Here is a 209,523-nt window from a genome sequence, read left to right on the forward strand (position 1 = left end):
TTAAACTACAAAATATTATTCCGTTCTAGTTTCTGAATCCAAACATAGGATGACGCTCCGATTGAATGTTTGCAGTATATAAGTGGGATTCGGAGCTAGCTTGATTAAAAAAAACCAGTCAGGTTTTAAAACCTGACTGGTTTGGAATGTGCTTTTACTTCTTCTTGGCCTTCGCCTTGGTCGGTTTTTTCTTTGGGGCTACCTTTTCTATTTCGGCTTTGGCTTGTTCTAGCGTCATGTCGGTAACATCAACGTTTTTAGCAAGCTCAACCTTGGTTTTTCCTTTGATGATATTGTGTCGTCCCCAACGGGCTTTTTCTATTCTTATACCCGCATCTTCCCAGTTGTGAACCACCTTGTCGATTTCCTTCTGGATTTTATCTTCAATCAACTCTACAATGTCATTATCAGATAAATTATCCCAGTCGTATTTCTTATTGACATTGATAAACATATCGTTCCATTTGATAAATGGGCCAAACCGTCCTTTTCCTTTCTGAACAGGCAATCCTTTGTAAGTATAAATTGGGGCATCCGCATCCAGTTTCTCCTTAATGTATGAGATGGCTTCTTCCAACTCAACATCCAAAGGATCAACACCTTTTGGCAGTGAAACGAAACTATCTTCATACTTTACATAAGGCCCAAAACGCCCAATGGCGGCAATAATTTCTTTGTCTTTGTACATGCCTACCGTACGTGGTAGTTTAAACAAGTCGAGTGCTTCTTCTAAAGTAATGCTTTCGATAAACTGGCCTTTTCTAAGGCTGGCATATTTTGGCTTTTCTGCTTCTTCATCGTCAGGGTCGGCCTCGCCAATTTGCGCCATTGGCCCAAATTTACCCATCCGAACGATTAATGGCTTTCCGCTTTCAGGGTCTGTACCCAATTCGCGAGAAGAGCTAATGTCTGATCTATTTAGTTGTTCTGTGTTTTCTACTTTCTGATGGAAATCTCCGTAAAAGGCAGCAATCATTTTTGGCCATTCCTGCTTGCCACTGGCAATTTCGTCAAATTGCTCTTCTACTCTTGCCGTAAAAGAAAAGTCGATCACATTCGGGAAATGTTCTACCAAAAAGTCATTCACAATCATGGCCATATTGGTAGGGAAGAGTTTCATTTTCTCAGCTCCCGTATTTTCCGTTTTGGTTTTAACTTTGATACTATCATTTGCTAAAACAAGCTCCTGATAATTTCTTTCTACTCCCTCACGGTTTTCTTTTACCACATATTCTCTTTTTTGAATCGTGGAAATGGTTGGTGCATAGGTAGACGGTCTTCCAATGCCCATTTCTTCTAATTGCTTTACCAAGCTGGCTTCAGTAAACCTTGCAGCATGACGTGAAAAGCCTTCCTTTGCCATCATATGATTGAGCTCCAAGTTTTGCCCAATGGTCAATGGAGGTAACATGCCTTTGGCTTCATTTCCTCCATCTTCATCGTCTGTAGACTCTATATATACTTTCAAGAAACCTTCAAACTTAATTACTTCACCGTATGCGGAAAGAGTTTCATTTCGGGTTGAAATAGAGATTGAAGCCGTAGTTTTTTCCAGTTGAGCATCGGCCATTTGTGAGGCAATTGCTCTTTTCCAAATCAGATCGTAAAGCCTTTGCTCGTCATAATTTGCACCTGCAGTGTGGGTAGCAAAGTTTGTAGGCCTAATGGCTTCGTGAGCTTCTTGCGCTGATTCTGACTTGGTTTTGAACTTTCTGGTCTGCACAAATTCTTTTCCATAAGCAGATGAGATTTCACCCACAGCACTTTTTACCGCATCATCAGAAAGATTCAAAGAGTCTGTTCTCATATAGGAGATCTTACCAGCCTCATATAGCTTCTGGGCTAATGACATGGTGCGTGATACGGAATACCCCAATTTTCTACTGGCCTCTTGCTGAAGCGTAGATGTAGTAAATGGAGGGGCAGGGGTACGCTTGGCTGGTTTTTTCTGTAAATCTATAATGGAATAAGCTGCACCAACACATCCTTTTAAAAATTCGTGTGCTTCGTTTTCCGTCTTAAATTTTGAAGGAAGCTCAGCTTTTAGTTCAACACCATCACCAAGGTTGAAAATAGCTGTAATCTTAAAAGAAGAAACAGGAGTGAATTGCTCAATTTCGCGCTCTCTTTCTACCACCATACGTACAGCCACCGATTGTACTCGACCAGCAGAAAGGCCACGTTTAATTTTTTTCCAAAGTACTGGCGACAGCTCAAAACCCACGAGTCGATCAAGGATTCTACGGGCTTGCTGCGCATCTACCAAATCAATATCAATTGTGCGCGGATTGTCAATTGCCCTTTGAATAGCCGTTTTGGTAATTTCACGGAAAACAATGCGCTTAGTATTGTCTTCACTAAGTTTCAGAGCTTCTTTTAAATGCCAGCTAATAGCTTCTCCTTCGCGGTCATCATCACTCGCTAGGTAAATCATTTGCGATTCTTTGACCAATTTTTTCAAGGTTCTTATCACCTCTTTTTTGTCGGCAGTAACCTCGTAAGTTGGCTTAAAACCATTGGCTATGTCTATGGCCTTGTTACCTTTAGGTAAGTCACGTATATGTCCATAACTCGATACAACTTTGTAATCCTTTCCCAGAAAACCTTCGATGGTTTTGGCCTTGGCTGGGGACTCTACAATGACTAGGTTTTTAGACATAAATAAGTGATTTTTTAATTTTGACCGCGCCAAAGATGGGCATAAAAGTTTCAAAAAAACAAATGAAACAGTTTTTACCCTCCATCTATTTATATGAAGAAGGGAAAAAATGCGTTGTAGCAACCGTAACTAAGGAGGAGGAAGAATGGTTAGAAATCTTTTATTAATTAGACATGCAGATGCCATCTCGGCAGGAAGCAATCAGCGAGATTTTGAAAGAAAATTGAGTGAAAAAGGAAAAAGTGAATCGGCTTTGCTGGGAGAGTACATAAAGAACCTTCCTTTTGAAGTTGATACTATATATACAAGTCCATCTGTTCGCACTTTACAAACCTGTGCCGAAATAACACAGCAGCTAGAAAGAGCCCCACGCATTATCTCATCAGAAGAATACTACGAGGCTACAGGAAATGTAATGTTTGCAGCAGTAAATAGAATTGATGATATTTTTAAAAATGTGGCCATTATAGCCCATAATCCATCAATTAGCTATTTGTATGAATATCTATCTGGTGATTCTCAAGGTGGGTTTTTAACAGCTTCATGTGCTTGGCTTCAGATCTCGGCCAAACACTGGAATGAGGTAAGCGGAGGCATGGCTCAAACCAAAGATTACTATTACCCAGGTATGAGTTAGGAGGAAGTTTTTTTATTTTGTTTTAGTGCGTTTAAAATGAAGACCTCATATTTGTGCAAAAATTATATTAAATGGCTTCATTGGGTAGACACATCATTGTCGAGTATTACAACTGCTCATCAGAAATTTTAAACGATGTAGTACACATCGAAAAAAGTATGGAAGGCGCTGCGGAAGATGCAGGTGCAACCATTATTAATTCTACGTTCCATCATTTTTCGCCTTATGGCGTATCGGGTGTTGTGGTAATTCAAGAAAGCCATTTGGCTATTCATACTTGGCCAGAATACGGTTATGCATCAGTAGATATTTTTACTTGTGGCGATACTGTAAACCCTTGGGTGGCTTATCAAATTCTTAAAGAAAAATTTGAAGCTGGTCATGGTTCGGCAGTAGAGCTATTAAGAGGAGAGAAGGCGCTTTTGAAAGAAAGAGATTTCGATATCAAAGCCATACGCGATGAAAAAAGCAGCGAAGAAGGCAGTCCAATCCGCACCAGAGATGTATGGTTTACCGAGCGTGACGATAAAATAGCGCTTTCTTTAAAGCATGATGGTAAGCTTTACGATGTACAGTCTGATTTTCAGAAAGTAGAAGTATATAAAACACAGGCTTACGGTAACCTACTTACTTTGGATGGCATGGTAATGACCAGCGAAAAGGATGAGTATGTGTACCACGAAATGATTACACACATTCCTACTTTAACACACCCTAAGCCAAAAAGAGCTTTGGTGATTGGTGGTGGAGATGGCGGTACTGCCCGCGAATTATTGCGCCACGATGGCTACGATGAAGTAGTGATGGTTGAAATTGACGATAAAGTAATAGAGGCTTGTAAAGAACATTTACCAGGTATTGCGGCAGCTTTCGATAATCCAAAACTGAACCTGATTGTAGATGACGGAATCAAATATGTAAAAGATGCAGCAGATGGCTCTTTCGATATCGTAATCGTAGATTCTACCGACCCAGTTGGCCCAGCAGAAGGTTTGTTTACGGTTGAATTCTACAAAGAAGTGTACCGTATTTTGAGCGATGACGGAATTATGGTTACCCAAAGTGAATCACCTCGGTTCAACAGCAAAGTATTCAGAGAAATTTACCAAGTATACCGTTCTATTTTCGGACAAGATCAAGTGCATTGCTACTTGGCTTACATCCCAACTTACCCAACAGGTATGTGGTCATTCTCTTATTCTTCTAAAGGAAAAGCACATCCGTTAAAGGATTTTAATGCAGAGGAGAGCAAGGCTTTTGCTAAAAAGCATGGTTTGAAATATTATAACGAAGGCATTCACCAAGCTGCCTTTGCTTTGCCTAGTTTTGTTGCTGAAATGATCAGTTAATATATGGCCGATATAGACAATTTTAATCCTAATGATGTAGGTGTAAAGGGCACTCTTTTCGGATTGCCTTTTGATACCGATTCTGCCAAAGTAGTGGCAATTCCAGTACCTTGGGATGTTACCGTATCGTACGGTGCGGGTACAGCTGAAGGCCCAGAAGCCATTTTAGAAGCCTCATCTCAAATCGACTTTAGTCAGTTAGACATTGCGGAACCTTGGAAATTGGGTGTGGCCATGGCCGATATTCCAGAGGTTTGGTATTCATTGGGAAGAGAATTGCGTGAAAAATCGGAAGATTATATTGCTTGGTTGGAAGAGGGCAGCAATGAAGAAGAGCGTGAAGAGATGGAGGCTATTTTGGCCGAAGTAAATGAACAGACGCATCAGCTAATGAAGTATGTGAAGCAACAATCGGAATACTGGTTGAAGCAGGGGAAAACCACCATTTTAGTTGGTGGAGACCACAGCACTCCATTGGGTCATTTCCAAGCTTGCGCAAAACATTATGGCGACTTCGGTTTACTGCAAATAGATGCCCATGCCGATTTACGTGAGGCCTATGAAGGTTTTGAGTTTTCGCATGCCAGTATCATGACGAATGCCCTTAAAATTAAGGAGTTAACCAAATTGGTGCAGGTGGGTATTCGCGATTTCTGTGATGAAGAACAACAGCTTATCGCCAATTCCAATGGGCGAGTGGTTACCTTTTTCGATCAGCAGTTAAAGCACGACCAATATGCAGGAAAAACCTGGGCTAAGCAGTGCGAAGAGATCATCAAAGAACTTCCGCAGCAAGTTTATATTTCATTCGATATCGATGGCCTTGATCCAAAACTTTGTCCGAATACGGGTACACCAGTACCAGGAGGTTTTGATTTGGAGCAGGTGATGTATTTAATCAAGCAAGTGGTGAAATCAGGGCGCACAATCATTGGTTGCGACCTGAATGAGGTTTCGCCTAGCGAAGACGAATGGGACGCTAACGTGGGCGCTAGGGCGCTTTATCGAATGATCAACCTGATGGCTGCCAGTAAAGGAATGCTACAGTTGAATTGAAAACTCTGATTCTGCAACTTGAATGACAGCTCAACAAATAGGTAGTCGAATAGCAGTTAAATCAACTCTAATGGGAATTGGAGCTGCGTATTTGATTATGGCAACACTCGTTGGGCTGGACAGCGGAATCAAAGGTGTGATTTGGATACTGGAAGTTGATTATTGGGAGAACCTTCTTCTAGGGGGCTTTGGACTAACTCTCATGGGGTATTTATTCGGCCGAATAGCAGGAGTAGAGATAATTCAACGGAAAAAGAATCATAAGTGGGTAGGAATAAAGTATGGGTATTTAACCTTATTAACAGGAACAATTATAGGGAGTACATTAGGCTTCATTCAAGAGGGGCTTGATAATATCGGAACACAAGCCAGTCCTTTCGAAGATTACTATTTCAAACCTTTATTTTTGGTAACCATATTTGGGTCAATACCAGTGGTTCTTATAGGTGTTTGGTTTGGACGAACAATCAAGAAAGTAGGCAAGGAGGAACAGGGCATATCCAACGGATTTTAATTTATTCCATTCTTTTAACGAAAATTCTACAATTGAATTAATTATACCAAATACAGTTCTGGGTTTAAGAATTTAGAATCCCTTACTTCAATAAGTTTGGGATTTTTTTATGTCTTGAAATGAAAAGCAAACATTCAATATATGACCCAGAGTTTTTGTTAAGAAACTAAAGATCAATTACCTTATCCGATATTCCCCTGATCACCGATTTACTGATTCCTCATAACTAATACCCAATAACCAACTCCCCATGACCGAATTATTCGCTACCGATAAACTAAAAGCCCTTTACCCTAAAGTAAAGCAGTTTATACAGGAAGAGTTGTACCCTTCGGAACTCTATTTTTTGAAAGACCCTTGGGACGAAGTGAACCATATTTTGAAAGCCAAGCGCGAGAAGGCCAAGAAACTGGGGCTTTGGGCACCTTATCTTTCTGAAGAAGAAGGCGGAGCAGGTTTAACTCTCACAGAATTTGGACAGCTATCAGAGTTATTGGGAAGAACGCCATTAGGTCATTATGTGCTCAACTGCCAAGCACCCGATATAGGCAATATTGAACTGATGCATCAATTTGCTTCGGCCGAATTGAAAGAGAAATACTTAGCACCTTTAATGAAAGGCGAAATAAGAAGCTGCTTTTCCATGACCGAGCCTGATTTTGCGGGTTCAAACCCCGTGAATATGGGCACCACGGCCGTTCTGGATGGAGATGAATTCGTCATCAACGGACATAAATGGTTTACCACAGCGGCTGATGGGGCTACTTTTGCCATCGTTATGGCAGTGACCAATCCCGATGCAGAACCGCACAAAAGGGCCAGTATGATTGTAGTGCCTACCGATACCGCAGGATTTGAGCTCACCCGAAATATCCCCATTATGGGCGATGTGGGAGAAGGCTATTTGAGTCATGCCGAAATCCACTATGTGGATTGTCGTGTACCGAAAAGTAACTTGATTAGCGAAATGGGCAGTGGCTTTATGTTGGCGCAGCAGCGTTTAGGTCCAGGCCGAATTCATCATTGTATGCGCTGGATTGGCATTTGCGAACGTGCCTTCGATATGATGTGCAGTAGGGCGGCTTCAAGAGAATTAAGAGACGGCAAAATGTTAGGCCATCAGCAGACCATTCAGAACTGGATTGCTGAAAGCAGGGCAGAGATTAATGCCTCAAGGTATATGGTACTTCATGCTGCACAAAAGATTGATAATGAAGGAGCTAAAGCAGCACGTTTGGAGATTTCTACCATCAAGTTTTATGTGGCCGATGTGCTGATGAAAGTGCTCGATCGTGCCATTCAGGTACATGGCGCACTGGGCATTACCGATGATACTTTGCTTTCGTTTTGGTACCGCCATGAACGTGGTGCAAGAATTTACGATGGCCCAGACGAGGTGCACAAAGCCAGCTTAGCCAAGGCTATTTTGAAGGAATACGGGTTGTGAGAAAGTTAGAGGTCAGTGTAAGGCGACTAAAAACAAAAAGGAGATAGCTTGTTCAATTAGGCTAATAGAAATCTCCAATCAGATTAATTTCTTCAAAGGTTTTTCAATACGCTTTCAATGTTGGAAATCCCTTACTTCAAACAAGAAAATAAGTATATATTGTAATCTTATAAAACCGCCAGTTACAGGCCAACTAGTGCCTTTTCAAGGTGTGAGATTTCAAACTATATAGAAGACTATGTCAACCTTAGACTATGCTGTTTTTATTGCCTATTGCCTTATTATTATAGGTGTAGGGCTATACTTATCGTTTCGGAACAAGAAAAAAGAAAAGACCTCTGAAGATTATTTTTTAGCTGGCAAATCATTGACATGGTGGGCGATTGGAGCTTCTCTAATTGCTTCCAATATTTCTGCGGAGCAGTTTATTGGCATGTCAGGCTCTGGTTTTGCCTTGGGTATTGCTATTTCATCCTACGAATGGATGGCAGCCATCACGCTTATTCTCGTGGGTAAGTTCTTGCTTCCCATCTTTATTAAAAAGCAGATTTATACCATGCCCCAGTTTTTGGAACAACGGTATAACAGCAATGTGAAAACTACTATGGCCATTTTTTGGATTGGAGTTTACATTTTCGTGAACCTAACCTCAGTGCTTTATTTAGGCTCTTTGGCAATAGAAACCGTGATGGGCGTTGAACGCATCTATGCCATTATTGGCCTAGCGCTTTTTGCCATGATCTATTCGATATACGGAGGGCTAACCGCTGTAGCTTGGACGGATGTAATTCAGGTAATTTTCCTTATTGCAGGTGGTTTGGCTACTACCTATTTGGCCTTAGATGCTGTAAGTGAGGGGAGTGGGCCAATTGCTGGTTTCCAAACATTAATGGATGCCGTTCCCGATCGTTTTGATTCCATTTTAAGTAAAGATCACCCGTTTTATGGAGACTTACCCGGCTGGGGTGTCATCATTGGTGGAATGTGGATTGCAAATATTAGCTATTGGGGTTTGAACCAATACATTACACAAAGGGCTTTGGCTGCAAAATCGCTTAAAGAGGCTCAAAAGGGGGTGATGTTTGCTGGTTATTTGAAACTACTAATGCCGCTTATTGTGGTGCTTCCGGGTATTGCTGCGTATTATTTGCTTATGAAAGAAGGGGCTGCAGATTTGGCTTCAATGAGTGTAACCAACGATGTGCTTTCAGGCTTACCCGATAGTAGTGTTACGAAATCGATGACCGATGTAGCAACCATGACCATAAAGAGCGATAAAGCATATCCCGTGCTCTTACAGTTTTTACCTACAGGCTTTAAAGGAATTGCTTTTGCTGCCTTGGCTGCGGCAATTGTATCTTCATTGGCCTCTATGGCCAATAGTACCGCCACTATCTTCACCATGGATATTTACAAACCTTTGATTAATTCAGGTGCTTCTGAAACCAAACTAGTTACTGTAGGTAGACTTACTGCTTTGGTGGCATTTGGGTTGGCCATACTGGTAGCGCCAATGCTTGGAAAATTAGATCAGGCCTTTCAGTATATACAGGAATACACAGGCTTTGTAACCCCAGGTATAGTAGCGATTTTCCTTTTGGGTATTTTCTGGAAGAAAACTACGCCTAAAGCTGCTTTAGTTGGTGGGGTGAGTACATTCTTGTTCTCTATTTTATTTAAGCAGTTTTTGGAGGAAGTGCCTTTTATGGATAGAATGGGGTATGTTTTTCTGATCTGTACGGCCTTAATGATTGCCGTTTCATTGTTCGATGGTAAGGGCGCTGATTCTAAAAAGGCAATTATAATGAAGGATTTCGACTTTAAAACCTCACGTAGTTTTAATGCTGGAGCCATCGCTTTATGTATTATTCTTACTGTGCTTTATATTCTGTTCCAATGAGCTTGAATGTCTTAAAGAAAGAGTTTGATAGCCGATTTGAAGGGCAGCCAAGGTTTTTCAAGTCACCCGGAAGAATCAATCTGATTGGTGATCATACCGATTATAATGATGGTTTTGTAATGCCTGCAGCCATTAATCGCTATGCACAATTGGCTGTTTCTTTCAACACAGTGAAAAGACTAAATGTAAGATCAATTGATTTAAACGAAATTCTTGAAATTGATTTAAACCAGCTACAAGCCAAGGCCAAGTCAAGTTGGGAAAATTACTTTATTGGGGTGTTGTCCATCTTTGGTGAAAGAGGGATTAAATTAAAAGGCGTTGACTGTGTTTTCACCAGCGATATTCCAGTTGGAGCTGGGCTTTCTTCTTCTGCAGCTATTACTTGTTGCTTTGCTTTTGCTTTGAATGAAATGTTTGAAGCTGGTTTTACGAAAAATGAATTGGTGGACATAGCCCAACAAACGGAACATCGTTTTGCACAAGTAATGTGTGGTAATATGGATCAGACAGCCAGTGTTTTTGGTAAAGTAGGACAAGTATTCAAGTTTGACTGTAGGAGTAGGGAGACTTCTTTCCATTCCTTAAACCTGAATGATTCTTCACTATTGCTTGTGGACACTAAAGTGAAACACGCCTTAGCAGAAACGGCCTACAATACACGTAGAGAAGAATGTGAAGCAGCAGTAAAATTAATTCAGCAGAGTTACCCTGAGGTAAGCAGTCTAAGAGATGCCGAGTATCATATGATCAATGAAGTAGGGCTTAAGGATAATTTAAAACTACGGGCCGAATTTGTTATTGAAGAAAATGATAGAGTAACCAAAGCGGAGTTATGCCTAGATCAAAATGATTTGGATGGCTTGGGCGAACTGATGTGGGAGTCGCATAAAGGCTTAAGTCAGAAGTATAAAGTGAGTTGTCCTGAGCTCGATTTTATTGTTCAGCATACCAAGAACTTGAGCTATATTAAAGGAGCAAGAATGATGGGAGGAGGCTTTGGTGGATGTTGTATACTACTTATTCAATCTAGCGCCATAATGGGTTTTAAAGAACTGATTACAACTCCTTTTACAAAAGCATTTGACGCACAGCCCGAATTCTACCAGTTTGAATTAGTAGATGGAACACAAGAATACAGTTGATTGAAAGTAATAGTGGAAACCTACCAAGCTACAGAACCATAGTTGTCATTCTTATCAACTTGAGAAGGCATACTTTTAGACTTTTCGCTAGAGCGAGAAGGAGATGAGGTATTCAGTTCTGGAATTTCTATTTCCTTGCCTACATTCACTTTACCGTTGAGTTCAGCTCCTTTTTCTATGGAAACCTCTAGTGCGTAGATTTTACCATATATTTTTGCCCCTTTGGTAATGTGAAGCAAACCTTTGCACATTACATCACCATTAACATAGCCTTCAATGGTAATGTCGGTGCCTCTTAAATTTCCTCCAATCTCACCATTAACTCCTATAATGATTTTTTCATTTGAGAGTAAATCTCCGGTGATATTTCCATCTACACGTATGCTCTGTTCAGATTTTAAATTACCCGTAATAATCGAGCCTTGCCTAATTTGAGTAATATGTGTAGATGGAGTAATAGCAGCCATTAAAATTAGATATTAATATTCAGAAGGAATTGAAGTTTCAGATACAGTATTGTTGTCGTCAAAAATTGAAACGACTGTTGTGGCATTTCCGATATCTAAACCTACAGCAGTGCTTTTTACACCACCATTAAGTTGTGCAGAGTTAATGCAATAACCACGACTCGCCAATGATTGTGGCTCATGAGCGATTTCGAGATCTAAAACATCACGGAACTCTTCCTTAAAGCAATCTACAAGAGCGGTGTAAATAGCACCACCCCCTGCTAAATACATAATCTGACTTGCTGTAAAGTCATTATCATTGAAAGCCTTACGCATTGCTGGAGATATTACGTCTTCATAATATTGCTTCAGCACTCTATCGCGCATGCTTCTGATGTCAATTCTTTTTCTGTTCAAGAAAATCACACCTTTTTGGAAAGCAGCATCAATCTGATGTTCTGTTTTCAATTCAAGGTAGTGCTCTTTGGCCAACTCTTTTTCTAGCAAGTTTACTGCGTAACGAAGACCATATGTTGAAAGTGAAGTTCTTTGAACAATACCACCTTCAGTACTCAAAAGTCCTTCAAGAGTTCCGTAACCCAAACTCATTACAAAGAAATTACCCTGCGCTTTTGTAATACCTTTTCTCAAAGCAATGGTACAACCAATTACCTCTGGAATTACCTGCGCACCAGCTACTTCTACTTGAACATTCTTTTTAACTCCACCACCATAAGTTGCCGCATCATATTCAACGGTATGTTGCCCGTCAATTAGCTGTGTAGCTTTTTCTTTGTTCAATTGAAAAGTTGAAAAAGGAAATCCAGTAGTGACTGTGATTGGGTTACCTAGTTTTTGGTTAGCAATAAGTAATGCAGCCTTTAAAAGAAGTTGGTAATCCAACTCATCTGGAGCACTATTTATGTTTTTATGTGGAGAAACTCCCTCGGTTAGAGCAAGATTTCCTATGACATAACCTTCACCATTATGAAAAATTTTTAATCCATTGATCAGGTCAGGGGACACGTTTTTAAGGTCGGTATTATTCCCTTCAAAGACACTAGGGAAAGTATAGGTTTTGAACATAGTTAATGATTTGGTATGCAAATATTTTAGAGCACTTTGAACGAAAGACAATAATACGATTTAATCGCTTTTTTTTGGATGTATATGTTAAAAATCGCTGGAATTTCTGAAAAAGATTTTGATTTCAAAACTGATAATCCGCTATCGGTTAATTACGATGGCAATTTTTGTGTTGTTTTCATTTACGGCCATCCGAGTGATTCCAGAAAGCCCCATAGCGCTTAAATCTGTAATCTCATTCCATTCTTTATGGTATTTAGGATTGAATGTGAGGATTTTAGAGCCTACACTGGTTACATATGTTCCCTCATTTGTAATTGTCCAATCGCTAGAATTTTCAGGCTTTTTTACTGTTAGCTCAAATCTAGCTGTAGCTGAATTGAGCCTGTAAATATTTTTGTCACCGTTCTCTTCAGTTCTTTCAAAGGCAAAATCTGTAGTTTCAGGAATCAATTTCAGTGTTCTACCAATATTGTCGGTAATCTTTTTTTCACCAGGTTCTCTGGCATTAGCCATTAATAAAGTAACGGGAGTGCCCAAAACAAACATGGCCACATTAGAACCGCTCCATGCATGATAGCCCACGGGAGCAATGTCTTCAAAAACAAGTTGAGGAGACTTTTTTGTGTTTAAATGAAACAACCAAAGCCTTTGCGTACCATCTTCTTCAACCCGTACTGCCGCAAATGACTCGAAACCAGGAACCATGGCTGCTGAATACTCACTTTCTTTTGAATTGGTTAAGTTGGTTTTTTTATTCTCCAACAAGTCCAGCATCATAATGTCTGTTTGTCCATTGTCATATGCGGTATAGAGCATATAATCTTCTCCATAAAAATAAGGTTGGTTGTCGTAGCCTTTCCGTTCGGTTACATTTTTGCCTTTTTCTATAGTTACGTTTCCCTTCTTTTCTTTAAGGTTGAAAACAAATATATCGGTATCAGGAGGGGGAGCTTGGGCATTGCCAATAAGGGTACAAAGCCCAAAAGCAAGGCACATGATGAGTCGTTTATTCATAAAAGGAATACAAAATGTTTATCGAAAATATTAAAGTTTACCGACAACGAAAAATTTAATTTAAAGCTCTGAAATTGGTTTGCTGTGAATCAAGTATAAAGTTTAGCGATAAGTTTATCTGTTTGAACATACAATTTTGATAAAGACAATCTTTTCATACCTAATTTAGAATGAATATGCTTTTGCCAAAGCAATTGAAAGTCAGTGGATTGTTGACTTAATAATATACCTTTTATAAAAACTTCTTTGGCGAAAGGCGCTCATTCCAGTTGAATTCCTTAAATTTTAAGCTGAAATCAACCGTACCTTATGCAAGTTATAGAATCCTCAAAAGTTTATGATGTTGTCATTGTCGGCTCAGGAGCCGGTGGGGGAATGGCTACAAAAATATTATCAGAGGCAGGTTTTGATGTAGCAGTACTCGAAGCAGGTCCATTTTTTGACCCCGCAAAAGATGAATATAGAACCCAATTGCGCTGGCCGTGGGAATCTCCAAGGCGTGGCGCTAGCTCAGACCGAAGGTCTTTTGGTGATTACGATGCTGCATATGGCGGCTGGAATTTAGAAGGTGAGCCTTATACTGAAGCTCCAGGAACCCGCTTTGCTTGGTTTCGCTCTAGAATGCTAGGGGGGAGAACCAACCACTGGGGAAGAATTTCATTGCGTTTTGGGCCTTTAGACTTTAAGCGTAAAAGCGTTGACGGCTTGGGCGACAACTGGCCGATTGGCTATGATGATGTAAAGCCTTACTACGATAAGGTGGATAAGCTTATTGGTGTTTTCGGTAGTAAAGAAAATATTCAAAACGAACCCGATGGTTTCTTTTTACCTCCGCCAAAGCCAAGGCTTCACGAACTATACTATATTAATGGAGCCAGAAAAGCAGGAATTCCAGTAATTCCTTCAAGACTTTCCATTTTAACAAAACGAATTAACAACCAACGAGGAAGCTGCTTCTATTGCGGTCAATGTAACCGTGCATGCTCTGCATATGCCGATTTCTCGTCTGGAACCTGTCTGATTTTCCCAGCCCAGAAGAATGGAGGTAAAATCGAGCTGTTTACCAATTCAATGGTACGCGAGGTAACTACCAATAAAGAAGGAAAAGCAACGGGCGTAAACTATGTCAATAAACTCGATAGAAAGGAGTATCACTTAAAGGCCAAGGTGGTGGTTATGGCCGCATCTGCTTGTTCTTCAGCCCGAATCCTTTTGAATTCCAAGAGCAGTGTTCACCAAGACGGTTTAGGAAATAGCAGTGGTTTAGTAGGTAAATACCTGCATGATTCTACAGGAGCAAGCCGTTCGGTATTCATTCCAAAACTGATGGATCGTAAGATTTATAATGAAGATGGAGTAGGAGGAATGCACGTTTATACACCTTGGTGGCTTAACGATAAGAAACTGAAATTCCCAAGAGGTTACCATATTGAAGTTTGGGGCGGAATGGGCATGCCTAGTTATGGCTTCGGCTTCAACCCAAATAATTTGAATAAGATTATGGGTGGCGAAGTTGGCGGTTATGGCGAATCACTCAGAGAAGATGTGAAGAAATACTATGGAGCTGTACTTGGTGTATCGGGTAGAGGTGAGAGTATTCCGCAACGTGGTAATTATTGCGAAATTGATAATAACGTGGTGGATGAATGGGGAATTCCTGTACTTAAGTTCAATTACCAGTGGACGGAGCACGAGATAAACCAAGCCGAGCACATGCAAGATACCTTTGAGCAAATTTTAGAAGCTACTGGAGGTATTTTATTAGGTGACAAGCCTGGTAAGGACAGAAATTATGGACTCACTGCACCAGGAGAGATTATTCACGAAGTGGGAACCACCAGAATGGGTAATGATAAGAAGGAATCGGTAACCAATAAGTATAATCAGCTTCACGATTGTGACAACGTGTTTATTATGGACGCTGGCCCATTTGTGTCGCAAGCAGATAAGAACCCAACTTGGACCATTTTGGCCTTGGCTTGGAGAGCCTCAGATTATTTAATTGAACAAGTAAAACAAAGAAATATTTAAGTCATGGATAGACGCGAATCATTAAAATCTTTATTGGTCGGTTCTGTAGCAGGTGGACTACTCGTGACTGGTTGTGCGCCAGAAACCACAGTTGAAACACCAGAAAAGCCGCAACTTCCTGGCTATGGTAGAAACGAAAGAGAAAAAGAACATGATGAAAAAGTACTTTCCGAGACCTTTTTCAACGAACACGAATTGGAAACCATTGCTGTTTTATGTGATATCATTCTTCCTGCCAACGCAGAGTTCGGATCGGCAAGCGATGCTGGCGTACCTGAGTTTATAGAATTTATAGCCAAGGATATGCCCAATAACCAATTGCCAATCCGTGGTGGTTTAGCTTGGTTAGATTCCCATTCCAATAAGTTATATGGAATGGAATTTAAGAAACTGAACGATGAACAACACAAGACTATTTGTGATAGCATTGCTTACCCCGGTAAAACTGCTCCTGAGCTAAAACATGGAGAAAGGTTCTTCGCTAACATGAGAAACTTGACCATGACTGGTTATTTTACCTCCGAAATGGGAGTGAAAGACTTGGGTTATAAAGGTAACATGCCGGGAGTTTGGGATGGTATTCCTGAAGATGTTTTGAAGCAACAAGGAATGGCATATGAAGAAGAGTGGCTAGCCAAATGTGTGGATCAAACCAAACGAATGGACATTGCTACTTGGGACGATGACGGAAATTTATTGACATGATGAAGCCAATGTTATTCCTGATTTTTGGAATGGCCTTCCTAACATTAGGTTGTACCGAAAATATAGCCAAACAAGTTGATGTTAATGAATTTGAGACATTAATGGCTGATGAGGCTTCGGTACAGATTATTGATGTAAGAACCCCAGATGAATATGCGCAAGGTGCAATTAAGAATTCTACCTTAATGAACTTTAATGCACCAGATTTTAAAAATAAGCTAGAAGGGTTAGATAAAAACAAACCAGTAGCGGTGTATTGCCATTCAGGCGGACGAAGTAATCAAGCCTTTGAAATGATGAAGGAGATGGGTTTCAAGCAAATCTATGAACTTCAAGGAGGTATAGCCGCTTGGCAAGCTGGAGGTAAAGAAATCCAAAGGTAATTGAAGTAGAAAAGCCCGAAAGGGCTTTTTTCTTTTACAGCCCATCCTAATTTTCTATCAGTCATTTAAACTTTCAATACTTTTCCTGAACAACTCAGGGCATCAAATGGTATGTTTGTGGAAAGCTTATTCAAAAATATGTTATTTGTACTTTCTCCCGCCAAAACCCTCGATTTCGAAACCCCTTGTAATGCCGAAAAGTCTTATCCTCGTTTTCAGAAAGAAACGCTAGAGTTGATTGGTATACTCAAAAAAAAGACCCCTGAGGAAATTCAAGAGTTAATGGATATAAGTGAGGGTTTGGCGGAACTGAATGTGGATCGTTACAACAAGTTTAGAAAATCAAAAGACTCTAAAGCTGCAAAACAAGCGGTTTATGCCTTTAAAGGCGATGTATATATTGGTCTTGAAGCAGAAGAATTATCTAATGAAGACATCCTTTACGCACAAGAACATTTGCGCATTCTTTCAGGTCTTTATGGCTTGCTCAGGCCTTTGGATTTGATTCAACCTTACCGATTAGAAATGGGCACCCGTTTGGCCTTTGACGATTATACCACATTGTATAACTATTGGGCCGACACCATCGCCAATCAGGTGAATCGCGATTTAAAGAAACAAGGCGATAAAGTGTTAATCAATTTGGCTTCGCAAGAATATTTCAAAGCCATCGACAGACCAGCACTTAAAGCTAAAGTGATTAATGTAGAGTTTAAGGATTTCAAAAATGGGCAGTACAAAATCATATCCTTCTTTGCCAAAAAGGCGAGGGGTTTAATGGCACAGTACATTATTAAAAATAGAATCAATGAAGTAGAGCTATTAAAAGGCTTTGATTACGAAGGTTACTATTTTGATGAAGCTGGTTCTGACGAAAGTAACTTACTGTTTAAAAGGGATTAGTTTTAAGGAATTGTGAAAGACCCAAAAACCATAGCCTCAAGAGATTTTTTGCCTGAACTTCAGTTTCAGACTTCGCGCAGCTCTGGGCCAGGTGGTCAAAACGTAAATAAGCTTGAAACGCGGGTAACGCTCAGGTTTAATCTTCAAAGTTCAAACGTATTGAATGAAGAGGAAAAAGAGCACCTAGCGAAAAAATGGGAAAAGCAATTGACCAATGAAGGGGAGTTGCTGATCAGTTCGGAAGCTCATAGAACCCAGCTACGGAACAAAGATGAAGTGATTACCAAGTTTAGGAAAGCGATAGAACAGGCCTTTACCAAACCTAAGCCACGTAAGAAAACCAAACCCTCAAAAGGAGCAATTGAAAAGCGCCTTACCAGTAAAAAGAATCATTCCGAAAAAAAGGATTTGCGTAAGCCGCCCAAGTACTAAAAAAGGCCTCGAATTATCGAGGCCTTTCAATTTTTATAGGTTCAGAAGGTTAATTATTCACCTCCTTTTCTATTTGGATTTCTTGGGCTTGGCCACTCCATTGGCTGACCGTTTCTTGGGTTTACAGGCAAAACACTTTTGTCTCTTGGGAAGAACTGATCATCCTCAGAAGCCATGTAAGTCATTATTGCAGTAAGAATTGCGTTGTTTCTTACATCTTCGAATACAATTTTATCATAAGTATCCTTGTTTGTATGCCAAGTGTAAGCGCCATAATCCCAGCTAGTTGAGCTTAAGCTAAAACCAGGAGCACCAGCAGCTACAAAAGAAGCGTAGTCAGAACCACCTCCTCCAGGAGAACCAGGGAAGTTAGTGTCAATTTCTCTTCTGATAGCACTTGGTACAGGAGCCAACCATCTGTTGATAAACTCATAAGCGTGAAGGAAACCTTGTCCGCTAATGTTTACTACTCTACCAGTACCATTATCTTGGTTGAAAAGAGCCTGTAAACCTTTAATCACTTCTGGGTGATCTTGAACGAAAGCAGAAGAACCGTTTAAGCCTTGCTCTTCGCTACCCCAATGTCCTACAAGGATTGTTCTCTTTGGGTTAGGATAAATCTTTTTTAAGATTCTCATAGCTTCCATCATTACCAAAGTTCCAGTTCCGTTATCTGTAGCTCCAGTTCCACCATCCCAAGAATCGAAGTGAGCAGAAAGCATAACATATTCGTTTGGCTTTTCAGAACCTTTGATTTCAGCAATAGTGTTGAAAGTTGGCATCATGCCTAGGTCTTTTGCAGTAGTTTTTACAGTGATTTTTGGAGTATCACCATGTTCAGCCATTCTGAATAGTGTTCCATAATCCTCTAATCCTATATCAATCGTTGGAACTTTTGTAGTTCTAGCACCAAAAATTTTGTTAGCACCAAAACCTCTTGACCAGTTAGAAATCAAAATACCAGCAGCACCAGCTTCTTCTAAAACAGTAGGCATGTCGCGTGAGCTTGTACCTGTGTTTCTAAGTCTTTCTTGCCAAGCTCTAGATAATTCAGCTCTGTCTTTTCTCATGTTTTCCACAGAAAGTTCAGTTCCGTTTTTCTCCCAGTTATAATCCGGACGACCAGTTGGCTGTGCCATATCGATCATTACGAACTTACCTTTAATGCCTTTCAACCAAGTTTTAAACTCAGCTTCGCTAGCCACATTAGGGATTACTACTACATCACCAGTTACATCTTTACCGTTTGTAGAAGGGCTCCATGCCAATTGCATAGCCTCTAAAGTTTTTACACGAGGAGAAATCATGTCTACGTGAGTAATTCCACGTTCCCAACCTTTCCATTCACCCCATTTCTCGTTGCGGGCATCTATACCCCAGCCTTTATATTTAGCCACAGCCCAATCGTTGGCTGAATTCATTTGTGGAGTACCCACTAAACGAGGTCCATTTTTATCCAATAGCTCATAAGCTAAATTCTCTAGTTGAGAGTTGTCATTAGCTTCTGCTACGATTCTGTCTACAATGGCTTTAGTGTCCTGAGCATAAGTATTGATACTCAAGCAGAACGCCAAAATCATAAATAATTTGAGTGATCTTTTCATTTTGATTGATTTGAATTTTCGTCCAAGATATTAATCTAAGTTAAACACAGGCTTACCGATGGTGTAAAGATTGTAACATGAACTATACTAAAATAGCCTTGCTCTAGAGCGGAGTAAAGCTAAAATAAGGGTTTTTTCAGCAGCCCTAAAGTGCATAGCAGAAACGAGCAAAACCGTTTAAAACGAAACTTGTATTCTACTAATTGTGCTTTTGAAACTATATTTTCAGGCTTAAAAATATTTAGTCAATTCTTGATTTTTCGTTCCAACGTAAGTTGAAATATGTGCGTCAAAGGAGCATAAACAACATGTTTCACATATTATTTAACTCAAATGAAAATGATCGACAAAAAAAGTAGTGCATTGAAAATGATTTCATTCGCCTTCTTACTTACCGTTTTGTTCAGTGTTAGTTCTTGCAAAGATGATGACGATCCTGCTCCAGCAGTAGCAGCGCCAACAGTAAATGCAGCTACGGAAATTGCGGCCACCACTTTTAAAGTAAGCTGGACAGCCGTAACAGGAGCCGACAAGTACTTACTGGATGTTTCTAAAGAAGCTCACTTTGGTACTAAAGTTACAGGCTTTGATAAAAAGGAACTGACCACAACAAATGCGACAATAACTGGCTTGACTGCTAAAACGAAGTACTACTACAGAGTCTATGCTAAAAAAGGAACAGCAACTTCTGCAGCATCATCTGTAAAAAGTGCTACTACAATTGAGTAAACCTTAATAGTTAGATTCAATTTTCGAACACAAAAAGAGACTGCTTTTTACAGGCAGTCTCTTTTCATTTATACTTATACACAATTTTGAAACAGAGCTATTTTAGAGTTTTAAACTTCTCTTGTACAACTTCCTGTACAGGTCGGTTTTCGATCTTACTCTTTAGCCATGAAAGAATATCTAAATAGAGGAAAGGCCTACGCTCATAAAGATTCTCGTTCAATACTGCCAAGCGGTCATAAAGAATTTGGAACTCCTGTTTCAATTCATCAGGTTTAATTTTACCTGTTTTTCTTAAAAAGTTGAAAATCTCTTTTTGCACCGCCTGCTGATCGTTCATTTTTCCTATAAAATGGAAAGTAGACTTGATTTGGTACTCCAAATGAAAATCCTGACCATCCTCAAAGTGTGCAATCAGATTAAGAATTCTAGCAAAACAATGAATATCTTCCCTTAGGCTTACATCTTTAAAATAGACGATTTTGTTGAGGTAGAAAATGGCCTTTCGGTTGTTTCCGCACCCAAAATAGAGGGTTGCAATTTTGTAGTAGAAGAGCAATACTCGTTCAGGGTCAATTTTTCCTTCATATTCGCTCAGCTTTTTCAATAGCTTAGGCACCATCTGAGTACCTTCTTCAAAATTGCCCTCCATAAAAGCTTTGTTGATTTTAGAAACCCACAAAAACTTAAAAATTAGCACCTCGGTATTTAAATCTTTAACAATGCTTTTGTCTTTAGAAAGGTCTTCAACCTCTGAAAGTACCTCGCAAAAAGCTGAATAGTATTGAAGTTGAAACAAGGCAGTAAGCAAATTGCTATAGCTTTTGATGAACAAAGCAGTTTGCTTATTTATCATGTCTTCGTTCTGTTTAAACAGATCAACCAAGGCCCTAGAATGCTTATAGGAGTTGGGGAAATTCTGAACAATGTTATTGTACCAAACATGACTTTGATGGTAGTACATCTGCTCATAAAAACTTAAGCTGGAAAGTTCAACCGAAGGGAAATTGGCTTTAAAATAGGCTGAAACCTCGTTGAAATCGGTTTCATTTTTAGCATATCCCTTTTGAAGAAATAGGCTGTAAAGGTTAAGCGTGAGGTTCGATAGCTGATGTGTAGATAAAAGAATTTGCGAAGTCTGGTTTACTTCATTGGTCAATTCTCCCGCACGGCTTTCAATACTTCGCGTAATGTGCTGAGACTCAATCATTTTTTCAAACTCCATTATCAATAAAGCCAGCGCATGGTGCTTGGTATCCTTGGCCTGCGTTTTTGCCCTATCTAAAATCTTTAATGCCTGTCTGTAAAAGCCCTTATTGTATAGAAGTTTGGCGTGGTCTAGGCTTTCTCTCAACTGCATATCAGTATTATGACTAATATGAAAATGCCTTAAACTGGCCAAAATCTGTTTGAAAAGATTTGCCTTTTGATTAGAGAATTGTTCCTTCTTAATACTCTTAACTTTTCCTAAAATCACCTTGTCGTCATAGCTCTTCAGACAGTCCATGGCATCGAAGAGCTTGACAAACTTTACATCCTCAGAATTACCGCTACGATTAACGAACATTCTAAAATGTCGCTTCTCAGATTTTGTCAGCGATTTTATCAGCTCAAATAATGAATCCTGCTTTGGGTTAGCCATTGTAATTTATTCTTCTTAATGAATTGATATACAGTGATATAAAAATATAGAGTTCGCTATAAAAATAGTAGAAGCTCTAGCATCAGTTTTGGCCTCGCAGTAGGCGCCCACTAATTTTAATTAAGAATAAAGATGTATTAAAAGAATAAAGTACAGAGCCCAAATAAACAATGGATAGACAGAAAATACAAATCTTTGATACTACATTACGAGATGGCGAGCAGGTGCCGGGCTGTAAATTAAATACCAAAGAGAAACTGGAAGTAGCAGAAAGGTTAGAAGCCCTTGGCGTAGATGTAATCGAGGCAGGGTTTCCAATTTCTAGCCCAGGTGATTTTGAGTCGGTTGATGCAATTTCGAGACTGGTGAAAAACGCAACAGTTTGTGCTTTGAGCCGTGCGGTTGAAAAAGACATAGTTACTGCCGCAGAAGCCGTAAAACATGCCAAAAGGCCAAGAATCCATACAGGAATTGGTACTTCTGAATCGCATATTAAATACAAACTCAATACTACTCCTGAAAAGATTGTTGAACGCGCAGTAGCAGCAGTTTCTTTAGCGAAAAAGTATGTTGAAGATGTAGAGTTTTATGCGGAAGACGCAGGAAGAACCGATAACGAGTTTCTGGCACACGTATGTGAGCAAGCGATAAAAGCTGGGGCTACCGTTCTGAATATTCCAGATACTACAGGCTATTGCTTGCCGAGCGAGTATGGAGAGAAGATTGCCTATCTCAAGTTCAATGTAAGAGGTATAGAGAATGTAACCATTTCTACCCATTGTCATAATGACTTGGGCATGGCCACGGCCAATTCAATTGCGGGCGTAATTAATGGCGCTACGCAGATTGAATGTACCATTAACGGCATTGGCGAAAGAGCAGGAAATACTGCTTTAGAGGAAGTGGTGATGGTTTTACAACAACACCCTTACCTTAGAAAAACCACAGGAATTGACACTAAACAACTGACAGCCTTGTCGAAGTATGTGTCAGAAACTATGCGGGTTCCAGTGCAGCCTAATAAGGCCATTGTAGGCGCAAATGCTTTTGCCCATTCTTCGGGAATTCACCAAGATGGCGTGATTAAACGAAGAGACACCTATGAAATTATCGACCCAAAAGATGTTGGGGTAGATCACTCTTCCATCATTCTTACTGCTCGTAGCGGCAGGGCTGCCTTGGCTTACCGAATGAAAAATATTGGTTATGAACTCACCCGCGATGAGCTGGATGTGGTTTACGCCAACTTCCTTCAAGTGGCAGATAGTAAAAAGGAAGTTTTTGACGAAGACTTACACCAATTGTCGGATTTGAAATATCAAATGGCAGTTTAATATGGGAAAGACACTTTTTGACAAAGTTTGGGACGCCCACGTGGTGAAACAAATCGATGGCGGAACGGATGTTTTGTACATCGATCGCCATTTGATCCATGAGGTCACCAGTCCGCAAGCATTTTCGGAACTGGAAACAAGGAATTTGCCGCTTTTCCGTAAGGAGAAAATGGTGGCCACACCAGACCACAACATTCCTACAAAAGATCAGCATTTACCAATTAAAGATGCGTTGTCTAAACATCAGGTAGACCGCTTGTTAGAAAACTGCGCCAAGTTTGATGTAGAACTGTATGGTTTAGGGCATCCTTTTCAAGGTATTGTACATGTAATCGGACCAGAGTTAGGGATTACCCTACCGGGAAGAACCATGGTTTGTGGCGATTCTCACACTTCGACCCACGGAGCATTTGGCGCAATTGCTTTTGGTATTGGCACCAGCCAAGTAGCCCAAGTAATGGCCAGTCAGTGCCTTTTGCAATCAAAGCCTAAAACCATGCGCATTACTGTAGATGGTGAGTTGAATAAAGGTGTTTTGGCTAAGGATATCATTCTGCACATTATTGCTGAATTGACAGCAGCTGGTGGTACAGGTTACTTTATTGAATACGCAGGCTCTGCCATTCGTTCGCTTTCTATGGAAGCCCGAATGACGGTTTGCAATATGAGCATTGAAATGGGAGCGAGGGGCGGAATGATTGCACCTGACCAAACCACTTTCGATTACATTGAAGGAAGAGAGTTTGCACCAAAAGGCGAAGCATTCGAACAAGCCGTTGCCTATTGGAAAACCCTTCATTCGGATGATGATGCCATTTTTGATCAAGAGTATCATTTTGATGCAGCCGACATTGAGCCGATGATTACCTACGGTACCAATCCGGGTATGGGCATTAAAATCAAAGGCAATATTCCGGAGAAACTAGCAGCTTCTAACCAAGATAGCTACCGTAAGTCTCTTGATTACATGGGCTTTCTTCCGGGCGAATCACTACTGGGTAAAGAGATTAACCATGTATTTATAGGCAGCTGCACCAATTCTAGAATCGAAGATTTGAGGATTGTGGCTGACTATGTAAAAGGCAAGAAAAAAGCAGCACACGTTCAGGCCATGATTGTTCCGGGCTCTAAGCAAGTAGAAAAACAAGCCATTGCCGAAGGATTGGATATCGTATTGAAAGAAGCGGGTTTTGAGCTTCGCGAACCGGGCTGTTCAGCCTGTTTGGGTATGAACGATGACAAAGTGCCTGCGGGCGCTTACTGTGTTTCTACTTCCAACCGAAACTTTGAAGGACGACAAGGCCCTGGTTCTAGAACCTTATTGGCAAGTCCGTTGGTAGCTGCAGTTACGGCAGTCCAAGGTAAAATTGTTGACATCACTGAATTCTTGAATTGAGATGGAGAAAGTTGTAAAAGTACTTAGCAGGGCAGTTCCATTGCCTCATGAAGATATTGACACGGATCAAATTATACCAGCCCGTTTTCTAAAAGCCACATCCCGAGAAGGTTTTGGAGAAAACCTTTTCAGGGATTGGCGATATAACTCAGAAAATAGCCCCAAAGAAAGCTTTGTGTTAAATGATGCTACCTATGAGGGGAGCATTCTTGTGGCGGGCAAAAATTTTGGTTGCGGTTCTTCCAGAGAACATGCCGCTTGGGCGCTTTATGATTATGGTTTTAGGGTAGTCGTGTCTAGCTTCTTTGCCGATATTTTTAAAGGCAATGCCTTGAATAATGGCTTACTGCCTGTTCAAGTTTCTGAAGGTTTTCTTGAGGAACTTATGGAAACAATAAGCTTGATTCCAGATACTAAGGTAGAGGTAGACTTGGTAAATCAGTCCATTTCGTTCAATGGATTTGAAGAATCGTTTGAAGTGAATTCTTACAAAAAAGAATGCCTGATTAACGGCTATGACGACATTGATTATTTAGTAAGTATTAAAAATGAAATAGAAGCCTTTGAAAAACAGGCGGTAACAATATAATGGGAGTGAAGAAGAAAATAGGAGTGTTGCCAGGAGATGGCATAGGCCCAGAAGTGGTAGCAGAAGGAATCAAAGTGCTCGATGCAATTGCTTCCCGATTCAACCACCAATTTGATTATGAATACGCCTTGGTAGGCGCAGCAGCGATTGACGAAACGGGCAATCCATTGCCCGATGAAACATTGGCGATTTGTAAGCGATCAGATGCCTTTTTGTTTGGTGCCATTGGTCATCCTAAATATGACAATGACCCTTCGGCCAAAGTAAGACCAGAACAAGGTTTGCTTAAACTTAGGAAAGAGCTAGGGCTTTTTGCGAATATCCGACCAGTAACGGCTTATGACAGCCTTTTGCATATGTCGCCACTGAAGGTAGACCGTATTATGGGGGTTGACTTTGTGGTGTATAGAGAATTAACAGGCGGTATCTATTTTGGTGAAAAAGGCAGAACGGAAGATACCGCTTACGATCATTGTACTTATTCCTATGCCGAAGTTGAACGTATCGCACACTTGGCATTTAAGGCCGCCCAAAACAGAAAGAAAAAACTGACTTTGATTGATAAGGCCAATGTGTTGGAAACTTCTCGCTTATGGAGGGAGAAAGTAACCGCTATGGCCAAGGAATATCCTGATGTAACGCTCGATTGCATGTTTGTAGATAATGCCGCCATGCAAATGATTCAGAACCCAAAGCAGTTTGATGTGGTGCTCACCGAAAACATGTTTGGCGACATTATTTCCGATGAAGCCTCCGTTATTGGTGGCTCAATGGGGCTATTGCCTTCTGCTTCGGTAGGAAATAAAACTGCGATGTTCGAGCCTATTCATGGTTCATACCCACAGGCCACAGGCCAAAATATAGCCAACCCAATCGCCACAATTTTATCTGTAGCCATGCTTTTAGATCATCTTAATCTGATAGATGAAGCAATAGAAGTAAGGCAAGCGGTAAAAGCAGCACTAAGAAACGGGATGGTAACAGAAGATTTAGCAAAAGACCAAGGCTTTGGTACCGATCGTGTAGGCGATTTTATTGCCAATCACATTTTAGATGGTGAAGCCTCTGGCTCTCAAAACAACATTCAGGTCGGTCTCAGCACCATCATCTGAAACTGTTAGAAGTGGTTTGTTTAATTGTTAAGCCCCAATGCGAAAGCGTTGGGGCTTTAGTTTTATGAGCCTTTTTCTTTCCTTTAAAAAAAGCACCCTTGTGTAAAGCCTAATTCCCAAGTCTTCTTATTTTTGCTCTCGTTAAAACCCAAAGCTACTTTTGATATTAATTTTTAAGCTTTGGCAATTAAGAATCTGAAATTATGGGAAGAGCATTTGAATTTCGTAAGGGTAGAAAAATGAAAAGATGGGGCATGATGTCCCGAGTGTTTCCAAAACTAGCCAAAGCCATTACCATGGCCGCTAAAGAGGGCGGTGGCGATCCCCATATGAACTCTGCTTTGCGTACGGCCATCCAAAATGCCAAGGCACAAAATATGCCTAAAGACAACATCGACTCGGCCATTAAAAGGGCAACAAGCAAAGATGTTGAGGCTTATATCGAAATGAACTACGAAGGCAAAGGCCCTCATGGAGTATTGGTTTTTGTAGAATGCGCTACCGACAACCAAAACCGTACGGTCGCCAATGTGAAGTCATATTTTAATAAAGCAGGAGGCTCAATAGTGCCAAATGGTTCTTTGGAATTTATGTTCAGCAGAAAGTCGGTTTTTGAATTTTTGAAAACGGACGATATGGATTTAGAAGAATTGGAATTCGAATTTATTGATGCGGGGCTTGAAGAAATAGAAGAGTACCCAACGGAAGAAGACGAAGATCAAATGATGGTGGCCATTTATGGCGATTACACCAACTTCGGTCAGTTGCAAAAGGCTTTGGAAGAAAAAGGAATCGATATTAAAAGCGCCAGCTTAAAACGTTTCCCAACCACTCCGGTAGAGTTTACCGAAGAGCAAATGGAAGAAATTGACAAGCTGATTGACAAGATTGATGAAGACGATGATGTACAAGCGGTATACACTAATATCGCTGAATAAAAACATCGCTCATATTAAACCAAAAACTCCAACTACTGAAAAGTGGTTGGAGTTTTTGATTCAGGGTTCACCTTGCGGAATAATGATAGCTGCGGCAAATCACATGCGATAATTCACATTTAAATTATGGAATAAATTACTAATGCTATTGGACAGCATATTAAAAGAGTTCATGAATTAATACATGGTATTCGCATCATAGTTTAATTAATGATATTAAATTAATTTATATATCTTTATTACTTATGATTTTCAGAAAAGAATTAATCTGATTGCTTATGAGTGATAAAGCTAAAATATTAAAAGGCTATTATGACCTTTTTCCCTTTCATAGGCATCCGCTTTGGATGGCTATCAAGAATAAGGAATTATCAAAGGAGCAAGTGGTTAAAGCCGAAAGTCAACACTATCTTAGAACAAAAGCTGGCAAAACGCTTAGAGAAAGTGCTATGTCCCAATGTGCAAGTCTTAGTGCGGCTTTATGGGAATCAATTATTGATACATATTATGAAGAGTGTACAGAGGAGGATGGGACACCTACTCACTTAGATTTAGTCATTAGAATTTTAAGAGAAGGGGGGATTGAAGATGATAAATTGTCTTACATTCAGAATACTCCAGGAAATATTGCAGCAATATCTTTGTATGAAAATATTGCTAGCAGAGGTGCAGGATGTCATATTATTGGCGCTGGTATGGTAGAAGGGTTTTATGCTGATCTTTGTCCAACGATATTCAAAGCATACACCTCTTCATTTTATGGCTTCACTGAGTTTGCGGCAGAAACTTATTCAATACATGGAACTATGGACTTGGAACATGCAGAAAGGGCTTATGCGGTAATTGATGAAGCTGTTGATATCCATGGTTGGGATAAAGTAGAATCAAGTGTAAGAGATGCTTTTGTTGCAACAAGCCTTCATTATGATGGAATGTTGCAAGAAGCAACAGGAGAAAATAATTATTGGGATGGTAAAAGTTAATTTATGAAAGGATACATATATACTATGTTTCAAGGCGCAGACCCTGGAAATGGTTGGAAACTGAATGATCCAATATTTGGTAAGGTACCTACCTTAGGCGCCTGTATGCCAAACGTAAGAAGAGCTGTAGCTATTGGAGACCACATATTCTCTATTAGTGGTCGTGTTAAAAATGTCCAACAGTATATAGTTGGAGGGTTTAGTGTTAGAGAAAAAATCAATGCACTTGCAGCTTACGAAAGGTTGCCCGAAAACCGTATGAAAAAAGATGAAGATGGAAATCTTTTAGGTAACATCATTGCCGATTCAGAAGGAAATCATCTTGAGATAGACTACCATGATAATTTTGAACAGAGAATCAAGAATTACATAATTGGTGAAAAACCTATTTACTTTGATACAGAAAAAGAAATCATTCAGGCAAGAAATCAAACTTTGGAGGTCTTAAGAGATGTGTTCGACAAAAAAGGAGAAACAGTTTATGAGATTTTAGGTAGATGGAGAAAATTGAATGAAAAACAGATTGTTAAAATCGTTGATTGGATGGATCAAATTAAACAAAATTGAGTATGCTAAACTTGATTTTTGAGATTAGAAACTTTGGGAGTCTCAACATTCTTTCGGATAAGACAGGTATAACTTTGGATCGTTTAAAATCTCTTTCTGATGAGCTTTCTGAAGCTACTATGCTTGAAGTTCAAAAACTATCAAGTGTTTTAAAAATGTCCGTTGAGTTTCTAACCTCTGAAAATGAGAAGTACGAAAATCTAAATTTTTTATTTAGAAAGTCATTTCATGATAAAAGAGGGGATGCCTTGGCAAATAGATTCTCTCATCTTGTTGGGAATTCCTTTGAAATTATGGAAGAACAACATATAGACTATTCTTTACTTAGATCAATGATGGGTGCCCGTGAAAATTCTTATGAAAATGCTTTCCGATTAGCTAATCAGTTTAGATACATAATGGGTGATGAAAAGGGACTCTCACCACTTGTAAATCTTCCACAGATTGTGACTGAAAAGCTCAACTGTATTCTTTATGTAACGGATCTTGGAAAAGACATTGATGGAGCTTCAGCAGTTGTTGAAGGTATTCCTTTTATTTTCTTATCTCCGAGATTTAAACCAAGAATGTTGTTTACTCTAGCCCACGAATTAGGGCATATTCTAAATCACCACAGTTTAGAAAGTGATTTTGCATTGTATGATTCGAATTTGAACGCCATGTCCAGAACTACAAATTTAGACGAATCATTCGCTAATGCATTTGCTTCAAACCTACTTTTACCTGAAACAGGAGTGGGGGTAGCATTAAAAAAGATTGGTGATATATTTAAAATAAAGAACGAGCATCTAGGTGATATTGAAATTCTATATCTAAGTAGAATATATGGAGTCAGTTTTGAAGTTGCAGCTATGCGATGCGAAGATTTAACATTATTACCCCAAGGAGGGGCTAAATCTTTATATAATCACATAAAAGTTAACCATCATAATCCAGAACAAAGAGCGAAGCAGTTGAATTTGCCAGAAAGACCACAAATTAATTTCCCGCAAGTTTCTCCAAACTTGACCAAACTGGCGATTGAGAAAATAAGAAAAGGTACGATTTCTTTAGGAAAAGCCTCAGAAATACTTTCAATACCGATTTCTCACATCATGAATCAAAACTTATAATTTGAATTATGCCAGCTGTTATACTTGATGCATGCTCAGTTATAAATATGATTAATGCAGAAGTAATCCAAAAGTTAGAGGTAATAGACGGCTACACTTTTCATATTGGAAATTTGGTGTTAGAAGAGTGCCTTGATGAAGCTCAAAAAATCGTAGTCAGACAGTGTATATTAGATGGTGTGATTGAGCCAGTGACCAATGATTTAACAGTCCGAGAGTTTAATTCTATTTCCAATAAGTATGGTTTAGGAAAAGGGGAATCGGAGTGTATTGCTTATATGAAAAAAATTGGTGCAATAGTATGTACAGACGATAATAAGGCCCGTAGGTCAATTGAGAGAGACTTTGGCAAACCTTTCTATTTTGGGTCTTTATTTATTCTGAGAGAAATGGTTAGGCAGAACTTAATTAGTTGTGATGAGAGTATCAGAAGCTATGCAATTATGGTGATAAGTGGTGCTTTTCTTCCCCAAACAGATGAATCATATTTGTGCCAGTGAGCTTTTTATTGTCATTTTTGTGTGATTGCTTTCTCGGATTAACGAAGTCTGTACATACCATCGGCAATGAAGCCCTAACCATTACGCTAATGTTAAAATGATCGAATTACTTAATAGTTGGATAGGCCTTTTTGTAGCAATACTTTCCGGTATTGCATTGCTATATGGATTTTTTAAGTGGCTTAATTTGAATATACATTTAGCTCCTAAACAGGTGATAGTAAAAGATGGTAATCTCTATGGAGTACTTAAAGATGGAGCTCAAAGACAATTGACATTTTCAGATCTTGATTCTAATCCAATACTAATCAAGAAGAAACTAAAAGTTGTTTTCTTGAGGGGCCAAGAAATAAAGTCTCGTCAAAATTATATTCGTTATAAACTCATGGTTTTGGATTTAAAAAAGCTCGAAGAAAACGTGCTTGCTGATCAAAAACCATTCTTAGATGGTTTAGATAGGTCGTCTGAAATTTTATCCCCAATAGGGATGAAGCTTTCGCCCGATCAGTCTAAAGTTTTATTTGTTGTTGAAAAATACGTCACTTCAGGCCAGCTTGTTCAAGTTGATATTAAAACCCATGAATTCATTGAACTCTTTCCCGCTGAATTCTTTGAATTTATTTTGTCCGGAGAATACTCAGGAAACTTACTTGTTGGGGTCAGTGAGATTAGAGATAGAGGACGTGATATACATTATCATGTTTATGACTGGCAAGGAAAATCTCTACATCTATTTGAAAGTGAAGAGGAGTATAGGGTTTTTAGAGGTAAGGCTTTAATCAAAAAATAAACCTCTCTTTTAGGTTTTTGATATGTTATAGTTGTCTGTTGATCCTCACTTCTCCACAATCGGTTTACCATTTTCATAAATAGGTTGTAGATTCATGCATTCAACAAAACTCAAAAGCATGCATCAATTTTTTCAAGCCCCATGGCCTAAATCACTCAAGTCTTTTTTTGTACTTTTCGCCTTTGTTTTTGCCAATACTGGCATGGCGCAAAAACCACTTACCGTTGCCGATTATGGCCAATGGGAAAGCCTTGGTTTCAGCAGTACCTTTTCAAATGATGGCAATTGGTTCCTTTACGACATCAGAAGAAACAATGACAAGAATGAAATCAGGCTTCATCATTTAACCGATAACACATTAAAAGTACTTCCCGAAGGAAGTAGAGCGCAATTTTCGGCCAATAGCCAGTGGTTGGGCTATTTTATTAACCCCACAGCCGAAGCCCGAAAGAAAAGTAAGAAACCGCTCCGCAGTCAGTTCAGGTTACTGAATTTAAATAGCACAGATAGTCTTACAATAGAAGATGTGAACGCCTTTTCATTTAGTGATGACAGCCAGTTTTTGGCCATGAAACATTATACCGCTTCGGGCAAGAAAAGCGATGGTGCAGACTTGATTGTTAAAAACCTTCAAACGGGCAAAGTATTCAATTTCGGTAATGTGTCGGACTTTGCTTGGCAAGAAAAAGGAAGCCTTTTGGCCATGATCATCGATGCCGATGGCAAAGCCGGAAATGGCGTTCAGTTGTTCGATGCCAAATCCAGCGTTTTGCAGATATTAGATAGCAAAGAGGCCGTTTATTCTGGCTTGAGTTGGAGAGAAGAAAGTGACGATTTGGCGGTTTTCCGTTCCTTCAAAAACGAAGACTATGAAGACAGTACGCAACATATTTTAGCTTGGCAAAAACTAACTACAAAAGCACCAGTGGCTTCTGTCTTCGATCAAAAAAGCATAAGCGACTTTCCTGCGGACAATCGTGTAGTGAATAACCGTTCGATCACTTGGTCGAAAAATGGGCAGTCTATTTTCTTCGAAATTAAAGCATGGGAAAAGAAACCTGCGAAGGTTGAGGCCAAAGAAGAAGAAAAGAAGGATAGTCAAGATTTAACAGATGAGGCGCCCGCCTTACAGATTTGGCACAGCTCAGATGTTCAGGTAATTCCAGAACAAGAGCAATTGGCCAGAAGAAGGAGAGAAGACCAATACCTCTCGGTTTGGCATTTGTCCAACAACAAGTTCGTGCAATTGGCCAATGAACTGACCGAGTCGGTACGTTTACAAACCGATGCTACAATTCTGATTGGTTCCGATGCCACACCTTATGAGCGAGAAGCCATGTTTGGTCGTGGAAATATAGATGCCTACACCATAAACATCATGACTGGAGCGCGCGAGAAAATCCTGACCAAGGTCAATTATATTTTTGCTGTAAGCCCCGATGCGCAGTTTGTACCTTATGTAGAAGGAAAGGATGTGTTTGTTTACAATATCAAAACCAAATCGAAGAAAGTCCTTTCTGAAGGCTTAGATGCTTCATTTGTGAATGAAGACGATGATCACCCAACACCAGATAGAAGGCCTTATGGTTTTGTGGCTTGGGAAAAGAAAGGCACTTCATTTTTTGTGCATTCTAAATTCGATTTGTGGCAGTTCTATACCAATGGTTCAAAACCAAGAAAAATAACAGACGGGAAGTCAGAGCAAGTGCGCTCAAGATATGCCTATATCGACTTTGAAGACTATGTAGATGAAAAAGAAGACATGTATTTGAGTCTGTTTGGTACAAAGAGTAAAAAGTCGGGGTATAGTATGGTTACTCCGGGTAAATCGGCCAAACGTTTGATTTTTGATGATGCACGTGTAGGGCGATTGAATAAAGCCGAAAACGCAGAACGTTATGCCTATTCCATTGAAAGCTTTAGCGATTCTCCAGATTACTTTGTGGGTTCAGGTGCATTGACGGATGCGAAGCAAATTTCAAACACCAATCCATTCCAAAGCGAATATCAGTGGGGTAAATCTGAACTGGTGGAATACACCAATGCAAATGGACAGAAATTGCAAGGTTCACTCTTTTACCCTGCCAATTACGAGCCGGGCAAGAAATATCCGATGATTACTTACATCTATGAATTGCTTTCAGATGGCATCCATTCTTATGTAGTGCCTTCGCAACGCAGTTATTATAATAATAGCGTATTTACTCAGGAAGGCTATTTTGTGTTGATGCCCGATATCCTCTTCGATGCAGGTGACCCAGGAATTTCTTCGGTAAGAACAATGGAAGCTGCGGTAAAAACTGTAGTAAATATGGGTTTGGTAGATGAAAAGAGAGTAGGCCTAATTGGTCATTCATGGGGCGGTTATCAAGCGGGATATGCCGTTACTCAAACCGATATTTTTGCAGCCAGCATAGCAGGAGCCGGGCTCACTAACCTGACCAGTATGTATGGTATGATTGCTTGGGCCTTTGGCGGAGCACCAGAAAATGAGCACTTCGAAGTAAGTCAAGAGCGAATGGAAGTGCCTCCTTATGTGGATGTGGATCGCTATATCCGAAACTCTTCTGTTTTCAATGTTGAGAAGTTGAACACGCCATTACTCTTTGAAGTAGGAGATAACGATCAGAATGTAGATTGGAGACAAGGTATAGAGTATTATAATGCTGCGCGAAGGGCTGGAAAACAGTTTGTTTTGCTGGTGTACGCCAATGAAGGGCACGGATTGAGCCAAGATAAGAACCGATCGGATTATCAGATGAGAATTCTGAAATGGTTTGGCCATTATCTCAAAGGCGACCCGATTGAACCTTGGATTCAGCAGGGAATCCCCTACGAAACCCAGATGAAAAACCTAAAAAACTGGAAGAAGTAAACCGTTCAAAACCCTCCAAAGGAGGGTTTTGAATTGTAGACTTGAAAAGATGCTTACAGCATGACGAAGTGTTGAATATTGTGCAATTGATGTTTTTTGACCAGATAAACTTGCTGCCCAGTCATCCCTGTAGGCCCCGAAACTTCGTGGGTTTTTCAGTAGTACAGAACAGACCATTACCGCAGGTTCTTCAATTTATCTGTCCTTTGCGCTTCTTCGCGTCCTCTGTGGTTAAACCCCATTTTTCATTTTGGCACGTTTTTGGGAAAGTACCCTTGTACAACCAAATGAACTCAAAATGAAAAAAGCATTACTCGGTCTAAGCCTACTCTTTCTAATATCCAGTTGCGATGTTGTTTATGTAGAAGAAGCTCCAATTGATTCAAGAGACCTCTTTACTGGTCGGTTTGAGGTAGAAGAATACAGCGAGACTTATGATGAATTAACACTATACGATATGCGTATAGTAAAAAGTGGCGATCCGTACAGTAACGTGATCTACTTAAGAAATTTCTATGGTGCAGATATTGAAATATATGCAAACGTTTATGGTGACGAATTAAGAATCCCTCGTCAAACGGTAAACGGTTACCTCATTAAGGGTGTTGGACATGTAGAGTATAGTGACATCGTGCTCACTTACTCTGTAGAAGATCTTAGGAGTAACAGCTATATTGATTTTTGCAATACAGTAGCCTACCGAAGATAATTGTTGTTTTGAGATTGACCGGGGCCGGCTTTCCGTTTGGAAGTCGGCTCTTTTTTTGTCTTTTTCACGAAGGTGCAGTCAATTTATCAATTGCTAGTTGTTTGTAATTCAAGGCTTTCAGAAAAATTAGTTGCATTAAACTCTAAAAAAGGCGCTTTGTCAGATTCTCAGTGGCCAACTACCAAATAACCCGTCAATTACACCGCTAATCCAAAATGATCTAGCTACCTTTGCGGCTCATTTAACAAAGAATTATTGAATAATTTTAGCAAACTAGGACTTTCTCAATCCATTATTGAAGTCCTTGATCAACTGGGGTTTGATACTCCAACCCCTGTACAAGAAAAGGCCATTCCAATGTTGTTGCAAAATAACCCAACAGATTTTATTGGATTAGCTCAGACGGGTACAGGTAAGACAGCTGCATTCGGACTCCCATTGATTGACTTAATCGATTTGGATGATCCTACAACTCAAGCCATTGTAATGGCTCCAACACGTGAACTAGGGCAACAAACAGCGCAACAACTGGTAAGTTTTGCGAAAAATAATAGAGCCCTTAATATTGAAGTGGTTTATGGTGGTGCGGCCATCATGGGCCAAATTAAGGCGCTAAAGAGACCAACGCAGATTATTGTAGCAACACCGGGTCGTTTGATCGATTTGATCAAAAGAAGAGCGGTGAATTTAGAGAATGTAAAATATGTCGTGCTCGATGAAGCAGATGAAATGCTCAATATGGGCTTTAAAGAAGACATAGACGAAATTCTTTCTTATACGCTAGAAAATAGAGTGACATGGCTTTTCTCGGCTACTATGCCGAAAGAGATCAGAAGAATTGTTAGCAAGTACATGGACAACCCATTGGAGGTTGCCGTAAACACTGAGCAGAAGAGTAATGTAGACATTACGCACAAGTATGTAATCACTAAAGCTTCTAACAAAATACCTTCGCTTAAGCGTTTCTTAGACATTCAGCCAGACATGCGAGGTATTATGTTTTGTCGTACCAAACGCGAAACACAAGAGATTGCTGATGAATTAGGCCAAATGGGCTACGGAGTTGAGGCACTTCACGGTGACCTTTCTCAAGCACAAAGAGATGCCGTAATGAAACGTTTCAAAACGCGTTCAATGCAATTGCTTATTGCTACTGATGTAGCGGCAAGAGGTATTGACGTAAACGATTTGACACACGTGCTTCACCATTCTATTCCAGATCAATTGGAAAGCTACACGCACCGAAGCGGTAGAACAGGTAGGGCAGGTAACAAGGGAACTTCATTGGTTTTTATTAATCCTAGAGAAACTCGAAAGATTACTGAGCTTGAAAGACGAATCAAAGTAAAATTTGAACGTATTGAAGTGCCAACTTTAGAAGAGATGAAGTCGAGCAGAATTAATAGCTGGGCGAATTTAATCATCAATACTAAAGTAGACGACCAAGCAGATAGTATTTTGAAGACAGTGAGTGAGCGTTTTAGCGATTTAAGTAAAGAAGATTTACTTAAGCGTTTGATTACCACTCAGCTGGATCATATCATGACCCCAGATGAAGATGCCAACTTGAATGAAACCCATGGTGGCTCACCTGGAAACCGTGATAAGAGCGGGTTTAATCGTTACTTTATCAATGTAGGAGAGATTGATGGCATGACCAATGCCGACATCATTCACTTCCTGTCAGACGTATCAGGTGTAGATAGAAAATTCTTTGGCGATCTTTCATTACAGAAGAACTGTTCTTACTTCGATGTAGACAACACCAAGGATAAAGGTTTTGGCGAAAGCTTTGAAGGAACCGAAATCCAAGGCAGAAGTATTCGTGTGAACCGCGATGAAGATGGAAGACCAAGACAAAGAAGAAGTGACTCCTTCAACAAAGGAGGCGGTTACGGTGGTGGTAGCAGTTATGGTGGCGGAGGCCGCGGCAAACGCCCAGATCGTGACAAGCGCCCTGACAGAGATAAAGGAAGACCAAAAAGAAGAAGAAGATTATAGAATTCTTAAAACCGACATTGAAAACCTGCCATTTTTATGGTGGGTTTTTTTATGTTTTGCGGTTGTTAAACCACGAGCTTAGAACTTAAATGGCTTGAAAATCAGTGAATTCAATAATTTATTTTGCCGTTTACAACTCTCTGAGCGAATTAATGGGCTATTTCTTTGCCGATTAATTAAAAAGACATAAAAGATCAACTAATTCAGTATCTTTGCCACTGTAAAAATTTAATGACCCTTCTCAATTATCTCTTTGTTCTCATCTAGATTAATTTAATTCGGTTTTTTTACGACATAGTTAAGACCTTCTCGGCTTACGGCCGTTATAAGATAAAAAATAAGATTTGGCCTTATAAAAATATGGATTTGAGTGCCACTTTAGTTTACGCTAACTCAGAACCGCTTTAATAACAATGATTAATTAATAATGCAAGGAACAGTAAAATTTTTCAATGAAACCAAAGGTTTTGGATTCATTACTCCATCAGACTCAAGCAGCGATATTTTCGTACACGTTTCAGGTCTAGTTGACGAAATTCGTGAAAACGATAAAGTTGAATATGAAGTAGAAAGAGGCAAAAAAGGATTGAACGCAGTTAACGTAACTGTAATCGACTAATCCCTTTTAATACCTAATTAAGAAAGACAAATTATATACTTAGAATGGTTTTGGTGTTGAGCCAAGCCACTGAAAAACCTCAGGGTAATTCAATCTCTAGTATGTGATTTGTTTTTTTATGCCCTTTTGTGTAGCCTCTACCTATCAAGGCTTAACCTTGTGATAGCTGTTAAATAGCATTATAATCACAAGAAACCCTATCCCTGTCAAAGCAGGAGGCAGCATCGAATTCATTACACCTAAGTAAATCATTATCAAAGCGATTACTGCCAGTACAATTTGGAGTGCTCTTTTCATTTTTCTCTATTTTTGATTAATGTATTCTCGATATAGTTCCGAGCTTTCTTCTCACTTAACCTCTGAGCATATTTAAAGTTCGGATTCCTCTTGTCCACTTCATCTAATCTCAATTAATCTTCTGCTTAAGTTGGGGGATATTTTGCGTAAATTGCCGATTAAGTCAAAAGTCTTTCTTTAAAAGCTTTTTGTCACAAAACGAGGGGTTGCAACCCTTTGAGCAACAATAATTATATGAAATTCGAAGAATACCGCATTGCCGAAGGCATTAAAACCAGTATTGAAAAACTGGGTTATAAAAAACCAACCGATATTCAGTACAAATCTATTCCCCCAATTTTAAAGGGAGAAGATGTATTGGCCATTGCCCAAACGGGTACAGGTAAAACTGCGGCTTTTGCCATTCCAATTCTTCATATTCTTCAGGAAAGAAAACTGGGCAGTCGCCCCGATGGCGTAAAATGCTTGGTAATGGCACCTACTCATGAGTTGGCCTTACAGATTGATATGGCTTTTAAAACCTTGGGCAAGCATACCCGAGTGGTGAGTTTCTGTATTCATGGTGGGGTAGACCAAGAGCCTCAGATTAAGCAATTAGAAAAAGGAGTAGATGTGTTGATTGCCACGCCAGGTCGTATGTTCGATTTGGTGAGTCAAGGTGCGCTGAGTTTAAAACGAGTAGAAATTTTGGTATTGGATGAAGCCGACCATATGCTCGACTTAGGCTTTATTAAAGACATTCGTGATTTGATGAAGCACTTGCCGAAGAAGCGTCAAACACTCTTTTTCTCAGCCACTATTAATGAAGAAATTAAAGACTTGGCCTATTCATTAGTGACCCGAGCAATTCGTATTCAAATTTCCCCCAAAGACCCCGTTGCCAAAAACATTGAGCACTCCGTTGCTTATATAGAAATGGACGATAAGCGTTTCTTTTTAGAGCATTTTATTAAGCAGCATGAAGATCAAAAAATCCTCGTATTTGTACGCACCAAAGTAAGAGCAGAAAGAGTAAAGAAAGCCATGGAGCGTGTGCAGCTAGAGTCCGATACCATTCATAGCGACAGAGAACAAAAGGAAAGAAAATCAGTAATGCAACGCTTTAGATCTGGAGACTTAAAAGTACTGATTGCCACTGATGTAAGTGCAAGAGGAATTGATATTCCTAATGTGGAATATGTAATCAATTACGACATGCCAGAGACGGCTGAGAATTATGTTCACCGTGTGGGAAGAACCGGTAGAGGAACCCAGAAAGGGCAAGCGCTTTCGTTTTGTGCCGAAGAAGAAAAACCAGTTTTGGCCGAAATTGAAGAGAATTTAGGTAAGCCCATTCAGCGCATGGAAGTGTCGAATGCAGACTACCAATACACTTTAGATATATCGGATGCCAAAGCGAATAATTGGCAGCAGTTAATTAAAGATGCTGACAAGGAAAAAGCTGAATTTGACGCCAAGAGATCGAAGCGTAGAAAAAAGAAGCGCTAAAGGCTATTAAACGAATTAGTACAACGAATTGAAGAACGCAAACGCTCATGCAAAACAATAACCAGATCAAATGCCCTAATTGTGGAACGAGTATCGATGTGCAAGATATTCTCTCTCATCAGTTAGAAGATGAGATCAAGCAGAAATACCAAGCGCAACTGGCCCAAGAAAAACAGCGGTATCAATCTGAAGTTGAGACTTTGAATAAAGCAAAAGAGGAGTTTGAGCTAAAAAAGAAGGAGGCTAATGAACTTTTCAAAGAGCGACTTGATAAGCAATTGCGCGAAGAGCGCAAGGCCATGGAGGAGAAGTTGAAGCACCAGCTTAAAGCTGAGCAATTGGATCAATTTGAAACACTTCAAAAAGAACTTAACGAGAAATCAGAGCAAATAAAAGAGCTTAATCGCACAAAAGCCGAAATTGAGAAGCTGAAACGTGAAAAATCTGAACTCAAAGAAATAGCCGAAGCAGAGGCTCAGAAGAGCCTAAATGAAACACTGTTAACCGAACGTGAGAAGATCAAGAGGGCAGAGGAAGAAAGAAACGAACTTCGCTTTAAGGAATTACAGAAGCAATTAGAAGACCAAAAGCGCTTAACAGAAGAAATGAAGCGTAAGCAGGAGCAGGGCTCTATGCAGCTTCAAGGTGAAGTGCAAGAACTGGCCATTGAAGAATGGTTGATGGGGCAATTTCCTTTAGACAGTATTGAAGAAATTAAGAAAGGAGCCAGAGGTGGCGATTGTATTCAAGTAGTAAACACCCGTGCCCGCCAGAATTGCGGAACCATTTATTACGAAAGTAAACGCACCAAAGATTTTCAGCCCAGCTGGATCGAAAAATTCAAAGCTGATATCCGTGAAAGAGGAGCCAATGTAGGCGTTTTGGTGACAGAAGTAATGCCTGCGGGAATGGACCGTATGGGCTTAAGAGACGGCATCTGGATTTGTAACTATGACGAATTCAAAGGCCTTTGTGCAGTACTGCGTGAATCCATTGTGCAATTGAGCATGGCGGTAAGCTCTCAAGAGAACAAAGGCGATAAAATGCACATGCTCTATGATTTCCTTACCAGCAATACCTTCCGTATGCAGGTTGAAGCCATTGTTGAAGGCTTCACTTCTATGAAAAATGGTTTGGACAGCGAGAAAAGGGCCATGCAACGCATCTGGAAAGAACGCGAAAAGCAGATCGACAAAGTGGTAACCAATACCATCGACATGTACGGCTCAATCAAAGGCATAGCTGGCAATGCCATTCAATCGGTAAAGGCTTTAGAGTTACCGGGAGAGGGAGAAGACCAAGAACAACTGGAGCTATAAAGGTCCAGTCTGTCTTAACCAATGAGGGCAGGAGACAGTTTTATACACAATGCCCAGAATAGTCATCCTGTAAGGATCTTTTTCAGCAACATAGAAGTGGGATTTGACTTATGTAACGTGAAAGGATTCTTGCAGAATGACTTACTAAACATGCTTTTTTACTCCAAGGAATGTAGGGTGGTGAATCATCTCAGGCTTGTTGGTGAAGAACACCAACAAGGGCCGGAGAGAGTTTATAATAATTACGTTTCAACAGCAAATGCAGAAGAGTTAAAAAAGAAAAGCCAGTTTAGACATCGTCTAAACTGGCTTTTTAAACTCTACTCTAACCTTAGTTACCCTTTGGTTAACTGCACGTTGAGCAACAGTTTGACATTGTCGCCAACCACAACACCGCCAGCTTCAGTGACCATGCTCCAGGTTAAGCCAAAATCTTTACGGTTAATGTTTCCTGTGATTTCAAAACCAGCTTTGGTTTGTCCGTAACCATCTACCATTATTCCACCGTGCTCTACAGTCAATTCAATTTGTTTAGTGGTGTCTTTAATCGTCAAGTCACCTACTAACTTATAATCATCACCTGAAGTATGTTTTAATACTCCTTTAAAAGTCATGTTAGGGTGGTTCTCTGAATCGAAGAATTCAGCGCTTTTAAGGTGTGCATCACGATCGGTTACATTGGTGTCTATACTGGCAGTAGCAATACTGAATGAGGCATTGGCGCCATCAAAATTGTCTTCTGTTGTTTCTAAACCACCTTCAAAGCTTTTAAAGGCTCCTGTTACAGTGGAGATCACTAAGTGTTTAACTTTAAATTGAACCTCACTGTGCATAGGGTCAATATTCCATGTGGTTTTTGCTGATGTTGTCATATTCTTAATTGTTTTAATTTCTAGTTCAATGGGTAAACTGTATGTATGTACATATAGTTTCAAATGAGCAGATATTTTTTCAGAATGCTCCAACGTTCTATTACATAAGTAAATGAATCGATCAGGCTTCATTGAGAATTACGGAACCCTACTTTGAGACGTAAATTTCAGAACCGTAGAAGGTTCTAAATAAGAAGCTCATGAATGAACACACATAAGTGATGTTAACCACTCATCAATTAGGAGTTCAATACCCTAAAAACTAAAACCCATTCCTTCAAAAAAAGCACTAACTTATTCTGAATAATCAAGCCTTAATCTTTACTGCCATGCGTACACTTTTTGCATTTTTCCTTCTCTTTCTAAGTCAGTACGGTTTTTCACAATCTGTTCCGAAGTCCGCTTATCAGGACATGGAGTACAGAATGATCGGTCCTTTTAGGGCGGGTCGAACGGTGGGTGCTGTGGGTATTCCTACACAGCCCAATGTGTTTTTTATGGGAGTAAACAATGGTGGCGTTTGGAAGACCGATGATTACGGACGAACTTGGAACCCTATTTTCGATGAAGCGCCTACAGGTTCTGTTGGGGATATCGCGGTTTCTCCTTCTAACCCAAATGTGATTTATGTGGGTACAGGCGAAGGCCTTCACCGTCCAGATTTGTCGGTAGGTGATGGCATGTTCAAATCTACAGATGGAGGAAAAAAATGGCAGTTTATAGGCTTAGGTGACATTCAGCAGATCGCAAGGGTCATTGTGCATCCTACCAATCCAGATATCGTTTTTGTGGCGGGTCTGGGGCATCCCTATGGCGCCAATGAAATGCGTGGTGTTTTCCGTTCGAAAGATGGAGGAAAGAACTGGGAGAAGGTATTGTACATCAACCATAACACGGGATCGGTACAAGTAGAATTTGATCCGAGTAACCCGAATGTGCTGTTTGCTGACATGTGGGAGCATCAAGAAGGACCATGGGAGAATGCTTCTTTTTCAGGTCCAAATAGTGGTTTGTACAAGTCTACGGACGGAGGTACAAGCTGGAAGAAAATAGAAAAGGGTTTACCAACAGTTGAACAGGGTTTAGGCCGTATCGGAATTGGTATTTCACCAAGCAATTCAAAACGTATTTATGCTACGGTAGATGCCCGCCAAAATGGGGGCGTGTATCGCAGTGATGATGGTGGAGAAAGCTGGTCGCTAATCGCTGAAGACCGAAGACTTTGGGGCAGGGGAAGTGATTTCGCTGAAATTCGCGTGCATCCAAAAAACCCTGACTTGCTCTATGTGGCCAATGTAGCGGCTTATCGTTCAGAAGATGGCGGCAAAACCTGGATGTCCTTTAAAGGCGCTCCGGGCGGTGACGATTACCACAGAATTTGGATCAACCCGCTTCAACCTGATATTATGCTGTTTGCTGCCGATCAAGGCGCTGTAGTGACGGTGAATGCAGGCAAAACCTGGAGTTCATGGTACAATCAACCCACTTCGCAGCTGTATCATATCATTACAGACAATAACTTCCCTTACTGGGTCTATGGTGGTCAGCAGGAGAGCGGAGCCATTGGTGTGGCCAGCAGAGGCAATGGAGGCCAAATTTCCTTCCGAGAGTTTATGGGCGTGGGAGCCGATGAATATGCTTATGTAGCACCCGACCCGAAAGATCCCAATATCATTTATGGAGGAAGAGTGACTCGCTTCAATAAAAAAACGGGTCAGAACCAGAATGTAGCGCCCGAAGCTTTGCGTTCTGGTGATTTCCGTGGCGTGCGTACCATGCCCTTAATTTTCCATCCTGCCGATGATCATATGCTTTTGTTCGGCACCAACGTATTGTGGAAAACCATGAATGGAGGTCAGGATTGGGAAGTGATTAGCCCTGATTTGACGCGCAAGCAACCAGAAGTACCGGCCAGTGTGGGCGATTTCAAGACTGAAAGTATGAATACCATGCCGCAGCGTGCCATTATTTATGCCATTGGCCCTTCTCCTTTAGATAGAAATATAATTTGGGCTGGAACGGACGATGGATTGGTACAACTGACCAGAGATGGAGGCAAAACATGGAAAAACGTTACACCGCCACAACTCAAGTCATGGGATAAAATTTCTCAATTAGATGCAGGCCATTTCGATAAAGGCACCGTGTATGTAGCCGTTAATTCGATCCGTAAGGACGATATGAGGCCACATATTTACAAAACGCATGACTTTGGCGCCACATGGCAAGAGGTAGTGAAGGGCATGGAAATCAATGGGCCTGTGAATGTGGTGCGTGAAGATTCCAAACAGAAGGGATTGCTTTATGCCGGAACGGAACGTGAAGTCTACTTCTCGATCAATGATGGTGCTGATTGGCAATCTTTAAGACTGAATATGCCGGCCTCTTCCATTCGTGATTTAGTAGTGCACGAAAGTGATTTGGTGATTGGAACCCACGGTCGTTCCATTTGGATTTTGGATGATGTGAGTCCGCTCAGAGGTTTGGCTGCTGGTTTAAAAAGCAGCGATCCAGTGCTTTTTGAGCCTTCTTTGGCCACAAGAGTACGTTTCAATATGTTCAGTGATACGCCAGTGCCACCAGAAGAACCGAATGGTCAAAATCCTTATGATGGAGTAGCTATTGATTATTTATTGCCAAAACAATATGGCACAGTCAAACTAGAGATTCTGAATGGAAAAGGAGTGGCCGTACGCACTTATTCTAGTAAGGATTTACCTGAGAAGATCGATTCTACGGATTTGAGACATCCTACTTATTGGCTTCGACCTCAACAAAGTTTGGGTACTTCTGCTGGACATCACCGCTTTATATGGGATTTGAAATACGATCCACCAAGAGGAGCCAACCGTAGTTTCTCTATCGCGGCAGTATATAAAAACACCCCAAGCGACCCTTCTGGGCCTTATGTGCATCCGGGGAAATATACGGTTCGATTGACGGTGGATGGCAAAACTTCGGAACAAAGTATTCATGTGAGGATTGATCCGCGCACTGAAATCAGCGCTTCGGCACTACAGCAACAAACGGATCTCTCATTACAAGTCTATAACAATTACCACCAAGCGCAATCGATTATCGAGGCGATTGATCAGCAACTCAATGACCCAAAAAGGAAATGGAAAACGGGAGAGAAGGATAAATTGCAAAGCTTTAGGGGGAATGGAGCCGCCAATGCTGGCGATTTCATCTATGGTAGCATTAGTGCAAGTCCCTTAGAGCGCGAAAGTTTAGTAGGGCTTCAAAGCAAATTCCTTTATATGCTTTCGGTTTTACAAAGTGTAGAGGCCCAACCGACCAATGCGGTAGTTTCTGGAATTGAACAATTGGAGTTGAGATTGAAAGAGATGTTGACCAAGTGGGATACCTTGAAGTAACTTATCAATCAAATAAATTACTGCCTACATATTAATCATTTTTATAAGTCAGTAGAATCTATAACTTGTAGATGTAGAATCATTTAACTGCCTTATGACGATTGGTCTTTTAAAGGAGCCCGAAGGTGAAAACCGTGTAGCGCTGCTTCCAGAAAGTGTAAAAGCACTTATAGCACTCAAAGCAAATATTACAGTAGAATTAGGAGCGGGTGATCTCGCTTTTGCGACTGATACCGACTATGAAACCATAGGAGCTAAAACAGCCGATCGATCTGCTGTTTTAGCCTGTGATGTTATTGTTGGTATCAATCCACCTAATGATCATGAAATCAGTCAATTAAAGACTGAGCAGGTATTGCTCTGTGTTTTTCAGCCTATGACCAACCGCGCTTTGGTAGAAAAGCTAATGGATGGAGGAATTACTTCCTTTAGCATGGACAATATTCCCCGTACCACTAGAGCGCAAGCAATGGATGTTCTGTCTTCCATGGCGACCGTAGCAGGCTATAAAGCCGTGCTCATGGCAGCATCACACTCCCCTCGATTCTTCCCCATGTTTATGACAGCCGCAGGAAGCATTATTCCTTCCAAGGTGTTGGTGTTAGGCGCAGGCGTTGCTGGTTTGCAAGCCATTGCCACCGCCCGTAGATTGGGCGCTGTAGTAGAAGCTTTTGATGTAAGGGCCGCTGCTGAAGAAGAAGTGAAGAGCTTGGGGGCCAAATTTGTAAAGGTAGAAGGCGCCAAAGATGAATCTACTGCTGGCGGTTATGCCGTGGAGCAATCCGAAGAATATAAAGCCAAACAAAGGGCTTTGGTGCAAGAACACGCGGCCAAGGCGAATATCATTATTACCACCGCCCAAATTCCGGGCAGAAAAGCACCGATTCTCATTACAGACGAAACCATTCAAAGAATGCCTAAAGGGTCTGTTATTGTTGATTTGGCTGCCTCAACGGGCGGTAATTGCGAAGGCACTGAAGACAATAAAATCATCCATAAACATGGAGTATGCATTATCGGTGATTCCAATTTAGCATCTACTTTACCCATGGACGCCAGTAAAATGTTTGGCAAGAACATGCTCAATTTCTTGAAACTGATTATCGATGGGGAGGGCAACCTGAACCTTAATTTCGAAGACGATATTGTAGTCAATACCTGCGTTACACATGCCAAAGAAGTCATGAGCGAACGCATTAAAAACATCCTTTTCCAACCTGAAAACGCATAAACTATGGAGAGTCTATTGACACTTTTTTACGAAAACAAGGAGTTCATCTTCCTTATTTTGGTTTCTATTTTTCTAGGAATTGAAGTCATCTCCAATGTGCCAGCCGTGCTGCACACTCCACTGATGTCGGGTGCGAATGCCATCCATGGTGTGGTGGTGATTGGCTCCATTATCATAATGTTGGAAGCTTCTCCAGACAATTACTTCGCCTTGATCTTAGGTTTCATCGCGGTGGTATTGGGTACGCTCAATGTGGTCGGGGGCTTTGTGGTGACCAATAGGATGCTAGAGATGTTTAAAAAGAAGGAAAAGAAATAATTGGGCGCTATGACGGAATTACTTGGAAACAGCATTCTTGAGATTTGCTATATTATTGCTTCGGTTACTTTTATTATGGGCCTTAAAATGCTCAGCAGCCCCGATAAGGCCAGAAAAGGAAACCTATATGCCGCTTATGGGATGGGCTTGGCCATTGTGGCCACCATTCTTTTTAAGGAAGAACTCAACAGCGACAAAACCCTGAACTATGTATTGATTTTGGCAGGTCTCTTGGTCGGAACTTTGATTGGTAAACGAATGGCCATGAAAGTCAAAATGACGGCCATGCCGCAAATGGTGTCCTTTTTCAATGGAATGGGGGGCGCTTGTGCTGCCGTAATTTCCATTGTTGAATTTGATCACGTGATGCACGCTGGAACGGTGGATAGGGGAATGATGATTGTCATTTTACTCGGCCTCATCATTGGTAGTGTTTCCTTTGCGGGAAGTATTATCGCCTATGGCAAATTGGAAGGCAAGATCAACGATAAAGCATTACCGGGTGGGCAGGTGATCAACATCCTATTGTTGCTTGGTATTTTAGGCTTGGCTGTGTTTATGGCCACTGCCGATGTTTCAAACCCTATGCATTTGTATCTCTTGCTAGCGCTATCTCTTGTTTACGGTGTTTTATTCGTGATGCCTATCGGTGGGGCAGATATGCCTGTGGTGATTTCTCTTCTGAACAGTTTTACGGGAATGGCCGCTGCTTTTGGAGGTTTCCTTTATGGCAACCAAGCCATGCTCACAGGCGGGATCTTAGTAGGTTCCGCAGGCACTATTCTTACCGTACTGATGTGCAAGGCCATGAACCGTTCGCTGACCAATGTAATTATTGGCTCCTTTGGTGGAAGTTCTGCTGCGTCTGGTGCAGTAGGCGAACATGGAGGTTCTATTAAAGAGATTTCAGCTTCTGATGCTGCTATTCTATTGGCCTATGCCACTCGGGTTTCGGTGGTGCCGGGCTATGGTTTGGCGGTGGCGCAAGCCCAACATACGGTGCATAACCTCGAAAAAATATTAGAAGGAAAAGGAGTGGAGTTCAGTTATGCGGTGCATCCTGTGGCGGGTAGAATGCCGGGCCACATGAATGTGTTGTTGGCAGAAGCCGATGTGCCATATCCTAAATTGCTAGAAATGGAAGAGGCCAATGAGCAAATGGCCAGTACCGATGTGGTATTGGTGATTGGTGCCAACGATGTAGTGAATCCTGCCGCTGAAAGTGACCCTTCCAGTCCAATTTATGGAATGCCGATTATCAAGGTGTTGGATGCCAAAAACGTGATTGTAATGAAGCGAAGCATGGGCACAGGCTATGCAGGCATAGAAAACGAGCTTTTCTTTCACGATAAAACCAGAATGCTTTTCGGTGACGCAAAAGATTCATTGGAGAAACTGATTGCTGAGGTAAAGGATTTGTAATACTTTGCGCTCCTATGGTATTCAGTATTATCCTTGGTCTGATTGTGATTTTGATTTTCGCATTCAAGAAGTCCAACAAGAGTGAAAAGGAGGTAACTCAGCTTATGGCTACTCCTCCAAAATGGAAAGCCATTCTCACCGAGCATGTTCATTTTTACCGCAATCTAAATGACCATCAGCAGCGTCAATTCGAATCGGATGTGCAGCGCTTTTTGGCCGATACACGGGTTACAGGAGTGCAAACCCAAGTGGATTTGGTGGACAGACTTTTAGTGGCCAGTAGTGCCGTTATTCCCTTGTTTGGCTTTCCGGCTTGGAATTACAAATACTTAGATGAAGTGCTGCTGTATCCGAGTTCCTTCGATCGAGATTATAATATTGGCAGCAAAAAAGAAATCATTACTGGCATGGTGGGCACGGGTGCTATGGAAGGTAAAATGATTCTCTCCAAACCTGCTTTACATGTTGGGTTTGATATTACCAATGACAAGAAAAATGTGGGCATTCATGAGTTTGCGCACTTATTCGATAAGGAAAATGGGGAAGTAGATGGTATTCCTCCCGGCTTTGAAGACAAAGCCTACGCATTACCTTGGTTGGACTTTGTGAAGAAGAAAACAGACGAAATACTGGCCAGCCACTCCGATATTGACGGTTACGGCAGCACCAATCGACAAGAGTTTTTTGCAGTGGCCAGTGAATATTTTTTTGAAAGACCTCATTTGCTCAAAGAGAAGCATCCTCAATTGTATGAAACCCTCAGCAAAGTGTTTCATCAAGATTTAACCGCTGTGATTGACAAGGATTCTTACTCCAAACCCAAAACCATTGGCCGCAACTCACTTTGTCCCTGCGGTAGCGGAAAGAAGTACAAGCATTGCTGTGGAAAGGAGTGAGGAGTAACGATCTCTGAGAACTTTACTGTTAGAAATCATAATATTTTTTTTAATTCATCAGTTTGAAATAGTAAGTACATTTCACAAATGGCTTTAGTTTGTTCGTCCATATCAAACTGTCCTAAACTCTCTGAATTACTGATAGCAGTTTTTAAAAGTGGTTTCAATTTTAAATAAATGTCATTGTCTTGTTTGGTGAAGTGTTTTTGAGTCTTCTCATAGTCCTTGAGATGCTTTTTAAGTTCGCTTTCTGCTTTTGCACAAGTGTCAAATAGTTTGGAGGTTTTTTCAAAGTGAAGTAAAAACCAAAACTCTAAACAAGGATTATTAATGACAATAATAACGTTTTTGTAATCTCTTTTAATGACTTTTCTTATTTCTAGAAAAGCCCGTAATGGCGTTTTTTTTCCTTTGGGCGTTTCTCTAGACTCCTTGATAATTGTATCTAAATCAACAAGCCAAAATACTTTTGGATATTCACTTTCGGATAAATCTTCAACTAATTTGAATTGCTCTTCAATACTTTTTTTGTTAGGGATTTCTGGCTTGATATTTAATCTTAATTGCCGTTCATTACGTTTTAGCATCTGCAAATACCAAATTTCAGTTTCTCCATCTACAACAAAAGCAAATGTGGGAGTAACATTACTTCTTATCTTCCTTGATTGTCTCATATTTTCAAATCAATGAAGTTATCGCCTAAATTCGGTGTAGCCTTTAGCTTTCCGCTTTTATAAGCGTTTAAAATGTTTGTTGTATTCCTCACTATTGAACTATCGAAATCGTCCAACGAATACAATTCAGTTGAACAGTTTTCATTTTTGTCTGTAAACCAAATTGCATCGTTTCTAAAAACATCTTTATTGTCAAGAATCTCTCGGTTGTGAGTAGTTGCAATGAGTTGAGACTTGTTGGTATTCAATAAGAAAGAAAGTATAAAATGTATATAAAGGTCAGGATGTAGTGATGATTCTAATTCGTCAATAGGAAAGGCGGTAGAATTCTTAATCAACAAAGCAAGTAATCCTGCAAAACCATAAAATCTTCTAGTTCCTTGAGATTCCATTTCGATTGGTAAAGTATATTTAGCTTCATTAACAGTATGCTCAAACTCGATATTTACAGATGTTACCTTACCTTTTTCTTCTATTCTTTTTATTTGATCAGGAGAGTCTTTAAGCTGTTTTTTTAAGAAATCAATAAATCCATTAGGCATTTCTTTTTCTTCTTCCTGAATTACTATGTCTGAAATGTGGAAGTCAGCTTTTTTCAATATATTTATTACATCATGTTTTGATAACTCACTTTTGTCAATCTTTGAAGTAACAAACCCTTCTAATTGCGTTTTTGTATAAATTAAAGGTCGTAGATAATTTTTAAACCATTCAACTGCTTCTTTAAGTTCTTTGATGTCAACATTGGTTTTTAGAAACCCACCCAACACAGTATTATTCCAAAGTGTATTAGCTTCCAAGTTTTTTTCAATGGTCTTATCTAATTTAATCTTACTGCCAAATTTAATCTCAGTGTACTGATGATTTAGATCTGTACTGCGCTTAAATACATTTGCTTTGTTCGGATTGTAGAAATTTAGAACTTCATTAACTATTGCTTTTTTAAAGAACTCAACTTCGTAATAATATCTGGTGTCGTTTGCTAAGAACTCAATACTAAGTATAGAATTTTGTTTAGGTGTTTCAGAATCAAATAAAAATGGCTGAAAGTCTAACTCATCAGTTTTTTTTGTTTCAGGCTCAAGCACAATATCCCTTAGAAATTCAAGCGCTTTGAGAATTGTTGTTTTCCCTGACGCGTTGGCTCCATAGATTAGAGCCATCTTTAATAGTCTTAATCCATTTGTATTTATGATATAGCTACTTTCTAGATGTTCAGATTTGTCAGCTTCAAAGGTCAATGTTTGTTTGTCCTTAACCGATCCAAAGTTTTGTATGCTGAAATTGATTATCATTTTTTATTCTGTTAATGTAAGCTTGCTACAAATATAGGTAATAAATTATGGTGAATTAATTGTATTTGCTTTAATAATGTAAATGAATTTCGGTGTGTGGGTAAAAAAGATGTCTTTGATGTTGGTTTTTAGATAGTCGCTAATCGTTGACGGACGCTACGACCAGAGTGAGCCTATCATTCAACAGGAGTGAATTGTGGATGCACGGAAATTGTTGTTTCTTCAGTATAGACTATGAAAATCACTCCCAGCTAGTTTCAGCGAGACACTAAGACTAGGATAAGAATGTCCTTATAAAAGAAATGGTTTTCTAATATTCATCTTGTTTGTTTACTCTATCATAATTTGGATTGTCAATTCCACATCTTTATCTACAAGGGTTTTGTCTGCCCAACTTCCCTCATAGGCGATATTCCAATCAAGTCGATTAAAGGTAAAGATGGTTTTAAAATAGCCATCTTTCTGATGTGCAAAAAAATCGATACTCTTTGTTACTTCACGTATTGTTAGGTTTCCTGAAATTTTAAGACTGTCATTTTTAGTTTTTTGGACTTTGGTTAACTCCAATATTGATTCAGGGTAGTTGGTAACGTTAAAAAAGTCATCACTTTTCAAATGGTCTATCAAATTTCTTCGCGATTTTTTTTCATGTAATGGAACATCCGTTACGTCCATTGTTTCCATGTCAACAGTAAATTTTCCGCCAACTATTTCGCCATTTTGGCCAAGGAACAAGCCATCTTTAAATGATATGATGCCTGTCCGTCTTTTAGTCCCTCTCATTTCCGTAGCTATCCAATCGATTTTTGATTTTTCAAGGCTCATTCTTAGGGTATCGGCTTCTATTTCAGAGCGATGTTCAATGGCTGGATTTACCGTTACTTTTGGGGCGTCCGATTTATGTTTACCAACACAAGAGAATAGCAATAGAGGTACAAGGAAATAATATAGCTTATTCATAATTTGGAATGTTCAAGCCTAAAATGATGTTTCGTTCAATAATGAGGATTCCGTTTTTTTCAACGGGTTTCATAATTCCAGAACCGCCCCCACTAGTCTTAGCGTCTCGCTAAGACTAAAAGGTAAGATAAGGCGGTAAGGTCGCAGCGAGACGCTACTACCGGAGTGAGAGAAGCATGCGCAATTGTATAAAACCCTCAGCAAAGTGTTTCATCAAGATTTGACCGCGGTTATTGATAAGGGTTCTTACTCCAAACCCAAAGCCATTGGCCGCAACTCATCTTGTCCCTGCGGCAGCGGAAAGAAGTCCAAGCATTGTTGTGGAAAGGAGTGAGGGCCGGATAATGGTGGCTTTGCACTAGTTGTACAATATTCATAGCGTCTCGCTAAGGCTAAAAGAGATAAGGTGATTTGGTTGCAGCAGACGTTACGACCAGAGGGTTGCTCATGTTCAGATTTATGATATTCTCTATCACTCAATCAATTGCCCTACTTTATTCACGACTTTGTACTCTAATGTTTCAAACTCGTTGAAATGAGCTTTTCCGCATTTTATTTTCATTTGTTCGTCTCCTGTTAATTTCGATAAATCAACTTGTGGTGTACCTGTGTCTTTGGTTTCAGCTACAAAGTAGATTTTCTTGTCGTCTTCAAATACCAAAACCCAATCAGGGTTGTAATTGCCGATTGGAGTAGGGATTTTAAACCAATTAGGTAGTTTGAAATAGAATTTTATTTGGTCGCTAGATTCGCAGTCTTGAGCAAATTTGCTTTCAACACCAGAATCTAAAGGAACATACTCTGCATAAATAGTTTTAGACGCATCTGCCACCTTAAAGGAAAAATCGTTGAGATATACTTCCAATTCCTGGGCTTCAAACAAAGCCATTTCATATTCAGAACCACCAATTTTTTGATACTTGATTCCATCAATCATCAAATCGTAAAGCGTTCGCTTAATTGCTTGGGTAGATAAGTCCAGGAACAACTGAGGATTGGTTAAAATATCTCCAATTCTGTCCGACATACTTAAAATCTCTTGAATGGTGGAGCGGGTCAGTTCTGTTTTGCCTTGTATGTAACCCAATACATCAGGTATTTTCCAAGAATAGCCTCCATATGATTCCACTTTATCACCAGCATACATGGTGTCTACACCTTCATCAGTCATGCTGATTTGTACTTTGGTAGAACGGATAGAAGGAGCCTTGATTTCGGGTAAATCTTTAATGGCTTTTGCTGCCAGAACAATTAATTCGTCCGTTTTATAGTCAACCCGATAGGTGGTTTTCTTTTTGAGGTTCTCCCAAATCTCCAAGAATTTTGGATCGGCTTCAAATCCCTTGCGGTATTTAATTGCCGTGCGTTCTCTTTTATTTTTTATTCTGCCTTTGAATTCCACACCACAATCCTCTTCAATTTCTTTTTGTAGTGCCTTTGCAAAATCATCATACGATTCATTGGCAATGACTGTCAATCGGTTTATGTTTTGATCGTAGGTTCGAGTTCCTGTTTGGTCTACAGCTAATCGCAAACCTCTACCAATTTCTTGACGTTTTTTAATGTCTGATTTTGTTTCATTTAAGGTGCAAATCTGAAATACATTCGGATTGTCCCAGCCTTCACGCAAAGCCGAATGTGAAAAAATGAATCGAAGGGAATTATCCAAATTCAATAACTTCTCCTTGTCTTTCATGATCAGGCTATAGGTGTCGTCATCAGCTTTCGTTTCACCAGAAGTGTCTTTGAATGCTCCTTTTTTATCTTGTGAAAAATAACCGTTGTGGGTTTCTTCAATGGAGAATTTATCTAATTCTTTGAAAGCAGGTTTTAAAATGTATTCTTGATATATTTCTTCAAACCATTCTGCGAATTTTCCTTTGATTGGGTTTCCTGTGGCATCATACGAACGGTAATTAGCTACTTTATCAATAAAGAACAGTGACAAGACTTTAATGCCTAATTTGTTCAGTCGTTTTTCCTTTTTTAAATGTTCTTCAACCGTTTTACGGATTTGAAATTTCATTACTTCATCAGTCAGTCCACCTTGGCTGTCGCCTTTGTAAAGAAGATTTCCATTTGAAATAGAAATGCATTGGTTTGCAGCATCAATTTCCTCAATGATATAGCCATCTGCATAGATTTCCCTTTCATTGGATAGTTTGTATAAATCGTCACCTACTTTAACTCTGAGTGTTTTCTTTTTTACTCCACCATTTTCATTACTATTGATAGAAACTTTGGCGGTTACTTTGGTTTTGGTAGCGGTGATAGATTCCACCGAAACAAACGCATCGTTATATGCATTTTCTTCAATGATAGAATCAACCTCAATTTGTTTTACCAAGCCCAAATCATAAGCCTTTACAGGATTTAAACTGTAAGTTAAGTTGTACTGATTTCTATGAGTTGCTGAATACCGGAGTGTACAAAGGGATTTTAAATTCTCTATAGCTGCAATACGCTTTTCAGTTTCCATATTTTGCGGCTCGTCCACTATAACAATCGGGTTGGTGGCCTGAATAAATTCCACTGGCTTTTGTCCATTCAGTCTGTCATTCGCTTTATTAATAATGTTTTCGTCTTTGGCGAAGGAATCAATGTTAATCACCAGCACTTCAATATTGTTAGTGGTTGCAAAACCTCTCAAAGTAGAAACTTTGGTACTGTCGTACACTTGAAAATTGACTGGTACGTTGTCATACAGGGTTTGGAAATGCTCATGCGTGATTTCTAGGTTTTTCAAGACACCTTCTCGAATGGCTACTGAAGGCACTACAATCACAAACTTCTTGAAGCCATACAATGTATTCAGTTCGTAGATGCTTCTGAGATAGACGTATGTTTTTCCTGTTCCTGTTTCCATTTCCACAGAAAAGTGCATACCATCAAGCTCACTAGAAATCGTGATATCGTTATCTTCCTGAATGGATTGAAGATTGGAAAGGATTTGTTCTTCCGATAGTACAAGGTTGTTGCTCACGCCTTGTATTAAAGAGGCTTGCTTTTCTTTTAGGTTAAATTCCACGATGGAATCTTCTAAAGGCTGCCCTTCAAACAAATCGGTAATGGATTTGATGGCATCTTGCTGGTATTGCAGATTGGATTCAAAGGTTAACTTCATTATTCGGGCAGTTCGTTTGAGTTAGCTGAATCTAAATAGATATCATCGGATGTTTTTTTGAGTGATTTCAAAAAATCTTGTTTGTCTAAAATCTCCTTTTGGTATCGGGCAATTTTATAGAGTTTTTCGAAGCGTTCTTTTTTACTCATTCCTTCACGAATCATATCTGCATTTGCTGATTCTAAATTAGATAAGATCGCTAATTCATTGATACTCGCTATATCTCGAAGATTTTTCCCCTCCAATGTCAATTGGGCATTTACTTCCCTCCATTGTTTGGCTGTGCAACCAAATAGGGCGACATTTAAAATATCAGCTTCCTCAGCATAAGCCAACCATTCGGTTTCTTTAGTGAAATTTGATTGGGGTAAAATGTAATCCTTAACAGCATCGGTCTGAATGGTGTAATTGACCTTGCTCAATACTCGTTTTACATTCCACTCTAAGTTGTATTGATTGGTTTCAACCTCTTTTAGGCGTTGATATTCCTTAACAATGTAAAGTTGGAATACTGGACTAATCCACATCCCGAAATTGAAGGCAATGTCTTTGTGTGCGTAAGTGCCACCATAGCGTCCGGCTTTAGCGATCACACACGTGGCATTGGTTTTTTCTATCAGCTCTTTTACACTTACTTTAAAAGCATTTGAACCTGCCGATTGTCTAATTGTGGCGAATTCGCCATAATTAAAATTGGGGTTGTGCATAGACTCCCAAGCCGAGATATAATCGAGGGTATTGGCGTTTCTTAGCCAATCGCTGATGTAGAAAGAGCCATCTTTGGCCTTTATCATATCAGTCAGGCTGATGAAATCATCCGAGTTGTGGTCAACGATGGTAATGACCTTACCCTCAACTTCTATTTTTTTGATTTTTCCTGCCATGCTTATATCGTTTTAAATTCAATACCCGCATCTTTCATTTGCAATACCGTATTCGTTTTGAGCTGGTCATTGCCTTTGAATAACTTATCTAAGGCAATTACTTTTTTGGGATATTCGCTCATCACTTCTGTAACGATGGATTGATCGACTTTTTCTAAAACCAATGCCAGCTCATTGCTGTTGATTAAATAGTATCCGTCATTGAGTTCAATCTTGCTGTTCAAGTCTTTACCACTTTTTAGCAATAGTTCATACACCATATTTTCAGTAGTGGCTGATGCCGAAACAGGATCAATAAACAACTTCATTTGCTCTTCCAATGCTTTCGCATCTTTGCCTTCTATTTGTTGCCATTGTTTGAAGTTGCTGTCATCCAATTTTAAAACTTTGAAACCTAAATCCTGTGATTGCAGCTTTTCGATTTTGGTTTTCAGATTTTCTATTTCTGCTTTAGTGTCATCTGTTGGCAGTTCACCTTCAAGCTTCTTGATGACACTTTTTGTTTTTTTGATTTCTTCCTTGATTTCTTCTTGTATTTTTTTCCCTGCCCTGCGGATACGCTCTTTGGAGATGTCTGCTATGGTTTTGTAGCCAGCTTTGAAGGCCTCATTTTTTTCTTCAGTTAGTTCTGGGAGTTGGACACAGATGTATTTTCGTTTACCTCCGTCTTCTTTGTTTAAATCTAATACTGCATGCCCAAAAGAACCTGAGCCTGAGAAGAAATCTAAACAGAGGTCATTTTCTTTTGTGCTTATTCTCAGAATTTTGGAAAGTAATCGAATTGGCTTTGGAGTACTGAATATCTTTTTCCCAATTAGTTCGGCAGTTTCCTTTTGCCCTTCATCATTGTGCCCAACATCTTTGAAATCCCACCAGGTACTGGGAACCAATCCATCCTGTATTTCCAATAAAAACCGCTTTAACCTTGGTTTCTTATAAGAAAAATCTGGCCCCCAATACAGCCTATTTTCTTTTACCATTTGTTGATGCTTTTCTTTGGAATACCGCCAAACTGCGCTTTCATCAGGCCAAACCTCTTCATTCGTTTTAGGATGAACTATTGCATACCAAAGTGTCGGTCTTTCATCCTTAGTTTTACTGCTAACATATTCAGCCGAACTCCATGCCCCACGTTTATCATTATCAGGATTTTTATACCTCGAGATTTGCTTTTCAGTTCTTGGCAACAAGACTCTTCTAAACAATTCTGTTTTCTGAAAGCAAATTATGTAATCGTGCATTGCAGCAATTCCTGGATCGTCATTTGAAACTGCATATTTCTTCTGCCATATCACACTCGCAACGAAATTCTCCTCCCCAAAAACCTCATTCATCAACAAGCGAAGGTTATGAACTTCGTTATCGTCAATGGAAACGAAAATCACCCCGTCCTGTCGCAGTAGATTTTTAGCCAAATACAATCTCGGCATCATCATATTAAGCCAGTTGCTGTGGTATTGGCCATTTTCCTTGCTGTTCTTTTTGAACATACCATCTTTGGTCATGTAACCTTCTTCGTCTTTGTCGCCTACACGTTTTTCATAGTCAGCTTTGCTTTCAGAGAATTTATCTGGGTATATAAAAGAGTCGTTACCTGTGTTGTAAGGCGGGTCTATGTATATCATTTTCACCTTCCCGAAGTAGCTTTTTTGCAGCACTTTTAGTACTTCCAGGTTTTCACCCTCGATGAAAATGTTCTCCGTTTCATCAAAGTTGATGCTTTCGTCTTTGGCTGGAGTTAAGGTTTTGGTAGTAGGAGTTTGCAGTACCTTAAAAGCCTCACTCTTTCCAGCCCAGTTGAGCACATAGCGTTCATTGGCAAAATTGATGTTCTCACCAAGCGTAGCTTTTAGTTTTTCCCAATCAATTTTTCCTTCGCTAAATGCTTCTGGTAAAATTTGCTTTAACGCATTTAGTTTTTCTTGTTCAGGTGTTAGACTTGCTCCGTCCATATTTTATAATGCTTTTCTTTCTATAGTAATGCTGCGACTTCTATATTTAAGATTTCTGCAATCTTGTATAAGTCTTCTAAGCTTGGTTGCCGTCTGTTTTGAGCATAAGAGTTTACTATATTGTAACTCTTTCCGAGCATTTTAGTCAATCTATACACGTCATTTGTCAATCACAAAAGTGACGTATAGCCGTGAATATATTCATTTTTATGATGGATATGCATGATATGTTACATAGAAAGAACTCTATTAGTCTTGGCGTCTCACTAAGCCTAAAAGAATGAGTAGATTAGATTTTATTGGTAGAAGGACTTACAAAGATTGGAGAAGGAGAATTAGATATCTTTTTATGTTTGAGTGGGGTCGCAGCGAGACGCTACGACCAGTGCCAGATTTTTACTTGGTTTCTCTCTTTTGCAAATTAAATACGGTTCCTGCCGGATCTTGAATCCAATGCATGTTTTCTGGAAGTTCTTCAAGTTCATCACAAGTTTCCACACCGTTTAACTGCAGGTAGTTTGTAGCTTCTTCTACATCAGGAACAGTCAGCTGTAACCAAGTTTCAGAATGCGTATAGTTGTCCACGCAGTCCAGCCATATGATATTGTTTCCGAACTTTACTTCATGCGTTTTAGAAACGGTCGGATTGTCAATGGGCTTTTCTTCAACTTTCAACTTGAGAATATCTCGGTAAAAGGCTACCGTTTGCTCATACTTACTTTTAGGAATTTTTATTGCAATGTTAATTCCTGCTTCAAATTTTGGATTCATATTTATTTAGTTTGCTCTTATATTATGCTGAGTTATATTGACTGCCAGCAGTTTTGTATCTGAAATTAACTGTGCAAAAAAGGTGCTCTGGTTTCGGGTTAACAGAGTTTTAATTTTCAGCTATTATTTTATTCTTATCATAAATCAAATTTTAATCCTTAGTTTCTTTCTAAAACTTGAAAGGATGATTCTAGGTGTTTGACAATACTCATAAATGTTTCTTCTGATGGGTTGACAACACAGACCCAGTTCATGGAGCCATAGGTTGGATGAGGTAACAGTGTATCCTCTTTTGTGAAGTCGATTCCTACATTTATAAATGCTTCAAGTCCTTTTTTCTCCGTTAGATACCCAAAATTTGATTTAAAGGTTTCCTTATCCATACAGAAGTTTAGACGAAAAAAACCATTACGATCAAGGTTCGAAAAGGAATCATATTCATTATCCTTGGTGAGTATGGTTACAAAAGGAAGCTTGTCATTATTCGGATGCATAAAAAACATATCTTCTTCAGCCTTCACGATGTTTAAGCTCTTGAAATTTTCGAGGAGATATGATTTCACTTCTTCGGTTGTCATGATGTGTTTTTTTATCAAATTTCAGATGTGAAGTTTACTTTTACAAGAGGTTACCAATATGTCTAATAGTAACCCAAAGTAAAGAAATGGGAGTATATGGGCTCTAAACGAGAAAATAATAAAATAAAATTTGAAGAATGTCCTTTTCAAGAAGCAATGGATTTGGTTTCGGGTAAATGGACAATGACCATCATTAATACCCTTATGTCTGGTAAATTGAGATTCAAGGAACTGGAAAGGGCAGTTGAAGGGATTAATACCAGAATGTTGGTAAAAACTCTTAAAGAACTTGAATCGAAGAAAATTGTGAAAAGAAAGGCATATGCGACTGTTCCCCCAACGGTGGAATATTCACTAGAAGAAAAAGGCATTGCATTACAGCCTGTTATCAAAGAAATTCAGAATTGGGCAATCAACAATATGTGAGTTCTTTGAAATATTCCCTAGAGAATGATCTCGTGTTTTGCTACAATTAAATTCACTTCCATTTACTGAAACAGCGATTTCCACAAATCAACAATAGCGGCATTTGGTAACCAAGAAGTAATGTCTGTAAATGAGTTGTTAAAGCCAGTAGCGGCTACTTTTCCAGTGCCTACTTCGCCAAGAAAAGCCTTTTCACTTAAGGCTTTTAAGTTGCCGTTTTCATCAAGTCGAATAGGAATGATTTCGTCAAAATACTTTAAGGTAAATGCTTCTGATTTAGCAAACTCATGTCCTTGGCCGGGTTCTTCGGCAAAAATCCATTTGGCGCCAAACCTTCGGTTGACAGAGTAAATGCCCTTTACAATATTGTTCCGATATGGGTTATCAATTTCTCCCGTAAGGAAAACCCCAGGCACTGCCCGTGTAGCCTCAGAAGCTAAGGCCGTATAGTAAACACCTCCTTTGTTCACGATAAACGTAATCACCCTTTCTGGTTTCCAGCAAGCAAATTCATAGTTAAATTCGCCACCAGCAGACATGCCCCACAATGCAAATGGAACAGTATTCAGTTCAGGGTGACCACTTTTTGTCGCCAAGCGGCTCAGTACATCTAGCATGGCCTGACCTGTTCCATTTTTCACATCGGCATATTGCTCAATGGCCATATTCGGGCTGCGCTTGTCTTTAATGTCAGCCGCTAAAATTGCCATGCTGTGTTTATTGGCCAAGGCTTGCCATTCTGGTTGGTTTACCATATCACGGCCATTGCCATTCGAGCCAGGAACCATCACAATTATACCTTTCACTTTTTGAATGTCCTTTCCAATCCATAAGCGAAAAGCCGCTTTTTGGAAGTTGTTTCCATTCATTACACTGTCTTCAAGAATGGTTTGAGCGGAAGCTAACACTGGAAGAAATAGGAGCATTAAAACGATGAGGGCACTTGTCTTTTTCATATCTAAGTTAAGTAGTGGGTCAAACTGAAACAGCTTTTTCGAAATTATAGGTCACTTTAAAGTCTGGTTTTTCTGTTTCTTGATACTCAAACTCAATTGACTGAGGAAGTTTGCCTACAAATTTATTGAGAATTAAAGGAACGGTTAAACTAGAGTCATGGGCAGAAAGTCTGTGATTTTTATATACCTGTATTTCGGTGAACATTTCAAGATACTTAAACTCAGAGTCTGGAACGGTTAGTTTGGCCTTACTATATGGTTTGGGAATGTTCCTAAAATCTAAATTGTAAACACTGCCTAAGTATAGAAGTTCTGATTCTTTTAGTTTGTATTTATTCTCTTTACCTGCCAAGTAAATATCAATAAGTACCTGCTCTGGTATAAATACGCCATTTGGCTTTAAGAATCTGATAACATTCCTAGTTAATGGTACCTGACATTCATTTTTCAATCCCATTTGCATGGTTTCTGATATTATGATGTCGAATTTTTGCGGCATTTCAAGGGAGGGGTCTGTGGCATCAGCTTCAATATATTGATCAACAAATTGACTTATTCCCCATTCTTCATAAATTTTTTGAACAGCCAACAACGAACTCTTATTGATATCTAAAAAAGTAAAGGAGACCTCGTTTTCGTTGAAAACTTGAGTTAATGGTGTGGCCAAAGTTGCGTAAGGGCCACACCCAGCATATAGTATTTTTACATTTTTGTTTTCTTTCAATTTGTCTTTAATGGCGCCATAAATTCCTCTCAAGAACTGCGTAGTTCGTGCTATATCTTTGAGGCAATGGGCAGCTACTTCTTGGCTCGCAGCAATTCCATAAGGTGTTTGTATTGCCTTATTGTTGGTTAAATCTTCAGCAACAATGTTGGTGATTTTGGAGTATTCTCGGTACATGTAATATATTCCGTTTCTGATTTTTTTAAAGTCGTTCTCAGAAAAAAGAATGTCGTTTACGGCATTTTTATAGCTCATATTAAGGTTTTAATTGATGATGGTTTTATGATTTAATATTAAGGATGTTTTTTAGATAATTATCAGATGAAATTAATACTTGTTAATTCATGGAGACCTAATACGCTCATAGATTAGCATTCTACTTTCTCCAAATCATCTGAAACACAGTTTGTTGATACTAGTATAAATGCAGCAGGGTGGCCATTTTTCTAAACTAAAATTTGTTTGCTCTTAATTTCAGGTAGATGATATTTTTTAAGCCGCTTGAAATATATCTGTTTTCATCTGAACTCACTGAGCATTATATTGTGGGTTATAAAGTATTTTTTATTTCATTTTTTATAAAAACTCAAACAATGAATAAACGCCTGCTTACCTTTCTCATGCTGGTCACTACCACAATGGTTATGGCTCAGAATCCACTTCCGCTTAGGAAGTCGGTGGAGACTACGAAACGTGCCATTCGCACGGACGTACCACTTCCTAACCCAATTATGAATGCTCTCGAAGCAAAAACGAGAGATTTTTCTGGAAAACCAGGGCCAAACTATTGGCAGCTGGAAACTGACTACACCATCAAAGCCAGTTTAAACCCGCAAACTCAAACCATATGGGGAAGTGAAACGATTACGATTCAGAACAATAGCAATCAGCCGATGGATCAAATCGTACTGAGGCTAGACCATAATATTTTCAGAGCTGATGTACCGCGTGGTTCTTCGGTTCCTGCCGAAACTACTGAAGGAATGGTCATTACTCGTATGGTGGTAAATGGCGATGAAGTAGATTTAGGCGCAAGATTTAGCTTTAGAAGAAGGGGTGATGCTCCAAAGCTACAAGTCTATGGCTTACAACAAACGGTAGCGAGTATTGTATTGGCAGAGCCAATTCCTGCCAAGAGTACTGGCACTTTAGAAATTGATTGGAATACGAAATTGCCTGGTGGCGAAAATGGAAGAGGCCATAGAATGACGCAGCGTTGGGATTCTAATGTTTTTCAGCCTACACAGTGGTTTCCGCGTTTGGCCAAGTTTGATGATATGCGAGGCTGGGAAACCAATGTTTATTTAGGCCCTGCGGAGTTCTTCAATAACTTTGGCCGTTTTGATGTGAGCATTGATGTACCTGCAGGTTGGATTGTAAGTGGAACAGGGGTTTTACAAAACCCTGAAGAGGTGCTTTCGGCCCAAACAAGAGAGCGTTTAACTAAAGTACTGGATTCTGATGCTGAGATAACCATTGTAGGCGAAAATGAAAGAGGTGCTGGAAAAGCAACTGCCGAAGGAGAAAACCTTGTATGGCGATTTGTAGCAGATAAGGTGAATGACTTTGCTTGGGCTGCTTCGCCAGACTTTATGTGGACAGCCACGAGGGCTACCATTCCTGAAAAAGGGCCGATTCCTATTCATATGGTATACCTGCCAGAAAGAGCAAGATTGTTTGCAAGAGCAGGGGAGATTACAAGACATGCATTGGAGTTTTACTCAGATCTTTGGGCACCTTATCCTTTCCCCCAAATGACGATGCAAGATGGTCCAAGTGCTGGAATGGAATACCCAATGGTGGTGAACTCTAACCAAGGAGCGGCCGATCATGAAGTGGCGCACCAATGGTGGCCAATGATGGTAGGTACAAATGAGACTCGCTTTGGTTGGATGGATGAAGGTTTTAATACCTATATGAATATTCTTTCCGCTGCCGATAGCAGGGGTGAACCAGTTAATTTAAATGGAAGAGGGGCGAGTTACGGTCGTAGAAGTGGTAGTGATGATGAAGCAACCATGATGTGGCTTTCAAATTACGCTGGTGATGGTTATGGTTTTCAGACGTACAGTAAAGCGCCTTTAATGTTGTCTATGCTAGGCGGTATCGTAGGAGATGAGGCCGTGATTAATGCCATGAAGAAATACACCAAAACTTGGGCTTTTAAGCACCCTTCTCCTTGGGATTATGTGTTTTTTATGAATAATGAATTGGGGCAAAACCTTGAGTGGTTTTGGTACTATTGGCTATGGACAACTGAGTCGGTTGATGGTTCAATTCAGAAAGTAAATACTGGGTCAACTACTAATGTTACGGTACACCAAGCTGGTCAAATGCCTTCACCAGTGGTGCTTAAGGTTGAATTTGAAACCAGTGGTCCAGCAATTAAGTCGATGAATAATGCCAAAATGATTGACGCCAATACAGCAATTGTTACTTGGCCAGCCAACGTTTGGTTCAATGGCGATCGTACTTTTAATGCTGAACTTAAGTTTGGAGGAAGAAAGATTAAGAAAATTACCCTTGATCCTGACGGCAGATTCCCAGATAACAATCCTGCGGATAACGTTTGGGAGAATAAATAGGGGATAGTATTTAGTGCTCCGTGCGCAGGAGACAGTAAAAAGGCTTGCTAATTGATTTAGCAAGCCTTTTCTCAGACCTGTCAGGTTTCAAAAACCTGACAGGTCTTTTTGTTTCTATTATCTAGTTTACTGAAGTTCCAAGGCTTCAGAACTTGCAGCATGACTTAGCTTAGAAATATTTGCGAATAGTTTTGCTTGGGTAGCAAAGCCTGCTACGAAGTCATCCCTGTAGGCTCCGAGTCTTCAGAGTTTTAACGAAGTACAACTAGTAAGTTTGTTGTTGACTGTATTCCTAACATCTAAATTCCAACATCTACCCCTTCCTTTCCACTTCTCTCAAGTTTTCCAGCTTCTTGTTGCGTAAGAACCCTGTAACATCTTCAAAGTGTTCTTTAATACGTTGATTTCCAAACTCGAATACCTTATTGGCAAGTCCATCTAAGAAATCACGGTCGTGAGAAACAAGGATTAATGTGCCTTCAAATGCTTTAAGCGCATCTTTTAGAATGTCTTTGGTGCGAATGTCCAAGTGGTTGGTAGGCTCATCCAGAATCAAAACGTTTACGGGCTGAAGCAGTAATTTAATCATGGCCAAACGGGTACGTTCACCGCCCGAAAGCACTTTTACTTTCTTTTCAATGGCATCACCAGAGAACATGAAGGCTCCTAGAAGGTCTTTAATCTTTGTACGCACATCGCCATGCGCAATTTCATCTATGGTTTGAAAAACGGTAAGATTTTCGTCTAAGAGCGAAGCCTGATTTTGCGCGAAGTAACCAATCATGGAATTGTGTCCCATTTGTAAGCTGCCATCAAAATCAATTTCACCCATCATGGCTTTTACAAAAGTGGACTTTCCTTCACCGTTTTTACCAATAAAGGCCACTTTTTCGCCACGAGCGATGGTAAGTGACACATCTTTAAAGACGGTATGGTCGCCATACTTCTTGGTCAATCCATCTGCAATTACTGGGTAATTACCAGAACGAGGAGCAGGAGGGAACTTCAAGTTTAAAGCAGAAGAATCAACTTCATCTACTTCTACAATTTCCATTTTCTCAAGCATTTTTACCCTAGACTGAACTTGCAGGGTTTTAGAATAAGTGCCTTTAAATCGATCTATAAACTGCTGAATATCTGCAATTTGTTTGGCTTGATCATCAAATTGCTTTTGCTGCTGTTCACGCCTTTCTTTACGCAGTTCTAAGTAATGCGTATAGTTGGTTTTATAATCGTAAATACGACCACGGGTAATTTCTATGGTTCGGTTGGTAAGGTTATCTACAAAGGTTTTATCGTGGCTGATAACGATAACCGCCTTGGCACTTGTTTTCAAGAAATCTTCTAGCCATTGTACCGACTCGATATCTAAGTGGTTGGTTGGCTCATCGAGAAGAATAAGATCAGGCTTCTGTAAAAGGATTTTGGCCAACTCAATACGCATTCTCCAACCTCCACTAAATTCGCTTGTCGAACGGTTTAAATCGGAACGAACAAAGCCCAAGCCCATTAAGGTTTTTTCTACTTCAGCATCAAAATTGATTTCTTCAATGCTGTAGTATTTTTCGCTGAGTTCAGAAACTTGCTCTATAATTTTACTGTAAGCATCAGATTCGTAATCGGTACGCGTTTCCAGCTGATGAGTTAAATCATCCATTTGCTTTTTCATGTCCATGATTTTTGAAAAGGCCTTTGAAGCTTCTTCAAAAACAGTACACTCGTCTTTGGTCAATAGATGTTGTGGTAAGTAGGCTACAATCGCATCTTTAGGAGCCGAAATTTTTCCTTGGGTAGGTTTACTTTCTCCAGCAATAATTTTTAGCAAAGTGGATTTTCCTGCACCGTTCTTCCCCATCAGGGCAATACGGTCATTGTCGTTCACATTAAAAGTAACATTGCTAAATAGGGTGGTGCTACTAAACTCAACACCAACAGCATCTACTGAAATCATAGGGGATCAATTTGGCCGCAAATATATAGATTTCAGACTATCCACTCATGTTTTGTTGGTCAAATACGCAGCTATCTTTTATGTACCGGGAACGCAGGTATTTTTGATAAACTGGTTCTTCAACACGTAGGTCTTGTTGTAGTCTACAGAAAAGCGACTGGTGGTCATTTGGCAGTCAAAGCTTATTTCGTCACCTTCAGAAATCAGGTTAAAATCAGTTTTGGGTAAGGCCGCGAAATTACAAGAAATGGGTCTTGAGAAGTCTTCTAAACGATTTACAATAATTGCATTTACTTGACTTAGGGCATCTTTCATTAAGCTTTCAGAACTGAATTCTTTCTTTAAAACATCTTCAGAAATAAACTCTACATCGCGCCCCACTACTTTTCCATTACGGCTAATACCTTCCGACTCTAAGCTAAATTCGTTTCTGAAAAAAGTATGTATAACTGCCAGTTTAACAAAGGTATCTTCATCCTCAAAACTCAAGTCTTGATAAGACTGCTTAAGTTGACTTTGATTAGGTGCTACCATAAATGAGTCGATTGGTAATTCGCGCTTATCGTACCAAATTTCGTGACGTTGATACTCATAAGCTTCGAGAATATTTCCGGCTGAACTTTTCTCACTCATACTTCTGGCGTACATATTCACTTCAGTGGCTACATAGTGAAAGCCATTTCGCTCTCTAAAGAAAGGGATTTTATAAGGCTCTTTAAGCTCCCATTTACCTTGGTATTTGTATGATGGATAGGAACAGTCGGAGGGTAGGTCATCCAAGGACATGAAAGGGTTTACATAGGAGGTTTCAAAACTCCATTTTAACATTCCATCCCGTGACTCCTTATTAGAAAGAGGGGTTGTTTTTGGGAGTGTACTTTGATAAGCGAAATAAACCGACAAAGCCACTAGTAATAAAAGGAGTGCATAAAGCACTGCGAATTTCCTTTTGTAATTGGGGTTCTGATCAGTGACTTGACCACTCTTTAATTGAGTAAGTTCTTTTTCTAGCCCTAAGAGTTTTAGAATTCTGTCGGTATTCTGGATGGCACGTACATATTCTCCTTCTGTTGCACTTGAGTTAATAAGTCTTGAAAATTGAGCATCACTATAGCCCAGCTTTCTGGATATTTCAGAATTGCTGGCTTTTTCAAACCGCTTTAAATCAGGGTCAAACGGACCGTGAAGCTTAGTTAGTTTTGTTACAAATTCCTGATACTTATCTATTGCCATCCACTGCGTTTCTTAGATTAACATTCGTTGAAATCCGTTAAAATTCGATAAAATAGAATATAATTCCTTAAATATCACAAATGCCAAATTTTCTTTTGTAAGATGCGATACGGTTGGTAGAGTTAACTGCTCTATTTTAACTAATCGTTGTCCTTCCTTTGTCTCAAAGGATGAAGTAAAATTTTTAAGAAACAAATAATTCTATATGATCAAGTTTTCTAAAATAGCAATCTTTTGCCTTTTGTGTATCATTAGTCAGCATGGCTTTGCACAAATTAAGGTAACTGGAAAAATTGTTGATGATACCGGTCTATTTATGACTGGTGTATCAATATTGGAGCAAGGTACCGGAAACGGAACCGCTTCAGGTGCAGATGGTACTTATACTATTACTGTAAAGGATGCCAGTTCTATTCTACAGTATTCATTTTTAGGTTTTAAAACTGTCACTCAAACTGTAGGCAATCAAACCTCCATTAATATTACTATGGAAGAGGTGGTCTCTGAACTAGAAGGTGTAGTTGTAACCGCAATTGGTTTAAAAGAGAACAAGGACAATTTGGGCTATGCCAACACAACAGTTCAAGGAGGAGTAGTTTCTAAGGCAGGAGAGCCCACTTTGCTCAACGGGCTTTCAGGAAAAGTGTCTGGGGTTCGTATTTCCAAAACTTCTGGCGACCCGGGTGCTGGTTCATTTATTCAAATTAGAGGACTTTCGAGTATTACGCGCGATAGCCAACCTTTAATTGTTGTAGATGGTGTTCCTATTAGCAATGATAACAGAGGTGATGGTGGCACTGGGGGCGTAAGCAATGAATCGCGACTCAACGATATTAATCCTAATGATATTGAGAATATTTCTGTACTAAAAGGCGCTTCAGCTGCTGCGCTTTGGGGAACAAAGGCTTTGGGTGGTGTTATATTCATTACCACTAAAAAAGGCGACTTCAACAAAAAGCTGAGTATTACTTACCGAGCGAGCTATTCGCTTGATAAGATTAGTCAGAAATATCCTTTGCAGACCGCATATGGTCAAGGAGATAATGGTGTCTATAACCAAGCCGCTAGAGATTCATGGGGAGATAAGATTTCTGATCGCTCGGGAGGATTGGATGAGTTTAATACCTCAGGAAGCTTTTTTGTTGGGCAAGATGGGGTGACTTACTACCCAATTGTTTCAAAAAATTCTAAAACGATTTACGATGACCAGAACTTTAATCAAGCCTTTCAGAATGGTCAGTTTATAGAAAATAACCTAAGCCTTACTGCTGGCAACGACAATAGCCGAATTTATTTCAGCTTAAGTGATTTAGACCAACAAGGCATAATTAGAAAAAATTCTGACTATCGTAGAACTACCGCGAGAGTAAATGCAGAGTACCTACTTTCTCCAAACGTAAGTATCACGGCTAATACAACTTATTCCAGAACCACTTCAAACAGGATTTTAAAAGGAGCTAGTTCTTCGGGCTTTTACCTTGGTTTGTTAAGAACACCAGCCGATTTCGATCAGTCGGGTTATAGAGGAGATTATTATGCGAGCAGTACTTCAGCTCCAATTTCTAACAGACATCGCTCATACAGAGAACCGTTAGGTGCCGATAACACCGCAGTTTACAATAACACCCTTTGGACTTTGAATGAGCAGGAGAATCAGGCGAATACCGATCGCTTTATGACCAACTTCACTTTGTCTGCCGACCCATTTGATTGGTTGAACTTGAAGGCTCGTGTTGGATTAGACCATTATACTGAAAAGAAAGAAGAGTTTTTCACCCCGGGTTCAGCCGCTGGAGCTTACAGCACAGGTCTGTTTGGTACTAATATAGCCTCTAATACCATTTTCAACATGGATTATATTGCTACAGCTACCAAAACTTTTAATGAAAATTTTAACGGTTCATTATTAGTAGGGCTGAATTACAATGCCAAGAAATTAGAAACTAGCGGAAACGAAATTACCAACTTCACTTTGTTTACAGATGTACAAAGTCCTGTAAGAGATATTGACAACGCATTCCCTGAAAATAGAATTTCGACCAGTACTTTTGGCCAAGAAAAAACAGCTGCTATTTATACTTCAGCTAACTTCTCGGCTTATGACATGCTTTATTTTAGCGGTTCATTAAGGGCAGAAAAGGCTTCAACTTTCGGTGATGTTTCAAATAAGCCATTTTACTTTCCATCAGCTTCATTGGCTTGGCAGTTTTCGCAGCTTGACGCTTTACAGAATGATTTGATGTCATTTGGTAAACTCCGTGTTTCTTATGGAGAAGTGGGAGTACAGCCAGCACGCTACAATACTTCAAACGTATTTGTTTCACCAACTTATGGCGATAGCTACGGTGGTGGTTTAGGACTTGGTTTTTACGGTAACGGAGGTTTTGTACCGAGTACTAACCGTGGAAATTTCAGCCTAAAACCAGAAAGAAAGAAGGAGACAGAAATAGGAATGGACCTTAGGTTTTTAAAAGACCGACTGTCATTTAGTGGTACATATTATACCAACACCACAAGCGATGTACTATTGAACTTCCCGATAGCAAACTCAAGAGGTTTCGATGAAATCTATGCCAACGGGGCTGAGATCAGTAATAAAGGATTAGAATTAGACCTTGGCTATACCATTATCAAAAAGCAAGATTTTACTTGGCAGGCCAATGTGATCTTCAGTAAGAATAAGAATAATGTAGAAAACCTAGCTGGAGTTCAATCTATTGAGTTGGGTGGTCTTGCGGCCGTAAACTCTAGAGCAGTAGAAGGTAAGCCAATAGGTATACTTTGGGGATCTAGAACTTTAAGAGATGCTGAGGGTAATATTGTATTTGATGATTATGGTTTCCCTGAACAAGATCAAACTGAAGGTATTATTGGTGACCCTAACCCAGATTGGCAAGGAAGTTTAGTTACGCAAGTTTCTTATAAGAACTGGTCACTTTCAGCGCTTTTCGAAACTTACCAAGGTGCCGATATATATGCAGGAACAAAATCTGTATTGGCGGATTTAGGCCGCTGGATAAGCACAGGCGATGAAGTAACAACCGACCAAAACTTGCTAGATAGCCAAGGTAACCTTATTCCTATAGGAACAACTTTCAGAGGCAATATCTACGATTTTGGCGCGGGACCAGTAGCCTTAACAGAATCATGGTATAATGGTGACGGTGGTTATTTCAGTGGTGGTAATGACGAACTCTATATCGAAGATGGTTCATGGACGAGGTTAAGAGAATTGACTTTGTCGTACCGCATCAAACCAGATTGGTTGAGCAAAATGGGAATCAATTCAGCTTCTCTTTCAGCAACTGGTAGAAACCTCTTTATATGGACAGAATTTGAGGGTAACGATCCTGATACCAATTTAACGGGTGTAGGTTCTGCAAGAGGTATTGATTACTTCAACAATCCAGGCACTAAATCTTATGTGTTTACGCTCACTGCTACATTTTAATTCTCATAAAGAAGAAAACGATGAAAAAGATATACTACATAATTTTGGTTTCCCTTCTCATAGTCTCATGCGAAGACCTATTTGAAGGCGTCAATAATGACCCCAATAACCCTATAAGTGCTCCTTATGATAAAATTTTAACAGGTGCCGAAGTGGGAAACATTATCCTACAGACGGGAGAAACTGCTAGAAGAGCAGGCATATTTGCTGGTTATTATACAGGAATAGACAGGCAGCACTTAGGCTTTAGCCAGTATACAGTAACTACAAGTGATTTTGATGCCATATGGGATGATGCATTTGTAAACACCCTTCGAAACGCTAAAGTAGCAAAGCAAAGTGCGATTGATGCGGGTATTACTGGTGTAACCATTGGAATAACCCAAACTTTAGAAGCTATGGCATTTGGAACAGCCACTTCTTTATATGGTGACATTCCTTTCGATGAAGCAATTTTTGAAATAGAAAATCCAGTATTCGAAGACCAAACCGCTGTGTATGGTAAAATTCAAAATTTATTAGATGAGGCCATTACAAACCTACAATTAGGAACAGGAAGACCACCAAGTGGGTCTGATATTTACCTTGATGGTGATCCACAAAAATGGATTCAGGTAGCAAATACCCTCAAAGCTCGATATTACATGCATACGCGTGAATATCCTCAGGCTTATGCTGCTGCTCAAAACGGAATTAATGCCAGCGCCAATGGTCTTTATGGTCCACATGGCTCAGGATTAGACGAGTCTAATTTGAGCTACCAGTTCTTTGGCGTCTATTCTCGCGCTGCCGATTTAATTGTTTCCGACTTCATGACCAGTTTAGTTGCTCCTACAGCTGGTACAAACCCAGATTTCGCCAACTACCGTGGTAATGCTAAGACAGATGAAACTGGCCGTTATGGTTATTATTTTCAGGTGCAAGGTGTAGGAGTACAACCGAACACAGTAGATGGACTTGCTGCTCAAACCGCATCGGCCGCTTTGGCTACTTATGAAGAGAACTTGTTGATTTTAGCTGAAGCAGGTTTCAGGTCTAGTGGCTTTAATACTGGTTTGCAACACCTCAATGAATTTAGGGCTTATATGGATGCGGGTGGTTATTTAACCAATGCCAATGCAAGCAATGTTCAATATGATCAATACACGGCTCTTGATTTTGCTAACGGAGGTATTGAAAACCCTGACAATCAATCTGCTGACAATGCCTTGTTAAGGGAAATTTTGCAAGAAAGGTATGTAACATTGTTTGGTCAGATAGAAGGCTTTAATGATACAAGACGTACAGAGAATGAATCCATCGTAAGAGTACCAGTAGAGCCAAATGTAGGAGCGCAGTTGCCTCAACGATTTATTTATCCGCAGTCAGAAATCGATAGAAACAGCAACATTCCAAACCCGATACCTAACTTCTTTTCACCTACTAAGGTGAATCAATAACCGAACAAAAAAATCTTTCATAGATGAATTGTAATCATAGAAAACGGATATGCCAGTTGTTTTTGCTGGCTATCCTTTTACTTCCAACCTCTCTTTTTGGTCAACAAGATACGCTTAGGGTGTTATTTGTGGGCAATAGTTATACCTACTTCTGGAATTTACCGCAACTGGTAACGGCCATGGCCGAATCGCAAGGTATTCCTATAATCACCCGTCAGTCTACTGTTGGCGGAAGTACTTTAGAAGAACATTGGAAAGAAGAGAAAGAAACTAAAACTAGAGCATTATTAGAAAGTGGTGATTGGGATTATGTAGTAATGAATAATCACAGCATGAGCACTATTAATACACCAGCCGACTTTGATAAGTACGGAAAACTGTTTGCAGAGCTTATCAAAGCTAAAGGAGCAAAGCCAGTTTTTTATATGACCTGGGCACGCAAAGCAGATCCTTCTATGCAGCCCACAATTACAAAAGGCTACAACGAACTTGGTAAATCAACCCAATCTAATGTAGTGCCTGTTGGGGAAATATGGAAAAAGAGCATTGGGCTAAAGCCTGAAGTTGATTTGTATTTTCCAGATGGTAGTCATCCGTCTCCAGAAGGAACTTACTTGAATGCACTGGCTTTTTATAAGTTCTTAACTGGAAATGCTACGGCCGATATCCCACATAGATTGACCAGAATTGATAAAGATGGCGAAACCATGTATTTGGCCATTATAATGGAAGATGTGGCTGACTACTTTCAAGACTTGGTAGATAGTTTCGAAATTAAAAACCTGCCATATGAGCGATAAACGTAAATGGTTATCACTCTTATTAGGGCCTTTGGCTTTTGTGGTGCTCGAAATAATCGGTGGCCCTGAAAGCATGTCGGAGAGTGCATTTCACCTGTTGGCCATTACCATATGGATTGCCATTTGGTGGGTTACAGAAGCAATTCCTATTGCTGTAACCGCCCTTTTGCCTATTATTCTATTCCCAATTTTTAATGTGATGGACTTGTCCAGCACAACGGCTTCATTCGGTCATAAATATGTATTCCTTTATGTAGGTGGCTTTATTATAGCCATTGCTATTGAAAAATGGGGCTTACATAAACGTATTGCCTTGACTATTATCAATGCCATTGGTACCAATATGGTAAACATCATTTTGGGTTTTATGCTGGCTACGGCATTCCTTTCAATGTGGATTTCTAATACGGCTACTTCTGTAATGATGCTGCCAATTGGAATGGCCATTGTAAGCCAGCTTAACCAGAGTGATTTGGCCGATAAGAAAGTATCGGGCATGTTTGGTAAGGCACTCATGTTGGCAATTGCCTATAGTGCATCTATAGGAGGAATGGCCACTTTAATTGGAACTCCACCCAATTTGGTTTTGGTAGGTGTGGTTGAAGAAACCTACGGGGTCGAAATATCATTCTTGCAATGGTTTAAGTTTGGCTTTCCTGTAGCAGTAGTACTTCTCATTGTTTGCTGGAAATACCTTACCAAATATGCTTTTAAATTGAAGAAGGCTGAGTTTCCTGGTGGAAAACAAGAGATCAGTCGATTGTTGAAAGAGCTAGGCAAACTGAGTAGAGAAGAGAAATCCGTTCTGGCTGTATTCATTACCACGGCTTTCTGCTGGATTACACGATCGTTCATTTTACAAAAGTTTATTCCGGCTATTGACGATACCATTATTGCTATAATAGCAGGTGTGGTGCTCTTCATTCTTCCTTCGAGCAAAAAAGGAGAACGAATAATCAATTGGGAAGAAGCTGTAAAAATGCCTTGGGGCATCATCTTACTGTTTGGAGGTGGAATGGCCTTGGCCGAAGCATTTGGAACTACAGGGCTAGCTTTATGGATTGGTTCTCAAATCACTATTGTCGATGGAGTTTCAATGATTTTAATCATTCTTATTCTGGTAGCAGCCGTCAACTTCTTGACAGAACTTACTTCAAACTTAGCAACAACCGCCATGTTATTGCCTATTCTGGCACCTGTTGCTTTAGCCTTTGATATGAACCCATACATGTTGATGGTTTCGGCTACATTAGCCGCTTCTTGCGCATTTATGCTTCCCGTAGCTACTCCACCCAATGCGGTGGTTTTCGGTTCGGGTTACTTAAGAATTCCTGACATGATGAAAGCGGGTGTTTGGATGAACCTCATCTCGATTTTCTTTATCACAGCAATGATTTATTTCCTGCTGCCCTCTCTTTGGGGCATTATTCCCGATGAGTACTCTAACCTAGTAGGAAACTAAAAATTAGAATGACGAACAAATTTTAAAATTACTAACATGAAAAATAAACGACTGAAAATCACCATGCTCGTTCTTGCAACTCTTTTTGTTGTAAGCACTTGTAAGGACGATGACACGCAGATTATTTCCGATTCGCTTCGCGTTCTAACAGCGAAAGTTAATGAGCAAAGCTTGAAAGATGAGCCATCGGGAGTTGATACCGAAATTAGCCTCGAACTAGTCCTTAGCCATTCACTGAATACTGCCGCTTTTGAAAGCGCTTTGTCAATTTCTTCGTCAACAGGCGAAGTGAGCAAAAGTTTTAGTTACTCCAATTCCAATTCTATAGTAACCATTACCAATACAGAAGAACTAGACTTTGAAACAGAGTATACTATCTCTATTGTCGCAGGTGAGTATGGCGAAAATGGAAATACGTTAGATAAAACGATTTCTTACACTTTTACGGTAAGGGAGTTTGTTCCACCTAACGTTACTTTATCAAGAGATCTATCGAGTATTTCTGAGGCTGGGGGAGTAGCTACTATTACAGCTACAATGAGCGAAGCCGTAAATGAAGAAGTAACAGTTAACCTTACTTTTGCAGGAACCGCGGGCGCTACGGATTACTTGGCCAGTGGTACTTCAATAGTAATTCCAAGCGGACAGCTTACAGGCAATATTACTGTAACCGCCATTGATGATGCAGAAACTGAAGGATTAGAAGATGTTATTGTTTCTATTGAAAGTGTAACCAATGCCATAGAGTCAACTCCCCAAGAGGTTTCTTTTAGAATAGAAGATAACGATGCGGGCGGAAGAGGTTTTATTATCAACGAAGTACTTTTCGATCCGGCTTCTGGAGACGCTGGGGATGCGAATGGCGATGGCACAAGAAGCGCTTCTGAAGACGAATTTATTGAGTTTGTTAATGACAGTGATGTGGCGATTGACTTAAGTGGCTTTACAGTTTATGACACTGATAACTTTGCGACACTCACACCAAGACATACTTTTCCGAATGGAACAGTTGTGCCAGCACATGGCGTATATGTGCTTTTTGGTGGAGGAACGCCTTCAGGTAATTTTGGTGGAGCAGCTTTTGGTGTTTCAACTACAGGGAATCTAAACCTGAATAATGCAGCAGATCAAATTATCATATTAGATGCTTCGGGTAACGAATTTTTGACTTTTGATGCGGCTGTTGAAGGAGCTGGAATCGATTTTGGTTCTGACCAGTCTGTAACACGTTCCCCAGATATTACAGGTGACTTTACTTTACATACAACCGCTAACGCAAGTCTGATTTACTCACCAGGAACCATGGCAGACGGTACTGCTTTCGATATGAGTGGAGGTGGTAATGCAGGTTTAGGTTTGATCATTAATGAAGTATTATTCGATCCAGCTTCGGGAGATGCAGGAGACGCTAATGGAGATGGAACGAGAAGTGCTTCTGAGGATGAATTTATCGAATTTGTGAATGACAGCAACAGTCCAATAGACCTTAGCGGTTTTACATTATATGATGATGGCAATTTTGCCACACTCATTCCTCGACACACATTTCCCAACGGGACAGTAATTCCTGCCCATGGAGTTTATGTATTGTTTGGTGGAGGAGCACCAGCAGGCGATTTTGGAAATGCTCAAGTAGGCGTTTCCACTACAGGAAACATGAATCTAAATAATGCAGCAGATAAGATTATTATTTTGGACGCATCTGGTAATCCATACTTGTCATGGGATTCAGCTGTAGATGGAATAGGTCTTGATTTTGGCGCGGATCAGTCGATCACTAGATCGCCAGACATTACTGGTTCATATGTATTGCATCAAACTGCCAATGGCGCATTGTCCTTCTCGCCTGGAAAAAAAGCAGATGGAACAGATTTTTAATTTCAGACAAGTTAGTTCAATTAGTTAGTTCAAGTTCTGGGTTGTTTGGGTTTCATGTTGGCCTCGAGCAATTCCAGAACTTAATTATAAAATGTATATGAGAAGAATAGGAAAGTGGTTTTATATAGTTTTATCTATGGTGGCTGTAGCGGCTTGCTCAGGTGGAGGAGACCCTGCACCTGAGAACCTGTCGCTGCTTGCAGTGAATGTAAACGGAGGGGCTTTGGCAAACGGAGCCGAGAATTTACCAACAGAATTTCAATTGGAATTGGCTTTTTCAGCCGCCTTAAACACAGCTAAATTCGAGTCAGCTTTTAGTCTTATTGGAGGAACTGGAAACCCATCTTACACTATTACTTATGCCAATGCTTCATCAAAAGCTATCGTTTCAATCAGCAACCTAGATTATAATACAGTGTACGATTTGGAGCTATCGGCTGGGGTTTTAGGAAACAACGGTCAGTCGTTGCAGAATGGACTTGCTCTATCTTTTACTACTCAGGAGGATGAAGTAATAAGAGACATGGCGCCATGTACCTCTGCGTCCCAAGATTGTTACCGCTCCGTTTCTTTAGAAGATGCTTCTCAGAATACTGGTAATTTTAAATTTTACAGTACTCACCCAATTTATCTGGAAAATGCTGAATGGGAAAAGTTGAAGTATGCTGTTATTGTAGTTCATGGAGCCAATCGTGATGCTGATAATTACTACAATTGGTTACTCAGTGCTTTAACCAATAATGGGTTGCTTGAAAACACCATTCTTATTTCTCCTGAATTTATAAGCAGTACTGGAGCAACCACCGATGACCTGTACTGGAACAGTGATTGGCGAGAAGGACAGAAGTCAACCAGTAATGCAAAGATTAGCTCCTTTGAGGCTATTGACGCTTTGTTGAATCGTTTGTCAGATAAAACTGTATTTCCAGTTTTGGAAAAAGTAATCGTTACTGGCCATTCATCGGGTGCTCTTTTCACTCAGGTATATGGAGCTACCAATGTGACTGAATCTAGTTCAAATCATTTGAGCTTCGATTATGTGGTGGCAAACAGTCAATATTTTTACTATCCAGATAATCAGCGTTATAACGAACAAAATAATCAATTCTACACACCAACGGGATGTGGTACATATAACCACTGGCCTTTGGGCTACGCAGGTGCTCCATCATATGTAACCACAAGAACTGAAACAGAAATTGATGCCAATTTATTGGGTAGAAACTTTACCTACTTTCTTGGTAATGGTACTGGAAGTGATTCAGCCTTAAATACTTCAGATTGTGGAGCCGTATTATTAGGTTCATCACGACTTAAAAGAGGAGAGCATATTTACAATTGGTTGCAAACACAGTATAGTGGCCAAAATAGCTCCACCAAAGTAATTGTGAATGGCATTGGTCATGATGGCCAAGGAATGTATCAGTCAAACAACTTTAAGAGTCTATTGGAAACGCTTTTGAAATGAAGGGTTTTATTCTCCTTTCTAAAACTCGAAAGTCATAAAAAAGCCCCTTGTAAGAATTGAATTTACAAGGGGCTTTTCACAAAGTAGCATTCTTCTAGAAGTCGGAAAGCGTGTACTGTATCTGTAAATTGTACATGTCAGAAATCATACCGGCAGTATTTGCCCCTTGAATTCTATATGAAATACCCATTCCCGTACTTTTCAAAAACGAATCTTCATGACCAAAATCAGAAACAAGAGGAAATTCTTCACCCATTGTAAGGTTATCAAAAACGATTTCGTTAAACCCTAAATCATTTGAAATTTGATCAGCAAAAACGTGATTATATATTAAATGTAACTCTTGGGCCAATGGTAGAGCGCTACCAGATAGCATTTGCACTTCTACATTGCGTTCTTTTTTTATTGAACCTTCAGTATAAAGTGCACCAGAGTAGTTCATTAAAATATCTTGAGAAATCTCAGATCTAGAAGTTTCGAAATTATGGCTAATGCCTAAGCTGGCTAATTCAGGCATAATAAGAGTAATGCTATGCGATGCTGAATTTCCTTGTCCAAAAGCTGCTTGAGAAATAAATAAACAGATGATAGAGAGAAATTTTAATTTCTTTGTCATGTTCTTTTTTTTTACAAAGATAGGCCAGCTACGTTTAAAAGCCCATTAATGTCGATGAACAGCCAATAAGTACAGGTGAACTGAGAATGAAACTCTTAATTCTCAGTTTAGCTTAATTCAATTTTAAATTATTCCTACTTTCATAGAATTGATCAAATAAATTGAGAGGCAAATCACTGGCTTGTTGGTATTTTAAAATGATCATAAATGATACCTTTGTGTTTTGCGTTGCCTAAAATATAAGGAGCTTTCTACAGTGCTAACAATTGTTTGAGCGTATATTTAGAAAGCCAATACTGACCAATATTCACTTTTATCGTAAAGGGTGTACTTATGAGTTCTGATCAGATCAATCGAGAGTTGGAGCCTTCCAAAAAAGGTTTTAAGTACTTGCACATTGTGAGTATGGTTTTTATTACTATTCTTTTGATATCGAGTGTGCTCTCTATTAAGATTATTACATTAGGGTTTTTAGATGCACCTGCGGGGATTATCACCTTTCCAATCACCTTTATTTCGGGCGATATTCTTGCGGAAGTATATGGCTTCAAAATTACACGCAAGGTTATTTGGACAGGCTTGTTTTGTCAGCTCCTTATGAGCTTTATGTTTTTAATTGGAGATGCGCTACCTCATCCAGATTATTGGAATTTACAAAGTGAATTTACAGCCATTGTCGGCTTTGTACCAAGAATTGTGGCTGGTTCAATGATGGCATATTTTGTTGGAGAATATGTAAATGCTGTGATAATGTCGAAAATGAAAATTTGGGACAATGGGAAACGTTTTTGGCTTAGAGCACTGAGTTCATCCGTTGCAGGGCAAGGGCTAAATTCCATTATTTTTACAGTCGTGGCTTTTTATGGAGTGTACTCTATCAATCAGTTACTAATTATGGTCGGTTCGGGAGTGGCAATAAAGCTAGTTTATGAGGCTTTGGCTTTACCTTTAACAACTTATATTATGAAATGGCTAAAGCGAAATGAAGGTGTCGATTCTTATGATTTTGATGTGAAATACAACATAATTGGGTCGAATGAGAACGAATGACAATGGCTATACTAATAGTTCATTGATTCGGGGAATTACTTTTTCAATAAGTTGAGCTTTATCAAAAACCTCGATTTTTAAATCTGAACTCACATTAATGTTTTCTATTTCTACCCCAGTAATAATAAGAAACTTGTCGGTTTTAAATTTTCCTGATTTGCTAAGAATAGAAGCCAATTCGGTACCAGATAGTGTCGGCATGTTTTGATCTGATATAATCAAATCATATTTTTTCTTTTCTATTAATAACAGGGCTTGGTCTCCATCCTCAGCCTCATCGATTTCAATATTATCTACAAGTAAAGTTAAAAAATCCGCAGTCGTCTTGCGCATGTCTACATGGTCATCAATGATCAGTACATTCTTCATAGGTGTATAATAACAACTAGTAATAGGAAATTCGTTCGAGGAGAAAGGCCATGACACAGAATTTTGAGCAGCGAAATGGTATCCAAATGGTCAAAAGTGTAATGGTTGAGAATCAGAAATATACAATCAATTCGTGATAAATCAAGAAAGCTAACTTGAAACGTTCATTATTTTTTCTTTACAAATCCCATATTTCATGAGTTATTGATGGATTATCAGCTTTACGACTCCCTTTTGATAGATGATTGCTTCTTGTTTAGTTTATATTTTTCACAATTTAAGTCTTTCTTATACATCGATTTTTCGTTGGGTTTTTTGCTTTTACTCAGTTATGCTTGACCTAGACGACACCCTTAAACAAAACATTTATAAAGTAGAAAGGTGGAATTAATCCACCTCTCCGAACTTCTCATTCTTACCACTTTGGAGGTGGGGCTTGTTACCATAAAATAGGCTTATGCCATTATGTAGTGTCTTTTTTAGTACTTGCTTGATAATCACTTCGTATATTCTTGTCCTGATTTAGGACTACCTATATACTTCAACAAGTATGGAATTGGAAATAAAAGATACATCCCTATTTCGAACAATCTTCAAAGATATATTAGAACCTCTTCTTGTACTTGTTCTTTTCAATCGGTTTGAGAATTTCCCCATTTCTAGCGGGGAAAACATTCAATTCTTACTGTAGATGAGTATTTATTAACTGGTAAAGTTCTTTGAAGCTATTTTAACATCATGTATACTGATTTTTTATAATTAGAAAGTCAGGTTTGTAGTATCTTATGATATTCATTTATTATATTTCAGCCAACTGATTTATTAACTCTAATAATGAGAAATTATATTTTTGTTCTGCTATATTCTTCTGTCTTCATAAGTACTAGCTTATTTGCCCAAAACTCGTTTGATGAAGGGTTTATTATTAGCAATAGATCAGATACAACTTTTGGTTATATTCAATATAAGGCGTTTAAAAACAAGGACTCAGTTTTAGCTTTTAAAGATACAAATAAGGATGCCACACAAGAATTTACTCAATACCAAATTCAGGCATTTGGTTTTAAAGACGGAAGGTATTTTAAAGTATTAGACCTTTCTTCAATTGAGAAACTGAATGAAAAATTCTTTGCAGAGGTTTTAATAGATGGCGAAGTTTCTCTTTTCAAGCTTTCTTCGGGATTTGTTCTACTTAAAAATGATCAATTAACTTATCTTCCATTACAAGTTTCTGACTTTCGTAGATCCGATGTTAAGTTAGGAGAGCGTTTAAAATCTGAACTTAAAAGATCTAATATGTTAAGTGCAGCTGCAGTTCTAGCTGGAAGGTGTAATAGCTCACTTTTACAAGAATATGGCTTTAGTACTTCAGAAAAAAGCTTAACACGCCTTGTTAAGGCTTATAATGAATGTAGTGGCGTTAGATATGTTGAATATAAGAATAGCTTGCCTTGGACGTCTGTCGGTTTTTCTTTGGCTACAGGGCTTGTTAGTTCTCGTATCAATTTCTTTGATAACGATCATTATAGGTTTATGGATTTAGCTGAATTTAAGAGTGTTATGTCTCTTAACGTTGGTGCTGAAATTAAAATTACCTCTCCACGTCTAAGCCAAAGAACAAACTTTATTCTAGGGGCTTATTATCAAAAAACGGATTATTATGGTTTCTATAGTGATAATAGAGGAACGAGTTCCAACTCGAATAGTGACATATATATTAATACTACCCTGCTTAGAATGCCAGTTGGTTTTGGTTTTAAAGTGAGGCCGGGAAATTGGCTACTCAATCCAAGTTTGGGTATTAATATTAACCAGTACTTAGAGGTAGATTATGTTAGAATAGAACAGAGGGTATATAGTAATCAAAATGGTATTACAGTGATTTCGGAATCTTATAAAAATGAATTAAGAAATGAACTCGCAACTAATATTGGTATTTGGGTAGGTGTAGGAATTCATAAAAATATTTCCAAAAACCTTGATATTGGAATGGAATTACGCCTTGAAAACAATGCTGCTTCATTTTATAGTATATCTTCTAATCTAAATAATTTTCAACTTATATTTAGTTTAAATTATAATAAATGAAATGTAAATGTATAATACTGACTAGCTTGTTATTCTGGGCTTGTACGGAGAAAGTAGAAGTTGAGCCTAGGGATTATCCTATCATTCATACATTAGAAGTTTCTAATGTATCGGAGGCTGGAGCCACCTTCAATGCTAAATTAGTTTTTAGCGGTGATTTAGAGATCAAGAACCATGGTTTTATTTGGTCTCTATCGGATCTCCCAGTGATAACAAATTCGGATATAGTTTCTTTAGGCGAGTTGAAAAATGGATCATCATTTTCTTCTGATGTTACAACTAGGCTATCGAAAGAGGCACAGTACTATGTTCGATCATTCCTGAAAACTGATAAGACTACTGTATACGGTAGTGTGGTTAGTTTTCAAAGTGAAGGTAGTAACGGGCCTGAATTGATAAGCTTTGAACCAAATATTGGAGATTTAGGTGATACTATTACTGTAGTAGGAAAGGGGTTTAGTTCTTTAAAAACTGAAAATAAAGTTTTTTTTGAGGGTGAGGTTTCAGAAGTTATTGAAAGCAATGGTGATACAGTTTGGGTAAAAGTACCGGAAAGTATTGATTCGGATGCTAAAATTTCAGTTGCTGTATCCGGTGCTTCCTCTTCTTTCAGTAAAAAGTTTATTTTAAACATCCCCAAAATTAACAGTCTAGACGGCTCTACTAAAGTATCATTTCAAGAAGCTGTTTATATTAACACCCCACATATCCCAACGAATACTGATTTTATAAAAATCAAATTAGTATCTGACTTGGGTGAGGAATTCACTATAAACAATTCGTATTTAGTTCAGAAGCCGTTTGGGTTTAAAATCCCAGTAGATATCGGGTTTTCAAGATTTCGTGTAAAATTAATCTTTAACAATCAAGAATCCCTTTCACAGTCTTCCATCAATCTTTTACCTCCAGTTATCAATAGCCTTTCAAAGTCCGAAATTAAATATGATGATGAAATAACGATTTTTGGAGAAAATTTCGGTGAGTTAATTGAGAAAATGACGGTGTGGTTCGGAGATACGGAAGTACCAATAATAGAAGCTAAGAATATTCTGAATGGTGATGATTACATTAAAGTTAAGGTGCCTAGTATTTTAGACAAAACTTACTCGCAACGGAATTTAAAACTAGGTCTCCAAGTATTGGGTCAGACTCTCAATTCGAACAAAGAAATGCAAATTATAAATCAGTGGTTTCGTTTAAAAAAATTACCGTTTACTGAAAATAGCATAGGATGGACAAATATTTCAGCAATTACAACCTCAGATGACAGAGCATATGTCATGGTAATCGATGAATTATGGATGTTTGATGGCACACAGTGGGCTTTTTTATCGAAATTCCCAATCAGTAGCGTGAGAGTTTTTCCTTCTATCAATTATCATAATGGCAGCATATATTATGGTTTAGGTAGACTTTATAGCAAAACACTAGATCAGAGCGATTTTTGGGAATACTCCATTGAATCAAACTCTTGGAAGAGGTTGAATGATTTACCTGGTAGGAAACGTTCAGATGTTAGGTCTTTTGTTTATGACGATAAATTGTATTTAGGTGGCGGGGATCAGGGAATCCCTGGTTTTTCTTATGGACATAAAAGGTTAGAAGATTTTTGGGTATTTGATAGCAATTTAAATTCATGGGCTCAACTGTCTGATCTACCTTTTTATTTTCATAGAAATAGATACACAGTTAAAGGCAATGAGTTGTATGGATTTAATACATCTAAAAGAGACTTTACTAAATATGAGTATGACATTTTTAATGATTCATGGCAACAGTCAAGTTTATCTTTCACTGGATTTTATACTCCTGATTTAAGTAAGTTATTATTTTATGATGATAAGCTGATTACTTTTTCAGATCGAAAAGAATACGGGGTCTATTCTCTAGATTTGAATACGATGAAATCTGAGAGGATGGAAGATCCTCCATTTAACTCACGTTCTTATTTTATTTTAAACAAAAAAATTTACATGCTAGTTAGCTCAGATTTTGTAGATGCTGGAGAGTTCTGGGAGTTTGATATTGGGAGATAATTGTGTTTTAGATTTTTAGAATCACTAATTAATATTTAATTTTACTATTTCTATTTAAGTTTTTAATATGAATTACAACGTTTTATAAACAAAAAAATATGTATTTTTTTACTCTGTTTTTAGTCGATGCTGATAACCTATTTACTCATGTTTAACAATACCTTTCCGCTTCTTCCTGGAGCTTCCATTTGCTCAATGGCTTTGGCGATTTCATCAATTACATAATAAGCTTCAACGTCTGCTTTTAATTCTTGCTTGGTCAGCATAGTCAATACTTCAGGAATAATGGTGGAACGCTGTTCTCTGGTCAAGCTGGCCATCCATGTACTTAGCCAAAAGCCTTTGATGGTTAAGTTTTTGAAAATTAAGAGTCCTGAATTCAATGGAATAGGTTGAAGGCTCAATAGTCCGTAAACAAACATTTTTCCATTGGCTTGCATGGCATTCAACACCTTGTCGCCAAGTTCTCCACCCACGGCATCAAAAGCGGCTTTCACCATTACACCATCGGTTGCAGTTTTTACAGCCTTATAGATGTTTTCTGTTTTTTCATTGATAATGGCTTTGGCACCCAAATCGAGTAATGCTTGCTTTTGCTCATCGCTACGTACTGTGCCTACTACATTGATTCCGCGTTGTGAAGCCAATTGGATGACAAACTTGCTGAAAGCTGAGTTGGACGCTGTTAACATTACCCAATCTCCTGCTTGTAAATCGGCTTCCATTAACATACCGTAGGCGGTAAACGGATTTACAAAAGCCTGACAAGCTACATCATCGCTCATGGCCTGAGGTTTTGGAATGGCAGTTTTCGCTGGAATGCAGACATATTCTGCCCAAACGCCTGAGCCTGTGAAAATCACGCCCATACCCAATGGCATTTCTATACCAGTACCACAAGCATCTACCGTTCCGGTACCTTCAAAACCGCCAATTTGAGGTAATTCTGGTCTGATGCCATACTTGCCTTGAATAAACATAATGTCGGCAGGAATGATATTCGCCTTGGTAACTTTTACTCGAATCTCGCCTTCGGCTGGTTCTGGTTTTGGGAGTTCAACGACTTTAAGTACTTCGGTGGGAAGGCCTAGGGCGGTAAATTGGACTGCTTTCATGATTTTTCTATTTATTTGAAAAGACTGCTTCGTTTCTCGCAGTGACGAAAGGTAAATACTCGTCATGCATAACAAATTAAATTATTTATCTTGGCTATGCATAACAATAGCTGAAAAACCCATGCAGATATCTGAGAAATTTGAATTAAAAGAAAAAGTAGCCATCATCACAGGTGCTAGTAAGGGCATTGGAAAATACATTGCAATGGCTTTGGCACAACAAGGTGCAACGGTTGTGGTGTCTAGCAGAAAGTTAGGAGCCGTGGCCGAAGTGGCTGAAGAATTTAAATCGAAAGGCTTGGAAGCGGTGGCTTTTCCTTGTCATATGGGCGATGATGAACAAATTAAAGCTTTGGTAGACAGCACAATCAAAAACCTAGGCGGTATAGACATTATTGTGAACAATGCGGCTGCCAATCCAGTATTTGGGCCTGTGCAAGAAGCTGGTGATGAAGCTTTTGATAAAATCATGGACGTGAATGTAAAAGGCCCGCTCAATTTGGCCAAATACGCTTACGAAAGTATGAAGGGTCGCGGTGGCGGTTCTGTCATCAATATTTCTAGTATCGAAGGAATCACCCCTGGGCATGGTTTGGGACTGTACTCTGTCAGTAAAGCAGCTTTGATTCAATTGACCAAGGTTTTGGCCAGGGAATGGGGGCGTGATAACATTCGTGCAAATGCGATTTGTCCTGGGCTTATTGACACCAAGTTCAGCGAAGCACTCACGAGTAATGAAAAGATTATGAAAGTGGTGATGATGAAACAAGCCTTGCCTATGCTCGCCCAACCAGAAGATATCGCGGGACTGGCGCTATTCTTGGCTTCTGATGCCTCCAAGTTCGTTACTGGTGCTGTGATTTCAGCGGATGGTGGATATACGGTGTAGTTAATTAGTATATTGGTTATTAGTTATAAGTGTTGAAAATCAATCAATTTCATGGATACTTTTCTTGCTGAACTTGTACCTTTGATAGGTGGGATGGTTAGATTTTTATTCCTTTCTCCTTTTAAAAATCAGTCTTTTAAGGCGTTTAATAATTCTGAAAGGAAGTATCACAACTTATTCAATTGGGTTGCTGGGCTTTTTACAATAATGGCTGTCCTACTGGTGATCAAATGGATTGTATAGTCTTGCCGTACTGGGTATTTAGACCTCTTTCGTTAACTCAATTGCATTTTTAATGATAGCGCAGCCTCGTTGGATATCTGCTTCTGAAATGGTGAGGGGTGGTGCTAAGCGGAAACTTTCTGGACAAGAGAGAAACCAAAAAGTGATCAACCCATCTTCTAAACATTGATTTACGATTCTGGCGACACGTTCTGCACTTTTAAACTCAACAGCGAACATCAAACCGATTCTTCTAATTTCGATAATATCTGGGTGTCCAATAAGTGATTCAATCAGTTGACCTTTCTTTTCAACGCCTTCAATTAGGTTTTCATTTTCAATCACTTCAAGGTTGGCCACTGCGGCCGCGCAATTGACAGGGTGTCCGCCAAAAGTAGTGATATGACCCAATACTGGATTGAAGGTGAGTTGTTCCATATGGGACTTGGAAGAAATAAAAGCGCCCATCGGCATGCCTCCGCCCATGGCTTTGGCAATCGTCAATATATCGGGAATCACATCAAACTGCTGAAAAGCAAAGAGGGAACCCGTACGTCCGTAACCCGTTTGTATTTCGTCAAAAATTAAAAGCGCACCAGTTTCTGTGCACCTTTCGCGTAATGCTTTCAAATAAGCTTTGGAAGGAATGCGTACTCCCGCATCACCTTGAATAGGTTCTATAATAACACAGGCCGTTGCTTCTGTAATCTGTGCTAAATCGTCAATATTGTTGAACTCAATAAAGTACACATCGGGCAATAGAGGCCTGAAAGCGTATTTTTTCATTTGGTTGCCTGAAACGCTCAGCGCACCATGTGTGCCACCATGATACGATTTCTTGCAGGAAATAATCTGCGTTCTGCCTGTAACTCGCTTGGCCAGTTTCAATGCGCCTTCATTGGCTTCGGCTCCAGAATTCACAAAATAACTAGTGCTAAGCTGTTCTGGAAGGAGTGAGGCAAGCTTTTCGGCCAATCGGTTTTGCGGACTTTGGATAAACTCACCATAGGCCATTACGTGCATGTATTTGTCCAGCTGATCTTTGATGGCTTTCACCACATGAGGATGACGGTGGCCAATATTAGAGACCGCAATGCCTGAAATGAAATCGAGGTATTCCTTTCCATCCGTATCGAAAATGCTGGTGCCTTCCGCAAGCGCCACTTCCACCTTAAGTGGATAAGGGGTGGTTTGTGCTACGTGATTAAGGAATATGCGCTCAGAATTCATGTGCGAAAGTAAGCAGGAATCGCTTAAACTAAAACAGTGAACCAACGTATCCGTGTACTCTGAAAGTAAATTGATTAGTTGATTCTACTTCCGTTTGAACGGATTATCACAGAAAGCACTAATTTTGAGCAATGTTAATTAAGGAGGGCGATTTTAACCGTAATGAGCGATGGATGCTGGCTGGCATGCTGGTGTTATTGCTTTGTGCCCTGTTTGTTAACCTTGGTATTTACCCGCTTTATTTAGAAGAACCCAGACGCGGTTTGATTGCCTTGGAAATGATGTTCCAAGATAACCTTTGGGTGCCTACGCAAACGGGAGATTTATACTATCGGAAACCACCATTTTACAATTGGCTGATCATCCTTTCTTATCAAATTTTTGGTGGCTATTCAGAGTTTGCCACTCGTCTTGTTTCTGTGCTGTCAGCCTTGGTTACGGGAGTAGTGATTTACAGATTCTTCAAATTTAGATTGGGGAAGAGACTGGCAGTTTATGCTGCTTTAAGCTATGTAACTTGCGTAGATATACTCTTCTATTTCAGTATGATAGGAGAGATAGATTTATTTTATGCTTTAGTTACTTTTTTAGTTTTTGTTTCGATTTATCATTTTGGAAAACTAGAACAGTATTGGCCTTTGTTCTTATTCGCATACCTCCTTACCGCTATTGGTTTCTTGACGAAGGGACTTACTTCTTTGCCATTTTTGGCAATTTCCCTGTTGGTCTTTTTTATTTATGAGAAGAAATTTAAAGTGCTGTTTTCTATACAGCATATCGTATCAATTTTGGTCTTCTTTGTTGTATTAGCGGGTTATTTCTATGCGTACTCGCTTCATGAAGATCCAAGTGGTTGGTACACCACACTTTTCTCAGAGTCAGCAGATAAGGCAGTTGGAGGTGGTTTTTCAGCTTTATTAAAACACATTGCTCTTTTTCCGTTGACCACAATGGCCAATCTTCTACCAGTTACCTTATTTATTCCAGTGCTCTTTATTAAGAAGGTAAGGGTAATACTGATGTCGAATCGACTGATGGTATTTTTGGTGTTATTGTTTGTGGCCAATTTTGTGGTGTATTGGTTTTCGGCCGAAGCAAAATCAAGGTATTTGTACCCTTTATTCCCCTTATTAATAGCAATTCTATTGTATGGCATTCAAAAAACAGATGCCATTTGGCTGCGAAAATATGCTAAAGTGATCACCGTATTTTTGGTTTCTGTGGCCACATTGACTTTCCCGACTATGCTTTTTGTAAAAGAACTCGAAGTAGTAGATCACTTACTCTTCATTGTTATAGGCTTGGAGTTGTTGGTGGTTCTACTGTGGTGGTTGTACCTTAAAAAGGGAATTGAAGCCTATATGATTATTTTAGGCGTACTGTTGGTACTGCGCTTGGGTTATTCGTTTACCGTGCCTGTAACGCGTCAAAAAACCACTGGAGCAGCCGAAGACAAAGCCTTAGGATTAAGAATTGCTGAAACCACCAAAGGAGAGCCATTGTACCGACTGGGCGATGTGCGAATGTCGCTTACGATTGTTTATTACTTGGAAGCAGAACGAGAAGCCATTTTATACCAAACCGATGAATTGAAAGACGGCTATTATTTCGTATATACTGATGATTTGCCTGAGACGGGCTATTCCCTAATTGAAGAGTTTCATTACCACAACGAACCGATTTACTTAATTAGAGTAAACACACAAGAATGAAGGAGAAATCATCTATTAATACGGGCAGTATTAATCATAAAGAACATTAGAGTGGCGCGGCCTGAAATAGACTGACACAACCTACTTTAAGGAAGAGACAATTCTTAGGTTGTGCTTATTCTGTTATACCAATCGGAATAGTAATGTATGACCAACTAGAAGCTAGAGGAGAGTCTACTTTATTTTCATCAGAACTTGCTTTGATTTTACCTCCATTAAAATCCTTTGTAAATTTAATCGTTGCTACCGAAAATGTGAATTCAGGCATAAGAGTAGTTTCAATATTTATGATTTCCATTTCTCCGGACAGTACAATCCAATTTACAACTTCATTTATGTTTACTTTTCCCAATTTAGATACACTGAATAGATAGTTGTATGTTTTACCTGGTGTTACGGCTTTAGGCCCATCTAAACATACTCCAGTTTTTCCTGATGGGAAAATACATGAAGAGACATCTACTAGTTCTGCATTCATTATAGTTGTATCATCATTAATTTGAGCTTCATCATCACATGAAAAAGTTAAAACTAGGGCTAAGGCAATTAGGGTTTTAAGTGAGGTTTTCATCTTGAAGGTGTTTAGTTGTGTGTTTTCATTTGTAGTAATAACTAGATTTTTTATAGAGGTTACACTTTATGAGATTCTTTTTAAACCTGTAAACTTTTTAGGACGAGTCAGCTTTCTTCACTGCCATTAGGGTAAAAAGGAGGCTGTAAATGGCTACCTTGTATGTGAAAAGCGAATTGAAAAAGGCTGTAGTAATTGGTTATGCTATAACTACATGAATGTTTTACAGTATTTCCAAGTTTTGATTATTACCTAATTAACAACCAATGATTGATAAGGCAAAGGACATCAGGAAAGGAGAGGAGTTAGACTTAACAAAACTGACAGAATACTTGGGTGATCATTTAGCAGGGTTTTCTGGAAATATCGAAGTCTCTCAATTCCCAAGTGGTTTTTCGAACCTTACCTATTTGATCAAAACAGGCCAAAAGGAATATGTATTGAGGCGTCCGCCATTTGGGGCGAATATCAAAGGCGGACATGATATGCACAGAGAGTTTAGAGTACTTTCAGCTTTAAAACCTGTGTATTCCAAAGTACCCAAGCCTGTATTGTTTTGCGACAATCATTCCGTGATGGGAGCCGATTTCTACCTTATGGAGCGTGTAAAAGGCGTGATTCTACGCAGTCAAGCCCCGAAAGACATTGAGCTCAAACCTGAATTAATGCGGTCCATTTCTGAAGCCTGCATTGATACCTTGGCAGATCTTCACACCATGGACTTAACTGCTGCTGGTTTGGCCGATTTCGGTAGACCTGAGGGCTATACCCAACGACAGGTGGAAGGTTGGATTGGACGCTATTATAAATCCGAGACAGATAAGCTACCTCATATGGATGTGGTGGCCGAGTGGCTGCAAAAACACATTCCAGAACAGAAATATGTCAGCTTTATTCACAACGACTATAAGTACAATAACCTCGTGTTGAACCCCGAAAAGCTAGACGAAATTATTGCGGTACTGGATTGGGAAATGTCGACTGTGGGCAATCCATTGATGGATTTAGGTACTTCCTTGGCCTATTGGGCGCAAGTAGATGATTCTGATGCACTAAAGCCTTTCAGCCTTACATGGTTGCCTGGCAATTATACGCGTAATGAATTGGTGGAGTGCTATGCAGAAAAAACAGGCTTCGACCTAAAAGACCAAGTGTTTTACTATGTTTTTGGAGCATTTAAAATCGGAGTGATTATTCAGCAGATTTACGCCCGCTATAAAAAAGGACTGACACAAGATCCACGTTTCGCCAATTTGATTTATGCCGTTAAAGCCTGTGGAGCCAATGCGGTAAAGGCTTTGGAAAAGGATAGAATATGAATTTAAATAGAACAATTTTAATCGCTCTGTTCTCTGTTTTATGTGCTCATATATCTCAGGCTCAGAAGCCAGAAGAGAATTTTGAATCTTTCTTAAAGCGATTTGATACAGACTCTTCATTTCAAATGTCGAGGATTCTTGATTCAGTAATAGTAGTTTACACATCAGATATAATAGTCGATGCTGACGGAAATGGATATACCGAAAATTATGAGGCACCATTAGCAAAAGCAGACTGGAGAGTCAAGAAACTTGAGAAGAAGCAGTTTAATAATTGGGAAATTAGACAGCTTGAAAACGATATTAAAGAACTAACGATGGCTGGTAAACAGAGCGGAGTGTATGTGGTGATAGAATTCGTTCTTCGTGATGGGCTTTGGTTTTTACGTAAATATGGAGATTACTCAACCTGAATTATTACTATAATAATCTAAAAATGAAACTGAAAATAGAAGACATTGATAAAGTACTCATTCTGGGTGCTGGAACGCTTGGTTTAAGGGTAGGGCTGCAATGTGCCATCAGTGGTTTTGAAACTACCATTTATGATATCTCCGAGAAAGCACTTGATACCGCCATTAAAACTCAAGCCAGCATTCTTAAAATGTTGATTCGCAATGAAAGGCTAACCGAGGCACAAGCTGAGGAAGCCAAAGGCCGTTTGACTTTCACGACAGACCCAGAAGCTGCAGCAGATGATGCCGACTTCCTGAGCGAATCTGTCACTGAAAATCTCGAATTGAAGCGTAAAGTTTGGGCGCAGTTTGGTGCGCTTTGCCCTGACAAGACGATTTTCACTACCAATACGTCCTATTTGCTTGGTTCACAAATCGCGGATGCTTCTGGCCGACCTGAGCGCTTCTGCAACTTCCATTTCCATGATGTATTTTATTCCAATGTGGTGGACGTAATGCCGCATGCGGGTACAGAGGCTTGGATCAATGATTTATTGATGGAATTGGGAGAGAAGCTTTGGCAAACGCCTGTGTTCGTTCAAAAGGAAAACACGGGTTACATCTTCAATTACATGCTGATGGCGCTTTTGGGAGCCGCAGGTTCACTCAGAACACTTGACATTGGTTCTATTGAAGATATTGACAGAAGCTGGATGGGCAACTTTAAAATGGAAATGGGGCCATTCGAATTTTGGATACAGTTGGGCTTGATACGGCTTGGCATATCACCAGCAATCACCCAGACAAGAAAAGCCAGGCTTTTGCTGCCTTGCTGAAAAGCTATATTGACGAAGGTAAACTGGGCGTAAAAACAGGAGAGGGCTTTTATACTTATCCCAACCCAAGGTTTAAAGAAGAGGGGTTTGTTTGATGGTGCTCCGTTTGCTTCACAGCTCTAATAATTGATTAGAAGTCAACCGCCTATTTTCCTTTCCTGAGGTGCAAAGGATCTAATTTTATCGAGTTGTGATGTTGTTTCTAGTTCCTTCTTCCGAAGCCTCGGAGTCAGGATGAAAAGCGGTGTGCACACAATCACAGTTGATTCTAATTCTTGCAGTTTTTAATTCCTTAATGCCTCAGGAATTTTACTCCTGATGAAAAACCATCTTAAAAGTAGCGCCCTTACCAAGCTCAGTTTCAAGCTGAATATCTCCACCATGCAGCTGCATAATTTGCTTAGAAAGGCTGAGTCCAATACCCGAACCTCTGTTTTTGGTAGAGAAGAAAGGCATGAAAATCTTCTCAGTGGCTTCAGGAGTAATGCCCGCGCCATTGTCGCTAATTGATACAGTCACTAACTCTCCATGCACACTGGTTTCTAGTTTCACTTTAGCATTTTCTTTATTTTCAACCACTTCCAAGGCATTTTTCAGAATATTGATCAGTACCTGTTCAATCAATTGATAGTCAATGTTTAATTGAATTGGGGTTTCAGCGTGAATGACTTCCAACGCTACATTCGCTTTAAGGAAATCATTCTTGAGTAAGGCTGTTGTGTTTTGCACCAATGACTTGACATCCGTTGGACGTTTGTCGGGTTCTGGTAGGTTGGTGTAATCGCGATAGGCGTTTACAAAATTGATGAGCCCTTCACTACGGCTAGAAATGGTGCTCAAGCCTTCGGTAAGGTCTTCCAAGCTTTCATCTTCAATGGTATTGAGTCCGTTTTTCTTAATTACATCTTCTTTCAACACTTCGCTTAGGGTAGAAGTGAGCGAAGAAATAGGGGCAATGGAATTCATGATTTCGTGCCGAAGTACTTTGGTAAGGTTCTGCCAAGCTTCCAATTCTTTGGCTTGTAATTCCGCCTTAATGTCCTGTAAGGCAATCAATCTGTAGAGCTCACCTCCCAGTTTATACATGGTTTCAAGAATCACCAATTCCTGTCCTTTTTCATTTTTGTAAGCTGCTCTTTTAGAGGAGTTAAGGTGAGTAATGGTAAAGTGAAAGTTAAGCGCTTTTTGTCTGAGGTCATCAAGACTCCTAAGACTTTCGAGCTGTAATAAATGAAGTGCAGAACGGTTGATCAATTTCACTTCCCCAGTCTCGTTGATGGCGATGATTCCCGTACCAATATTTTCAACGACTACGCGCAACTGCTGAAAAGACTGCTCGCTCTTTTTACGTTCCTCCAAAATGGCATCAATCACATCTTTAAAAGCTAGATTCAGTGCTTTAAAGGTTTTTCCCAATTTATTATCATGAGTAAAACTCATGTTGAAGTCGTTGTATTTGATGGCATCGAAGAAGCGAGTGAGCTTCTTGTTGGTACTTTCGATGTAGTTGAAAAGCTCAAATACCTCGAAAATGATCAGGAAACCAGTGACCACGGTAGTTACATACTTCTGATCGAAGAAGAGCAAATACACGAAAACGGCTACCGTAACAAACAATACGATAACGCGAATCAGTACGAATATTCTAAAGCGATTAAAGCCCATATTTCTCAAGTCTTCGGTACAAAGATGAACGGGTTAAACCTAATTCTTGTGCCGCATGGGTGATATTTCCGTTATGTTTGGCCAATACTTTTCTGATTAGGATTCGCTCGACATCTTCCAAGTTGAACTGTTCCAAATTGATGTCATCCTTATCGCGAACAGGCTGATTATTATTGAAAAAGAAGTCCTCGGGTTGAAGAATGTTATCACGACTCATGATTACCGCGCGCTCTATGGCATGTTGTAACTCACGCACATTCCCGGGCCAGCTATATTTCTCCAAGCGCTTAAGGGTGGCTTCACTGAACTTGTAAATGTCTTTATTGTACTTTTTTGCGTAGTCTTTTAGGTAATGTTCAGCAAGTAGGGGGATGTCCTCAATTCGTTCCCTCAAAGCGGGCAACTTCAGTTCTATGGTGTTAATCCGATAGAGTAAATCTTGCCTAAATTCTCCTTTCTGCACCATTTCGTAAAGCGGCATATTGGTGGCGCAGATCAAGCGAATATCGACATCAATTGTCTTATTCGATCCGACACGATTCACTTTTCTGTTTTGTACTGCGGTTAAGAGTTTGGCTTGCAATGGAAGTGAAAGGTTGCCAATTTCATCCAAAAATAAGGTGCCTCCATTGGCGATTTCAAATCTACCTGCACGGTCTGTTTTAGCATCGGTGAAGGATCCGCGCACGTGACCAAAGAGTTCGCTTTCAAATAAGTTCTCAGAAATAGCCCCTAAGTCTACACTTATAAAGGGCTTTTCTGCTCTTTTTGAATTTCTGTGAATTGATCTGGCTATCAGCTCTTTACCTGTTCCGTTTTCACCCAATACTAAAACATTGGCATCTGTGCTTGCTACTCGCTCAATGGTATCGAAAACCTGAATCATCGATCCACTTTGTCCAATAATTTCCTTGAATTTATGATCGAGGTCTTGGGTCAAAGTATCTTCTCGGTCTTTCATTAATTTTAGCTCTTCTTTAGACGACCTTAAGCGGATGGACGAAAGGAGAGTGGCCAAGAGTTGCTCGTTTTCCCAAGGCTTCATTACAAAATCAGAAGCGCCTGCTTTAATGGCTTTTACGGCCAAATCCACTGAACCAAAGGCGGTAATGAGCACTACCACTGCGGATGGGTCGATCTCTAATATTTTATCCAACCAATGAAAACCTTCTTGCCCAGAGTTTACATCTTGGGTGAAATTCATATCGAGCAGAATGACATCATATGCATCATTTTGGAGCAGGTCAGGAATAAGTGTGGGGTCTTTCTCCAAATCAATTTGACCAAAATGCCGCTTCAGATAAATTCTGGCGGCTTTTAGTAAATCTTCATTGTCGTCTATGATGAGTATTTTTCCTTGTTTCACGGTGTGTCTATTTTACAATCCCCCAGCCCCCTTGGCCAAGGGGGAGGTGGTAACGATGTTGATTACTTTCAATACTACTTTCTCTTTTCTTTACCCTTATGGCTTCGGATTTTAACTAACCAATGCTGTCTATTCGAAGCCTTCCCCCTTTTTCAAAGGGGGCTAGGGGGATTACGATTACTCTATCGCTTTATTCAATGTTTCTTCTGATAAATGGCCTTCAATCGTTCTAATTACATTTTTTAAGTCATATTTAACATCTACTTCCGCAATTCGAACAACTTTATATCCCAGCTCATTTAGTCTTAAGTCTCTTGTTCTATCCTGCTCTTGTTTGTCATCATGCGATCGGCCATCAAGTTCTATAATCAACCTTTCCTTTCTACATATAAAATCAACAATGTAATTTTCGATTGCGAATTGTCTGTTAAACTGAAGTCCATAAAATCGTTTTGCCCTGAGCACATGAGCCCATAAGATGGCCTCACCGGGAGTTCCATGTTTTCGGAGCTCACGAGCCAATGGTTTTAGTTTCTTATTGTAACTGGACTTGTTCATGTTATTTATTCAATCCTTAAACGCTTTTAAGTATTTATGAAATCAATCCCCCAACCCCCTTGGCCAAGGGGGACGCGGTTACGATGCTGATTACTATCAATATTTCTTCACCTTTTCTTTATCCTTTTGGCTTCGGCTTTGATTAAACACGGCTGTCTATTCGGAACCTTCCCCCTTTCTTAAAGGGGGGCAGGGGGATTTTGTCTCGTCATGTCTCGCCTTAGTATTGGTTTACATTTGCTTTTCAATCTTATGCAAATCAAAAGCTTGTCGAATATACAAACAAATGTTGCCGTCCGCTAGCGGACGGCAAAGTGCGATGGCGACCAATTAGCAAGAGGTTGTTTGTGTTAATTTATTGATATATAGTTAATTAACTTTGGTATGACAGTTGGTTAACTGCTGACGTTATTTACCGATTAATTTTATCACTCTAGTTTTTAACCTAAATAGAATTCATGTTATCATCCTTTTTTAGAATAGCTTTTCGATACCTGGTAAAGAACAAGCTTTACTCTGTTCTGAATATATTCGGACTGACAGTGGGCTTGATCTGCTTTGTCATTCTAAGCCTATATGTAAGGGAGCAATTTGATAAGGATACGTATCACGCTCACTCAGAAGAGATCTACAGGGTTCTAGTAGCCAGAGATGATACTACAGAAGTCGAACCCAATTGGGAAATAATGACGCAATTTCCCGTGGCCGAGTTGTTCAAAGAAGGTATTCCAGAGGTGAAAAACACAGTGAGATTTGGCCAAACTTCTGAGTTACTTGTTGAAGCTGGTCAACGAAAATTTAAGATTCAGTCTCTTCATTTTGCTGACCCTTCCTTATTCGATGTATTTGATTTTGATGTGCTAGCGCAGTCTAAACCACTAGATCAGCAAACTGTAAGTGAGCTCATAATAGTGAAGTCTGAGGCAGAAAAACTCTTCGACTCTCCATCAGGTGCCATTAGTCAAACCGTAAATTTGAACGGTTATGGAATGTTTAAGGTGATTGGGGTAATTGATGATCTTGGTCAAGAAACTCATATGGGTTTCAAGTACATTCTTCCCGTTGAGCAATCTGATAAGGCTTACGGAGAAGATGGGCGTTATCGAGACTGGGGGGTATTGTCTGGGTTTCCGCTCTATGTTCAGATTGAAGAAAACGCACAGGTTGAAGATATTGAGCATAAAGCTAAGACACTTCTTCAGCCTCATATTAAGAACATGAGTGTTCGTTTAGAGCCTGTGAGTGAAGTTTACTTCAGTAAACTATATTCATTTTTTAAGAAAACGGGCGATAAACAATTTATAAGGCTATACTTACTCGTTGGGCTTCTGATTCTATTTATTGCTTGTATTAACTACACCAACTTATCAACCGCCAGATACCTAAAAAGAGCCAAGGAGGTTGGTATAAGAAAGACAGTTGGCGGTTACAGAAGTCAGATTATCACCCAATTTTTTATTGAGTCCATTGCGCTTGCCTTTATAGCTGTGGTACTTTCAGTATGTTTTACTGAAATACTTCTGCCTTCATTTAATGCTTTTGCGGGGTCTTCCATATTTATTGATTACCAAAGCCCCTTTACCTACTTATTTATGGTATTGGCTGTTTTGGGCATTGGCGTTTTTGCAGGGCTTTATCCCGCTGTTTTCCTCAGCCGTTTTAGTGCTACCCAAATTTTATCGGGCAGTGTAACTAAAGGCAAATCAGGTCTGCTTTTCAGAAATATATTGGTGGTGGTTCAATTCTTTATTTGTATTGGTTTGTTTATTTCTACCAATGTTATCTATCAACAATTCAGGCATTTAAAGTCGTTAGACTTGGGATTTGATAAGGAACAAGTGATTATGATTCCATTGAATGACCAAGCGATCAAACAATCATACAAAGCTTTTAAAAGTGAACTGAGCTCAAATCCTTCTATTGAATGGATGACAGGAGCAGGGCCAAAAGTGTTTGGCGGACAAGCTCAGTTTTATTTAGAAATTGATGGAAGTGAGGACGTTACGCCCATTTCCATCTTCCCTGTTGATGAGGACTTCTTTCAAAAATTTGACATAAAACTATTGGAAGGAAAGCTCTATCAGCCTGAATTAGGTAAGGAGGGGAATGATTTTCTAATCGTGAATGAAGCCTTGGCGAAAGTGGGTGGATGGAAGATTGAAGATAAGATGGGTAAGAATGTGTTTAAACGTAATGTGGGCGTCCCAAATTTGGGTGGGGTAGTTGAAGACTTCGTGTTCTTTTCGGTGAAAGATGAAGTAACACCAGCGGCATATCTTTATAAACCCAACGATAATAATCTGGCCTATATAAAGGTAAAGCCTGAAAACATGGAAGCCACTATTGCTTCTATTCGAGCCACTTACGAAAAATTTGCCAACCTTTATCCTTTTGAATACTCCTTTTTGGATCAAGAGTATGCTGCCCAATATGCAAAGGAGCAGCGTTTGGCCAACATATTTACCACCTTTAGTGCCGTAGCCATTTTAATTGCATTGCTAGGTTTGTTTGGGCTTACAATATTCTTGGCTGAACAACGCTTGAAAGAATTCAGCATACGAAAAGTGCTTGGCGCTTCAAACATCCATTTGATTTGGTTAATGAACAGTGGCATCAGCCGCATGTTGCTGATCAGTACCGCATTTGTGATTCCTTTGGTCTATTATTTCCTTAAAGATTGGATCAACACATTTGCTTTTAGAATTAAGCTTGATTGGCCTCTTTTTGCATTGCCAGTGGTCTTGGTAATGCTTTTTGCTTGGCTTACTACACTTTATCAGTCGGTTAATTCGGCAAGAAAAAACCCAGTAGATTCATTACGCAACGAATAAACTCAATTATTAAAACAACAAGGTCATGTTTAAAAACTATGTAAACATTGCAATAAGAAGCCTTAAAAGACAAAAGGCCTACTCACTGATCAACATCTCAGGATTATCGGTGGGTATTATGGCATGTATTATCATTCTACTCTATGTAAGGAATGAGTCATCCTATGAGGGTTTTTACCCCGATTCTGATAAGATTTATCGCGTTACCAGTAGTTATGAAACTTCTGGCAATGTTCAGAATATAGCAATTACCCCAACAAAGATCACTCAAGTTTCTTTGGAACATATTCCTGAAACAGAAGAAGCAACTTTCATTTATGATTGGAGGGTAGGTAGAGAGTTTTTGATGAAGTACAAGGACAAAACCTTTACCGAAACTAAAATCTATTATGCCGACACAAGCTACTTTAAGGTTTTTCAGTATGAATTTTTAGAAGGAGATGTTAAAACAGCTTTAAGAGAACCACAAACCTTAATAATGACCGAAGAGTCGGCCATTAAATATTTTGGAGGTGCCTCGGAAGCTTACGGTAAAATCATCAAAGCCAATAATTCTGATTTTAAAGTAACAGGAGTAGTAAAGAAACCAATAGGAAACACTTCGTTGGCTTTTGACATGATAATTTCAGTACAATCGATTTTTGGTCAAATTGATAATGAGCGATGGTTTCCTATGAACTATTACACCTATGTAAAGCTTGCAGATGAGGCTGCGGCAAAAAGTTATTTGACTAAACTGAATGATTATGTAACAAAGGATTTTGGTGATGCGATGGAGGCTGGAGGGTTTAAGCTTTCTTATGATATTCAGCCCCTAACCGAAATGCATTTTGATATAACAAAAGGAGCAGATTATCCTGAGAAAATATCAAGAGAGTTGCTGTATTCACTAGTGGCCATAGCTGTTTTCATTCTATTAATTGCCTGCATTAATTATATCAATTTGAGTACGGCAAAATCTGAAAAACGAGCCAAAGAAGTAGGCATTAGAAAGGTAATGGGAGCCCATAGAAGACAGCTAATTCTTCAATTTTATGGGGAGACGTTTATGGTTACTCTTCTATCTGTAGTAATTGGGGTGGTTTTAGCCGAACTGTCATTGCCATTCTTTAATCAAATGGCAGGTACTCAGCTTTCTATAAGTCTTCAAAACGATCCCAATTTGTTGCTCATCCTAGTAGCTTTTGTTTTGGTAGTAAGCTTTATTTCTGGCAGTTATCCAGCATCATTTCTTTCTTCATTTCAGCCAGTTAAGGTACTTAAAGGCACTTTTAGTGTTAAGGGTGGAAATATGTTTCGAAGAATATTGGTTACACTTCAATTTACGGTAAGCGTTTTCCTTATCACCGGTACTTTGGTGATTTTCTATCAACTAAGGTATGTTCAGAGTACAGATATTGGTTATGATCAAGATCAGGTAGTTTATCTAAAACTTCCAGACCGTACAGCTAGAGACGCCTATAGATCACTGAAATCTCGATTTGAAACCATTACGGGAGTTGAGGAAGTAACAGGAAGTAATAATGAAATTTCTAATGTGCTTTCGGGCTGGGGCGCTATCATGGACGGACTTCCAGAAAACGTAACCATTTCGTTTAGAGGTATGTATGGCGATCAGGATTTTCTAGAAACTTTTGGTTTCAATCTATTGGCGGGTGAAGGCTTTAAAAATAAGTCTGATTGGGATTCAACAGTTTATTACCTGGTAAACAAAACTGGGGTTGAAAAGCTGGGAATAAGCCCTGAAGAAGCGGTGGGAAAACGCTTTGGAATAGATGAAGGTATGATGGGCTATATAGCAGGAGTAGTAGATGATTTTCATTTTACTAGTTTTCATACAGACATAGAGCCTTGGGCGGCTTACACTGGACCTCAAAACTTTAAGCAATTACTTTATGCAAAGGTCAATATGTCTCGAATTGAATCAGTAAAAGCTGAAATGGGCAAGGTATGGACTGATCTTGTACCAGATAGACCATTTGAACTGAGGTATGTGGACGAAGCGGTAAAAGGATTGTATGAAAAGGATAAACAGCTTAGCCAGATCATTCTCACTTTCACAGTCCTCGCCATTGCAATAGGCTGTTTAGGTCTGTTTGGCTTGGCTTCTTACTTAGCTGAAAAACGCACCAAAGAGATTGGTATTAGAAAAGTGCTTGGGGCCGATGTTTCCAAAATCGTCATGATGCTCTCTAAAGAATATGTCCGAATTATTTTGATTTCTAACCTCATCGGTTGGCCGATTGCTTACATCGCTATGAGTCGTTGGTTGGAAGGCTTTGCCTATAGTATTGACTTAAGTTGGTATTATTTCCTTGTTGCTGGTTTGATGACTGTTATGGTAGCGATGTTTACGGTGTCATATCAGTCTGTGAAGGCGGCATTTTCTAATCCAGTAGATTCTTTAAGGAATGAGTAAAGCAATGAGCTATTGAAGTAATGAATTAAGGAGAGAGGGGATTAATGAGATAGTGAAGGAATGAGACAAATAAATTAATGAAAGAAGGTGTGAAGAGGGAAGTGGATTTTCGTTTTCACCAATGACCAATGACCAATGACCAATGACCAATGAACTATAACTATTGATGAGATATTTTAAAACCATATTCCGAAGCCTAAAGCGTGAAAAGGGCTTTACTCTAATTAACCTTTTGGGCCTAAGCATTGGAATGTTTTGTTTTTTGGTAACGGCTCTTTTTGTAAGAGATGAAGTGACTTATGATCGTTGGCATGAGAATGCTGATAATATCTACATGTCTACTTTGCAATTACAAAAGGAAGATGGTGAGCCTATTGACCTAAGAACCTCTCATGCCTTTATGAAAGCATTAGAAGCAGAAAGCCCTGGTGTATTAGAAACAGTGAATATTAGTGGTGCAACCTGGAGCGATTATCAAATTAATGATGAATGGATATCAGGTCGCAAGGTCTTTTATTCGTCTCCTGAATTCTTTAAGGTATTCGATTTTAGTTTGAAGTACGGCAATGAAGAATTGGCGTTGACAGACCCAAGTGAGGTAATTCTTTCTTCAGAAATGGCGGAATCCATTTTCCCTGGAGTAAACCCAGTGGGCGAAACGATCACTTTTATAAACGCTGTGTATAAAGTAGCAGGAGTGCTCAACCCAATACCTAAAAATTCACATTTGCAATTTGATTTTGTAAAGGGAACAACTTACGATGGTTCTAGATATGAACCTACGGAACTAGATTGGTTAGCGGGATATGGCTATAGCTACTTTTTATTGAGAGAAGATTACAGTGCCGAAAAACTTTTAGCGGATGCCAAAGCAATTCTGGCTAGAAATGGAATTACTAATGAAGCAAATGGTCTACAGTTTTTAAGGTTCTCAAATTTATACCTCGACAGTAAAACCGGACGCTATGATAATGATAATCTTTTCGGGGGGCAGCGTAAGTATTTATACATCTTCTCCTTGGTAGGAGGGCTTATCCTTTTTGTTGCCTGCTTTAATTATATCAATCTTACTACGGCTCGTTCCATTTCAAAGGTAAAGCAAATGGGCATTAGAAAAATAATGGGCGCTAGTCGTAGCAAACTGGTGCTTTCCCAAATGGCTGAAACATTTTCTCTGGCCTTTTGTGCTTTAATCATTGCCCTAATTGGATTAGAATTATTACTGCCCTACACTCAGTCACTAATTGGTAAAACTTTGGAATTGAATTTTTCGGAAGCTCCTCAACTTTTATTCTTACCCATTTGCTTGCTTGTATTGGTGGTTTTGGTTTCAGGTATCTATCCAGCACTTACGCTTAGTTCTTTTAATATTTCAGGAGTATTAAGGGGGAACCTGCCTCAATCCAAAGTGGGAATGCTACGAAAATCATTGTTTGTTTTGCAGTTTACAATCTGCTCTGGTTTGCTCATGGCTGCTTTAAGTATACGAGGTCAGGCCAATTATTTAATAGAGTTGGATAAAGGATATAATGAAGAGAATATTATGTCCATACGCCTTAATCAAGAAGGGCAGAAACTCGACTATCAGACTGTAAGGAATGCCCTTGAAGCAATTCCTCAAATTGAAAAAATAACATCGACACCCTTACCTGCTTTTCCTCCAGGACCACCCAGCATGTTAAAACTCAACGGAATAATGGTGCCTTTAACTATTTATTCTGGAGCGGCCGACAGGGACTTTAACAACCTTTTCGAACTTGAGTTTTTAGAAGGGTCTGATTTCAGCGCTCTTCCAATATCTCAATTGGACAGCGTAGTAATCATCAATGAAACTGCAAAGAAGAAGTTAGGCTTGAATCCTGCCATCGGTTCAAAAATGCCTAGCGGAAAAACTGTAGTTGGTGTAGTTAAAGATTTTCATTTTAGTTCTGCTAAGTATGTCATAGAGCCTGCGGAGCTTTACTATAAACCAAAGGATTTTCGCAACATACAATTCAGTTATCGTGCAGGAGATAAAGATGCAGTTATAGCGCACGTAACCTTGGCACTCTCTAAACTAGGTGTAACGGGAACGCCCAGTATTCAAGAAATCAAAGGTTATTTTGAATCAAGCTATAAAAAGGAAGCACAATTGGTTACCATTTTCGATGTGCTCACCACAATGGTCATACTAGTGGCCTTCTTAGGGCTTTTTGCCTTATCATCTTTTGAGAATAAACTTAGAGAAAAGGAAATAGGAATTAGAAAGGTGCTGGGTGCTACATATCTCCATTTGATACGCACCCTGAACAAGCGATTCACTTGGCTGATTGCTTTGGCCATGATGATTTCTATACCGCTTACCTATTATGGAATTCAAAAATGGATTATAGACTTTCCATATAGGTTGGAGAACCTAAGTCCATTCTTCTCTCAAGCGATAATCATGGTTGGAATTTTAGCAATGACAGTGCTTGGTTTACATAGCTATTTCAGCGCTCAAAAGAACCCTGTGGATGTGTTGAGGAATGAATGAATGAAAGAAGGAGTGAAGGGATTAATGAAATAATGAGGAAGTGAAACAAGGAGGAAGACCGAAGCGGGTTCTCGTTTTCACCAATGACAAATGACCAATGACTAATTAACTAATAACCAAAGGGCTATGTTAAAAAACTATATCATTACCACGCTAAGAGGAATAAAGAGAAACAAGGTCTTTACATTGATTAACCTGACAGGTCTTTCAGTGGCCATGGCCTGTTTTATTTTGGTAGGACTCTATGTGCGATATGAGCTTTCCTATGATCAGTTTCATGAGGATGTAGAAGATATACACATTGTAAAACTGAAGTACGTAAAGAGTTTTGGAGGGTCATATAACCAATTTTTACCAGCCGTTTTTGCAGACATAATTGAAGAGGGAACGTCTGGTTTAAAAGGGGTGACAACCACTTTGTCGGGAGCAGGAAATATGTATGTGGTAAAGAATGGTGATGACTACATTCAAGAGAAATATTATACGCTTCAGAATTCATTTTTTGATCTCTTCTCATTCCCTTTTCTCTATGGAAATCAAGCGAATGCTTTAACCAGTCCTAAAGCGGTGGTTGTTTCGTCAGAAATGGCAATCAAATATTTCAATAAAGAAAATGCAATTGGTGAAACGCTTTCTGTAGATGGTAAAGGAGACTTTAAAGTGACAGGTGTCCTAAAAGACTTTCCTAAAAATTCTCAGTTCCAACCTCATTTTTCTTTCTCTTTGAACGATATGGAGAACTTAGATTCATGGGGATACAACACTTTTTTCATTTACATAAAAACAGAACCTAATGCAGATTTAGGCCAGATCAGAAATAGAATAGGAAGCTTATATGATGCCAACAAGCCAGAAGATGTCATATATGGAGGTTCAGGTGCGGAGTTAGGCTCTTTTGCAGACTCCTATTGGGCACAAACGGGGAGTGGGGCAGCGCTAAATAACCGTGATAGAGGATTGGGAGCCAATAAAGATATTATTTATCTGTGCTCAGGCTTGGCCATTCTTCTACTGTTTATTGCCTTGGCCAATTATGTAAATATGGCGACTGCTAAAGCCATGGAAAGGGCCAAAGAAGTAGGGATTCGTAAAGTGAATGGGGCTACTCAAAATCAACTGATTAAACAGTTTTTGGGTGAAACGCTCTTTTTCGCCTTGCTCTGTTTGGTGGTGGCCGTTATTATGGTAGAAATCCTTTTGCCTTCGGTATCCCAAATTATGGGCATCAGCCTGAAGATGGACTATGAAGACCTAACCATTTTGGGCTACTTATTGGCCTATGCATTGTTTTGTGGTCTTTTGGCTGGAATTTATCCAGCGGTGTTATTGTCGCGCTTCAACCCAGTTAAAGCCCTAAAAGGTCAGAAACAGCAAGGTCATTCTCGTTTTTCTCATCGCAGTGTTTTGCTCTTTTTTCAGTTCACTATCTCTGCCTTTATGATCATCGTGCTTTTGGTGGCCAATAAGCAAATCAATCATTACATCAACTTCGACCTTGGCTTTAATAAAGAAAGGGTGGTCAGTATTCGTATGACGAAGGAAATGCTTGAAAGACCTCATGTGTTTATGCAGGAGGTAAAGAATATTAGCGGTGTAGAAGGAGTAACCGTGGGACCACTTCCTGAAGGAGCATTTGGTTTTAGTACTTTGGAATATGAAGGCAAGACAATGAAGTATGCGCCAAAGGTTGAAACCGATGAGAACTTTATTTCAATGCTTGAAATTCCCTTATTGGCAGGAAGGAATTTTGATCCAGAAATTCCATCAGATACTGAAAACTCGATCATCATTAATGAAATGCTAGCAAAAACGCTTGGATTGGAGAATCCAGTAGGGGCAACGGTGCTCTCTGATGGGAGTACCAAGAGAATAATTGGTTTAATAAAGGATTTCCACATCACAAGTGCCAGGCATCAAGTAAGAGAGTTGATGCTAGCACCTATGCTCAGCAGCGGAAGAGTAAATAACCTACTGATCAAGGTGAACGCTCAGAACATGGCCAGCACCTTAGGGCAGATTGATGCCATTTGGGATCAGTTCGATTATAAGGATTCGTATCAATACCAGTTTTTAGATGATGCCTATGAGGCCAAGTTAAGTAGGTTGCAAAATCTTACTTTAATCATTAACGGAGTTACCACCGCCATTGTGGTCATTTCCCTCTTTGGGCTATTCTCTTTGGTTGCCTTTCAAACTTCACAACGTATCAAGGAAATTAGCATTCGAAAAGTACTTGGCGCTACCGTGAATAACATCCTCTTTATTTTAGGAAAACCTTATGCTTGGTTGATTCTTTTATCATCTCTGGTGTCCATACCATTGGCCTATTACTTTATGGGCAACGCACTCAATGGATATCCTAACCGGATTGATTTGGATGCATCGTTTGGAGTCATCACAGTGATCAGTATTCTGAGTTTTTCAGCTCTGGTATTACTGAGTAGGGCGCTTTCAACTATTAGGACGAATCCAGTAGATATTTTGAGGAACGAATAGGTCGGTCAATAGTCAATGGACATTGGTCAATAGTTTGAGTTGGCTGATTCCCAATGACCAATTAACTAATAAACCAACAAGCTATGCTACGAAACTACATCAAAGTCGCTTTTAGAAACCTGAGAAGAAACAAGCTTTATGCAAGCCTAAACATATTAGGTTTGAGTATAGGTTTAGGTTCATTCTTTATCATCTACCTTTTTCTTCAGAATGAATTGGCATATGACCAGTTTCATGAAAAGAAGGACAGGATTTATAGGGTGGTAACAATTGCTGAAAGCGATTTTGGGGTAGAAAAGGAGGCAGGAATGAGCTATGCTTTTTCTCCTGCCCTTATAGGAAATATTCCTGGGATTGAGGCATTTAGTAGAGTTATACAAAAAAATATTCTTTTCTCATTTAATGAGGGGGATGAAAACATTGACGGTACGGAGACCTTGACAGTAGACCAAGGTTTTTTATATTTTTTCACCATATACTTTATTCACGGATCGGCTCAAACATCACTTCAATCACCTTATTCACTTATTATTGACGAGGCGACCGCATTAAAACATTACGGAACAACGGATGTATTAGGCAAAATCGTAAAATATAATAAAGTCAATTATACCATTGATGCTGTATTTCGTGATCTTCCCAAAAGCTCATCAATCAAAGGCAATATCATAGTACTGAATGAAACTATAAATGCACGTTATGGTGAGGGCAATTGGAGCTGGAGATTAAATAATTTACAGAACTATATACTCTTAAATGATAATACCACACTAAGCGAGTTGGAAAATAAGCTCACAGATCTTTACGTATCAAATAACAAGTGGGCTGCGGGTAAAAAGCTTAGTTTACAACCTATTGCTGATGTTCATTATTCATTAGATGTGAGGGATGAGGTGAAGGAAAAGACTGACCGTCAGTACGTTTCAATTTTTGCATTTGTAGCCATTTTCATTTTAGCTAGCTCCATTTTTAACTACATCAGTTTATCAGTCTCCCAATCTATTGAAAGAGCAAAAGAGATCGGGGTTCGAAAAGTGGCAGGCGCAAGCAGCAAAGAATTGCGCAAACAATTTATAATCGAATCATTATTGCATGTCCTTATCAGCTTTGTGCTCTCCATGATTTTAGTGGAATTACTTATTCCTCAACTAGAGGATTTAGTAGAAAGGAATTTAGGTATCAGCGTTTTAACACAGCCTGTTTTGCTACTCAAAGGAATTGGGTTCTCTTTGGTTATTGCGTTGCTCTGTTCGCTTTACCCAACCTCTTTGAGTACCAGACTAAAAGTGGTGAATATCTTTAAAAAAGGCAAAGGTAGCTTTTCGTCTCAACGATTAATCAACTCCATAAGTGTTTTTCAAATTGTTGTATTCATAGTACTTATTTGTGTTTCTGTTACAGCCAACCGGCAAATGGGTTTTATGCGAAACGAAAACCTAGGTTTTGATAAAGATCATCAATTGGTATTGGAAAACATGCCTTGGAGAACTAGAGAGGTTCACAAGAGTGAGTTGCTAAAACTGCCAGGTGTAATATCGGTCAGTAGTGGTAGCCAGCTCCCTAATGACGTTAGATCTTCGATGGGATTTCCAGAGCTTGATTTTCAATTTAGTTTCTTCGAAATAGACCATGACTTTATTGAGACTATGGGTATGACTCTTTTGAGCGGTCGAGATTTTGTGCTCGAAGATACTGACTCGGCTAAATTGGTTTTGATAAATTCAACTGCCGCAAAGAATTTAGGTTATGATAAAGCAAGTGCTGTGGGTAAAACCATGGGGTCGGGCTCTTCTACGCATAGGATCATTGGCGTAGTGAGTGATTTTCACTTCGCCTCCAAAAAGCAAATCATTGAGCCAGTGATTTTCAAACAGGTGATTGAAGGCTCGCCAAGCAATCAAGTTTTAGTTAAACTAGATGGGGTTAATTGGGCAGCTACTACAAAAAATGTATTGAAATACTACGAAGACATACCTAATCTCTATAAGTACTCTTACTTCTTTTTAGAAGACCAAATCAACTCCCAATACAAACAAGAAAATGTGATGATTACCATGTTAAACACTTTTACGGTAATTGCAGCTTTGGTGGCTTTTATTGGGCTCTTTGGCATTGCTGGTTATTCAGTGAAAAGGAGATTGAAGGAAATGGGGATTCGAAAAGTGCTGGGTGCTGGCTTCTTCAGTATTCAAAAGGTGTTGAATGTTTCAAGTGTATGGAAACTACTGGTTGCTGTGGCTATTGCTGTGCCTGTAGTGGTGTATTGGATGAACAATTGGCTGAGTTCTTTTGCTTATCGCATTGAAATGCCTGTCTTCCTAATCTTCGGAGCCATTGCCGTTGCCTCAATCGTAATTTTCATTACTGTTTCCATTCACAGTATAAAAGCCTATTTGATTAACCCAGTGGAGATATTGAAAGACGAATGAAGCAATGAATTAAGGGATTAATGAAGGAGTGAAAGAAGGTTGGCAGACCGAAGAAGGAAGTCAAAAGCTGGTTTCGTTTTCACTAATGACCAATTAACTAATAAACCAATACGCTATGTTACGGAATTATATAAAATCAGCTTTTACTAACCTAAAACGAAATACGGGTTACACACTGCTTATGATCTTTTCATGGCTTTGGGCATGTATTGCTTTGTGATGGCTGGGCTCTATGTACGCTATGAATATTCCAGAAATCTAAATCACGCCAATGCGGATAGGGTGTATAGGGTGATGCTAGATTATGAGCGATATCATCAATATATATTAGCGGATATGGTAGCAGAAATGCCGAATGTAAGTCCAGATATTGAGGCTGTTAACGTGATTAATTCCTATAACGGAGAAGTTTACTTAAGTAAGGATGATCAATCTTTCATTAGACAAGCAAAGGCTTTTTATACTGACCCCAATGTGTTCGATGTGTTTAGCTTTCCTTTGAAATACGGAAACCCTGAAAATGCTTTGGCTGGTACAGGGAAAATAGTGATTTCAAGCTTTTTGTCAGAAAGTCTATTTCCAAATAAAAACCCAATTGGCAAGGAAATTTTGGTTCATGAAAAAGGAACATTCTTAATTAGCGGAGTGCTTGAAGAAGTGTCTGAATTATCAATATTAAATCCTGGGATCTTCTTTTCAATGGATCAGTTTGTGGCGGACACTAAAGCCAGTGGTAATACAGATGCAATGCTAACGCATGTTTTGTTAAAAGAAGGAGCTGACCTTAATCGTTTTAAAGTGAGCTTGCTTAGGATTGCCCAAACTATGGCGCCTACGGAAGGATTGAAAGGCATATATACTGAAAAACTAGCAGACGCATACTGGGGTAATTCAATCTATGATTATGGTGCGCAGTACTACTCCCTTTTTGGGGCTTCCAAAAAAATGATAAAGACTGTACTGTACGTGAGCATTGGCGTATTGCTTTGTGCCTTTTTGGGTTATGTAGCCATTGCATTGAGTTTATCCTTAAAAAGGGCGAAAGAGGTAGGGATTAGAAAGGTAAACGGTGCAAATGTTAGCACCGTTCGAAGTCAATTCTTAGTTGAATCAGTGGTTTATGCGGCTATATCTTTATTGCTAACGGTTGTGGCTTTGGAAATTTCTGGAAAGTGGGTTTCTGACTTGCTTCAAGTGCCTATTAGTTTGAGGATGGATCAACCTGAAGTGATTATATTCTTAATCACTTTTACACTTATTACAGGTCTTATTGCTGGCCTATATCCTGCATTCATAGTTTCTAAATTGAACCCTGTAAAAGTACTTTCTGGTTTTTCAAGCCCAACGGGTTCTGGCTTTGTTATGAAACGGGTTTTGCTTACAGCGCAATTTGTAATTACCATCTGCTTGGTTTTCGGAGTGTATGTACTTAAGCTTCAGGTTTCCCAAATGGCTCACTTCGATAATGGCTATTCGATTGAAAATATCCTGTCTTTCGACAATACAAATCCAGAAATGAAGAAGAATAGCACAGTGCTTTTAGAGTCGTTGCGCTCAGTTTCTGGAGTTGTAGAAGTAGCCAAAGGGCCATTTCCTCTTAATTTCAATGGGTTTTCTAAAGTGAAGATACAAATGGGGGATAGCCTTATTCAAGATAATCCTTCTAGAATATTTGTATCGGAAAACTTCTTTGAAACTATGGGGATTAAGCTTCTAGAAGGAGGTTCTTTCAATGGAGTATCAGATGAAAACTCTTGCTTAATTAACGAGAGTTTTGCGGCTCAACATGGCTTAGTAAATCCATTAGGAATGACCTTGAATGTTGATGGGAAGCCAAGAACAGTGATTGGCGTAGTGAGTAATTATGCGGATTGGGGTGTAAGTAATCCAACTCCGATGAGCCATGTATTTCTGCCTGCTGTTGATACCAAGTTCCATAGTTATTTATTGAAGATTTCTGACAATAATCAGGCTAGTGTAATGGCGCAGTTGGAAACGGTGTGGAAGAAGTTTGACCCAGTTAAAGACGCACGTATTTTTACTTTAAGGGATAGAGTTAATAATTCCGTTCAGAAGGTATCTAAAATCTCAACGCTCTTTAGCATTTTGGCAGGAGTGGTGCTATTGCTTTCTTTTATGAACCTATTCGGTATGGCCATTATGTTTGCTAATTCCAAGATGAAAGCAGTTAGTATTCGTAAAATTCTAGGGGCAAGTGTTCCTGAATTACTTGGAAGGTTGTCACTTCCTTTTCTTTATAGCCTTATTATCGCTTTACTGATTGCTTTACCTATTGGCTATTATTTGATGGAACAATACCTGCAAGACTATGCGGTAAGGATAAGCCTGAATGCGGGTCAAGGTCTTATCGCAGGAATCTTTATGATTGTACTACTATTTGTGGTTATCGGCTTTAAAATGCTCCAATTCAGTAAAACCAATCCCATTGAAGTGTTGAGGAAGGAGTAGGGAAGCAGGAAGTCCGGTGACGGGAGCCCGCTCTTAACTAATAACCAGTACACCAATAACTCAATAGGGCATAAAAAAAGCGACTATCACTGGTCGCTTTTTTTATGGTATTAGAAATAAGCTTACTTCTTAATGATTTTGATAGCAGGGTCGTTCTTCTTAACACCTGGAGTTCTATTTAAGAATTCATCATACAATCTGATTTGCTGAGAAGTCATTGGTACTTTGTAGCCGTCAATGAACAAGTCAGTAATCTTAGTAGCGGTTTCAAAAGGATCACCAGTAGAAATAAACACGTTTGCTTTCTTACCTACTTCAATAGATCCAATTTGATCAGAAACACCTAGGATCTGAGCTGCATTGATAGTGATTGCTTTTAATGCTTCTTCTTTACCCATTCCGTAAGAAGCCGCAAAGCCTGCATGGTAAGGTAAGTTTCTCACATTTTCAGTATCACCAGTACGCAAGGCTACTTTAACACCTGCCGCACTCATAATTCCTGGGTTTGCATAAGCTGCATCATATTTATCTGATCCACGAGTAGGGATAGCTTGAATAGGCCCAGCAATTACAGGAAGCTTAGATTTAGCAATTTCTTCAGCAACTCTCCAGCCTTCAGAAACACCAGTTAAAACCACTTTCTTATAACCTCTAGTTTTCACCCAGTCAATAGCAGCAAGGATATCCTTTGCAGCGTTTGCTTCGATGAAAAGTTGCATTTCGCCTTTAACCACAGGTACTAATGCTTCGATTTCAGGGTAGTTTCTTACCTCACCTGAGTTTTCGATTTTAGCATAAAGCTCTGCTTTGTCCCAAGCATCGTTTACTGTTTTTAATGCTCTTTCAGTAGCCTTAGCTTGCTCTTCAGGAGATCTTCTTCTGAAACGTCCTCCACCAGCGGTAGAAGGGAAGTTCATAATGATCCCTTTTGCACCAGCAAACATTTGGTCTGGAGTGTAACCGAACAAGTTGATTGCAGCAGCCGTACCTGGTAAAAACCCTCCGCTAGGAGTAGTCCATACTGTAGTAACACCACTTACACGGGTTACAGGAATTACAGCCGAATTAGGGTTTACTGCTGTTAGTGCTTGCATTTGAGGTGTTAAAGCTCCGCTTTCGCTAAAATCTTGAGACACATCAATACTACCTATTTCAGATAAACCCACTTTAGTTCCTGAATCAATCATACCTGGGTAAATCTCTTTACCCTTACAGTCAATTACTTCCGCATCATCTGGAATATTAACATTGGCACCAACTGCTTCGATAATACCGTTGTTGATGATCAAAGTACCGTTTTCAATAATACCGTTGGTTACAGTATAAATTTTGGCATTTGTTAGAGCAAATTTGCCCGCCCGTGCCTTCATTACTTGGTCGTCTTCTTGCCCGAAAGAAAGAAGTGGAACCATTAAAGCAATAATGAGTATTTGGAATATTCTTTTCATAGCTTCTTTCTATTTTTTGTTGGAGAATAATGCCTCGAAGCTTACTACGTTTTCTTCCATGCATCTGTCCTCGTCAAGACGGTTGAAAATGGTGATATTCTCAACAGCCTCTTCAGGGTTAATATAGATACGTTGGTCGGCAACATCAGTAGCTCTATCGAAGTACTTAATGCCATCTACAAAAGTCATTACTGGAATAGCGTAAACAGATAGGGGATGGCCTTCAAAAATCGCGATATCAGCATCTTTACCTACTTCGATTGAACCAACTCTATTGTCGATACCCAATTGTTTGGCAGGGTTTAATGTGATTAAAGAAAGGGCTTCTTCGTCAGTTAAGTCACCATATTTCTGCGTTTTAGCAGCTTCATGGAATAAGTGACGAATCAATTCACCTGAATCAGAGTTGATAGAAGTCAATACACCATTTCTTGTAAGAATGGTAGCATTATATGCTGTAGACCAATATACTTCTAATTTGTATGCCCACCAGTCGGCAAAAACTGAAGCACCTGCTCCAAACGCTGCCAATTCAGAAGCTACTTTATAAGCTTCGTTAGCATGCTGGTAGGTTAGTTTTTTGATACCGAAATCGGAGAATACTTTCATTAACATATAAATCTCATCTGCACGATAAGAATGGCAGTGTACTAAAATTCTACCTTCAAGAATATCCACTAGGGTTTCCATTCTTAAATCATATTCTGGTGCTACTTTTCTTGCATTTTTGTCGGCTTTGTAAGCATCCCATTTAGCTCTATAAGCAATTGCATCGTTAAATGAGTTTCTCAACATAGCTTCAACACCCATACGGCTTGAAGGCTGAATACCACGAGAACGACCACCTCTTGTTGGGTTTTCACCCAAAGCGAACTTAATTGTTCTTGGAGCATCTTCGAACTTCATTTCTTCAGGGTTGGTAGTTCCGTAACGAAGCTTTAGAGTCTCGCTTTCACCACCAATTACGTTAGCCGAACCATGAAGTGCGTGAGTAGAAGTTACACCACCCGCCAATGCTCTATAAATAGAAACATCAAAAGGATCGATAACATCACCCATGTTTACCTCAGCAGTTACCTGACTTGTGCCTTCGTTCACTGCACTAAGGGCAATATGAGAGTGGGCATCAATGATTCCAGGCATTACAAATTTACCTGTAGCATCAATCTCTTGAACTCCGTTTGGAGCTTTAAGATTTTTGCCGATTCTAGAGATCTTGCCATCACGAACCAAAACGTCTGTATTTTCCAAAGTTCCTTTGGTAATAGTCAAAACGGTTGCGTTTTTAATTAGCACATCTCCCTTCTTTACCTGAGCTTTTGAAATAAAGCCAGTAAAGAGAATAAGTGTTAGTATTAAAATATTCTTTTTCATGTTTTCAGATTTTATTGGCCGTCATCTTTAGTAGCAGTTAACGGAGTAGAGAAATTGAATGCTGAAACAGAAACCTCGGCATCGTATTGTTTGCCAGTAACAGTTCCAGTTACAACTAGTTCAACAGACTGACCTCCTGCATCAATTGAGAAAGAAAAGCTAAGAGTACCATTAACAAAGCTCACTTCTTGCATATCGTTATCAGGGCCACCATCATTACTGGTTAGTTTTCCAGTATATTGAGTGCCATCTTTTCCGATGATCATTTTGCCTGTAGTTTCGCCTTGAGGTGTTTCAAAAGTATAAGTCCAAGAACCTACAATTGGGTCGTTTCCAGCAGTCGCTGATCTGTTGCCATTTCCAGCAGCAGTTTTTTCTTTGATTTCGAAGTCATACTTATCTCCATCCACAAACATGAATTTGATTTGTGAATCCTTAGTAAAGAAAGGGGCATTACTTACAATAACGTTTGCGATTTTTCCAGCTTCTACTGTTCCAGCAATTTTATCAATTCCTAAAATGCCAGCAGCATTTGTAGTAAGCGCAGCAAGAGCATCGTTTTCACTCAAACCATTTTCTATCATTGTCAATAGATTAGCCTTTACCTTAGAACTAGTTACATCAAGTGAAGAAAAGCCAAATTTAACTCCCATAGTAGCAAGAGAACCTGCCTGACCTGCGTACTTTTTGTAGAAATCCATTTTTCTGGCTTCTAATCTTTTGGTCTCATCGGTCATCTCGTCTTTCTCTTTTCCTTTGGCTTCTTTCGGAGCATCAGGTAAATCAAGTGATAAGAATACGCCAGTACCATTATCTTTAAACATTTGGCCTAAATCCCATGCTTGCTTTACATTACCCACCATAAGCTTAAAGCCTAGTTCTTTTTGTAATCTCATAGCTCTTTGAACTTCAAGAACACCAGATACATCAAACATCACTGGCTGTTGCTTAGTAACTACAGGAAAGAAAGCCTCAGTTACTCTGTCTCTTTCTGGTCTTTCTATGCCACTTGGGTTTTGAGCATAAGAATCGTAGTGCTTTTTATTGTTTTCAGCATTACGATAAAGGTTTCTGTACTTGGCCATAATGCCCAGTACGTTGCCTGGGTAGGCTCCAGGAGCTCCAGCAAACTGAGTGAACATAGATACATCTTTTGACAAAATTAGGTCGTCAGCATGTTTCTTGTCTCCTAACTTGTCTCCTAAAAGGATGATAGAACCCGCACCAGGAAGCATTCTGCCAAAAGGCACAGAATGAGAGATGGCAAATCCTTCTTTTCTCATAGAACCAATAGTATTGCTTTCAATATCTAACTGGTCTAAAAGGCTATGCTCAGGCGTTATTCCTGCATAGTCGTTTGGAGGATCTGGGCTGAAGAGATTATTTGGGCGTGGCATGTTTTCAGGACGTTTTGCCCCTGTATTTGCCAAGCCATCAATAAAAGCGGCATAAACAAACATGTCTTTGCCATCGATTACTTGAGCATTTTTAGGTACCGTTACATTGGTTCCTACGGCTTCAATAAGGCCATTTTTTATCACTACGGTAGCTCCTTTCAACTCCTTACCTGGTGCTTGTATTACCGTAGCATTGGTAATAGCAAAGGTTCGAGTTACAGCCGACTCTCCAGTAGGGTCACTTTGGGCATTTAAGCCAATTGTGCATACTGTTAGCAGCATAAGGAAAACCGCGCGAATGGTTTTCGTAAGTAGTAGTTTCATTCTTAGCGCTTTGAATTGTTGAAAATTAAAAAGTGTAATATATAAGAATGTATGGCTGTTTTCAAAGCCAAATATAAGAGCGGTAAGAATCGGATTCGGGTAAGCTAAGAATTAGTAAAATTCAATAATTTATTTGTTATTAGAGAAAGGTGTTAAAATCTTCACTCAGCGCTTTCGAATGGGAAAGAAGATAGCCAGAGCCATTTCATTTAAGATTTAGGAAATTGATTAACAAACCATCGATAGGATTTTTGTCTAAGATATCGAGCCAGCTCTTGACGGGGCTGTTTTTTATATTAGGCTTTTTTCTGTCGGCTGCTAAAGGCTTTGGGCAATCTACCGCGCCAGAAGAATCATTATTAGATGAGTTAGACTCTTTATACAATTCTCTCTATGCTTTTGATTATGAGAAATTCTTACAAGAGCATGGAAGCTATGATGCTTTTAGAGATATTATTGGTAGGTACTCTCAAGAGGCAGAAGCCATCCAATCGGAGCAAGCTTACTTTAAAGCTAAAAACATTCTATACATCTTTTATAGATATCAAAGCGACCCTTTGATTCCATTCTCTATTTTAGATGAAACGATTGAAAAAGCTAGAATAATGGAGTTGCCTGAGTATGAGGCTGATTTTTTATACAAGATGGGGTCTCAGTATTCAAGGTATGGTCAATATGATTCTGCCTTAGCAAATTATGAAAGGGCTCTTGACATTGCTGAATTAAACAACTTCTATAATATTCGAGGAGCAACAATTAACGCTATTGCCATTCTTTATAGTAGAATTTTAGATTACCCTAAAGCGCTTATTTATTATCGTAAATCCTTGGAGTACTTTAGTCAAAACGATGTAATTGATAGCTTGGAAATAGCAGGAGGGTTCGGAAATCTTGCAGATGTATATAGTCGATTGGGCGTTGGGGACAGTACTTTGTATTATTCAAGAAAGGAATACGAAATAGCGATAAGGCTAGAGTTTCCTGGAGAACTTCGTCAGGCATTAAAAGGATTAACTGCAGGCAGTTATTTAACAGGTAGGTTTAAGGAAGCTATCAGCTATTCTGATTCTCTTTTAAGCATAACGGAAGGAACAAGTTCTGAGGGCTATATGAAAGACGCTTACCTCTATAGATCGAAAAGTTGGTATGCTCTCGGAAATACTAAACAAGCTTTTGAAGATGCCGCAACTGCCATAGAAATGGCAGATAGATTTAAAAACCTGAAAAGTAAAATATACGCTTACGAATGGTTAATTGAATTAGAGAAAAAGAGCGATAGGTTTAAAGAAGCACTGGAACTACTAATGGTGAAAAATGACCTTGTAGATAGCTTAGAAATGGCCGAAAATGATCGCAAAATCGATGTTTTAGCCTTGAGTCATGAGTTAACAATACGTGAAAATAGTATTGCTGCTTTAAGAGAAATTAAGCGATTGAACGAGCAAGAACTCTATTTTAAAAACATCATAATTGCGCTATCTACATTGGTGTTTCTGTTTTCATTCGGGTCCATTGTATTGTTTTACAAACGCAGAGTGCAAACTCAAAAAATCTTAGCTCAAAATGCTGAAAGCAAGTTGTTATTAACTCAGTTAAACCCTCATTTTATATTTAATGCGCTTACTTCAATTCAGTTTTATTTAATGAACGAAGCGTCTAAAGAGAAGGCGTTGGACTACCTAGCTTCATTTGCGCTGCTAATGCGAAAGGTTTTGGAAGGTAGTCGAAGAACATACATTAGCATTGAAGATGAAATATCTGCACTTACCTATTACTTGGAATTACAGAAGGTAAGGTTTGACAATAGTTTCGATTACACTATATCGGTAGATGTTTCTGGTGAAGCTTCTGAAATTATGATTCCTCCAATGTTTGCTCAACCTTTTATTGAAAACTCTTTAGAACATGGAATATTTAAGATGGACAATGGTCTCATAGAAGTATCATTTACCCAAAAAGGAGAAAAGATAATCATTGTTATTGATGACAATGGTGTTGGCGTAGGAGAGGCAATCCAAAGAAAACGAGATCATCAGTCAATGGCATCGGATATTACCAATGAACGAATTATGCTTATTAAAAAACTTTATAAGCAAAGAGTAAGTTTTAGCATAAAAAATAGGCTCGACCCCAGTGGGAAAACACTAGGAACACGAGTGGTCTTAGAATTACCAATTACCCCAAATATTGTATGAGATGCGTTATAATTGACGATGAGAAGAATGTAATTGAGATAATCAAAAAACTACTGACAATTCATTGCCCTCATGTAGAAATCGTTGGAGAAGCTACAAGCTGTAGGCTAGGAGAACTATTGATTACAGAAAAGAGACCAGACCTTGTGTTCATTGACATTGAGCTGACAGATGGGACTGGTATTGATCTTATAAGAAAGCTCAATCTTGATGATCTGAATGTCGTATTTATTACAGCCCATAACAAATACGCGATAGATGCATTTGAACTTAGCGCACTTGATTTTTTACTAAAACCAATCTCTGTAAAGGCTTTGACTGAGGCCGTATCTAAGTGTGAACGAATATTAAAAGCAGGGATGCTTCAAATGCAAATGCGAGTGTTATTAGACAGCCTTAAAAATAGCTCTAGCCCACCCGTTAAAATTGTTTTAAGCGATCAAAACAGCCTTCATTTTGTTAAAGTAGATGATATTATGTGGTGTACGGCAGAAGGAAGTTACACTAGATTTAAACTGATTGACAACAGCGAAATACTGGTATCAAAAAATCTAAAAACGTATGAGTCAATACTAAATGAGTCTTTCTTTAGCAGAATTCACCATTCATACCTTGTGAACATTAATCATATTAAAAGGTATGACAAAAATGATGGCGGAGTGGTAATCATGTCGAATAATGAAAGCCTACCCGTTTCAATACGAAAAAAGGACAGCTTATTGATCAAGCTTAGAATTTGGGGTGAAACACAGATTTGAATCAATCATCTACAGATATAAGAAGATAGCCAACAGATATAAAAGCATCTAAAATTAAAGAATTTCAATCTCTACATTTAATTAGTAATACCGATGATTAAAAAGACTATTGCCTTATAAGAAGCATAGAATTTTTAGTCAGGTAGAACAGAGTGTTGTTTAGTTACAACAAACTATTCTGCATCAACTGAATTATTGGTGCAGGTTAAATAGTAGAGTCGGAGAGGTTCAGAAACGGAGTATTCACTTTAAGTTTCTGCTTAATTAAGAAGGGCTGTGAGGGGCCCTTCTTTTTATTTTACTGCCAACTTACTTAGGGTCAAGAATTTTATTGATCCTGTCCAACAAGTCATCTAAATGGACAGAGCTAGCTCTATCTGTAAATTTACTTTTATTGCTTTTGATTTCTTGTTGCAAAGTTTTCAATTCAGATTTCACTACAGGTCGAATATCAGATTGCGAAACATTTACTTGTCTGGCCTGGAATGAATTCGAGTCGGTTGTCATTAATGACTCAAGTCTTTCTACAAATGATCTTTGCAGGTTTCTACGATAAGTATCAATGGCTTGACCAGCAGTAAGCTCAGAAAACAGACCTTTTCTCATATCACCAAAAAGTTGATAAATGGTATAGGTGTTTCTACCTTTAAAAGCTTCTGCCTCAATAAGTCTTTGCGCTCTTGTAGGGTCGAGTACAGAGTTTAAGAAAGACGATTGTGTAGCACTCACACGATTTACAGCACCGTAATTCTCAAGCCTTCTAAGTAAATCCTCATCAAGAAGCCATTCTGGCGTACTGAAAGCGTATTTCTGCATCCAATCCATTGCTTCCTTTTGATACGCCTCTGGCACTACATTAAATACAGCACCCGATTGATCAGTTGATTTTAAATCTTCTGTAATACCACCAATCACAGTAGTAACATGACCAGTAAAGCGTCTCCATTGACCAATGATTTCACCATAGATTTCATTAGTTTCAGTATAGTCTTCACCCGCAGTGGTTGTCCATTTTAAAAGATTAGGAACCACTTTCTTCAAGTTCTCCATTCCATACATACTTGCTTTTACGGCATTATCACCCAAATCTTCAGTTTGTGCTTCTGGGTTGCTTCCATTACTGCTCCCAAAACGATACATTCTGTCATTTGCTTTTTCCATAATCCAGCTATCCAATGTGCTCGACTCGGCTTGCGGTGTGTTGGCAGAAGGAATAACTCTATAACCCCAGTTAATGGAATACTTGTCGTAAGGACCAATTTTACGGATAAAACGGCTTACACCATCACCAGGCTGTGCTATGTAGTTCACACGTGCGTAATCCATAATGGTAGGGGCTACACCATACTCTTGCGTGAACTCAGGATTTCTTAGTTTTTCAACTGGGTAAGCCGAACTTGCTTTCATGTTATGAGGTAAACCCAGGGCATGACCTATTTCATGAGCAATTACCGCTCTCATCATTTCTCCAATTTCATCTTCAGGAACATCAAGACTTCTGGCCAAAGGGTTGGCAGCACCTGTCTGAATCATGTACCAGTTTCGATATGATCTCAAATGGTTATGGAACCATACAATGTCACTCTCAATAATTTCACCAGTTCTTGGGTCGGCAGTGCTTGGCCCAACCGCATTTCTTGTCATACTAGCTACATAGCGTACTGTCGAATAGCGAGCGTCTTCTGGCGACCAATCTGGGTCTTCTTCTTTGCTTGGGGGATCTTTAGCAATAATGGCGTTTTTAAATCCAGCGGCTTCAAAAGCTACTTGCCAATCTTCAATTCCAAGCTTAAACCATTTCACGAATCTTTCTGGAGTGGCTGGGTCTAAGTAATAAACAATGGGTTTAACAGGTTCAACCAATTCACCACGAGCATAAGCAGCTGGGTCTTTTGGCTCTAATCTCCATCTTTTCAAGAAGGTCTGCTGATCGCCTTTTAGTTTTAGTGAACTATAGTTGATATTGCTTTGAGTAAACCAACCAACACGCTCATCGGCCAATCTAGGCATCATCTTGTTCTCAGGTAGTTTAATCATCGACTGACTTACTTCCACTGTCATTGACCCCAACTCAGAATTTGAAGGTGGCCTTCCAGCATCGTAGGTCATTACCTGACGTACTTCTACATTGATAGGGAAACTCTTTACAGAAGATAAGTAACTCTTTTCCGTATCGAGCCTACGAACCTGAAACTGGGTTCGCATTCCATTACTTATTGCACTAATGGCTTTTGTGTCTTGAGTAAAGAATTTGCTTACATCAACTAAATAAGCTTCAGAATCATCAGGTTGCCCTTCGATCTTGAAAGAACCAATAATAGGCGATAGGTTGTTATCGGCTACAGATTTAGAAATAGCATCCGTTGTGTCGGCCACATTGTTGAATGAAATTGATCTAAGTAAGATATTTTCGTTTACCTTTTCCCATTTCACTACTTGTTCGCTCATCTTCCAGCCGCTACCAATAAAGCCTCCGAAATTTTCAGGCACCGCAACAACTCTGGTGACCCAAAGCATGTCTTTTCCCAATTCAGACTTAGGAATTTCAAACATTACCTTGTCATCCTTCTGATAAAGCTTAAACAGCCCTTCATCTTCATTAAGTCCTTTTACAAGGTCCGAATAGCTTTTTTCCTTTTTCTCTGGTTTGGTTTCAGGAGTTGTTTGTTCCGTAGTAGTATTGTTATTTTTTCTTTGCGCATGAAGCGCGGTGGGCAACGTGCCAATTGTAGCCAAAGACAATGCTAGGATTGCCGAACTTCTTAATTTCAATTTCATAATAAAGTGGTTAAATGAATTTTCGACCAATTAGTAAATGAACGTCCAATGTGATAATTCTGGAACTTTTATTTAATACAAAGGGTAAATGGTTATGTTAGTGGTCACAGACAAAATTCAAATGAATAGGTATTGGGAATTGGCGAAAGAATCGTACAGCGGATATGCTAATTATATCTGGAATGAAATCACCTTTCAGTATGATTATAAGCCTCTTTGGCAAAATTATTTTTGGGGATTAATTCTGGTATCGTTGTTCTTTTTTGTTTGGGAATGGACAAGACCTTGGAGAAAGGATCAACCTAAGTTTAGAAAAGACTTTTGGCTCGATGCCTTTTATATGTTTTTCAACTTCTTCTTATTTTCTCTTATTGTTTTCAATGCCCTTTCCGATGTTTTTGTAAACCTGTTCAACGACTTTTTAGGCATTTTCGGACTTACAAACGTAGTTGCCCTTAAGATTGAAACTTGGCCTAAAATAGCTCAGCTTTTTATGCTGTTCATTATCCGAGATTTTATCCAGTGGTGGGTGCATAGGCTCTTACACGCTTCACCAAGACTTTGGGAGTTTCATAAGGTACATCATTCGGTAGAGCAAATGGGTTTTGCTGCCCATTTGCGTTACCATTGGATGGAAACCATTGTTTATAGAACCATTGAATATTTGCCTTTGGCCATGATTGGTTTCGGAATTGATGACTTCTTCTTTGTTCATATGTTTACTTTGGCCGTGGGGCATTGGAACCACGCAAACATCAATGTTCGTTTGGGGGTTTTAAAATATATTTTCAACAATCCTAACATGCACATGTGGCATCATGCGCATGATTTACCAGAAGAAAGAAGAACTGGAGTTAATTTTGGATTGACCTTAAGTCTGTGGGATTACCTTTTTAGAACGGCCTATATTCCACATAGCGGCAAAGATATAAAGTTGGGTTTTCCAGGAGTAAAGAAATTCCCAAAGGGCTTTTTTCAACAGGTTTCGCATGGTTTTAAGCGAAATGATCCTTCTGACCCAAGGTAGTTGTCTCAAAACGAAACACTATCACTACTGTCAATTAACTGTCTTTATTGAATTTTTTTACCCCAATTAAATCAATTTTCCATTTTTTTGGTTTATCATGTCGAGGACAACGCTATGAACAAACAAATCATTCGAAACGCCCAAGACGAGATTTTCTATGAAGCAAACCTCGATCAAGAAAACGGTTGGATATACATCAACTGGATTGGAGACATTGAACTGGAAGATGTTAAAAGAGGTACTCAAGCTTATTTAGATTTATTGGCCATATCTGGCTGTAGAAAGCTACTGAACGACAACAGTTTGCTCACCAGTAATTTTCTAGAGATTAATGAATGGATAGAGGCTAATGTAGTGCCTGTAGCCGTTCAGTCAGGCTTACGCTATATGGCCCATATACTCTCTCCCAAATTTATTGCACGCTTTTCAGCCATAGATTTAGGTCTTAGAATGAAACCCGTTGAATTTCATGCGTTTAAAGAAATAGGAAAAGCAGAAAAGTGGCTTAAGAGTAAGGAGTAAATTTTATTATTAAATCAAAGCAGAGGCAAAACCTATTTACGGCACATCATAATTGTCAGACATCAAGTTCTATACTCACCTTCCCGTTCAAAAGAGCACCATCAGCCAGCTTTTGTCGAACGATACATTGTTCTCACCCTGTCCGCCCGATTGGGTTGTAATTACCACAGATATAAAGAATTCTACCAGCAGTATTAAGAATGGTAAGCATCAGCTTGTCAACCTTATTGCCACCGGGAGTATTATTGCAGGGCTAAATATTGCCTATAAAGCTAGTATTGATATCCCATTTTTCTTTGGTGGTGACGGAGCCGCTATGCTTGTTCCTTTCAGTTTGAAGGAGGACATTTTGAATGCCTTATACGAACACAAACAGAATACAAAAAAGAGTTTTGATTTAGACTTACGCGTAGGTTCAATGCCTGTTTCTGAAATCTATGAAAACGATCATAAGATAATGATCGCCAAAGCTCAAATCACCAAAATGTTGATATCGCCCGTAATCGTTGGTTCGGGTTTACACTATGCTGAAGAAGTGCTAAAGGCCAATCTTAACCCTTTAAACTCAGGCACCAATCCTTTAGGATACTTATCGCTTGAAGGCATGAACTGTAGATGGAATGAAATAAAGGCCCCTAATTTAGAAAATGAGATACTCAGCCTTTTAGTGGATGTGGTTAAACCAGAAGAACAACATTCGGTAATGTCTAAAGTAATGCTAGAAATAGAAGGTATTTATGGAGACATAGAAAAGCGAAGCCCTATTTCATTAGCAAAGCTCAATTTGAATCCAGCCTTTACAAAGCTACAAGAGGAAATTAGGGTAAAGTTGGGGCAGAAGAACTTCTTTAGAACCCTTTCAGCTTCTTTCATGACTTTGATAGGGAAGTTTTACTTGCCAAACTCTAAGAAAGGAAAGAACTATTTAACAAAAATGGTCGAATCCTCAGATACATTGGTAATTGATGGTCGAATTAATACCGTAATATCAGGTACAGCCAACCAGTGTGAATCACTCATTTCTGCTTTGGTTAAAATGGAGAATGAGGGTCAAATTTACTTTGGCTATCACATTACAAGCGCTTCTATTCTTTCTTGTTATGTTAGAAATATGGAGGCCGATCATATCCATTTTGTGGATGGTCTTGGGGGAGGTTACACTCAAGCCTCTAAAATGCTGAAAAGTAAATATCAAAAAGAGCTTTAATCCGTTTGGAAGTGCTTCCTTTTTTAGACATTTTCAAATCAAATTTTTAATCATGAGATCACACGAAATAGATTATGAATTGCATGGCGATGACATGCAGATGGTAGAAATAGAACTTGATCCGCAAGAAACAGTAATTGCCGAAGCGGGTGCAATGAACTGGATGGAAGAAGATATTGATTTTCAGGCCAAAATGGGAGATGGGTCAGAACCTGACAATGGAATTTTAGGGAAGTTACTAAGTGTTGGTAAAAGGGTATTGACTGGTGAGTCCATTTTTATGACTCATTTTACTAACATGGGCTACGCCAAGCGTAAAGTAACTTTTGCCGCACCATACCCCGGTAAAATCATACCTATTGATTTAAATGAGATAGGTCAAGGTATTATCTGTCAGAAAGATGCATTTCTGTGTGCCGCTATGGGAACAAACGTTTCAATAGCCTTTAATAGAAAGTTAGGGGCTGGTTTTTTTGGAGGCGAAGGTTTTATACTTCAGAAGCTTCAAGGAGACGGTATGGCCTTCTTACATGCGGGTGGAACAGTTGTAAAACGTCAATTGAATGGAGAAACCCTTCGGGTGGATACGGGTTGTATTGTCGCTTTTTCCCCTGGAATTGATTATGATATTCAAAGGGCTGGAAATCTTAAGTCTATGTTTTTTGGAGGCGAAGGTTTATTCCTGGCCACACTTAGGGGTACAGGAACTGTTTATTTACAAAGCTTACCATTCTCTAGACTTGCCGATAGAATTATTCAGCATGCACCAAGAGCAGGAGGTTCTTCAAAAGGAGAGGGCTCTATTTTGGGCGGCCTAGGAAGAATAATTGATGGCGACAGGTAAGGAAAAAGGCCTTAAGTAGAAAATTCTGCTTAAGGCCTTTTCAAAATTAAACCCTCCGTTTTTGCTTAGCTAATAATCAAAATAGGGATACTTACTTTATGGCGAACTGCATCTAAGGTAGTTCCGAAAACCAAATCTTTAAGGCCTTTATGGCCGTGAGCACCCATCACAAGCATGTCGATGTTGCTTTCTTTGACAATTTTAACAATCTCTGTTGGAGCGCTTCCAAACCCAATTTTCTGTTCTGTTTTATAACCTAAGCTTTCCAATGTTTTCTGATATTGCTTGAGGTTATCAATGTCCAGCTGGGTTTCATTATCTAAAGTGTTCTTACCCAAATAGCGCGCAGCAGCACTTTCTACCACATGTATGAAAATATAAGTGGCCGATTTGCCCCCTTGCTTCAATGCATTTTGAATTATGATTTGATCGTTTCCAGAGAAATCGATTGTAATACCAATGTGTTTGTATTCAATGATTTTTCCTTCTGAAAAATCCTCAGCTTGACCATGAGGCAATTGGTTTGTTTCTACAATATCCTCGATTTTGTTTCTGTTCAGGAAGGGGTGGATAAACACATATACCAATAGCGCAAGACAAGCCACGGCAAGAGGGATGACAATCGTATAAATATAGATTTGATTATCGCCAGAGTTTTGAGCCCAAGAGCTTATTTCATCAATAACAAGGGTAATGTTTAGGTAAACAATTATGCCTGCAATTAGCCAAGCAAGTGCTTTTACCCAAGGTTTGATGGCAAATTCTCCCATCATCTTTTTACTCGAATTAAAATGAATGAGAGGAATAACAGCAAAACCTAACTGCAGACTCAATACTACCTGACTTAGGATTAAGAGGCTGCCTAAAGCTTCTTCTCCAAAATAGATAATGGTAAATAATGCGGGTGCAATGGCTAATAAACGGGTAATCAATCGCCTGAGCCACGGTTGAATCCTAAGGTTCAAATGACCTTCCATTACGATTTGACCAGCCAATGTGCCTGTAATTGTAGAGCTTTGGCCAGCGGCAATTAAGGCAATTGCGAAGAACGTTGGGGCAATACTACCAAACAGGTTTTCTAGTAGGATAGAGGCATCCTGAATTTCGGCTACATTATAAAAACCGTTGGTATAGAAGGCAGCAGCGGCCAGAATTAAAATGGCAGCGTTAACGAAAAACGCCATGTTCAACGCAATAACGGTATCAATAAAGTTGTATTTAATGGCCTTTTTTAGCCCCTGAAAAGAACGGTCAATTTTTCGGGTTTGTACCAAAGAAGAATGTAGGTACAGATTGTGAGGCATTACGGTAGCCCCAATAATTCCGATAGCAAGGTATAAAGCATTTCCGCCTAGGTCTGAAGGAACAAAACCCTTTACCACATCGCCATAAACAGGCGCCACAACAATCATTTGTATTACAAAAGAAACACCTATGATAAAAATCAATGAAATGATGAATACTTCCATGATCCGCATTCCTTTCTTTAATAAAAAGAGGAGTAAGAAGGTATCTAAAGCTGTAATGCTTACCCCCCAGATTAGAGGCAAATCGAATAATAAACTTAGTCCAATGGCCATACCTACAATCTCGGCCAGATCACAAGCTGCAATGGCTATTTCCGCTAAAATGTAAAGTGGAATGTTTGCCCATTTTGGATAGGCATGCTTTGATGCTTGAGCTAAGTCTAGTCCTTTAACAATTCCTAAGCGAGCACTTAAAGATTGTAGCAGCAGGGCCATTATATTCGACATAAGCAATACCCAAATTAGCTTATAGCCAAATTCAGAGCCTCCAGCAATATCGGTAGCCCAGTTTCCTGGATCCATGTAGCCAACACTTACCAAGTAAGCGGGGCCTAAAAATGCCAAGACTTTTCTCCAGCCTTTTTTATCGGTTCGTACGGTAGAGTGGACTTCGCTTAACGATTCTGATTTCATATATCGGTCAAGTATATTTTAATTCTCTAATATCTCAAGCATTTGCTGAGTATTTAAATATTGAAAATAGCGAGCGGTAGCCTCAAAGTTTTCATTTAACAAAACCATTGCAGGCAATGAAAAAGGCTTTCCTTTTCTACTGGCCATCATTAGAGGAATTTCATGGACAGATTTTCGCTTTTTGGCATTCTTATTCTTGAATTCGGTATTACCAAAAACAATGGTATCCTCCGATTCAATATCCATTTTTACTACATAATAGTCTTTATTTATACGCTTAATAATGGCCTCGTCTTTAAATGCTGTACGATCCATTTTGTGACAATAGGTACACCAGTCGGCATAAAAGTAGACAAACACTTTTTTCGGATTAGTTTTGAGTGAGTCTTCCAGTTGTTCAAAATTGAGCCAGTTTATTTCATTTGTTTGTTGGGCGTAGAGCCCATCATGGCTAGCTGTAAGCATGCTTAACCAAAGCAAAATAGTTGTTAATATGTTAAATGTCTGCTTTGCCATATTCAACTAGTTCGACTTCACTTTTAATCCGAAGAAGAAGGTACGTGGTAAACTTGGGCCATAGACGTAGTTACTGTCCCTATTTTTACCAAAATCAAAGTCATTTTGGTAAGCATCAAATACATTCTTTATTCCTCCAAAGAATTCAAGACCAGTTTTGATTTTTGGTAGATCAACGGTATGACCAATTCTTATCCCCAACTCTGTAAAAGTAGGAGAGGTGTAATATCTGTCCTCAGTATTACCGGTGTTTTGTCCTCCAAAATGAGCAAGCTCCATGGTGCCAGTATAAACTAGATTCCCACTCAAAGACCAATTTTTCACTGGAGTGTAGGTAAGTGTAGCGTAACCGTAACTGTTGGGTGTTCTTAAAAACTCACGTTTTGAAGCTAAGCCCTCAATGTTTTCAACGGGCGAAGTAAACAAACTAGATTGTAAGGTATATCCAGCATCAATTTCAAATATATAATCAAAATTAGCCCTAGCCTCTAATGTAACTCCGCGCACCGTGGCACCCTCTCCATTTCTTTTTTCAAAACGCTCACCAAAAGCATCTGTACCTAATGGAGAAAGGAAAAAGGCATCTTTCAGATTGGTATAAAACCCTTCTAAGGTAAAACCTGCAATAAAGTGTTCTGTAGCTTTGTCGTAATTAAATGAGGCAGTCAAACTATTAGATCGCTCTTCTTTTAAGTCATCTGAAAGGGAAATTCGAGAAATTCCTCCTCCAGCAAAAGCAATATGCAAGTCAGTGTCAAAAGCTTGTGGGGCTCTAAATCCAGTTCCCCAACCTAATCTAATTTGAGCTGTTGGCTGTAGTTTATAAAGAAGTGACAAACGAGGGCTAAAAACGGTTTGATCCATTAGATTGTGTTTGTCGAGCCTAAAACCAGCAAGCAGGTTGAGTTTAGCACTAACATCCCAATCGTGTTGAACAAAAGTTCCTATGTTTCTTGTGGTTTGATTGATAAGGTAATTGTAGGCTTCAATCTCGTCATACACTTTATCGTGAACATATTCTGCCCCAATGGTCAAAACCGCATTTCCACCTAAGAATTCATCAAACCTATTATTCATTTGAAAGCCTCCTTGATGAGTAACCACATCTGAAACACCATAGGGTGGATTGGCAAGGAAATCGTCTAATTCTTGACCGCCATCTGGAATTATGCCAGTATAGTGTTGGCGGTCTGTTTTTTGCCCACCATAATAGAAAATGAGTGAGTTCTTATTTTCGTTGAAATTCACTTGATAGTCGAGGCTACCCATAAAAACATTGTGCGTTCTTTCTTCTGACTGTTGAGCCAAATGGGCTGGCTTTTCTACCATTTCTCCACCAAAGCGATATTCATTGATGCTACTTAGGCTTATAGAAAACTTTTGGTTTTCAGTAGGCAAATAGAAAAGGTTAGTTCCGAAGGATGTGTTTTTTAACTCGGGTGCTTCTGAAAAATTATCGCCATTTGCGTCAAAAGCTTGTCTGGTTCTGTTGTTTACAAAAAAGGTTGCTCCCGCATTTTCTTCTTCATTTATTAAAGTTCCGTTTCCAGAAAGGATGTTGTCTGCGGCTTTTCCATCTATACTTTGAAAGGTATTGGTGATGGAGTAGTCATTTCGATCTGGGATTTTGGTGATTACATTCACTGTACCACCAATAGCACTTGAACCATAGAGGGCCGAAACACCTCCTCTTACTACTTCAATTCGCTCAATCATGTTGGCAGGAATTTGCTCCATTCCATAAAGCCCAGTTAGCGGACTGAATATTGGCCTTCCGTTAATAAGTATTTGGGAATAGCCACCCTGTAAGCCGTTCATTCTTAGTTGGGTATAGTTACAAGTCTGACAGTCTGTTTCTACACGCAAGCCTGGCTGAAAACGTAAGCCTTCCGATAGATTTGTAGCTACCACTCTGTCCAGTTCCTTACTGTCCATCAAATTGACGATTACGGGTGTGTTAACTCTTCTTTTTGCAGTTCTTGTTCCTGTAACTACTACTTCGTTCAGGTTCAATTTACTTTCTGTTAAAACCACATCCAGACTAAGGTCTTTTCCAGTAATTATTTCGATAGGCTGATTGTAGTTCTGAAAACCAACAGAACTTACTGCAAGTGTATATTTACCAACTGGAATTTTCTCCAATTGAAATTTACCTCTGGCATCTGTACTCGTTCCTATGTCGGTTCCTACTAAAATTACTGTGGCGTATGGAAGTATATCATGCTGGTCGCGAACAACGCCAGAAACTTTACCTGATTGAGCATAAGAAGTGGAGAACAAGCAAATTCCGATCAGCGTAAATAATAAATTATGTTTCATTGGCACTAAATGTAGGGTGTTCGATTTTATTAATTCGAATTACAAAACTAATATGTTAGATTGATCTAACAAATGAGTTCTGAACAAATTTTATACTTTTGTTCGAGTGATTTGAAAAAGGTATGGCTTCGCAAACTGAAGAAAACTATCTAAAGGCGCTATACGCGCTGTCTGTTGGGAAAATTGAGGTCAATCTTTCCGAACTGAGTGCTGCATTAAAAGTGAGTAACCCTACGGTAAACAGTATGGTGAAAAACCTTAAAAGTCAGGGTTTTGTGAGGTACGAAAAATATAAACCGCTTTCACTTACAGAAAAGGGAAGAAAGGCCGCAGCTTTAATTGTTCGGAAACATCGACTTACTGAGATGTACTTGGTTGAAAAAATGGGTTTTGGTTGGGAAGAAGTTCATGAGATTGCTGAGCAACTGGAACACATTAATTCTCCGATTTTCTTTGATAGAATGGATGAGATCATGGACCATCCATTGGTAGATCCGCATGGCTCACCTATACCAGATAAACAAGGAAATATTTCGGAAGCTCAATATGAACCTTTGAGCAAATTTACTTCTGGAAGAAGAGTAAGGCTTACCGCTCTTGCGCATTCATCTAAAGAGTTTCTAAAATTCTTGAACAGTCGAGAACTCAGTTTAGGAACCGAAATAGAAATAAAATCTATCGAATCTTACGATGGAAGCATGGTTTTAAGCTATCAAAACCATGCTTCTGAAACTTTTACACAGGCTGTGTGCGAAAGTCTTTTAGTAGAAAGGATTAGCTAAGCTTTGCTTTTCAGTTATTTAACCTGATTACTAGTTATGTAATAATTACGATCTACCTCAACAGTCTGAACTACACTGTCAAACTTTTTAGTCTGCGCTTTTGTCGATGGCTTTACCCTTACCTTTTTGCCATTCACTATAATATCAAGCGGCATATCAAACCCACTAACACCTTTCTTCCATTGGTATCTAAGTTGGCTTCCTTCGATACTATATTCAAACTCAGGAATTTTAGTATCTCTTAAATATTGGTCAAAGACTTTCGACAAGTCTGTTCCTGCCTCTTTAGAGATGTAATTTTCAATTTGCGCTGTGGTTACGGTTTGGTGGTAGAATTCTTTATTCAAGCCTCTTAATATGCCTCTCCATTTTTCATCATTGTCAATAATGGTTCTGATGTTGTGGAGCATATTGGCTCCTTTGTAGTACATGTCGCTTGAACCAGAAGAGTTTACATTATAGGCTCCAATAATAGGTCTATCGTTTGCTATATTTTTACGGATGCCAATCACATATTCTTGGCTCGCTTCCTTTCCAAAATGATAATCAACATATATGTTTTCTGAATAGGAGGTAAAGCTTTCGTGAATCCACATGTCGGCTATGTCTTTATAAGTTATGTTGTTGGCAAACCATTCGTGACCAGACTCATGAATAATTATAAAGTCAAACTTCAATCCCCAACCACTTCCGCTTACATCACGCCCTAAATATCCATTTGCGTATTTATTGCCGTAGGTTACCGAACTTTGGTGTTCCATACCCAAATAGGGTACTTCTACCAACTTATAGCTGTCTTCATAGAAAGGGTAAGGACCAAACCAATGCTCAAAGGCTTCTAGCATAAGTGAGGCTTGCTTAAACTGTTCTTTGGCTTTACCTAAGTTTTCGCGAAGCACATAATAATCACAGTCTAAAGCTCCTTTTTCTCCATTGTAAACTTCAGAGAAGTGAACATAGTCGCCAATGTTCATATTCACTCCGTAATTGTTAATTGGGTTTTCTACAAACCAATTATAGGTTTTGGTTTTATCTGCATTTTGATCTACTGATCTTAATCTACCATTTGAAACATTCATTAAATGTTCTGGCACTGTAATACTGATTAGCATACTGTCCACTTCGTCATACATGTGGTCTTTGTTTGGCCACCAAAGACTAGCGCCATCGCCTTGACAACTGGTAGCAATAAAGTCCAAGCCATTGCTGTCTTTCTTCCAGGTTACACCTCCGCTCCAAGGCGGGTTTTTACTGATTACTGGGTTGCCTTCAAACTCAATCAATACCTCATTCACGCTATTTTTTACCTGATTTTTTGGTAATTCTAAAAACCAAGCATTGCCATCTTGTACAAATTTTACATTCACTCCATCTTGACTCACTTTGGTGATTCGCATTGGAGCCTGCAAGTCTATTTGCATACGCTGATCACTCTTTAAAACCTTATACTGAACCAAGTTTGAGCCCTTTAGGTGCTTCTTGTCAATGTCGGTTTTAATCGATAGGTGATAGTAGGTCAAGTCCCACCAAGCGCGCTCAGGAGTAATACTTCCACGAAGGCTATCTTGATGTGTAAATTGTTTTTGTTGCGCACTTAGTGCAGTGCATATAAATAGAGCAAGGAAGGCGTATGTAAGTTTCATAGCTTAAATTTGGACTTAAATTAAAGATTATTTGGCCTTATCATCCATTAATTTTATAAATCTACATTCTCAGTTAAGAGGAAGAATTTAATGTACACGAACGGAAATAAGGTTGGCAGTTATAAATGTTGATGTTATATCACCGCTCTTTGGAACGTGTTTATCCATGTTTTGTGTTGCATCGTTATTGGAATAAAAAACCTTAATATCGGGCCATATGCTTACTTTATTTGAAACTAAACTTCACGAAAACTTAATCAATAAAAAGTACTCTAGGATTACTTATTTCAATGATTTTAAAGAGTTTACTGTAGTGGAAACGATAATCAAAGAAATTGCGAATTCAGAAAGCGGTGTTCACATTGTTCTAAACTCTGGAGATGTAATTCCTCTTGAAAAAATCGTGAGTTTAGATGGGCAATATGCTGAACATTATAAGGATATTGAAGATTTTACTTGCGACTGCTAGCGTTATGTAACCTATGTTACAAAGCCATGTCATTTCTTCTAACTTTGGTTACTTTTGTTCTTCCAAAGAATAAAGCCAAAATGGCAAACTAGTATACTGTGATTAAAAGACTTTTCCCCATTTTCAATTGGTTACCCAATTATCAGAAAGGACACCTTAATGGTGATGTTTTTGCAGGAATGGCGGTTGGTGTAATGCTTATTCCTCAAGGAATGGCTTACGCTATGATTGCAGGATTACCTCCTGTTTATGGACTCTATACAGCTATTTTCCCACAACTTATATACGCCATCTTAGGTACGTCTCGGCAGTTGGCAGTTGGGCCGGTGGCCATGGATTCGCTCTTGGTGGCTTCTGGTATTTCAATTTTGGCTACGGAAGGAACTGAAACCTATTTAGCGTTTGCAATCCTCCTTGCTTTTTTTGTGGGTGCTTTACAATTATTGTTAGGTGTTTTCAAAATGGGCTTTATTACCAACCTGCTTTCTAAACCCGTAATTAGTGGTTTTACGTCTGCCGTTGCATTTATTATTGCACTCAATCAGTTAAAAGATTTAATAGGGGTAAACCTCATAAAGAGCAATAGGAGCTATGAGATTGTTATCTCAGCTTTCAATAATATTGACAAAACACACTTAATCACCTTGGCTGTGGGAGTGGCAGGCATTGTACTTATAAAGTCTTTAAAGTATTGGAATAAAAAGATACCTGGGGCTTTTATCGCTTTGATTTTAGGGATTGCGATTGTTTACGGCTTTGGCCTTCAAAACATGGGGGTGAGCATTGTACAGGATATTCCTTCAGGTTTACCTCAGTTTGTAATTCCAGAAATCACTTTAGCTCATTTTAAAACTTTGGTGCCTTTGGCAGGTACTTTGGCTGTGATTTCATTTATAGAAGCCTACTCTGTAGGAAAAGCCATGGAAGCTAAGGAGAGAACCTACAAGATTGTTCCAAATCAAGAATTGATTGCTTTGGGTGCATCAAATATGTTCGGTTCATTTTTTCAAGCATTTCCGGCTACAGCTGGTTTTTCACGTTCTGCAGTGAATTATGAATCTGGCGCAAAAACCCCCTTGGCAGGAATTATAAGTGCAGTAATTGTAACACTCACTTTGCTTTTTTTAACCCCTCTGTTTTACTACTTACCTAAAGCCATTCTGGCTTCTATTATTATGATTGCGGTAGTAAACCTTATTGAATTTGCTTACTTAAAATACCTTTGGCGCACCAGTAAAATGGAGTTTGCGCTAATGCTCATTACCTTCTTGGTTACCTTTAGTTTTGGTATGGTTCAAGGAATTGTTACAGGTGTTGCCTTATCAATTTTACTATTGCTTTATAAGGCAGCAAATCCTCATATGGCTGTTCTGGGCCGAATTAAAGGCTTTACAGAATATAGAAATGAGAAAAGATTTAAAGATTTAGAATCCTGGGATCACCTCCTTATTGTTCGGGTAGATGCACCTTTCGCTTTTGTAAATATTCAAACCATCAAGGAATGGATTTCAAACGAAGCTTTAAAAAGAGAAGGTAAATTGAATAAAGTGATTATTGATGCAGGGCCAGTATCATATATAGATGCAACAGGAATTGATGGCATTAGAGAATTAATGGAAAGTCTGGAAAAGAAGAACATTGAACTGATTTTTTCTGAAGTAATTGGCCCAGTTCGGGACGCTTTCTACAGAAATCAATTGTTTAGCGAAAAGGCTTCTGAAGTGTTTTTTATGACTACAGACGAAGCTGTGAATTACTGTATTTCTCAGGAGTTTAAGAATACACATGCAAGTTTTGCGGTACAGGTGAACGATTAGTTTTCGCTTGTGTTTAAAATAAAAATTAGAAATAAACTGAAGTTGGAAAATAAATAAGAGATGAAAATAGATCAAATTTATACAGGCTGTTTAGCTCAAGGGGCTTACTATATTGAAAGCAATGGTGAAGTTGCAATCATTGACCCACTTCGTGAAACCCAACCTTACATAGATAAGGCCGCTAAGAATGGTGCTAAAATCAAATACATTTTTGAAACACATTTTCATGCCGATTTCGTTTCTGGTCATTTAGACCTTGCCAACAAAACAGGAGCCACCATTATATATGGGCCAAATGCAAAAACCAATTTCGAAATTCACGAAGCCAAAGACGGTGAAATTTTTGAATTGGGTAATGTAAAGTTCAAAGTGCTTCATACCCCAGGACATACGCAAGAAAGCTCGAGCTATTTGTTGATAGATGAGAATAGAAAAGAAAATGCGCTGTTTAGTGGCGATACACTCTTTATTGGCGATGTGGGGCGCCCTGATTTGGCCGTTAAATCTGACTTAACACAAGAAGATTTGGCTAGTATGCTATTCGATAGCCTTCGAAATAAGATCATGACTTTACCAGATGATGTAATCGTTTATCCAGCACATGGAGCGGGTTCGGCCTGCGGTAAAAACATGAGCAAAGAAACTTCTGATACATTAGGCAACCAGAAGCAAGTAAACTATGCGCTTCGTGCGAATATGACGCGTGAAGAGTTTATAAAAGAAGTTACTACAGGAATTCTACCTCCACCACAATACTTTCAGAAAAACGCCATGCTGAATAAAAATGGAGTTTCTGGTCTAGACGAAATTCTTGAAAAAGGAAGTGTTCCATTAGACCCAGAAACTTTCGAGGCCATGGCCAACCATGAAGAAGCTTTGATTTTGGATACTCGTAAGCAAGGTGATTTCAAAGACGGTTTTATTCCAAATTCAATCTTCATTGGTATCGATGGCAGCTTTGCACCTTGGGTTGGAGCCTTAATTACGGATTTAAAACAACCAATTATTTTCTTGGCCGAAGAGGGTAGAGAAGAGGAGGTAGTGACACGTTTGTCGAGGGTAGGTTATGATAATACTTTGGGTTATCTGAAAGGTGGTATTGAGGCTTGGAAGAAAGCAGGTAAAGAGATTGATACAATCTTATCGATTCCAGCCACTCAGTTGGCAGAAGAATTTAAATCTGGACACCTAAACGTATTGGATGTTAGAAAGCCTACAGAATTTTCTGCAGAACATATTGATGGGGCTGAAAATGTAGCCTTAGACTATATAAATGATGAAATGGGTAAAATCAGTAAAGACAAAACCTACCACATTCATTGCGCTGGAGGTTATCGTTCTATGATTTTCGCTTCAATTCTTAAGTCAAGAGGTTTCGATAAGGTGATCGATGTAGCAGGTGGTTTTAAATCGATTAGCGAAACTGATTTGCCGCTTACAGATTTCGTTTGTCCTTCAACACTACAGTAGTAAAAGCTATTCTACCAGCTACTTCTAAACTAGAAATTGTTCAGAAGTAGCTGGCCTTATTATCCATATCTTCAATTCTATTTATGAATCAGTTCATTGAGTTTATTAGCTCGCCATGGCCTTGGTGGGTGGCAGGACCAATAATTGCCCTTTTGATGTTTGCCTTAATTTACTTTGGCAATAGTTTCGGTTTTTCTGCCAACTTCAGAACCATGTGTTCAATGTTTGGAGCGGGAAAATCTTGTGACTTTTTTGATTTTGATTGGAAGAAGCAGACATGGAACCTTGTTTTTGCCGTAGGTGCCATTCTCGGAGGTTTTATTGCTAGCCAATATTTAACTTCTGGAGATGCGATTGAACTTTCAGAAAAAACAATTAGCGAACTTCAAGGCTATGGCATAGAAAACCCCGGAGCCGACATTGTACCAATGTCCATATTCAATTTTGAGTCATTGTTTACCCTTAAAGGTTTTATATTCATCATTTTGGGTGGTTTTTTGGTTGGGTTCGGAACACGATATGCAGGCGGCTGTACCTCAGGCCATGCCATTTCGGGTTTAAGTGATCTACAGCCAGCCTCTCTTATAGCGGTAATTGGTTTCTTTATAGGTGGCCTCGCCATTACTTACTTTGTTTTTCCTTTAATACTCCCTATTTAAATAATTGATAATGAAATACTTTAAGTACTTAATATTAGGGATAGTATTCGGAATTACGCTGACTAAAGCAGAGCTCATTTCTTGGTTTAGAATTTATGAAATGTTTCGCTTTCAGTCGTTTCACATGTATGGCGTAATTGGATCTGCAGTAGTTTTGGGGATAATAATCACTCAAATAATTAAGCGAACCAAGATGAAAAATGCGCAAGGAGAAGCCATTGTTATTCCGCCCAAACGGCTTTCCATTTGGCGCTATCTTTTAGGTGGAATTATTTTTGGTTTTGGATGGGCTTTAACCGGGGCGTGCCCTGGCCCAATGTTTATTTTGGCTGGTAATGGTGTGTTTGTTATTTTCGTGGCCATAGCATCAGGGCTTTTAGGCACTTATGCGTACGGAAAAATAAGACATAAACTTCCTCACTAGTACTTATGAAACAAACTCGATCTCTATTTTTTATCTGCTTTTTCAATCTTCCTTTTATATCCCTTTTCGCCCAAGAACCTGAAAAGGAGAGAGGCTTTTTGTCGGGTGCTGTTCATACACGCTATATGCAAACCTCCAATAAGGGAAATTTAGAAGACTTTTCAATTTTAACATCTTACGGTAAAATTGGCTACCATATTAAGCTGCGTGATTGGCTTAAGTTTGGAGTTTCGGGAAATGGACTGGTTCATTATGGTACTGGTGGGATAGATAAACGGGATCAAACGACTGGTTCTGGCCCCATATATGAATCGAACCTTTGGAATAGTAGTCGAATGTCTGGTTCTGCTCAATTCAGTTTGCCAGAGCTGTACCTCGGATTTTAATTTCGACAGCCACCTTATTCGAATCGGTAGGTTTATTGAAGACACACCTACCATAAACGGTGAAGGCTGGCCTTTTCCTAATGCGCTAAAAGGCCTTTGGTATAAGTATAAAACCATAGAAGGATTTAATGCTGAAGCCGCTTTTATAGATAGAATAGCCTCTCGTTTTAGTGGAGAATTTGAAAACGTAGGCAACACCATTGGAGCTGGAGGAATTGGAGTTGGAACAGATGGAACTAATAGTCAATACCGAAATGTAACCAAGTCAGATTATGTAGCCATTGCAAAATTAGGCTATCGATTTTCTGGTGGGCTGGATTTAGCTTTATGGAATTACTATGCCGACAACATTTCAAATACGATTTTCACTGAAGCTAAATTTGATGTAGGAACAGAAAAGGACTGGCATATTTCTGGTCAGTTTATTTACCAAAGCAAAGTTGGTGATGGAGGAAACAACTCTGCTGCGCTACAATACTTTACAGACGAATCGGCTAGCGGTTTTGGGTTTATGGTAAAAAAGGACATTTCCAAAAGTGCTGTATCTCTGGCCTTTACAAGAATTTCAGATCAAGGGCGATTGCTATTGCCTAGAGAATGGGGTAAAGAACCCTTTTATACTTTTCAGCGAAGAACAAGGGTAGAAGGTTTTAGCAATGTTACCGCTGTAGCTTTAAAGTGGGAAAGCAGTTTTGATAAGGAAAATTACAAACTGAATATGTTTTCCAGCTTAGGTTATCACAACTTGCCCGATCCGGCCGATGCACCTAAAAGTAAATACCAAGTGCCATCAACAGCTCATTTGGACGGTTCAATTAAATATAGCCCCAAAAGTAAGCTGTTTGGTTTTTCAGCAGAGCTATATGTGGCTGGTCGATTTTTGGCCGGAGAAACCGTTACAAACTCCGCTTATCTAATTAATCGCGCTGATTTCTTTCATTCTGACCTGATTTTGAGTTACATTTTCTAAAATTGGAAAATGAACCCCATTGAAGGAATAAAAACGATTAGTCAAGTCTTAAAACTGATACTTTCGGTTTTGACGGTATTGATCGTTTTTATTTTGATGCTCCACTTTAATCCGGAAGCTTTTCACTCCAAAAATATCGATCCTGCCAATTGGAAACCCCGTTCGGTGCTTACTGATTTAGAAGGAGAGAGTCAGGCTTCCCTTATCAAGTTTGGGCATGAACTGATCACCAAAACTCCCCAATACATTGGGCCAATGTCGAACGATGAGCGTAAGCGTTTGGCTGGCAATAACCTCACTTGTCAGAATTGCCACTTAGAAGCAGGCACCAAACCAGGAGCAGGTTCTTTTGTTGGAGTTTTTAACCGCTTCCCTCAATTTAGAGGTAGAGAAAATAAGATAGGCTCACTTGAAGAGCGCATTAATGGCTGCATGCAGCGCAGCATGAACGGTGATACTTTGCAAGAAACTAGCTTAGAAATGAAGGCCATGATTGCCTACATCAAATGGTTGAGTGATGATGTGCCCGAAGAAAAAATTGACATGTATAAAGGCTTTGTCAAAGTAAACCTACCAGAAGAAAGGGCTGATCCTTTGATTGGTAAATCTATTTATGAGAAAACCTGTGTAAGCTGTCATGGTGCAGATGGGCAAGGTGTAAGATTAAATGAAAATAGTCTGTACCAATATCCTCCACTTTGGGGAAAAGACACTTACAATGATGGGGCAGGAATGCATAGGGTTATTACTGCAGCAGAATTTATTAAAGGCAATATGCCCTATTTGCTGGCCACTTGGGACAACCCAGTATTATCAGATCAAGAGGCTTATCATGTGGCTGCTTATATTAATAGCTTCGATCGGCCCCAAAAGTCTAATAAAGAGGCCGATTTTCCAGACAAAAAACTCAAACCTGTTTCTACACCTTATGGCCCTTGGACAGATGCATTTTCAGCAGAGCAGCATAAGTATGGTCCATTTCAGCCCATTATGACTTACTACGAAAAAGAGTTGGGCTTAAAAAAGTCAAAATAGTATAGCTGTTCTTTCTCTGGTGGCTAGTTTTCGTTTTGTCTATAGTTCAAATCTGTATAGCTTTAGGAAACAACCTTAAACCATGAAGACTTTTCTGACATTCGCCTTTTTGGCCATTGCTACTTTTTCCGCATTCTCTCAGGCCAATAGCACGCATATACTATCTATGAAAGATAGGGCTGAAACTATTGATCGGTTACTTGAAGATAAAATACAGAACTACCTTCCTGAAATCATGAGAAGAGAAGGGGTAGATATGTGGGTGGTGATGTCAAGAGAGTACAACGAAGATCCAGTAATCAAGACTTTATTGCCTGCTACTTGGTTGGCTGCGCGAAGAAGAACTATCCTCATCATGTTCGATCGAGGTGAAAAAGAAGGAATTGAATCGATCGCTGTAGCGCGATATGATGTGGGCTCAAGTTTTAAAAGTGCGTGGAATCCAGAAGAGCAACCCAACCAATGGGCCAGAGTAGCTGAGATCATCAAAGAAAGAAACCCAAAGAAAATTGCCGTTAATAAATCAAAATACTTTGGTATTACCGATGGGGTAGTGGCTACAGATTTAGAAGAGTTTACAGCAGCTTTAGACAAAAGAGATCAAGCCAAAATTATCTCGGCAGAAAAAGTAGCTATCGGGTGGTTAGAAACTCGCACCGAAGCGGAAATGGCTATTTACCCTCATATCGTCCGTATTTCGCATATGATCATTCAAGAAGCCTTCTCAGACAAAGTAATTACACCAGGAGTAACCACTACAGAAGATGTAGTTTGGTGGATGCGCGACAAAGTAGTTGAACTAGGTCTTCAAACATGGTTTCACCCAACAGTTGATGTTCAAAGGGCTGATCCAGAAAGCTTTGATCATTTACGCACTTTTTCGAAACGACCTGAAAAGAACGTGATTCTTCCTGGTGATCTTTTGCACTGCGATTTCGGAATTACCTATTTAAGACTAAACACCGACCAGCAACAACATGCTTATGTTTTACGCCCCGGTGAAACAGAAGTACCATCATATTTGAGAACTGCTTTTAGAAATGGAAACCGCCTTCAGGATATCTTTACTAACAATTTTAAAGAAGGAAGAACAGGTAACGAAGTATTGAAAATGTCGCGTGAGCAGGCCATTGCTGAAGGAATCAAGCCTTCAATTTATACACATCCAATTGGTTATCATGGTCATGCTTCTGGAACAACCTTAGGTATGTGGGATTCGCAAGGTGGCGTACCCGTTACAGGTGATTATCCTTTACATTTAAACACAGCTTATTCAATTGAGCTAAATGCTGCTACTTATATAGAAGAGTGGAAAAAAGAAATTAGAATAATGTTGGAAGAAGAAGCCTTTTTTGATAAATCGGGTGTTTGGTATATTGATGGTCGTCAGAATGAAATTATGTCCATTCCCAGAGTACCAGCCAAATCTAAATAAGTCTTGAGTTGATTAGTTTCAGCAGATGAAAAAGCAGAAAAAGGGTTTCTATAACTACTTTACTAAAAACCTGATCAAGGGCTTTCTTTATTTGGCTATTCTAGTTGTTGCTATTATTTTTTTCAAAAATTACTTTCAAGAACAGCACGATGCTATTGAGCACTGGGTATCTGATGATTATGGGTTGATGCTCGTTATTTTCTTGATTTCTGAAATTTTCGTAGGTATTCTTCCCCCAGAATTATTCATGATCTGGTCAATTGATGATCCAATAATGGTTTATGTTGCCATTGTAGCCATTATGACAATCATTTCTCTTTTTGCGGGGTGGTTAAATTACTGGGTAGGCAAGAAAATCAGTACCAAACGGTTCTTTCATCGTCTTTTTAAACGGAGATTGCGGAAGTTTCAAAAGCGGTACGAAGAATATGGAGGTGGATTTGTCATCGTTGCAGCTCTAACGCCACTGCCTTTTTCATTGATCAGCTTGTTTACAGGCTCTATGTCATACCCAGCAAAAAAGTACATGGTTTATTCTTCTTTTAGAATACTCAGATTTATCGTTTACGGCATTATAGTGTGGCATTTAGAAGGAGTGATTTAAGTACTCATTCAGAATTTTGACTCGGTTATCTATCTAGAATAAGGTCCATAATAATAGGCAAGTGATCGCTATAGCCACCAATATACTTAGGGCCTTGGTAAGTTCTAAAAGGTCTTCTAGCGCCTGTAGCCCCTTCCATAATTAAGAAATCCATATCAAAAATCTGGGCGGTTTTGTTAAATATCCTAGTCTTAGATTTCTTCATTAAAAGATTTCCTGAAACAATAAACTGATCTAATATTCCCCATTTGTTTTCAAAGCTATGGGTGCCCGTCACAAACCTAAGGTCAAACATCATATTGAAGAGATCGGTTGGTTTAAGGGTGTTGATATCCGTATTTACCGCCAGTCCTTTTAGCATGCTTTCCTCTTCTGGTTCATCATTAAAATCTCCTGTAATTACAATGTGAGTATTAGGGTTGATTTTAAGTAGTGAATCTGCTTTGGCCCTAACAAAATCAGCTGCAAACATGCGCTTTGGTTGAGTTTCAAATTCGCCTCCGAATTTTGATGGCCAATGGTTTACAAAAAAATGGAGGGTGTCTTGATTTGGTAGTTCCATAACAGCGTGTAGAATATCACGTGTTCTACTGGTGGAATCGAAAGGGAAGTTGAGTTGATAATACTCGTAGTTTAATAATTTAAGCTTATCTGGCCTATAAATGGCAGCTACATCAATACCACGCGCATCAGGTGAGTCTTTATGTATAATTTGGTAGCCCAAGGCTTTAAGCTGAGTAAACTGAGTAAGCGACTCTAAAACATACCTGTTTTCTATTTCACAGAAACCAATTAGCTCTGGGGCATCCCAACCACCCATAGCAAGTATGGTTTTGGCTAACTTATTTTGCTTTTCAGTATAGCGGGCTTTTGTCCAGTAATGATCTCCACGAGGTAAGAACTGTTCATCAATCGTGAGACTATCGTCAAAGTAATCAAAAAGGTTTTCTACATTATAGAAGGCAAGCCTAACCCTTTCTTCATTTCTGGGGCTCGGGTTAAAGGATTCACTCGCTAAGTAAGCCTTTTGCCCAAGCGCTATTGAAGCGGAGAGCATGAAACCACAATACAGAGATACTTTTATTTTTTGCCTGTAATACCTAAAACACAATTGGTTAATCATAACTTTGTCGCTTGGTAAAACAAATTAGTTAAAAGATAAATCATAATGAGCATGGAAATAGGTAAAAATCACACATTAAAAGTGGCTCGTGAAGTAGATTTTGGTTTGTATTTAACTAATGGAGAAGAAGATATTCTTTTACCAATGAAATATGTGCCTTCTGACACCAACATAGGCGATGAGATTGAGGTTTTCGTTTATGTTGATTCCCTTGGGCGCCCAATTGCTGTAACTGCTCAGCCACTAGCCAAAGTAGGTGATATCGCCAGCCTAGAAGTAAAGCAAGTTTCTAGCGTAGGTGCATTTATGGATATCGGCCTTGAAAAAGACCTTATGGTTCCTTTTAAGGAACAAGGGCAGCGAATGGAGACTGGAAGAAGGTATGTAGTAAAGGTACTGTTAGATTTCAAGACCAATCGCATGATTGGTACGACAAAGATTGGCCCTTTTCTTAGCACCCACGAAGATGAATTGGAAGAAGGAGATAAGGTAGATATTCTAATTTGGCAAGAAACTAATTTGGGCTTTAAAGTGGTCGTCAATAAAACCTATCAAGGATTAGTGTTTCATAATGAAATCTTTGACCATGTAGAAATAGGGGATGAGCGTTCGGGTTATGTAAAGGCAATCAGAGAAGATGGTAAACTTGATATTTCTTTACAAAAGCAAGGTTACGAGGCTGTTAAGGATATGAGTCAAGTTGTACTGGATAAGATCAGGGTTACAGGCAGCTTGGCACTAGGCGATAAAAGTAGTCCTGAAGAAATAAAGTATAAGCTCGGAATGAGCAAAAAGAACTTCAAGAAAATTTTAGGAGGACTGTATAAGGCTGGTCAAGTAGAAATTTTCGACCACGAGGTTCGTATAAAAGTAGAAGGTTAGCCTGAGGAGAGACTAACCTTCACATAAACTACCTATAAAACTAAAACTAACTTAAACTTAGTTTAATTAAACTAACACATCCCATTAAAAAAATGGAGATCAAAGTCTGTTAGTACTCATCGGGGTTGAATCGATAAGCACCATTAAATTAGGTAAAATTACTGACTTGTAAAATATTATTTTACAATAAATAGATTAACGAATTATTTAGGTAGTAAAATGAGGTTTTGCCAACAATCCAAGGAGAATCCATTTATGGCTACTTAATATCAATTTCGTTTGCTATGCCGAGCGCAGTAAAACGAATCGAAAGTTTTCTAGGGTTTTCCGAAGGTTGGTTGCACTTAGGAGAAGGGTCTATATAATACCAATAATAAGTTTGGCTACGCTCATAAAGTTCTTCGGCCTCAGGTTTTCCTAAAACCTTTATTATTGATTTTTGATATAGAGCTAGCAGGTTAGGTTTGATTTTAATTAGGTCTTCAATCATTTCAGCCCTTTGGTTCATACAGCCATTTTGATCACCAATCCATTTTTCAGAATCAAAATCGCCTACATCAGCTTTTTTGGTACAACCAGTAGTTAAAAATAGTACGGAGAATAAGCTGATTACTACTAGTTTCGATATTTTCATTCCATTAGGCTTTGGCTGGCAAAGGTACTTTGCGTACCAGCATCAACCAAATTTGAAACACTATAAGAAATGAAGCGCCAACTATAATTGTCAATGATTCTACATTCAACCCTGCAAAAGCATAAAGCGCTGCCAGGGTTATAAAAATTAACCTCAAAGATTCGATAGGAACAGCCCAAGAACGATTTTCAAATAGTGCCCCAAAACTGATTACAGAAAAAATAATAACTCCAGCAAAAATCAATTTATCGGCTGTCTGCATCTGCTCTAGGTTAAAAAGGAAAAGGGAAGTACCAGCGAGTAATAAAATGTACTGAACTAATACATAGATGTTTAATCTGGCAGCAGTTTCAGTATTGAATTTCACATAACTGTGTGCATCTACATCTTGTGGAGCTCTGTAGCCCCCCATATAGTCAGGTAGCCAGCCCGGTTTTTCGAAAACATATCGAATCTTATCAGTAAACTTAGGAATAGACTTAATATCTCCCCACATATCAGAATAGTGCGCCACATTGGCCCAAACAGGATTCCAGCTGTTTAAGTTTTTAGTGATCCCGTAAATTGGTCTTTCTTCTTCCGCTTTAAAAGTACCGAAGAGTTTATCCCAAACTATGAACGTTCCCGCATGGTTCTTATCAATGTATTTTGGGTTTCTGGCATGATGAACTCTGTGGTGAGAAGGTGTATTGAAAACAGCTTCAAACCATTTAGGTAACTTATTGATGGACTCGGTATGAATCCAGAATTGATACAAAAGATTGAACCCTGATACAGAAACTAATAGAATAGGATGAACACCAACTAAAGCCATTGGAATATAAAAAGCAAAAGTCCATATGGTTTGAGTAGAACTTTGTCTCAACGCAACTGAAAGGTTATACTCCTCACTTTGATGATGTACACTGTGACCTCCCCAAAATAAGTTTACCTGATGGCTCATTCTATGAGCCCAATAGTAAAAGAAGTCATAAGCAATAAAGGCAATCGCCCAAACCAAGGCAGTACTGGGCAAATCCATTACTCTAAACCTTTCAAATATGATGGTATAAACTCCAATACTCAATACTTTAAGAAATGCTCCTGTAACTTGAGAGGTAACCCCACAATTGATATTTGTAATGGCATCATTAAGTCTATACGACTTTACGGCCTGTAGGCGATGTACAATTAGCTCAATTCCTATCAGAAGAAAATAAACGGGGATAGCAATTACGGTTGGGTCAAGTATCATCTACAATAAATCAATTAACCAATGTATAATCTTCAATTATAAGTTTCAAGTCTTTATCAAACAATAGTGATATAAAAGTGCCAAAATAGGGTTAAACAGAAATGATGGTGATTTTGTGGTTATATATACTTATATTTAGTTTAATTGGTTTTTCACTAAATATTCCAGTAGTACTTTATGGAAATGATTTCGAATCAAGTTTTTAACAACCCGGTAATAGGCATAGCACTAGTAAACTATAATGGCAAAATCATTAAGGTGAATAAAACATTCTGCGATATGTTAGGACACGTTGCGGATGAGGTAACAGGAGTAAATTTTGCCGAAATTACTTACTCAGAAGACTTAGATGAAGATTGGCAACTTTTCGAAAAGTTAAAAGCGGGCCAAATAGAGCAGTATAAGCTAAATAAAAGATATGTAAAAAGCACTGGAGAGCTTATTTGGGCTGAGTTAAGTGTGTTTTCAGGAGAACGCGCGCATGGGCAAGAACAGGTAATTGCCTTTGTTAAAGATATATCTAAAGCCAAACAACTTGAGGATGAAATAAAAGAGCATCAAGCCAATTTTCAAGGCATTTTTGATAATACTTTTCAGTTTATTGGGCTTATGAAAACTGATGGAACCTTAATTGAAGTAAATAAGGCCATTCTTCAATTCTGTGGAAAATCAAGAGATGAGCTTATTGGCAAAAAGCTATGGGAAGTAAGTGGTTTACTGAATGAAGATGAAAATGAAATGGACAAAATCATTTCTTCAGTTCAACTAGCAGCCAAAGGCGAATTTGTGAGGTACGACACTCAGGTTACTGGTGTATTAACTACAGAAACCATTGATTTTTCAATCAGGCCAATGCTTAATAGAGATGGTCAAGTAGCCCTATTGATCCCAGAGGGGCGTATAATTTCAGACCGCTACAAACTTCAACAAAAACTCGAAAGCAAAACGCGCCTTCTTGAAACAACAGAGCAAATGTCTAGTGTTGGAAGTTGGGAATGGTTTGTTCATTCAGATCAATTGTACTGGTCAATTGGTACTTATGATATGTTCGAAAGAGAACCTTTAGAAACGGGCTATCTAGTGGTACAAAACTATGTTGAATACGTTCATGAAGATGATTTACAAAGAATTCAGGAAGCAATTGAAAACACCGTAGATAATGGGGTTGATTTCAATGTAGAACATAGAATTAGGGTAGGAGAAAAAGTAAAACATATTCATGTGAAAGGTGAATGTGTTCTTGATAAATCAGGAAAAGTAACCATTGTTCGAGGCGCTGTTAGAGATAACACTACAGACATTCAAACTCAAGAATCTTTAATGCTGTATAACGAACTTCTAGAAAGGAAAAATGATGAATTAAAACAGTTTGCATATGTAGCCTCTCACGATCTCCAAGAACCTCTAAGAACCATCACCAGCTTTATCGATCTACTTAGAATGGAAATAGGTGAGGTAGATGACAATATCAAAAAGTACTTAGAAATTATTGAAAGTGGCGCAGGGCGTATGAAAAGCCTTATTTCAGATTTGCTTTCTTTTTCTCGATTAGAAAACATTGACCTGAACATTGAAAAGAATGACCTCAACTTGATGCTCAAAGAGCTTCTGCAAGACTTGACCATAAGTATCAATGAATCTGAATCAACGGTTGCTTTGAAAAAGGAGCTTCCCACTATTGAATGTGATTTGAGAAGAATGAGTATTCTGTTCCAAAACCTTATTTCAAACGCTATTAAATTTAGAAAGCCAGGCTTGCCTGCAAAAATTGAAATTGACTGGAGGATAGATGAAAACCACTATGTATTCGAACTCTCCGATAATGGAATAGGAATTACTTCAGAATATTATGAATCAGTTTTTGAACCCTTCAGAAGACTACACTCAAGGAGTCAATATGAAGGAAACGGCATTGGTTTGGCTTTATGTAAAAGAGTAGTTAAACAGCATAACGGGGAAATCTGGCTGAGCTCTGAAAAGGATAAAGGAACCATTTTCCATTTTACCATACCACAAAACATTAATAAATGACAACCAAATGATTTGATTTTTTTGGTCCTCACAACCACTTATAAATGAATCGGTAATGAAGATTTTACTTATTGAAGATAATGAAAACGATATATTCCTTATTAAGGAGTACTTAAGGTTAATAAATTTTTCAAATGCTGAAGTCACAGCGTTGTCTACCTCAAAAGAAGTCAGAGAGATATTAAAAGAGAATACTTTTGACCTAGCGCTTTTAGATCTTACGCTACCAGACACTACGGGCATTTCAAGTTTTGAGTCCTTAATGAGCTGCTCTCCTGAATTTCCAATTATTGTGCTTACTGGACTAGAAGACCAAGAAATAGCCAAGGAAATTATTCATAAAGGCGCACAGGATTACCTAGTAAAAGGAGTTTACCAACCTAAAGACCTGATGAAGTCTATTGAGTACTCTATTGAGCGCTATCAGTGGTTTATGGATCGGTATAAAATGGAGAGGAAATACGTAAACGCCATTATTAAAGGAGCTGAAACTGAAAGAACTCGAATAGCCAGAGACTTACATGATGGAGTTGTTCAAACCCTCACAATAAGCCTGTTGACCCTTGATCTTCTGATTAAAAAGAATCCTGAATTTATTGAGAAGAATAGCGTTTTAGTTGATAAAACCAGAAAGCACTTGAAGAATTCTGTAGATGAAGTTCGTAACATCGCTCATTCTTTAATTCCAAATGCATTTCAAAACACAGGGTTGAAGCTTGCTCTAAGTGAGCTGATGGAAGATATCCGATCATTGGCCAGTATAAAAGTAGATTTTAAATATGACATAGTTTCTGAGAACATTTCTGAAGATAAGTACATGACAATCTATAGAGTTATACAGGAAATATTTAACAATATGATTAAGCATGCACAAGCTACCGAATGCTTGGTTTCTTTCACTCAAAAAGAAAATGTGGTTAATATTCTTATCAAAGATAATGGTCGTGGATTCGACCTAGACTCTATCAACATCAAGCCATCATTCGGTATTGATAATATTCAGAGCAGAGTAAACTTATTGAATGGTACTTGTACTCTTGACTCTAAAAAAGGAGAAGGCACTTCATACGAAATCAGTTTCCCTATGAATTAAAAACAAGCCATTCATTTATCCGATGATAGGTCGTTATTCATTGTATAGGAAAAGCGATTATCAATTGCGCAGACTGGTATTTTATGTAATTTCGATGCTTATTAAAAATACTGTATGGCCGTAGAGATTACCACCGCACTTAAAGAATTAACTGGCGAATTGAATGACAAGAGTTTTAATGCATCAAACTACTTAGGAAGCATTGGCTCTGAAGAGGTTATAAACTCTATGATTAAATTGCTGGATGACCCAAATCCAGAAACTCGCTTTATGGCCGCCAGAACCCTAGGGTTAGTTGAAAACAATTCAGCGGCTTTAACTCCACTTTTCGAAGCCTTTAATAAGAAAGAAAACAAAGAAATTCTGGGTGATTTACTGATGGCTCTCGAAGGGTTTGATGTAAGTGACAACTATGTAGACCTTTTCAAACTCTACCTTTTTGGGAGCTTTAAAGTATCTAAAATAGCCGAAGACTTACTAGATCACAAAGAATTCAATATTACCCCACGTGTGTTAAAAAAGGCGCAGAAGCATTGGGTTCATTATTCAAATAATGTAAAACAAGATGAAGCTTTTGAACTTCAGAAATTGGAGGTAGAAGAAAGGCTAAATGATTTGAGAGGGTTTCTTGGCAATTCTGAAAATGAAAATGGATTAATCACCTGATTCAATGACTCACCGATTAGCCAATAAGTTTTCATTTTAACGGAGTTATTTTTTACATTCAGCGCTAGATATTTTTTCACATTACCAATAAGCCTAACTAGAAACGCTATATGAAATTCAATCCAAAATATTCTATTGCTGCAATCACTCTATCACTTTTTTTTGTGGCCTGTACACCAAAATCAAATACCATTGAATTATTTAATGGAGAAAACTTAGATGGGTGGGTCAATCATGGTGAAGAAAAATGGTATGTACAAGATGGACTTCTAGTTTGCGAAAGTGGCCCAGCTGCTCAATACGGTTATCTTTCTACAGTAGACTATTACGATGACTTTGAGTTGACACTTGATTTTAAACAAGAAGCCAACGGCAATAGTGGTGTGTTTATAAGGTCTACCGTTGAAGGCACCAAAGTAAGTGGCTGGCAAGTAGAAGTTGCACCTCCAGGAGATAATACTGGTGGAATTTACGAATCTTATGGTCGTGGTTGGTTAATTCAACCTGACCCAGAAAAAGATAAAGCCCTAAAAATGGGAGAGTGGAACACCATGAAAATTAGAGTAGTAGGCTCAGAAGTAACTACTTGGTTAAATGGTACCGAAATGGTTAATCTAGTAGATGAGAAAATCGGTGCTGGAAAAGGCGCAATTGCCCTTCAAATACACGATGGTGGCGGAATTAAGGTAAGTTGGAGGAACATTGTTTTAAAGAAGTTAGGGGAATAGTAATAACTCTGGTTAAGTACCTAAAAGAGTAAGTCATCCTATGTTTGCTAAGAGGTTATCTACTGCCAAATGACATGTTAGAACAACTAGGTAACAAGAAAAACAAATTGAATACGAAATCAACAACCTCAAATATGAAAAAACTCTTTCTACTTACATTTTTAGCAGCCACAGTTTCAGCTTGCAATTCTAGTTCGAAAACTGAAGATGATGGTTGGATTTACCTATTTGATGGCACCAGCACGGAAGGTTGGAGGGCTTATAACGGAGATAAACTTCCTTCACAATGGGTTATTGAAGATGGAGCCTTAACCTTTGATACAGAAAAGAGATTAGAGAGTGAGCGCCAAGGAGGGAAAGATATTATTTATGCAGCAGAAGAGTTTGACAACTTTGAATTGTATTTGGAATGGAAGATTCCAGAAGGCGGAAACAGTGGTGTTTTCTACCATTTGAAAGAAGGTATTGAGGGAGGCCCAGCTGCGGTATCTCCCGAATATCAATTACTCGATGACCTTAAATGGGAAGAAATCAATAACGCCAAACTAGAGGAATGGCAAAAAACAGGTGCGGATTATGCTATGCATCTTCCTGATCTAACGCAGAAAATTGTAAAACCAGCAGGAGAGTGGAACACTACCAAAATCATCTTCACCCCAGAGCGTGTAGAACATTGGCTAAACGGAAAGATGATTGTGTCTTTTGTGCCTTGGTCAGACGATTGGTATGAGCGCAAAGCTGCTGGAAAGTGGAAAGATTATCCAAAATATGGTTCATTCAAAACAGGCTATATAGGCTTACAAGATCACGATAGTCCACTTTGGTTCAAGAATATCAAAATCAGAAAACTGTAATCTATTTCTTCATTAACTCATTCTTTCATTAATTCCTTATTTCATTAATTCCTTGTTTCATTAATTCCTTGTTTCATTAATCCCCTAATTCATTACCCTTTTAACTCATTGTCATGAACAAAAGAGACTTCCTAAAAAGCGCAGCTATAATTACATCAGCCTCCATGCTACCATCATCACTTTGGGCATTGAGCAAAAACGATAAACTCAGAACCGCTCATATCGGAGTAGGTGGAATGGGAATGGAAGATCTTAAAGCCATCTCCTCGCACCCTGCTGTAGAAGTTACCGCGCTTTGCGATGTAGATGCCAACAACCTTGCTGCGGCACTTAAAATGCACCCTAAGGCCAAAACATATACTGACTATCGCAAAATGTTGAACGACATGGGAAGTAGCATTGATGCGGTTGTGGTTTCAACGCCTGATCATACACATGCACCAGCATCAATGATGGCCATGGGCATGGATAAACCTGTGTATTGTCAAAAGCCATTGACACACCATGTTACTGAAGCTAGAGCCATGCGAAAAATGGCCGAAGAGAAAAACTTAGTCACCCAAATGGGTATTCAAGTACATTCATTTTACGATTACAAATTAGGAACCGCCCTGATTCAATCAGGTATTATCGGGAAAGTAAAAGCTGTGCATGCTTGGTCTCCAAAGAACTGGGGTTTTGATGGTCCAGCACCAGAAGGAAGCGATCCTGTACCAAATACTTTAGACTGGAACCTTTGGTTAGGCACAGCACCTCAAAGACCTTATAAACAAGGAGTTTATCACCCAGGAAACTGGAGAAAGATTATGGATTATGGCTGTGGTACTTTAGGAGATATGGGCGTACATATTTTTGATACCCCTTATAATGCGCTTGCCTTAGATATTCCAAAAACTATTAGAACACAATGTAGAAAACCAACAGGTTTTGGTTTCCCAGAAAACAATATTGTTACTTATGAATTTCCGGGAACAGAATATACCACCAAGAAATTCAAATGGGTATGGTACGATGGGCCAGGAGCTCCTAAAGATCATAAAGATTTGAAATTGCCGAATGACGACCAGCTTCCTGATCAAGGAGCTATGTTTATTGGCGAAAAGGGAAGGTTGTTACTTCCTCACTTTATGCAATTGCCTAAGCATATTGTGAAAGGCGAATATGTAGATATTGACTTGGAGCCTTTCTCGAATGTAGGTAGCCCTACGGAAGATTATGGCGCGGAAAGTAAAAAGCATTATCACCAATTTGTTGATGCTTGTATGGGGAAAGATCAGGTTAGTGCACCATTTTCATACGCAGCTAGATTAACAGAAACCATACTATTAGGTGTTATCGCTGGTCGATTCCCAAATAAAAAACTACACTGGAACAACCAAACTGCCCGTTTTAAAGAAGAAGAGGCCAATGCCTTTTTAGATGGCGAATATAGGAAATTCTAAATAATACAATTCAAGGGCCTTGATTTCATCGAGGCCTGTTTTGTTTTTGAGCTACTAAAATAAGTTCTTTACTATGAGCGACTGAACAAGCTAAGATCATTTCCTTTTTGAGCGATACTTCTAACGATAACATAAATGGCAGCAGCCCTTCTACTTATTGCCTTTCTTGTTCCTTCGTACTTCATTTTTAAAGAGCGCTATTTTAAGCGAACTCTAAAAGTGAACCTACCTACAGAGTGGAGAAAAGTTTTACATAATAAGGTAGACTTCTATCGTCATTTAAAGCCAAGTCAAAAAGTGCAGTTTGAACAGGATATTCAAGAGTTCTTGTCCAATGTGATGATTACAGGGGTTAGGGTAGAAGTTACTTTGGAAGACCAACTCCTTGTGGCCAGTAGCGGAGTAATCCCCTTATTTGGTTTTCCTAGGTGTACTTACAAACATTTGGAAGAAGTAATCCTTTATCCTTCTCATTTCAATAGCAATTTTGAAGTCAATGATCCGAATCAGGCGTTTACAGGAATGGTGGGAGCAGACGTACTTGAGAATAAGATGATTCTTTCGAAACCTGCATTGCACGCTGGCTTCGACATTGTGAATGACAATAACAATGTGGGGTTCCATGAGTTTATCCATCTATTTGATAAAGAAAATGGTTTTATAGATGGGGTTCCTCCTGGCTTTGAAGATAAAGTATTTACCCTGCCATGGTTAGGTTTCATTCATAAAAAGATCCAACACATTAATGAGGAAATCTCTGATATTCGCAGTTACGGAGCAAATAGCCAACAGGACTTTTTTGCAGTAGCAGGCGAATACTTTTTCAAGCAACCGCATTTGCTCAAACAGAATCACCCAATACTTTACGAGTCGCTGATGAAGGCTTTCAATCAAGACCCAGTGGGGTTGAAAAGTGAAAAGGCTTCCGATTTACCATATGAGTAAACCGAAAGCCTTAAAATTTATCCTTTAGTTTATTTAATTGCCCTTTTTCTCTAATGAGATTTTACCTGATAGCGGTTGTTGTTTAAGGTCAGAATTAAGTACTTGATCTAGTTTGTCTAAGTGCATTTTTAATTCAGCAGAAAGTTCTTCAAATACTACGTAAGAAGCATCAGTTGGCCTTGCTTGTCCACTTTCAACGCTTCGCCTTAAAGAAGCTAAACGGTTATTGAGCTTAATGGGGAAGTTGAGTGGATCTTGACCACTTTGGTTTTTCACTTGGTACAAATCCTCTTCAATCACCTTCATTTTAGCTAACATATCATTGATAGCACCATTAAGACTTGCATCGCCAGAATTCATTAACTCTTGCGCTTGCTTACGAATACTTCTGATTTGAATTACTGCTTCATTGGCAGCAGAAGTTTTATCTCTAATCTTCACGGCCAAATCAAATTGCTTTTGAATATCGTCTTTGGTAATGCCTTCTAAATTCGGATCTATTTCTACTGTGAACGTGCTAGTTTGAGACACACCATCTACAGTAAGTTTAACTTGGTAGTCGCCCAATGGTGCCAGAGGCCCGCTTTGAGGTCTTCCACTCCAAATAATCATACCTTCAAAAGTTGTAGCTCCAGGATAGCGTAGATTCCAATTGAAGTCATTCAACCCCTTACCAGTGGCTACACGCGATCTTCTTCCTTCTGATTTTGTACCTGTATACGATTCAATCAAACTACCATTAGCATCCATGATCTCTATGGTTACATTATCAGCTTCTTTTGGTAAGTAGTATTGAATATTAGCACTATAAATACCTCTGATTGGGTTGGCTGGTTTAAATAGTTTTACTTGATTCATGTCCATTGAAGCCGCATCTCGCAATGGGGCTACATCATGCATAATCCAGAAACCACGGCCATGAGAACCAAGTACTATATCATTGTTCTTCAATACCAAGTCGCGGATAGGAGTGTCAGGCAAATTCATTTGTAATGACTGCCACATAGCACCATCATTAAACGATACATAAACGCCATGTTCCGTAGCCAAATAAAGCAAGCCCGGTACTTTCAAATCTTCACGAATAGAACGCGCAAAATGACCTGGCTTAATGCCAGTAATGATTTTCGTCCATGTTTTACCATAGTCCGTAGTTTTGAACACATAAGGTTCTCTATCGTCTACCTGATAACGATTGGCTGCTAAATACAAAGTGCCTGGGTTAAATTTACTTTCTTCGATAATGCTAATTCTTGAAAACTTAGGAAGGTCTTTAGGAGTGATGTCGTCCCATTTCTTTCCCCCATTTCTTGTAATATGAACTTTACCATCGTCTGAGCCAGCCCATATGGTGTTTACATCGTAGTTAGAAGGGGCTAAGGCAAAAACAGTTGCGTAAATTTCAGGCCCATTCATGTCCATGGTAATCACCCCACCGGTTACACCCAAAGTTTCAGGGTCGGCATAGGTAAGATCAGGACTGATCTTTTCCCAAGTTTGTCCGTCATTGGTGGTTTTCCAAACATGTTGCGAGGTGGTGTACATCACAGTAGGGTCTTTAGGAGAGAACATAATAGGGAAAGTCCATTGCCATCTTTCGGGCAAAGCGCTTGAAGGTTCGCCAGAGAAGAATCTCGGGTATACCTGAATATCTCTGTATTGACCTGTTCTGCGGTTATAACGCGTCAATAATGCACCTTGACTACCTGCATAAAATACATCAGGGTCAACGGGGCTTTGGGTAATCCAACCACTTTCACCGCCACCTACAGAATATGAAGGGCCTCTGCCTTGGCTAGGCATGGCAAGCGTACTGTTATCTTGCTGTGCTCCAGCCACATGATAAGGCACATCACTGGTAGTCATAACATGGTAAAACTGCGAAGTAGGGAAGTCTAGGTCTGTCCAAGACTGACCGCCATTCACGCTTACCGTACCACCACCATCATTTGAACTGATCATGCGCATGGGATCATTTGGGTCAATCCATAAGTCGTGGTTGTCGCCATGTGGCGGACGAAGGGTTACATCGAAGGTTTCTCCTCCATCTGTAGATTTGTAAAAGCCAACATTTAAACCGTAAACCACATCTCGATCGAACGGATCGGCATAAATGCGAGAATAGTAAAATGCGCGCTGACGTAGTTTACGTTCTGAATTGACACGTTCCCATGTCCAGCCTGCATCATCGGAACGGAAAACACCGCCTTCGTTGGCTTCAACAATTGCCCAAACGCGGTTAGGGTCGGCAGGGGAGACTGTTACTCCAATTTTGCCAATCGGGCCTTCGGGCATTCCTGGATTTTTGGTCAATTCTATCCAAGTATCACCGCCATCCAACGATTTAAAAAGCTTACTATCTGGGCCACCGCCCCACATTTTCCATGCTTTACGGTATACCTGCCAAGTAGAGGCATAAAGTACATTCGGGTTAGTGCGGTCAATGATCAAATCAGCAGCGCCAGCTTTATCACTTACATACAATACTTTTTCCCAAGTATTTCCACCGTCTTTCGATCGGAAAACCCCACGCTCTTCATTGTCGCCATAAGGGTGACCTAAAGCAGCTACATAAACGATATTAGGGTTTGTAGGGTGGACTCTGATTCTTGAAATGGCTTGAGTTTCTTTTAGGCCTAAGTGCCTCCAAGTTTTTCCACCATCTGTGGTTTTGTAAACACCATCGCCTTGGGTAATGCTACCGCGAAGCTGTGTTTCACCACCACCAATATAGACAATGTCGGGGTTGGTTTCAGCTACGGCTACTGCACCAATGCTGGAAGAAGAGATTTGTCCATCGGTTACAGGAAACCATTCATTTCCCCCATCAACAGTTTTCCATAATCCACCACCTGTAGCTCCAAAATAGTATTCGTTTGGTCTGCCAGGACTACCGGAGCTTCCTAATGAGCGCCCACCACGGTCGGGGCCAATGTTTCGCCATGAGTAGTTCTTGTAAAAAGAAGGATCTACGGGTAAGGTTTGTTTTTGAGCTTGTGCCAGCGCTGCTTTGTCGGGTAAAAGCACTGCACCAACACACAGTATGAGTGTAAATAATGATCGATTGATTTTCATTGTGTTTGTAATAAGGTTGAAATGGAAATTACAAAAACTTAAAGGCATATCATTCACCAATTTACTTCAATGGCATTTGATAGTTAACCTAAACTAAAGAAGTCAATGACAGGCCTTTATAGCTGTATAGGATATAGCTGTTTCATTTAAATAACAAAAAACCAACTATAAACTTATGGCAACCGATTAGAGCATTATCGTCACATAAGCCTTTATTTTTTAGGAAATAGTGGGTCACACTCTTTTCAGATTGACCACTTTTACTTTTGCGAAGAGGGCTGAAAACTATGTTAAATCATCACACCTTAGATTAAATATTCATGTTCAATTATATCAAAAAGAATTACGGATGGTTAATTGTAACACTCATTGCAGTTGGCCAATTAGGGATCATCATTTACCACATCGATTTAAGTAATGGCTTTTCCTTTAAACCAGATGCAGAAAGGCCAAACATGACGGGGTTGGAGTTTATGGTTCATTTTACAAGCGAAATTGGCATTCGTTGGATGGTAGCCGTACTGACTGCAACACCTGTTTACATCCTTCTTGACCTTAATAATGTATTGGTGAGGCAGTCTATGGGAATTGCCACTGCCGTATTTAGCTTTCTACACTTTATCTTCTTTATTTGGGATGAAGGCTTTGCTCAGACTTTTTCAGAATTCAATTACATAGCAGGGTTCATTGCTACCATTATTCTTATCCCGTTGTTCTTTACCTCAAATAGAAAATCAATGAGAAAGCTTAAGAATAGGTGGAAAAAAATTCAGCAGTATGCCTATGTGGCCATTGTACTGAGCATTGTGCACATCGCGTTTTTAGATGACATCTGGATTGCTTACGCCCTAGTTATCGGCTTAGGCTTTATTATTCGGATGAATCCTATCAAAGAAAAGATTATAGCTAAGCGATTAGAGGTTTTGAAAAGATAGTAATTACTAGATCAGTTAATTAAAGGGGTATAGAAGTCGTGTCGGTTATTTTAAGTTACTAGACAGGCTGCTGATTTGGTATGTACTGAAAGGATTATTTACCTTCGTACAGACATGAGTTTTCAGATCAGAATTCATGTTGATATCCATATCAAGATTATAAATAACAATGATAACAGAGATTTTAGAAGCCTATAAGCTTCAATTGCTTTATGCGGCTCTCGTAATAATTAGTGTAGTACTGCTGCGCTATATCACCAACCTCTTGCACAAATGGTTTATTAAAAGAGAAGAGAAGAGGTTCCCCGGTGAAATTAGCAGACCGATATACCTGATTAAAAAGATTCTCAATGGGCTTTGGTTAGTTTTAGGCGTCCTTTTGTTGGTATTTATTTTTTCTGGCGATATGGATTACAAATCACTGATCAGTGATTTTAAATTTATCTTTTACCTCGGGTTCTTGCTTGTTTGTACTATTGTTTGTGCTACATCAGTCAATTTGTGGTTTAAGCAAAGCATTGCCAAAAAAATAAGCAGTCATGAAGACCCTACAAGTCTAAAGTTTTTAGGTTATGTAGCAGTATATGGTATTTACTTTTTAGGCTTGTTTTTTGGTCTTCTTGCCATTCCTTCTTTTCAAAATGTAGCACAAACTGCTTTAGGTGGGGCAGGGGTCATTGCCATTATCGCAGGTATTGCTTCACAGGAAGCCTTGTCCAACCTAGTTGGGGGTGTTTTCATTATCTCATTTAAGCCTTTTAAAATTGGCGATATCATAAAGGTCACAGATACCATGGTTGGGACAGTGACGGATATTACTCTACGACATACTGTGATCAGAAATTTTGAAAATAAGATGATTGTTATTCCTAACAGCATCATTAACAAGGAGCGATTGATCAATTATGATTTAGGAGAAAAGAAGTGCTGTGAACATATAGAAATCGGAATTTCTTATGACAGTGATGTTAAGCTGGCTAAAAAAATCATGCAAGAAGAATGTGAAAATCACCCATTGATTTTTGATAATAGGACTGAGCTGGACCTAGCCAACGATTTACCTAAAGTTAAAGTAGCCTTGACCACTATGAATGACTCTTCAGTAACCATAAGGGCTTGGGCTTGGGCAGCTAATTTCACAAATGCTTTTCAGCTCAGAATAGATGTGTTAGAAAGTATTAAAGCACGATTCGATAATGAAGGCATCGAAATTCCATTCCCTTACCGAACCATTGTGATGAAAAAGGAGAGGGAAGAGGTCTCAAAATGAAAAGCAATTGAACAGTCGTGATGTAAGCTCTGAAGTTTCGAGGTTTTCAGCAACACTGGAAAGAAAACTAAGAATAACTGGCCATCTGTGTTTAGGGAAAACTCCGAAGATTCGGAGCCTACGGGGATGACTTCATATCATGCTTTAGCTATTAAGCCTTATCAATGGCACAAACTTCAAACCTAAGTCATGCTGTAAGCATTTTTATCAGCAACACAAGAAAACAATCCAACCTAGTTCAGCATCATTACTCCGCGTTACTTCGTGCCCATTGCGGTTACATTGTTACTTGACACTCACATCAAAAAACAAACGCTCCAAAAAAGTACAGTTCTAAATCATAAGGATAAGCTGTATATTGATCGACATCACCATTTTTAATTTTGAGAGAAACCCTCGGCTTACTCAACCCATAACATAAACGCCATGCAAAAACTTACTAGTACTTCCTTTTTTGCCATCATTATTGGCCTTCTATTTATCAATCAAGCAGCTATTGGTCAAGAAAAGAAGCCATTAACACTGGACGATTACGGCCAATGGAACAGTATTAGAAATACTTCCATTTCACCCAACGGGCTATGGATGACTTATTCGTACAACCCTAATGATGGTGATTCAAAACTCCATATTCGTAAAATTGATGGAGACACGGTTCGTACTGCCATCAATGGCAAACAAGTAGATTTTTCTATGGATAATCAATGGCTAGCCTACTTGGTAGACCCAGCTGAAAAGGAGGCTGAAAAGTTGAAGAAACAAGGTAAGCCGACTTCTAGCAATTTAGAATTATTCAACCTGGCCTCTAACAAGGTATCTAATGTTGAAAATGCTAGCTCATTCAGTTTCTCTGAGGCTTCCAATTACATCGCCATTCAGAAAAACCCAAGCGACAGAAAAGCGGAGCATAAGGGAAGTGACCTTATTCTAAAAAGTTTGAAGGATGATAAAACGCTGAATATCGGAAACGTATCCAGTTATGCCTTCAATAAAAAAGGAACACTCTTCGCTTATTTAGTAGATGCTGATGGTGATAACGGCAATGGGCTATACATAATCGATTTGAGCAATAACCGCTCATGGCCACTTCATACAGGGGCGTTTTCTTACAGTCAAATGACATGGAATGAAGAAGGAAATCAATTAGCAGTATTGTTTGGAACAACAAAAGAAGGAAATGTAGAACGCGATAACACACTTTATTGGGCGTCAAATTTAACCTCTGGAATGTCGAATTTTAATACTCAAAACACTTACTCAGTTTCAGATGATTCAAGTTTCCCTGAAGACATGGTGATCAGCGAATACAGCAGGCTGACATGGAATGAGAAAAACACTCAGCTCTACTTTGGGGTGAGAGCTCAGGAAAAAGAATTAAAAAAGGATGATGAATTGAAAGCCAATGTAGATGTATGGCATTGGAAAGATGAGCGCGTACAGTCTGTGCAAATGGTACAGGCAGGTAGAGATCGCAGGTCTACCTACACGGCTGTTTTGAACTTGGGAAACAAGAAGTTCATCCAGATGGAAAATGAAGACATGCCTAACGTAAGTTACAGCGATAAAAGTCAATGGGCTATGGGGCAAAATAATACGAAGTACCGTAATGATGTAACCATTCCTGGCAACTACGCAGATATTTATAGTGTAAATACACAGACAGGAGAGAAGAAGCTGATTACGGAAAGAGTGTATTGGAAGCTAGGTTTGTCGCCTAACGGTGAATGGACACTTTTTTCGAGAGATGGAGAGGTTTTTGGCTACAACTTTGGAACAGGGAAAACTACGAATATGACAGAAAAAGCAGGTGTGAATTTTCAAAACGAAGATTATGATACACCTGTAGAAAAGCCAACTTATGGAGTAGCGGGCTGGTCGAAGGATGGTAAATGGCTGCTGTTAAATAATAAATATGACGTTTGGGCCATTTCATTAACCTCAAACGAAGCCAAGAACATAACCCAAGGTATGGGTGATGAAGAAGAAATTCGCTTCAGACTTACCCAATTAGACCCTGAGGAAGAGGATTATGATTTGAAACAACCGTTGCTACTATCTGCCTATGGCGAATGGACTAAAAAGTCAGGTTACTATTCCGTAGAAATGGGCAAAAAGCCCAAAGCACTGCGCTATGAGGACAGCATGATAGGAAGGCCAACTAAAGCAAAAGATGCCAATAAGCTCATTTTTACAGAACAGACCTTTGTGGATTTCCCTGATTATTATGTAGCTGACTTGACATTCAAAAACCCTAAGAAAATCACGGATGCTAACCCACAACAGGCCAATTACAAATGGGGAAAAAGGGTTTTGGTAGACTATACAGACCAAAGAGGAAATAAGCTACAAGCCACTTTGGCCTTGCCTGCCGACTATGAGGCTGGGAAGAAATATCCAATGGTAATGTATTTCTATGAGAAAATGTCACAAAGGCATCATCAGTATTCAATGCCTACTTATGACGACAGACCTCACATGTCTACCTACGCCAGCAACGGATATTTGGTGTTAATGCCCGACATCGTTTTTGATGAAGGCAAGCCAGGCTCTTCTGCTTTAGATGATGTTACCAGTGCAGCCAAAGAAGTAATTAAACTGGGATATGCTGATCCTGAACGTATTGGTTTGCAGGGACATAGCTGGGGAGGATATGAGTCTTCCTTTATAGTTACCCAAACCGATATGTTTGCAGCAGTAGTTACTGGTGCACCACTGACCAATTTGATTAGTATGTACAATATTGCCTATAAACAATCGGGTAGTTTGAATGGGCCAATCATTGAATGGTCTCAGGGTAGAATGGGCGTTAGTCCTTGGGAGAATATGGAATTGTATCAATATCAATCTCCATTGTTTCATGCTCAAAACATTAAAACTCCATTCTTGCTTTTGCATGGCACAGCAGACGGTGCTGTGGACTGGAACCAAGGTTTGGAATTTTATTCTGCTGCGCGCAGACTGGGCAAAGAAGTGATTATGTTGTCTTATCCAGATGAACCCCATCATTTAGGAAAAGAAGACAATCAAAAGGATTTCCAAATTCGCATGAAGCAGTACTTCGACCATTATCTTAAAGGTGCTCCAGCTCCTTTATGGATGACCCAAGGTATTCCTAACGCAGATAAAAAGAGGGTAGGGCCTGAAGTGATGGAAGGGAATAAATAAGCCAAGCGTAATTTCTGAGGTTGAAGTTTGAAAGCGAACATGAGCCTGTACGAAAAGACAGATAATGAAACAGGCTACTTGAAACAATTCAAGTAGCCTGTTTTAAGTCATCAAAGCATTTTAAAACCATTTTGCCTTTATTTCTTTGTATCTGGTTCTTCCAACAGGGATAAATGCTCCGTTTTTTAATTCGGCCATGTATTTACTTCCAGAGTTAACAATAATTCCTTTTACTTCAGAAATCTTTACTAAGTACGATTTGTGAATACGCTCAAAAGTAGGGGACAGCAGCTGTTCCAACCTTTCCAGTGATTTATCGTGCAATTCCTTTTTCCCACCAGACAAGAAGAGTTCTGTATAGGTACCTGCGCCCTTGATATATAATACCTCATTAACAGGAATAAGCTGAATTCGTTGCCTTTGCTTGACAGCCAAATACTTCACCTGAGTTTCGAGCTTTTCCTTACGTATTCTGCGATTGAAAGCTTTCTCTAAACGGTCTCGATCAAAGGGTTTAGGTACAAAATCTAACACTCCATATTCAAAAGCAGTAATTGCCTGATCTTTATATGCTGAGATTACGATAGTATGAAAGGATTCGGAAACCGCTGTGGTCAACAAGTCAAAACCGTCCTCACCATTTAGATTCAAATCCAGTAGAAGAAGGTCTAGGGGATTGTTCTCAATAAATGTCAATGCTTCTTGAAGTGTGTTGATATGAGTCAGTGACTGCAAGGTGTTGCCGAGAATATCGCGGGTCATTCGCTCGACTCTCTTGGCTATTCTCGATTCATCTTCAACTATCAAAACCCTCATTCCTTAACCGTATATTTTAATAACATTTTTCCAACCATGATCTGCGGGCTCGGAGATGATATCCCATTTTGCCTGATAGCTTTCAGTTAGTCTCGCTTTAATATATTTCAACCCTGTACCATCTTCCTTGCTGGTTGTCTGGTTCGCTACTTTGGCGTATGTTAAAAAGGTATAGCTCCTATATTCCTTATTTGAATTAAAAATGAGCTTGAACCTTATGCTGTTTCCATGCTGTGGCAAACTGTGAGTGATTCCATTTTCTAAAAGGGTATGTAGTATAGCTGGTGGCACCATTTCATCCGTATCAATACCTTCCTCTTTCCATATATAATCAATTTCCTTTCGATACCTCATCACCTCCAAGTGGGTACGACAAAGTTCGATTTCTTGGTCAATCGGAATGAGCGTTTGATCTTCCATCTGATTAACCAAGTTAAACTCTTTCGCTAGCGCCTCAATGAACTGCACACCTACCTTAGGAGCTTCCTCAATCCAATCGATTAATGAAGTGAGTGTATTCATTAAAAAATGCGGTTGAATGTTCTTTTTGATGAGTTCGAGCTTCAGCCTTGTAGACTGAACCAACGAGTTTTCATAAGCCAATCGCTGTTCTTTAATTCTAAGTGAAAGTAAGTACAGCATGTTAAGAATAATGAGACTAAAGCCAGTGAAAAGACTAACATTGAAAGAGGCTGCATAGCGAAGAAAAATGCAGAATAGTAAGGTAAGCATTACTAAAACAGCACCTTTCGCTTTCTTGTAAATACCAAATACCGCTATGGCAAAAGAAAATATTAATAAGGTGATGATCATCTTTACGATTGAAAAATCGAAAGTGTGATGATCCACTAAAAACATTGACAACAGAATTAATGTGTAAATACCCAAGATTAATTTCCGTTTAGGAAAAGGAAATTGCAAAGAGAAAAAGAGCGGTATCAAAAATGAAATACCAAACATTAGGCTTGTGGTAACTTCCAAGCGTATTACATGTAGGCTGTAGTGGATAGGAAGAGTATTTCTGACAAAATGGGTCATGGTTAGACAAAAAAACAGAAAGCAACTTATGCTCAAAATAAGCGTGAGATGCTCTTTTTTATTACCCAAGAATAGAAATAGACAATAGATAGAAGCGATCAAAAATGCCCCTGCAAAAACATGCATATATGCGTTTTGAATCAGTCTATCGGTGACCAGATCTTTATAATTATCTACCTTAATCCAGTAATCTCCTACATGGTCCGGATAATAGTAATTACTAAGCCGTAGAGCAATTACATGTTCACCTACATTGGCCAAATGAGGTGGTATGTTAAAGGTCACCCACAATTCTCCTTCAGGCGGTAAGTCTGCTTCTTGACCTGGGTTTCCATTTTTACCAATCAATACACCGTCCCAAAACACTTCGTACTCTCCATAAGCTTCTAACCAAAGGCCATAGGGGTGTAAAACTTCTGACTCCTCTAAAATGTCAATCTTAGTTCTGGACCAGAATACCCGACCATCAGGGACTAACTTCAGTCTTACATGCCAATCTTGATCATTGAATTCTTTATCAGCCCATTCACGTTGGTCGCCTATTTTGTATACGGTGTTGTGTTCGCTGAAAATAGCAGGATCCTGAGAGCAGGAAGATGCCAAGAGCACCACGCATATTAAAAGATAACAATGTGAGAATTTCAGGGTCATTTTGAGGTGACTTTAGTATGTAAAGTAACTCGATAAATCTGTCTTTTCTAAGAGGTTTAGAGCAGTTCATTTAAACCCAGAGCAGTTGACAAATTAAACAATCACTATTTACAACCTATGCGAGAAGTTTGAAGTAAAGTCTTCAAAACCAATACGTATTATGAAAATTTCGATAACTGAGTGCCAGAAAGATATGAACAAAAATACTAGGAGAGTTACACTCGTGATGATGCTACTTGTAGCGAATTTGATGATGTTAAGCCCCGTCTTTGCTCAAGAAAAGACAAAGAAAAGCCCTGATTCTCCTCATTTAACAGAGCACAGTGAACCAGCAGTTACCTTAGGCAAAATGTCTTCCCTTCAATCAAAAGTGTTAAACAAAACTATTCCACTATCAATCCATTTACCTGCTAACTACCATAATTCCAAGAAAACCTATCCCGTGCTGTATATGTTGGGCTCAGAATACCGAGCTCGGTTCGCCATGTTAGCTTCTACATTAGACTACATGGGCGAGGGGCAAATTCCTGAGATGATACTTATTGGAATAGATTTACCTGAAGGAAATAGTATTTTGTTGCCAACGAGGGAAAATCAAAACACAACAGTTCCAGATAATTATATTAGCTTCTTGGAGATAGAGCTGATACCGAACATTGATGCTAACTATCGGACTGCTCCGTTTAAAGTCCTTTTTGGCGGTTCTAACAGTGGGCTTTTCTGTGTTTACACGCTGCTCAATAACCCTCTTCTGTTTAATGGCTACTTCGCAAGCAGTCCGTCCCTTCGTAACATACCAACAGAGCTTCAACAAAAAATAAAATCAGGTCCCTTAAAAACACTTTCGGAAAACAGATTTCTACACATCATTTACAGCGATGATGAAGGATTAACAAATCACGTTTCTGAATTCAGCCGGGTTTTAGCGGAACATAAACCAGAGAGTTTTACCTATAAAGTGGATGAATTGGTGAACCAGGGTCATGTACCAGCGATGGATTTTATACAGTTTCTTCTTACGTTATATCCTGACTTCAATCCCTTCAATCCCCGTGAAAATCTGGTATCGTTGGATACTGTGACACAGCATTTCGATAGGTTATCCAAACGGTATGGGTATGAAATCAAGACACCTATATCGGTCATATTTAACCTTGGTTTTCATACAATACTAAGTAAGAATTTAATAGCCGCAGAAGAAATCTTTCAATACTCCTTAGAAGTGTATCCTGAAGGGAAGGAATCTTATCTCGGAATGGGGCTTGTACGCAGGTCTCAAGGTCAGCTTGAAAGTGCTAAGACCATGTTCGAAAAAGCACTGACAATTGATCCAGATTTTTCACTTGCTAAAAGGTGGCTACAAAGACTCGAGAAATGAAGCCTGGCTTTCATCTATTTTTTGATAGACGAAGAAAAACTTTAAACAATGAAACTCCTATAGATATCAACTGCGGAGATTGGGGAGATACTCAAATTATTGAAGATTTAAGAACACAAAAACAAAGCAAATGAAGAAAGCATCCTTATTAGTATTAATAATTACAATATCCTTGAATACTCTCTTTGCCCAAGAAAACAAAGATATTGATTTCAACTTTCCAGACCTAGAAGGCCCATACATGGGTCAGAAGCCTCCGGGCATGGTGGCAGAACCTTTTGCTCTAGGCATCATCTCTACCGAAGGTTGGGAAGTAGAGGGTGTGTTCGCTCCGGGTATGAAAGAGTTTTACTTCACAACCTCACGCGGTGAGCACTTTAGCCCTACCGTAATTGGTTTTCGTCAAGAAGGTAATGTGTGGAAGAAATACACAGAATTTAGGCGCAGAGGTGAAATGGCCTTCTCGCCAGATGGCTCACGCATGCATATGGCAAAAGGCTATAAAGACCGTATTGATGATGGCTGGTCTGAACGGAAAAGCATTGGCTCCTCTTTCGAAGAATTTCAAATTATGCGTCTCACAGCATCTTCAAAAGCAACATATGTCTTTGATGAGTTAGGCATGCCAAATGGAGATGGAGTTATTCGCTACTCACGATTAATTGATGGAGAGCGTGAAACGCCCAGACCATTTGGCAAAGAGATAAATACTGGAAGGATGAATGCTCACCCATTTATTGCCCCCGATGAATCTTACATTATGTGGGATGGTAGGAGAGAAGAGGGCTACGGAGGGTCTGATATATACATCAGTTTCCGAAAGGAAGATGGTTCATGGGGAGATGCGATCAACATGGGCGACAAAGTGAATACCGCTCACTGGGATGCCTATGCCAGTGTTACTCCCGATGGCAAATACCTGATGTTCAATAGAAGCCTAGATGAAGATGGCAACAACATAGATATATACTGGATAGACGCCCAGATTATTGAGACACTTAGACCCAAACAACAATCATCCAACAAACAAAAATGAAAAAGACACATTTAACGCTGATACTTGTAGGGGTACTACTTCTAAACGCCTGCAATACTCCAAAGCAAAGTCCCAAAAACAGTGATTCACCTCTTGACAGTAATCGAGATAAAGAGGCTTCGTATTTTGGAGAAGAACCACCAGGCTTAATTCCCAAGCTATTTGATCCTGCAATTGTTTCATCAGAGGGGCTTTTTGAAGAAGGTAGGTTTTCTCCAGATGGTAAGAGTTACTATTTCAATAGGAGTAATGGAAAATACAAAGAGCGTACATTTTTTGTCATTCAATATGAAAATGGGCGTTGGGGGAATGAATCTGAAACCGACATAAAATGGCCAAGATTCTCTAAGGGAGGAGACACATTATACCGAGGGAATAAATATAGAAATAGGATCAATGCTGGATGGTCAGAACTCAAAAGCCTGGGCGCCCCATTTACGGATAAACATATCATGGGCATATCTTTTTCAGACAATGGAACTTCTTACTTTGATGAATTGGCTCCACCAGATACAGTTGGAGCAATCAGTTATTCACGCTTTATAAACGGGAAATATGAACCTCGTCAAAAAATGGGCAAGGAGATTAACACAGGTACATGGATTGCTCACCCCCACATTGCACCAGATGAATCCTATTTGATATGGGATGTTAGAAGAGAAGATGGATATGGTGGTGCTGATCTCTACATTAGTTTTCGGGCGACCGATGGTTCTTGGACACCTTCAATTAACATGGGTGACAAAATAAATACAGCACTAAATGAAAGTGGCGCACATGTAACAGATGATGGGAAATATCTATTTTTTTCCAGAGGAGAGTGGAAGGAGAAAGAAGATGGAAGTACCTATTGGTTAGGAAAAAGTTATTGGATGGATGCCCAAATTATTGAGACGCTTAGGTCCAAACTACAATCATCAAACAATCAACAATGAAAAAGCCATACCTTCTTTTGATGCTTGCAGTACCATTCTGCCTTATTAAATTCCTGATAAGCATGTAAGTCTTGTCTTGGATTAGACAAATGGAGCATTCATATTTGTCTGTATAAATCAGGAAATAATATGTCAGCAGAGAAATTTTATCGTGTAGGTGAACTCAGTTCAGAACAACCTGCCAAAACTCAATACGAATCCACCAAATTTACCAAGGCCCGTCACCCCGAACCTTATCGTTTCGAAGTAAACCTGAGCGCTGAAGCGGGTAACATGCAAAGTAAAACAGGTGTTGTTTCCGTCAATATCCCGGGATTTAGTCCAGTGAAGCTCTATTGCGATGAGCAGCCACCAGTGGGAGAGGACACTGCTCCACCACCATTGGCCTTCTTTGCAGCGGGAATTGGGTTTTGCCTGATGACACATTTAACGGATATACTTACCGCTAGAAAGATTCAGGTCGATAGCCTGAAGCTGGAACAGCGGATTGTTTTTGCAACGAACCTCGGCCATATGCGTGAGCATGGCTATATGACTGATGGCCGATGTGATATGGTGGAAACACATGTGATCATTGAAAGTCCGGAACCTGAGGAAAACATAAAGGATTTACTCAACGAAGCCGAGAATGGTTGTATGGCACATTACGCCTTAAGAAACCCGATACCTTGGTCCACAAGATTGGTGTATAATGGTAAGGAAGCGATTAATCGTTCATCAGAGGACTGAGCATCGCTCAGTTCCTTGACGAAATAATTACTCGTATAAGCTAGAAGGTAGTTTGAAATACTAGGGTAAAAGATGATCTGAGATCTATTTGGGTTATACTACTTCTGATATTCTATTTTAAGAATTTTCCATACAAAATCACCCATTTTGGTTTTAACGATTACTTCATCTCCAACAGTTTTATCGAGAAGCGCTTTAGCCATTGGGGAGTCCATAGAGATATAATTTTTGTTACCTATTAGTTCTTCGTAACCAACAATACGAAAACGATTTTGAAGACCTTTCTTTTCATTTCTAATTTCTACCCAAGCACCAAAACTCACTTTTCCTTCTTGGTTGGGGCGGTACTCAATAATTTTAAAGTCATCAATACATTTACGCAAATAACGAAGACGATTATCAATTTCTCGAAGACGTTTTTTATTGTAATGGTAATCGGCATTTTCTGAACGATCTCCCAAACTTGCGGCCCATGTAACTTTAGCGGTAACGTCTGGACGTTCAACTCGCCATAAGTGATCATGTTCTTCCCTTAATTTCTGTAGGCCTTCGGAAGTAATCATTTGCGAGCGATTGAGTTTTGGTAGCGTTGATTCTGGGATTTTTCGCCTCATGATAAATGATCTTGTTTTGAAAATTTTCGCAAGATAATATAATGATGGATAGTTTGCTCGTGCAGGAATGTTCATTACATGTTATGTCAGGTTCACAGTTTTATGTTAGATAGCTTGGGGTTGTGGACATCATTAATAGTTTGAGTCAAGGTCTTTTTCCTCCTTAGTATCTTCTCTCAATTCCTTGGCAGTAAGGCAGCACTCTTTTGGAATTTTGGTAGGAGGGATGGTTGAGGGAATGACAATGTATACGAAACAAGTTCAAATTTTTGTTTCTATCATAGATTTTCTGAATTCCGAAGGAGTTTTTCCTGTACTATTTTTAAAAGCTGTGTTGAATACTGATTTTGAGTTGAACCCAACCGACAGCATAATTTGCTCTATGTTAAGACCTTGAGATGACGGATCTGTTAGCAAAATTTTACACTCTTCTATTCGATAATCTGCTATAAATTGATTGAAATTTTTGTTAAGGATCCTATTTAAATAAAGAGTAAGGTCATTGACAGGAACATTTATTTGTTTGGCCATCTTTAGGACTGTCAAATCAGAGTTGCGGTAAATTTTTTCTTCTTGTAGTGCTTTTTTTAAGTTCACTTTTATAAAGTCCTTCAAACTCTCTGGCATACTATTTTCTTGTTGTTCAAATTTTAGTACTCTTGGATTAGTGATGACCTGGATTAGACAAAAAACCAACCCAAGCGTCAGTACAAACTCAGCCATTATAAATATCACCCAGGAGGTGGGCTCAGCAATAATATTAAGCTGTTGATGTAAAACTACTTCCGCCAACCACATCAAATTCCATGTAAGAATAGCGTAGGCTAATACCCTAAGGTTTCGCTCATTTATGTACCCAAAGAGTAAGTATATAATCGTACCAATCCAAAGTAGTCTTACAACATCAAATACAAGTAGAAGGTCAGATTGAAAATAAAACTGCAATGACCAACTAATGGGAAAAAGCACAGCGGCAGGAATAAAATAGGGGAGCCCCTGCTTTAATTTCAGTTTTCTGCCAGCAGTAGACCAAATGAATAAGATCAAGCTTATGGCCATTCCAAGTTCTAATGATCCCATGGATATCCTGAATATACTTAGAACCGGTCTTGTGATGATTGTAGAAATCCATGAAGTGTAATTGAGTATTCCATACAAATCCGTGACTAATTTGATATAAAAAAAGATGGTTAGCCAGAGCGATTGAACAGTCGGGCGTACAAACTTGACTTTCAGATAAATAATGAAGAATACGGAAATAAAAAGCTGCAAAATTTCCGTGAAGCTTTTGAGCCAGTAGAAGTCAACCATGTTATATGATTCGTTCTGAATTTAAATTCAGAACCTTTATACGTGTACTTTTTATCATTTTTGAAGAAGTATCAAATACTTGATGATTTAAAATTATGAAATTTAAACAGCATCTTATTGATCTCTTTAAGAGATACGCACTTGCATTTATATTAGGTAGCATTCTTGGACTTCTCTTGCTTACACTTGGGATTGCAGAAAATAGTTTTGACAAGGTCTGTGGCTACTTGCTTACTATGATTGGTTGTTTTCTTGTGTCAGAGTTCTTCTATTTCTCTGGTCAACCCCAACTAGTTGATTGGAAAATAAAGCACCCTGGCAACGAATTATTAGTGGTCATTGCTTCTCAGGTTATTGTAATAGGTGTACTCTGTTATTGGTTTCTCGTCATTGATCAACAAACGGCTAGTCAATGCGTCAAAATATTGATCATGTTGCTCAGGATTCTATTTGTATTCCCTGTATTTTTTCTGATCTATTTTTTAGCGATCAAGAAGTACACCTTAAAAGAACTTGGGATTCTACGTTTCAATTTTTGGTACGTGAGTCTCCCATTAATTGTATTGATTGGTGGAGTTGCCTATCTAATCTTTCCTGACGGACTTCAATTTCAAGATGTTCTTAAAACGAATGGTTATTTAGCCTTCATTACTCTAGGCTTTCTAACAGCTTCTATCCCAGAAGAGATTACTAGAGTGTTGCTACAAACACGTCTATATGGACTGCTGAAAAATAAAAGTTTTGCATGGTTTAGCGCTTCATTTGTATGGGCCCTTTTCCATATTCCCGTTTTCATGTTCAATGGTAGCAATTACTATGACGCATGTATATCTGCACTTGGAATTCTTCCATTAGGACTATTATGGGGGTACCTCAATGAACGTTATCGTTCGATCCTCCCATCAGTTATTATACATGGTACAAACCTGTGGGGGCTTCAAAATATTTTTTGATCACGCAACGTTGGCTTGTATGCGTTTTGGGGCATCAGGTTAACATTGTTAAATCTAAGCTGACAGATAATCGCCAAAGACTTTATCAGTAATATAACACAGTATAACAATGGCTCGAAATGATCTCGCTTATCGCGAGCCAAGAGCTTCAATGAGAAACGAGAGCGTTCGGTCCACGCCACTTCGTGGTTAATATAATATAGAATATTATAACAAGCGGTTGGTGGTGTAGGCCGTGTTTTGCTTTTACATAAGATCATTACCGTTATTAACCATGCCTAGCGGCCTAGTCGTAAAGTGCTAGTTTTGTTATATAATTTATATTATGTTAAATAAAATATTCAAAGAAGAAGGGAGATCTACAAGCCTCCCTTCTTACATTTTTACTCTCCTCCTTCTAGTGCTTCTATTCTAGCAAGGATGGCATCTCTTTTTGCATCCATTCCCAATTGGTCGTACACAGTGCTTAGCGGATTAAGAATGTATACATCATTTGGTTTAGACTTCTCAGCTTGTTCAAAGTGTGGCAGCGCTAATCTAAATTTAGCATAAGCCTCTTCACGTTTCTTATCGTAAGCCGCATTGTCTGTAATGTCATTGGCAGCTTTAAGAATTTCAACACCTTGATTGAAATATACACTACCCATTACGTAGGAAGCATCTGGATAATCTGGTTGCAGCTCCAGAGCCATTTTTGCAGACTCTAAAGCTGAAGGATAATCCTCCGCATTATATTGTAAGAAGGAAAGCGTATAATACAGAATAGCTGTTCTATCACCGTTATCTATATTCTTTTTTATTCCTTCAATAGCTTCGTCTAACTTATCATCTTGAATCAAAATATCAATCTCGAAGTCTCTATACACTTTTTCTTGAGGAAACCTTTCCTTGGCCATGAGTGTATACTTTAAAGCATTATCAAAGTCCTTATTACTCAAATACATGTCAATCAAACCATTGAAAGCATAAGGAGTGTTTTCATAATCTTCACCCGATGCTACAACCTTTTCATACAAGACAATTGCTTCATCAAACAAGTCTGCATTATAAGCACTATAACCTGCATAGAAATATAATACTATATCAGGCTTTATTTGAGCAGCTAAATTGAAATACTTGTAAGAGTTCTCAAAGTCATCTAATCCAAAATATTCATCTCCTTTTTCATTCAATAACCTCTGAAGGTAAATGAATCCTTCCCCACCAGCAATAAATTGTCCATTCTTGTCTAGTACTGGTGGAAAGTACAAATCTGCTTTGAGATCTTCATCACCTTTTTCAACAGCAGTCTTAAAATAGCCAAATGCCTCTTTTGCTAGATCGAGATTCTCCAAATCCGCCTTAAACTGATATAATGTGGCTTTTCCTAATATTACATATACCTCTGGGTCATCTTTAGTTTCTGCATTTTCTGAGGCCTCCTTGGCCAGCGTAAGTGCTTCTGCATATTCACCCTTCTTCAGTGCCTTATCGGCACTTTTCAGTACTTTCTTTTGTCCGTATACCCCCGCTACAAAAAACAATAGCAAGGCGGTAAAAAATAGCTTTTTCATGTTTTCTAGTCTCTTGTTTAATTTAAAATTTACTCTTCTGTTTTACTTTCGTTTTGATCTCCGCCTTCAATCTCTGGTGTATCAGTTACTTCTTCCGTTTCTTCTGACTCTATCTTTTGAATCTTCTCTACAGATGAAATAGCATCACCTTCATTTAAGCGTATTAATTTAACACCTTGTGTTGCTCTTCCCATTACTCTAAGAGAATCCACTGATATTCTAATGGTAATTCCTGATTTGTTAATGATCATAAGGTCATCGCTATCGACTACCTCTTTAATGGCCACAAGGTTTCCTGTTTTTTCCGTGACATTAATGGTTTTTACACCCTTACCACCTCTTTTGGTAATTCGGTAATCATCTATTGGTGAGCGCTTCCCGTATCCGTTTTCAGACACAACTAATAGGTTAGCCTCTTCCCTGTTTACACATACCATGCCAATCACCCTGTCAGCCTCGTTTGCAAGCCTGAATGCTCTTACTCCTGCTGCTGTTCTACCCATAGGTCGGACATCGCTTTCGTGGAAGTGAATCGCTCTACCAGATTTGGCTCCAATAATAATATGATTATCACCGTTTGTGAATTTGACCTCAAGTAAGCGATCTCCTTCATTAATTGTTATGGCATTTATACCATTGGTACGTGGGCGAGAATAAGCTTCCAAAGAAGTCTTTTTAATGGTACCAAGCTCAGTACACATTACTACATAATTGTTGTTAATGTAGTCTTCATCTTTTAGGTTCTGAACATTGATTACTGCTCTAATTTTATCTCCTGGTTCAATATTGATGAGGTTTTGTACGGGACGTCCTTTGGCAGTTTTGCTGCCTTCTGGTAATTCCCATACTTTCTTCCAGAATACTTTACCAAACTCAGTGAAAATAAGCAAGTAGTCATGCGTCATTCCAGTGAATAGATATTCGGTAAAGTCATCATCTTTAGAACCTGCACCTTTAGAGCCAACTCCTCCTCTACCTTGTGTTCTATATTCTGACAGCAATGTCCTTTTAACATATCCTAAATGAGAAATAGTGATCAACATTTCTTCGTTAGGAATCATGTCTTCTGCACTGAAGTCTTCATATGAGTGTATGATATCAGTTCTGCGTTCGTCACCGTAGCGGTCTCTAATTTCGATCAACTCATTCTTGATGATTTCCATTCTAAGTTCTTCTTTTTCAAGAATTTCCTTTAGACTGGCAATCAGTTCCATTATTTCCTCATATTCCTTTTGGATCTTGTCTCTTTCCAGACCTGTCAGTCTTTGAAGACGCATTTCCAAGATGGCTTTGGCTTGAATCTCAGAAAGCTCGAACTTCTCCATCAAGCCAGTTTTGGCTATTTCAGGGTCTCTCGAGTTTCGAATCAAAGTAATAACTTCGTCAAGATGGTCTAGGGCAATAAGATAGCCTTGTAGAATATGGGCTCTTTTTTCCGCTTCGTTCAGTTCATACTGAGTTCTACGGATGACTACTTCATGCCTATGCTCTACATAGTATTTGATTAAGTCTTTGGTATTCAATGTATGTGGCCTTCCTTTAACAAGGGCCACATTATTTACACTGAAAGAAGATTGTAACTGTGTATACTTGAACAGGTTGTTCAAAACTACGTTACCAATGGCATCTTTCTTCAGCTCATAAACGATACGCATTCCATTACGATCCGACTCGTCACGTAAATCTGAAATACCTTCAATTTTCTTTTCATTAATTAGCGCAGCAGTTTTTTCGATCATGCTGGCCTTATTCACCATGTAAGGAATCTCTGTTACAATGATTCGCTCACGACCTGAAGGCATCGTTTCAATTTCTGATTTTGCCCTCAGTACAACTCTACCTCTTCCTGTTTCGAAAGCTGATTTTACACCTGTGTAGCCATAAATGGTACCTCCTGTTGGGAAATCGGGCGCAGTAATGTGCTGCATCAGTTCTTCAGAAGAGATGTCGTTATTTTCAATGTAGGCGATAGTTCCATTTACAACCTCTGTAAGGTTGTGAGGAGCCATATTAGTAGCCATACCTACTGCAATCCCAGAACTACCATTTAATAATAGGTTGGGAAGTTTACCAGGAAGAACGGATGGTTCTTTTAAAGAGTCATCAAAGTTGAACTGAAAATCTACAGTGTCTTTATTAATATCTGTTAATAATTCGTCTGCAATTCGTCTCAGTCGGGCTTCGGTATAACGCATGGCAGCTGGAGAATCTCCATCTATAGAACCAAAGTTACCTTGTCCGTCAACCAACGGGTAACGTAAAGACCAAGGCTGCGCCATACGCACCATGGTATCGTATACTGAGGAGTCACCGTGCGGGTGATACTTACCTAGCACCTCTCCTACGATTCTTGCTGATTTTTTATATGATTTGTTCCAGTTTACTCCAAGGTCTAACATACCAAAGAGTACTCTTCTATGAACGGGTTTTAAGCCGTCTCTTACATCTGGTAAAGCTCTTGAAATAATCACCGACATGGAATAGTCGATGTAGGCTCCCTTCATTTCATCTTCAATATTGATAGGGATGATTGTCTCGTTAGTTCCTTCTGCCATTTACTCTAAAAATAGTTCGAAATATAATGTGGCAAGATACTAAATTTTGTTAGAGTAAAAGGGGAATTGACATACTAAAAACGGCTGTTTTTAATCGTTTCCTCCACCATATCTTACTTTCTTCTTTTTGGTCTGACCGAACTGGCCAGTTCGTGGATTTTGAGGTTGAAATATAGACCTTCCGCGATAGATTTTACCGTTGAAAACATGCTCCATTTGTACCCGATTGGCACCATGCCTATTCCTTGGGTATGTAGGGTACTTGATAAGCGCACCAATATCTACTGTAAAAAGGCTAAGGGAATGTGATGTGCTAATGAATTCATTTGCCAAACCGTATTTTCTCATTTCAAAAGAAGGACGCAAATAAAGTTTGAAATACTTCGATACCTTCTTTTCCATGATAAAGCCCACATTGAAGAATGGGTCGTAAGTCACTAGGTCTTGATTGAGGTGAGATGATTTAGTTTTCCAGACTCCCCCACTTACATCTACCAAAAATGAGAAATCCATAAAAGTATAGGCATTATAAGTTAATGACCCGAAGAGTTTTGTAGTAGAGATTTTGGTTTGTGGTACATTAAAGTACTTCAACCTATCGTCAACTTCTTGATAATTTACAGTGTTTGTGAATTTTAATGCACCTGTACTTACTCCTAAACCAACTCGAAGAAATTCTTTGTCGGACATTACCCGTTCACCTGTAGTTTTTAACCTCAGTTTGTCGACTTTATTGAATGTAAAAGAAAGTCTTAGCGTCAATGGATTAATTCTACCGCTGTTTTTGTAAATAACTGAGGCGGTATCGGTTCTTACAATTTGGGAGTCGTCATCAATCCTATAAACGTTTACAGGTGTAAGGTCATTGAACCAATTAGAATAAGCATTGTAAGGGCCAGAAGTAGATTCTTCACCAATCGGAACGATATAAAGCTGATCTCCTCTAGGGTTACGCACCACAGATACATCTGTTAATTCATTCTCATAAAGAAAAAAACCATAGCCTTTCTCCAGTTGAAGATTGAACTTATTGAGCATTTCCCGCATGGGGCTTACCATTTTGGCCTCTTTAGGTTCGGTAGCCTCGCCTGGGGCAAAAGCTTGTACATCACTTTTTTTCTTCTTCTTAAATATTTGGGCATTCGCCTGAACAGAGGTCAAAGGTAAGAGTAGCACCAAAAGAAAGAGTAAACGTCCGTGTTTCAATATTTGAATGTTTAGACTAATAAAGGAAAACTATCTGATTTATTATTGAAGGCAAATAAAAAAGGTCGCAATCACTGCGACCTTTCTGACTTAGTATGTTAAGGTTGATTAAGGTTTCTCTGATACTAATTCTGCCATCATCGCATCAATCTTTGCTTTGGTGTCTCCACCACTGGCATATGCTTTCTTTACAGCATTATATGCTGATGCTCCCAATGAGTATTTTGCTAAGCTATTCACCACGACTCCTGCTGCATCCGTTCTGTCTTTAACTCTCTTCTGAACAATGCCATAGAATTGCTTCTCTAAATCTGAAGCATCGGCTGGTAGTTTGCTTACATCTCCTTTAGCCGCAGCATCTAATTCAGCATATCTGTTTCCATCTATCCCTTCTTGCTTTTCAATCAGATCATTAACATATGGGCTAATTTTGTCCGTGATAGCTTTCTGCGCCAACAAAATGATGGCATAGTCCTTCATGTCTTGATCTGTAATTCCTTGAGCTCTTACCGCTGTGGAAGTCAAAGTTACCATCAAGCAAACCAATAAAGCTTTCGTTAAATTTTTCATCATGTTTTCTCCTCTTAGTCGTTTAGTGTTAATTTTGATTTTACAAATAATAGTATTCGGACTAATAATACAAGAGAAAAATTGCCTAATGCAGCAATTGCCCGATATTTTTTTCGTGGCACGTGATAGTTGGTACTATTCAACGATCTTTTTAGTTTAAAAACCATAAATGCTAAATCAAACCGAATTGAAAACTAAGATTGACTTAACTTTCAGTTTTTAAGATGAATAAAGACATAATCAACCCAAATAACCCAATGAAAAAAGTTTACTATCTATCTACCTGCTCTACTTGCAAACGAATCATGGACGACTTGAATCTATCAAATTTTGAGCAGCAAGATATTAAAACCACCGCCATTACAGCCGATCAGTTAGAGCAGATGAAAGAGATGTCTGGTAGTTATGAATCGCTCTTCAGCAGAAAGGCAATGAAGTTCAGATCAATGGGCTTAAACGAAATGACTCTAGAGGAAAAGGATTACAGAAATTACATTTTGGACGAATATACTTTCCTGAAACGCCCTGTATTTATTATAGACGACCAAATCTTTGTTGGAAACAGCAAAAAGGTAGTAGAAGAATTAAAGGCCTTATTAAATTAAGGCCACTACCCTATTCTCTTCAACTCTTCTATGGTTGCCAAAGGATCAAGTGACTTAAATACGAAACTGCCTGCTACAAGTACATCTGCCCCTGCTTCCATTAATAATGGTGCATTGTTAGCGTTCACTCCTCCATCAATTTCGATCAAGGTTTTAGCATCGTTTTCTACAATGATCTCTTTGAGCTGGCGTACTTTCTTATAGGTGTTTTCGATGAACTTCTGTCCACCAAAACCAGGATTTACAGACATGATACAAACCATGTCGATGTCGCAAATGATGTCTTCTAGTAATTGAACATTTGTATGCGGATTTAAAGCCACTCCTGCTTTGCAATCTAGCGATTTAATTACTTGAAGTGTTCTATGTAAATGGTCACAAGCTTCGTAATGCACCGTAATGGTAGCCGCTCCAGCGTTTCTGAAATCTTCTAAATAACGATCTGGCTGCTCTATCATCAAATGAACATCTAAAGGCTTTTTAGCATGCTTGTAAATGGCTTCACAAACGGGTAAACCAAAAGATATATTCGGTACAAACATCCCATCCATAATGTCAATATGAATCCAGTCAGCTTGACTTTCATTTAACATTTCAACATCGCGCTGCAAGTTGGCAAAATCGGCAGCTAAAACAGATGGGGCAATTATTGGAGCATTCATGCCCCAAATATAAGGCTAATATTTTATGATCTTCTTCTTGAAACTGGTTCTTTGACCTTCGATTTTTAGAATATAGATTCCAGCAATTCTATTGGTTAGGTCTATCTGAATGCGGCTATTGCTCAATTGCGATTCAATTTTAAAACTATTAAGCTGCCTGCCATTCACATCAATTAAACTCACTTCAACCGATTCACTTAAGAAGCCATCTGGAAAAACAAGGTTAATAAAGTTATCCGAAGTTGGGTTTGGATAAGCCAGCACCTCATTTTCTAGAGGTTCAGGCATAAAGGCCAACTCATAAGCTCTTCTATAATTAGGAATACCATAGCCCAATTCATTATCTGGATTATCGAACTGATGTGCGCTCTGTCGAATTAAATCCAATAGCTCAATATTGTTTAAGTCTGGAAAGGCTTGCCAGAGACATGTGGCAAAACCAGCTAGAACTGGCCCAGAAAATGAAGTACCATTCTGAAACGCAATATTTCCAGAAGCGGTAATTACTGCCGTGCCTTGCCCTAATGCACTTACATCAGGTTTAATTCTATTGTCGGCTGAAGGGCCAAAACTACTAAAGTCGGCTCGAAAACCAGAAGCGTCTACTGCTCCAACTGACAATACATTTTCACTATCGGACGGAGCTGTGATGAAACGCCAGACCTTACTTCCTTCGTTTCCTGCACTATTGATTAGTGCAATTCCCTTGGTGGCAGCTATGTTTGATGCTTTGGTAATTACAGCAGTTTGTCCATCCATATCACTATAAGTATAACTCATAGTAGCATTATCAAAAATACTGTAACCCAGAGAAGTATTGATAATATCTACACCAGTACTATCAGCCATTTCTGCCGCAAAAAGCCAATTGTATTCTTCTACCCTGTATTCTCCAGAAGCTTCTGTAACACAGAGAATATAGCTAGCAGCTGGAGCAGCTCCAACATATACATTAGGTTGGTCTGCAGCCAGAATGGATAATACTCTTGTGCCGTGTGATTCGGTGTTTTCAATATTTGTACCGTTAGTCACATAGTTTTTCTGTGCCAAAATCCGATTGGAAGTAATCAATGGTTGCAGTGCTCCAATTTGGCTCATGTTTTGAAAACCGCCATCAAAAACTCCTATTAGCATTCCTTGACCTTCAAAGCCTTCGTTGTGCATTTGATCTATTCCCAGCATGCTGTTCTGAAAATCTGTAGCTCCTCCATTACTAAGCTTGCTGTTGTTTTCACTACCTCCTGCGTTTCCGGCAGGAATTTGACCAGGAGCTACGTACTCAACTCGCTCAACAAAGGTTAAAGCTTGAACAAGATTGATGGAAGCTGGCTGCATTTCTACCAAAACGCCATTGAACCATTTGCTACGGTGAATAGCCTCAATACCTAAGTTGTTTAGAGCATCAATGTAGGATTGATTTACAGGGAGATCGTTTTCTAAAATAGGGATATTCTGCTTTTGCCTTCGTTCAATGGCCCTTTGGGAAAGGAAAGCGCTTGGTGCATTAACAGAGTAGGATGAATTTGACTTATCGGTGAAGAAAACCATATATCGGTTTTGGGCGGAAAGCCTAAAACCAATTATGATAAACAAGACAATGAGGCTAGCTTTAATCTTCATCTATAAAACCATGAGCATAAATGGTTTCTCTATAAAAACGGCCTGATTCAATTAACTGCTGTCCAAGGCATTCTGAACGAGAACAAATTTTAACCACATTATAGAGCTTAGAAATCAAGCCAATACTATCGGCATAAACTTCTCTTCTAATATTCTTAAATGTAATACCGTCTTCATCATTTTCCTGCTCAATAGTCATTGTAGAAGTGGTTTCTAAGTCGTTGTTTACCGCAATGTTTGTGAGCACTCCAAAGTTCAAAATCTTAAACTGATCTATAGCTTTAGTATTAAAGATGTTCCCATCCCAAACGCGTTCGGCCTGCGAAGGGAATACCATTTTTACGATTGAAATGTTGTTTTCAATAGAAACAGCTCTGTCTTTTTCAATTCTAGCTGTCCAAACTGAATCTAAAACCCAAGGTTGGGTATCATTGTCGCGGGTAAGACGATGAATGATTCTTGACTCCTCTCCCTGACTATTGATAAACGACTCTCTGACTTCTTCTCGTAGCTGATAAACCAGCGTGTCGCTAATATTCACCGCTGAATATCTAATTTCTCTAACATTATATTCACGGTACTTATTTTCAACCATAAAGAAATAACTCTTCCCACGGTCGGCATCTAAAGCTGGAATTGGATCTTCACCCGTCTGACAAGATGAAAGTGCTAAGAGAACAATGAAAAAGGAAAGGCAGGCTTTTTTCCACATAGGACAAATATATCACTTCAACTCAAACGTATTACAATCGGACTCAGTATAAAAAAAATGGTACTGCAAATATAATTGCACTACCATTTTCTTAATTGACTGAACAAATATAAGCTTTTAACTGATAGATGTTCGTACTTTTTGGGTGTATTCGCGTAGCGCGGTTTTAAAATCCACATCACTAGTTTCCATTTTTTCTAGAATAAAAATGGCTGCAAAAACATGGGTCAATTGTTCACCTTCGTCATCTCCTTCAATTTCAAAATCTGGTTGAAGTTCTTCGAGTAGCGCTTCTTCGGCTGCTTTGAGCTCGTTTAGATCAACGTTTTCTACGAGTTTTTTTATTACAGGAATCTTCATTTTAATTGAGCTTTGAAATCAACTCCACAACTTGGTCTTCTTTATTTGAAGCAATCGTTTCAACTAGTTCTCCATTCTTAAAAATGGCGAAAGTAGGTAAGTTCGATACTTTACCCAGATTTCTTGCAATTGGACTTTCTTCTGCATCTACATCTAAAAACCTTACATCGGTAAAGCGATCATCGGCTGAAAGGCGTTTAAATTTTGGAGCAAAAAGCCTACAGCTACCGCACCAGCCCGCATAATACTTTACTACTACTTTTCCGTTTTCACGAATTTCGTTTTCAAAATTCGTATCGTTTGCTAATTCAACTGCCATTTTTAAATTTAATTCTTTGATAAAGTTGCTTAAAACTTAATTCAGAAACTGTCATCACAAAATAATCAGAAGCTTCTGAATTGTATGCAAAACAGCATTAATTCTATTAGTTTTGCCAACATTCTGAATTCAAACAATCTATTGATTATAGAGAACCTCAATAATTATGGCCTTAAGAACTTTTGTAAAAGTTAGTGGAATTAATAACCTCAGCGATGCGAGATATTGTGCTGGCATGGAAGTAAACCAACTTGGATTTGAAATTGAAGAAGGTGCCACTAATTATACTGATATTCAAAAATTTAAAGAGATTAGTGAATGGCTTTCTGGTGTAGAGTATGTAGGAGAAATCACTTCTAAAAACAAAGCCATTAAGGATCTTATTGAAGGCTATCAACTAGATGCTATTCAAATTGAGAATATTGATCAGATTGAAGAAGCATTGAATACGGGATTGGCAGTAAGTTTCTTGGCGCATAGCATTGAATCGACCCAAAAGGCTTGGGAGGCCTCAGGTCAAAAATTAGCCTATGTTCTTTTTGATTCTTCTGAAGTAAATGATCATGCGTTACAGGCTTTGGCCAATGAAATTCCTGTTGTTTTGGCCGCGGGCTTTGATGCTGAAACTGTTACTGAATTGGTTAAGAGCAAATTAAAAGGTATAGCCATTCAAGGAGGAAATGAGATACGCCCTGGCTACAAAGATTTTGATGAAATGGCCGATATACTGGAAGCCCTTGAAATTGACGACCTTACCGATGAGTAGTTTACTTTACTAAACGATTAAAAACTTTTTCTATATTGGTCTGAATTAACATTTGACCATGAAAAAGCTATTGTTTGTTGCTCTATTTTCTGTTTGCTACTTGGCCTGTATAGCCCAAAGCACACAATCAACTACCTTCATTCTAGTGCGTCATGCCGAAAAAGGCACGGACGACCCCCGTAATCCATCATTAAATGCTGAAGGTAAATTAAGGGCTGAAAAACTGTTAAACATGCTTTCTGATGTTGAAATTGGAGCTATTTATTCCTCGCCATATAAAAGAACCAAAGAAACGGTAACCCCTCTATCAGCTAAACTAGGGCTCGAAATTCAAGAATATAACCCTAGCAAAAACAGTTTTGCAGATGAAGCTCTAAAAAGCTACCAAGGTAAAACGGTATTGGTTTCAGGCCATTCTAATACCGTTCCGGGCTTAGCTAATTATATTTTGGGTGAAGAGAAATTCAAACAACTGGACGAAAGTGAATACGGTAAAATATTTATTCTTACTGTAGATGCTATTGGAAAGGCTAAAGTGATGGTGTTGAACTATTAATTATCTTTGCTTTTTGCATCAATAGATTTCACCTGTCGTAAGTAAATTAATCCAATTAACGAGCTAAATAACGTTATCAAGAAAAATAGCGAAGCAAAAGCTAATGCCGCATTCTTATCTAAATTGAAGAGGTCAGGAGCGGCTCCCAAAACCATTAGGCCCTCTCGTACACCAAGCCCACCGGGTAATGATATAGGAAATGCAGCAGCCACAGAAGAAGTCAAGAAGAGCGTGAAGTAGTCCAAATAACCATCGGTAACGCTCAAACTTTTCAACATGAAAAACGCACATAATACTTGTAGTAATTGCGAAACTAAAGCCTGTAGATTCGTAGTATGGTTTACCTTTTTAAAGGTGGGGAAAAGAAAATAAACAAGAACATAGTAGCAAGGATAAGAGATAATCAGCCCAACCCAAATGAGAAATCCATAGCCTTCCATTAACCCATAAGCTTCTCCACCTACAAGAGCCATAAGAAAAGTCAGGAAACCTAGCGCTACCACTCCGCAGATCCTGTCAAGCAGTGTAGCTGCAATTAAGCCTTTAATTGGAGTCTTAAACCTTTTATTGAGCAGGTATACTTTATATCCATCTCCCCCAATACCGCCAGGAAAAACCTGATTATAGAGCATTCCAACATAGTATAACTTTAGGTTAAAGCTGCTATCTAAGTTAACTTGAATAGCGCGAAAGAAATGATTAAGCCTAAATGCGGCTATTAGTTTAGATAAATTAAATGCTAAAACGGCCATAATAAGCCAACCAATATTTACTCCAAGAAGACGTTTTTTATACTCTTCTAAGTCAATTTCACCAATTACAAAGTAAATGGCAATTGCGGCTATAACGATTTGAGCGACTAACTTAAGCCACTTTTTAAGCTTCGACTTGTCCAACAAAGACTTCTTTTAAACGATAGACTTTCTTGTTTTGCGACTCATAATAAGTACGCATCATCAGTTCAGCAATAATTCCAACCGTAATAAATTGGATACCTCCTAACAATAGAATAGCACCTAATAGCAATAAAGGTCTACCCCAAATATCTTCGCCATAGCCAAATTTCACTACCAACAGGTAGATGTTAATAAGCATTCCTATAGCAAAAGTGAGTATGCCCAATCCTCCAAAAAGGTGCATTGGTTTTCTGAAATACTTTTGAAAGAAGATCATCAACATTAAATCGGCCATTACCTTGAAGGTACGATTGATTCCGTATTTCGATTCTCCGTGAATTCGGGCATGGTGATTGACATCCACCTCAGTCATTTTTGCACCTTGAAGCTTGGCCAATACGGGTATAAAACGGTGCAGTTCACCATAAAGCCCTAGGTTTTTGGCTATGTCCTTTTTATAGATTCTTAAGGAACAACCATAATCAGAAAGCCGAACATCAGTCAGGTTCCTGATCATCCAGTTTGCAATTTTGCTAGGGAATTTGCGCAGCACAAACCCATCTTGACGATTGGCACGAACACCTGCCACCACATCATATTCACCTTCTTCTAATTTGGCAAGCATTGTAGGTATATCGGCAGGGTCATTTTGAAGATCGCCATCCATTGTTACAATGTATTCGCCTTGTGCGATATCAATACCAGCAGACATAGCCGTACTCTGGCCATGATTCTTATTGAAAATCAAAAGCTTGGTACGATTGTTCGCAAAAGATTTTATGTTTTTTACTGTATTATCGGTAGAGCCGTCATCTACTAGAATTAGCTCGTAATCAATACCTTCTAAGGCTTCGTATTCCTTCTGGCATAGAGGAATAACGTTGTCTTCTTCGTTGTAAACCGTAACAACTACAGATAGCTTCATAGTGTAATTTTGTGCTTGCAAAATAAATGCTTTCAATCTTGAATACCTAACAGGACGTTAAGAGACTGAAAATGGTTCAAATCCATTCTTGATCGTTGTGGGTGCGTTCATGCACCACTTCTCCTGTATGTTGGGTAGCTGCAGGTTCAAAAAGCATTACCCATACTTCTTCTCCATGCTCAGTTCTAGGGTTATGCTCTACTCCTTTCGGTACAATAATCATTTCTCCTTCTTTAATAACCTCTGTTCTATCTCTAAATTCCATGATTAACGTACCCTTCCAAACCAAAAACATTTCATCTTCATTTTCATGGCTGTGCCAAACAAAATCATCTTTTAGTTTGGCTAGTTTAACCAGTTGACCATTGAGCTCTCCAACAATCTTTGGTGTCCAGCGTGCCGAAAACTTAGAAAATTTCTCAGAAATATTAGCTTTAGTATTTTTCATAAGCTGAAATGATTTTTAACTACGCTCTTTCTATGGAGTATATTTTTATGAGTTGATTTTTACCTCTCAGTTCCTCTTCGCCAAGCAGCTCTGGTTTGTAACCATTCTGATGACTGATTTTATGATAAAAGCATTCTGACACAAGCAACTGACGGTCATAGTGATTACACCGTTCTTGAATTCTCGAGGTAATGTTCATGGTATCTCCATGGTAGGCAATTTCTCTTTTAATTTCACCTACTTCTGCAGCAGTTACTGCTCCCTCATTTATGCCCGCCTTAAAAACAGGAACTAGTCCATATTTAGTAATGTAGCGGTTTTTACGCTTATTCAGTTGATCTTGAAACGCCCAAAAAGCTTTTATGCAAATGCTGTAATCCATATCTGGCTTAGACTTCCAACTAAGCACTACTTCATCCCCTACATATTGGTAAACCTCAGCATCGTACTCCTGAACGACCTGTAAATCAAAGAAGCAATCTTGAATAAACTGACTATATCGAATATGGCCCAATGTTTCAGCTATGGAAGTTGAACTCTTGAGGTCAATAAACATAAACACCCTGCTTTCCACACGTGGTGTATAAAAATCACCTCTTAATAAGCGCCATAGATTACCATCGCCTAAAAACAAATTCATTTGTCTTAAAACAGCCAAAAGAGAGTTAACAAAAATGGAGTAGAAGAAAACAAGTATGGAAGAAGGGTTCAGTAAAAACTCCCAAAAGCCAATGGGTTTATCAAAACCAAAAGTGAATTCAATCATGAAAAATGCCATTATAAACATTACAGACATGATCGCCACATTGCTAACCAACCCAAAAAGCTCTAAGCGCCAAAGTGGTATTCGCCTGTATAAATAGCGCTCTATCTTTATTTGAGCCAAGCCGAACATTACTCCTGCCAATGGCCCAAAAATTATGATTAAACGTAAGGCATGAACTGGCTCTGGAGTTGCAGGTGCATTTAAAGTAACCCCATATGTACGCATTACTACCCAAAAAATAATGGCAATGATCCAACCTATAACATAATCTCGTAGTATCCTTAGGTTCCTTTTGTTCATGTTAGCAATTGAGGCTGCTAAATTAAATCAGATATGTTTAAACCCAATTTATAGTTCAGCCATTTCCATTACGTGTATAAAAAATTAACGTTGATTATAGCCTATAAAACTTATTCTGTACTTATTGCCAATCGGTTGTACATTTCTAAATGTAAAAATATTAGACTCTTTATTTAATATCTTTGAATCTATGCCCCAAAGCGACAGAAGATTTAATTTGAAAGCATCACTTTTTATTGGTACTATATTTCAGCTTTTGGTTTTCTCTTGCTCAAAGTCTGATGCGGAAAATTCTGTTTCTTTAGAAGTAAAACACATTGAACTACAAAGTCCTGATGATATCATTTCTTTAAATGATTCACTCGTACCCCCTATTCTGTATTCACACATTAAAGGTATTGATACGCTCGCACTTGCCGAGAAAAAGGACAAATTTATTTCTGCTGTTTTACCAGCAATTTTGGTAGCCAAATATAGAATTGAACAGAACAGAAATAGAGTTAAAAAGCTTTTAAGGGAAGAAAATTGGTCAGAGCAAGACAGTATTTTTTATAATCGCCTTTGCTCTGAATATGGTACAGATAATCAAACGGTTTTATTGAATCGAATGGTAGTACACCCTAACAGTATTATTTTAGCCCAGGCTATTATTGAAAGCGGTTGGGGTAGTTCTAGGGTTTTTCAAGAAGCGAATAATATGTTTGGGGTGTGGTCTTACAAACCAGATGAGCCTCGAATAGCAGCAAAGTTTCAAAGAGATGGAGAAACGATTTACCTACGCAAGTATGATGATTTTGCAGATTCTATAGAAGATTATTTAAAGACAGTTGCAAGAGTGAATGCTTATCGTGAATTTAGAGCTGCAAGACTAATCACATCGGACCCTTTTAAGTTAATTACGCATCTGTCTCATTATTCCGAAAGACGGGAAGAATATGTTGTAGAGCTTTCTGCAATGATTCGTTTCAATGAGCTAACTCGGTTCGATCGCTATATAATCGATCCCTCATATATCAATTTAAGCGGCAGTACTCAATGAAAAGCATTCTCCTATTCACCTTTCTTTTTTTCACTACTACTAGTGCCTTTGCACAAAATATTCAGCATGAAGTCACATCGTTGGTTTATCACAGGTTTGGAGACGATCGATTTCCGTCTACCAACATAGCTACCGAAACGTTTGAAGAACATTTAAAATTTTTAAAGGACCAAGGTTATACTTCGTTAACGATTTCTGAAGTAGCAGATGAAGTCAATGATAGCACTTCGTCCAGAAAAAAATTAGTCGCAATTACGATTGACGATGGTTATAAAAGCTTTTATGAAAAGGGGCTCCCTTTATTGAAAAAGTATGGTTTTAAAGCCACTTTGTTTGTAAACACAAAATCCATTGGCTACACCGATTATATGTCTTGGAAAGATATAGCCGAAGCTCAAAAAGCCGGAGTGGAAATAGGAAATCATAGTCACAGTCACCCGTTTTTTTTAAGTGTATCTGAACGAGCAAGAGATAGCTTTTTTAAGCAGGAAGTGCAAGAAAGCCAAGACCTTATGAAAACCAACCTGAATTTCACCCCTAAAGTTTTTGCTTATCCTTACGGTGAACATAATGATGAAATGAGCTTTGCTTTATCTGAAATGGGTTTTAAAGCTGCTGTTGCTCAAAATTCAGGAGTAATTACAGAGTACTCTAACATCTATCAGCTACCTAGATTTCCTATGTCAGAATCTTATGGTGATTTAGATCAGTTTAAAGACAAAATGAAAATGAAAGGGCTCGCTGTAGTTAAAGCCGAAGCGGTTTCATCTGGTTATAACGGCAGCGTGGAAAAGCCAAGAATCAATATCGATTTTAATGAAGAAGGTTTATTTGTAGAGTCTATGCAATGTTTTGTACAAGGCAGCAAGTGTGCTAAATCTATGAGGATTACACGAGACGGTAAAGTGGCGCTTTCAATTAGACCTCAGACTGACTTAAAAGCAAGAAGAACCTTGTTTACTATTACTATTCCCGATTCAAAAGGAAACTGGCATTGGTACAGTTATTTATGGGTTATTCCTGAAATTCAGTGATCGAACAGTATTTTGGTTCGGCAACCGAGCAAACTTTTGTTTGCTGTCTCGGTTTTAATTAATGTATTCTTAAACTATTGAAATATGTTAACCAACATAAGCCCTAAGCTTCCGATGCGCATAAAAAGCGTAACTCAAGATTTCTATGTTTCTAAATTGGGTTTTGAAGAATTTGGAAACTATGATGGCTACCTTATGGTAAAGAAGGATCAGATTGAGATTCACTTTTTCGAATTTAAAGAGTTAGAACCAAGAGAAAATTATGGTCAAGTCTATATTAGAACCAATGATATTGAAGGCCTTTATCAGTCTTTCTTAGACAAGAAAATAGATATTCACCCTGCTGGACATTTACAGATGAAGCCATGGGGACAAAAGGAATTTGCTATTCTTGACCCCGACACTAACCTGATCACTTTTGGGCAAAGTGTTTAGTTACCACCCAACTCTTTAAGCAATTGCTTATTTGCAGGGTGCTCATTGAATTTATCAAACTCCAAGAAATAATTCCCAGGATCAAAACCAACAAACCCTGAATATTTACCTTCTTCATCGTTAGAGATACTATTCTCCTTCAGCTCAAAAGCTTTATGGCCTTGTACATAGTTAAACCAACCTTCTAGGTCGTTTACCATAAAGCCTACGTTTACAGCTTTGTCCTTCGCATAAGAATGCATTCCTCTACTCACATCTACCAAACCTATATAGCTGTCATCAGTAGCTCTATATATCTTTGTCCATACCTGATCTGCGGCCAATTCAAAGCCCATTACATTTTCATAAAAATTCTGAAGCGGCAATAAATCTTTGTAATACAGCCAAGTAACTGATGCATGAAAAGCCAAGGCTGTTTCATTATGTTTTGCTGAGGTCAATACATCATTGGTTTTAGCCAAATAAGGCACAAAGTTTTCGTTCTCTTGATGTTGCTTAAATAATTCAAATTCAAGCAAATAACCTTCTGGATCAATGGCAACAAATCCATCGTGCGGACCTCCCTCCTTTGGTTTATATGTATACTTTATCTCTACTTTTTTCTCTTGTAAATAATCATACCATTCAGCCAACTGACGGGTAAGAAAAGCCACTGCCACAGACTTGGGTTCATCAGCCGAGTGCATTCCCTTGGCGGCATCTACCAGGGTAAGAAATGATGAATTTGAAATCTTTAATAGGTTAGCATTATCGTATTCGGCCATAAGCGCCAAACCCATTACTTCAGTATAAAATTCAGTGGCCTTTTTTAAATCTTTGTAGTACAGAAATACATTACTAGCTTTTACTCCAAAATCAGAAAGTCTTCTGTAATCAGTATTGGACGCAATTTTATTGTTAATTCCCTTAGCAGAATAGCCCAGTAATCGCCCAAGCCTTCTGGCAATTTCTTGCCTTTCTGCTCCTTCATATAAACCAGATCTTTCTAGCTTTTCTCTGTCTTCCTTTAATTGAGTATAGGCACCATAACTGTTGCCTTTGTACAAAATGAGTACTTCCTTTCCTTCGGCTATTCCGCTATCAAATAAGTCAGTTTTTATCAGGTCAGCTTCACGAACTAGCTTTATTGCATACTGGTCGGCTACAGCTTTGGCCTTGGGCATAAACGCTTCCATATCGTCTATCGCCATCGGTTCACTAAAAGCGATTTGCTTTGCACCACTGTCGACCATTTCCGCAAATGCGGTTAAACTGCCCAACTCACTACTCCACTTTTCGGGTGCATTACATCCCATTAAGCAGCTTATTACCAGTATTATAACTAATGACTTAAATCTCATTTTAATATTATTTAGAGAACAAAGGTGGATGCTTTTCGTCAAAATCTGTCACATTTTGATACGCTCTGGCCAAAGCTAAAATCACTCCCTCATCATACAAATTCCCAATCAAGGTTAGGCTTGTAGGTCTGTTACGCTGATCAAAACCTGTGGGGATTGTCACTACGGGGTGTCCGGTTAGATTAGTGGTGAGTAATTGACTACCGCGGGAAGTCTGAGAAATGATTACATCATACTGCATAAACAATGTATTAACTTCTTCAATCAGTTGTCTTCTCTGTCTGTTGGCCTGTAAGTACTCAACAGCAGGAATAAAACGTGCTTGCCGTAATGAGTTGGCCCTAGAGCCTGTTGTTTGTTCTACCATGCTATCCGCATCTCCCGATCTTACTAAGTCATCGAAAAAAGCACCCGCTTCGGCACGAAGAATAATATCGAAAACATTGAATGGGTAGTCAGTCGGTAATTCAATTGCAGTAGGTGTTATTCCCATATCTTTAAACACAGCCAAAGCCGATCTGAGGTTATTTCCAGTAGCGGAAGAATCTCTATCGATGTCCCTTTTTAAATAGGCCACTCTCAGTTCGTTTGGCTTTTTTGTAGAACGATTAAAAGGCGCAGTGTTCGTAGTGGGATCTTTTGGGTCTTTACCATAAATGGCATCAAATACAATTTCACAATCTTCAGCAGAACGACACATGGGGCCGATTTTATCCATCGACCAGCTTAAGCTCATTACGCCATAGCGGCTTACTCTTCCGTAAGTAGGTCTTAAACCTGTAATGCCATTTCTTGAAGAAGGTGAAGTAATTGACCCTAAAGTTTCTGTTCCCAACGAGAAAGCGACCAAACCTGCTGATGTAGCCGAACCTGGCCCAGCAGAAGAGCCACTTGCTCCCTGATTTAAATCCCAAGGGTTTTTGGTCTTTCCTCCAAACCATACATCTCCCCTAGCCAATGAACCTGATACCAGCTTAGCAATTAGTACTGCTCCGTGGGCCTCTAGTTGTTTTACTACACTAGAAGTGTAATTGATCATTTGGTGCTCATAAGGAGCCGCTCCCCAAGTGGTAGGATAACCTTCAACAGCCATTAAATCTTTCACCCCATAAGGAATACCGTGCAGCATTCCTTTGTAATTACCTGCTGCAATTTCCTGATCAGCTTTTCTAGCTTGAGCCATCCCCAATTCTTCTGTTAGATTGATTACACTTTGGAGCTGGCCATCATATCGTTTGATGCGATCTATGTAGAGTTGAGTGAGCTCTACTGAAGTGAGTTTCCTGTTTTTTAAAAGCGAAGCCAATTGCGGAATACTATAGAAAGCAAGCTCCTCTTTATTGTTTGGTAGTGCTACATTTTCAGGAATAATAAATGGAGCGTTTGTTTGTGCTTTTGGAATTTCAAAGCCTGCTGGGTGCGGATCAAATACCATGGCAGGAAATGTCTCATTTGCCGTTTCATATGTTCTTAGGGTATCATATCCGCGCTTATTTCTACCTAAATACTGATACATGGTGTCAATAGCCGACTTCTGAAAATCTAACCCGATTAACTTTTGGCTACTACGAATATCTCTTTTGGTAAAACCATACTCGTTGGTCTTACAGCTGGCCAAAACCGCTATTAAGCAGGCTACGGCAAAAAATACAATGCTATTCTTTTTCATGTTATCGTAAAGTTAGAGATTCAACCAATAAGTCAATTTAAACACCAATGCCCTAGATTTTGATCTCCCAATATCTATAAAACTACCATCCTCGGTTGCCAAGTAGTTATCGGTATATACCAGAAAAAAGTCTGATACCGGAGCAAATCTCCATTGAATTCTTGAATTAATATTTAGGTTCTCAATTTGGCTATTGTACTGAACAAAAGTAGTCCAGAAGAGCTTTTTTGTAAACGTAAAATCGAAACGTGGCCCTATCAAAATTAAGTTGGCGTCATTATACGGATCGGGTAAACGAATGCGATTGTAGGAGAAATCTATACTGGTAAAACCAAAAGGTTGGTATCTGAAAGAGACGCTCCCTTGTAAGTTAATACGTGAGCCATTATAGTATTCGCCCGATCTGGTACTGAGGGAATAAGAAATACGCTTTCGCTGGTCTGACCTAAAGCTTGCAATTAAAAGGTGTGTGGTATATTCTGTATCGCTTGGTAGTCTCTGTCCGCCCGAGCCACTAGGATCGAATCCATTGAATAGATAGGTATACTGCTTCCTCAATCTAATGTTGACAGAAGTAGAGTTTTTCCAATACACATCGTAAAGCAAATTGACATCCCAGTCTAGCAAACCATATTCAGAATTACCTACCATATCGAAATCGAAACCAGGGCCATGCCGCTGAATTCCACTGTTATTAGGGAAAAATGAATAACGGGCAGTGCCATTGAGTTGCTTGATGTTTTGTCTTCTAACAAAGCCCACTTCAGGGTTATAATTGGCACCTACTCTTTGAGAGAATAAATTGGCCGATAATTTGGGCACACCGTATTCCAAATTAAAGCCAGCCGCATAAGCATCATTGGGTTGAACTTCGTCTATTGATTGATGATAAAAGGCTTTTCCCGACCATTTATTGTTGGCTGAAGCTAGGTTGTAATCCAAACCAGCCGTTCTGTTCCATTCCGAAAAGTTGTTCGTGTCATAATCCTCTTCATCCTGAAAAGTCTGCTTATTTACCAATAGAAAAGAAATATTCGATCGATCAAACACTTTCTGCTGTAGCGACAACACCGAGAAGTTATATGAAGGCAATCCAATGCTTTCGTCACTTCCTGCTTGCATTGAAAGAAAACCCAAACGCAAATCCTCATTCACTTTTCCACTCAGCCTTGTTCCTACAGGAATTGGGTTCTGAACATTTTGGCCTGTGTTTTCATCTCGGGCCACCCCTATTCTACGGGTGAAAAAAGGACGTGTACTGGATGTTCCGTAGTTAGAAAACAGGTCTGCATTTTCCAGAAAAAACTGTCTTCTTTCCGGAAAGAAGATTTCGAAGCGATCTAAGTTCGTCACCTGCTGGTCTACTTCTACCTGCGAGAAATCAGGGTTCACCGTTACGTCTAAGTTCAAACTTGGGGTTACCGCAAACTTTAAATCAAAGCCCGCATCAAAGCTGTTTTCGGAAAGGCTTTCGTTGACATAATTCTTTTTAGTGCCCGCTGCCAAATAAGGAATAAAGGAAATGTTGGAGCCAGGCTTTTTCGTGGGCTCATCCCAGTTCAGCGTTCGCATTGTGCCTAAATTAACAATGGAAAAATTACGCGAAATGGGCGACCAAGTCGAGCGTTCCGTATATTCACTGTCAATCCTATAGAAATTGATATTCCATTTGTCCTGGTCTTCTCTAAACCGCAATGTTTTGAAAGGAATGGCCATTTCCGCCACCCAATATCCATCATACTGTTTTACTTCTCCCCGCCACTTGTTATCCCAATCCAGACTGAAAGCACCATCTCCACTTCCCCCATTTGCAATTAGGCCTTCCCTTCTAACACCAAAAGGGTTAATACCAAAAAGCACAGCATTGGTATTGTCTTTAAATGGGTCGAAGATTACCGAAAAGGAATCGTTTGCCTCTCCTCTAAAGTCGCGCCTGAGTGATGGTGTAATATAGTCTCTGGCTCCTCTAGGGTTCTTCATTACGCCCGAAACATAAATAAACTCGTCATCATACATAATTCTTGCAGTAGTCTGTGCTACGGCCAAAGAAGTATCGTAAGGGAAATATTGTTTGAAATCATAGGCTGAATCGGCAAATGCCCAAGCCTCATCGTCTAACACTCCATCAATTACTATGGGGCTAGTCGCTCGTCTAATTTCTATTTCTTGACTAAAGGATGAAAGCCCCATAAAAAGTAAAAACAGGGCAAAAGAGATTTTGAGCATTATACAATAACTGAATTTTGAAACTAATCAGTAACCTCAATTTACACCAATGGAAAGAACCGTTTGCTCTATTATGTTTAAGCCAAGATTATGATACTCATCATTTTAATAATGGGAAAATTGAAGAACACTGTTCAAGCAAAATTTGAGTTGTTCCCTATCATTAATGCTAATTTGTTAGATTTATACACTGACCCAATAACCATTGTTTTATGCAATATGAAAGACAGACTCCTTCCCTAGCGTTACAGCACCTTATTGAGTGTTATTGGTTAATTGATAGTGAAGGAGAATCATCTATTGATACTCAAAAAATCATTCCTGACGGCTACCCAGAAACGATATTGCATTATAAATCTGCTTATGAGATCAATATTGATGGTCAATGGCACTTGCAACCCAAGCTACTTTTGGCAGGCCAAATTAAGAATCACTTTTTCTTAAGAAATACGGGAGAATCAGGAATGATTGGTGTCAAATGGCAACCTACCGCACTATCGGTTCTTTTTGGCCTTGATATGAGCACAATCACCAATAAAATTGTAGAACTGCCCAATGATATGACTTCCCTTTTTAAGCCATTTATGACTGAAAATGGCATCAGTATTCCTGAGAATCCATTGACAATACTCGATAGTTATTTAGCCGATGAATTTAATAACACAGAATGTAACACACTAAGCAACAATGCAATTGATACCATTATTGAAAGAAAAGGACTAATTACAATTAATGAGTTAATTACCTTATTGTCTTGTAGCGAAAGGCAATTAGAAAGATCATTTAAAAATGCAGTGGGCTTAAGCCCAAAGTTTTACTGTAGGGTAATTAGGCTGGGCAGAATATTTGAGTTGATGCAAGAAGGCAACAAAGACTGGGGAGATTTGGTGTACCATTCTGGCTTTTATGATCAACCCCATTTCATTAAAAACTTTAAGGAATTTACAGGAGAAGACCCTTCCTCCTATGGCTTTGATGAAAGAAACATGGCAAACTTTCATTTGAAAAAATAGTCGCTGTCGGTTTTTTACAATACAACAAAGTTGAATGCTTATACCTTGGCCTTATGAAAACATCAATCCTATTCTTGTGTCTTTGTTTTAGCACGACAGCCCTAAATCAAGACCCCATTTCTAATACAGTCAAAAAGGAATTTAAAGAGCTTTCTTGGATTCTTGGCAAATGGGAACGCTCAAACGTAAAAGCCGGAAGTACTGCCTTTGAAATCTGGCAGAAAGAATCTGAATACGTTTATACGGGTTTAGGTGTTTCGCTAAAAGGCAGCGATACCACTTTTGTGGAAAAACTTAGAATTGAAGTGAAAGACAATTCTATTTTCTATGTAGCCGATGTAAGAGAAAATGCGAGCCCCACTTATTTTAAAGTGAGCAAGGTAACAAGTGCTGGATTTACTTCTGAAAACCCAGAACACGACTTCCCTAAAATGATTAGCTATGAGCTAGAAGGCAAAGATTTAACCGCCATTATTTCAGATGGAGGAGAAAAGAAAATGGGTTTCTTTTTTAAGAAAGTACAGTAGTATAGAATAGACTTAAGGTACAAAAATGAGCCTCTATTTAGTTTAGAGGCTCATTCTTATTTTATTATTCCGTTCTCAAAGCTTTTACGGGATTCGATTTGGCTGCCCTAATGGCATGATAACTAATTACCAGCGTGGTTAACCCGAAAGCCAACACCCCGCTTAATAAAAACATATCCACTCCTATATTGATTTGGTAAGCAAAGTCTTTAAGCCAATTGCTCATTAAATACCAAGTAAGCGGTACCGACAATACAATAGCAATGATCAACTGCCAAGAGAAATCACTGAACAACATTGCGAATATTTTGACGGGTGAAGCGCCCAAAATTTTACGGATTCCTATCTCCTTTACTTTCGTGTTCACAATCAGAATTGTAAGGCCCAATAGTCCTATACTGGCAATCAGTATACTCAATACCGTAGCAATACCGACAATTTTATTCACTCTTGCTTCATCTTGATACATCAGACGTAACTTCTCATCCACAAAATCGAACCTTAACTCTTCGTTGGGGAAAGTGGAAGCCCAAGCCTGATCTAAAATAGATTTCACTTCCAAAAGACTTGTTCCATTATACTTGAAAACCAATTTGGGGGTCGGTGAATCAGATATACTGATGTCGTTGATGCCAGAGAATATGTTTTGGTCATTTTGTGTAATCACCAAAGGTCTCACTGCACTATGGAGCGACTCAAAATTGAAATCTTCGGTAACGCCAATAATCGTATTCGTACCAAATTTATCTCCCGGAAGCTTCTTTCCTATAGGGTCGGTTAAACCGAAGTAATCCACTGCGGCTTGGTTTAGAATAATAGACTCTCGTTTATCTAAATCCAAAGCAGGGTCAAAGTCTCTGCCTTCCTTCATTTGAATGTCAAAACTGGAGATATAATAAGGGTCAACCACCAATAAGTTGAATTGCTTAAAGGCATCATTGTTATCATTAAAGCCCAATTGCATCCATCCATCAGAACCGAAAATATGGCTTCCCATGGCTACATCAGAAACATCAGGGTTGGTTTCTAACTTGGTTTTTAATAACTGACCATTCTTAAAGCCAGATGTAAAATTATCACCTAAACCTTGACCACCAGAGTCTGGATATAAAACCACCGACACCATCGCCTCACGGTTAAAACCCAAATCTTCGTTCTGAATATAATTGAGCTGCTTTTTCATAATCAAGGTACTCGAAATCAAAAATACCGTGAGCAATAATTGAAAGACTAAAAGTGATTTACGTAAAACATTCTTTCCGCCTATGCTGGACGAGCCACCCCGAAGTACATTTGTTAACTTAAGGTTGGAAAGCACCAAAGCAGGGTAAGCCCCCGTGGCTAAACCAATACCCAAGGCCATTACCAAATACACCCAAAGCGACTCGAAATCGAAGGGCATTACCAAATTTGTATTGGCCAAATTGTTGAAAATCGGCAAGAGCAAATACGCCACGGCCAAGCCAATCAGCATGGCAATAAAAGTGATCAGAACACTTTCTGATAAATACTGCCAAACCAAGCCCGACTTCTGTGCGCCTACTACTTTTCTTACCCCAACCTCTTTGGCGCGTCTCATAGACTGCCCCATAGAAAGCGTGGTGTAGTTAATACAAGCAATTAGCAACACCAACAAGCCAATGGCTCCAAGCACATATACATATTTAGGATTGCCCACTGGCATATTACCTACCGGAAACTCAGGGTTCAGGTGAATATCAGTAAGCGGCTGTAGCCCCAAAGTATATTCGCCTTCTTCCATCCTATCACCCAACACCGTTTTTATCATTGCGGGAAGTTTTTCTTCAACCGCTTTCAGTGTAGAATTCTCTTTGACTAGCACAAATGTCTCTGGCGAAACATGAAACCAAGCTTGTAAAGCCCGTTTTTCATACAGTAGCTCATCATTTGCATTCGAAATCATCATGTCAAAACTAAAGCCCGTATTCTTTGGTAAGTCTTTCATAATGGCCGATACCGTAAACGCACGATTCTTTCCTTGAATAAGTAGAGACAACGGCTGACCGATAGGGTTTTTGCTCCCAAAGTATTTAGTAGCATAAGCCTCACTGATAACAATGGAGGTTCTATCTGCCAAAGGGCTTTTGCTATTACCATTGACAATAGGAAATGAAAACATCTCAAAGAATTCTGGACTGGCCACAGCAACGGGCTCGTTGATTCTTGCGCCTTCCTCGCCCACTAAAAAGTTGTTGCGGTTGTATTGCACCGCCATTTCTATGTCTGGAATATTGTCTTCAAGCACCTTTTCTAAAGGAAGTGGCGAGTTGGTGTAAAAAAACTGTTGGTCGCCACCATAATCTTCTAATGTCCAGGTGCGGTAGATTCTATCTCCTTTATCATGGAATTTATCAAAGCTTACTTCCTGCTTCACATAAAGCGAGATCAGCAAAAAACAGGCGATGCCAATGGAGATTCCGGTTACATTTAAGAGGGTATTTACCTTCTGCCGCCAAAGTACCCTTGCGGCAATTTTAAAATTGTTGCGTGTCATTGTTAAAATATTTGAGTTGAACCTTGTTGTTTTCTTGATATTGGACCACTTGAAAAAGCGCAACACATTCCAAGCATAGCGCCAACTGGCCCTTCGTTTTCCATGCGCTTGAAAATGGACATGATAGATTTCTTCTAAGTCGCCACTGATTTCTTCCAGAAACTCTTCCTTGCAGAAAAAGGTCAGGAAACGAAAGATCCAGCGTGGTGGCCTTATGGATTGTTGTTTCTTCATTAACTGCTAAATGAAATGTTGGGAATGCGGTTGTACAAGCTCATGCGCTGTTCTTGCACTTCGTCCAAAGCCTTTTTACCAAAGGCAGTGAGTTCAAAAATGCGCTTTCTGCGACCTCCCCTTTCGTTGGTAGACCCGCCCATTTCAGATTTAACAAAACCCTTTTCATCCAAGCGCCTTAAGGCAGAATGAATGGCACTGATATTAACCGATCGACCTGTCTCTTTGGCAATTTCATCCATAATGCCTACCCCATAGGCTTCTGGATAAAGGGCACCTACGGTAAGTAGCACCAGTTCTTCAAATTCTCCGAGGTATGTTCCTTTCATGTGTATGGCTTAAGTTTTATTACTTACACAAATATAAAAGAAATATATCTTTCACTTATGTACAACTAATTAATATTGATAGTGTAGTGAACTGTGGAATTGGTGTATTGGAATGTGTGGAAAAGTGTTTAGGTGTAGACGTGTTGAAGTGGAAAGGTTTGATATTTGATATTTGGTTTTTGGTATTTGTTGTTTACAAATGGGTTTAAGCTGAAGCAAACTCATCAGACCTCTGAACCAGTCGGATCTGTGACTTGTATTTGCAGAATCAAACATATCTTAATTAACTATTGAATTAGTTGTTCGGTCGGGATGTTTTCTGCAACTTCCCAGCTCAACCGAAAACCAACCAAAACACTACGCATGAGAACCTTCAAATACATTGCCCTTACCTTACTTGCCATCATCCTTTGGGCTGTTTTTATCATCTATGGTATTTCCGATGGTTTCATTTTAAAAAGCCTTTCTAAAGACGAAAGTCCTGAAACTTTTATAGAAGCTACCAAAGCACAAATTGACAAGGAGTTTGTTGGTAATATGTCTATGGTTTTGGTGGAGAATGGAAAAGTAGCGGAGCAGTTCTTCCATTCAGAGGATAAGCCAGTGCATGAAAACACCGTTTTTCAAATGGCATCGGTCAGTAAATGGGTGACCTCTTGGGGAATTATGGCGCTCGTACAAAATGGCCAATTGGATTTAGACAAACCAGTGGACGATTATTTAACGCGTTGGCATTTACCCGCCAGTGACTTTGATAATAACCAAGTAACTGTGCGCAGGCTGCTCTCCCACTCTGCTGGTTTGGTAGACGATTTGGGCTATGAAGGTTTTGGACCCGATGAAACAGTGCAAAGCCTAGAAGAATCGCTTACGAAGGCGGCTGACGCTGGCTATTCAGATGGCGTAACCAAAGTGGGCATAGCACCCGGAACACAATACATGTATTCTGGAGGCGGCTATACCCTATTACAATTGCTGATTGAAGAAGTATCAGGCCAGTCTTTCCAAGACTACATGACAGAGACGGTTTTTAAACCTCTTGGCATGAACAACTCTACCTTTGATTTAGCTGTGCGTCCTGACCTTGAATTGGCCACGCTTTATAAATCTGATGGTGCTGTTTCTGCTCCTTACAAGTTTGCTTCATTGGCTGCTGCCTCGTTGTATACTTCTGCGGCAGATTTAACCAAGTTCTTAATGGCCAATATCAACCCAAACCCAGTATTGAAGTCTGAGACCATCACACAAATGACCCAAGCAGAAACCTTTATTGGTAATTTGGGCGTGTATGGCATGGGGCCTCATTTGTATAGCCAAAACGCTGAAGATTCTTATGTGATTGGCCATGATGGCAACAGTAATAGACCGACAATAAACACTGCGGCTCGCATTGATTTAATGGCTAAAAACGGCATTATCATTATGGAAATGGGCAGTCCTAATATTGCTTCCACCCTAGCAGACGAATGGTTATTTGAAGCCGCTGGCATTGCCGACTTTGTAGTGATCCAGCGTAATATGTCCTATTTGATTATGCTCTTCAGTATAGGCGCTCTTTTAATAATTATTGGCGCGGTGATTTTAGTGAGAAGGAAAAGGGGTTAGATGGTAAAATCAATAGAAGCGGCTAATTAATCATCAGTTGAACGAGCAACCCAATAAAAATAGCGAGAGTAAAGCTTAACAGCGTCCCGATTAATATGTACTCTGTTTTCTTTTGTTCTTTACCTTTCTTTAAATCTCCAAACCTGAAAACTGATTTTGCAGCTAGTAAAAAGCCTATAGGTTCCCATTGGTTGAAAATGATAAAGGTTAAAATGAGTAGTCGTTCTATTATGCCAATCCATTTGCCTGCATCTTTTAGGCTTTCTTGGTTTTGTTTATCGCTTAATTGCTCTTGCCATGATTTGGTGAGGTAGCCAATCAGTACACCTGATGGAAGAGCTACTATAATGTATGCAATAGCGATTATGAGGAACGTTGAATGAAATTCAAAGGAATTTAGATCAATCATTTCTGCAAATGATTTTGGTATTAACAGCATCCATAGCAAGATAATGCTGATAAAGTGAGCAAATTGATCGCCTAGATAAATCCACATGTTATCTTTCTTAATACTGATTTTTATCCAATCGATAATACCATGCGCAATTGCCATGGCAATTGGTGCCCACCAATTCGCCCAGTCGGCTATAAGGAGATAAGTCAACATCGCTACGATGACAAGGTGCCACCTGAATTGAGAAGACATTGGGCCTTTTTCCCTCTTGCCCTTGACCATGCCGTTGGTTTGAAAGACAAAATCGGCCAAAAGATGTGCAATTATTAACCTAAGGAGAATTTCTATTTCTGGTGTGTCCATTGTATCTGAGTTTCAAACCGCTCTATATAAGGTATCAATGCATCTATTCTACTTATATCTAAACTCTTACTTACAGCCACTTGCGTTTTGCCTAGCCTGTCTCCTATTTCTTTTTGCGTAATATCTTTGTAGAGAAGAAATAAGTAAACTGCACTTGCTTGAGCGGTTGTCCATTTTGCAACAATGGCTTCAACCATGGGTAAAATTGCTTTAAGCTCATTATCTTGTTCCTCTTCACCAGTAACAATCGTTATCTCTTTATTCTTTTCTTTCATACTGTCTAAACTCCTACCCGACCTAGTAAAAGGTTCTCCACTTAACTCACTTAGGTTATTGTATTCAGGGTAGTTTGCCAGCTTACCTATACCCATAGACATTCGGGCATCCCATTGTATTGTTTGCTTATTCTTTTCTGTCTGCTCTCTCTTTAGCCCTGCTTTTATTAAAAGGAGCATCAATAAACCTTGCTCAGGCTTTTTGGAAATGGCTTGAAAACTATCTCCCCTATAAACATCTAATAGGAAGTGTTGATCTATTTGATCTCTTATATCATTAGCAATTCGGTGTAAAACCTCTCTATAATCACCTTCTATATCTGTAGACCTAATAATATCACCTGTAATAACAGCAGTAACTATCTTCATAGCGTTGAATTTATAACCTTCTTACGTTATAAACAAAGAATATAACCTTTAAAGGTTCTAAATAAGAGATAGAACCTCTAGCGGTTTTATTTACTTAGTTTCTTGTAGTCCTCTTACATCAGTCTGACCAATAACCGCTAAGGCAATCAAGGTTTCCACCCTAGCAGACGAATGGTGAGTTGAAGCCGCGGGCATTGCCGACTTTGTGGTCATCCAGCGCAATATGTCCTATTTGATTATGCGCTACAGCATTGGTGCCCTTTTGATGATTATTGGCGCGGTGGTTTTAGCGAGAAGGAAAAGGGTTAGGGGTTAAAGCCCCACGCCTTTGCCGTGATCATAAATGGATTGGCGGTTTGGAGTTAGGAAGATGAGTTGAGAGAAGGTGTTACGTTTAAAGAATTTAATGTGAAACGGACGACCTTTTAATATTCATTGAGTTACAGGCCCAGAAAACCTAATCATAAACTCTAAATTCTTCATCATCAATTTCTTTTTTGACTATTTCTGCTCTAATTCCATATAGATAAAAATGTAGTTTTACCGAAACCACTTCACTTTTTTTATAGTTGGAGTAACTACCTTTTTTTAATTTAAAGGTTCTTTGTAGATCGGTGATTTTAACCGCTTTATATTTGGCATCATTACGTTGAACAATTTTTGCTTCAAAGACAACTTCAACATTATTGGTATCAGACCACACATAATGAAACTCTGGGTTTAGGCCATGATATTTAGACTTTATACTGTCTAAGGCATTTTGACCATAACTGAAGTTATAATTGTAGGATTCGGCAATGAAATGAAAAAAGTAAAAACTCAAAGGCATTTCTTCTTCTAAAGAAGGATAATCTTTGGCAATTCTAAAAAAGTCCATTCTCGAATTCAAGTTATAAAGCTCTCTGCCATAATACTTAAATAAAAATTTAACAACTTCATTATTATCCATATATGATCTCATTTCATATATTTTATCATAGCATTCCTGACTATGCCGACCCAGTTGTTTTTCAAAATGATTAAATAAAAGAATGCAAGCATATGGTCTCACCTCAAGATTATCGTACAGCTCATCTATGTATTGCTTATAATCATCGGTATTGGAAACCTGACTTAAATGCAATGCATATTTGTTTTGAAGAGAGTAAACTTGTGAAATCTCGTCTGTCACAGTCCTTAGAGCTATATCAAAAAGTTCTTCAATTTGAATCCTCTTTTTCAGTTCTGTGGCGAGTTCATATTCAATGTTCTCTAATTCCCAAATTAGTAAAGTGATATAATTAATATAGCTGTAATGTGAAAATGGATCTAGTAGCTGTTTAAGTTTAAAAAGTTCCTTGGCCTCATTTAAATATGATAGAGTAAAATTTAGCCCATGATTTTCCTTTTTGTAATACATTTTCGCCAACTCAAAGTTTATTACACCTCTCCTATGAGTAAATCTGTGATTTCTATAGTCGAGTAATGACTCAGCATATACGACTATACTAAGTGCTTTCTTGAGCTCATCTATATTATTTCTGTATTGAAGATTGATAGCATAATTGAGACAGTAATGTGGATCTTCAGATAGTTTCCCATATGCTTCATCAAAAAGCTTATTAATTTTAGCCTGTGAAAAGGATTCTTCTTTTATAAAAGACTTGAGAAGGTTTGAAACTAAGAAGGAGTTCGTTTTCCCAACTGATACTGTTCTAAATATTTTTAGATAATACTTAAATTGCAAATCTTTATCACTGAGAAGCATTTGAATAAGCCTCTCAGCAATAATTGGATGCTTAGTTTTAAAAACAATATCCGGTTCTAGCCCTCTACTTTTTTGAATATGCTGAATAAGAATACCTTTCCCTTCAGCTTTAATGACTTTCTCTGTAAAGTCCTCCCATGAGCTGGCAATTGAATTTTTCAACCAACTGACGGGCATACCCAACTTAAAACGATGCAACAAAGCTGTGTTGAGAAATGCTTTCTGGGCATCACTGGACAATTCGTTATAGGCCTGAATCAAATCATTTGCATGATTACCTTGAGTCACGATTTCTAGGAGTGAAATGAACGAATCACTACCATACTCAAATTTAATTTTCCTTATATATTCTTGTTTCTCATTTTCATCTCTATAATGAATCAGTCCGGCAGACATTAGTTTCTCAAGCAACTCAGATATTTCAAGATCACTCAAGCTTCCTGTAAGAGTTATTTCATGTGTACTTCTTACATCTCTCGTAATTTTGTATTTGGCAAGAATATTTTCCCTCACTGGCACCAAAAAGAATAGATTCACCTCATTGAATTGTTCAATACTAAGTTCTCTTCTTAAACTAATCAGTGCCTTATAAGAACTCTCTATTTCCACCTCATCACAATAAAGTATTACATTCTTTGAGCTTACAAATTTTATTAACTCAATTAAGTTATCAGCTTTCGCCTTCTGGAAATCCTTAATCTCAAATGCAATACAATCCAGAGAAGAATCCGAAATGAATTCATGAATCAGTCGTAGAGTAAATGTAGTTTTACCTATCCCAAAGCCACCTGTCAAGAAAAATATAGGAATAAACGTACTCTTATCTTCGATAACACCATCTTGTATTTGTGATCTTACTTTATCAACAAGGCTGCGTTTAACCACATCTACATTCCTAAGAATCAAATCATAATTAGGTTCTTCTCCACGAAAGAACTCTTCATCTTTTATTCGTCTATCTTGAGAGGTTGAATTAAGCTGTTTAACAACATTATTCAGTTTTACAGCTAATTTATTTGGAAGTTGAATATATTTATTCTTGCTAGTAGTAAAGGAAATCCGATTTGCCTTAACTATACGTTCTAAACCCTGGTCATCCCATTCATTGTATTTTTTAAAAAATTCATCTGCCGTACATTTTATAATACAAATCCGCTGTTGTGAGTAATAAGGCAGAGTTCTTTCATTTGGGAATGGATCGATATTATAAATCAACCTTCTTTCACGAAAATTATAGGAGTCAAATTTTGAAAGTAGTTTTTGACCAAACTCATCTTTGTAAGAGTAGCCTGCTGAGAGAAATGTTATTTTAGGTGAGACATTCTTAAGGTCATTCAGTATGTATTTATAATACTGATTAAGTCGTTGAAAATCCGTTGTGGAAAAGGATAAAGGATACTTGCTTTTGTCGGAAATACATCCATTGAGCTTAACATATTTAATTTGTGTATTGTCCTCACGAAAGTTGTATTCTTTCTGATTTCTAATTGGCACCAAATCGAAGACATGGTTGTGTGTAAGCTTAATATCATCGAAGGCTTGCTCGACAAGTAGGTCATAGTTGGTTGTTATAATTTCTCGCCAAGGTATACCAGCCAGTATTTTATGTCCTTCTGTCACTGATAATTTTCTTAACATTTTCTCAACCTCAGAATCAAAGTGACCTCTATTGAATGAAGGATCGGCAGACAGAATATCCAAAAATCTAGTTATATCTGCTTCGTTATATGTACTACCAAGGTACTCCTCATAGTACTCTATAACTTCTTTACTTAAATATCTTTTTTCACCAACAGAAGCCCCAGCTCCTAGAAAAAGTATCGTATTACCGTCACGTATTGTTTCAAAAAAAGAGTGGAGTTGTGCCTCTTGTTTCTTAATATCGAGTATATGTTCCATTAAACTTTACTAAATTAAATTGAGCATAAATTAGGGAATTTACCGAATGTATTTAAATCTAAAGAGTTCTATTTCCTCTTTTTTAAACATTATGCTGGCTCCTGTTGGTATAAAGGCATTAAAGGAGTTTTATTCCTGAAGCTTTTCAGGAGTATTCTGGGTATCTCTTCCTTTGACTTTTGGTTGCTACTTACCTACCCGTCTCCCCATAAAAAACGGCCATTCCGTTGACGAAAAGCTGGTGAAACTCATTGCTGACGTAAAAGTAATTATTGTCGAATTTATTAGATAATTCGGCTATTTCAAATTTTAATAATGTTCTCTTGATGCTTCAATAATGAAGAAGCCAATGAATTTTCATAATCTTGTAGCGCAAACGAATACCCATTTTATGAAGAAGATATTATTACTAGCCACACTTTTTATTTTCAGCAGCCATGCGCTTAAAGACGAAACCGTTTTTTGGGGGCAAATTGGCCACCGTGCTGTGGGTCATATTGCTGATGGTATGCTAACAAAAAAGGCACAGAAGCAGGTAAAACGAGTTTTGGGCAACGAAACCCTGGCCGTTGTTAGTACTTGGATGGACGATATCAAATCAGACCGTTCTTATAGCTATGCCAACCCTTGGCATTACTGCACTATTCCTGATGGAATGACTTACGAGACCGCTCCAACGCAAGAAGGTGGTGATGTAGTTTGGGCCATAGAAAAAATAATTAGAGAGTTGAAAGCGGGTGGGCTTACGCCTGAGCAGGAAGCGACTAACCTTAAATTCCTTGTGCACCTTGTGGGCGATATCCACCAACCGATGCACGTAGGCAATGGAGAAGACAGAGGCGGAAATGACACTAAAGTGGAGTGGTTTGGCAGCAGCACCAACTTACACAGCGTTTGGGACAGCCGTATGATTGAGGGAAAACAATACAGCTATACCGAGTTTGCAGATGTGGTAAATCACCCTACCAAAGCGCAGGTTAAAGAATGGCAGGCGGCTACGGTTCGCAATTGGGCAATGGAGTCTATGAGCTACCGCGATAAGGTTTATGACATTCCTGAAAACGGAAGGTTGAGTTACGAGTACTCTTATAAGTATTTCGATATCCTAGAACTTAGAATTGCCCAAGCGGGTGTTCGCTTGGCAGGCATTATCAATGATATTTATAAGTAAGCCAAACAAATCCTTACTCATGAAAAAGGCCATCCAGTTATTGGGTAGCCTTTTTTTGTTTATATTTTAGTTCTCTAATCAATTTTCAACTGAAGACTGTTTTATAGATTTTTCATCCTGAGTGAAGCGAAGGAACTATAATTAAACCCAATACCCTGTACTCACTACCTAATACTCACATATCACTTCTGCTGCAAACTCTGCTTCCCTCCTAGAATTCTTTCTGAACGGAAAAGATTGTCTGCTGCTTGCAAAATCTTCATTTTCAATTGCGCATTATAATTAGGGTTATCCTCTAAGAAATCACGCACCGTTTTTACTGCCGAAGCCGAATTGTAATTGCCTAAAGTTTGGTCCGTCCAACGCGTTGGGAAGAAGATGTCGCCCGTTTCCTGAATCTCTTTAAGCAATTCTAAACTTGGCAGAATGTACTTTTCAGAAGACTCTTTTCTCAATGGATGATGTAAAGCACCCAAAGCAGAAAGCACCCACGACTCGGTTTCGCGGTTTTTCGCATCCTTCAGCGACTCAAAGAATGCATCACGTACTTGTTGGGAATTGGAAAGTGCAGGCATCACAAATTCGAATCTGCGCTTGGTATCAGGGTTTTTAATGGAATCCAATTGCTGCTTCAATATCGCATCTGCCCTCTCTGGTAAACGGATGGCCAATTGCGAAGCCAGCCCAACCATGTCATTTTCAGATAAATTCAAGCCCTTCACTTTAGAGCCATTCCAGATGTCATACAAACGTCCAATGTTGTTTTGAGTAATGGTAATGTTTCGGAAGGCATTGAAGAAGATTTTCTTAACACTTGGCTTTTCTGATTTGGTTTCCATTAGAAAGTATAAAGTGCGTTCCAAATCTGGTGCTACGCTGGCCCTTTCATCTTCCGTTAAATACGACCAGTAAATATTGTTGAGTTGCCCTAAAACCAAATTCAGAATCAATTCATTTTCCTCTTTATCAATCACCCATTTTACCATTTCTACATAGCCAACACGAGGAACTTTACCATCGAGGAAATTCTCGTAAAGGTTTACAAAGGTGCTCCCCTTTTCTACATCCGTCATACGTGAATACCGTTGGGTGACCATGTTGATATCCACTTCAAAAAGGCCATAACCTTTTCCATCGGCATTTAATACAATATCGCCCAATCTCAGAATAGGCAAGTCAACATTTAAAACCGCTTCTTTAGAGGCTATTTTCTTATATACTTTAGTTTGATCGAGCCATGCCGCAGCACTAAATACCTGAGGCCAAACTCGGTTTTTCCCAGAAGGATCTAGTTGACCTAACTTCATCTCATTGAGCATTCCTTGCTGACGCACTAATTCCATCTGAAACTCAGGACGACCTGATGTATTGACCCAAACCTCACTCCAAGTTTTCAAGTCTTCGGGCGTTTTCTTGTCCAAAATATTGATCAAATCGGGCCAAGTGGCATTGGCATGTGCATAGGTTTTCAAGTATTCCTGCATGCCTTCTTGGAATAATTGTTCCCCAATCAGCATTTCTAGCTGACGCATCATAATCGGTGCTTTATTGTAAATAATAGCACCATACATTTGTCCAGCCTCATTCAAGTTATTCAGTTCTTGTCGAATTGGGTTGGCACCTTCGGTTCTATCTACCCCATAAGCAGACGGATAATGACGCACCAAGAAATTCAACTCATGATCGATTTCAGGGAAACTTGGGTTGACCATTTTAGCAGCCATAAAATTGGCAAACACCTCTTTGGTCCAAACATCATTGAACCAGTCCATGGTCACCAAATCGCCAAACCACATATGGGCGGTTTCGTGTGCGATTAAACTCGCTCTGCTCAACAACTGAGATTGCGATGGGTCCTCATCCAAGAAAAGGCTGTTAGCTTGGTACTGAATAGCGCCCACATGCTCCATTCCTCCGTATTGGAAACTAGGAATTAGCGCAAAATCGAATTTCTTAAAAGGGTAATCTATTCCCGTATATTCTTGTAACCATTGAATTGAAGCACCATGGAGGTAGAAAATCAAATCGAGATTTCTAGCCACTTTTGCGCTGTCTGTTTCCCTGTGGAGCATGGTCATTTCCATACCTCCTACATTTTGAGTTTCTGACTTGAACTTGCCTGCTACAAATGAAAATAAATAAGTACTGATCAAATCAGACTTTTCGAACTGAATGTTCTTTCGGCCATCTTTCACACTTAAAAGTGCCACTGGGCCATTGGCTATGGCATTCCAACTTTCAGGTAAGTCTAAAGTAAGGTCGTAAGTTGCCTTTAAGTTGGGCTGATCAAATGAAGGAAAAAGGGTTCTTGCTCTATCGGGAACTAGCAAGGTGTACATAAACTCTTCCTTGCGGTTGAGCGAGGTTTCTCCTGCAAAAAAGTTGATTTCGATAATGTTCTTCCCTCTTCTCAATAAATCCCTACTGATAATGATGTGCTCATTGTTGAAATTGATTTCAGCCGATTGATCATTGACAATAATACCTTTGAGCTTTTCAACCGATTCTCTAAAATCTAAAAGCAAATCTTCGGAATTGTCGCTTAGGTTGAAGCTCAAAGTTTCCAATGACTGAATGGGTTGTGTAAGGACTTCTGGCACCCGGAATTCAAGCTTATAATTGATATTAGAAACAATGGCTTTTCTAGATTTGGCCAAGGCCAAGGAAACACCATTTTCAATACCTTCAAACTCATTTTTGCTGTTACACGAAAAGATTAAAAAGGGAAGCAGGCAGATTAAAAGTAGTTTTTTCATATCAGAATAAAGTCTTTTCTCAATTCAGGAGGAATACCAAAATGCTGGTCAATAAATCCGTCCATGTCTTCTTTGGTTTCTTTTGAAAGCAAACCATTTAACTCTTCTAAAGCCAAGCCTCCAATCATATAAGGAGGCATAAAATTCGTCATCAAACGGTCGCCTTTAAAGGAAGCCGCTACTTGAAATTCGGTCATTTCTTCTTTGGGCGTGCCGTGAATCATGCAATGCGACATCCACTTCTCAGGATCTTCTGGATTTTCTTCAATGCGTTGCTGCATGGCCGAAAAATCCATTTTGGTCATCATGTAATTAGAAAGGTTCTGCATGCTTTCCACAGAAAGACTATCCTTCATTTTCTCATAGCATACACTGCACATGCCGTATTCAAAAAGCACTTGGGTGGAATCAAGGTTTGGGTACCTTTTAAATACCTTTTCAATCATATAAGAGCGATCGCCTTTAAGTAATTCGTAATCGCACTGAATACAGTGTGTGATATAACCCTTGGTATCGGAGTTTCTAAATATTTCTGGAATGGGAAGACCTTCTTGCGGTACTTCGTCATTAAACTCTTCTTCGTACATCGTGTTTCTTGTTCTTTCTTAGAAATAAAAACTTAGTTTTTCGCCACTAAAGTAGGCGAAGCCTGTGCGGCAGGTAAAATGAGCGTATCGGCAATATTTACGTGCGCTGGGCGGGTGACAATAAAGCGAATAAGGTCAGCAATATCTTCTGCCTGAAGTGCCTCAAAGCCTTGATAGGTTGTTTTTGCTCGGTCTTCATCGCCTTTAAAGCGTACCAATGAAAATTCAGTTTCCACCAAACCTGGGCAAACCTGAGAAACCTTTACCCCTGTTCCGTTCAAGTCCATTCGCATGCCGTTATTAATAGCGTCTACCGCATGTTTAGAACCGCAATACACATTTCCACCCGGGTAAGCCTCTTTGCCTGCAATAGACCCTATATTCACCACATGGCCTGCTCCTCGCTCTACCATATTTGGTACAATGGCTTTGGTGACATATAAAAGACCTTTCACATTAATGTCAATCATGGCATCCCAGTCATCAATATTTCCTTCGTGAATTTTACCCAAACCGTGTGCATTTCCAGCATTATTGATCAATACATCAATCTGTTTCCATTCCGCTGGAAGCGAATTAAGGGCTTGCGCTACTGCAGCTCTATCGCTCACATCAAAAATGAGTTCTAAGGTTTTTACGCCCACTTTCGCAGACAATTCTTGCAGTCGTTCCTTTCGTCTTCCACAGACAATCAATTGATAACCTTCCTTGGCCAGTGCTTCGGCAGTAGCCCAACCAATACCAGAAGTGGCTCCGGTAACCATTGCTATTTTGCTCATTCCTGTTCTAAATTCTTAAGGTTCGAATTTAGAAGAAATATAGGGAAGTAAGAAGGTATTATTTATGATGTGAGTTGTGTTTTGGAATCGTTCCCATCTATTAAAGCCATTTCCCACCAGATGGAATACCTAAAGGTTATACAGCATGAATGTTAGCACAAACACTCCTCCTTGGAGAAGGAGGTTGGGAGGATTGGGCTTTGGTATTAGTAGAACAGTAATTGTCTTGTCCTGAAATAGGTTTACACAAATAAGTGTAAGAATGAATAATAGGTAT

General features: G+C 39.0%; 168 protein-coding genes. 100 read left to right on the forward strand and 68 right to left on the reverse strand.

Features of this window, described 5'->3' with window-relative positions; translation table 11 throughout:
- Window positions 1–154: 154 nt before the first annotated feature.
- Complete coding sequence (gene topA, locus AAC026_RS14305) at window positions 155–2,659, reverse strand: type I DNA topoisomerase (RefSeq protein ID WP_339699296.1); 2,505 nt, start codon at window positions 2,657–2,659, stop codon at window positions 155–157.
- 145 nt (window positions 2,660–2,804) lie between these two features.
- On the opposite strand from topA, the gene AAC026_RS14310 reads away from it, so the two are divergent.
- The 7 genes from AAC026_RS14310 to galK all read left to right on the forward strand — a co-directional run bounded on the left by AAC026_RS14310 (window position 2,805) and on the right by galK (window position 10,707).
- Entirely contained in the window at window positions 2,805–3,296 is a 492-nt protein-coding gene (locus AAC026_RS14310) for a histidine phosphatase family protein (RefSeq protein ID WP_339699299.1), read from the forward strand.
- Between the two features lie 71 nt (window positions 3,297–3,367).
- Window positions 3,368–4,645: a polyamine aminopropyltransferase gene (gene speE, locus AAC026_RS14315; protein ID WP_339699302.1), complete on the forward strand. Its 1,278-nt coding sequence runs from the start codon at window positions 3,368–3,370 to the stop codon at window positions 4,643–4,645.
- A 3-nt stretch (window positions 4,646–4,648) separates the two neighbouring features.
- Window positions 4,649–5,701, forward strand: coding sequence for an agmatinase family protein (locus tag AAC026_RS14320; protein WP_339699304.1), 1,053 nt, complete (start codon window positions 4,649–4,651; stop codon window positions 5,699–5,701).
- 70 nt (window positions 5,702–5,771) lie between these two features.
- Window positions 5,772–6,215 (forward strand): hypothetical protein, encoded by a 444-nt coding sequence (locus AAC026_RS14325; protein ID WP_339699306.1) that lies wholly within the window; start codon window positions 5,772–5,774, stop codon window positions 6,213–6,215.
- Window positions 6,216–6,465: 250 nt separating this feature from the next.
- Window positions 6,466–7,662, forward strand: coding sequence for an acyl-CoA dehydrogenase family protein (locus AAC026_RS14330; protein ID WP_339699309.1), 1,197 nt, complete (start codon window positions 6,466–6,468; stop codon window positions 7,660–7,662).
- A gap of 238 nt (window positions 7,663–7,900) precedes the next feature.
- Window positions 7,901–9,562 (forward strand): sodium/sugar symporter, encoded by a 1,662-nt coding sequence (locus AAC026_RS14335; protein WP_339699312.1) that lies wholly within the window; start codon window positions 7,901–7,903, stop codon window positions 9,560–9,562.
- Window positions 9,559–10,707 (forward strand): galactokinase, encoded by a 1,149-nt coding sequence (galK, locus tag AAC026_RS14340; RefSeq protein ID WP_339699315.1) that lies wholly within the window; start codon window positions 9,559–9,561, stop codon window positions 10,705–10,707. The genes AAC026_RS14335 and galK overlap by 4 nt, the downstream gene beginning before the upstream one ends.
- Window positions 10,708–10,727: 20 nt before the next feature.
- Here the strand turns inward: galK and AAC026_RS14345 are convergent, their stop codons facing one another.
- The 3 genes from AAC026_RS14345 to AAC026_RS14355 form a co-directional block, all read right to left on the reverse strand.
- The gene (locus AAC026_RS14345) at window positions 10,728–11,174 is read right to left on the reverse strand and encodes a polymer-forming cytoskeletal protein (RefSeq protein ID WP_339607123.1); all 447 of its coding nucleotides are present in this window, start codon (window positions 11,172–11,174) and stop codon (window positions 10,728–10,730) included.
- Between the two features lie 12 nt (window positions 11,175–11,186).
- Complete coding sequence (locus tag AAC026_RS14350) at window positions 11,187–12,242, reverse strand: hypothetical protein (RefSeq protein WP_339699318.1); 1,056 nt, start codon at window positions 12,240–12,242, stop codon at window positions 11,187–11,189.
- 141 nt (window positions 12,243–12,383) lie between these two features.
- Window positions 12,384–13,259, reverse strand: coding sequence for a hypothetical protein (locus AAC026_RS14355; protein WP_339699321.1), 876 nt, complete (start codon window positions 13,257–13,259; stop codon window positions 12,384–12,386).
- Between the two features lie 309 nt (window positions 13,260–13,568).
- On the opposite strand from AAC026_RS14355, the gene AAC026_RS14360 reads away from it, so the two are divergent.
- From AAC026_RS14360 to arfB, 5 genes are all read left to right on the forward strand, one after another.
- A complete protein-coding gene (locus AAC026_RS14360) occupies window positions 13,569–15,290 on the forward strand; it encodes a GMC family oxidoreductase (RefSeq protein ID WP_339609387.1) in 1,722 nt (573 codons plus the stop codon).
- Between the two features lie 3 nt (window positions 15,291–15,293).
- Window positions 15,294–15,995, forward strand: coding sequence for a gluconate 2-dehydrogenase subunit 3 family protein (locus AAC026_RS14365; protein ID WP_339699324.1), 702 nt, complete (start codon window positions 15,294–15,296; stop codon window positions 15,993–15,995).
- A complete protein-coding gene (locus AAC026_RS14370) occupies window positions 15,992–16,378 on the forward strand; it encodes a rhodanese-like domain-containing protein (RefSeq protein WP_339699327.1) in 387 nt (128 codons plus the stop codon). The genes AAC026_RS14365 and AAC026_RS14370 overlap by 4 nt, the downstream gene beginning before the upstream one ends.
- A 138-nt stretch (window positions 16,379–16,516) precedes the next feature.
- Window positions 16,517–17,281: a peroxide stress protein YaaA gene (yaaA, locus tag AAC026_RS14375; RefSeq protein ID WP_339699330.1), complete on the forward strand. Its 765-nt coding sequence runs from the start codon at window positions 16,517–16,519 to the stop codon at window positions 17,279–17,281.
- Window positions 17,282–17,293: 12 nt separating this feature from the next.
- Complete coding sequence (arfB, locus tag AAC026_RS14380) at window positions 17,294–17,713, forward strand: alternative ribosome rescue aminoacyl-tRNA hydrolase ArfB (protein WP_339699333.1); 420 nt, start codon at window positions 17,294–17,296, stop codon at window positions 17,711–17,713.
- A gap of 53 nt (window positions 17,714–17,766) precedes the next feature.
- Here the strand turns inward: arfB and AAC026_RS14385 are convergent, their stop codons facing one another.
- Entirely contained in the window at window positions 17,767–19,317 is a 1,551-nt protein-coding gene (locus tag AAC026_RS14385; protein ID WP_339699336.1) for a M20/M25/M40 family metallo-hydrolase, read from the reverse strand.
- Window positions 19,318–19,656: 339 nt separating this feature from the next.
- On the opposite strand from AAC026_RS14385, the gene AAC026_RS14390 reads away from it, so the two are divergent.
- Window positions 19,657–20,046: a fibronectin type III domain-containing protein gene (locus tag AAC026_RS14390; RefSeq protein ID WP_339609375.1), complete on the forward strand. Its 390-nt coding sequence runs from the start codon at window positions 19,657–19,659 to the stop codon at window positions 20,044–20,046.
- A 97-nt stretch (window positions 20,047–20,143) separates the two neighbouring features.
- On the opposite strand, the gene AAC026_RS14395 is transcribed toward AAC026_RS14390, so the two are convergent.
- The gene (locus AAC026_RS14395; RefSeq protein ID WP_339699339.1) at window positions 20,144–21,688 is read right to left on the reverse strand and encodes a hypothetical protein; all 1,545 of its coding nucleotides are present in this window, start codon (window positions 21,686–21,688) and stop codon (window positions 20,144–20,146) included.
- 170 nt (window positions 21,689–21,858) lie between these two features.
- Between AAC026_RS14395 and AAC026_RS14400 the strand changes: the two genes are divergently transcribed.
- The 16 genes from AAC026_RS14400 (at window position 21,859) to AAC026_RS14475 (ending at window position 40,317) form a co-directional block, all read left to right on the forward strand.
- Window positions 21,859–23,022: a 2-isopropylmalate synthase gene (locus AAC026_RS14400; protein ID WP_339699342.1), complete on the forward strand. Its 1,164-nt coding sequence runs from the start codon at window positions 21,859–21,861 to the stop codon at window positions 23,020–23,022.
- Between the two features lies 1 nt (window position 23,023).
- Complete coding sequence (gene leuC, locus AAC026_RS14405; protein ID WP_339699345.1) at window positions 23,024–24,418, forward strand: 3-isopropylmalate dehydratase large subunit; 1,395 nt, start codon at window positions 23,024–23,026, stop codon at window positions 24,416–24,418.
- Window position 24,419: 1 nt separating this feature from the next.
- Entirely contained in the window at window positions 24,420–25,007 is a 588-nt protein-coding gene (gene leuD / locus AAC026_RS14410) for a 3-isopropylmalate dehydratase small subunit (RefSeq protein WP_339699348.1), read from the forward strand.
- A gap of 5 nt (window positions 25,008–25,012) precedes the next feature.
- Window positions 25,013–26,119, forward strand: a complete 1,107-nt coding sequence (gene leuB / locus AAC026_RS14415; RefSeq protein ID WP_339609732.1) for a 3-isopropylmalate dehydrogenase — start codon at window positions 25,013–25,015, stop codon at window positions 26,117–26,119.
- Between the two features lie 203 nt (window positions 26,120–26,322).
- Window positions 26,323–27,057 (forward strand): YebC/PmpR family DNA-binding transcriptional regulator, encoded by a 735-nt coding sequence (locus AAC026_RS14420; RefSeq protein WP_339699351.1) that lies wholly within the window; start codon window positions 26,323–26,325, stop codon window positions 27,055–27,057.
- A 278-nt stretch (window positions 27,058–27,335) separates the two neighbouring features.
- On the forward strand, window positions 27,336–28,040 hold the full coding sequence (locus AAC026_RS14425) for an iron-containing redox enzyme family protein (RefSeq protein WP_339699354.1): 705 nt from the start codon (window positions 27,336–27,338) through the stop codon (window positions 28,038–28,040).
- Window positions 28,041–28,043: 3 nt separating this feature from the next.
- Window positions 28,044–28,607 carry a hypothetical protein gene (locus AAC026_RS14430; RefSeq protein ID WP_339699357.1) on the forward strand — a complete coding sequence of 188 codons (564 nt, stop codon included), beginning with the start codon at window positions 28,044–28,046 and terminating at the stop codon, window positions 28,605–28,607.
- A 2-nt stretch (window positions 28,608–28,609) separates the two neighbouring features.
- Window positions 28,610–29,719: an ImmA/IrrE family metallo-endopeptidase gene (locus AAC026_RS14435; protein ID WP_339699361.1), complete on the forward strand. Its 1,110-nt coding sequence runs from the start codon at window positions 28,610–28,612 to the stop codon at window positions 29,717–29,719.
- An 8-nt stretch (window positions 29,720–29,727) separates the two neighbouring features.
- On the forward strand, window positions 29,728–30,219 hold the full coding sequence (locus AAC026_RS14440) for a hypothetical protein (RefSeq protein ID WP_339699364.1): 492 nt from the start codon (window positions 29,728–29,730) through the stop codon (window positions 30,217–30,219).
- A 97-nt stretch (window positions 30,220–30,316) separates the two neighbouring features.
- Window positions 30,317–31,009 carry a hypothetical protein gene (locus tag AAC026_RS14445; RefSeq protein ID WP_339699367.1) on the forward strand — a complete coding sequence of 231 codons (693 nt, stop codon included), beginning with the start codon at window positions 30,317–30,319 and terminating at the stop codon, window positions 31,007–31,009.
- Window positions 31,010–31,127: 118 nt separating this feature from the next.
- Window positions 31,128–33,884, forward strand: coding sequence for a prolyl oligopeptidase family serine peptidase (locus AAC026_RS14450; RefSeq protein ID WP_339699370.1), 2,757 nt, complete (start codon window positions 31,128–31,130; stop codon window positions 33,882–33,884).
- Window positions 33,885–34,182: 298 nt separating this feature from the next.
- Window positions 34,183–34,593 (forward strand): hypothetical protein, encoded by a 411-nt coding sequence (locus AAC026_RS14455; protein ID WP_339699373.1) that lies wholly within the window; start codon window positions 34,183–34,185, stop codon window positions 34,591–34,593.
- 255 nt (window positions 34,594–34,848) lie between these two features.
- Window positions 34,849–36,594 (forward strand): DEAD/DEAH box helicase, encoded by a 1,746-nt coding sequence (locus tag AAC026_RS14460; RefSeq protein WP_339699376.1) that lies wholly within the window; start codon window positions 34,849–34,851, stop codon window positions 36,592–36,594.
- A gap of 424 nt (window positions 36,595–37,018) precedes the next feature.
- Window positions 37,019–37,213, forward strand: coding sequence for a cold-shock protein (locus AAC026_RS14465; protein WP_053224098.1), 195 nt, complete (start codon window positions 37,019–37,021; stop codon window positions 37,211–37,213).
- 531 nt (window positions 37,214–37,744) lie between these two features.
- Window positions 37,745–38,998 carry a DEAD/DEAH box helicase gene (locus tag AAC026_RS14470; protein WP_339699379.1) on the forward strand — a complete coding sequence of 418 codons (1,254 nt, stop codon included), beginning with the start codon at window positions 37,745–37,747 and terminating at the stop codon, window positions 38,996–38,998.
- A 47-nt stretch (window positions 38,999–39,045) separates the two neighbouring features.
- Window positions 39,046–40,317, forward strand: coding sequence for a DUF2130 domain-containing protein (locus AAC026_RS14475; RefSeq protein WP_339699382.1), 1,272 nt, complete (start codon window positions 39,046–39,048; stop codon window positions 40,315–40,317).
- 335 nt (window positions 40,318–40,652) lie between these two features.
- Here the strand turns inward: AAC026_RS14475 and AAC026_RS14480 are convergent, their stop codons facing one another.
- Window positions 40,653–41,189 (reverse strand): YceI family protein, encoded by a 537-nt coding sequence (locus tag AAC026_RS14480; RefSeq protein ID WP_339699385.1) that lies wholly within the window; start codon window positions 41,187–41,189, stop codon window positions 40,653–40,655.
- A 329-nt stretch (window positions 41,190–41,518) separates the two neighbouring features.
- Between AAC026_RS14480 and AAC026_RS14485 the strand changes: the two genes are divergently transcribed.
- The 5 genes from AAC026_RS14485 (at window position 41,519) to AAC026_RS14505 (ending at window position 48,433) form a co-directional block, all read left to right on the forward strand.
- The gene (locus AAC026_RS14485) at window positions 41,519–44,566 is read left to right on the forward strand and encodes a glycoside hydrolase (protein WP_339699388.1); all 3,048 of its coding nucleotides are present in this window, start codon (window positions 41,519–41,521) and stop codon (window positions 44,564–44,566) included.
- A 94-nt stretch (window positions 44,567–44,660) separates the two neighbouring features.
- Window positions 44,661–45,797 (forward strand): Re/Si-specific NAD(P)(+) transhydrogenase subunit alpha, encoded by a 1,137-nt coding sequence (locus AAC026_RS14490; protein ID WP_339699391.1) that lies wholly within the window; start codon window positions 44,661–44,663, stop codon window positions 45,795–45,797.
- 3 nt (window positions 45,798–45,800) lie between these two features.
- On the forward strand, window positions 45,801–46,115 hold the full coding sequence (locus AAC026_RS14495) for an NAD(P) transhydrogenase subunit alpha (protein ID WP_339699394.1): 315 nt from the start codon (window positions 45,801–45,803) through the stop codon (window positions 46,113–46,115).
- Between the two features lie 9 nt (window positions 46,116–46,124).
- The gene (locus AAC026_RS14500; RefSeq protein WP_339699399.1) at window positions 46,125–47,537 is read left to right on the forward strand and encodes an NAD(P)(+) transhydrogenase (Re/Si-specific) subunit beta; all 1,413 of its coding nucleotides are present in this window, start codon (window positions 46,125–46,127) and stop codon (window positions 47,535–47,537) included.
- Between the two features lie 14 nt (window positions 47,538–47,551).
- Window positions 47,552–48,433, forward strand: a complete 882-nt coding sequence (locus tag AAC026_RS14505; protein ID WP_339699402.1) for a zinc-dependent peptidase — start codon at window positions 47,552–47,554, stop codon at window positions 48,431–48,433.
- 35 nt (window positions 48,434–48,468) lie between these two features.
- On the opposite strand, the gene AAC026_RS14510 is transcribed toward AAC026_RS14505, so the two are convergent.
- The 9 genes from AAC026_RS14510 to AAC026_RS14550 all read right to left on the reverse strand — a co-directional run bounded on the left by AAC026_RS14510 (window position 48,469) and on the right by AAC026_RS14550 (window position 58,671).
- Window positions 48,469–49,107, reverse strand: coding sequence for an RloB family protein (locus AAC026_RS14510; RefSeq protein ID WP_339699405.1), 639 nt, complete (start codon window positions 49,105–49,107; stop codon window positions 48,469–48,471).
- Complete coding sequence (locus AAC026_RS14515; protein ID WP_339699408.1) at window positions 49,104–50,402, reverse strand: ATP-binding protein; 1,299 nt, start codon at window positions 50,400–50,402, stop codon at window positions 49,104–49,106. Before AAC026_RS14515 ends, AAC026_RS14510 begins: the two co-directional genes overlap by 4 nt.
- Before the next feature lie 330 nt (window positions 50,403–50,732).
- Window positions 50,733–51,362 carry a YceI family protein gene (locus tag AAC026_RS14520; RefSeq protein ID WP_339699411.1) on the reverse strand — a complete coding sequence of 210 codons (630 nt, stop codon included), beginning with the start codon at window positions 51,360–51,362 and terminating at the stop codon, window positions 50,733–50,735.
- Between the two features lie 472 nt (window positions 51,363–51,834).
- On the reverse strand, window positions 51,835–54,486 hold the full coding sequence (locus AAC026_RS14525) for a DEAD/DEAH box helicase family protein (protein WP_339699414.1): 2,652 nt from the start codon (window positions 54,484–54,486) through the stop codon (window positions 51,835–51,837).
- A complete protein-coding gene (locus tag AAC026_RS14530; protein WP_339699697.1) occupies window positions 54,486–55,358 on the reverse strand; it encodes a KilA-N domain-containing protein in 873 nt (290 codons plus the stop codon). The genes AAC026_RS14525 and AAC026_RS14530 overlap by 1 nt, the downstream gene beginning before the upstream one ends.
- Window positions 55,359–55,372: 14 nt before the next feature.
- Window positions 55,373–57,322, reverse strand: coding sequence for a site-specific DNA-methyltransferase (locus tag AAC026_RS14535; RefSeq protein WP_339699417.1), 1,950 nt, complete (start codon window positions 57,320–57,322; stop codon window positions 55,373–55,375).
- Window positions 57,323–57,342: 20 nt separating this feature from the next.
- The gene (locus AAC026_RS14540) at window positions 57,343–57,462 is read right to left on the reverse strand and encodes a helix-turn-helix domain-containing protein (RefSeq protein ID WP_339699421.1); all 120 of its coding nucleotides are present in this window, start codon (window positions 57,460–57,462) and stop codon (window positions 57,343–57,345) included.
- A gap of 256 nt (window positions 57,463–57,718) precedes the next feature.
- Window positions 57,719–58,093: a VOC family protein gene (locus AAC026_RS14545; protein ID WP_339606365.1), complete on the reverse strand. Its 375-nt coding sequence runs from the start codon at window positions 58,091–58,093 to the stop codon at window positions 57,719–57,721.
- A 158-nt stretch (window positions 58,094–58,251) separates the two neighbouring features.
- Window positions 58,252–58,671: a DUF6194 family protein gene (locus AAC026_RS14550; RefSeq protein WP_339699423.1), complete on the reverse strand. Its 420-nt coding sequence runs from the start codon at window positions 58,669–58,671 to the stop codon at window positions 58,252–58,254.
- A 96-nt stretch (window positions 58,672–58,767) separates the two neighbouring features.
- Here AAC026_RS14550 and AAC026_RS14555 point away from each other — a divergent pair, with 96 nt between their 5' ends.
- The gene (locus tag AAC026_RS14555; protein WP_339699426.1) at window positions 58,768–59,097 is read left to right on the forward strand and encodes a helix-turn-helix domain-containing protein; all 330 of its coding nucleotides are present in this window, start codon (window positions 58,768–58,770) and stop codon (window positions 59,095–59,097) included.
- 62 nt (window positions 59,098–59,159) lie between these two features.
- Here the strand turns inward: AAC026_RS14555 and AAC026_RS14560 are convergent, their stop codons facing one another.
- Window positions 59,160–60,053, reverse strand: coding sequence for a hypothetical protein (locus AAC026_RS14560; protein WP_339699429.1), 894 nt, complete (start codon window positions 60,051–60,053; stop codon window positions 59,160–59,162).
- Window positions 60,054–60,072: 19 nt separating this feature from the next.
- A complete protein-coding gene (locus AAC026_RS14565) occupies window positions 60,073–61,032 on the reverse strand; it encodes a class I SAM-dependent methyltransferase (RefSeq protein ID WP_339699432.1) in 960 nt (319 codons plus the stop codon).
- Window positions 61,033–61,370: 338 nt separating this feature from the next.
- On the opposite strand from AAC026_RS14565, the gene AAC026_RS14570 reads away from it, so the two are divergent.
- Window positions 61,371–63,362: a M1 family metallopeptidase gene (locus AAC026_RS14570; protein WP_339699434.1), complete on the forward strand. Its 1,992-nt coding sequence runs from the start codon at window positions 61,371–61,373 to the stop codon at window positions 63,360–63,362.
- A gap of 313 nt (window positions 63,363–63,675) precedes the next feature.
- Here the strand turns inward: AAC026_RS14570 and AAC026_RS14575 are convergent, their stop codons facing one another.
- Both AAC026_RS14575 and AAC026_RS14580 read right to left on the reverse strand, forming a co-directional pair.
- A complete protein-coding gene (locus tag AAC026_RS14575) occupies window positions 63,676–65,313 on the reverse strand; it encodes an ABC-F family ATP-binding cassette domain-containing protein (protein WP_339606358.1) in 1,638 nt (545 codons plus the stop codon).
- Window positions 65,314–65,391: 78 nt separating this feature from the next.
- Window positions 65,392–66,546: a hypothetical protein gene (locus AAC026_RS14580; RefSeq protein ID WP_339699438.1), complete on the reverse strand. Its 1,155-nt coding sequence runs from the start codon at window positions 66,544–66,546 to the stop codon at window positions 65,392–65,394.
- A 205-nt stretch (window positions 66,547–66,751) separates the two neighbouring features.
- Here AAC026_RS14580 and AAC026_RS14585 point away from each other — a divergent pair, with 205 nt between their 5' ends.
- The 6 genes from AAC026_RS14585 to AAC026_RS14610 all read left to right on the forward strand — a co-directional run bounded on the left by AAC026_RS14585 (window position 66,752) and on the right by AAC026_RS14610 (window position 77,044).
- On the forward strand, window positions 66,752–69,997 hold the full coding sequence (locus AAC026_RS14585; RefSeq protein ID WP_339606356.1) for a SusC/RagA family TonB-linked outer membrane protein: 3,246 nt from the start codon (window positions 66,752–66,754) through the stop codon (window positions 69,995–69,997).
- A 20-nt stretch (window positions 69,998–70,017) separates the two neighbouring features.
- Window positions 70,018–71,436 carry a SusD/RagB family nutrient-binding outer membrane lipoprotein gene (locus AAC026_RS14590; protein WP_339699441.1) on the forward strand — a complete coding sequence of 473 codons (1,419 nt, stop codon included), beginning with the start codon at window positions 70,018–70,020 and terminating at the stop codon, window positions 71,434–71,436.
- A gap of 23 nt (window positions 71,437–71,459) precedes the next feature.
- Window positions 71,460–72,236, forward strand: a complete 777-nt coding sequence (locus AAC026_RS14595; RefSeq protein WP_339699444.1) for a hypothetical protein — start codon at window positions 71,460–71,462, stop codon at window positions 72,234–72,236.
- Window positions 72,226–73,698, forward strand: coding sequence for a DASS family sodium-coupled anion symporter (locus tag AAC026_RS14600; protein ID WP_339606353.1), 1,473 nt, complete (start codon window positions 72,226–72,228; stop codon window positions 73,696–73,698). Before AAC026_RS14595 ends, AAC026_RS14600 begins: the two co-directional genes overlap by 11 nt.
- A gap of 36 nt (window positions 73,699–73,734) precedes the next feature.
- Window positions 73,735–75,576, forward strand: coding sequence for a lamin tail domain-containing protein (locus tag AAC026_RS14605; protein WP_339699446.1), 1,842 nt, complete (start codon window positions 73,735–73,737; stop codon window positions 75,574–75,576).
- Between the two features lie 97 nt (window positions 75,577–75,673).
- Window positions 75,674–77,044 carry an Ig-like domain-containing protein gene (locus tag AAC026_RS14610; protein ID WP_339699448.1) on the forward strand — a complete coding sequence of 457 codons (1,371 nt, stop codon included), beginning with the start codon at window positions 75,674–75,676 and terminating at the stop codon, window positions 77,042–77,044.
- 94 nt (window positions 77,045–77,138) lie between these two features.
- Here the strand turns inward: AAC026_RS14610 and AAC026_RS14615 are convergent, their stop codons facing one another.
- Window positions 77,139–77,660 carry a hypothetical protein gene (locus AAC026_RS14615; protein ID WP_339699450.1) on the reverse strand — a complete coding sequence of 174 codons (522 nt, stop codon included), beginning with the start codon at window positions 77,658–77,660 and terminating at the stop codon, window positions 77,139–77,141.
- Window positions 77,661–77,993: 333 nt separating this feature from the next.
- Here AAC026_RS14615 and AAC026_RS14620 point away from each other — a divergent pair, with 333 nt between their 5' ends.
- A complete protein-coding gene (locus tag AAC026_RS14620) occupies window positions 77,994–78,710 on the forward strand; it encodes a queuosine precursor transporter (protein ID WP_339606349.1) in 717 nt (238 codons plus the stop codon).
- 6 nt (window positions 78,711–78,716) lie between these two features.
- Here AAC026_RS14620 and AAC026_RS14625 read toward each other — a convergent pair whose 3' ends face one another.
- Window positions 78,717–79,079 (reverse strand): response regulator, encoded by a 363-nt coding sequence (locus AAC026_RS14625; protein ID WP_339699453.1) that lies wholly within the window; start codon window positions 79,077–79,079, stop codon window positions 78,717–78,719.
- 834 nt (window positions 79,080–79,913) lie between these two features.
- Between AAC026_RS14625 and AAC026_RS14630 the strand changes: the two genes are divergently transcribed.
- Complete coding sequence (locus AAC026_RS14630; RefSeq protein WP_339699455.1) at window positions 79,914–81,167, forward strand: hypothetical protein; 1,254 nt, start codon at window positions 79,914–79,916, stop codon at window positions 81,165–81,167.
- Complete coding sequence (locus AAC026_RS14635) at window positions 81,164–83,203, forward strand: IPT/TIG domain-containing protein (RefSeq protein ID WP_339699459.1); 2,040 nt, start codon at window positions 81,164–81,166, stop codon at window positions 83,201–83,203. The genes AAC026_RS14630 and AAC026_RS14635 overlap by 4 nt, the downstream gene beginning before the upstream one ends.
- 137 nt (window positions 83,204–83,340) lie before the next feature.
- Here the strand turns inward: AAC026_RS14635 and AAC026_RS14640 are convergent, their stop codons facing one another.
- Complete coding sequence (locus AAC026_RS14640) at window positions 83,341–84,318, reverse strand: zinc-dependent alcohol dehydrogenase family protein (RefSeq protein ID WP_339699462.1); 978 nt, start codon at window positions 84,316–84,318, stop codon at window positions 83,341–83,343.
- A 64-nt stretch (window positions 84,319–84,382) separates the two neighbouring features.
- Here AAC026_RS14640 and AAC026_RS14645 point away from each other — a divergent pair, with 64 nt between their 5' ends.
- The gene (locus AAC026_RS14645; RefSeq protein ID WP_339699465.1) at window positions 84,383–85,207 is read left to right on the forward strand and encodes a glucose 1-dehydrogenase; all 825 of its coding nucleotides are present in this window, start codon (window positions 84,383–84,385) and stop codon (window positions 85,205–85,207) included.
- A 261-nt stretch (window positions 85,208–85,468) separates the two neighbouring features.
- Here the strand turns inward: AAC026_RS14645 and AAC026_RS14650 are convergent, their stop codons facing one another.
- A complete protein-coding gene (locus AAC026_RS14650; protein WP_339699468.1) occupies window positions 85,469–86,659 on the reverse strand; it encodes an aspartate aminotransferase family protein in 1,191 nt (396 codons plus the stop codon).
- Window positions 86,660–86,790: 131 nt separating this feature from the next.
- Between AAC026_RS14650 and AAC026_RS14655 the strand changes: the two genes are divergently transcribed.
- Window positions 86,791–88,371, forward strand: a complete 1,581-nt coding sequence (locus tag AAC026_RS14655; RefSeq protein WP_339699471.1) for a glycosyltransferase family 39 protein — start codon at window positions 86,791–86,793, stop codon at window positions 88,369–88,371.
- Window positions 88,372–88,486: 115 nt separating this feature from the next.
- Here AAC026_RS14655 and AAC026_RS14660 read toward each other — a convergent pair whose 3' ends face one another.
- Entirely contained in the window at window positions 88,487–88,942 is a 456-nt protein-coding gene (locus tag AAC026_RS14660; protein ID WP_339699474.1) for a hypothetical protein, read from the reverse strand.
- A 266-nt stretch (window positions 88,943–89,208) separates the two neighbouring features.
- On the opposite strand from AAC026_RS14660, the gene AAC026_RS14665 reads away from it, so the two are divergent.
- Genes AAC026_RS14665 through AAC026_RS14680 form a run of 4 tightly spaced genes read left to right on the forward strand, consistent with a single transcriptional unit; the run spans window position 89,209 to window position 91,587 of the window.
- Entirely contained in the window at window positions 89,209–90,261 is a 1,053-nt protein-coding gene (locus AAC026_RS14665) for a phosphotransferase family protein (protein ID WP_339699477.1), read from the forward strand.
- On the forward strand, window positions 90,258–90,674 hold the full coding sequence (locus AAC026_RS14670; protein ID WP_339699480.1) for a hypothetical protein: 417 nt from the start codon (window positions 90,258–90,260) through the stop codon (window positions 90,672–90,674). The genes AAC026_RS14665 and AAC026_RS14670 overlap by 4 nt, the downstream gene beginning before the upstream one ends.
- Before the next feature lie 23 nt (window positions 90,675–90,697).
- Complete coding sequence (locus AAC026_RS14675; protein ID WP_339699482.1) at window positions 90,698–91,492, forward strand: 3-hydroxyacyl-CoA dehydrogenase NAD-binding domain-containing protein; 795 nt, start codon at window positions 90,698–90,700, stop codon at window positions 91,490–91,492.
- The gene (locus AAC026_RS14680; RefSeq protein WP_339699485.1) at window positions 91,408–91,587 is read left to right on the forward strand and encodes a 3-hydroxyacyl-CoA dehydrogenase family protein; all 180 of its coding nucleotides are present in this window, start codon (window positions 91,408–91,410) and stop codon (window positions 91,585–91,587) included. The genes AAC026_RS14675 and AAC026_RS14680 overlap by 85 nt, the downstream gene beginning before the upstream one ends.
- Before the next feature lie 214 nt (window positions 91,588–91,801).
- Here the strand turns inward: AAC026_RS14680 and AAC026_RS14685 are convergent, their stop codons facing one another.
- From AAC026_RS14685 to AAC026_RS14695, 3 genes are all read right to left on the reverse strand, one after another.
- Complete coding sequence (locus AAC026_RS14685) at window positions 91,802–93,157, reverse strand: ATP-binding protein (protein WP_339699488.1); 1,356 nt, start codon at window positions 93,155–93,157, stop codon at window positions 91,802–91,804.
- Window positions 93,147–94,523 carry a sigma-54 dependent transcriptional regulator gene (locus AAC026_RS14690; protein WP_339699491.1) on the reverse strand — a complete coding sequence of 459 codons (1,377 nt, stop codon included), beginning with the start codon at window positions 94,521–94,523 and terminating at the stop codon, window positions 93,147–93,149. Before AAC026_RS14690 ends, AAC026_RS14685 begins: the two co-directional genes overlap by 11 nt.
- 177 nt (window positions 94,524–94,700) lie before the next feature.
- Entirely contained in the window at window positions 94,701–95,081 is a 381-nt protein-coding gene (locus AAC026_RS14695) for a DUF559 domain-containing protein (protein WP_339699494.1), read from the reverse strand.
- Window positions 95,082–95,539: 458 nt separating this feature from the next.
- Between AAC026_RS14695 and AAC026_RS14700 the strand changes: the two genes are divergently transcribed.
- From AAC026_RS14700 to AAC026_RS14725, 6 genes are all read left to right on the forward strand, one after another.
- The gene (locus AAC026_RS14700; RefSeq protein ID WP_339699497.1) at window positions 95,540–97,912 is read left to right on the forward strand and encodes an FtsX-like permease family protein; all 2,373 of its coding nucleotides are present in this window, start codon (window positions 95,540–95,542) and stop codon (window positions 97,910–97,912) included.
- 25 nt (window positions 97,913–97,937) lie between these two features.
- A complete protein-coding gene (locus AAC026_RS14705; RefSeq protein WP_339699500.1) occupies window positions 97,938–100,331 on the forward strand; it encodes an FtsX-like permease family protein in 2,394 nt (797 codons plus the stop codon).
- Between the two features lie 166 nt (window positions 100,332–100,497).
- Window positions 100,498–102,846, forward strand: a complete 2,349-nt coding sequence (locus AAC026_RS14710; RefSeq protein WP_339699503.1) for an ABC transporter permease — start codon at window positions 100,498–100,500, stop codon at window positions 102,844–102,846.
- Between the two features lie 126 nt (window positions 102,847–102,972).
- Window positions 102,973–105,342 carry an ABC transporter permease gene (locus tag AAC026_RS14715; protein ID WP_339699506.1) on the forward strand — a complete coding sequence of 790 codons (2,370 nt, stop codon included), beginning with the start codon at window positions 102,973–102,975 and terminating at the stop codon, window positions 105,340–105,342.
- 83 nt (window positions 105,343–105,425) lie between these two features.
- The gene (locus AAC026_RS14720; RefSeq protein ID WP_339699509.1) at window positions 105,426–107,771 is read left to right on the forward strand and encodes an ABC transporter permease; all 2,346 of its coding nucleotides are present in this window, start codon (window positions 105,426–105,428) and stop codon (window positions 107,769–107,771) included.
- Window positions 107,772–107,963: 192 nt separating this feature from the next.
- Window positions 107,964–110,240: an ABC transporter permease gene (locus tag AAC026_RS14725; protein ID WP_339699512.1), complete on the forward strand. Its 2,277-nt coding sequence runs from the start codon at window positions 107,964–107,966 to the stop codon at window positions 110,238–110,240.
- Window positions 110,241–110,362: 122 nt separating this feature from the next.
- Here the strand turns inward: AAC026_RS14725 and AAC026_RS14730 are convergent, their stop codons facing one another.
- From AAC026_RS14730 to AAC026_RS14740, 3 genes are read right to left on the reverse strand one after another with little or no spacing between them, the layout of a single operon-like run.
- A complete protein-coding gene (locus AAC026_RS14730) occupies window positions 110,363–111,688 on the reverse strand; it encodes an amidohydrolase family protein (protein ID WP_339699515.1) in 1,326 nt (441 codons plus the stop codon).
- Between the two features lie 9 nt (window positions 111,689–111,697).
- On the reverse strand, window positions 111,698–113,062 hold the full coding sequence (locus tag AAC026_RS14735) for an amidohydrolase (RefSeq protein WP_339607960.1): 1,365 nt from the start codon (window positions 113,060–113,062) through the stop codon (window positions 111,698–111,700).
- 11 nt (window positions 113,063–113,073) lie between these two features.
- Window positions 113,074–114,783 carry an amidohydrolase family protein gene (locus AAC026_RS14740; RefSeq protein WP_339699518.1) on the reverse strand — a complete coding sequence of 570 codons (1,710 nt, stop codon included), beginning with the start codon at window positions 114,781–114,783 and terminating at the stop codon, window positions 113,074–113,076.
- Window positions 114,784–115,034: 251 nt separating this feature from the next.
- Here AAC026_RS14740 and AAC026_RS14745 point away from each other — a divergent pair, with 251 nt between their 5' ends.
- Both AAC026_RS14745 and AAC026_RS14750 read left to right on the forward strand, forming a co-directional pair.
- Window positions 115,035–116,978 carry a histidine kinase gene (locus AAC026_RS14745; protein WP_339699520.1) on the forward strand — a complete coding sequence of 648 codons (1,944 nt, stop codon included), beginning with the start codon at window positions 115,035–115,037 and terminating at the stop codon, window positions 116,976–116,978.
- On the forward strand, window positions 116,975–117,736 hold the full coding sequence (locus AAC026_RS14750) for a LytTR family DNA-binding domain-containing protein (protein ID WP_339699523.1): 762 nt from the start codon (window positions 116,975–116,977) through the stop codon (window positions 117,734–117,736). Before AAC026_RS14745 ends, AAC026_RS14750 begins: the two co-directional genes overlap by 4 nt.
- Before the next feature lie 309 nt (window positions 117,737–118,045).
- Here AAC026_RS14750 and AAC026_RS14755 read toward each other — a convergent pair whose 3' ends face one another.
- Complete coding sequence (locus tag AAC026_RS14755; RefSeq protein ID WP_339699525.1) at window positions 118,046–120,514, reverse strand: zinc-dependent metalloprotease; 2,469 nt, start codon at window positions 120,512–120,514, stop codon at window positions 118,046–118,048.
- Between the two features lie 121 nt (window positions 120,515–120,635).
- Here AAC026_RS14755 and AAC026_RS14760 point away from each other — a divergent pair, with 121 nt between their 5' ends.
- From AAC026_RS14760 to AAC026_RS14775, 4 genes are all read left to right on the forward strand, one after another.
- The gene (locus tag AAC026_RS14760) at window positions 120,636–121,541 is read left to right on the forward strand and encodes a sterol desaturase family protein (protein WP_339609830.1); all 906 of its coding nucleotides are present in this window, start codon (window positions 120,636–120,638) and stop codon (window positions 121,539–121,541) included.
- A gap of 114 nt (window positions 121,542–121,655) precedes the next feature.
- A complete protein-coding gene (locus AAC026_RS14765) occupies window positions 121,656–122,063 on the forward strand; it encodes a hypothetical protein (protein ID WP_339699530.1) in 408 nt (135 codons plus the stop codon).
- Between the two features lie 52 nt (window positions 122,064–122,115).
- Window positions 122,116–123,270, forward strand: coding sequence for a DUF3095 family protein (locus tag AAC026_RS14770; RefSeq protein WP_339699533.1), 1,155 nt, complete (start codon window positions 122,116–122,118; stop codon window positions 123,268–123,270).
- A gap of 52 nt (window positions 123,271–123,322) precedes the next feature.
- Window positions 123,323–124,114: a TIGR00266 family protein gene (locus tag AAC026_RS14775; RefSeq protein ID WP_339608518.1), complete on the forward strand. Its 792-nt coding sequence runs from the start codon at window positions 123,323–123,325 to the stop codon at window positions 124,112–124,114.
- A gap of 65 nt (window positions 124,115–124,179) precedes the next feature.
- On the opposite strand, the gene AAC026_RS14780 is transcribed toward AAC026_RS14775, so the two are convergent.
- Genes AAC026_RS14780 through AAC026_RS14790 form a run of 3 tightly spaced genes read right to left on the reverse strand, consistent with a single transcriptional unit; the run spans window position 124,180 to window position 128,889 of the window.
- Entirely contained in the window at window positions 124,180–126,054 is a 1,875-nt protein-coding gene (locus AAC026_RS14780) for an Nramp family divalent metal transporter (protein ID WP_339699536.1), read from the reverse strand.
- Window positions 126,055–126,072: 18 nt separating this feature from the next.
- On the reverse strand, window positions 126,073–126,570 hold the full coding sequence (locus tag AAC026_RS14785; RefSeq protein ID WP_339699539.1) for a thioredoxin family protein: 498 nt from the start codon (window positions 126,568–126,570) through the stop codon (window positions 126,073–126,075).
- Between the two features lie 6 nt (window positions 126,571–126,576).
- Complete coding sequence (locus tag AAC026_RS14790; RefSeq protein WP_339699542.1) at window positions 126,577–128,889, reverse strand: TonB-dependent receptor; 2,313 nt, start codon at window positions 128,887–128,889, stop codon at window positions 126,577–126,579.
- A 122-nt stretch (window positions 128,890–129,011) separates the two neighbouring features.
- Between AAC026_RS14790 and AAC026_RS14795 the strand changes: the two genes are divergently transcribed.
- Window positions 129,012–129,671, forward strand: coding sequence for a metal-dependent transcriptional regulator (locus AAC026_RS14795; protein ID WP_339608514.1), 660 nt, complete (start codon window positions 129,012–129,014; stop codon window positions 129,669–129,671).
- 14 nt (window positions 129,672–129,685) lie between these two features.
- Here the strand turns inward: AAC026_RS14795 and AAC026_RS14800 are convergent, their stop codons facing one another.
- Window positions 129,686–131,314, reverse strand: coding sequence for a M1 family metallopeptidase (locus AAC026_RS14800; protein WP_339699545.1), 1,629 nt, complete (start codon window positions 131,312–131,314; stop codon window positions 129,686–129,688).
- 217 nt (window positions 131,315–131,531) lie between these two features.
- On the opposite strand from AAC026_RS14800, the gene AAC026_RS14805 reads away from it, so the two are divergent.
- The 10 genes from AAC026_RS14805 to AAC026_RS14850 all read left to right on the forward strand — a co-directional run bounded on the left by AAC026_RS14805 (window position 131,532) and on the right by AAC026_RS14850 (window position 140,583).
- The gene (locus AAC026_RS14805; protein ID WP_339699548.1) at window positions 131,532–131,783 is read left to right on the forward strand and encodes a hypothetical protein; all 252 of its coding nucleotides are present in this window, start codon (window positions 131,532–131,534) and stop codon (window positions 131,781–131,783) included.
- A 98-nt stretch (window positions 131,784–131,881) separates the two neighbouring features.
- Window positions 131,882–133,600 carry a sulfate permease gene (gene sulP / locus AAC026_RS14810; RefSeq protein WP_339699551.1) on the forward strand — a complete coding sequence of 573 codons (1,719 nt, stop codon included), beginning with the start codon at window positions 131,882–131,884 and terminating at the stop codon, window positions 133,598–133,600.
- 60 nt (window positions 133,601–133,660) lie between these two features.
- Entirely contained in the window at window positions 133,661–135,070 is a 1,410-nt protein-coding gene (locus AAC026_RS14815; RefSeq protein WP_339608510.1) for an MBL fold metallo-hydrolase, read from the forward strand.
- Between the two features lie 83 nt (window positions 135,071–135,153).
- Window positions 135,154–135,729 (forward strand): YeeE/YedE thiosulfate transporter family protein, encoded by a 576-nt coding sequence (locus AAC026_RS14820; RefSeq protein ID WP_339608509.1) that lies wholly within the window; start codon window positions 135,154–135,156, stop codon window positions 135,727–135,729.
- Window positions 135,730–135,739: 10 nt separating this feature from the next.
- Complete coding sequence (locus AAC026_RS14825; RefSeq protein ID WP_339699554.1) at window positions 135,740–136,153, forward strand: DUF6691 family protein; 414 nt, start codon at window positions 135,740–135,742, stop codon at window positions 136,151–136,153.
- Between the two features lie 5 nt (window positions 136,154–136,158).
- Window positions 136,159–136,539 (forward strand): hypothetical protein, encoded by a 381-nt coding sequence (locus AAC026_RS14830; protein ID WP_339607664.1) that lies wholly within the window; start codon window positions 136,159–136,161, stop codon window positions 136,537–136,539.
- On the forward strand, window positions 136,460–137,509 hold the full coding sequence (locus tag AAC026_RS14835) for a hypothetical protein (protein WP_339607663.1): 1,050 nt from the start codon (window positions 136,460–136,462) through the stop codon (window positions 137,507–137,509). The genes AAC026_RS14830 and AAC026_RS14835 overlap by 80 nt, the downstream gene beginning before the upstream one ends.
- 9 nt (window positions 137,510–137,518) lie before the next feature.
- The gene (locus AAC026_RS14840; protein WP_339607662.1) at window positions 137,519–138,544 is read left to right on the forward strand and encodes a c-type cytochrome; all 1,026 of its coding nucleotides are present in this window, start codon (window positions 137,519–137,521) and stop codon (window positions 138,542–138,544) included.
- An 82-nt stretch (window positions 138,545–138,626) separates the two neighbouring features.
- The gene (locus AAC026_RS14845) at window positions 138,627–139,979 is read left to right on the forward strand and encodes a M24 family metallopeptidase (protein WP_339699557.1); all 1,353 of its coding nucleotides are present in this window, start codon (window positions 138,627–138,629) and stop codon (window positions 139,977–139,979) included.
- A 25-nt stretch (window positions 139,980–140,004) separates the two neighbouring features.
- A complete protein-coding gene (locus AAC026_RS14850) occupies window positions 140,005–140,583 on the forward strand; it encodes a VTT domain-containing protein (protein ID WP_339607660.1) in 579 nt (192 codons plus the stop codon).
- Window positions 140,584–140,608: 25 nt separating this feature from the next.
- Here AAC026_RS14850 and AAC026_RS14855 read toward each other — a convergent pair whose 3' ends face one another.
- Window positions 140,609–141,640 carry an endonuclease/exonuclease/phosphatase family protein gene (locus tag AAC026_RS14855; protein ID WP_339699560.1) on the reverse strand — a complete coding sequence of 344 codons (1,032 nt, stop codon included), beginning with the start codon at window positions 141,638–141,640 and terminating at the stop codon, window positions 140,609–140,611.
- A gap of 117 nt (window positions 141,641–141,757) precedes the next feature.
- Between AAC026_RS14855 and AAC026_RS14860 the strand changes: the two genes are divergently transcribed.
- Complete coding sequence (locus tag AAC026_RS14860) at window positions 141,758–142,588, forward strand: S1-like domain-containing RNA-binding protein (protein ID WP_339699562.1); 831 nt, start codon at window positions 141,758–141,760, stop codon at window positions 142,586–142,588.
- Window positions 142,589–142,847: 259 nt separating this feature from the next.
- Here AAC026_RS14860 and AAC026_RS14865 read toward each other — a convergent pair whose 3' ends face one another.
- Together AAC026_RS14865 and AAC026_RS14870 are read right to left on the reverse strand one after the other, a co-directional pair.
- A complete protein-coding gene (locus tag AAC026_RS14865; RefSeq protein WP_339699564.1) occupies window positions 142,848–143,222 on the reverse strand; it encodes a hypothetical protein in 375 nt (124 codons plus the stop codon).
- A gap of 4 nt (window positions 143,223–143,226) precedes the next feature.
- Complete coding sequence (locus AAC026_RS14870) at window positions 143,227–144,456, reverse strand: sterol desaturase family protein (protein ID WP_339699566.1); 1,230 nt, start codon at window positions 144,454–144,456, stop codon at window positions 143,227–143,229.
- A gap of 183 nt (window positions 144,457–144,639) precedes the next feature.
- On the opposite strand from AAC026_RS14870, the gene AAC026_RS14875 reads away from it, so the two are divergent.
- The 7 genes from AAC026_RS14875 (at window position 144,640) to AAC026_RS14905 (ending at window position 152,215) form a co-directional block, all read left to right on the forward strand.
- Entirely contained in the window at window positions 144,640–146,487 is a 1,848-nt protein-coding gene (locus tag AAC026_RS14875; protein WP_339699570.1) for a PAS domain S-box protein, read from the forward strand.
- A gap of 55 nt (window positions 146,488–146,542) precedes the next feature.
- Window positions 146,543–147,580 (forward strand): response regulator, encoded by a 1,038-nt coding sequence (locus AAC026_RS14880; protein WP_339699573.1) that lies wholly within the window; start codon window positions 146,543–146,545, stop codon window positions 147,578–147,580.
- A 114-nt stretch (window positions 147,581–147,694) separates the two neighbouring features.
- Window positions 147,695–148,246, forward strand: a complete 552-nt coding sequence (locus AAC026_RS14885) for a HEAT repeat domain-containing protein (RefSeq protein ID WP_339699576.1) — start codon at window positions 147,695–147,697, stop codon at window positions 148,244–148,246.
- A gap of 110 nt (window positions 148,247–148,356) precedes the next feature.
- On the forward strand, window positions 148,357–148,974 hold the full coding sequence (locus AAC026_RS14890; RefSeq protein WP_339607652.1) for a DUF1080 domain-containing protein: 618 nt from the start codon (window positions 148,357–148,359) through the stop codon (window positions 148,972–148,974).
- Window positions 148,975–149,108: 134 nt separating this feature from the next.
- The gene (locus AAC026_RS14895) at window positions 149,109–149,828 is read left to right on the forward strand and encodes a DUF1080 domain-containing protein (protein WP_339607651.1); all 720 of its coding nucleotides are present in this window, start codon (window positions 149,109–149,111) and stop codon (window positions 149,826–149,828) included.
- Between the two features lie 113 nt (window positions 149,829–149,941).
- Window positions 149,942–151,270: a Gfo/Idh/MocA family oxidoreductase gene (locus AAC026_RS14900; RefSeq protein WP_339699579.1), complete on the forward strand. Its 1,329-nt coding sequence runs from the start codon at window positions 149,942–149,944 to the stop codon at window positions 151,268–151,270.
- A gap of 135 nt (window positions 151,271–151,405) precedes the next feature.
- The gene (locus AAC026_RS14905; protein ID WP_339699582.1) at window positions 151,406–152,215 is read left to right on the forward strand and encodes a zinc-dependent peptidase; all 810 of its coding nucleotides are present in this window, start codon (window positions 151,406–151,408) and stop codon (window positions 152,213–152,215) included.
- A 33-nt stretch (window positions 152,216–152,248) separates the two neighbouring features.
- Here AAC026_RS14905 and AAC026_RS14910 read toward each other — a convergent pair whose 3' ends face one another.
- The gene (locus AAC026_RS14910) at window positions 152,249–155,290 is read right to left on the reverse strand and encodes a glycosyl hydrolase (protein WP_339699585.1); all 3,042 of its coding nucleotides are present in this window, start codon (window positions 155,288–155,290) and stop codon (window positions 152,249–152,251) included.
- A gap of 320 nt (window positions 155,291–155,610) precedes the next feature.
- Here AAC026_RS14910 and AAC026_RS14915 point away from each other — a divergent pair, with 320 nt between their 5' ends.
- From AAC026_RS14915 to AAC026_RS14925, 3 genes are all read left to right on the forward strand, one after another.
- Window positions 155,611–156,225, forward strand: coding sequence for a ferric reductase-like transmembrane domain-containing protein (locus AAC026_RS14915; RefSeq protein ID WP_339699588.1), 615 nt, complete (start codon window positions 155,611–155,613; stop codon window positions 156,223–156,225).
- A 169-nt stretch (window positions 156,226–156,394) separates the two neighbouring features.
- The gene (locus AAC026_RS14920; protein WP_339699591.1) at window positions 156,395–157,495 is read left to right on the forward strand and encodes a mechanosensitive ion channel family protein; all 1,101 of its coding nucleotides are present in this window, start codon (window positions 156,395–156,397) and stop codon (window positions 157,493–157,495) included.
- A 426-nt stretch (window positions 157,496–157,921) separates the two neighbouring features.
- A complete protein-coding gene (locus AAC026_RS14925; RefSeq protein ID WP_339699594.1) occupies window positions 157,922–160,660 on the forward strand; it encodes a prolyl oligopeptidase family serine peptidase in 2,739 nt (912 codons plus the stop codon).
- Between the two features lie 120 nt (window positions 160,661–160,780).
- Here the strand turns inward: AAC026_RS14925 and AAC026_RS14930 are convergent, their stop codons facing one another.
- Together AAC026_RS14930 and AAC026_RS14935 are read right to left on the reverse strand one after the other, a co-directional pair.
- Window positions 160,781–161,476, reverse strand: coding sequence for a LytTR family DNA-binding domain-containing protein (locus AAC026_RS14930; protein WP_339699597.1), 696 nt, complete (start codon window positions 161,474–161,476; stop codon window positions 160,781–160,783).
- 3 nt (window positions 161,477–161,479) lie between these two features.
- Window positions 161,480–163,165 (reverse strand): histidine kinase, encoded by a 1,686-nt coding sequence (locus AAC026_RS14935; RefSeq protein ID WP_339699600.1) that lies wholly within the window; start codon window positions 163,163–163,165, stop codon window positions 161,480–161,482.
- Between the two features lie 160 nt (window positions 163,166–163,325).
- Between AAC026_RS14935 and AAC026_RS14940 the strand changes: the two genes are divergently transcribed.
- The 4 genes from AAC026_RS14940 to AAC026_RS14955 all read left to right on the forward strand — a co-directional run bounded on the left by AAC026_RS14940 (window position 163,326) and on the right by AAC026_RS14955 (window position 167,243).
- Window positions 163,326–164,543, forward strand: a complete 1,218-nt coding sequence (locus AAC026_RS14940) for an alpha/beta hydrolase-fold protein (protein WP_339699604.1) — start codon at window positions 163,326–163,328, stop codon at window positions 164,541–164,543.
- Window positions 164,544–164,673: 130 nt separating this feature from the next.
- On the forward strand, window positions 164,674–165,579 hold the full coding sequence (locus AAC026_RS14945; protein ID WP_339699607.1) for a hypothetical protein: 906 nt from the start codon (window positions 164,674–164,676) through the stop codon (window positions 165,577–165,579).
- Window positions 165,576–166,514, forward strand: a complete 939-nt coding sequence (locus tag AAC026_RS14950) for a hypothetical protein (RefSeq protein ID WP_339699610.1) — start codon at window positions 165,576–165,578, stop codon at window positions 166,512–166,514. Before AAC026_RS14945 ends, AAC026_RS14950 begins: the two co-directional genes overlap by 4 nt.
- Before the next feature lie 129 nt (window positions 166,515–166,643).
- Window positions 166,644–167,243, forward strand: coding sequence for an OsmC family protein (locus AAC026_RS14955; RefSeq protein WP_339607630.1), 600 nt, complete (start codon window positions 166,644–166,646; stop codon window positions 167,241–167,243).
- A gap of 98 nt (window positions 167,244–167,341) precedes the next feature.
- On the opposite strand, the gene greB is transcribed toward AAC026_RS14955, so the two are convergent.
- A complete protein-coding gene (gene greB, locus AAC026_RS14960) occupies window positions 167,342–167,857 on the reverse strand; it encodes a transcription elongation factor GreB (RefSeq protein ID WP_339699613.1) in 516 nt (171 codons plus the stop codon).
- Window positions 167,858–168,118: 261 nt separating this feature from the next.
- On the reverse strand, window positions 168,119–169,129 hold the full coding sequence (locus AAC026_RS14965) for a helix-turn-helix domain-containing protein (RefSeq protein ID WP_339699616.1): 1,011 nt from the start codon (window positions 169,127–169,129) through the stop codon (window positions 168,119–168,121).
- A gap of 134 nt (window positions 169,130–169,263) precedes the next feature.
- Here AAC026_RS14965 and AAC026_RS14970 point away from each other — a divergent pair, with 134 nt between their 5' ends.
- Window positions 169,264–170,121, forward strand: coding sequence for a CPBP family intramembrane glutamic endopeptidase (locus AAC026_RS14970; protein ID WP_339699618.1), 858 nt, complete (start codon window positions 169,264–169,266; stop codon window positions 170,119–170,121).
- 383 nt (window positions 170,122–170,504) lie between these two features.
- On the opposite strand, the gene AAC026_RS14975 is transcribed toward AAC026_RS14970, so the two are convergent.
- From AAC026_RS14975 to AAC026_RS14990, 4 genes are all read right to left on the reverse strand, one after another.
- Complete coding sequence (locus AAC026_RS14975) at window positions 170,505–171,674, reverse strand: tetratricopeptide repeat protein (RefSeq protein ID WP_339699620.1); 1,170 nt, start codon at window positions 171,672–171,674, stop codon at window positions 170,505–170,507.
- A 29-nt stretch (window positions 171,675–171,703) separates the two neighbouring features.
- On the reverse strand, window positions 171,704–174,229 hold the full coding sequence (gene gyrA / locus AAC026_RS14980; RefSeq protein WP_339607545.1) for a DNA gyrase subunit A: 2,526 nt from the start codon (window positions 174,227–174,229) through the stop codon (window positions 171,704–171,706).
- 90 nt (window positions 174,230–174,319) lie between these two features.
- Complete coding sequence (locus tag AAC026_RS14985; RefSeq protein ID WP_339699623.1) at window positions 174,320–175,435, reverse strand: hypothetical protein; 1,116 nt, start codon at window positions 175,433–175,435, stop codon at window positions 174,320–174,322.
- Window positions 175,436–175,543: 108 nt separating this feature from the next.
- Complete coding sequence (locus AAC026_RS14990; RefSeq protein ID WP_339699626.1) at window positions 175,544–176,008, reverse strand: hypothetical protein; 465 nt, start codon at window positions 176,006–176,008, stop codon at window positions 175,544–175,546.
- Between the two features lie 221 nt (window positions 176,009–176,229).
- Between AAC026_RS14990 and AAC026_RS14995 the strand changes: the two genes are divergently transcribed.
- Window positions 176,230–176,610 carry an ArsC/Spx/MgsR family protein gene (locus AAC026_RS14995; protein ID WP_339699629.1) on the forward strand — a complete coding sequence of 127 codons (381 nt, stop codon included), beginning with the start codon at window positions 176,230–176,232 and terminating at the stop codon, window positions 176,608–176,610.
- A 5-nt stretch (window positions 176,611–176,615) separates the two neighbouring features.
- Here AAC026_RS14995 and rpe read toward each other — a convergent pair whose 3' ends face one another.
- The 5 genes from rpe to AAC026_RS15020 all read right to left on the reverse strand — a co-directional run bounded on the left by rpe (window position 176,616) and on the right by AAC026_RS15020 (window position 180,283).
- On the reverse strand, window positions 176,616–177,272 hold the full coding sequence (gene rpe, locus AAC026_RS15000) for a ribulose-phosphate 3-epimerase (protein WP_339607541.1): 657 nt from the start codon (window positions 177,270–177,272) through the stop codon (window positions 176,616–176,618).
- Window positions 177,273–177,287: 15 nt separating this feature from the next.
- Complete coding sequence (locus AAC026_RS15005) at window positions 177,288–178,892, reverse strand: S8 family serine peptidase (protein ID WP_339699632.1); 1,605 nt, start codon at window positions 178,890–178,892, stop codon at window positions 177,288–177,290.
- Complete coding sequence (locus AAC026_RS15010) at window positions 178,882–179,604, reverse strand: hypothetical protein (RefSeq protein WP_339699635.1); 723 nt, start codon at window positions 179,602–179,604, stop codon at window positions 178,882–178,884. The genes AAC026_RS15005 and AAC026_RS15010 overlap by 11 nt, the downstream gene beginning before the upstream one ends.
- 117 nt (window positions 179,605–179,721) lie before the next feature.
- Window positions 179,722–179,964, reverse strand: coding sequence for a hypothetical protein (locus tag AAC026_RS15015; protein WP_339699638.1), 243 nt, complete (start codon window positions 179,962–179,964; stop codon window positions 179,722–179,724).
- Between the two features lies 1 nt (window position 179,965).
- Window positions 179,966–180,283: a thioredoxin family protein gene (locus tag AAC026_RS15020; protein WP_339607537.1), complete on the reverse strand. Its 318-nt coding sequence runs from the start codon at window positions 180,281–180,283 to the stop codon at window positions 179,966–179,968.
- A 166-nt stretch (window positions 180,284–180,449) separates the two neighbouring features.
- Here AAC026_RS15020 and AAC026_RS15025 point away from each other — a divergent pair, with 166 nt between their 5' ends.
- Entirely contained in the window at window positions 180,450–181,049 is a 600-nt protein-coding gene (locus tag AAC026_RS15025; RefSeq protein ID WP_339699641.1) for a phosphoribosylanthranilate isomerase, read from the forward strand.
- A gap of 58 nt (window positions 181,050–181,107) precedes the next feature.
- Complete coding sequence (locus AAC026_RS15030; RefSeq protein WP_339699644.1) at window positions 181,108–181,605, forward strand: phosphoglycerate mutase family protein; 498 nt, start codon at window positions 181,108–181,110, stop codon at window positions 181,603–181,605.
- Here the strand turns inward: AAC026_RS15030 and AAC026_RS15035 are convergent.
- From AAC026_RS15035 to AAC026_RS15050, 4 genes are all read right to left on the reverse strand, one after another.
- On the reverse strand, window positions 181,602–182,501 hold the full coding sequence (locus AAC026_RS15035) for a lysylphosphatidylglycerol synthase transmembrane domain-containing protein (protein ID WP_339699647.1): 900 nt from the start codon (window positions 182,499–182,501) through the stop codon (window positions 181,602–181,604). The two genes, AAC026_RS15030 and AAC026_RS15035, sit on opposite strands and share 4 nt — an antisense overlap.
- Window positions 182,482–183,426, reverse strand: coding sequence for a glycosyltransferase family 2 protein (locus AAC026_RS15040; RefSeq protein WP_339699650.1), 945 nt, complete (start codon window positions 183,424–183,426; stop codon window positions 182,482–182,484). Before AAC026_RS15040 ends, AAC026_RS15035 begins: the two co-directional genes overlap by 20 nt.
- A 76-nt stretch (window positions 183,427–183,502) precedes the next feature.
- Window positions 183,503–183,874: a cupin domain-containing protein gene (locus tag AAC026_RS15045; protein WP_339699653.1), complete on the reverse strand. Its 372-nt coding sequence runs from the start codon at window positions 183,872–183,874 to the stop codon at window positions 183,503–183,505.
- 19 nt (window positions 183,875–183,893) lie between these two features.
- Complete coding sequence (locus tag AAC026_RS15050) at window positions 183,894–184,940, reverse strand: adenylate/guanylate cyclase domain-containing protein (RefSeq protein ID WP_339699656.1); 1,047 nt, start codon at window positions 184,938–184,940, stop codon at window positions 183,894–183,896.
- A 217-nt stretch (window positions 184,941–185,157) separates the two neighbouring features.
- Between AAC026_RS15050 and AAC026_RS15055 the strand changes: the two genes are divergently transcribed.
- The 3 genes from AAC026_RS15055 to AAC026_RS15065 all read left to right on the forward strand — a co-directional run bounded on the left by AAC026_RS15055 (window position 185,158) and on the right by AAC026_RS15065 (window position 187,448).
- Window positions 185,158–185,979, forward strand: coding sequence for a glucosaminidase domain-containing protein (locus tag AAC026_RS15055; protein WP_339699659.1), 822 nt, complete (start codon window positions 185,158–185,160; stop codon window positions 185,977–185,979).
- Entirely contained in the window at window positions 185,976–187,013 is a 1,038-nt protein-coding gene (locus tag AAC026_RS15060; protein WP_339699662.1) for a polysaccharide deacetylase family protein, read from the forward strand. The genes AAC026_RS15055 and AAC026_RS15060 overlap by 4 nt, the downstream gene beginning before the upstream one ends.
- Before the next feature lie 84 nt (window positions 187,014–187,097).
- Entirely contained in the window at window positions 187,098–187,448 is a 351-nt protein-coding gene (locus tag AAC026_RS15065) for a VOC family protein (protein ID WP_339699665.1), read from the forward strand.
- Here AAC026_RS15065 and AAC026_RS15070 read toward each other — a convergent pair.
- Genes AAC026_RS15070 through AAC026_RS15080 form a run of 3 tightly spaced genes read right to left on the reverse strand, consistent with a single transcriptional unit; the run spans window position 187,445 to window position 192,683 of the window.
- On the reverse strand, window positions 187,445–188,788 hold the full coding sequence (locus AAC026_RS15070) for a VOC family protein (protein WP_339699668.1): 1,344 nt from the start codon (window positions 188,786–188,788) through the stop codon (window positions 187,445–187,447). The genes AAC026_RS15065 and AAC026_RS15070 overlap by 4 nt on opposite strands.
- 7 nt (window positions 188,789–188,795) lie before the next feature.
- The gene (locus AAC026_RS15075; RefSeq protein WP_339699670.1) at window positions 188,796–190,457 is read right to left on the reverse strand and encodes an amidase; all 1,662 of its coding nucleotides are present in this window, start codon (window positions 190,455–190,457) and stop codon (window positions 188,796–188,798) included.
- Window positions 190,458–190,469: 12 nt separating this feature from the next.
- Complete coding sequence (locus tag AAC026_RS15080; protein ID WP_339699672.1) at window positions 190,470–192,683, reverse strand: DUF5916 domain-containing protein; 2,214 nt, start codon at window positions 192,681–192,683, stop codon at window positions 190,470–190,472.
- Between the two features lie 212 nt (window positions 192,684–192,895).
- Between AAC026_RS15080 and AAC026_RS15085 the strand changes: the two genes are divergently transcribed.
- Together AAC026_RS15085 and AAC026_RS15090 are read left to right on the forward strand one after the other, a co-directional pair.
- On the forward strand, window positions 192,896–193,696 hold the full coding sequence (locus tag AAC026_RS15085) for a helix-turn-helix transcriptional regulator (protein WP_339699674.1): 801 nt from the start codon (window positions 192,896–192,898) through the stop codon (window positions 193,694–193,696).
- A 53-nt stretch (window positions 193,697–193,749) separates the two neighbouring features.
- Complete coding sequence (locus AAC026_RS15090) at window positions 193,750–194,223, forward strand: DUF6265 family protein (RefSeq protein WP_339699676.1); 474 nt, start codon at window positions 193,750–193,752, stop codon at window positions 194,221–194,223.
- A 64-nt stretch (window positions 194,224–194,287) separates the two neighbouring features.
- Here AAC026_RS15090 and AAC026_RS15095 read toward each other — a convergent pair whose 3' ends face one another.
- Together AAC026_RS15095 and AAC026_RS15100 are read right to left on the reverse strand one after the other, a co-directional pair.
- A complete protein-coding gene (locus tag AAC026_RS15095; RefSeq protein ID WP_339699678.1) occupies window positions 194,288–196,972 on the reverse strand; it encodes an ABC transporter permease in 2,685 nt (894 codons plus the stop codon).
- A complete protein-coding gene (locus AAC026_RS15100) occupies window positions 196,972–197,301 on the reverse strand; it encodes a PadR family transcriptional regulator (protein WP_053222624.1) in 330 nt (109 codons plus the stop codon). Before AAC026_RS15100 ends, AAC026_RS15095 begins: the two co-directional genes overlap by 1 nt.
- Window positions 197,302–197,664: 363 nt before the next feature.
- On the opposite strand from AAC026_RS15100, the gene AAC026_RS15105 reads away from it, so the two are divergent.
- A complete protein-coding gene (locus AAC026_RS15105) occupies window positions 197,665–198,906 on the forward strand; it encodes a serine hydrolase domain-containing protein (protein WP_339699680.1) in 1,242 nt (413 codons plus the stop codon).
- Between the two features lie 22 nt (window positions 198,907–198,928).
- Here AAC026_RS15105 and AAC026_RS15110 read toward each other — a convergent pair whose 3' ends face one another.
- The 3 genes from AAC026_RS15110 to AAC026_RS15120 all read right to left on the reverse strand — a co-directional run bounded on the left by AAC026_RS15110 (window position 198,929) and on the right by AAC026_RS15120 (window position 203,953).
- Window positions 198,929–199,663, reverse strand: coding sequence for a DUF3307 domain-containing protein (locus AAC026_RS15110; RefSeq protein WP_339699682.1), 735 nt, complete (start codon window positions 199,661–199,663; stop codon window positions 198,929–198,931).
- Window positions 199,645–200,307, reverse strand: a complete 663-nt coding sequence (locus tag AAC026_RS15115; RefSeq protein ID WP_339699684.1) for a SatD family protein — start codon at window positions 200,305–200,307, stop codon at window positions 199,645–199,647. Before AAC026_RS15115 ends, AAC026_RS15110 begins: the two co-directional genes overlap by 19 nt.
- 457 nt (window positions 200,308–200,764) lie before the next feature.
- Entirely contained in the window at window positions 200,765–203,953 is a 3,189-nt protein-coding gene (locus AAC026_RS15120) for an SIR2 family protein (protein ID WP_339699686.1), read from the reverse strand.
- 391 nt (window positions 203,954–204,344) lie between these two features.
- On the opposite strand from AAC026_RS15120, the gene AAC026_RS15125 reads away from it, so the two are divergent.
- Window positions 204,345–205,124: a S1/P1 nuclease gene (locus AAC026_RS15125; RefSeq protein ID WP_339699689.1), complete on the forward strand. Its 780-nt coding sequence runs from the start codon at window positions 204,345–204,347 to the stop codon at window positions 205,122–205,124.
- Window positions 205,125–205,306: 182 nt separating this feature from the next.
- On the opposite strand, the gene AAC026_RS15130 is transcribed toward AAC026_RS15125, so the two are convergent.
- Genes AAC026_RS15130 through AAC026_RS15140 form a run of 3 tightly spaced genes read right to left on the reverse strand, consistent with a single transcriptional unit; the run spans window position 205,307 to window position 209,246 of the window.
- The gene (locus AAC026_RS15130; RefSeq protein ID WP_339699692.1) at window positions 205,307–207,880 is read right to left on the reverse strand and encodes a M1 family aminopeptidase; all 2,574 of its coding nucleotides are present in this window, start codon (window positions 207,878–207,880) and stop codon (window positions 205,307–205,309) included.
- Window positions 207,877–208,467 carry a hypothetical protein gene (locus tag AAC026_RS15135; RefSeq protein WP_339607601.1) on the reverse strand — a complete coding sequence of 197 codons (591 nt, stop codon included), beginning with the start codon at window positions 208,465–208,467 and terminating at the stop codon, window positions 207,877–207,879. The genes AAC026_RS15130 and AAC026_RS15135 overlap by 4 nt, the downstream gene beginning before the upstream one ends.
- A 32-nt stretch (window positions 208,468–208,499) precedes the next feature.
- Window positions 208,500–209,246 (reverse strand): SDR family NAD(P)-dependent oxidoreductase, encoded by a 747-nt coding sequence (locus tag AAC026_RS15140; RefSeq protein ID WP_339699694.1) that lies wholly within the window; start codon window positions 209,244–209,246, stop codon window positions 208,500–208,502.
- Window positions 209,247–209,523 lie beyond the last annotated feature (277 nt).

This window comes from uncultured Roseivirga sp. (assembly GCF_963973945.1).
Classification (GTDB): domain Bacteria; phylum Bacteroidota; class Bacteroidia; order Cytophagales; family Cyclobacteriaceae; genus Roseivirga.

Excerpts from the sequence above, each read along its gene's own strand:
- AAC026_RS15040 (WP_339699650.1), bottom strand. The coding sequence starts at position 183,426 with ATGAAGCTATCTGTAGTTGTTACGGTTTACAACGAAGAAGACAACGTT.
- AAC026_RS15100 (WP_053222624.1), bottom strand. The coding sequence starts at position 197,301 with ATGAAAGGAACATACCTCGGAGAATTTGAAGAACTGGTGCTACTTACC.
- AAC026_RS14755 (WP_339699525.1), bottom strand. The coding sequence starts at position 120,514 with ATGAAATTGAAATTAAGAAGTTCGGCAATCCTAGCATTGTCTTTGGCT.
- AAC026_RS14490 (WP_339699391.1), top strand. The coding sequence starts at position 44,661 with ATGACGATTGGTCTTTTAAAGGAGCCCGAAGGTGAAAACCGTGTAGCG.
- AAC026_RS15105 (WP_339699680.1), top strand. The coding sequence starts at position 197,665 with ATGAGAACCTTCAAATACATTGCCCTTACCTTACTTGCCATCATCCTT.
- AAC026_RS15090 (WP_339699676.1), top strand. The coding sequence starts at position 193,750 with ATGAAAACATCAATCCTATTCTTGTGTCTTTGTTTTAGCACGACAGCC.
- AAC026_RS14780 (WP_339699536.1), bottom strand. The coding sequence starts at position 126,054 with ATGAAATCAGAATCGTTAAGCGAAGTCCACTCTACCGTACGAACCGAT.
- AAC026_RS14360 (WP_339609387.1), top strand. The coding sequence starts at position 13,569 with ATGCAAGTTATAGAATCCTCAAAAGTTTATGATGTTGTCATTGTCGGC.
- AAC026_RS14855 (WP_339699560.1), bottom strand. The coding sequence starts at position 141,640 with ATGCTCTCCGCTTCAATAGCGCTTGGGCAAAAGGCTTACTTAGCGAGT.
- AAC026_RS14555 (WP_339699426.1), top strand. The coding sequence starts at position 58,768 with ATGGGCTCTAAACGAGAAAATAATAAAATAAAATTTGAAGAATGTCCT.
- AAC026_RS14535 (WP_339699417.1), bottom strand. The coding sequence starts at position 57,322 with ATGGACGGAGCAAGTCTAACACCTGAACAAGAAAAACTAAATGCGTTA.
- AAC026_RS14550 (WP_339699423.1), bottom strand. The coding sequence starts at position 58,671 with ATGACAACCGAAGAAGTGAAATCATATCTCCTCGAAAATTTCAAGAGC.
- AAC026_RS14425 (WP_339699354.1), top strand. The coding sequence starts at position 27,336 with ATGAGTGATAAAGCTAAAATATTAAAAGGCTATTATGACCTTTTTCCC.
- AAC026_RS15075 (WP_339699670.1), bottom strand. The coding sequence starts at position 190,457 with ATGAAAAAGAATAGCATTGTATTTTTTGCCGTAGCCTGCTTAATAGCG.
- yaaA (WP_339699330.1), top strand. The coding sequence starts at position 16,517 with ATGTTATTTGTACTTTCTCCCGCCAAAACCCTCGATTTCGAAACCCCT.
- AAC026_RS14510 (WP_339699405.1), bottom strand. The coding sequence starts at position 49,107 with ATGAGACAATCAAGGAAGATAAGAAGTAATGTTACTCCCACATTTGCT.
- AAC026_RS14500 (WP_339699399.1), top strand. The coding sequence starts at position 46,125 with ATGACGGAATTACTTGGAAACAGCATTCTTGAGATTTGCTATATTATT.
- AAC026_RS15015 (WP_339699638.1), bottom strand. The coding sequence starts at position 179,964 with ATGAAGATTCCTGTAATAAAAAAACTCGTAGAAAACGTTGATCTAAAC.
- AAC026_RS14925 (WP_339699594.1), top strand. The coding sequence starts at position 157,922 with ATGCAAAAACTTACTAGTACTTCCTTTTTTGCCATCATTATTGGCCTT.
- AAC026_RS14455 (WP_339699373.1), top strand. The coding sequence starts at position 34,183 with ATGAAAAAAGCATTACTCGGTCTAAGCCTACTCTTTCTAATATCCAGT.
- AAC026_RS14845 (WP_339699557.1), top strand. The coding sequence starts at position 138,627 with ATGAAGACTTTTCTGACATTCGCCTTTTTGGCCATTGCTACTTTTTCC.
- AAC026_RS15020 (WP_339607537.1), bottom strand. The coding sequence starts at position 180,283 with ATGGCAGTTGAATTAGCAAACGATACGAATTTTGAAAACGAAATTCGT.
- AAC026_RS14605 (WP_339699446.1), top strand. The coding sequence starts at position 73,735 with ATGAAAAATAAACGACTGAAAATCACCATGCTCGTTCTTGCAACTCTT.
- AAC026_RS14685 (WP_339699488.1), bottom strand. The coding sequence starts at position 93,157 with ATGGGCTTTAATCGCTTTAGAATATTCGTACTGATTCGCGTTATCGTA.
- AAC026_RS14895 (WP_339607651.1), top strand. The coding sequence starts at position 149,109 with ATGAAAAAACTCTTTCTACTTACATTTTTAGCAGCCACAGTTTCAGCT.
- AAC026_RS14790 (WP_339699542.1), bottom strand. The coding sequence starts at position 128,889 with ATGAAACATAATTTATTATTTACGCTGATCGGAATTTGCTTGTTCTCC.
- AAC026_RS14355 (WP_339699321.1), bottom strand. The coding sequence starts at position 13,259 with ATGAATAAACGACTCATCATGTGCCTTGCTTTTGGGCTTTGTACCCTT.
- AAC026_RS14750 (WP_339699523.1), top strand. The coding sequence starts at position 116,975 with ATGAGATGCGTTATAATTGACGATGAGAAGAATGTAATTGAGATAATC.
- AAC026_RS14795 (WP_339608514.1), top strand. The coding sequence starts at position 129,012 with ATGGCTTCGCAAACTGAAGAAAACTATCTAAAGGCGCTATACGCGCTG.
- AAC026_RS14335 (WP_339699312.1), top strand. The coding sequence starts at position 7,901 with ATGTCAACCTTAGACTATGCTGTTTTTATTGCCTATTGCCTTATTATT.
- AAC026_RS14705 (WP_339699500.1), top strand. The coding sequence starts at position 97,938 with ATGTTTAAAAACTATGTAAACATTGCAATAAGAAGCCTTAAAAGACAA.
- AAC026_RS14495 (WP_339699394.1), top strand. The coding sequence starts at position 45,801 with ATGGAGAGTCTATTGACACTTTTTTACGAAAACAAGGAGTTCATCTTC.
- AAC026_RS14420 (WP_339699351.1), top strand. The coding sequence starts at position 26,323 with ATGGGAAGAGCATTTGAATTTCGTAAGGGTAGAAAAATGAAAAGATGG.
- AAC026_RS14430 (WP_339699357.1), top strand. The coding sequence starts at position 28,044 with ATGAAAGGATACATATATACTATGTTTCAAGGCGCAGACCCTGGAAAT.
- AAC026_RS14730 (WP_339699515.1), bottom strand. The coding sequence starts at position 111,688 with ATGAAAAGAATATTCCAAATACTCATTATTGCTTTAATGGTTCCACTT.
- AAC026_RS14880 (WP_339699573.1), top strand. The coding sequence starts at position 146,543 with ATGAAGATTTTACTTATTGAAGATAATGAAAACGATATATTCCTTATT.
- AAC026_RS14440 (WP_339699364.1), top strand. The coding sequence starts at position 29,728 with ATGCCAGCTGTTATACTTGATGCATGCTCAGTTATAAATATGATTAAT.
- AAC026_RS14595 (WP_339699444.1), top strand. The coding sequence starts at position 71,460 with ATGAATTGTAATCATAGAAAACGGATATGCCAGTTGTTTTTGCTGGCT.
- AAC026_RS14560 (WP_339699429.1), bottom strand. The coding sequence starts at position 60,053 with ATGAAAAAGACAAGTGCCCTCATCGTTTTAATGCTCCTATTTCTTCCA.
- AAC026_RS14635 (WP_339699459.1), top strand. The coding sequence starts at position 81,164 with ATGAAATGTAAATGTATAATACTGACTAGCTTGTTATTCTGGGCTTGT.
- AAC026_RS14390 (WP_339609375.1), top strand. The coding sequence starts at position 19,657 with ATGATCGACAAAAAAAGTAGTGCATTGAAAATGATTTCATTCGCCTTC.
- AAC026_RS14640 (WP_339699462.1), bottom strand. The coding sequence starts at position 84,318 with ATGAAAGCAGTCCAATTTACCGCCCTAGGCCTTCCCACCGAAGTACTT.
- AAC026_RS15060 (WP_339699662.1), top strand. The coding sequence starts at position 185,976 with ATGAAAAGCATTCTCCTATTCACCTTTCTTTTTTTCACTACTACTAGT.
- AAC026_RS14370 (WP_339699327.1), top strand. The coding sequence starts at position 15,992 with ATGATGAAGCCAATGTTATTCCTGATTTTTGGAATGGCCTTCCTAACA.
- AAC026_RS14570 (WP_339699434.1), top strand. The coding sequence starts at position 61,371 with ATGAATAAACGCCTGCTTACCTTTCTCATGCTGGTCACTACCACAATG.
- AAC026_RS14520 (WP_339699411.1), bottom strand. The coding sequence starts at position 51,362 with ATGAATAAGCTATATTATTTCCTTGTACCTCTATTGCTATTCTCTTGT.
- AAC026_RS14610 (WP_339699448.1), top strand. The coding sequence starts at position 75,674 with ATGAGAAGAATAGGAAAGTGGTTTTATATAGTTTTATCTATGGTGGCT.
- AAC026_RS14590 (WP_339699441.1), top strand. The coding sequence starts at position 70,018 with ATGAAAAAGATATACTACATAATTTTGGTTTCCCTTCTCATAGTCTCA.
- AAC026_RS14930 (WP_339699597.1), bottom strand. The coding sequence starts at position 161,476 with ATGAGGGTTTTGATAGTTGAAGATGAATCGAGAATAGCCAAGAGAGTC.
- AAC026_RS15030 (WP_339699644.1), top strand. The coding sequence starts at position 181,108 with ATGAAAAAGCTATTGTTTGTTGCTCTATTTTCTGTTTGCTACTTGGCC.
- AAC026_RS14715 (WP_339699506.1), top strand. The coding sequence starts at position 102,973 with ATGTTAAAAAACTATATCATTACCACGCTAAGAGGAATAAAGAGAAAC.
- AAC026_RS14485 (WP_339699388.1), top strand. The coding sequence starts at position 41,519 with ATGCGTACACTTTTTGCATTTTTCCTTCTCTTTCTAAGTCAGTACGGT.
- AAC026_RS14945 (WP_339699607.1), top strand. The coding sequence starts at position 164,674 with ATGAAGAAAGCATCCTTATTAGTATTAATAATTACAATATCCTTGAAT.
- AAC026_RS14625 (WP_339699453.1), bottom strand. The coding sequence starts at position 79,079 with ATGAAGAATGTACTGATCATTGATGACCATGTAGACATGCGCAAGACG.
- AAC026_RS14325 (WP_339699306.1), top strand. The coding sequence starts at position 5,772 with ATGGGAATTGGAGCTGCGTATTTGATTATGGCAACACTCGTTGGGCTG.
- AAC026_RS15095 (WP_339699678.1), bottom strand. The coding sequence starts at position 196,972 with ATGAAGAAACAACAATCCATAAGGCCACCACGCTGGATCTTTCGTTTC.
- AAC026_RS14725 (WP_339699512.1), top strand. The coding sequence starts at position 107,964 with ATGGCTTTGGGCATGTATTGCTTTGTGATGGCTGGGCTCTATGTACGC.
- AAC026_RS14475 (WP_339699382.1), top strand. The coding sequence starts at position 39,046 with ATGCAAAACAATAACCAGATCAAATGCCCTAATTGTGGAACGAGTATC.
- AAC026_RS14650 (WP_339699468.1), bottom strand. The coding sequence starts at position 86,659 with ATGAATTCTGAGCGCATATTCCTTAATCACGTAGCACAAACCACCCCT.
- AAC026_RS14735 (WP_339607960.1), bottom strand. The coding sequence starts at position 113,062 with ATGAAAAAGAATATTTTAATACTAACACTTATTCTCTTTACTGGCTTT.
- AAC026_RS15135 (WP_339607601.1), bottom strand. The coding sequence starts at position 208,467 with ATGTACGAAGAAGAGTTTAATGACGAAGTACCGCAAGAAGGTCTTCCC.
- AAC026_RS14545 (WP_339606365.1), bottom strand. The coding sequence starts at position 58,093 with ATGAATCCAAAATTTGAAGCAGGAATTAACATTGCAATAAAAATTCCT.
- AAC026_RS14950 (WP_339699610.1), top strand. The coding sequence starts at position 165,576 with ATGAAAAAGACACATTTAACGCTGATACTTGTAGGGGTACTACTTCTA.
- AAC026_RS14655 (WP_339699471.1), top strand. The coding sequence starts at position 86,791 with ATGTTAATTAAGGAGGGCGATTTTAACCGTAATGAGCGATGGATGCTG.
- AAC026_RS14865 (WP_339699564.1), bottom strand. The coding sequence starts at position 143,222 with ATGAAAATATCGAAACTAGTAGTAATCAGCTTATTCTCCGTACTATTT.
- AAC026_RS14870 (WP_339699566.1), bottom strand. The coding sequence starts at position 144,456 with ATGATACTTGACCCAACCGTAATTGCTATCCCCGTTTATTTTCTTCTG.
- AAC026_RS14805 (WP_339699548.1), top strand. The coding sequence starts at position 131,532 with ATGCTTACTTTATTTGAAACTAAACTTCACGAAAACTTAATCAATAAA.
- AAC026_RS14825 (WP_339699554.1), top strand. The coding sequence starts at position 135,740 with ATGAAATACTTTAAGTACTTAATATTAGGGATAGTATTCGGAATTACG.
- AAC026_RS14990 (WP_339699626.1), bottom strand. The coding sequence starts at position 176,008 with ATGATGAAAAATTTAACGAAAGCTTTATTGGTTTGCTTGATGGTAACT.
- speE (WP_339699302.1), top strand. The coding sequence starts at position 3,368 with ATGGCTTCATTGGGTAGACACATCATTGTCGAGTATTACAACTGCTCA.
- AAC026_RS14720 (WP_339699509.1), top strand. The coding sequence starts at position 105,426 with ATGCTACGAAACTACATCAAAGTCGCTTTTAGAAACCTGAGAAGAAAC.
- AAC026_RS14480 (WP_339699385.1), bottom strand. The coding sequence starts at position 41,189 with ATGACAACATCAGCAAAAACCACATGGAATATTGACCCTATGCACAGT.
- AAC026_RS14915 (WP_339699588.1), top strand. The coding sequence starts at position 155,611 with ATGTTCAATTATATCAAAAAGAATTACGGATGGTTAATTGTAACACTC.
- AAC026_RS14890 (WP_339607652.1), top strand. The coding sequence starts at position 148,357 with ATGAAATTCAATCCAAAATATTCTATTGCTGCAATCACTCTATCACTT.
- AAC026_RS14580 (WP_339699438.1), bottom strand. The coding sequence starts at position 66,546 with ATGGCAATAGATAAGTATCAGGAATTTGTAACAAAACTAACTAAGCTT.
- AAC026_RS14860 (WP_339699562.1), top strand. The coding sequence starts at position 141,758 with ATGGAAATAGGTAAAAATCACACATTAAAAGTGGCTCGTGAAGTAGAT.
- AAC026_RS14585 (WP_339606356.1), top strand. The coding sequence starts at position 66,752 with ATGATCAAGTTTTCTAAAATAGCAATCTTTTGCCTTTTGTGTATCATT.
- AAC026_RS14470 (WP_339699379.1), top strand. The coding sequence starts at position 37,745 with ATGAAATTCGAAGAATACCGCATTGCCGAAGGCATTAAAACCAGTATT.
- AAC026_RS14850 (WP_339607660.1), top strand. The coding sequence starts at position 140,005 with ATGAAAAAGCAGAAAAAGGGTTTCTATAACTACTTTACTAAAAACCTG.
- AAC026_RS15130 (WP_339699692.1), bottom strand. The coding sequence starts at position 207,880 with ATGAAAAAACTACTTTTAATCTGCCTGCTTCCCTTTTTAATCTTTTCG.
- AAC026_RS15045 (WP_339699653.1), bottom strand. The coding sequence starts at position 183,874 with ATGAAAAATACTAAAGCTAATATTTCTGAGAAATTTTCTAAGTTTTCG.
- AAC026_RS14940 (WP_339699604.1), top strand. The coding sequence starts at position 163,326 with ATGAAAATTTCGATAACTGAGTGCCAGAAAGATATGAACAAAAATACT.
- AAC026_RS14445 (WP_339699367.1), top strand. The coding sequence starts at position 30,317 with ATGATCGAATTACTTAATAGTTGGATAGGCCTTTTTGTAGCAATACTT.
- AAC026_RS15080 (WP_339699672.1), bottom strand. The coding sequence starts at position 192,683 with ATGCTCAAAATCTCTTTTGCCCTGTTTTTACTTTTTATGGGGCTTTCA.
- AAC026_RS14620 (WP_339606349.1), top strand. The coding sequence starts at position 77,994 with ATGAGTTCTGATCAGATCAATCGAGAGTTGGAGCCTTCCAAAAAAGGT.
- AAC026_RS14835 (WP_339607663.1), top strand. The coding sequence starts at position 136,460 with ATGAATCGAACCTTTGGAATAGTAGTCGAATGTCTGGTTCTGCTCAAT.
- AAC026_RS14710 (WP_339699503.1), top strand. The coding sequence starts at position 100,498 with ATGAGATATTTTAAAACCATATTCCGAAGCCTAAAGCGTGAAAAGGGC.
- AAC026_RS14645 (WP_339699465.1), top strand. The coding sequence starts at position 84,383 with ATGCATAACAAATTAAATTATTTATCTTGGCTATGCATAACAATAGCT.
- AAC026_RS14995 (WP_339699629.1), top strand. The coding sequence starts at position 176,230 with ATGAATAAAGACATAATCAACCCAAATAACCCAATGAAAAAAGTTTAC.
- AAC026_RS15010 (WP_339699635.1), bottom strand. The coding sequence starts at position 179,604 with ATGTGGAAAAAAGCCTGCCTTTCCTTTTTCATTGTTCTCTTAGCACTT.
- AAC026_RS14565 (WP_339699432.1), bottom strand. The coding sequence starts at position 61,032 with ATGAGCTATAAAAATGCCGTAAACGACATTCTTTTTTCTGAGAACGAC.
- AAC026_RS14830 (WP_339607664.1), top strand. The coding sequence starts at position 136,159 with ATGAAACAAACTCGATCTCTATTTTTTATCTGCTTTTTCAATCTTCCT.
- AAC026_RS15065 (WP_339699665.1), top strand. The coding sequence starts at position 187,098 with ATGTTAACCAACATAAGCCCTAAGCTTCCGATGCGCATAAAAAGCGTA.
- AAC026_RS14350 (WP_339699318.1), bottom strand. The coding sequence starts at position 12,242 with ATGTTCAAAACCTATACTTTCCCTAGTGTCTTTGAAGGGAATAATACC.
- AAC026_RS14660 (WP_339699474.1), bottom strand. The coding sequence starts at position 88,942 with ATGAAAACCTCACTTAAAACCCTAATTGCCTTAGCCCTAGTTTTAACT.
- AAC026_RS14765 (WP_339699530.1), top strand. The coding sequence starts at position 121,656 with ATGAACAAACAAATCATTCGAAACGCCCAAGACGAGATTTTCTATGAA.
- AAC026_RS14785 (WP_339699539.1), bottom strand. The coding sequence starts at position 126,570 with ATGGCAAAGCAGACATTTAACATATTAACAACTATTTTGCTTTGGTTA.
- AAC026_RS14975 (WP_339699620.1), bottom strand. The coding sequence starts at position 171,674 with ATGAAAAAGCTATTTTTTACCGCCTTGCTATTGTTTTTTGTAGCGGGG.
- AAC026_RS14400 (WP_339699342.1), top strand. The coding sequence starts at position 21,859 with ATGGATAGACAGAAAATACAAATCTTTGATACTACATTACGAGATGGC.
- AAC026_RS14760 (WP_339609830.1), top strand. The coding sequence starts at position 120,636 with ATGAATAGGTATTGGGAATTGGCGAAAGAATCGTACAGCGGATATGCT.
- AAC026_RS15115 (WP_339699684.1), bottom strand. The coding sequence starts at position 200,307 with ATGAAGATAGTTACTGCTGTTATTACAGGTGATATTATTAGGTCTACA.
- AAC026_RS14365 (WP_339699324.1), top strand. The coding sequence starts at position 15,294 with ATGGATAGACGCGAATCATTAAAATCTTTATTGGTCGGTTCTGTAGCA.
- AAC026_RS15120 (WP_339699686.1), bottom strand. The coding sequence starts at position 203,953 with ATGGAACATATACTCGATATTAAGAAACAAGAGGCACAACTCCACTCT.
- AAC026_RS14700 (WP_339699497.1), top strand. The coding sequence starts at position 95,540 with ATGTTATCATCCTTTTTTAGAATAGCTTTTCGATACCTGGTAAAGAAC.
- AAC026_RS14540 (WP_339699421.1), bottom strand. The coding sequence starts at position 57,462 with ATGCTCGGAAAGAGTTACAATATAGTAAACTCTTATGCTCAAAACAGA.
- AAC026_RS14435 (WP_339699361.1), top strand. The coding sequence starts at position 28,610 with ATGCTAAACTTGATTTTTGAGATTAGAAACTTTGGGAGTCTCAACATT.
- AAC026_RS14840 (WP_339607662.1), top strand. The coding sequence starts at position 137,519 with ATGAACCCCATTGAAGGAATAAAAACGATTAGTCAAGTCTTAAAACTG.
- AAC026_RS14320 (WP_339699304.1), top strand. The coding sequence starts at position 4,649 with ATGGCCGATATAGACAATTTTAATCCTAATGATGTAGGTGTAAAGGGC.
- AAC026_RS14310 (WP_339699299.1), top strand. The coding sequence starts at position 2,805 with ATGGTTAGAAATCTTTTATTAATTAGACATGCAGATGCCATCTCGGCA.
- greB (WP_339699613.1), bottom strand. The coding sequence starts at position 167,857 with ATGAGGCGAAAAATCCCAGAATCAACGCTACCAAAACTCAATCGCTCG.
- AAC026_RS15025 (WP_339699641.1), top strand. The coding sequence starts at position 180,450 with ATGGCCTTAAGAACTTTTGTAAAAGTTAGTGGAATTAATAACCTCAGC.
- AAC026_RS14675 (WP_339699482.1), top strand. The coding sequence starts at position 90,698 with ATGAAACTGAAAATAGAAGACATTGATAAAGTACTCATTCTGGGTGCT.
- AAC026_RS14525 (WP_339699414.1), bottom strand. The coding sequence starts at position 54,486 with ATGAAGTTAACCTTTGAATCCAATCTGCAATACCAGCAAGATGCCATC.
- leuD (WP_339699348.1), top strand. The coding sequence starts at position 24,420 with ATGGAGAAAGTTGTAAAAGTACTTAGCAGGGCAGTTCCATTGCCTCAT.
- AAC026_RS14935 (WP_339699600.1), bottom strand. The coding sequence starts at position 163,165 with ATGACCCTGAAATTCTCACATTGTTATCTTTTAATATGCGTGGTGCTC.
- AAC026_RS15140 (WP_339699694.1), bottom strand. The coding sequence starts at position 209,246 with ATGAGCAAAATAGCAATGGTTACCGGAGCCACTTCTGGTATTGGTTGG.
- AAC026_RS14800 (WP_339699545.1), bottom strand. The coding sequence starts at position 131,314 with ATGAAACTTACATACGCCTTCCTTGCTCTATTTATATGCACTGCACTA.
- leuC (WP_339699345.1), top strand. The coding sequence starts at position 23,024 with ATGGGAAAGACACTTTTTGACAAAGTTTGGGACGCCCACGTGGTGAAA.
- AAC026_RS14395 (WP_339699339.1), bottom strand. The coding sequence starts at position 21,688 with ATGGCTAACCCAAAGCAGGATTCATTATTTGAGCTGATAAAATCGCTG.
- AAC026_RS15125 (WP_339699689.1), top strand. The coding sequence starts at position 204,345 with ATGAAGAAGATATTATTACTAGCCACACTTTTTATTTTCAGCAGCCAT.
- AAC026_RS14815 (WP_339608510.1), top strand. The coding sequence starts at position 133,661 with ATGAAAATAGATCAAATTTATACAGGCTGTTTAGCTCAAGGGGCTTAC.
- AAC026_RS14615 (WP_339699450.1), bottom strand. The coding sequence starts at position 77,660 with ATGACAAAGAAATTAAAATTTCTCTCTATCATCTGTTTATTTATTTCT.
- AAC026_RS14875 (WP_339699570.1), top strand. The coding sequence starts at position 144,640 with ATGATTTCGAATCAAGTTTTTAACAACCCGGTAATAGGCATAGCACTA.
- AAC026_RS14600 (WP_339606353.1), top strand. The coding sequence starts at position 72,226 with ATGAGCGATAAACGTAAATGGTTATCACTCTTATTAGGGCCTTTGGCT.
- AAC026_RS14695 (WP_339699494.1), bottom strand. The coding sequence starts at position 95,081 with ATGAACAAGTCCAGTTACAATAAGAAACTAAAACCATTGGCTCGTGAG.
- AAC026_RS15070 (WP_339699668.1), bottom strand. The coding sequence starts at position 188,788 with ATGAGATTTAAGTCATTAGTTATAATACTGGTAATAAGCTGCTTAATG.
- AAC026_RS14515 (WP_339699408.1), bottom strand. The coding sequence starts at position 50,402 with ATGATAATCAATTTCAGCATACAAAACTTTGGATCGGTTAAGGACAAA.
- AAC026_RS14885 (WP_339699576.1), top strand. The coding sequence starts at position 147,695 with ATGGCCGTAGAGATTACCACCGCACTTAAAGAATTAACTGGCGAATTG.
- AAC026_RS14955 (WP_339607630.1), top strand. The coding sequence starts at position 166,644 with ATGTCAGCAGAGAAATTTTATCGTGTAGGTGAACTCAGTTCAGAACAA.
- AAC026_RS14920 (WP_339699591.1), top strand. The coding sequence starts at position 156,395 with ATGATAACAGAGATTTTAGAAGCCTATAAGCTTCAATTGCTTTATGCG.
- AAC026_RS14665 (WP_339699477.1), top strand. The coding sequence starts at position 89,209 with ATGATTGATAAGGCAAAGGACATCAGGAAAGGAGAGGAGTTAGACTTA.
- AAC026_RS14670 (WP_339699480.1), top strand. The coding sequence starts at position 90,258 with ATGAATTTAAATAGAACAATTTTAATCGCTCTGTTCTCTGTTTTATGT.
- rpe (WP_339607541.1), bottom strand. The coding sequence starts at position 177,272 with ATGAATGCTCCAATAATTGCCCCATCTGTTTTAGCTGCCGATTTTGCC.
- AAC026_RS14900 (WP_339699579.1), top strand. The coding sequence starts at position 149,942 with ATGAACAAAAGAGACTTCCTAAAAAGCGCAGCTATAATTACATCAGCC.
- gyrA (WP_339607545.1), bottom strand. The coding sequence starts at position 174,229 with ATGGCAGAAGGAACTAACGAGACAATCATCCCTATCAATATTGAAGAT.
- AAC026_RS14820 (WP_339608509.1), top strand. The coding sequence starts at position 135,154 with ATGAATCAGTTCATTGAGTTTATTAGCTCGCCATGGCCTTGGTGGGTG.
- AAC026_RS14910 (WP_339699585.1), bottom strand. The coding sequence starts at position 155,290 with ATGAAAATCAATCGATCATTATTTACACTCATACTGTGTGTTGGTGCA.
- AAC026_RS14450 (WP_339699370.1), top strand. The coding sequence starts at position 31,128 with ATGCATCAATTTTTTCAAGCCCCATGGCCTAAATCACTCAAGTCTTTT.
- AAC026_RS15085 (WP_339699674.1), top strand. The coding sequence starts at position 192,896 with ATGCAATATGAAAGACAGACTCCTTCCCTAGCGTTACAGCACCTTATT.
- AAC026_RS15110 (WP_339699682.1), bottom strand. The coding sequence starts at position 199,663 with ATGGACACACCAGAAATAGAAATTCTCCTTAGGTTAATAATTGCACAT.
- AAC026_RS14575 (WP_339606358.1), bottom strand. The coding sequence starts at position 65,313 with ATGATTTCAGTAGATGCTGTTGGTGTTGAGTTTAGTAGCACCACCCTA.
- AAC026_RS15050 (WP_339699656.1), bottom strand. The coding sequence starts at position 184,940 with ATGAACAAAAGGAACCTAAGGATACTACGAGATTATGTTATAGGTTGG.
- AAC026_RS14970 (WP_339699618.1), top strand. The coding sequence starts at position 169,264 with ATGAAATTTAAACAGCATCTTATTGATCTCTTTAAGAGATACGCACTT.
- AAC026_RS14740 (WP_339699518.1), bottom strand. The coding sequence starts at position 114,783 with ATGAAACTACTACTTACGAAAACCATTCGCGCGGTTTTCCTTATGCTG.
- topA (WP_339699296.1), bottom strand. The coding sequence starts at position 2,659 with ATGTCTAAAAACCTAGTCATTGTAGAGTCCCCAGCCAAGGCCAAAACC.
- AAC026_RS14505 (WP_339699402.1), top strand. The coding sequence starts at position 47,552 with ATGGTATTCAGTATTATCCTTGGTCTGATTGTGATTTTGATTTTCGCA.
- AAC026_RS14345 (WP_339607123.1), bottom strand. The coding sequence starts at position 11,174 with ATGGCTGCTATTACTCCATCTACACATATTACTCAAATTAGGCAAGGC.
- galK (WP_339699315.1), top strand. The coding sequence starts at position 9,559 with ATGAGCTTGAATGTCTTAAAGAAAGAGTTTGATAGCCGATTTGAAGGG.
- AAC026_RS14905 (WP_339699582.1), top strand. The coding sequence starts at position 151,406 with ATGGCAGCAGCCCTTCTACTTATTGCCTTTCTTGTTCCTTCGTACTTC.
- AAC026_RS14630 (WP_339699455.1), top strand. The coding sequence starts at position 79,914 with ATGAGAAATTATATTTTTGTTCTGCTATATTCTTCTGTCTTCATAAGT.
- AAC026_RS15005 (WP_339699632.1), bottom strand. The coding sequence starts at position 178,892 with ATGAAGATTAAAGCTAGCCTCATTGTCTTGTTTATCATAATTGGTTTT.
- AAC026_RS14330 (WP_339699309.1), top strand. The coding sequence starts at position 6,466 with ATGACCGAATTATTCGCTACCGATAAACTAAAAGCCCTTTACCCTAAA.
- AAC026_RS14385 (WP_339699336.1), bottom strand. The coding sequence starts at position 19,317 with ATGAAAAGATCACTCAAATTATTTATGATTTTGGCGTTCTGCTTGAGT.
- AAC026_RS14775 (WP_339608518.1), top strand. The coding sequence starts at position 123,323 with ATGAGATCACACGAAATAGATTATGAATTGCATGGCGATGACATGCAG.